The sequence below is a fragment of the Streptomyces sp. NBC_00683 genome, assembly GCF_036226745.1.
Taxonomy (GTDB): domain Bacteria; phylum Actinomycetota; class Actinomycetes; order Streptomycetales; family Streptomycetaceae; genus Streptomyces.
The window spans coordinates 6073286-6300790 of record NZ_CP109013.1 but is presented as its reverse complement, the minus strand read 5'-3'; the positions used below and the strand labels follow the sequence as shown (position 1 = coordinate 6300790).

Sequence of the window (227505 nt, the reverse complement as noted above, 5' to 3'; positions counted from 1 at the left end):
GCCGACCTCCACGCCTGCGGCCGACACCAGCTCGGCGAGCTGCTCGGCGGTGAACCTGCGGGGCACGGGGTCGCCCTCCCCCCAGCGCCCGGCAGGGTCCGTCAGCGCCTGCCTGGCCTCGGTGAAGTGCCCGGCGAGCGCACGGGCCAGGACGGCGCCGCCGAGCCCGGCACCCAGCAGGCTGAGCGCGCCGGACGGACGGAGCGCGTCGACCGCGTTCCGTACGCCTTCGGCGGGGTCGTCCACGTACTCCAGGACGCCGTGGCACAGAACCGCGTCGTAGCCGGTGCGCTCCACGACGTCGAACAGGCCGAGGATGTCGCCCTGGACTCCGCGGACCCGGTCGGCCACCCCGGCCTCGGCGGCGCGGCGCTCCAGCGCGAACAGCGCGTTGGGGCTGGGGTCGACGACGGTGACCCGGTGGCCGAGACGGGCGACGGGCACCGCGAAGTTGCCGGTGCCGCCGCCCGTGTCCAGTACGTCCAGGGCGTCCCTGCCGGTCGCCTTGACGCGGCGCTCGAGAGCGTCCTTCAGGACCTCCCAGACCACGGCGGTACGGAGGGAGGCACGGGGGCGCAGCTGGTCCGACACGGCAGTTGACTCCTCGGCACGATGCCGCCACGGACGGCGGAGCGTGAACGGTGCAGGTGGTACGGGCTCTCCACCCTATTGCCTCGCACCGCCGTCCCGGTCACCCCGCGTCGGACCGCCTCCCGGCTGTTACCGGGGCCGGTCCTTCCGTGGCTGCGGCAGGACCGGCTGGAGCACCAGGAGCCGCTCGACCAGGCGCAGGAACATGGCGGCGTCCCTCAGCAGATCGTCGGCGTCGCGGCTGGTGGCCGCGCCCGGTATGCCTGCCTCGGCCCGGGCCCTGCGTGGGGCCCCGGAGGCGAACAGGGCGCTCCATTCGGTGAGTTCGGGGGCTATCTCCGGGAGGACCTCCCAGGCGCTGCGGATCCTCTCCCGGCGGCGCCTGCTCGTTTCGGGACGGCCACGGGCGGCGAGCACGGCGGCTGCGGTACGCAGCGCGGCGAGGTGGGCGGTGGCATACCGCTCGTTCGGCACGTCGAGTACGGCGGCCTCGTCCAGGCCGGAACGGGCCTGGGCGAGCAGATCGAGAGCGGCGGGCGGCGCAGTGGTGCGACGCGTAACGGGGTGGACGTCGGTTGCCGGACCGGTCAGTGAGGGGGCAGGGCTGCCTGCGCGGCGCCGTGGAGCGGCGGCTGCGGACGAGCTGGCCATGACGAACCTCCTGTCGTCGTGTGACGGCTTCGTGGCCGTATGTATCCATCGTGACGGCCACCACTGACAATCCCGTCCGACCCGTCGCTGACCTGGCACTTTGCTTCGAGCGCGAGTTCGGGCTAGTTTTTTGCACTGACTGGTCAGTTCAAAAATGGGGGTGGGGTTGTGGACAGCCCGCACGGGGCGGAAGTGAGCGCCGAGGACTTCGGGCTCGAGGGGCCGCGCGGCTGGGCCTTCCGGGGGGTGGACTTCACCGCGGATCCCGGAACGCTCGTCGCGATCGAGGGCCCGTCCGGCTCGGGCCGCACCTGCCTGCTGCTCGCGCTCACCGGCCGGATGCGCTCCACGCAGGGGCACGCGGAGGTCGGCGGTCTGCGCATGCCCGGCCGGCTCGCCGCAGTCCGAAGGATCAGCGCGCTGGGCCCGGTGCCCGGGGTGAGTGAACTCGACCCCGCCTTCACCGTCGCCGAGCATCTGCGTGAACGGGCCCTGCTGCAGCGCCGCTTCGACGGGTCGCTGCGCACCCTGCTGCGGCCCAGGGCCCAGCGGACCGCAAGTGCCCGGGCGACCGTCGACGCCGCGCTGGAGGCCGTCCGTCTGGACACGTCGGCCCTGCCCAAGGCCGAACGGACCTCCGTCCGGGACCTGGAGCGCCTTGAGGCGCTGCGGCTGTCCATCGCCCTTGCGCTGATGGCCCGGCCCCGGCTCCTCGCGGTGGACGACACCGACCTCAAGCTCTCCGACGCGGACCGTGCCGAGGCCTGGGAGCTGCTGAGAGCCCTCGCGGACGCGGGGACGACGGTGCTCGCCGTGTGCAGCGAGGCACCCGAGGACGCGTTCACCGTACGCACCGGAACACCCGCCACCGGCGAGCAGCCGGACGGGGCGGCCGAAGGCTCCACGGCCGAGGACGACCGGACCGAGGACAACGCGGCCGAGCACGACGCCGTCGAGGACGACGCGGCCGAGGACAACGCGGCCGAGGACAACGCGAGCAAGAACGCAACGACCGAGGACGACACGACCGGAGAGGGGACGGCCGATGCGATCGCCGAAACTGGCCGCGCTTGAGCTGAGGCGGTTCGGCAGGGGCCGGATGCCGCGGGCCGCACTCGTGGCCCTCCTGCTGCTCCCCCTGCTGTACGGAGCCCTGTACCTGTGGTCCTTCTGGGACCCGTACGGGCGGCTCGACAAGATCCCCGTCGCGCTCGTCAACGACGACAAGGGCGCGAGCGCGGAGGGCAAGCGCGTCGCGGCAGGTGACGAGATAGCCGGCAGACTCCTCGACTCCAAGGTCTTCGACTGGCACGAGGTCGACTCCGCCGAGGCCCGCAGGGGCGTCGAGGACGGAACGTACTACCTCTCGCTGACCATGCCGTCCGACTTCAGCAAGCGGATCGCATCGAGTTCCGGTGACTCCCCCGAGACCGGCGCCCTGCAGGTCCGTACGAACGACGCGAACAACTACATCGTCGGGCAGATCTCCCGGACCGTGTTCGCCGAGGTCCGCAGCGCCGCTTCGACGAAGGCCTCGCGCGGGTTCCTCGACCGGATCTTCATCAACTTCTCCGGCCTCCATGACGCGACGGCGAAGGCGGCCGCGGGCGCCGACGACCTCAAGGGCGGCGTCGCCAAGGCGAAGAAGGGTTCGAAGGACCTCGCGGACGGGCTCAAGGACGCCAAGGCGGGCAGCGGGACGCTGTCCGCCGGAATCGTCAGGCTCAACAAGGGCGCCGGCGACCTCGAGACCGGGTCCCGGCAGGTCGCCTCCGGTACCCAGCTCCTCGCCGACAAGGTCAACAAGGTCGCCGGCGATGTCCGTCCGTTCCTGAAGGACAACGGCAGGACGATCGGGGACACGGCGCGACTGGTCGCCGACTCCTCGAAGACCGTGCGGGACAACCTCGACCTGCTGGTCGAGGCCGCGCCCACCGCGTCGGCCGCCGCACACGCGGCCTCCGACGATCTGGCCGACGTCTACCGCATCCGCTGCACGGAGCAGCCGCTGCCCGACCCCGGTGTGTGCCCGCAGCTGAAGCGCGCCAAGACCGCCGCGGCCGATGTCGCGAAGGTCTCCGACGACGTCAACGCTCTGGTCACCAACCAGAACGGGGACCTGAAGAAGCTGCGCGCCCAGCTGACCACCCTGCAGAAGCAGGCCGACGCCCTCGCCAAGCGTTCGCCGAACCTGGACACGGACCTGGAGTCCGCCGTCTCGAAGATCAACTCGCTCAACACCGGTGCCCACAAGGTCGCCAAGGGCGCCGACGCACTCCACACAGGGCTCGGCACCGCGAAGACCGGATCCGCGGATCTGGACACCGGGCTCGGAAAGCTCAAGAAGGGGGCCAAGAGTCTGGACAGCGGGCTGTTCCGGCTCGGTGACGGGTCCGCGACCCTGGCCCAGGGGCTGAACGACGGTGTCGGCAGGATCCCCGACTACGACAAGGAGGACCGCGACGCCCGTACGGGTGTCATGGCCGACCCCGTGCAGCTGGCCTCCTCGTCGCTGCACGCGGCTCCCAACTACGGCACCGGCTTCGCCCCGTACTTCATCCCGCTCTCCCTCTGGGTGGGGGCGATGGTGGCGTACATGCTGATCCAGCCGCTCAACCGGCGTGCGCTCTCGGCCGGGGCACCGGCCTGGCGCATCGCCTTCGCCGGCTGGCTGCCCGTCGCCGCGATCGGTCTGCTCCAGGTCGTCGCCCTGATGTCCGTGCTGCACTGGCGGCTCGGCCTCCAGATGGCGCACGCCGCCGGGACGATCGGCTTCCTGGCCCTGGTCACCTGCTGTTTCGCCGCGATCGTCCAGTGGCTGAACGCCCGCTTCGGCGCGGCGGGACGGATCCTCGTGCTGGCGGTGCTGATGCTCCAGCTGACCTCCGCGGGTGGCACGTACCCCGTCCAGACCAGCCCCGGCTTCTTCGGCGCGATCCACCCCTACCTGCCGATGACGTACGTCGTGGAGGGGCTGCGCAGGCTGATCACGGGGGGCGGTCTCGGACCGGTCTGGCAGGCCTGCGCCGTGCTGCTGGCCTTCACCGCGGGCGCTCTGGCCCTGACCGCGCTCTCCGCCCGCCGCAAGCAGGTGTGGACCCTGGACCGGCTGCACCCGGAGCTCAGTCTGTGAGCACGCCGGGACCTGTGAGAATCGACCGTATGGACAGCAGTAGCACCACACGCCGCCAGGCCACACGGCAGAAGCTCTACGAGGCGGCTGTGACCCTCATCGCGGAGAAGGGTTTCTCGGCGACCACGGTGGACGAGATCGCCGAGCGTGCCGGGGTGGCCAAGGGCACGGTCTACTACAACTTCAAGAGCAAGACCGAACTCTTCGAGGAGCTGCTGCGGCACGGCGTCGGACTGCTCACGCAGTCGCTGCGCTCCGCGGCCGAGGAGACCGACGAGCGCGACGGCACCCGTGTGGAGGCCCTGGACGCGATGATCCGGGCCGGTCTGGTCTTCATCGACCGCTACCCGGCCTTCACCCAGCTGTACGTCGCCGAGCTCTGGCGCACCAACCGCGCCTGGCAGTCGACCCTCCTGGTGCTGCGCCAGGAGGCCGTCGCGGTCGTCGAGGGGGTGCTCCGGGAAGGTGTCGCGAACGGTGAGCTCAGCGAGGAGATCGACATCCAGCTGACGGCCGCCGCACTCGTCGGGATGGTCCTGGTGGCCGCCCTCGACTGGCAGGCGTTCCAGCCGGAGCGGTCGATCGACGATGTGCACTCGGCCCTGTCCCTGCTGCTGCACGGGCGCGTCAGCGGGCGCTGAGGAGACCCGGGAGCGCACGGCACACGAAGACGCCGGCCCGGTGGCATTCGATCCCCCTCGAATTCCACCGGACCGGCGTTCTCGGTGCTTCCGCGGCGCCCTTCCCCGTGACCCCGATTCCCCCGTGGTCCCCGGGCTCCGCGTCGTACACCCCCGTTGCGTCCGGGGTGCCGCGCCGTTCCGCCGCCCCGTGCCGGCGGTCCTGGCGCTGCGCCCCTTCCGTGGTCTCCACTCTGCCGTCCGCGCAGGTGGGGGCCCATCCGCGTCCCTACTCATCTCCCCCACTAGGTACGGATACTCAGAGCTGTGTGCGGGGGCCCACCCGGGGCCGGCGGCGACTGGTTACGATCGCGTCCGTGTCCGTACTCCCCCTGGTGTTCACGAGTGGCTGGGCGAGCGGGATCAACGCCTACGCGGTGGTCCTCCTGCTCGGCCTCTTCGGCGCGACCGGACTCACCGACGAGGTGCCCGAGTCGCTGCAGCGCACCGATGTGCTCGTGGCGGCAGGGGTGCTCTTCCTGTGCGAGGCGGTGGCCGACAAGATCCCCTACGTGGACTCGGCCTGGGACGCGGTCCACACGGTCGTGCGTCCGGTCGCCGGGGCGGTCGTCGCGGCGCTGCTGGCGGGCGAGAGCGGGTCGCTTCCGGAGCTCGCGGCCGCGGCGGTCGGCGGTTCCACCGCGCTGATGAGCCATCTGGTGAAGGCGGGCACCAGGATGGCGGTCAACACCTCACCCGAACCGTTCAGCAACGTCGTGGTGAGCGTCGCGGAGGACCTCGGCGTCGCCGGGATCATCACGTTCGCCATGTTCAACCCCGTGGCCGCGGCCGTGATCGCCGCGACACTCCTGGTGCTCGGCCTGGTGATACTGGTCTTCCTCGCCTCGCGGATCCGCCGCTTCCTGCGGCGCAGGGCCCAGCGCCGCGAAGAGAAACGCATGGCCGGAGCGGGCGGGCACTGGCCTCACGAATGAGCTGTCGGTGCCACCCCTTAGGGTCACTGACATGGCACGAATTGCGGTGATCGGCGCCGGGACGGGCGCGATGGCAGCGGCCGCGCGGCTCGCCGTGGCAGGCCACCGGGTGACGGTGTACGAGCGGTCGCGGACCTATGGCGGCTCGCTCGGCCGGTATGCCCGTGAGGGGTTCGTCTTCGACACCGGCCCCTCGCTGCTGCACCTTCCCGCGGTCTATCGCGACCTGTTCGTGAAGACCGGCAAGGAACCCCTGGAGCAGTGCGTCACGCTCACCCAGGTCGACCCCGCGAGCCGCCACCATTTCGCGGACGGCACCGCGGTCTCCCTGCCGAACGCCTCGCGGGCCGGGGTGGTCGGCGCGCTGGACGGGGCACTCGGCAAGGGATCGGGAGCCCGCTGGGGGGAGTTCCTGGACCGGGCGGGGACCGCGTGGGACCGCTCGCGCAGGCCGCTGCTGGAGGAGCCCCTGCGGGACGACCGGCAGGTACTGGGCCGCGATCCCTACCCCGCGCTCCGCAGGCGCAGGCTGCTGACCGTCCGGGAGGCGGGCACGGTCGCCGAGATCGGTGCGTGGGAGCTGGCGGACCCCCGGCTGGCCGCCCTGCTCGACGGGTACGCCCTGTCGTACGGCCTGGATCCCCGCCGCGCGCCGGCGGCCGCCGCCCTGCTGCCCTACATGGAGGAGACCTTCGGCAGCTGGTACGTCACCGGGGGCATGCGTGCGCTCGCCGAGGCGGTGTACGAGCGGTGCCTGGCGCGCCGTGTGACGTTCGTTTTCGGTGCCGAGGTGGTCCGGGTGGTCGAGAAGGACGGCCGGGCCGCAGGCGTCGAACTGGCGGACGGCGAGAGCGCCGAAGCCGATCACGTGGTCCTGGGCGCGCAGCCCTGGCCCGGGCTGCTGTCCGGTGAAGGGTGGCGGCCCGGCGCGGAGGCAGGAGAAACACAGGGGGCCGGGCAGGGTCCGGTGCCGGGCCGCTTCCTCGTACTGCTGTCGCTGCGTGGTGCCCGGGATGCCGGTGCGGTGCACCGGAGCGTGGTGCACTGCGAGGACGGGGCCGCTGAACAGGACGCGGTGTTCGGCGGACGGACCGCGGAGCGGCCCACCGTGACGGTGCTGCGTCCCGACGACCCCGCCACCCGCCCCGACGAGGCGCACGAGGCGGTGACCCTGATGGCGACGGTGGCCCCGCACGGCCCGGTCGACTGGACGGACGCGGCGCTGCGCGAGCGGTACGCGGACGTGTTGATCGATCGCGCCTGCGTGGCCGTTCCCGGCCTGCGTGAGCGCATTCTCCACGCCGAGGTGCGCACCCCGGCGGAGACCGCCGCCGACACCGGCGCCGAGGGTGGTTCGGTGCCCGCGCCCGCGCTGGCGGGAGCGCGGGGCGCGTATCTGCACTCCGGGAACCGCACCGGGCTGCCCGGCCTGTATCTGGCCGGCGGCTGGTCGCATCCCGGCGGTGGACTGGCGCATGCCGGGATGTCGGGTGCCCTGGTCGCGGGCCTCGTGGTGGAGGGTGACGGCTTCCGCGGCTCCCAGTGAGCGGCGGAGTGCTCGTCGTCGTGACCGCGGGCGGTCAGTAGCGGTACTGCTCGTTCTGGCCGGTGTCGTACCCGTTGCCGTACGGGGCGGGCTGCTCGGGCGGCATCGGGGGGTACTGCTCGCCCTCGCGCTGCTGCGGGACCCAGACGCCTCCCGGCGGCGTCTCCGAGGCGTACTGCTCGGCGTAGGGGCCGGTGTACTGCTGCTGGCCCCCGTAGCTGTCGTAGCCGTTGCCGTAGCTGTCGTACGAGGTGTACTGGCCGGGGGCCGCTGCCGCTCCGGTCCCGATGTACGGGTCGGAGTAGGGGGCGTAGTCCGGCGTCGGCGTGCCGTAGTCGTACTGGCCGGCGTAGGTGTCCTGGCCCTGGTAGGTCTCCTGGCCCGGATAGGCGCCCTGGCCCTGGTAGGTGCCCTGGCCGCTGTAGGTGTCCTGGGCCGGCTGCGCGTAGTCGGTGTACGGGTCGTAGGCGGTGTACTGCTGCTGCTCGCCCTGCTGTTCCTGGTTGCCGGCGGCGGCGTAGGCGGCGTCGGTGTATATGCCGTACTGCCCGGTGTCGTCCGGCAGCGGCTGCGGTTCGTAGACCGCGGATGCCGCGCGCTCGTCCCCGGCCTCCTGGGCGGGTTCCTGGTACTCCAGGCCGGAGACCTCGAGCGTGGGTTTCCGGCCGGGTGCGTCACCGCCCGCACGGCGGCGGCGGCTCTCGCCGGGGCTGCCGCCTATGGCCCAGCCCGTCGAGAAGCCCCGCCGGAAGGAGAGGGTCACATACGTCTGACCCGTCGCGAAGGCGATCGCGCCGAGCGCGATCACCAGCACGGAGGGAATCAGTACACCGAGAACCACACCGAGGAAGCCGGCGAAGGCGAGCAGCCGCCAGCGCAGCCGCGCCTTGTACTGCAGCAGCACCTCGCCCAGCAGCCACAGCGCCACGACGCCGAATGCGATGTAGAGGACCGTCCAGCCCACGCCCGCCCCCTCCTACGGCCACCGCCCCGGTTGGTGGCGGGTACGGCCGGTCACGACTGCTTGTGCAGTCCGAGATTCTCGTAGATCTCGAGTGTTGCCGTCGAGTTGTTGAGCGTAATGAAGTGCAGCCCCGGGACACCCTCGGAGAGCAGCTTCGCGCAGAACTCCGTGGCGAACTCGATGCCAATGGAGCGTACAGCGGCGGGATCGTCCTTCGCGGCGAGGATGCGGTCTTTCAGCGAGGAAGGCAGGGACGCGTTGCTGAGCTGGGCGAATCTCTCCAGCTGCCGGACGCTCGTGAGCGGCATCACCTCGGGAATGACCGGGGTGTCGCAACCGGCAGCGACCACGCGGTCACGCATCTGCAGATAGCTCTCCGGCTGGAAGAACATCTGGGTGATCGCATAGTCGGCACCCGCGCGGCACTTGTCCACGAAATGCCTGATGTCGGAGTCCCAGTCGGCAGACCGCGGATGCATTTCGGGAAAGGCCGCGACGCCGACGCAGAAATCGCCGGACTCCTTGATGAGCCGGACGAGATCCGCCGCGTACCGCACGCCCTGCGGGTGCTTGACCCACTCGGCCATGGGGTCGCCCGGCGGGTCTCCGCGGACCGCGAGGATGTTGCGGATACCGGCGTCGGCGTACTGCCCGACCATGTTGCGCAGCTGGGCGACGGAGTGGTCGACGGCGGTGAGATGCGCGACGGGGGTGAGCGTGGAGTCGGCGGCGATCTGCTGGGTCGCCCGCACCGTCCCCGCACGGGTGGAACCGCCGGCTCCGTACGTCACGGAGACGAAGCTCGGGCCCACCGCCTCGACGCGCCGCAGGGCGTTCCAGAGGTTCCGTTCGCCCTTCTCGGTCTTGGGCGCCCAGAACTCGAACGAGTACGACGTTCTGCCGGTCGCGAGCAGCTCACGCACGGTGCGAGCGTGATCAGTCCTGGTGGAGGGTGTGCCAAGAGCCATACTGGGAGGTTAACCAGGGCTCGGCGGTACCCCAACCAGACCGGGGCTTTTCGTCCGGATTGATGGGATTGCTGTCCACCCCTCGGACAGTCGGCTCCCGTGGAGCGCCGGGCCCGCCCCGCTCAGGCTGCGCGCGCCCTGATCCGCGCGGCGAGTGCCGCGGTCGCCGCGGCGGGATCCGCCGCTTCGGTGATCGCCCGTACGACAACGACCCGCCGTGCGCCCGCGTCGAGCACCTCGTCCAGATTGCCCGCGTCGATTCCGCCGATGGCGAACCAGGGGCGCGGCTGGTCGAGTGAGGCGGCGTAGCGGACGAGCCCCAGACCCGGGGCGTACCGGCCGGGCTTGGTCGGGGTGGGCCAGCAGGGGCCTGTGCAGAAGTAGTCCACGCCCGCCTCGGCGACCGCCGCGTCCACCTCGGACTCGGCGTGGGTGGAGCGGCCGATCACCACGTCGGCGCCGATGACGGCGCGGGCGGCGGGCACCGGGAGATCGCCCTGCCCGAGGTGCAGCACGTCGGAGCCGATGGCGTGGGCGACGTCGGCCCGGTCGTTGACCGCGAGGAGCTTGCCGTGACGCTTGCAGGCGTCCGCGAACACGGCCAGGTGTTCCAGCTCCTCGGCGGCTTCCATGCCCTTGTCGCGCAGCTGCACGATGTCGACGCCGGAGGAGAGCACGACATCGAGGAACGCGGGAAGGTCGCCATGCTGTTTGCGGGCGTCCGTGCAGAGGTAGAGCCGGGCGTCGGCCAGCAGCGAGCGAGGCGTGGACATGGTGGATTTCCCCCGTTGATAGGTCGTCGGCCCGCGGGCCGCCGACCCGGTGGTCGTCGGCCCGGCAGGTGCCGGTCACGGCAGAGTGCGGGCCGTGAAGCACGGCCCGCACCCCGCATACGGTCGTCCGGTCAGACGGCGAGCGCCTGGGCCCGGCGCTTCACCTCCGTACCGCGATTCTCACTCAGTGCCTGCGCGGGCGTGCCGGGCAGGCTCGGGTCGGAGGTGAAGAGCCACTCCAGCATCTCTTCATCGCTGTAGCCGTCGTCCCTCAGGAGCGTCAGGGTCCCTGCGAGGCCCTTGACCACCTTGTTGCCGTCGATGAAGGCGGCAGGCACCTGGAGCGTCCGCCTCTCACCACGTCGTACGGCGATGAGCTGGCCCTCCTTGACCAACTGCCGTACGCGCGTCACCTCGACATCGAGCATTTCCGCGATGTCGGGAAGGTGGAGCCAGTCGGGGACGAGAACATCGATCTTTGCGTCAATCTCGGTCACAGGGACAAGCCTGCCATCCCGGACCGACAGTCGGTAGCCGGGCCGCCCGTAAGGAGGTACCCGGGTCCTACAGTGCCGCCGCCTTCAGCGGTACGGAGGGGTCCGCGGCACGCACCGGATCGATGCGCGCACCGGCTTCGATGAGCTTGCGCGCCTGGGCGAGGTCGCGCGGCCGGCTGACGGCGAGCACCGCCACCAGGACGCCCTCGCGCAGCCAGCAGACCGTCCACGACGGGTCCGCCGGGTCGCCGCGCCACAGCATGGCGTCGGCTGCGGCGTGGTGACCGGCGTACTGCACGAACCTGCCGAACTGCTCGGACCAGAAGTAGGGCACCGGGTCGTACGTCCGGGGCTGCCCGTCCGCGAGGGTGGCCGCGACCGTCCGGGGCCCCTGGAGGGCGTTGTCCCAGTGGTGGACGAGCAGCCGCTCGCCGTAGCGGGCGGAGGGGAAGGAGGCGCAGTCACCCACCGCGTACACGTCGGGCAGGGAGGTGCGCAGGGAGCCGTCGGCGGTGATCGAGCCGTCCGGGCCGAGCGCGATGCCGGAGTCCGCCAGCCAGCCGGTGGCGGGCCGTGCGCCGATGCCCACGATCACCGCTCCGGCGGGGATCACCCGGCCGTCCGCGAGGTGGACGGCACCGGGGTCGACGCGTGCCACCCGGGCGCCGGTGAGGAGTTCGGCTCCGCTCTCGGCGTACCAACTGGCCATCGGAGCGGCGACGTCGGCGGGCAGGGTGCCCGCCAGGGGGCGTTCCGCGGCTTCGACGACGGTGACCGCGCAGCCCGCGGCACGGGCCGCGGTGGTGAATTCGGCCCCGATCCAGCCGGCTCCCACGACCACGACGTCGTGCTGCCGCTCCAGGACGGGCCGCAGCCGTGCGGCGTCGTCGACGGTGCGCAGCAGATGGACACCGGGAACGCCCTCGGAGCCGGGCAGGACGACGGGCTCGGCCCCGGTTGCGAGAACCAGCGCGTCGTACGGGACGGGGCCCTCGGGGGTGTCCAGCTCGTGTGCGGCGGCGCGCAGTCCGCTCACGTCGAGGCCCAGGCGGAGCGTGATGTCCAGCGCCTCGAAGTCGACGTCGAAGGCGGAGTCCTCGGCCTTGCCGAGCAGGACCGCCTTCGACAGGGGCGGCCTGTCGTACGGCTGGTGCGGTTCCGCGCCGATCAGGGTGACCTGGCCGGCGAAGCCCTGTTCGCGCAGGGCCACAGCGGTCTGCACGCCGGCCATGCCCGCGCCGACGACCACGACCCGGCGCGGCTGCTGTCCCGTTTCCCGCTGTTCCGTCTGCTCGCTCACCCGGCCACCCTAATCACCTGACGTCCTGTCAGCCGGCGAGCTCCTCCACCACGCTCGTCCCGCTGCCCTCCTGGGACTCCCACTCCCACCGCTCGTCCAGGCGCACGCGGCCGTCGGGAAGTTCCGTGACGGTCGAGACGCAGTGCCCGCCGGAGGTCGTTCCGTCCTGCTTCAGCTGCACGTACCGGAAGTCCAGGATGTCGCCCTCCCTGGTGCCGACGAGATGTCCGCGGACGACGTCACCGCCCGCGTACTCGGCCCAGATCCGGCCCTCCCGCTCCCGGTAGGCGAAGCGTGTGCGGGTACCGACCTGGCCGGGTGCCTGGTCTGCGACGGGCGACAGGACGAGTCCGTCGAGTGAACGGGCCACGGCGGCTGCTCCCTTACTGGCTGCGGGTGACGGGGTTTAGGGTGGCCAACGTAAGGCACTCGCGGGAGCCCGGACGCACCGGGCTGAGAGGGAGGCTGGCCGGCCTCCGACCGTACGAACCTGATCCGGGTCATGCCGGCGAAGGGAGGGGCTGGACGCCCATGCGCATCTCCGAGAACGGATCCGACGTCCTGGTCGTCGGGGGCGGCATCATCGGCCTGGTGACCGCCTGGCGGGCGGCCGGGCGCGGCATGTCCGTCGCGGTCGCCGATCCCGAACCGGGCGGCGGGGCCGCCCAGGTCGCGGCCGGCATGCTCGCCGCGGTCACCGAACTCCACTACGGCGAGCAGATGCTGCTCGGCCTCAATGTCGCCTCCGCCGCCCGCTATCCGGCGTTCGTGGCCGAGCTGGAGGAGGCGAGCGGGCAGGAGACCGGTTTCCGTACCTGCGGCACGCTGGCCGTCGCGCTGGACTCCGACGACCGGGCCCATCTGCGGGAGCTGCACGCCCTGCAGCAGCGTTCGGGACTGGAGTCGGAGTGGCTGAGCGGCCGCGAGTGCCGCCGGCTGGAGCCGATGCTCGCCCCCGGCGTGCGCGGCGGGCTGCGGGCCGACGGCGACCACCAGGTGGATCCCCGCCGGCTGGCCTCGGCCCTGGTCACCGCATGCGAGCGGGCCGGTGTGGTCTTCCACCGGGCCCGGGTGGAGCGGCTCCGTGTGACGGGCGGCCGGGCGGCCGGAGCGGTCCTCGAGGACGGTACGGAGCTGAGCGCCGACCAGGTCGTGCTGGCCGCCGGGAGCCTCAGCGGCAGGCTCGCCGGGGTACCCGAGGAGGTCGTGCCACCGGTCCGCCCGGTCAAGGGTCAGGTGCTGCGGCTGGCCGTGCCGCCCGCGTACGCCCCCTTCCTCAGCCGGACCGTCCGGGCCGTGGTCCGCGGCAGTCACGTCTACCTCGTCCCGCGCGCCAACGGCGAGCTGGTCGTGGGCGCGACCAGTGAGGAGATGGGCTGGGACACCACGGTCACCGCGGGCGGGGTCTACGAACTGCTGCGCGACGCCCACGAACTGGTGCCGGGCATCACCGAACTGCCGCTGACCGAGACCCGCGCGGGCCTGCGTCCCGCCTCTCCGGACAACGCACCGCTGCTGGGTCCGACGGCACTGCCCGGCCTGCACCTCGCCACCGGCCACCACCGCAACGGGGTGCTGCTGACGCCCGTCACCGGTGACGTGATGGCCCACGTGCTGACCACCGGCGAACTGCCCGCCGAGGCCCGCCCCTTCGCGCCGAGCCGCTTCGCGTCCTCCGGCCGGGGCCCCGCCTCGCCGGACCTCTCCCCCGGAGCCCCTTCTCCAGCACCTCAGGAGCAGCCCGCATGACTGAGCCCCTGCCCACCACCGTGTCCGCACCTGCGTCCGCCCCCGCATCCCGGTCCGCCCCCGCCTCCGTGCCCGTGCCCGTGCCCGTGCCCGTGCCCGTGCCCGTGCCCGTGCCCGTGCCCGTGCCCGTGCCCGTGCCCGTGCCCGTGCCCGTGCCCGTGTCCGTGTCCGTGTCCGTGTCCGTCAACGGGGAGCACCGCACCGTCCCGGCCGGTACCGCGCTGGACGCCCTGGTCGCGACCCTGACCACGGCGCACTCCGGTGTCGCCGCCGCGGTCAACGAGGCCGTCGTGCCGCGCAGCCAGTGGTCCGCCACCGCCCTCGGCGAGGGCGACCGCGTCGAGGTCCTCACCGCGGTCCAGGGAGGCTGACCATGTCGGACGATCTCTTCACACTCGGCTCCACCACCTTCTCGTCCCGGCTGATCATGGGAACGGGCGGTGCGCCCAGCCTCGAAGTGCTGGAGCGCTCCCTGATCGCCTCGGGAACCGAGCTGACCACCGTCGCGATGCGCCGGCTCGACCCGACCGTGCAGGGCTCGGTGCTCTCCGTCCTGGAGCGGCTCTCCATCCGCGTCCTTCCCAACACCGCCGGCTGTTTCACCGCGGGCGAGGCCGTACTGACCGCCCGGCTGGCCAGGGAGGCACTCGGCACCGACTGGATCAAGCTGGAGGTCGTGGCCGACGAGCGAACCCTGCTGCCCGATCCGATCGAGCTGCTGGACGCGGCCGAGACCCTGGCGGACGAGGGCTTCACCGTCCTTCCGTACACCAATGACGACCCGGTCCTCGCCCGGAAGCTCCAGGACGTGGGGTGCGCGGCGATCATGCCGCTCGGCTCCCCCATCGGCTCCGGGCTCGGCATCCGCAACCCGCACAACTTCCAGCTGATCATCGAGCAGGCCGCGGTTCCGGTGATCCTCGACGCCGGGGCCGGGACCGCGTCGGACGCCGCGCTGGCGATGGAGCTGGGGTGCGCCGCTGTGATGCTCGCCTCAGCGGTGACCCGGGCGCAGGAGCCGGAGCTGATGGCCGCGGCGATGCGGCACGCGGTGGACGGCGGGCGCCTGGCGTACCGGGCCGGCCGGATCCCGAGGCGGCATTTCGCCGAGGCCTCCTCGCCCGCCGGGGGCCGGGCGGTACTGGATCCGGAGCGCCCGGCCTTCTGACGGGGCTGCCCGGCCGGCCGGCACGGCTGCTCCACCGGCCGCTCTCCGGTCACAACACATACATGTCCCTGTCACGGCTCGGCTTCAGAACGGTCCCCGGGCCGCCCCGGCCCGTCCGTCGTGTCCGTGGCGGCTCGTAGACTCGACCCGTGGATACGACCCTCCAGGACCCCCTCGTCGGGCAGCTGCTCGACGGCCGCTACCGCATCGATGCGCGCATCGCCGTCGGCGGCATGGCCACGGTCTACCGGGCCGTGGACACCCGTCTCGACCGGGTGCTCGCCCTCAAGGTGATGCATCCGGCTCTGGCGACCGACGCCGCGTTCGTGGAGCGCTTCATCCGCGAGGCCAAGTCCGTGGCCCGGCTGGCGCACCCCAATGTGGTGGCCGTCTTCGACCAGGGCGCCCAGGGCGCGTACGTGTACCTGGCGATGGAGTACGTCGCGGGGTGCACCCTGCGCGACGTCCTGCGTGAGCGCGGCGCCCTGCAGCCGCGGGCCGCACTGGACATCCTGGAGCCGGTCCTCGCCGCGCTCGGTGCCGCGCACCGGGCGGGCTTCGTCCACCGTGACATGAAGCCGGAGAACGTCCTGATAGGGGACGACGGCCGGGTGAAGGTCGCCGACTTCGGTCTCGTACGGGCGGTGGGCACCGTCACGGACACCACCGGCTCGCTCCTGGGCACCGTCTCCTACCTCGCACCGGAGCAGATCGAGCACGGCACGGCCGACACCCGCGCCGATGTGTACGCCTGCGGAGTCGTGCTGTACGAGATGCTGACCGGCGGCAAGCCGCACACCGGTGAGACCGCCGCACAGGTCATCTACCAGCACCTCAACGAGGACGTCCCGGCCCCGTCCCGCGCGGTTCCGGGCCTGGCCGACGGGCTGGACGAGCTGGTGGCGGGCGCCACCGCCCGCAACCCCGAGGCCCGGCCCCATGACGCGGTGGCCCTGCTGGCCCGGTCCCGCGAGGTGCGTGCCGGCCTGACCGAGGAGCAGCTGGACGCGATGCCTCCGCAGGCCATCGCCGAGACGCATGACGCCGCCGACGACCGTACGAGCGTGATCCCGCGGGTGATCCCGGCCGGCCAGGGCACAGCGCACCACACCAGCCGCCTGGAGATGCCCCCGCTGCCGCCGCGGGCGGGTGGCCGCCGGCCGTCCGTCGCCGGATCCCGGCGCGGGATATTCGCGGCGCTCGTCGCCCTCCTGCTGGTCCTGGGAGTCGGTGCGGGTGTCTGGTACATCAATTCTGGGCAGTTCACCCGGGTCCCCTCGCTGCTGGGCCAGACCCAGACTGCGGCGGAGAAGCGGCTCGCGGACGCCGGTCTCGACGTGGGGGGCGTCAAGCGCTCCTACAGCGACACGGTGGACCGCGGCAGGGTGATCAGCAGCGATCCCGGATCGGGTGAGCGGATCCGGGGCAATGACGCGGTGAAGCTGGTGATCTCGCGCGGGCCGGAGATCGTGCAGGTGCCCGACGTCGAGGGCATCGCGCTCGCCGATGCCCGGCGCGAGCTGAAGAAGGTCGGCCTGGTGCCGGGGATGGTGACCCGGGAGTTCAGCGAGGAGATCGCGCGGGGCGAGGTGATCCGTACGGATCCCGCCGTCGGCACCGACCGCCACCCCGACTCGGCCGTCGCCCTGGTCATCAGCAAGGGCAGCCCGGTCGACGTCCCCGACGTCACGGGGCTCGACATCGAGGCCGCGAGGGCCGCGCTGGAGGAGGCGGGTCTCAGGACCGAGGTGCTGCCCGACCGGGTCAACTCCGTCGAGGCCGAGGGCACGGTTGCCCGCCAGACGCCCGGCGACGACACGGAGGCCGCGGAGGGCGACACCGTCGAGCTCACGGTCTCCAAGGGCCCGCGCATGCTCGACGTCCCGGATGTCACCGGGAAGAACGTGGACGAGGCCAGGAGCAAACTGGAGGAGGCGGGGTTCGAGGTCAAGGTCGACCGCGCGTTCCTCTCCTTCAGCGACACGATCGCGAGTCAGTCGGTCGACGGCGGCGAACAGGCCCCGGAAGGCTCCACGATCACCATCAAGACCAAGGGTCTCTAGAACACATGCGCAACCCAGTAGGCGGTCACGTCCCGGTGGCGGGCGGCCTCGCGAAAATCGGCCTCGGCTATGCGCGGGAGCTGGCGGCGGAGACCGTACAGGTCTTCGTCGCCAATCCGCGCGGCTGGGCGACGCCGCCGGGAAACCCGGCGCAGGACGAGCTGTTCCGCTCGGAGTGCGCGGCCGAGTCCATCCCCGCGTACGTCCACGCCCCGTATCTGATCAACTTCGGCTCGCACACCGAGGCCACGGTCGAGAGGTCCGTCGAGTCGCTGCGCCACTCGCTGCGCCGGGCCAGGGAGATCGGCGCCCTGGGCGTGGTGGTGCACACCGGGTCGGCGACCGGCGGGCGACCGCGGGCCGAGGCCCTCGCACAGGTGCGTACGCACATGAGGCCGCTGCTCGACGAGCTGACCCATGACGACGATCCGTTCCTGCTGCTGGAGTCGACGGCCGGGCAGGGCTTCTCGCTCTGTTCACGGACCTGGGACTTCGGCCCGTACTTCGAGGCCCTGGACTCCCACCCCAAGCTGGGGATCTGCCTGGACACCTGCCACATCTACGCGGCGGGCCACGATCTGGCGGGCCCCGGCGGCATGAGCCAGACCCTGGATCTGCTGGTGGACACGGTCGGCGAGGGCCGGCTGAAGCTGATCCACGCCAATGACTCCAAGGACGTCGTGGGCGCGCACAAGGACCGCCACGAGAACATCGGGGCGGGCAATATCGGCGCCGAACCCTTCCGGGAGCTGTTCTCGCATCCCGCGACCGAAGGGGTGCCGCTGATCATCGAGACGCCCGGCGGCAAGGAAGGGCACGCGGCGGACGTGGCACGTCTGAAGGAACTCCGGGGCCCCGTCGGCCCGTGAGGTGAACGCGACGGGGTACTCCGTGCGGGTGTACCGGCTGCCGCGGGGTCAGAGCTCGGGGCCGTCCCCGGGCTCCTCCTGGTAGGAGTAGCGCTGCTCGCTCCACGGATCGCCGATGTTGTGGTAGCCGCGCTCTTCCCAGAACCCACGGCGGTCGGCGCTCATGTACTCGATGCCGCGCACCCACTTGGGGCCCTTCCAGGCATACAGGTGCGGTACGACCAGCCGCAGCGGGAATCCGTGTTCGGCGGTGAGGAGTTCGCCGTCCTTGTGGGTGGCGAAGAGCGTGCGGTCGGACATGAAGTCGGACAGCCGCAGATTCGAGCTGAATCCGTATTCGGCCCAGACCATCACATGGGTGACATGGGGTGCGGGCGGCGCCAGTTCCACGACCGAGCGCGCGAGGACTCCGCCCCATTCGGCTCCGAGCATGCTGAACTTCGTCACGCAGTGGAGATCGGCGACGACCGATGAGTACGGCAGCGCCGAGAATTCCTGGTGGTTCCAGCAGCGCTTCTCACCGTCCGCCGTGGCCCCGAAGACCCTGAACTCCCAGCGGTCGGGCTTGAACTTGGGCACCGGCCCGTAATGGGTGACCGGCCAGCCACGCTGCAGTCGCTGCCCCGGCGGTAGCCCGGACTGCTCTGCTGTGCCGCGTTCCCGGCTTTCCGGCTGACCCATGCCTCCATGGTGACAGACAGGCAGGGGTGGTTATGACCAGGGGAGACCCGATTCGGGCAACTCGTACTAAGCGTGCACTTACTGGACGGCCGCGGGGTGCGATGCAAGGATGCGGCGCAAACATGCCCAGTTCACCGGTTGGAAGGAGCCTCTGCGATGCAGGGCGACCCCGAGGTCCTCGAGTTTCTGAACGAACAGCTGACCGCCGAATTGACTGCCATCAACCAGTACTTCCTGCACGCCAAGATGCAGGACAACTTCGGCTGGACGAAGCTCGCCAAGTACACCCGGGCCGAGTCGTTCGACGAGATGAAGCACGCCGAGATCCTCACCGACCGGATCCTCTTCCTGGAGGGCCTGCCCAACTATCAGCGGCTCTTCCACGTACGGGTCGGCCAGACGGTCACCGAGATGTTCCAGGCCGACCGTCAGGTCGAGGTGGAGGCGATCGACCGCCTGAAGCGGGGCATCGACGTGATGCGCGCCAAGGGCGACGTCACCTCGGCGAACATTTTCGAGTCCATCCTGGCGGACGAGGAGCACCACATCGACTACCTCGACACCCAGCTGGAGCTGGTGGAGAAGCTCGGGGAGCCGCTCTACATCGCCCAGCTGATCGAGCAGCCGGAGAGCTGACCGCCGCGCCCGCTCAGGCGGCGTCGGAGAGCCGGACGTCCGGCGGACCGGCGAAGGTGACGGGCGCACCGGCAGGAGCGCCCGTCGGCTCCGTCCGCCCCTCGAGGAGCTCACGGCGCGGGCAGTCGCCGCGTCCGAGCAGTGCCTGGATCCTGCGGACGCAGCCGCCGCAGTCCGTTCCGGCCTTGCAGGCGGAGGCTATCTGGCGAGGCGTGCACGCCCCGTCGTCCGCATGCTTCTTGACCTGCTGTTCCGTGATGCCGAAGCAGGAGCAGACGTACACGCGGTTCACCTCCCGACGGGGTCGATCGCTGCGCCGTCCCGATGTTTCGGTGAGGCTAACCTAACCTTACCCGTCGCGCCAGGCCCGTAAAAGCCCCGGCTACGACTGTGGGGCACGGATCACATGGATCCGTGCCCCACAGGTGCTTCCAGCAGTGGTTCCTACTGGTCGCGGTACATCTCGGCGACCAGGAAGGCCAGGTCGAGGGACTGGCTGCGGTTGAGGCGCGGGTCGCAGGCCGTCTCGTAGCGCTGGTGCAGATCGTCCACGAAGATCTCGTGGCCGCCGCCCACGCACTCGGTGACATCGTCACCGGTGAGCTCGACGTGGATGCCGCCCGGGTGGGTGCCCAGGGCCTTGTGGACCTCGAAGAAGCCCTTGACCTCGTCCAGGACGTCGTCGAAGCGGCGCGTCTTGTGTCCGGACGCGGCCTCGAAGGTGTTGCCGTGCATCGGGTCGGTCACCCACACCACCGTGGCGCCGGAGGCCGTGACCTTCTCGACCAGCTCGGGGAGCTTGTCGCGGACCTTGTCGGCGCCCATGCGCACGATGAAGGTCAGCCGGCCCGGCTCGCGGTCGGGGTCGAGACGGTCGACGTAGCCGAGAGCCTCGTCGACGGTGGTCGTCGGGCCGAGCTTGATACCGATGGGGTTGCGGACCTTCGAGGCGAACTCGATGTGTGCGCCGTCCATCTGGCGGGTGCGCTCACCGACCCAGACCATGTGACCCGAGGTGTCGTACAGCTGGCCCGTGCGCGAGTCGGTGCGGGTGAGCGAGGACTCGTAGTCCAGCAGGAGCGCCTCGTGCGAGGCGTAGAACTCGACCGCCTTGAACTCGGCCGGGTCCGTACCGCACGCCTTCATGAAGTTCAGCGCGTTGTCGATCTCGCGGGCCAGTGCCTCGTAACGCTGGCCGGAGGGCGAGGACTTCACGAAGTCCTGGTTCCAGGCGTGCACCTGGCGCAGGTCGGCGTAACCACCGGTGGTGAAGGCGCGGACCAGGTTCAGCGTGGAGGCGGACGCGTGGTACATCCGCTTCAGCCGCTCGGGGTCCGGGATCCGGGCTTCCTCGGTGAAGGCGAAGCCGTTGACGGAGTCGCCGCGGTAGGTCGGCAGGGTCACGCCGTCGCGGGTCTCGGTCGACTTGGAGCGCGGCTTGGAGTACTGGCCCGCGATCCGGCCGATCTTGACCACGGGCACGGAGGCCGCGTAGGTGAGGACGGCGCTCATCTGGAGCAGCGTCTTCAGTTTGGCCCGGATGTTCTCGGCCGACACCGCGTCGAAGGCCTCGGCGCAGTCACCGCCCTGCAGCAGGAACGCCTCGCCCTTGGCGACGGCCGCCAGGCGGGCACGCAGCTGGTCGCACTCGCCCGCGAAGACGAGCGGCGGATACGATTCGAGTTCCGCGAGCACATCGCGCAGAGCCTCGGCATCGGGGTACTCGGGCTGCTGCGCCGCGGGAAGGTCACGCCAGGTATTGGCACCGGCGACGGAGGTATTGGCGTTCACGGTCACACCCCCAACATTACGGGGTCGAGGAGCGCGTCCAGCCACGCGCTCAACAATTGAGACGCACGCTCGTTTGTTTCCGGTGGATCCGCTAGGGTTCGGCACATGTTCGCGCAGACGACCCAGAACTGGTGGTGGACCGCTCATCCGGCGGCCCGCTGACTCATCGCGCGTACAGACTTCGCGAAGGCCGCCCGAGGGGCGGCCTTCTCCGCGTTCTGGAGCCGGGAGCCGTTCCTCCATCCGGAAGGAACTCCCATGCCCGACCGTGCCACCGACCTGGTTCGCAGACTGCTCCGGGACGACTGCCCTCCCTTCGCCCTGCTGCGCAGGCGCACACCCGGCCGGGACCACGACACCGTCGAGGTCCTGATCGGCCCCGTCCACGAGGTGGACAGGCTCGCCGGCCTCCCGGTGGGCGAGCAGCCGTCCCTCGCCCTGGTGCCGTTCCGGCAGATCGCCGAGCGCGGCTTCGACGTGCGCGACGACGGCACCCCGCTGGCCGTGCTGGTCGCCGAGGAGTCCTGGGAGCTGCCGCTGGACGAGGTGCTGGCCCGGCTGCCCGCCCATGACGTACGGGTCGAGGACGGCGCCTTCGACGTCCCCGACGGGGAGTACGCGGACATCGTCCGGCGGGTCATCGAGGACGAGATCGGGCAGGGCGAGGGCGCGAACTTCGTGATCCGGCGGACCTTCGAGGGGGAGATCCCGGGCTTCGGCCGGGCCGACGCGCTGGCGCTGTTCCGGCGGCTGCTGGCCGGTGAGCGGGGCGCGTACTGGACCTTCGTCGTGCACACCGGGGGCCGGACGCTGGTCGGCGCCAGTCCCGAGGTGCATGTGCGGATGTCCGGCGGGACCGTCGTGATGAACCCGATCAGCGGGACCTACCGCTACCCCGCCGAGGGGCCGAGCGCCGAGAGCCTGCTGGCCTTCCTCGGCGACCGCAAGGAGACCGAGGAGCTCTCCATGGTGGTCGACGAGGAACTCAAGATGATGTGCACCGTCGGTGACATGGGCGGCGTGGTGGTCGGCCCCCGGCTCAAGGAGATGGCCCACCTCGCGCACACCGAGTACGAGCTGCGCGGGCGCTCCTCGCTGGATGTGCGCGAGGTCCTCAGGGAGACGATGTTCGCGGCGACGGTCACCGGGTCCCCGGTGCAGAACGCCTGCCGGGTGATCGAGCGGTACGAGCCCGGCGGCCGCGGCTACTACGCGGGCGCCCTGGCCCTGCTGCGCCGGGAGCCCGGCGGGACGCAGACGCTGGACTCCCCCATCCTGATCCGCACCGCGGACATCTCGGCCGACGGCCGGCTGCGGGTACCGGTCGGGGCGACGCTGGTGCGGCACTCCGACCCGGCGAGCGAGGTCGCCGAGACCCATGCGAAGGCGGCCGGTGTGCTCGCCGCGCTGGGTGTGCGGCCCGGCCGGCCCGAGGCCGAGGCGGGCCGTCCGCAGCTGGCCTCCGATCCGCGGGTGCAGGCCGCCCTGGACGACCGGCGCGGCGGCCTGGCCCCCTTCTGGCTGCGCATGCAGGAGCGCACCCGGGACCTGTCCGGACACGCGCTGGTGGTGGACGGCGAGGACACGTTCACCGCGATGCTGGCGCATCTGCTGCGCTCCTCGGGCCTCACGGTGTCGGTGCACCGGTACGACGAGCCCGGCCTGCGCGCGACCGTACGGGCGCACGAGGGTCCCGTTGTCCTGGGCCCGGGGCCCGGCAACCCCGGGGACGCCGCCGACCCGAAGATGCGGCTGCTGCGCGGCCTGACCGCCGAGCTGGTCGCCGACCACCGCCACGGGCTGCTGGGCGTGTGCCTGGGCCATGAGCTGATCGCGGCGGAGCTGGGCCTGGAGATCGTGCGGAAGACCGTGCCGTACCAGGGTGCGCAGACCCGGATCGAGCTGTTCGGCCGGCCCGAGACCGTCGGCTTCTACAACAGCTTCACGGCGCGCTGCGACGAGGCCGCCGCCACCGAGCTGGGGGCGCACGGAATCGAGGTGAGCCGGGACGCGGGCTCCGGGGAGCTGCACGCGCTGCGGGGCAGGGGCTTCGCCTCGGTCCAGTTCCACCCGGAGTCGGTGCTGACGCTGCGCGGGGCCGCGATCGTCACCGGCCTGCTGGCGGAGCTGCCGGTGGCCGGCTGAGGCATCCCGTGGGGCCCCGGGCGGCCGGGGCCCTACGGAGCGGCCGGGACGAGGAAGTTGGCGCTGCGGCGGCCCGCCAGGTAGTCGGTGACGTTCTGCACGGTGGCTTCGATGATCTGTCCCACGGCGTCGCGCGTGTAGTACGCCTGGTGCGAGGTCACGACGACGTTCGGGAAGGTGACGAGCCGGGCCAGTGTGTCGTCGTCGATGCCCTCCAGGGACTTGTCGAGGTAGAACAGCCCCGCCTCCGCCTCGTACACGTCGAGTCCGACTCCGGCGAAGCGCCCGGCCCGCAGTTCGGTGACGAGCGCCTCGGTGTCGATGAGGCCGCCGCGGCTGGAGTTGACCAGGATCGCGTCGTCCTTCATCAGGGACAGGCTGTCCCTGCCGATGAGGTGGTGGGTGGCGGGCAGCAGCGGTACGTGGAGGCTGATCAGGTCGGCCTCGGCGAGGAGCTGCTCCTTGTCGACGTAGGTCATGCCGAGCGCGGTGCAGGCGGGGTTCTCCGCGACGTCCCAGCCCAGCAGATTCATCCCGAAGCCGTGGGCGATCCGGGTGAACGCCTCGCCGATCTTGCCCGTGCCGACCACACCGGCGGTGCGGCCGTGCATGTCGCGCCCGAGGAGCCCGTCGAGCCGGAAGTCGAAGTCCCGGGTGCGGCTCACCGCGCGGACGATGTTGCGGTTGACCGCCATGGCGAGGGTCCAGGCGAACTCGGCGACCGAGTGGGGCGAGTAGTACGAGACCCTGGCGACCCGCAGTGCGAGGCGCTCGGCGACGTCGAGGTCGATGTTGTTGAAGCCCGTGGAGCGCTGGGCGATCATCTGCGTGCCGCCCGCCGCCAGGGTCTGCAGGACGGGGCTCCCGAGGTCCGCGTTGACGCTGGTGGAGATGATCTCGTAGCCGGCCGCGATGGGGGCGGTGTCCTTGGTCAGGAAGACGTCCAGGCAGCGGACGTCGTGCAGTCCGGCGAAGGCCTTCTCGATCAGTGGCTTCTCGTCGGACTGCACACCGAAAGCCAGGATTTCCACGGCGTCTCCCGGGTTGGGGGTGGGGCCTGTCGTCGCGAATATACGGCCCGCACCCCCGGTGCGCCGGTCAGCCGAAGAAGACCCCGGCCTCCGCGTACAGGGCGGGGTCGACGGTCTTGAGGCGGGCTGTCGCCTCCCTGATCGGTACGCGCCCGATGTTCGTGCCCTGCAGCGCCACCATGATGCCGAAGTCGCCGTCGTGCACGGCTTCGATGGCGTGCAGCCCGAAACGGGTGGCGAGCCAGCGGTCGAAGGCGCTGGGTGTGCCGCCGCGCTGGACATGCCCCAGGACCGTGGTCCTGGCCTCCTTGCCCGTACGGCTCTCGATCTCCTTGGCCAGCCACTCGCCGACGCCGGAGAGCCGGACATGCCCGAAGGAGTCGTGCGACCCGTCCTTGAGGACCATCTCGCCGTGCGCGGGCGCCGCGCCCTCGGCGACCACCACGATCGGCGCGTAGCTCGCGCCGAAACGGGAGGTCACCCAGTCGCAGACCTGGTCGATGTCGAAGCGCTGTTCCGGGATGAGGATGACGTTGGCGCCGCCGGCCAGACCGGAGTGGAGGGCGATCCAGCCCGCGTGCCGGCCCATCACCTCGACGACGAGGACGCGCATGTGGGATTCGGCCGTGGTGTGGAGCCGGTCGATCGCCTCGGTCGCGATGCCGACGGCGGTGTCGAAGCCGAAGGTGTAGTCGGTGGCGGAGAGGTCGTTGTCGATGGTCTTGGGAACGCCGACGCACTTGATGCCGTACTCGTCGGACAGGGTCGCCGCGACGCCGAGCGTGTCCTCGCCGCCGATCGTGATGAGGGAGTCGACCTCGTACTTGGCGAGGTTCTCCCTGATCCGGCGGACTCCCTGCCCGGCGTACTCGGCGTCGAACGGATTGGTACGGGAGGAGCCGAGGATCGTGCCGCCGCGCGGCAGGATGCCGCGCACCGCCGGGATGGAGAGCGGTACCGTCTCGCCCTCCAGCGGTCCGCGCCAGCCGTCCCGGAAGCCGGTGAAGTCGTAGCCGTACTCCTGCACGCCCTTGCGGACGATGGCGCGGATGACCGCATTGAGTCCGGGGCAGTCGCCGCCCCCGGTCAGTACTCCGACCCGCATGGAAGCATCCCTTCGCCGAAGTGAGCTCTCTACGGGTCACGCTAATGGTGACCCAGGTCACTCCGGGATGGGTCGGACGGTCAATTCCCGTGCGGCGGGAGGTGTTTGTTCCTGTCAGGCGTCGTCGAGGCCCGTCTCGATGGCGTACCGCACGAGCTCCACGCGGTTGTGCAGCTGGAGTTTGCCCAGGGTGTTCTGCACGTGGTTCTGCACGGTGCGGTGCGAGATGACCAGGCGTTCGGCGATCTGCTTGTACGAGAGTCCCTTGGCGACGAGCCGCAGCACCTCGGTCTCGCGTTCGGTGAGCTGCGGGGCCTTCGGCTCGTCGGAGGCGGCCGGGGCGGGGTCGGAGGCGAGCCTGCGGTACTCGCCGAGGACCAGTCCGGCGAGGCCGGGGGTGAAGACCGGGTCTCCGGCCGCCGTCGCGCGCACGGCGTCGGTCAGCTCCTGGGTGCTGGCCGACTTGAGCAGATAGCCGGTGGCACCCGACTTCACGGCCTCCAGCACATCGGCGTGCTCACCGCTGGCGGAGAGCACCAGGACGCGCAGACCGGGGTGGGAGCCGACGAGCTCCTTGCAGACCTGGACGCCCGGCATGCCGGGCAGGTTGAGGTCCAGGACGAGGACGTCGGGGCCGGCCGCCCTCGCGCGGCGCACGGCCTGCGGGCCGTCACCCGCGGTCGCCACCACGTCGAAGCCGGACTCGGCCAGGTCGCGGGCCACGGCGTCGCGCCACATCGGATGGTCGTCGACGACCATCACCTTGATGGGCCGCTCCCCGGATGCCTGTGTGTTCGGTGTACTCATCGGGCCGATCCTGCCTTCCCCCGTGAAACCTTCGGAACCTTCAACTCGACCTCGGTGCCCTGTCCGGGTACCGAGATCAGCTCTGCCGTGCCGCCCAGTTCGCGCAGCCGGCCGCGGATCGACAGGGCGACGCCGAGCCGCCCCTCGCCCTCCGCCTGGTCGAGCCTGCCCTCCGGGATGCCGGGCCCGTCGTCCCGGACCGTGACGATCACCTCGTCCGGCTCGTCCTCGACCAGGATCCAGGCCTGCGCGCCCTCTCCGGCGTGGACCCGCACGTTGTCCAGCGCGGCGCTCACCGCGGCGGCGAGTTCACGCGCGGCGCCGGGCGCGAGCAGCACCGGTGCGCCGGGTTCCGCGAAGCTGACCCGGGAGCCGGCGTGCCGGGCGAGGAGGGTGCGCAGGTCGCATTCGGACGGCCCGGACCCCTCGTCGATGTCCACGTCCACGGTGCGGACCACCGCGCCCTCGGCGGTGTCCTCGGAGACCCGGGTGGTGGGCACGAGGCCGCTGGAGACCAGGGTGCGCAGGGCGACCTCCTGCTCGCCCGCCATCCGGCCGAGCTCCGCGGCCTCGCCGCCGAGCGCCGAGCCCCGGCGCTGCACCATCGCGAGGACCTGCAGCACGCTGTCGTGGATGTCGCGGGCGAGGCGCTCGCGCTCACGGGTGGCGGCCTCGATCTCCAGGGCGCGGGCCAGGGTGCGCTCACTGGCCCGGGCGACCTCGACGACGTAGCCGATCGCTATCGACGCGACCCAGACCAGCAGGACGTTGTGGAAGGTGTCCCGGCTGGGCTCGCCGCGCTCGACGATGTTCGCGGCGGCGACGAGCGTGGAGGCGAAGGCCGCCCAGCGCCAGCCGCCCTTGAGCGCGAAGGCGAGGACCGAGCCCGCGGTCCAGATCGAGGGAAGGGTCGGGCCGTCGACGTGCTGGGCGCTGAAGTCGGCGAGCGGGGTCAGCAGGATCCCCGTCAGGGCGATGGCGAGGTCGATTCCGAGGAAGCGTTTGGTGCAGCTCGCGGCGCCCGCCACCCTGGGGAGGGTGGCCAGCGTCCAGATGCTCATCACCGCGAGGAAGGCGATGGCCACCCAGGGCCGGTCGTACGTCTTGTCGCGGAAGCCCGCGAGCAGCACCGCGTAGATCAGCGTCAGTACGCGGTACGCGGTGAGCGCACGCCACAGCGGCTGCTCGACCGACATCCGTACGACCCGCTCAAGCCTGGCCATGTCCCCTCCCCCGTTTCCTGCTTTTCCTGCTCCGGACGGTGAACGACGCGGTTACGCGCCGGACCGTTCCGTCCCCTTCTTCTTCGCCTCTTCGGCGATCAGCCGCTTGGCCGCGGTCGCGTAGATGTCCACGTACTCCTGGCCGGAGAGCTTCATGATCTCGTACATGACCTCGTCGGTCACCGAGCGCAGGATGAAGCGGTCGCCGTCCATGCCCTGGTAGCGGCTGAAGTCGAGCGGCTTGCCGATCCTGATGCCCGGCCGCATCAGCTTGGGCACCACCTGGCCCGGCGGCTGGATCTTCTCCGTGTCGATCATCGCGACGGGGATGACGGGTGCGCCGGTGGCGAGGGCGACCCGGGCGAGACCGCCGGGCTTGCCCCGGTAGAGCCGTCCGTCGGGTGACCGGGTGCCCTCCGGGTAGATGCCGAAGAGCCCGCCGCTCTCGATGACCTGGATGCCGGCCCTGATGGCCGCCTCACCGGCGCCGCGGCCACCGGAGCGGTCCACCGGGAGCTGGCCCACGCCCTTGAAGAAGGCGGCGGTGAGCCTGCCCTTGACCCCGGGGGCGGTGAAGTACTCGGCCTTGGCGATGAACGTCACCTTGCGGTCGAGGACGGCCGGCAGGAAGAACGAGTCGGAGAACGACAGATGGTTGCTCGCGAGGATCGCCGGCCCCTGTACGGGGATGTTCTCCAGGCCCTCCACCCACGGCCTGAAGGCGAGCTTCAGGGACCCGCCGATGGAGAACTTCATTGCGCCGTAGATCAACTCGGATGCCTCCTGTGTGCTGTCCGTCCGACCTTAGCCTGTGAGGCCTCGGCGTCTTCCGCCCGGCATGTGCCCGGTGCTCCCCGCCGCGGAGGGGAGCACCGGCCGGCCGACGGCCGGAAAACCATGACCGGAGACGACGGCTCGGGCAGTGACGGCCCTGGTCGGTGTCGGTCCGGTCGCGTACGGTGAAGTAATCCTTTTGCACTCCCCTCGCACGCCCCCGTCCCGCTCATGAACAGGAGACCCCGGTGCCGGTCCTTCCTGGAGCCGAGCCGTTCCGCCACGAGGGCGGAGAGGTCGGCGTCCTTCTCTGTCACGGATTCACCGGATCGCCGCAGTCGCTGCGCCCCTGGGCCGACTACCTGGCCGAGCGCGGCCTGACCGTGTCCCTCCCGCTGCTGCCCGGACACGGCACGCGCTGGGAGGACATGGCGGTCACGGGCTGGCAGGACTGGTACGCGGAAGTGGACCGGGAGCTGCGCGTCCTGCTGGCCCGGTGCGAGCAGGTCTTCGTCTTCGGGCTCTCCATGGGTGGCGCACTGTCGCTGCGCCTCGCGGCGAAGCACGGCGACGCGATCCGTGGCCTGGTCCTGGTGAACCCGGCGAACAAGGTGCACGGTCTGTCCGCGTACGCCCTGCCGGTCGCCCGGCACCTGGTGCGGACGACGAAGGGGCTGGCCAGCGATATCGCGCTGGAGGGTTCCGAAGAGGTCGGCTACGACCGGGTGCCGCTGCACGCCGCGCATTCGGTCCGGAAGTTCTTCCGGCTGGTCGACGCCGAACTGCCCCAGGTCACACAGCCGATCGTGCTGCTGCACAGCCCGCAGGACCATGTCGTACCGCCGGCCGACTCGGCCCGGATCCTCAGCCGGGTGTCGTCGAGGGACGTCGAGGAGATCCTGCTGGAACAGAGCTACCACGTGGCGACGTTGGACCACGATGCGGAGCGGATCTTCGATGAGAGCTACCGGTTCATCGGCCGCCTCGCACCCAGCGTCGGTAGGAAGGGGAGCACGTCCGGTGGCTGAGCACGACGCAGAGCGAGCAGGCAGTGACGAGGAGCGCGAACCGCGCCCCACGGAGGGGACGGCCGTCCCCGAGGGTACGGAGGAGGTCCGGCCGCTGGACGAGGCCGCGGCCTGGGAGGCGATCGTCGCCGGATACGGCGAGGAGCCGCCGGACCCGCCGGGTGCCAAGCCGTTCAAGTCGATCGAGGATCTCGCCCTGCTGGAGGACGACCAGCTCAACACCCTGCCCGGTACGGACACGGGCGCGGGTGACGACGCGGACAAGGGTGCGGGCAAGAAGGCGCCCGGCAAGCCTCCGGAGAAGAAGCCTCTCGGCAGTTCGGTCGTCTTCGCTCCCGGGGTGTCAGGTCCGCGCGACTACGACGTGGTGGAACCCCAGGACGGCGACGTCGACGATCCGGACGACAGCGAGGAGGGGCATTTCGTCCCTCCGGAGCCGCCGCCGCTGCCCGAGGCCGATGTGACGGCGAAGTTCGCCTGGCTCGCGGTCGTCGGCGGACCGGTGCTGATGCTCATCGCGGTGCTGCTGCAGTGGGACATGACGTGGTGGCTCACCACACTCTGCATCGGCGGCTTCCTGGGCGGCTTCGCCACCCTGGTGGCCCGGATGCCCCACGACGACGACGAGGACGACAACCCGGGGCGCGGCGCGGTCGTCTGACCCCGACGCGCCTTCAGCCCCCCGCGGGCACTCTGAGGGCGGCCAGTACGGGCAGATGGTCCGTGGCCGCCCGCAGGTCCGCCTCGGTGACTCCGGGCAGGTCCGCCGGGACGCCGCATCCGAGCACCTCGATGCCGTCCGTCGCGAAGACCGCGTCGATGCGCTTGGCCGGTGCGTGGGGCGGGAAGGTGTACTCGCCACCCCAGGGACGTACGGACCGGCAGTCCTGAAGCCGTCCGGCCAGCCGCCGGAACGCCCGCCCTTCCGGTACGTCGTTGAGGTCGCCCGCCACGACGGTGTGCGGGACGTCCATCGTGTCGAGCTGTGCGAGCAGGAGTTCCGCCTGGGCGTGGCGCTCCTCGCGCTGCAGACTGAGATGGCAGCTCACGACCCCGAGCCTGGCTCCCGCGATCCGTACCACCGCCGTGGCCAGGCCCCGCCGGTGAAGTCCGGGGGTGAGCGGCAGCAGGACGTCCTCGGTGCGTTCCACCGTGGCGCGCAGGGAGCACAGCATGAGCGGTCCTGCCGCCGGTGCGCCGCCGCCGAGGATCACCAGGTCGGTCATGGCGGCGAGCCGGGCCGCCGCCTTGCGCCAGCGGAAGAAGCGCGGGGCCTCCTGGACGCACACCAGATCGGGTGCGCAGGCGCGGATGACGCGCGCCAGCGCCTCGGTGTCGTCGCGCAGCGAGCGGACGTTGTAGCTGAGCACTCTGATGACGGCCGAACCGTCCGGCTCGGTACGGGAGTCGGGCAGCGGCATCGGCGTCGTGACCATGCGAAGCACGATACGACGGACGCCCGCCGCTCCCCGCAGGGCGCGACGGGCGTCCGTCGTCGTAGTGCCGGTGGGCTCAGCCCTGGCGAGCCAGGTCGGCCGCGCCCACCAGGCCTGCCTTGCCGCCCAGTTGGGCCGCGAGGACCTGGGCGTGCGGACGCCACTCGCCACCGATCAGCCAGCGCCGGAACGACTTGCGGATCGGGTCGAGGACCAGTTCGCCCTCGTCCGAGACGCCACCGCCGACGATGAACGCCGACGGGTCGAAGAGCGACGCGAGGTCGGCGAGTCCGGCTCCGGCCCAGCGGGCCAGCTCACGGAACGAGTCGACGGCCACCAGGTCGCCCTGCCGGGCGGCCTCACTGATGTGCTTGCCCTCGATGCCGTCCACCGTGCCGTCGCCGAGCGACAGCAGTATCGCGGCGTTCTCCGGGGTGGCGTTGGCGCGCTGCTTCGCGTACCGGACGAGTGCCCGCCCGGATGCGTACTGCTCCCAGCAGCCCTGGCTTCCGCAGCCGCAGAGCAGGCCGTCCGGGACAACCCGGATATGACCGAATTCCGCCGCTACACCGAAGCGTCCGCGGCGCAGCTTGTTGCCGATGATGATGCCGCCGCCGAGGCCGGTGCCGAGCGTGATGCAGATGACGTCGTCGTGCCCCTGGCCGGCACCGAAGCGGTATTCGCCCCAGGCCGCCGCATTGGCGTCGTTCTCGACGACGACCGGCAGGCCGACGCGCTGCTCGACCTTGTCCTTGAGCGGCTCGTGGCGCCAGTTGATGTTCGGAGCGAACAGCACGGTGGCGCGCTTGTCGTCGACATACCCGGCTGCGCCGATGCCGACCGCCTCGACTTCGTGTCCCTCGCTCGCCCCGGCCACGGCCGAGCAGATCGCGTCGACGATGCCTTCGGCCGTCGGCGGGGTCGATACCTTGAACGTCGAGAGGATCCGGCCCTCTTCGTCGACCACTCCAGCCGCGATCTTCGTGCCGCCGATATCGACGCCGATGGTGAGTCCCATGAATCCCTCAGTTTCGGTCGAGCCCCGCTACGGCCAACCGTACCCGAGCCGGGGACGGGTATTTCCTGCCCACGATCAGTCCAGGTCGATGTTTTCGCTGCCGCCGGGGCCCTCGTCACGCGGATCCGAGGGGTCGTCGGCGGCCTTTTTCGCCGGTCCCGGGGTACTTGTCGTACTGCCCGTCGAGCCTCCGGCGCCCTCGGTGCCGCGGGTCCAGCGGCCTTCCTGGCCCTCGACCGCGGATCGGTAGGCGGCGAGGAGTTCGTTGCCGGCGGCGGCGAGATGGTCGAAGAGGTCCGGATTGCGCTCGATGACGGGCTCGACCGCGGACTTGGCCTGCCGGATCACCTGCTGGACGGTGCCCTGGGCGGCCATGCCGAGCAGCGGCGACTGGAGCGAGGAGACCTTGTCGGCCACCGCGTCGATCAGCTTGCGCAGCTCTTCCGCGGCGGAACCGGGCTGCGGCCCGTGCTGGGCCCGCCGGCGGGCCTTCTCCGCCTCGAGGTCCTCGGCGCAGGCCTCGGCCCACGCGTCGTCGTCGACGGGACGATCGGTGGCTTCACTCATGGCGGACTCCTGCGACGCGGTTGCCTGTGGTGGCCCCACGGACCACGTACTACCGACGTTACCCGAACGGTGGTACGCCGTTCATCGTGTCCTCGGCCAGAGCGCGGGGTCCGGTGCGAACCGGACACGCAGGACCCCGTCGGTCAGCGCGGCCCCTGAGACGGTGCAGCGGCGCAGTGCGGACTCCAGGCGCAGGATCCGGTGGAAGGCGCCCACGGTGAGGAGCAGTTCGTCACCGCGCCGGACGAGCCGCAGCTCCTCCTTGACGGCTCCCGGGAGGGGCAGGCACCAGACGAGGACGCCGTCGCCCCCCTCGCTCCGGGTGTCCTCCGTCCACGAGGGGTCCCCGGCACGGCCGGGTGTCCGGTCGTCGGGTGCGCAGGCCTCGCCCAGGAGGGCGAGGTCGTCGAGTCCCTGCGGGTCACGCCCGAGGTGGGGCACCTCGGTCAGCGGGGTCCCGGGGGCCCATACCTGGTGCCAGCGGTCCAGGCTCTTCTCCTGCTGGGCGGCGAGGGCGGCGAACCAGGGGTCGCAGGAGTGCCGGGGCAGGATGCGGTTGGCCACGAGGGTGTCGACGCGCAGTCCGTGCAGCGCCAGTCCGGTACGGGCGGCGCCCAGGGTGTCCTCGGCAGCCGGCCCCGGTTCGGCGACCAGCCGCACGGTCGAGGAGCTGTCCTCGATCAGTGCCTCGACCGCGGCGAGCTCGGCGTCCTTGCGGGCGGCGGCCTCGTACAGCCACTGCGCCGGCATCGGGACACCGGCGAGCTGGGCGAGCATCGGGCGCAGTGCGCGGGCCGCCTGGCGTTCCTGGGGCAGGAGGCGGCGCAGGTAGCGGCGCAGCTGCCCGGGCAGGGCGAGCAGGGCGAGTGCGTCGGCCAGCGGGGGGAGGTCGACGACGAGGACGTCGTAACCGTCCTTCGACCAGTCGCCCTCGGCCGCGCGGCGCAGGGTGTGCAGGAGGGCGAGCTGGGCGCTGCCCGGAAGCTCGGTGAGTTCCTCACCGTCCAGCCGGCCCGCGCCGAGCAGGTCGAGCGCTCCGGACGCCCGGTCCTGGAGGGCGACGAGTTCGCTGCGGAAGTGCTCGCCGGAGTCGATACGGGCGTGGTGGAGCCCGTCGGTGACCTCGGTGGGTGCGGTGCCTGCGGGGAAGCCGGGTACGGCGTCCGAGGAGATCAGGAGGGTGCGCCGGCCGCTGCGGGCCGCGGCCAGTGCGGTCGCCGCCGCGACGGTGGTACGGCCTGCGCCGCCGGGGCCGGTGACGAGGACCGTACGCACGTGATCAGGCCTTCGGGACGGACTCGACGCGCTTCTTCAGTCCGGCCAGGGCACGGTCGATGATGACCTTCTCGGCCTTGCGCTTGATCATGCCCAGCAGCGGGATCTTGACGTCGACGGCGAGCCGGTAGGTGACCTCGGTGCGGTCGCCGCCGACGGGGGCCAGCGCGTAGCTGCCGTCGAGGGCGCGCAGCATCTGGGACTTCACGAGGGTCCAGCTGACCTCGTTCGCGCCGTTCCAGGTGTAGGCGAGGACGTGGTCGTCCTTGATCGCTCCGGCGTCCAGCACCAGCCGGACCTGCTCGGCGCGGCCCAGGTCGTCGGTGGCCAGGATCTCGGCCTCCTTCACCTCGCCGGTCCATTCCGGATAGCGGGCGAAGTCGGAGATCACTCCCATGACGTCGGCCGGTGCCGCCTCGATCGTGATGCTCGAGCTGGTGTGTTCAGCCATCGCCGTGGCCCTCCAGTGCGGTGTACCGGTCGCGTTCGGCAGAGGCCTGCCGTGTGCAGGCTATCGCGTACCCGGCGCCGCCCCGTCCACGCCCCGTCCGCCGGCCCGCACCCGCGGCCCTCACCACTCCAGGGCCCAGGGCCGCCCGGTCGACGCGAAGTGGCCGACGTTGACGCACTCGGTGACGCCGATCCGCATCCGGCGTACCAACGGCTGGTGAACGTGGCCGAAAATCGCGTACTTCGGGCGGGTGCGGTGAATGGCGTCCAGGAGCGCGCGGCTGCCGCGCTCGAAGCGGCGGGCCACGGTGTCGTAGGTCAGCTCGGGCACCTCGGGCGGGATGTGCGAGCACAGGACGTCCACCGGTCCGAGCGCCTCGACCTTGGCGGCGTACTCCTCGTCGCTGATCTCGTACGGGGTGTTCATCGGGGTCCTGAGGCCGCCTCCGACGAACCCGAAGACCCGGCCGCCGATCTCGACGCGCTCGCCGTCCAGGACCGTGGTGCCGGGGCCGGCGAACTCGGGCCAGAGCTGGGGGACGTCGACGTTGCCGTAGGTGGCGTACGTCGGGGTGGGAAGCACGGCGAACATCTCGGCGTACTGCTTGCGCACGGCTCCCAGGATCGCGGCGTTGCGGTCCCTGCCCGCCCACAGGGCGCGGCCGAAGTCGCGCGCCTCCTCGAAGCGGCGTGCCGTGCGCAGTTCGACGATGCGGTCCGCGTTGTCCTTCCCGAACAGGTCCGGGAAGATGCCGCGCGAGTGGTCCGCGTAGTCGAGGAAGAGGACCAGGTCGCCTAGGCAGATCAGGGCGTCCGCGCCGTCCCCGGCGCGTGCCAGCGCCTCCGTGTTGCCGTGCACGTCACTCACCACGTGCACGCGTGTTCCGCGGGTGGCGGTTGCGTCTCGACCGTCCGGTCCGCTGGCTCGCATGGAGATCACCCTAGGTTCTCCGCACCCGCGCTGGGTAGAGCCCACCGGACCTGCGGATACTTCCGGGTCGTGACAGGGGTGGACTACTGTGCACCCAAGGACCACTTATATGTGTGATGCATAAGACATCTGGCCGGAACCCCCTATCCGGAACCGAGTACTGATGGGTAACGTCCCGCCAGTCCAGTCGTGCTCACCCCACTGAGCATCTGCCAGTCTTGGACCGATCCGGTGCGTCACACAGAGCCGTGGAACCGGAGCCCGATGAGGAGCAGCAGTCTTGCGCGAGTTCAGCCTTCCGGCCCTGTACGAGGTCCCGACGGACGGCAACCTGACGGATCTCATCCGCCGCAATGCCGCTCAGCATCCAGATGTCGCGGTGATGAGCCGCAAGGTGGCCGGCGTCTGGACGGACGTCACGGCCACCCAGTTCCTGGCTGAGGTCAGGGACACCGCCAAGGGCCTGATCGCGGCGGGCATCCAGCCCGGCGACCGCGTCGCCCTCATGTCCCGCACCCGCTTCGAGTGGGTCCTGCTGGACTTCGCCATCTGGAGCGCGGGCGCGGTCACCGTGCCGGTCTACGAGACCAGCTCCGCGGAGCAGGTCCAGTGGATACTCGGCGACTCCGGTGCGGTCGCGGTCGTCGTGGAGAGCGACGCCCATGCCGAGTCCGTCGCCTCGGTGCGCGACGCGCTCCCCGGGCTGCGGCACGTGTGGCAGATCGACCGGGGCGCGGTCGGCGAGCTGACCGCCTCGGGCTCCGGCGTCTCCGACGAGACCCTCGATCTGCGCATGGTGAGCGCCAAGGCCGACGACCCGGCCACCATCGTCTACACCTCGGGCACCACCGGCCGCCCCAAGGGCTGTGTGCTGACCCACCGCAGCTTCTTCGCGGAGTGCGGCAACGTGGTGGAGCGGCTGAAGCCCCTCTTCCGTACGGGCGAGTGCTCCGTCCTCCTCTTCCTGCCCGCCGCGCACGTCTTCGGCCGGCTCGTCGAGGTCGCCTCGGTGATGGCACCGATCAAGCTCGGCTGTGTGCCGGACATCAAGAACCTCACCGACGAACTGGCCTCGTTCCGCCCGACACTGATCCTCGGTGTGCCGCGGGTCTTCGAGAAGGTCTACAACTCGGCGCGCGCCAAGGCGCAGGCCGACGGCAAGGGCAAGATCTTCGACCGGGCGGCCGACACGGCGATCGCGTACAGCCGCGCGCTGGGCACGCCGCAGGGCCCGTCGGTGGGCCTGAAGGTCAAGCACAAGGTCTTCGACAAGCTGGTGTTCAGCAAGCTGCGGGCCGTGCTCGGCGGTCGCGGTGAGTACGCGATCTCGGGCGGCGCGCCGCTCGGGGAGCGGCTCGGCCACTTCTTCCGCGGCATCGGCTTCACGGTGCTGGAGGGCTACGGCCTCACCGAGACCTGCGCCGCCACGGCGTTCAACCCGTGGGACCGGCAGAAGATCGGTACGGTCGGCCAGCCGCTGCCGGGCTCGGTCGTGCGCATCGCCGACGACGGCGAGGTGCTCCTGCACGGCGAACACCTGTTCACGGGGTACTGGAAGAACGACGCGGCGACGGCCGAGGCGCTGGCCGACGGCTGGTTCCACACGGGCGACATCGGCACGCTCGACGAGGACGGCTATCTCGCGATCACCGGCCGCAAGAAGGAGATCATCGTCACGGCGGGCGGCAAGAACGTCGCCCCGGCCGTGATCGAGGACCGGATCCGCGCACACGCCCTGGTGGCCGAGTGCATGGTGGTCGGCGACGGACGGCCGTTCATCGGCGCCCTGGTCACCCTCGACGAGGAGTTCCTCTCCCGTTGGGCCGAGGAGAACGGCAAGCCGGCCGGTTCGACGGCGGTGTCGCTGCGCGAGGACGCCGATCTCCTGGCCGAGGTGCAGCGAGCGATCGACGACGGCAACGCGGCGGTGTCCAAGGCGGAGTCGGTGCGCAAGTTCCGCATCCTGGCCCAGCAGTTCACGGAGGAGGCGGGCCACATCACGCCGTCGCTGAAGCTGAAGCGCAACGTCGTGGCGAAGGACTTCGCGGACGAGGTGGAGTCGATCTACCGCGCCTGAGCGCACGACGAGGCCGTACGCACGATGAGGCCGTACGCATGACGAGGGGCCCGCACCACGCCGGTGCGGGCCCCTCGTCGCGTCGTACGCGCTCAGAGCAGCGTCTTCAGCTTCTCCGCGAGCAGGTCCCAGCGCCACTTCTCCTCGACCCAGGCCCTGCCCCGCTCCCCCATCCGCCGGCGCAGCTCGGGATCACCGAGCAGGGTGACGATCCGGTCGGCGGACTCCTCGGCCGAGCCGCCCCGCACGACCCACCCGGTCTCGCCGTCGAGCACCGCGTCGGGAGCGCCGCCCGAGTCGCCCGCCACCACCGGCAGTCCGGTCGCGGACGCCTCCAGGTACACGATGCCGAGGCCTTCGACGTCGAGCCCGCCGCGCCGGGTGCGGCAGGGCATGGCGAAGACGTCCCCCGCGCCGTAGTGGGCGGGCAGTTCCTCCCACGGCACCGGTCCGGTGAAGCGCACGGAGTCCTGGACGCCCGTCTCGGCCGCCAGCTTCTTCAGCTGCCCCGCGTACGGACCGCCGCCGACGATCAGCAGGACGGCGTCCGGCACCCGAGCCAGGATCGCGGGCATGGCGAGGATGAGGGTGTCCTGGCCCTTGCGCGGGACGAGCCGCGACACGCAGACGACGACGGGCCGGTCCGCGAGCCCCAGCCGGGCCCTGACGCGGTCCCCGCCCGAGGACGGGTGGAAGGTCGACTCGTCGACACCGGGCGGCAGCTGGACCATGCGGCCCGCGGCCTCGGGGGTGAGGGCCTCGGCGATCCTGGAGCGGGTGTACTCGCCGAGGTACGTGATCGTGTCCGTGCCCTCGCCGATGCGGCGCAGCAGTTGCCGGGACCCGGGCAGCTGGGCCCAGCCCGCCTCGTGCCCGTGGGTGGTCGCCACGATGCGGCGCGCTCCGGCCCTGCGGAGCGCGGGTGCCATCAGGCCGAGGGGTGCCGCCGCGCCGAACCAGACGGAGGAGCAGTCGTGTTCGCGCAGGAGGCGGACCGCCTGCCGGGTGACCCTCGGGGTGGGCAGCAGCATCGTCGTACGGTCGCGTACGACGGTGAAGGGCTGCTCCGCGTCGAAGGCGGCGGTGGCCTCCTGGCCCTCCGCGCCGCGCTTCCAGGTGGAGGCGTAGACGACGAGCCGGCCGGGGTCCACGCGCAGTGCCATGTTGTGCAGGAAGGCCTGGATGCCGCCGGGGCGGGGCGGGAAGTCGTTGGTCACGATCAAGGTCTTGTCCATCGCCGCCGACAGTACCGGGCTGCCGACCGGCCCTGCTTGACGGCTCCCGCACATCAGGCAACGGCATCATGACGGTTATGCGTCTGCTCCTCGCCACCTGGATCCTCACCCGGGCGGCGCTGCTGCTCTGCGTCTTCAAGGTGTTCACGGTGCCCGGCCCGGACGTCACGAGTGATGTCTCGGTGATCTACCACGGCTGGTACGAGGTGCTCCGCGCCGGTTCGTATCCGCTGGACGACGTCACCTGGCAGTACCCGCCCGCCGCCGCGCTGGCCGTGCTCTCCCCGGCGCTGCTGCCCTTCCTGGAGTACGCGTCCGCCTTCTTCGTCCTCGCACTGGCCTGCGACGCCCTGGTGTTCCTGCTTCTGCTGTACGCGTCCGGCCGGCCGGGCACCCGGGCCGCGGGCGCCTGGGCGTGGGTGGCGGGTGTGCCGCTGCTCGGGCCGACGGTGTACGCGCGGTACGACCTGATGGTGACGGCGGTCGCGGTGGCGGCGCTGCTGGCCGGGGTGCGCCACCCGCGGGTCCTGGGGGCGCTGGCGGCGTTCGGTGCGCTGATGAAGGTGTGGCCGGTCCTGCTGCTGGCGGGTACGGCACGGGGGCGGGCCACACGGCTCTCCCGGTCGGCCGCGGCGGTGACGGCCGGGGGGCTCCTCCTGGCGTCCGCCGCGGCTCTGCCCGGCGCGTTCGCGTTCCTGACGTTCCAGCGGGACCGGGGGCTGGAGGTCGAGTCGCTGGGGGCGCTCGTCTTCCATCTGGCGCGGCAGTTCGGCTGGGAGGGCCGGGTGGAACTGCGGTACGGCTCGATGGAGTTCGCCGGTGCCCACGTCGGGCCGGTGAGCACGCTGGCACTGGGGCTGAGCGTCCTCGCCCTCGGCTGGCTGCTGGTGTGGCGGCTGAGGGCCCGCACGTTCGCGGTGCACACCCCGGCGGACGCGGCGTTCACGGCGGTGCTGCTGTTCACCACGACCAGCCGTGTCATCAGCCCGCAGTACATGGTGTGGCTGGTCGGGCTGGCCTCGGTGTGCCTGGTGTTCCGCGGCAGCCGGATGGCACCGCCGGCGTGCCTGGTCCTGGTGGCCACCGGCGTCACCCTGCTGGAGTTCCCGCTGGGGTTCGCGCATGTGGTGGCCAGTGACGCGGAGGGCGTGGCGCTCCTCGTCGTACGCAACGGCCTGCTGGTCGCGGCGACGCTGAGCGCCGGGCGGCGGCTGTGGCGGGAGACGGTGGCGGGAGTGGGGACCGGACGCGAGGGGCGGTTCAGCCGAGCCGCTCGCGCAGATACTCCCGCCAGCGCGCCGTGAAGTCCTCCGGAGTCGTCCCGAGCTCCGTCCGCATGGCCTGTTCCACCGCCCCGTCCCGCCCGGAACGGGCCCCGACGGCCTTGTAGAAGGCGATCAGCTTCTCCTCGCCCCAGTCCTGCGCGATCAGCTCGCAGGCCAGCCAGCCGCCCTCGTACGCCTTCGCGAGGGTGGCCGCGTCCCCGCCGAAGCCGAAGTCCTCGTCCACCGGCAGCCGGGCGGGCAGCTCGGCGCGGCGGACAGCGCCGGCCAGCTCGGGTGCGATCTCCTCGGCGGTGCGGCTCTCCTGGCGGTAGGCGGCCCGGTCGGCGAAGCCCTCGGAGAGCCATACCGGTGTGGCCGCGGAGGTGTGCGACCTGGTCGCCACGTGGGCGGTCTCGTGGGTGAGGACGACCCGCCGGCCGAACTCGCCGAGCATTCCGTACGCCTGCGGATTGACGATCACCCGGTCCGCGGGCGCCCGGCCCTTGCCTCCGACCTCACCGGTGGTGACGGCCGCTATGCCCCGGTAGCTCGCCACGGGTGAGCCGAGGAGGCCCGCCATGTCCTCCACGGAGTCCGGTACGAGCACGACCACGCGCTCCGCCCAGGGCTCCGGCCAGATGGCGGAGACGGCCGGCACGGCCCGGTCCGCGGTGTCCGCGATCCGGCGCAGCTCCCCCTCACGGCGGCCGACACCGAGGACGAGGCTGTGCGTGCCGCGTACGACCTGGACGTCGCCCTGCTGCCACAGCAGCCCCGGAGCGTCCTTGCCGGCCCGGTCGGCGGCGATGTACCAGGGCCCGTCCTCGCCGCGGCGTACCAGCTCCACCGTGCGGGCCGAGGACATCGGGGCGTTGTCGTAGCCCTTGAACCGGTAGCGCAGCTCGACGTCGGCGGTGACCCGGCCGGAACCCTTCCCGATCACGTCCTTCACCTTGTACGCCCAGGACTCCAGGGGTACGTCGGCCAGGTTCTCCAGCTCGGTGCGCTGGGCCGCCCGGAACGACGTGGCCCGCGGGTCGAGCGAGGCCAGGTACGCGTCGGTGTCGTGCCCCATCACCGCGGCGGCCCTGCGGTCCAGGGTGGTGCCGATCTCCTGGGCGGTGAGGCCGGCCGCGGAGTCCTGCGGCGCGGAGCAGGCGGCCGCGAGGAGCAGCCCGGCGAGCACGGCGCCCGCCGTGCTCCGTGTGCGGGTGCACCCCCGCCGCGCGTTCCGCGTCCGAACAGCCATCCTGCCGATCGTACGGTCAGACGCGGGTCACCGAGGAGACGGGCATCATGCCGACGGGGTCGTAGCGCACCGGGGCGCCGGGGTACGGGGCGTGGATGACCTGGCCGTTCCCCGCGTACATCCCGATGTGGCTCGCGTCGGCACGGTAGGCGACGAGGTCCCCGGGCCTGGCCTCCCCGAGCGGCACCATGCGGCCCGCGTACCGCTGGGCCTGCGAGGTCCGCGGCAGGCTGACCCCGGCCTGGGCGTACGCCCACTTCATCAGCCCGGAGCAGTCGAACGCGGACGGGCCGTCGGCGCCCCACACATACGGGCTGCCGAGCGCCTGCCGGGCCGCCATGAGGGCCGCCAGGGCGCGCGGGGAGGCGGCACCGGGAGCGGGAAGCGCCTCCTGCCCGGCGGAGCGCGAGGCGTGGCCGAAGCTCTCGCGGTCCTCGGCGGGCAGCGAGTGAAGCAGCTGCCGGGCCCGGGCCAGCTTGCCCTCGACGGTGCGCTTGTGCCGGGTGACGTCCGCCCGGTTGCGTTCCAGCCCGGCGAGGGCGCCGGTGGCCTCGGCCCGGGTCTGGGCGATCCTGCGCTGGGCCTGCTGGAGCTTGTGCAGCAGGACGGCCCTGCGGTCGCCCAGCCGGTCCAGGGCGGCGGCCCGGTCCAGGAAGGTGTCCGGGTCCGAGGAGAGCAGCAGCGCGAGCGAGGGGTCGATGCCGCCCGAGCGGTACTCCGCGCCCGCCATGGAGCCGAGGGCGGTCCGCATCCGGTTGATGCCCTCCTGGGCGCGGGCGGCCGCGTCCTGGGCCCTGTCCACCTCGCCGCGCAGCAGGCCGACGTTCTCCCGGGCCTTGTTGAAGTGCTCGGTGGCGCGCTCGGCCTCCCCGTACAGCTGGTCGACCCTGGCCTTCGTGCTCTCCCGCGTGTCCTGCGGTTCGGCGCCCGCCGGGGCTGCGCCGAGGGTGGCCGCCGCGGTGGCTGCGGCGGCCGACAGGACGGTGGCCCCGATGCCCCTGGCGGGGCCGGGCCGGGTGGGACGGCGATGCGACACCACAGGAAGCCGCACTCCCTTCCGCTGTACGCAGATGTGCGCAGCCCCTGCCGCCCTGGAGGGCGGACCGACGACCGGGAGCTGCACGGCAGCGCAGACAGTAACCGGCCGACTACGGAGCGGCCAAAGGCCACGCCGGGCCCGGGAAGGGGGCAAACAGCGCCGCCCCGCCGGTGACCTGTCGGTCTCCGGCGGGGCGGGGCTCAGCGAGGGGTGTGGCGATTCGCCCGTTCGGGCGTCAGATCCGCACGCCGAACTGGAAGGTGCCCATGTAGTCCATCGACTCGTAGCGGACCACGGTGCCCGGCTTCGGGGCGTGCAGGATCTGGTTGTTGCCCGCGTACAGGCCCACGTGCGAGGTGTTGTTGAAGAAGACCAGGTCGCCCGGCTTCAGAGCGCTGCGGCCGATCCGGACACCGTCGTTGATCTGGGTGTACGTGGTGCGGGTGATCTGGACGCCGGCCTGGGCGTAGGCCCACTGGGTCAGACCCGAGCAGTCGAACGAGTTGGGGCCGGTGCCGCCGGAGACGTACGGCTTGCCCTGCTGCGTGGCGGCGGCCCGGAGGGCGGCACCGCCGAGCGCCGATGCGGGGACCTCGTTGCCGAGGTTGACGCGCTCACCGGCGGCGCGGCTGGCGCGCTGGTCGTCCGCGGCCATCTTGGCCCGCTCGGCGGCGGTGAGGGTGTTCAGGAGCTTCTGGGCGTCGGCGAGCTTGCCCTGGAACTTCTTCTTGTTCTCACCGAGGGTCTTGCGGACGTCGGCGAGGTCGCCGAGCTTCGCCTGCGCTTCCTTGCGCTGCTGCGCAAGGGTGCGCTGCTTGGACTGGATCTTCTGCAGCGACTCGGTCTGCTTGGCCGTCAGCTGGTCGAGCGCCGAGGCCTGGTCGAGGAAGGTGTCCGGGTCCGAGGCGAGGAAGAGCTGGACGGACGGGTCGATCCCACCGGAGCGGTACTGCGCGGTGGCGAGCGAACCGAGCTCACCGCGCATGGCGTTGACCTCGTCCTGGCCGCGGGCGACCTTGTCCTGGATCGCGTCGACCTGCTTCTTGAGCTTGTCCTGCTGTTCCTTGGCCCCGTTGTACTTCTCGGTGGCGGCCTCGGCCTCGTGGTAGAGCTTGTCGACCTTCGCCTTGACCTCGTTCTTGGTCGGCTTGGGATCGGCGTGCGCAGCCTGGGAAGTGAGGGCCACGGCCGCAGCGGCGGTCGCGGTGAGCACGGTCACGCGGGTGCGGCTCGGCTGCTTGGGACGACGGTGGGACGCCACGAAGGCGAGCTCCTTCTTCCTCGAGCCGCCTACCGGGCTGTGGGGGACTGAATCCCCGGCTCCGTGCACGTCACGGACTCGGCGGTTCCTTCGCCGTCACCCCTGGTGGGTGATCAACCGTGCGAAGGTTCGAGGCCTGACCCTAGTGACCATCCTGTGATCAGTTCAAATCCTCACAAGAAAAATCTCGTCACACCAGGCACTTCTTTACTTTCATCACACCGCGTGTAGTGGCGACTTGACGGTACGTTCCCGAAATTCCGGCAAGTCACACATGCGGCACATGACGAACTAGACGCGCGAAAGGCGCTTCAGGAGCAATGCGGACGCGACAGGCCGGGCGCCCGCCTTCGCCACCCCGTCGGCCACTTCACGGTCGGTGGAGACCACCACGACGGGTCTGCCCGGCGGTTCCGCGCGGGCCAGCTGCCTGATCAGCTCGTCGGCCGTCACCCCGGCCTTGCTGAACAGCACACGCACTCCGCGCGGCGGTGCGAGCAGGACGGGCGCGGCCAGTTCGGCCCCGTCGAAGACACAGGTCATCTCGGCGCCCGTCTGCGCGGCGAGGACCGAGAGGCCGCCCAGGAGCCGCAACCGCTGCTTCTCCAGCGGCATCTGCGGATAGCCGGTCTTCGTGACGTTGTAGCCGTCCACGATCAGATGCGCCTGCGGCAGCGCGAGCAGCTGGTCGAGCAACGCCGGATCCGTCTCCGAAAGGGCCCTGGCCGCAATGTCCTTCGGTGACATCCGGCCCGGCTCCACCGCCTCGACACTGTCTGCCGGGCGGATCGACGAGGGCGGCAGTGCCAGTTCACGGCGGAGTCCCTGCGCCGCGTCGAGCACGGTGTCCAGCAGCAGCCGCAGCCGCATGTCCTCGACGGAACGCCCTTCCCTGGCCGCCCTGCGGCTCGCCTCGACAGAGGTCTCCGCCTCGGCCAGGCGCGCCTTCAACCGCCGGGACTCGCTCTCGGCCGCGGACACCTGGGCCGCGGCCTCGGCGCGCACGGTGTCCGTCTCCGCGCTGCCCTTGCGCAGGGCCGCCTCGCCGCGCTTCACCTCGCTGAGGGCGCTGCGCAGTTTGCGCTGCAGGGATTCCGCTTCCTTGCGGGCCGCGTCCAGCTCCGAACGCAGCCGCTCGGTCTCGCTCCTGGTGTGGCTGCGGGCGTGGGCGAGCTCCTCGCGCAGCCTCTCCAGCTCGCGCCGGATCTCCTCGTCCACCCGCTCGGCGTCGGCCCGCTGGACCTCCTCGCCCGCCGCGGCCACCAGCTTGACCCAGCCGGCCGGCCGCAGCACGTACGCCGCGGCGGCCACGTCGACCGGATCGGCGGCCGCGGGCGGCGCGCCGGACTCCAGCGCGGCGGCCAGCTCCGGCTGGCCCTGGCCGATCCGCTCACCGATGCGCCGGCGGAAGACCGGGTCGCTCTCAAGGGCGGCCGCCATCGCGTTGCCCGCGAACTTCGCACGCCTGCTCGGGGTGAAGCGGGCGTACTGCCTGAGCTGAGGGGGAAGTTCGCCGACGGTCAGACCGCCGAACGCGTCGGAGACGAGCGCCACGACCTTGCGGCGCACGCCCTCGGGCAGCGGACGGTCGAGCGACTCCGCGGCGCCGTCGGCCGCGTCGGCCGGTCCGGCGCCGCCTGTCGGCTGCTCCACCATCCATCACCCCAATATGTCTGTCCGCACGGCCCCGTCAGGAGTCGGCACCCGGCCTGTCGACCAGCTCGATCTGGTCCACCGCGTTGCACCAACGACAGCGCACCGACTCGATGGTCTCACTGACCACCTCCCGCTCCTCGACACTCGACTCCCCGGCCAGGTCGAGGTGGACGTACTCCACGACCTTGGAGGAGCGCGTCACATCGAAGCGGGTGAGATTGCCGCAGAGCGTGCAGCGCCAGCGGGTCCCGTCGGTCGGCGTGGGAACCGTCGTCATCGTTGCGTCCTCTTTCGTCGAGCTCGTACTGCCCAGGTCTTCGATCTCGCGGTGCGCCGTCGAACTGCGAATGTCCTGCGGTAACCCTACGGCCTCGCGTTTACCCAGTGGCACGGCGAGGCGATCTGTCATGTTCTCCGCCGGTGCGTCATGCTCTGTACGTGATCGATTGGCGGGATGCCGGGTGGCGGGAGCGGGCCAGAGAGTTCGCGTCCGCGGCCTCGGCGGGCGGCGCACCGGTCACCTACGGCCTCATCGCCGTCTGTTCCGCCGTGTTCCTGATCAGCCCGCTCTCCGGGTTCAACCCGGCCTACGGCACCGCGGACGCCCTGCTCGCCGCGCAGGCCGGGTACTTCGAGCGGTGGGGTGTGATCCCCAGTGAACTCCTGGACGGCTCCGCACACGCGGCCCTCACCCCGCTGACCGCTCTCTTCGTGCACGGGAGCTGGCTGCACCTGCTGGGCAACATGCTGTTCCTGTACGTGTTCGGGGCTATGGCCGAGGAACGCATGGGCCGGGCCGAGTTCGTCTTCTTCTACGTCTGCTGCGGCTATCTGGCCCTGGTCGTCTACGCGGTCGCGCACTCCGGATCCGATCAGACCCTGGTGGGCGCGTCGGGGGCCATCTCGGCGGTGCTCGGCGCGTTCCTCTACCTCTTTCCCCGGGCCCGGGTCACCAGCCTCTTCCCGTTCCTCTTCTTCCTGCCCCTGCGCTTCCCGGCCTGGATCGTGCTCGTCTTCTGGTTCGCGCTGCAGTGGCTGGCGGCACAGGGCGCGGGCAGCGGCCCCGGCGTGGCCTACCTCGCCCATGTCGCGGGGTTCGCGGCCGGGTTCCTCTACGCCTGGGGGCGTTACCGGGGTGGGGCTAGAGTGAAGTCTCCAGCCACGGCCACCGAGGGAGAAAGCCAGCCGTGATCACCGCGATCGTGCTCATCAAAACCAGCGTGGACCGGATTCCCGAGATCGCCGAGGCCGTCGCCGCGCTGGACAGCGTCAGCGAGGTCTTCTCGGTCACCGGTACGTACGACCTGATCGCCATGGTCCGGGTGGCCAGGCACGACGATCTGGCGGATGTCATCCCCGGCCGGATCAGCAAGATCCCCGGTGTCGAGGGCACCGACACACACGTGGCGTTCCGCACGTACTCGCAGCACGACCTCGAGGCGGCCTTCGCCATCGGTCTCGACGCGTAGGACGGACGGCGCGTACGGCTTCGGCCGGGGACGGGAGGCGACTGCCCCGTCCCCGGCCGAAGCCGTACGCGGCCCGGTCAGACCTGCGCCGCACCCCTGTCCGGGACGCAGCGGCCGTCCTCGGTGCGGTAGGTCCACCGGGCACCCGCGCCCACCAGCTCGCGGACCGCGCCCAGGAACCTCTCGATGTGCTCGTCCGGCGTACCGGCCCCGAAGCTGACCCGGATGGCGTTGAGGGACCGCTCGCCCGGCTCGGCCTCCGGGGCACCGCACTCGCCCGGGTCCTGCGGCTCACTGCCCAGCAGGGTCCGTACGAGCGGGTGGGCGCAGAACAGGCCGTCGCGGACCCCGATGCCGTACTCCGCGGAGAGCGCCGCGGCGAAGTGCGAGCTGTTCCAGCCCTCGACCACGAAGGAGATGACGCCGACCCTCGGGGCGTCGTCGCCGAACAGGGAGAGCACCTTGACCGCGGGGACCTCGGCCAGGCCTTCACGGACCCGGGTGACGAGCTGCTGCTCACGCGCGACGAGCTGGTCGAACCCGGCCTCGGTCAGGGCCTTGCAGGCAGCGGCGATGGAGTAGACGCCGATCACGTTGGGCGATCCGGCCTCGTGCCGGGCCGCCGTGGTGTGCCACTCCACGTCCACTCCGCCGTCGGCGCGCCGGGCGACCTTGCGGGAGGCGCCGCCGCCCGCGAGATACGGCTCCGCGTCCCGCAGCCAGTCGGCCCGGCCCGCGAGGACGCCCGAGCCGAACGGCGCGTACAGCTTGTGCCCGGAGAAGGCGACCCAGTCGACGTCCAGTTCCGCGATGTCCACCGGGTGATGGGGGGCCAGCTGCGCGGCGTCGAGGACGATCCGGGCACCGTGCGCGTGGGCGGCGGCGGCCAGTTCCTTCACCGGCCACAGTTCACCGGTGACGTTCGACGCGCCGGTGACACAGACCAGTGCGGGCCCGTAGGGGTCGCGGTCGGCCAGCGCACGCTCCAGCGTCACGACTGCCTCGGCGGGGGTCCTGGGGGCGTCGAGGTACGTCACCCGGGCGTCGCGCCAGGGCAGCAGCGAGGCGTGGTGCTCGGTCTCGAACACGAACACCTGGCAGTTGGCGGGAAGCACGGCGGCCAGCAGGTTGAGGGAGTCCGTCGTCGAGCGGGTGAAGACCACCTGGTCCTCGGCGCGGCAGCCGAGGAACTCCGCGACGGTGACGCGGCTGCTCTCGAAGAGGTCCGTGGAGAGCTGCGAGAGGTAGCCGGCGCCGCGGTGCACGCTGCCGTAGTACGGGGCGTAGGCGGCCACGTCGTCCCATACCCGCTGCAGGGCCGGGGCGCTCGCCGCGTAGTCGAGGGCGGCATAGGTGACTTCGCCTCCCGTAACCAGCGGAACGGTGACATCCGCACCCAGAACCGGCAGCGGGGCACAAATGGACTGGTCGGCGGCAGCGGTGGAGACAGACATGGCGAACTCCCGTAACAGGCAGGCGAAATCCCGGCGCCGGCAGATACGCGGCAGCGCAGGGAAAAGAGAAAAGGGTGCGCGGAGAAGGGCGTTGAGCCCTATCGCATTCGCTTGCTCACAAGAGGCTCCCTGGGGACCAGGACCCCGGGGGATGGCATTCACAGATGCCTAGGGGCCCGCGCTTGCCACAGACCTCGCTGCCTGCGGCCTGGTCTTCACCCGGGGCACCCCGCCACGGACGGAGGGTTGCCGGACAGCGAGCCGGGGCTTATTCGCTGTCACTCATGACCTGCGCAGCATCTTGCCATACGTGGCCACATGCGCAAGAGCGCAGTCCGCGATCCGGACTGCGCCCCGCCTCACACTGCCCGCCCTCAGGCGTTGCTGGCAGCCACCCAGCGCTCCAGCGCCCGCTTGGCGGCACCTGAGTCGATCGATTCCGCGGCCTTCGCGATGCCGGCCGCGATCTGCTCGTTCAGCGTGCCCTCGCCCGGGTCGAGCGCGACCAGCGCGGCGGCGGAGTTGAGGAGCACCGCCTCGCGTACGGGACCTGTCTCCCCGTCCAGCATCCGCCGGGCGACGTCCGCGTTGTACGAGGCGTCGGCACCGCGCAGCGCCGAGACCGGTACCAGGTCCAGGCCGACGTCCCGCGGGTCGAACGCCTCTTCGCGCACGGCACCGTCCCGGACGACCCAGACCCGGGAGGTCGCCGTGGTGGTCAGCTCGTCGAGGCCGTCGTCGCCCCGGAAGACCAGCGCCGAATTGCCCCGGTCGGCGAGCACTCCGGCGACGATGGGCGCCATCTTGAGGTCGGCGACACCGACGGCCTGGGAGCGCACCTGGGCGGGGTTGGTGAGCGGGCCGAGGATGTTGAAGGTGGTCGGCGTGCCGAGCTCCTTGCGGGCCCTCGCCGCGTGCCGCAGCGCGGGGTGGAACTTCACCGCGAAGCAGAAGGTGATGCCCGCTTCCTCGGCGACCCGGACGACGCCCTGCGGGGTCAGCTCCAGGTTGACGCCGAGCTTCTCGAGCACGTCGGAGGCCCCGCTCGCCGAGGAGGAGGCGCGGTTGCCGTGCTTGACGACCTTGGCGCCGGTCCCGGCGACGACGATCGCCGACATGGTGGAGATGTTGACCGTCTTGGCCAGGTCCCCGCCGGTGCCCACGATGTCGACCGTGCGGCCGGGTACCTGGATGGTGTGGGCGTGCTCGTACATGGTGCGTACGAGTCCGGTGACCTCGTCGACGGTCTCACCCTTGGCACGCAGTGCGATCACGAAGCCGGCGATCTGCACGTCGGTGGCTTCGCCGCTCATGATGCGGTCCATGGCCCACGCGGTGTCCTCGGCCGTCAGGCTCTCGCCGCGCAGGAGGGGCATCAGCACGCCGGGCCAGGAACGGTCCGCCACGCTGTCGCCGCCGTCCGGGGTCACAACGTTCATGGTCCGCTCCTGGGGTCCACAGCCGATAAAAGGATCCCCCCACCCTATCCAGCCCCGGGGACAGCGAAGAGCCCCGTCCATCGAATGGACGGGGCTCCCGCTGTGGCGATCAGCTCAGGTGATCAGTGGTGGCCGTGGCCGCTGGTGATCTCCTTGTACTCCTCGGCGGAGGGCTTGGCGATCTGGCTCTGCTCGCCGTAGTAGCTCTTGCTGAGCTTGGCCCGCAGCTTCTGCAGCGCCGAAGGCTTGCGCTCGACACCGTTCTCGTCGACCGTCGGGCCGATCTCGACCGGCTTGTACTGCTCGTGCGCGGTGAGCGTGTGCAGCTGGCCCTGGCTGAGCGGCTCGTGGATCTCGACGAACTCACCGTGCGGCAGGCGCTTGATGGTGCCGGACTCGCGTCCGTGCAGCACCTTGTCCCTGTCGCGGCGCTGGAGGCCGAGGCAGATCCGCTTCGTCACGATGAACGCGATGACCGGGCCGACGAAGATGAAGATCCGGACGAACCACGAGATGGCGTTCAGCGACAGGTGGAAGTGCGTGGCCCACAGGTCGTTTCCACCGCCGATGAAGACGATGACGTACTCGGTGATCCATGCGACACCGAAGGCCGTACGGGTCGGGGCGTTGCGCGGGCGGTCCAGGATGTGGTGCTCGCGCTTGTCCCCGGTGACCCAGGACTCGATGAAGGGGTAGACCGCGATCGCCGCGAGCACGAGGCCGAAGGCCGTCAGCGGGATGAACACACCCAGGACGAGCGTGTGACCCCACAGGTTGATCTCCCAGCCCGGCATCACTCGGATCAGACCCTCGGCGAAGCCCATGTACCAGTCGGGCTGGGCGCCGGTGGACACCTGGTCCGGGCGGTACGGGCCGAGGGCCCAGATCGGGTTGATCGAGGCGATGCCCGCGATGACGGTGATGACACCGAAGACGAGGAAGAAGAACCCTCCGGCCTTCGCCATGTACACCGGCAGCAGCGGCATGCCGACGACGTTCTTGTTCGTCTTGCCGGGACCCGCGAACTGCGTGTGCTTGTGGTAGAAGACCAGGATCAGGTGGGCCACGACCAGGCCGAGCATGATGCCCGGCAGCAGCAGGATGTGGATCGAGTAGAACCGGGCCACGAAGTCGCCGCCGGGGAACTCCCCGCCGAACAGGAACATCGAGAGGTACGTACCGACGATCGGCGTCGCCAGGATCGCGCCCTGGGTGAAGCGGACACCCGTACCGGAGAGCAGGTCGTCCGGGAGCGAGTAGCCGGTGAACCCGGTGAACATGCCCAGGACGAACAGCAGGAAGCCGAACATCCAGTTGATCTCACGGGGCTTGCGGAACGCACCCGTGAAGAAGACGCGCATCATGTGCACGAACATGCCGGCCAGGAAGATCAGCGCGGCCCAGTGGTGGATCTGCCGTACGAGCAGACCACCGCGGACGTCGAAGCTGATGTCCAGCGTCGAGGCGTAGGCCTCGGACATCCGGATGCCCTGCATCGGCTCGTACGAGCCGTGGTACACGACCTCGTTCATGCTCGGGTGGAAGAACAGCGTCAGATACACACCCGTGAGGATGATGATGATGAAGCTGTAGAGGCAGATCTCACCGAGCATGAAGGACCAGTGGTCCGGGAAGATCTTGCGCATGTTGGCCTTGGCCAGGCCGTAGATGCCCAGCCGGCCGTCAGCCCAGTCGGCTACCCGCTCACCGGCGGGCGCCTTGCGCTTTGAATCCGTCGCAGTAGTCATCCGCGCTCCCAGAAGGCAGGACCGACGGGCTCTTCGAAGTCGCCGAGCGCCTCGAGGTTGCCCTCGCTGTTCACACCGATCCGCAGCTGCGGGAGGGCGTGACCGGCCGGACCGAAGATGACGCGGGCGCCGTCGGAGAGGTCGAAGGTGGACTGGTGGCACGGGCAGAGCACGTGGTGCGTCTGCTGCTCGTACAGGCTGATCGGGCAGCCGACGTGGGTACAGATCTTGGAGAAGGCCACGATTCCCTCGTGGGCCCACTCACGCTCGCGCTTGTCCTTGATGTTGTCCGGCTCGATGCGGATGATCATCAGGGCGGCCTTGGCGATCTGCGTCTGGAAGTCGTGCGCGTCCTCCTCCAGGCCCTCGGGCATGGCGAAGGTCAGCGAACCGACGACGACGTCCTCGGGACGAAGCGGCTCCATCGTGTTCATGTTGATGAGCTGCTTGCCCTTGGCCCACAGGGTCACGCGGAGCTTCTTCTCCGGCAGCGGGCCGAGGTCGCGCAGCAGCATGACACCGGAGAGCGGCACCAGGGCCAGCGCGCCGAACATGGTGTTGCGGATCAGCTTGCGCCGCCCGATCGCGGACTCCTCGGCACCGTCCGCGAAGTCGGCGAGAACCTTCGCCTTGACCTCGGGCTCGGCCTCGATGGCGTGCCGGTCGTCGGCGACCTCCACGTCGGACATCAGGGTGCGCGCCCAGTGGACGGCCCCCGCTCCGATGCAGAAGAGCGCCACGCCCAGGGTCAGGCCCAGGGAGAAGTTGAGCGAGCTCACGTGCCCGAACGGCCAGATGTAGACGATCTGGTCGACCGGGAAGATGACGTAGGAGGCGATGAACGCCACCGTCGCCAGCATGGACAGCGTGAACATGAAGGCGACTGCTCGCTCGGAGCGGCGCGCGGCACGTTCGTCGATGTCCTGGATGCGCGGCCGGTGGGCCGGCAGCCCGGGGTCGGCGAACGGATCGCCGGCACCCTCTACCGCGCCGTGCGCGGTGTCCTGCTCTGCGGGCAGGACCTCTTCTGGAATCTCTTGGCTACTCATGACTTCTTGGCCTTAGCGGTGTGGGCCGCGACCCAAACGGCAATTGCGACAAGGGCGCCGAGCCCGAAGACCCACGCGAACAGACCTTCACTGACCGGTCCGAGACCGCCGAGGCTGAGGCCACCGGGGGTTTCGGCATCATCGCCGTTGACGGTCTTGATGTACGCGATGATGTCCTTCTTCTGCTGCTCCGGCATGGTGCTGTCGGGGAAGGACGGCATGCTCTGCGGGCCGGTCTGCATGGCCTGGTAGATGTGCTTCGGGCTCACGCCTTCGAGGTTCGGGGCGTACTTGCCGTACGTCAGCGCGCCGCCCTCACCTGTGAAGTTGTGGCACTGCGCGCAGTTCGTGCGGAACAGGTCGCCGCCCCTGGCCACGTCGGCGCCCGCGGGGTCGACCTGGCTGTCGGTCGGGGTGATCGGACCGGCGCCCAGCGACGCGACGTACGCCGCGAGCTGGTCGATCTCGGCCTGGGAGTAGATGACCGGCTTCTTCGGTACCTGGGCACCCGGCTGCTGGGCCGGCATACGTCCGGTACCGACCTGGAAGTCGACGGCGGCGGAGCCGACGCCCACGAGGGACGGCCCGTCGGAGGTGCCCTGACCGCCGGTTCCGTGGCAGCTGGCGCAGCCTACGGAGTAGAGCTTCTTGCCCTCGTCGATGGCGAGGGACTGGGCGGTTTCGTCGGCCTGCGCCTTACCCGCAGGCGCAAACGCGGCGTACAGCCCCCCGGTAGCCGCCAGCGCGAGGAGTAGTACGACGACCGCCGCCAGCGGATGGCGTCGTCGTGCGGAGAGCTTTTTCACGGATTACCCCGGTGTCAGGATCTTCTGCGTCGATGGTGGGTGGGTGCGAGCCCGGTTACTTGATCATGTAGATCGTGGCGAACAGGCCGATCCAGACGACATCGACGAAGTGCCAGTAGTAGGACACGACGATGGCGGCGGTGGCCTGCTCGTGGGTGAATCTCGAGGCCGCGTATGTCCTGCCGAGTACGAGCAGGAAGGCGATGAGACCGCCTGTCACATGCAGACCGTGGAAGCCGGTCGTCAGGTAGAACACCGAGCCGTACGGGTCGGAGGACAGGGAGAGACCCGCCTCCTTGACCAGCTCGGTGTACTCCAGGACCTGGCCTCCGATGAAGATCGCACCCATCACGAACGTGATGATGAACCAGGTGCGGAGCTTCTTCACATCGCCCCGCTCCGCGGCGAATACGCCGAGCTGGCAGGTGAGAGAGGAAAGCACCAGGATCGTGGTGTTCGTCGCCGAGAACGGGAAGTTCAGATGGTGAGCCATCTCCTTCCAGTGAGCGGGTCCCATCACCGATCGCAGGGTGAAGTACATCGCGAAGAGGGCCGCGAAGAACATCAGCTCGGAACTCAACCAGATGATGGTTCCGACGCTGGTGAGGTTCGGCCGATTGACCGACGGGTGCGCGTGCCCGGTTTCTACTGTCGTTGCTGTCGCCACGACCGACATTATGTCGGTCGCTTATCCCGCCCTCACTCCGGGGGGTGCCGTTCGGTGTGTCAGTGGGGTGTGTCCTCACCGAACGGCCCAGCGAAACGCTGTCATTAACGGTGCTGACAGGCTGTCCGCCGGAGTACGATCCGCCCAACGGTTCATGCCCCGAGAGCTCAGAGCGCCCCGAAGACACAGATGTCACGGAGGAACAATGCAGCCGACCGCCACGGTCCTGGTCTACAGCGACGACGCCAACACCCGTGAGCAGGTGAGGCTGGCCGCGGGCCGCAGGCCTGCGGCCGACGTGCCTCAGGTGGAGTTCCTGGAGTGCGCGACCCTCCCGGCCGTCCTGAGCGCGCTGGACGGTGGCGGTGTCGATGTCTGCGTACTGGACGGCGAGACGGCTCCGGCGGGCGGTATGGGTGTCTGCCGGCAGATCAAGGACGAGATCTTCGACTGCCCGCCGGTGCTCCTGCTGATCGGGCGCCCCCAGGACGCCTGGCTGGCCACGTGGAGCCGTGCGGACGCCTCTGTGACGCATCCGGTGGACCCGGTCGACTTCGCGGACGCCCTGGCCTCCCTGCTGCGCCACAGGCTGTCCGTGGAGGCCTGAGGCGGAGGGGCCCCGAACCCCTCCACGGTGTCCTTCGAGGGCGCGGCGCACTCCCGGCCGGGTCAGACCTGGGGGCGCAGTCGCGCCGCCTCGACGTCGGTGCCCGAGTCCGGTGTGCCGCCCCCGTGCAGGGCGCTGCCCTTCCGCCAGGCGTCCCAGTCCAGGTTCCAGTCGCCGAAGCCGTTGTCGAACGGCGTCATCGTCTCGCCGTCGCTCCCGACGACCTTGACGATGTCGCCCTCGCGTACGGTCTCGAAGAACCATTGGGCGTTGGCGGTGCTCATCCCCGTGCAGCCGTGGCTGACGTTGGCGCTGCCCTGTGAACCGGTCGACCAGGGCGCCGCGTGGACGTACTCACCGCTCCATGTGACGCGTGTCGCCCAGTAGACGGGCAGGTCGTACGACTCCGAGGAGCCGGCGGCGATGCCGATGCTCTCCCCGCGCATGCGTACGAACTGCTCCTTGGCCAGCACCACCTTGACGCCGTTGCGCGTGTCGAAGCCGGGCTTGCCCGTGGTGACCGGCAGGGTGTTGATCACCTCACCGTTGCGCAGCACGGTCATGGAGTGGTCGGAGGCGTCGGTGATCGCTTCTATGCGGTCGCCGGTCGTGAGCTTCAGCGGCTTCGTGGCGGCCCCGTAGAGGGCGTTGCTGACCTTGATGCCCTTGAGGTTGCTGCGGACGTCGATGGTGGCGGCGGAGGGCCAGTACTCCTTGGGCCGGTAGTGCAGGGTCTTGTCGTCGACCCAGTACCAGGAGCCCGTGACCGCGGGCGTGGACCGGACCTGCAGCCCGCGCTCCACGGTGGCCCTGGCCGCCTTGTCCTTGACCGGAGCGCTGAGTTCCGCCGTGAGGGGCTGTCCGACGCCGTAGGTGCCCGCCTGCGGGCCGAAGGCGACCTTGAGGAACTTCTTGGCCGAGGTCGTCCCGAAGGCGTAGGTGCGGCTGCCGGGAGCCCCGTCCCCGTTCTCGGTGGAGACCTTGACGGTGTACCGGGTGCCGGCGGCGAGCGAGGTGGTGGAGTGCCACCGCCGTCCGTCGGCGGCGAGTTCGCCCGCCAGATGGCGGCCCTGCGTGTCGACGGCCGTCACATCGGTGATGCGTACGTCTTCATCCTTGACGGTGACTTCGAGGGGCTTGTCGGGGTCGGCCTTCTCGCCCTTGGAGGGGCCGTTGAAGGAGACCAGGTCGGCCGCGTCGTACGGCTTCAGCGACAACGGATGGCCATCGGGTTCGCCACAGGCGGTCGCACCTGCAACCAGGGTCACGACCAGCAGAGTGCAGCTCACTACGGTGCGGATGCGCGGCGTGTGGTTCATGAACCCACGCTAAGAAGATTCATCCGATCCAGCGCGTTCAGTGACTGCAAACGGGGGCCCGCCCCGCTCATTACTGAGCGGGGCGGGCCCCCGTAAGGGTGTAACGGGTCCTACGGACGGCGCGGTCTCACTGGGTGCGGTTCTCACCGCGGTAGTACTCGAAGACCCAGCCGAAGAGGCCGATCAGCAGCAGCGGGGCCGAGAAGTAGGCCAGCCACCAGCCGAAGACGACGCCCAGGAAGAGGAGGGCGCCACCGATGGCCAGCGAGAGCGGCTGCCAGCTGTGCGGGGAGAAGAAGCCCACTTCACCGGCTTCGTCCGCGACATCGGCTTCCTTGTTGTCCTGGGCCATCTTGTCGACCCTGTTGGCCGTGAAGGCCAGATAGAAGCCGATCATGACGGTCAGGCCGAAGGACAGGACGAGCGCGGTGGTACCCACCGGCTCCTTGGACCAGACGCCGTACGTGATGGCCATGGCCAGCATGAAGACGCTCAGCCAGATGAACAGCTTGCCCTGGATCTTCACTTGCCGGCCTCCTTGCCGCCGACGAGGACCTTGTCACCATCGGAGTGGTGCTCCAGCAGCTCGAGTGCTGCGATCTCCGGGTGGTGCAGGTCGAACGCCGGGGATTCGGAACGGATCCGCGGCAGCGTGAGGAAGTTGTGCCGCGGGGGCGGGCAGGACGTCGCCCATTCGAGCGAACGGCCGTAGCCCCACGGGTCGTCGACCTCGATCTTCTTGCCGTACTTGGCGGTCTTCCACACGTTGTAGAAGAACGGCAGCATCGACAGGCCGAGCACGAAGGAGGAGATCGTCGAGATCGTGTTCAGCGCGGTGAAGCCGTCCGCCGCGAGGTAGTCCGCGTAACGACGGGGCATACCTTCCGCGCCGAGCCAGTGCTGCACCAGGAACGTGCCGTGGAAGCCCACGAACAGCGTCCAGAAGGTCATCTTCCCGAGCCGCTCGTCCAGCATCTTGCCGGTGAACTTCGGCCACCAGAAGTGGAATCCGGCGAACATCGCGAAGACCACGGTGCCGAAGACGACGTAGTGGAAGTGCGCCACGACGAAGTACGAGTCGGAGACGTGGAAGTCCAGGGGCGGCGAAGCCAGGATCACGCCGGTCAGACCACCGAAGGCGAAGGTGATGAGGAAGCCGACGGACCAGAGCATCGGTGTCTCGAAAGACAAAGACCCCTTCCACATCGTGCCGATCCAGTTGAAGAACTTCACACCGGTCGGTACCGCGATGAGGAATGTCATGAACGAGAAGAACGGCAACAGCACACCGCCCGTGACGTACATGTGGTGCGCCCACACCGTCACCGAGAGGCCGGCGATGGAGATGGTCGCCGCGATGAGACCGATGTAGCCGAACATCGGCTTCCGGCTGAAGACCGGAATGATCTCGGAGACGATTCCGAAGAACGGCAGAGCAATGATGTACACCTCTGGATGGCCGAAGAACCAGAAGAGGTGCTGCCAGAGCAATGCGCCGCCATTGGCCGCGTCGAAGACATGCGCACCGAATTTACGGTCCACCTCCAGCGCGAAGAGCGCGGCGGCCAGGACCGGGAACGCCAGCAGGACCAGAACACCGGTCAGCAGGACGTTCCAGGTGAAGATCGGCATGCGGAACATCGTCATGCCGGGTGCGCGCATGCAGATGATCGTGGTGATGAAGTTGACCGAGCCGAGGATCGTGCCGAAGCCGGAGAAGGCCAGACCCATGATCCACATGTCGGCACCGATACCGGGCGAACGGACCGCGTCCGAAAGCGGGGCATAGGCGAACCAGCCGAAGTCGGCCGCACCCTGCGGGGTGAGGAAGCCGGCCACCGCGATGATCGAGCCGAAGAGGTACAGCCAGTACGCGAACATGTTCAGCCGCGGGAACGCCACGTCGGGCGCGCCGATCTGCAGCGGCATGATCCAGTTCGCGAACCCTGCGAACAGCGGCGTCGCGAACATCAGCAGCATGATCGTGCCGTGCATCGTGAACGCCTGGTTGAACTGCTCGTTCGACATGATCTGCGTGCCCGGCCTGGCCAGCTCGGCGCGCATGAAGAGCGCCAGCAGGCCACCGATGCAGAAGAAGGCGAACGACGTGATCAGGTACATCGTGCCGATGGTCTTGTGGTCAGTGGTGGTCATCCACTTGACGACGACACTCCCCGGCTGCTTGCGCCGTACCGGCAGCTCGTCCTCGAACGAGTCGTCTGCTGCCGCGGCACCCTGGGATTCATTGAGGATGCTCACAGTTTGTTCGTCTCCGCATTCCTGGCCGGGTCCGTCTGCTCGATGCCTGCCGGCACGTAGCCCGTCTGACCCTTCTCCGCCAGCTCCTTGAGGTGCTGCTGGTAACGCTCCGGAGAGACGATCTTGACGTTGAAGAGCATCCGGGAGTGGTCGACGCCGCAGAGCTCGGCGCACTTGCCCATGTAGGTGCCCTCCTTGTTCGGAGTCACCTCGAAGGAGTTCGTGTGGCCCGGGATGACGTCCTGCTTCATGAGGAACGGCACCACCCAGAAGGAGTGGATGACGTCACGCGAAGTCAGTACGAAGCGGACCTTCTCGCCCTTCGGCAGCCACAGGGTCGGACCCGGGTTGCCGGTCTGCGGGTTCCTCGTACCGGGGATGCCCACGTCGTAGACGCCGCCGGCGTCCGCGGGGAAGTCCTTGCGGTACTTGTCGGGGATGGCGTCGAGTTCCTTCGGGATCTCGCCGCCCGTGGAGGGCGAGCCCTCCACGTTCTCGATGTAGTTGAAGCCCCAGCTCCACTGGTAGCCGACCACGTTGATGGTGTGGGCGGGCTTCGGTGTGAGCTCGAGGAGCTTCGATTCATCGCGTGCGGTGAAGTAGAAGAACACCGAGACGATGATGAGGGGTACCACTGTGTACAACGCCTCGATGGGCATGTTGTACCTGGTCTGCTGAGGTACCTCCACCTTGGTCCGGCTACGCCGGTGGAAGATGACGCTCCAGATGATCAGCCCCCAGACGAGGACACCCGTGGCGAGCGCTGCCGCCCACGAGCCCTGCCAGAGGGACAGGATGATCGGGGCCTCTTCCGTTACCGGGGTGGGCATACCGAGGCGTGGGAAATCCTCCCAGTTGTATGAACAACCGGAGGCCGTCGCCAGGACCAGGCCCGCAGTCAGCACCTGCGGCAGCTTCCGCCGCATCGGGCGCCGCGACAAGCGGTCGGAGCCGTTGGGACTCACGTAGCGCCTTCCCGAGAGTCTCGCCCGCACGGTCGGCGCGCCCGTCTCACTTGGTCGGTCGCCGGCCCTGACGCGGGCAGGGGTTTGGATGTTTATGCGGACCAAACCCTACTGGACGCTATTTGGGGTCGCGCGGGGAGGGTGCCCAACGCGCCGCCCGACTCCCCGAAGGGGTGGAATCCGGCCCTCCGGCGGTCATCTGACGCCCCCTCTCCCGGCTCGGACGGCCACCCGCCCCCAGGTGGGCGCCGGTGCGGGCTAGCGTGGCGGTGTGTCCTACTTCGATACCGCCTCCTCCGCCCCCCTGCATCCCGTCGCCCGCCAGGCGCTGCTTGCCTCGCTGGACGAGGGCTGGGCCGATCCCGCCCGCCTGTACCGCGAGGGGCGGCGGGCCGGACTGCTGCTCGACGCGGCCCGGGAGGCCGCGGCCGAGGCGGTCGGATGCCGGCCGGACGAGCTCGTCTTCACCTCCTCGGGCACCCGGGCGGTGCACTCCGGGGTGGCCGGGGCGCTCCACGGCCGTCGGCGTGTCGGCCGCCATCTGGTGGTCTCCGCCGTCGAGCACTCGTCGGTCCTGCACGCGGCCGCGGCGCTGGAGGCGGCGGGCGGGTCGTTCACCGAGGTGCCGGTGGACCGGGCCGGCGCGGTGGACCCGTCGGCGTACGGCCGGGCGCTGCGGGCGGACACGGCGCTGGCCTGCCTGCAGTCGGCCAACCATGAGGTGGGAACCGTGCAGCCGGTGGCCGCGACCGCCGAGATCTGCGCCGCCGCGGGCGTGCCCCTCCTGGTGGACGCCGCACAGTCGCTGGCGTGGGGGCCGGTGCCCGGCGGCTGGTCGCTGCTGACCGCCAGCGCCCACAAGTGGGGCGGACCCGCGGGAGTCGGCCTGCTCGCCGTCCGCAAGGGTGTCCGGTTCGCCGCTCAAGGCCCCGCCGACGAAAGGGAGTCGGGCCGCGCCGCGGGCTTCGAGAACATCCCGGCGATCGTGGCCGCGGCGGCCTCGCTGCGTGCGGTGCGCGCCGAGGCGGCGGCGGAGTCCGTACGGCTGCGGGTCCTGGTGGACCGTATCCGCACCACCGTGGCCGGTGTGGTGCCCGATGTGGAGGTGGTCGGCGATCCGGTGCGGCGGCTGCCGCATCTGGTCACCTTCTCCTGTCTCTATGTCGATGGAGAGACCCTGCTGCATGAGTTGGACCGGGCGGAATTCTCTGTTTCATCCGGTTCGTCCTGCACGAGCAGCACGCTGACTCCCAGCCATGTCCTCAAGGCCATGGGGGTGCTCACGGAGGGGAACATCCGCGTGTCGCTCCCCGCCGGGACCACCGACGCCGAGGTCGACCGGTTCCTCGAGGTGCTTCCGGGCCTGGTGGCGGGTGTGCGGGAGAAGCTCGGGGCTCCCGTTGCGGCGGCCCCCTCCCCCGCCCCGCACGCCTCGCTCGTCGTCGACGCGCTCGGCAGGCGCTGCCCGATTCCGGTGATCGAGCTCGCAAAAGTGATCGGAGAAGTACCCGTGGGCGGCACGGTGACGGTCCTCGCCGACGACGAGGCCGCCCGGCTCGACATTCCCGCCTGGTGCGAGATGCGCGAGCAGGAGTACGTGGGTGAGGAGCCGGCGGACCGGGGTTCGGCCTTCGTGGTCCGCCGGCTCCTGTGAGCCCGTCCTAGGAGAGGTGCGCCCGGACCTCGATGGCGGCCTCGTCGCCGTACGCCTTGGTGAAGCGGTCCATGAAGTGGGTGCGGCGCAGGGTGTACTCCTGGGTGCCGACCGTCTCGATGACCAGGGTCGCGAGCATGCAGCCGACCTGGGCGGCACGCTCCAGGCCCACGCCCCACGCGAGGCCGGAGAGGAATCCGGCCCGGAAGGCGTCGCCGACGCCGGTGGGGTCGGCCTTCCGCTCCTCCTCGGCGCAGCCGACCTCGATCGGGTCCTGACCGGCCTGCTCGATGCGGACGCCGCGGGCGCCGAGGGTGGTGACGCGGTGGCCGACCCTGGAGAGGATCTCCTCGTCGCTCCAGCCGGTCTTGGACTCGATGAGCCCCTTCTCGTACTCGTTGGAGAAGAGGTACGTGGCGCCGTCGAGGAGGATCCGGATGTCGTCGCCGTCCATCCGGGCGATCTGCTGCGAGAAGTCCGCGGCGAACGGAATGCTCCGCGAGCGGCACTCCTCCGTGTGGCGGAGCATCGCCTCGGGGTCGTCGGCGCCGATGGAGACGAGGTCGAGGCCGCCGACGCGGTCGGCGACGCTCTTCAGCTCGATCAGCCGCGCCTCGCTCATCGCGCCGGTGTAGAAGGAGCCGATCTGGTTGTGGTCGGCGTCCGTCGTACAGACGAAGCGGGCCGTGTGCAGGACCTCGGAGATCCGGACCGAGTCGGTGTCGACGCCGTGCCGGTCGAGCCAGGCGCGGTACTCGTCGAAGTCGGCCCCGGCGGCGCCGACCAGGATCGGCCGGGCGCCGAGCATGCCCATGCCGAAGGCGATGTTGGCGCCGACACCTCCGCGGCGCACGTCGAGGTTGTCGACCAGGAAGGAGAGGGAGACCGTGTGCAGCTGGTCCGCGACGAGCTGGTCGGCGAATCGGCCGGGGAAGGTCATCAGGTGGTCGGTGGCGATGGAGCCGGTGACTGCAATGCGCACGGGGAGGCTGCTCCTGCGGAAGTCGGAGGGGACGGGTGAGCGCGCCCTCCGGGACGGCATGACAGTTCACGCTACCCGGTGGCGCCACCGGACCCGAAGGGGAAAACTACCCGATAGTAGGTCTTTCTACCTGAGGTCCACCGTGCGTACGGTGCGGATATGTCGAACAACATCGTTCCGCGTGAGTCCGAGATGAGCCTGGCCGAGTTGCGGGGTGACTGCGCACGGATGGCGCCCCACTGGGTCGTACCCGTGAAGACTGCCACTGAGCCGGTGACACCGTCCTTGATTCACGGGGTCACGGTGCCGCCGTCCTCGGCCCGCCTGATCGACGCCATGTCCGAGTACGGGGACTGACCGGGGCACTCGTCCGGTAGGGGCGGCTCCCCCGCGCACCGCGGTGGAACCGCACGCTCCCCTGCTCCGTCCCACCGTTGTCCCCACTCGGGGGACAGGCGTTGAGCCAGTGGCGGCTATGCAGTCGAAGGAGCGATCCGGTGAGCACCGAGCAACCCGAGAATGACGTGACCGGCCCCCGGCGGCGGCGTTCACCGCTCGCGGTGGCGTCGGTGGCGGCAGCTGTGCTGATCGCCGGCGGCGGCGGTGCGTACTGGGCCTCGACCGCTGCGGGCGACGGCGGGGACGCGAGCAGCCCTGCCGCCGGCGACGGCTCTCCACCCCTGCTCTCCCTGGACGTTTCGGCGGACAGCCCGTCGACGCCTCCGCAGGGCATCGCGCCGGGCGAGCCGGACCCCCATGGCAGCGGGACCGTCTACCGCGCCTCGGGAGACCTGCCCGACGGCCCCGGCAAGGCCGCCGTCCACCGCGCGACGGGGACGGTGACCTCGGCCGAGGTGGCGCGCCTGGCGAAGGCCCTCGGGGTGCAGGGAACGCCGCGCGCCGAAGGCACCTCCTGGAAGGTGGGAGTCGACGGGGACGGGTCGGGCCCGATCCTGCGGGTGACCAAACAGGCACCGGGCACCTGGACCTTCGCCCGGTACGGCTCCGGCGGCCCGGACGCGTGCGAGTCGACCACCGTCTGCTCGAAGGACACGGCACCGGGACCCGGCACCGGCTCACCGGTGAGCGAGAAGGCCGCCAAGGCCGCGGCCGTTCCGGTGCTCAAGGCCGTGGGGCAGGACGATGCCGCACTCGACGCGGGCCAGGTGATGGGCTCCGTACGGGTGGTGAATGCCGACCCGGTGGTCGGCGGGCTGCCGACCTACGGCTGGTCCACCGGGATCCAGGTGGGCACCGGGGGCGAGGTCGTCGGCGGCAGCGGGCAGGTGAAGGGCCTGACGAAGGGCGATACCTACCCGGTGATCAGTGCGGACGAGGCGCTGAAGCAGCTGAACGCGCAGAGCCGGCAGAACACGAAACCGTCGGTCGGCGGCTGCGCGACGCCCGTACCGCTGGAGGGCGACCCGTCCTCGCCGAAGACCGGCTGCGGCTCGTCGCGGAGCGGGGCGCCGGTGGCCACCACCGTGACGGTCGACAAGGCTGTCCTGGGGCTCGCGGCGCAGTATGTGGACGGGGAGCAGACGCTCGTCCCGTCGTGGCTCTTCTCCGTACGGCCCGACGGGGGCGGCCCGGGGAGCACCGTCACGCAGGTCGCCGTGGACCCGGACTACCTGGCGGAGAAGGACGGCACCGAGCCGGCGCCCGAGCCCACGAAGGACCCGGGTGACGCGACCGGCAGCGGGCGGCAGATCATCTCGTACAGCGCCGACGGGCGGACGCTGGACGTGACGTTCTGGGGCGGCGTCTGCAGCACGTACGCGGCACACGCCAAGGAGAGCGGGTCCACGGTCCGGGTGACCGTCACGGAGTCGAAGCCGGAGCCCGGGAAGGCCTGCATCATGATCGCCAAGGAACTGACCCGGACGGTGACACTGGACGCGCCGCTCGACGGCCGGAAGGTGCTCGACGCCTCGGGCGCGACGGTGCCGCGCGCCTGAGCCCGCACCGCACACGGACGACAGCGGCGGCGCTCCCGGAGTCCGGGGGCGCCGCCGCTGTCGTATCAGGCTTAGCTGAAGGAGTCACCGCAGGCGCAGGAGCCCGTGGCGTTCGGGTTGTCGATCGTGAAGCCCTGCTTCTCGATCGTGTCCACGAAGTCGACCGAGGCGCCGCCCAGGTACGGGGCGCTCATCCGGTCGGTGACAACCTTGACGCCGCCGAAGTCCTTCACGACGTCGCCGTCGAGCGAGCGCTCGTCGAAGAAGAGCTGGTAGCGCAGGCCGGAGCAACCTCCGGGCTGAACGGCGACGCGCAGAGCGAGGTCGTCACGGCCCTCCTGCTCCAGAAGGGTCCTGACCTTGTCTGCGGCGGCGTCGGACAGGAGGATGCCGTCGCTCACGGTGGTGGTCTCGTCCGATACGGACATCTGCTTCTCTCCCGGGTTGTACGGAGTGCTTGCCGACGGTCCAACCATCGGGGCCTCGGATTCATTCCGGGCCGGGCGCTTGTCTGTTCCCTTCATGCTCGCACACCGCACCCTCGGCGGGATGCGTCACATCGACGCTATCGGCATCGTCAATCCGACGCGAGCCGGTTATGATAGATAGCGTCAATTAGACGAAAAGGCTTGTTCGCAGAGTTCGCAGAAAAGAAAGGGTGCGTGTCGTGACCACCGCCCAGCCCCTGGATGTCCAGCCGACACCCCTCGCCCTGCTGCTTCTCGGCCGCGAGGCCGACCCGAGGAGCGAGCGCGGCGTCGAATGCCCCGGCGACCTGCCCTCCCCGTCCGACCCGGACCTGGTGGAGCGCGCTCGCGCAGCCAAGGAGAAGCTCGGGGACAAGGTCTTCGTCCTCGGACACCACTACCAGCGCGACGAGGTCATCCAGTTCGCGGACGTCACCGGCGACTCCTTCAAGCTCGCCCGGGACGCGGCGGCGCGGCCCGAGGCGGAGTACATCGTCTTCTGCGGCGTGCACTTCATGGCCGAGTCCGCGGACATCCTGACCGGTGACGACCAGAAGGTCGTCCTGCCGGACCTCGCCGCGGGCTGCTCGATGGCCGACATGGCCACCGCGGAGCAGGTCGCCGAGTGCTGGGACGTGCTGACGGATGCCGGCGTCGCCGACCGGGTCGTGCCGGTCTCGTACATGAACTCCTCCGCCGACATCAAGGCCTTCACCGGCCGGCACGGCGGGACGATCTGCACCTCGTCCAACGCGAAGCGGGCACTGGAGTGGGCCTTCGAGCAGGGCGAGAAGGTGCTCTTCCTGCCGGACCAGCACCTGGGGCGCAACACGGCCGTGCGGGACATGGGGATGACCCTGGAGGACTGCGTCCTCTACAACCCGCACAAGCCGAACGGCGGCCTCACCGCCGAGGAGCTGCGGAACGCGAAGATGATCCTGTGGCGCGGGCACTGCTCGGTGCACGGGCGCTTCTCGGTCGAGTCCGTCAACGACGTGCGGGAGCGGATCCCGGGTGTCAACGTGCTCGTCCACCCGGAGTGCAAGAACGAGGTCGTGGCAGCCGCGGACTACGTGGGCTCGACGGAGTACATCATCAAGGCCCTGGAGGCGGCCCCGGCCGGTTCGAAGTGGGCCATCGGTACGGAGCTGAACCTGGTGCGCCGCCTGGCGAACCGTTTCGCCGCGGAGGACAAGGAGATCGTCTTCCTCGACAAGACGGTGTGCTTCTGCTCGACGATGAACCGGATCGACCTGCCGCACCTGGTGTGGACGCTGGAGTCGCTGGCCGAGGGGAACCTCGTCAACCGGATCCAGGTCGACCCGGAGACGGAGAAGTACGCGAAGCTGGCGCTGGAGCGGATGCTGGCGCTGCCGTAGGGAGTCGCCCGCAAGGGGGAAGGCCCCCGATGCCGCTGTGCGGCGTCGGGGGCCTTCCTGTGTCGCTACGAGGGCCCGTCAGGCCTTCGCGGGCTCCGGCTCGTCGGAGGTGGCTTCCTCCGGCGTCCCGGGGGCCGTGACGCCCGCCTTCGCCTCGCGCTTGGCCGCCTTCTTCTTGGCGCGGCGCTCCTTGCGGAGCTCGACCATCGCGTACAGCGTCGGCACCAGGAGCAGCGTCAGCAGCGTGGAGGTGATCAGACCGCCGATCACCACGACCGCCAGCGGCTGGGAGATGAACCCGCCCTCGCCGGTGACGCCGAGCGCCATCGGGAGCAGGGCGAAGATCGTCGCCAGTGCCGTCATCAGGATCGGGCGCAGACGGTGGCGGCCGCCCTCGACGACTGCCTCGACGACGCCCATTCCCTGCGATCGGTACTGGTTGATCAGGTCGATCAGCACGATCGCGTTCGTCACCACGATGCCGATCAGCATCAGCATGCCGATCATCGCCGGGACGCCCATCGGGGTGCCGGTGACGACGAGGAGGCCGATGGCTCCGGTCGCCGCGAACGGGATGGAGACCAGCAGGATCAGCGGCTGGATGAGCGACCGGAAGGTGGCCACCAGCAGCATGAAGACGATCGCGATGGCCGCCAGCATGGCGAGGCCCAGCTTCATGAAGGCGTCGTCCTGGTCCTGGGAGACGCCGCCGATGGATGCGGTGGCGCCGTCCGGGAGGTCCAGGGCGTTGATCTTCGTCTGGAGCGCGGCGCTGACCGCGCCCGTGTTGTCGCCGGTCGGCTTGGCGGTGATCGTCGCCGCGCGCTGTCCGTCGATCCGGGTCATCGTGACCGGGCCGGGGACGAGCTTCACGTCGGCGATCTGGCCGAGCTCGACCGGGCCGAGCTTCAGGGCCTTCAGTTCGGCCATGGTGGTGGCCGGGTTGGACGACTTCACGATGACGTCACGCTCGGTGTCGTCCATGATCGCCTTGCCGGACGGGGTGCCGCGCACCGCACCGGCGACCGCCGCGCCGAGCGTGGTCTCGTTGAATCCGGCGTCCGCGGCCTTGTCGTTGGCCTTGACCGAGATGCGCGGAACGCTCTGCGCCAGGTCGCTCTGGACGTCGGTGACGTCGTCGAGCTTCGCGACCTCGGTCCGCACCGCTTCGGAGGCCTTCTTCAGGATGTCCGCGTCGGCGGCCTTCACCACGACGCTCAGGTCCTGGCTGCCGAAGCCGTCGCCCGCTGCGATCGTCGTGTCGCCGATGCCGTCGAGCTTGCCGAGGGCCTCGTCGATCCGGTCCTGGGTGGCGTCGAAGTCCGCCGAGTCCTTGAGGGTGACCTGGTAGGAGGCCTGGTTGGCTCCCGTACCGCCGCCGAAGGCCGCCATGAAGCCGGAGGAGCCGACGGTGACCTGGTAGTCCTTGACGCCCTCGTCGGCCGCGAGGACCTTCTCGACCTTCTGCGCGGCGGCGTCGGCCGCCTCCAGGCTGGTGCCCGGGGTCAGCTCCTGCTTGATGGAGAGGACTTCCTGCTCACCCTGGTCGAAGAAGTTGGTCTTCAGCAGGGGCGCCATTCCGAAGGTGCCGAACAGCACCACGAAGGCGATGACGATGCTGGTGATACGGCGCCGGGTCGCGAAGCGCAGCACGGGGACGTAGATCCGCTGGAGCCGGCTCGCGGCTTCCTTCTCCTCGGCCTTGCGGCGCGCCTCGTCCGGGTTCTCGGCGGTGCCCTTGGGGGCGCGCAGGAACCAGTACGAGAGGACCGGGACCACGGTCAGCGAGACCAGCAGGGAGGCCAGCAGGGCCGCGGTGACGGTCAGGGAGAACGAACCGAAGAGCTGGCCCACCATGCCGCCCACCAGACCGATGGGCAGGAAGACCGCGACGGTGGTGAGCGTGGAGGAAGTGACCGCGCCGGCCACTTCCTTGACCGCGGTGATGATCGCCGAATGGCGCTCCTCGCCGTAGCCGAGGTGCCGCTTGATGTTCTCCAGGACCACGATCGAGTCGTCGACGACCCGGCCGATCGCGATCGTCAGGGCGCCGAGCGTGAGCATGTTCAGCGAGAGGTCGCGGGTCCAGAGCACGATCAGCGCGAGGACCACGGACAGCGGGATGGAGACCGCGGTGACCAGGGTCGAGCGGATCGACGCGAGGAAGACCAGGATCACGATGACCGCGAAGAGCAGGCCGAGCGCGCCCTCGGTGGTCAGGCCGGAGATCGCCTTGGAGACGGCCGGTCCCTGGTCCGAGACGACGGTCAGTTCCGCACCGGAACCGAGGTCCTTGCGCAGGTCGGGCAGCTTGTCCTGGACGGCGTCCGAGATGGCGACGGCGCTGCCGTCCTTGTCCATCGTGGCCATCACGGCGAGGCTCGGCTTGCCGTTCGTACGGGTGATGGAGACCGCGGTGGAGGGCTCCTGCTCCACCGTGGCGATGTCGCCGACGCGGACCGGCTTCCCGGGCTTGCCGGTGGCGGGGTTCTGCGCGGAGACCTTCAGGTCCTCGATCTGCTTCAGCGAGGTGAAGGAGCCGCCCACCTGGATGGTGCGGCTCTTGCCCGCCTCGGAGAAGGAACCGGCCGGGACCGTGGCACCGCCGGCCTGGAGGGCCTGGGCCAGCGAGCCGGCGTTCAGACCGGCGGCGGCGAGCTTCCTGTCGTCGGGGACGACGGAGACCTGGAGTTCCTGGACGCCGTCGACCGCGACCTGGCCGACGCCGTCGATGTCCTCGATGGCCGGGACGACCGTGCGGTCCAGCTGGTCGGCGAGCGCCTGCTGGTCCTTGTCGGACGTGACGGCGAGGACGACGGTCGGGATGTCGTCCGTCGAACCGGCGATGACCTGCGGGTCGACGTCCTCGGGCAGCTGGATGCGGGCACGGTTCACGGCCTGCTGGATGTCCGCGACGAGCTGCTTGGTGCCTTCGTCACCGAAGTCGAAGCTCGCCATGATGACGGCGTTGCCCTCGCTGGCGGTCGACGTGATGCCCTCGACGCCGTCGACGGCCTTGATGGCGTTCTCGAGGGGTTCGACGACCTGCTTCTCGACCACATCGGGGGACGCACCCTGGTAGGGGGCCAGCACCGACACCATCGGGAGTTCGATGGTGGGCAGCAGCTGCTGCTTGAGCTGCGGGATCGCGATCGCTCCGAAAACGAGCGCGACGATCGAGATCAGCCCGATAAGGGCCCTTTGCGCGAGGCTGAATCTGGACAGCCAGGACATGGGTGGGTCTCTCTTCTGTGGCTTACGCGGCAGATGGGCGGCTGCTCAAGGAGCAGAAAAGGGGGACACAGCCCGCCCGTCTATACGATCGCCGATCCGGGGGACGGATTCGTCGCCCCCCGGGTTGCATTCTTATGCCGCGCATACCGCAGGTGGAGTACGCCGGATCTCCACCCGTCACTCCGCCCTGGGACGCACCAGGCCCGATTCGTACGCAATCACAACCAATTGGGCGCGGTCCCGGGCGCCCAGCTTCGCCATGGCCCTGTTCACATGGGTCTTCACGGTGAGCGGGCTGACGGCGAGCCGCTCGGCGATCTCGTCGTTGGAGTGCCCGCCCGCGACCAGGACGAGCACCTCGCGCTCCCGCACGGTGAGCGCGCCGAGCCGCTCGGCGTACGCCGCGGCGTCCGGGCCCTCGCCCGCGCTGCCGCCCTGGGCGAGGAACGTGGCGATGAGCCCCTTCGTCGCCACCGGGGAGAGCAGCGCCTCCCCTGCCGCGGCGATGCGGATGGCGTTGAGCAGCTCGTCCGGTTCGGCGCCCTTGCCGAGAAAGCCGGACGCACCGGCACGCAGGGACTGCACCACGTACTCGTCCACCTCGAAGGTGGTGAGCATGACGACCCGTACACCCGCCAGATCCGGATCGGCGCTGATCATCCGGGTGGCGGCGAGCCCGTCGGTGCCGGGCATCCTGATGTCCATCAGCACCACATCGGCGCGGGTCGAGCGGGCCAGTTCCACCGCCTGTGCGCCGTCCGCGGCCTCACCGACGACCTGCATGTCGGGCTCCGAGTCGACCAGCACCCGGAACGCGCTGCGCAGCAGCGCCTGGTCGTCGGCGAGCAGCACCTTGATCGGTGTCATGCGTGTCCCCCCGTGCTGTCCGCCGTGCCCGGCCTCTCCGGCTCACCCGTGCGGGTCATGACGGGCAGGATCGCATGGACGCGGAATCCGCCGCCGTAACGGGGGCCCGCGGTGAGGGTGCCGCCGAGCGCGGTGACGCGTTCGCGCATGCCGATGAGGCCGTGGCCGCCGCTGTCGCGCTCCTCGTACGGGCCCGTTCCGTCGTCCCCGGTCCTCGGCGCGCCCCTGCCGTTGTCCAGCACCGTGATCTCCGCGGTGCTCCCGACCCGTACGACACTCACCTCGGCCTTCGCGTCCGCGCCCGCGTGCTTGCGCACATTGGTGAGCGCCTCCTGGATGACCCGGTACGCCGCCAGGTCGACGGCCGCGGGCAACGGGCTGTCCCGGTCGGTGCAGGCCACCTCGACGGGGAGTCCCGCGTTGCGGAAGGTGTCGACGAGCTCGCCGAGGACCGCGAGGCCGGGGGCCGGTTCGGTGGGCGCCGCGGGGTCGCCGGACTGGCGCAGCAGCCCGACCGTGTTCCTGAGCTCGCCCAGTGCGGAGCGGCTGGCCTCCCGGACATGGGCGAGCGCCTCCTTGGCCTGGTCCGGGCGCTTGTCCATGACGTGGGCGGCGACCCCGGCCTGGACGTTGACCAGGGCGATGTGGTGGGCGACGACGTCGTGCAGGTCCCGGGCGATCCGCAGCCGCTCCTCGGCGACCCGCCGGCGGGCCTCCTCCTCGCGGGTGCGCTCGGCCCGCTCGGCGCGTTCCCTGATCGCGTCGATGAACGCGCGCCTGCTGCGGACGGCGTCGCCGGCGGCCGCGGCCATACCGGTCCAGGCGAAGACGCCGAGGTTCTCCTGGCTGTACCAGGGCGTCGAGCCGACCACCATCGCCGCCACGGTCAGCACCGCCATCGTCAGCAGTCCGACCCGCCAGGTGGTGGGGCGGTCGGTGCGGGACGCGACGGTGAAGAGCGCGATGACCGCGCTCATCACCACGGGGGCGGGCGGGTCCATGAGGATGAACTCGGCGGTGGACAGCAGCCCGGTCACGGCGAGTACCGCCATGGGATCGCGCCGCCGCAGCACGAGTGCCCCGGCGCCGAGCACCATCAGGAGCACGCTCGACGGTTCGGGGGTGCGGATGCCGAAGATCGGCCCGTGCCCCGGGTTCGGCTCCGCGAAGGACGCACAGATCATGCAGGCGAGCACGGCCAGGGCAAGCGCCGCGTCGAAGGCCAGAGGATGGCCGCGCAGCCAGCGTCGGGCGCGCACGAACCCGGTTCCGAGGGTGGTCACGTCAAGCAACGGTACGGCGTGTCGCGCCCTTTCCCGTCCCGGTGGTGTGCGGATCCGACCACGGAGCAGCCACGTACCACTGTGCCCCGCGCCGGTGGTACCGGGCGGGGCACAGTGCGGGAGTGTGGAGTGAAGCGCTCGGGCCCTTCGTCCGGATCGTGCCGGACCTCGCGAGCCCGGCGCGCTCCGAACGCAAGGACCCGGGTCAGCCGGGGATCAGCCCGTCGTCTCTGAGCATGGCGCGCACTTCTTCGAGGGTCGCGTCAGGAGACGGCAGGATCAGCTCGGACGGCTCCAGGGAGTCGTCCGGCAGCGGCGAGCCGAGCTCGCGCACCTTGTCGAGGAGCGCGTGGAGAGTGGTGCGAAAGCCGGGGCCGTCGCCGCTCTCCATCTCCGCGAGCAGTACGTCGTCGAGCTTGTTCAGCTCGGCGACATGACTGTCGGCCAGTGCTACCTGGCCCTCCCCCATGATCCGTACGATCATGACGCCGCCCTTACTGCTTGTCGAACTTGTGCGGGGACTGCTGCGACTGCGGTGACGAGTCCTGCGCACCGCCTTCGATGGCCTGCTGGGAAGAGGAGGAGCCGCCGGCCAGTTCGGCCTTCATGCGCTGCAGCTCCAGCTCTACATCCGTACCACCGGAGATCCGGTCCAGCTCGGCGGCGATGTCGTCCTTCGCCGTCCCGGTCGGGTCGTCCAGGGCACCGGAGGCAAGCAGCTCGTCGATGGCTCCGGCGCGCGCCTGCAGCTGCTGGGTCTTGTCCTCGGCCCGCTGGATCGCGAGGCCGACGTCACCCATCTCCTCGGAGATACCGGAGAACGCCTCGCCGATCCGGGTCTGCGCCTGGGCGGCGGTGTAGGTGGCCTTGATCGTCTCCTTCTTCGTACGGAAGGCGTCGACCTTGGCCTGCAGCCGCTGGGCCGCGAGAGTGAGCTTCTCCTCCTCACCCTGCAGCGTCTGGTGCTGCGTCTCCAGGTCCGTGACCTGCTGCTGGAGGGCGGCGCGCCGGGACAGCGCCTCGCGGGCCAGGTCCTCGCGGCCGAGCGCGAGCGCCTTGCGGCCCTGGTCCTCCAGCTTGGACGACTGTCCCTGCAGCTGATTCAGCTGCAGCTCCAGCCGCTTGCGCGAGGTCGCCACATCGGCGACGCCGCGGCGTACCTTCTGAAGCAGCTCCAGCTGCTTCTGGTACGAGTAATCGAGGGTCTCGCGCGGATCCTCGGCCCGGTCAAGGGCCTTGTTTGCCTTCGCGCGGAAGATCATTCCCATACGCTTCATGACACCGCTCATGGGCTTCGCGCGCCCCCTTCTGACGGACTGAGCTCCAGCACTCCAACAGAACCCACAGTACGGGCCCTGCCTCTATTACCGCACTGTTCGGGTACGGATGTGCTCCTACCCAAGGACGACTGCCACCTGCGACCACTCCCGCCCAGGGAGTAGAGGAACATCAGGGAAACCGGTGGCGACGTCCGTTCTGCCCCTGTCGGGACACCTTTCAGGACGCAGGCCGTTGCCGGATCGTTCCCGCCCGGTCCTGACTTGCCCGGACCGACCCCGTACCCTTGGGTTTTGTGTTCCGTAGCCGTTCCAAGGAAGAGAAGGCCCCCACCGACAAGGTGACGGCGGACCTCTCCAAGCAGCCCCGCGACCCTCAGGCTCCCAAGGGTCGCCCCACCCCCAAGCGCAACGAGGCCCAGACGCAGCGCCGACGTGCTTCGAGCGGCACGCCGACCGATCGCAAGGAGGCCACGAAGCGACAGCGCGAAGCGCGCCGCGCGGACCTGGCCAAGCAGCGTGAGGCGCTCGCGTCGGGTGACGAGCGTTATCTCCCCGCACGTGACAAGGGGCCCGTGCGGCGCTTCGTCCGTGACTTCGTGGACTCACGCTTCTGCATCGCGGAGTACTTCCTTCCGCTCGCAGTGGTCATCCTGATCCTCAGCGTGATCCAGATCAAGAACATCCAGAACATCTCGCTGCTGCTCTGGCTCGGCGTGATCGTGCTGATCGTGGTCGACTCCATCGGCCTCGCGTTCCGGCTCAAGAAGCAGCTCGCCGAGCGCTTCCCGGACACCCCCAAGCGCGGTGCCGTGGCCTACGGCCTGATGCGTACGCTCCAGATGCGCCGACTGCGGCTTCCGAAGCCGCAGGTCAAGCGGGGAGAGCGGCCCTGAGCACGGAGATCTCCGGCTTCACGGGGGTCTCTTCCCAATGGCTGGACGGGCTCGGCGGACTGCGCAACACGGTCCGCCAGGAGCTCGTCGCCCGGCAGCTGGACGAGCAGATAGCCGCGCGCTTCCCCGTGGGGCGGCGGCTGCGGGTGCTCGACGTCGGCATGGGCCAGGGCACGCAGGCGCTGCGGCTGGCCCGGGCCGGGCACTCGGTGACCGGTCTGGAGTCCGACGGCGAGATGCTGCGGACCGCCCGGGAGTCCCTCGCGGGCGAGCCCGAGGGCATCCGGGAACGGGTGCGCCTCATCGAGGGCGACGGCCGCGACACCGGGGTGCACTTCCTGCCCGGCAGCTTCGACGTCGTGCTCTGCCACGGCGTCCTGATGTACGTCTCCGAGCCTGATCCGATACTGGCCGGCCTGGCCCGGATGCTGGCGCCCGGCGGGCTCCTCTCGCTGCTCGTGCGGAACGCGGACGCGCTGGCGATGCGTCCCGGGACGGCGGGAGACTTCGGCGGGGCCCTCGCGGCGTTCGACACGGATACGTACACCAACCGGCTCGGCCTCCTCGTGCGGGCCGACCGGCTCGGCGCGCTGACGTCCACGCTCGCAGGGATCGCCGCGCCGCTGCACGCCTGGTACGGCGTGCGGGTCTTCACCGACAACGTGAGCAACGACGACGAACTGCCCGGCGCCCAGGAGCTGGAGCGGGTGCTGGCCGCGGAGGACCGGGCGGGGCGGACCGATCCGTACCGCAGGGTGGCGGCGCTTCTGCATCTGTGCGGGGTGCGCGGCTGAGGGCTGTCGGGACAGCCCTCAGGAGCCCGCCGGGCGGTACGTCTGATCGGCCCATCAGCGCAGGCCCCTGTCCTGGGCCCCCGCCCATACTCCGGGCATGGACGCATCCCCCTCCCGCGGCCGGGCCCGCCGCCTGCTGCTGCCTCTGACCGCCGCTGCCTGGGCGATCGCCCTGGTGGGCGGCTGTTCCGGCGCGGGTTCCTCCCCCGCCGACGCCCGGGTGCAGCAGGGTGCGGTGGCCCGGGCGACGGATGATCTCGAGAGCCGGTACCAGGACGTCATCAGGGATGTACTGCCCTCGGTCGTACAGATCGGCGCCGACGACAGTCTCGGCTCCGGCATCGTCTACGACGACAAGGGCCATATCGTCACGAACGCCCACGTCGTGGGGAGCGCGAAGACCTTCGACGTCACCGTCGCCACCGGTGAGAAGGGGCTCAAGGCCTCCCTGGTCTCCTCCTATCCGGAGCAGGACCTGGCGGTCGTCAAGCTGAACGACATCCCCGGCGGGCTGCGGGCCGCGAAGTTCGGCGACGCGGAAAAGGTCCAGGTGGGGCAGATCGTGCTGGCGATGGGTTCGCCGCTCGGCCTGTCCAGCAGCGTCACCCAGGGCATCGTCTCCGCTCTGGGGCGGACCGTCAGTGAGAGCAGCTCGGGCGGGGGCACCGGCGCGACGCTCGCCGACATGGTGCAGACGTCGGCGGCGATCAACCCCGGCAACAGCGGCGGGGCGCTGGTGAACCTCGACAGCGAGGTGATCGGCATCCCGACCCTCGCGGCGGCGGATCCGCAGCTGGGCGGCAGCGCGGCACCCGGGATCGGATTCGCGATCCCGGTCTCCATGGTGCGGACGGTCGCCGACCAGATCATCAAGTCCGGCAAGGTCACGGACTCGGGCCGGGCGGCACTGAACATCACGGGCCGCACCGTCGTCGACGGCGACTACCAGCCGGCCGGTGTCGCCATCGTCAGCGTGCAGAAGGACGGGGCCGCGGAGAAGGCGGGCCTGCGCACCGGAGACGTGATCACCGCGATCGACGACACCCCGATCACGACGATCACCTCGCTGTCGGAGGCCCTGGCGGGCGAGAAACCGGGCGAGCAGGTCACGGTGACGTACTCGCGCGGCGATTCGAAGAAGACGGTCCGGGCCACCCTGGGCGAGATCTGAGCAGACGCCTCGGCACCCGGCCCGGCACCCTGGCGGGCGGCGGGCCGGATCTCGGTCGCGGAGCAGGGCAGCCGGAAGGCCCTAGTCGGCCTGGAGGCTCATCGGGCCGTAGATCTTCGTCGCGTCCTCGAACAGCGACACCTGGTCGGCACCGCCCTCCAGGAGCTCCTTCCAGAACTCACCGATCCAGGACTCCGCATCGCCCTGGGTCGTGAACTCCTCCGGCTGCAGAGCCGGCTCCGTCTCCGTACCGTCGGACTTCTCGAACCGCCACGTCCACGCCATGTCCGCCTCCTGGGTCACGTTGCTGCCCGAAGCCTAGTACCTGGCCCGGGCGCGCAGGTGAAGCATGGACGCGGGAGGATCAGGAGCGTGGAACTGACTCTGCTCGGCACCGGAGCCCCCGACGGGCTGCCGCGGCCCGACTGTCCCTGCGCCGCCTGCGCGTCCGCCCGTGGTGCGCGGGCGCGGGCCGCGACCTCCCTGCTGGTCGACGACGCGCTGCTGCTCGACCTCACCCCGGGCGCCGTGTTCGCCGCGGCCCGTGCCGGCCGTTCGCTCACCGGCGTACGCCAGGTACTGCTGACCCACCCCCATGACGGGCCCGCGGTGGAACTGCCCGCCTCGCTCCCGTCCGCGGGGCGCGTACCGGACGGCCAGGAGCTGACGCTGATCAGCGGGCACCGGGTGCGGGCGGTGTCGATGGACGCTCCGGGCACCGGGTACGAGGTGACGTCGCCGGAAGGCGAGCGGATGCTCTACCTGCCGCCGGGGGCCGCGCCCGCCGGTCTGGCCGACCGGATGGCGGAGCCGTACGACATGGTCGTCGCCGATGTGATCGCGCGGCCCGACGCCGTGGCCCGGCTGCGGGCCGTGGAGGCGATCGGGCCCACCACCGAGGTCGTCGCCGTCCACCTGGACCACGACGCACCGCCCGGCGACGAGCTGCACCGCAGGCTCGCGGCCGCCGGGGCGCGGGCCGTGCCGGACGGGACGACGCTGAGGGTGGGCGAGTACCACGCGGTGCCCGAGATGCCGCGGCGCACGCTGGTGACGGGTGGCGCACGGTCGGGGAAGTCGCTGGAGGCCGAGCAGCGCCTGGAGACGTTCCCCGAGGTGGTGTACGTGGCAACGGGCGGCCGGCGGAACGGCGACGCGGAATGGGCGGCCCGGATCGGGCTGCACCGCGAGCGCAGGCCCGCCGCGTGGCGCACCGAGGAGACCTGCGAGCTGGTGGCCATGCTGGAGGCGGACGGTCCGCCGCTTCTGATCGACTGTCTGTCGTTGTGGCTGACGGACGCGATGGACCGGGTGGAGGCCTGGGACGACGCCCGGTGGGCGGACGGTGGCGAGGAGGCACTGCGGGAACGGGTCGCGGAACTGGTCCGCGCGGTCCGCGGGACGCGCCGTACGGTCGTCGCCGTGACCAATGAGACCGGATCGGGTGTGGTCCCCGCGACGGCCTCCGGGCGGCGCTTCCGGGACGAACTGGGCCGTCTGAACGCCGCGTTCGCCGACGAGTGCGAGCAGGTGCTGCTGGTGGTGGCGGGGCGGGCGCTGGTGCTGCGGGGCTGAGCCGTGCGGACGGGGTCGGGCTGGGCCGCGAGTCGGGGCGGGCCCGCCTTCGGGCGGGTGCGCGGCCCGGGGGCGCGGAAAGCTGCCGGGTACTGTTCCGCACAGGAGCCCTCCGCCGGGTTCCTGCCCACCATGTGACGACCCGCGAGGCAGACCCCCGTGAATCTGGACGACTTCTCCGACCTCATCGAACGCCCCGACGGCGGCGTACGGCGCGACGCCGAGGAACGCCGGGAACGGCTGACCGTCCCGCCCGGCGCTCTCGGCCGGCTCGACGAGCTGGGTGAGTGGCTGTCGGCCGCCCAGCAGTCCGTACCGGTCAAGCCCGTGGACCAGCCGCGTGTGGTGCTGTTCGCCGGTGATCACGGGGTGGCGGAGCTGGGGGTGTCCGGCCGGGAGGCCGGCACCGCTCACGAGCTGGTGCGGGCCGCGCTGGACGGTGCGAGCCCCGTCGCGGTGCTGGCCCGCCGCTTCTCCGTCCCCGTACGGATCGTGGACGCCGGTCTGGACTGCGACCCCGGGCTGCTGCCGGAGGCGGTCGTACGGCACCGGGTGCGGCGCGGCAGCGGCCGTATCGACGTCGAGGACGCGCTGACGGCCGAGGAGGCCGAGCAGGCCGTACGGCTCGGCATGCGGATCGCCGACGAGGAGGCCGACTCCGGCACCGATCTGGTGGTGCTCGGCGATCTGAGCGTCGGCGGTACGACGGCGGCCTCGACCCTGATCGCGGCCCTGTGCGGCACGGACGCCTCCGTGGTGACCGGGCGCGGCGGTGCGGGCATCGACGATCTGGCGTGGATGCGCAAGTGTGCCGCGATCCGGGACGCGTTGCGCCGGGCCCGGCCCGTTCTCGGCGATCAGCTGGAGCTGCTGGCCGCGGTGGGCGGCGCGGACCTGGCGGCGATGACCGGTTTCCTGCTGCAGAGCGCGGTGCGCCGGATGCCCGTGGTGCTGGACGGGGTGGTCTCGGCGGCCTGCGCACTCGTGGCCCAGCGGGCGGCCTTCAGGGCGCCGGACTGGTGGCTGGCGGGTCAGGTGAGCGGTGAACCGGCGCAGATGAAGGCACTGGACCGGATGGCGCTGACGCCGCTGCTCGATCACGGGGTGACCGTGGGCGAGGGCAGTGGGGCGCTGCTCGCGCTGCCGCTCGTCCAGGCCGCGGCGGCGCTGGCCTCCGAGTTGCCCGAACGGGCGGAGGAGCCTGTGGAGAAGCCCGCGGACGAGACCGCCGAGGACGCCGAGGAGGAGGCCTCCGGGGAGGGCGAGCCCGCGGGGACCACCACCGCCTGATCTCAGCCTCCCGGGCCGGGCCCCGGCAGCGGTGTCCGGTCGGGGGCCCCGCCGATCAGGTCCTGGAACCTGCGGCGCGGCCCCGCCCAGCGCACATCGTGGTGGTACGCCCTCAGCACCGCCCTGGCGCGCGCCCGGTGCCGCTTGCGGTAGAAGCGTCTGGCCCACGGCGAGGCCGGCCTGGCCAGCCGGAGCGCGGCGAACAGCGCGATGAACGGGATGAGGGTCCCGATCACCGCCATGCGGGCCTTTCCCTTGAACAGGGCGATCAGCACGAAGCCGAAGTTGACGGTGTACGTGAGGACGACGCCCAGTCTGTTCTGCTGCTGGTCGCCGCTCAGTTCGTCGACTCCGAGCGGCGAGAACCCGGCGAGGACGAGCACGACGAGCGATGCGGTGAGGACGACGACCTCCACGCTCTGACGGCCCTCCTCGGTCCAGTACACGTCGTCGAGGTGCATGATCAACGCGAACTCGTCGAGTACCAGACCTGCCCCCACTCCGAAGACGACCGCCCAGATCCCGGCGGCGGCTCCGTGCTGTCCGGAGGCGACCGCGCCGAAGCCGCCGACCACCGAGAGAACGACGCCCGGCACCACATGGTGGATGTGCACCCCGCCGGGCGTGATGTTGCGGAACGGCCCCTTCCCGGCCCTGATCATCCGGGTGATGAAGCGGGTGATGGCGAAGGTGAGCACGAAGGAGCCCAGCGCGAGCAGCAGCGGGAGCTTGCCCGGCTCGACGATGTTCTGGTGAAGCCAGTGACCCATGCCACCTACTCCCGATGATCCGTTATGCGGCTTCCGGTGTGTTTTGCCCAATCTAGCGCCGAGCGGCACCGGCTAGCCTGCGCGCGGTGACCTCCCTGAACAGCCACGGCCTGCGTTTCGCCTTCGGCACCCTGACCGTGCTCCCCGTCCGTGTCTCCCGCTGGGACCGCGAGGCAGCCCGCGCCGGCATGCTCTGCGCCCCGCTCGCCGGACTCGTCGTGGGACTGCTCGCGGCCGTGCCCGGGGTGCTGTTCCTGCTCGCCGGATCGGGTCCCCTGCCGGCGGCGGTCGTCTCCGCCGCCGTGCCCGCCGCCCTGACCCGCGGCCTGCATCTGGACGGGCTCGCGGACACGGCCGACGGGCTCGGCAGCGCCAAGCCGGCCGAGGACGCACTGCGGATCATGAAGCAGTCGGACATTGGTCCGTTCGGTGTCATCACCCTGCTGTTCGTCCTGCTGGCACAGGTCGCGGTCCTCTTCGAGCTCTACGGGCAGGGCTGGGCACACGGCGCCCTGGGGGCGGTCGTCGCCGCGGTCACCGCCCGGCTCGCGCTCACTCTGGCCACGCGCCGGGGTGTCCCGCCCGCCCGTCCCGAGGGCCTCGGCGCGGCGGTGGCAGGCACGGTCGCGCCCCGTGCGGCACTGGCCGTGGCCGTCGTGGCGGTGGCGGGCTGCGCGGGGGCGGGGGCGCTCCTCGGGGGGTACGGGGCGGTGCACCACGCCCTCGCCGCGCTGGCCGGTCTCGGGGCCGCGCACCTGATGCTGCGCCACTGCGTGCGGCGCTTCGGCGGGGTGACGGGCGATGTGTTCGGCGCCCTGGAGGAAACCGCGGTCACCGTCGCCCTTGTGGCGCTCGTCCTCGGCTGAGGGCTGTCAGCAGGTCCGGCGCCAGACCCCGAGTTCGTACTTCTTGAGCAGCGAGCTCAGCCGGAGCTTCCGTGACCCGGGGCAGAAGTCCGCGACGGGCACTTCGTACTCCGCGTGGAAGACGGCCTTGCCCGCCTCGATGAACGGTGTCAGCGTCTCGCATTCGTCGTACTGCGCGCACTGTTCGTTGACCGCGAAGTCGAAGTCGTCCACCAGCTGCGGGATCTGGGGCAGGTCGTTCTTCAGGCCGACGGCCAGGTGGTGGCGGTGGGCGAGGCGGGCGATCAGCCGGTTGTAGCGCAGCTGGTCGTCCGCGGTGAGCGGGAAGCCCGTGGTGTTGAGGTAGCCGTCCATGTTGTCCGGCTCCACGGCGTCGAAGCCCTTCTTCGCGCACATGGCGATCCGGGCCTCCATCAGCGGCTCCAGGATGTCGGTGCGGCGGATGTCGAGCCACCACTCCCCCTCCCAGCCGTTGCTCTTCCCGCGTACGGAGGCGGGGAACTTCCCGGCGTCCGGGCGGAAGTCCTCCCAGGCCCCGGTGGAGAGGTAGCAGATGACCTTGCGGCCCTTGCGGTGCAGCGCGGCCACCGTCTTCGCGTCCTGGTCGAACCCGTCGATGTCGTAGACGGGCGCGTCCACTCCCGTGTCCACCCGGCCGGAGAGCTGCCACTGCCAGTCCACGCCCGGTTCCGGCTGCCAGCGCTGTCCGGCCGTCGGCCGGGCCGGGTCCGCCGGCTCCGCGGCCGGGGCGCAGCCGGCCAGTACGGCCAGCAGCACCAGCACGGCGCAGGGCACCGGCCGTCGTGTCCTTGCGCCCCGCATGTCGTCTCCCCCCGCTCACCTGCCCAGGTCAACGACCCTATCCCCGTGGTCCGTTCCGCCGTACGGGGCCTGCCGGCCCCGGCGGCGTACGGCCGGACGGCCCCGCCCCTGTGAGCCGGAAGCAATGGCGCGCGTAGGCTCATTCCCGGCGCATTGCGGCGGCATCTACGATGCGCCGGGCACGGTCGGCCCACCCCTCGACCGGTACACAACTCAACGGAAGCGAGAATTCACCACCGTGACTGCTCTCACTCTCAGCACCGCAGGTGCGGCGACGCTGCGCGCCGACGCACTCGTCGTCGGCATCGCCAAGGGCACTGGGTCCAAGGCCGGGGCCCTGGTCGTCGCACCGGGCGCCGAGGCCGTGGACAAGGCGTTCGACGGAAAGCTCGCCACCGTCCTGGAGACCCTGGGCGCCTCCGGTGCCGAGGGCGAAGTGACCAAGCTTCCCGCACCGTCCGGTCTCAAGGTCCCCGTCGTCGTCGCGGTCGGGCTCGGCCCGGTCCCGGAGAAGGACGACGCGTACGACGCGGAGGCACTGCGTCGCGCCGCCGGCAGCGCCGCCCGTGCGCTGACCGGGACGAAGAAGGCCGGTTTCGCACTGCCGACGGAGTCCTCCGAGGACGCCGAGGCCATCGCCGAGGGCGCCCTGCTGGGCGCGTACGCCTTCACCGCCTACCAGGGCGGCGAGAACAAGCTCGCCCCCAAGGGCAAGAAGGACAACGGCGCGAAGCTGCCGCTCGCCGAGGTCGCCCTGCTCGGCACCAAGCCGCGCGACAAGGCGTTCAAGGCCGCCGCGGAGCGCGCCACCGCGGTCGTCGAGGAGATCAACCGCGCCCGCGACCTGATCAACACCCCGCCGAACGACCTGTACCCCGAGTCCTTCGCCGCGGTCGCCACCGCCGCCGGCAAGGAGCACGGCATCAAGGTCCAGGTCCTCGACGAGAAGGCTCTCGTCAAGGGCGGCTTCGGCGGCCTGCTGGGCGTCGGCCAGGGCTCGACGCACGGCCCCCGCCTCGTCCGGCTCGGCTACACCCACCCGAAGGCGGAGAAGACCCTCGCCCTGGTCGGCAAGGGCATCACCTACGACTCGGGCGGCATCTCGCTCAAGCCGGCCGGCCACAACGAGACGATGAAGTGCGACATGAGCGGCGCCGCCGCCGTGTTCGCCGCCGTCGTCGCGGCCTCCCGTCTCGGCCTCCAGGTCAATGTCACCGGCTGGCTGGCCCTCGCCGAGAACATGCCGTCGGGCAACGCCACCCGGCCGGGTGACGTGCTGCACATGTACAGCGGCAAGACCGTCGAGGTCCTCAACACCGACGCCGAGGGCCGGCTCGTCCTCGCCGACGCGCTGACCCGCGCCTCGGAGGAGAACCCCGACGCGATCGTCGACGTGGCGACCCTGACGGGCGCGATGGTCCTCGCCCTCGGCAACCGCACCTTCGGCGTGATGGCCAACGACGACGCCTTCCGTACGGCCATCCACGAGATCGCCGAGGAGGTCGGCGAGGCGTCCTGGCCGATGCCGCTCCCCGCCGACCTGCGCAAGGGCATGGACTCCCCGACCGCCGACATCGCCAACATGGGCGAGCGGATGGGCGGCGGCCTGGTGGCCGGCCTGTTCCTGCAGGAGTTCGTGGGCGAGGGCATCGCCTGGGCCCACCTGGACATCGCGGGACCCGCCTTCCACGAGGGCGCGCCCTACGGCTACACGCCCAAGGGCGGCACCGGATCCGCGGTCCGCACCCTGGTCAAGCTGGCGGAGCGCACGGCCGCCGGCGACCTCGGCTGAGTTCCACACGGCATTCGCTGCGCCGTTCGCGCGCAGCGATACGGCCCCGGGCATACGTCCGGGGCCGTACGTGTTCTCCGCAGGGGCTCTGACCGGCCTCTTTCCGAAACTTTGTACGTATCGCCAACGGTCCGGGCCGGACCTCCGTCCGGCTCAGACCAGGGGCCCGCGTCCCGCTCGCCCTCAACAAGTGCGAAGATGGGTTCTCGGCAGGACAGGGCCCCCACCACAGGGCCGAACAACACAAGCGGCCGAACACCAGCCGACCGGCCGGTCACACCCCAGCGAGGGGCCCGGCGTACGGCGCACATGCATGGAGGACGTGACGTGGCGAACGACGCCAGCACCGTTTTCGACCTAGTGATCCTCGGCGGTGGTAGCGGCGGGTACGCCGCGGCCCTGCGCGGAGCGCAGCTGGGCCTGGACGTCGCACTGATCGAGAAGGGCAAGGTCGGCGGCACCTGCCTGCACAACGGCTGCATTCCCACCAAGGCGCTGCTGCACGCCGGAGAGATCGCCGACCAGGCCCGCGAGGCCGGTCAGTTCGGTGTCAAGGCCACCTTCGAGGGCATCGACATCGCGGCCGTCCACGCGTACAAGGACGAGGTGATCTCGGGTCTGTACAAGGGCCTGCAGGGTCTCATCGCCTCGCGCAAGGTGCACTACATCGAGGGTGAGGGCCGGCTCTCGTCGCCCACCTCGGTGGATGTCAACGGCCAGCGCATCCAGGGCCGCCACGTCGTGCTCGCGACCGGCTCCGTGCCGAAGTCGCTGCCCGGCCTGGAGATCGACGGCAATCGCATCATCTCCTCGGACCACGCGCTGAAGCTGGACCGTGTCCCGAAGTCCGCGATCGTCCTGGGCGGCGGCGTCATCGGCGTCGAGTTCGCCTCGGCGTGGAAGTCCTTCGGCACCGAGGTCACCATCGTCGAGGGCCTGAAGCACCTGGTCCCCGTCGAGGACGAGAACAGCTCGAAGCTCCTTGAGCGCGCGTTCCGCAAGCGCGGCATCAAGTTCAACCTCGGCACCTTCTTCGACAAGGCCGAGTACACGCAGGACGGGGTGCGTGTCACCCTCGCCGACGGCAAGACCTTCGAGGCGGAGGTGCTGCTGGTCGCGATCGGCCGCGGCCCGGTGTCGCAGGGTCTGGGCTACGAGGAGGCCGGCGTCGCGATGGACCGCGGCTACGTCCTCGTCGACGAGTACATGCAGACCAACGTCCCGACGATCTCGGCCGTGGGCGACCTCGCCCCGACCCTCCAGCTCGCCCACGTCGGCTTCGCCGAGGGCATCCTGGTGGCGGAGCGGCTGGCCGGTCTCAAGACCGTGCCGATCGACTACGACGGCGTGCCGAAGGTGACGTACTGCCACCCCGAGGTCGCCTCCGTCGGTATCTCCGAGGCCAAGGCCAAGGAGATCTACGGTGCGGACAAGGTCGTCGCCCTCAAGTACAACCTCGCGGGCAACGGCAAGAGCAAGATCCTGAAGACCGCGGGCGAGATCAAGCTCGTCCAGGTCAAGGACGGTGCCGTGGTCGGCGTCCACATGGTCGGTGACCGTATGGGCGAGCAGGTCGGCGAAGCCCAGCTGATCTACAACTGGGAGGCGCTGCCGGCCGAGGTCGCGCAGCTCATCCACGCCCACCCGACGCAGAACGAGGCGATGGGCGAGGCTCACCTGGCTCTGGCCGGCAAGCCTCTCCACTCCCACGACTGATCCAGTCCCGGGCGCGACGACCGACCACTTCCGCACTTTCGTAAGGAGCAACTGAAACCATGTCGGTTTCCGTAACCCTTCCGGCGCTCGGCGAGAGCGTCACCGAGGGCACCGTCACCCGTTGGCTGAAGGCCGAGGGCGAGCACGTCGAGGCCGACGAGCCGTTGCTCGAGGTCTCGACCGACAAGGTCGACACCGAGATCCCGGCCCCCGTATCCGGCGTCCTGGCGTCCATCAAGGTCGCCGAGGACGAGACCGTCGAGGTCGGCGCCGAGCTGGCCGTCATCGACGACGGCTCGGGCGCGCCCGCGGCGGCAGCTCCGGCTGCCGAGCCCGCGGCCGCCCCGGCTCCCGCCGCCGAGGCTCCGGCGCCCGTCGCCGAGGCCCCTGCCGCTCCGGCCCCCGCGGCCGCTCCGGCTGCGGCCGGTGGCGCCGAAGGCACCGACGTCACCCTCCCCGCGCTCGGTGAGAGCGTCACCGAGGGCACGGTCACCCGCTGGCTGAAGGAGGTCGGCGAGGAGGTCACGGAGGACGAGCCCCTGCTCGAGGTCTCCACGGACAAGGTCGACACCGAGATCCCCGCCCCGGTCTCCGGCGTGCTGCTGGAGATCGTGGTCGCCGAGGACGAGACCGCCGAGGTCGGCGCGAAGCTCGCCGTCATCGGTGCTCCGGGTGCCGCCCCGGCCGCTGCTCCGGCAGAGGCAGCACCGGCTCCCGCCGCTGCTCCGGCAGAGGCAGCTCCGGCTCCGGCCGCCCCGGCTGCTCCGGCTCCGGCCGCTCCCGCGCCCGCCGCTCCGGCAGCTCCGGCTCCGGCTCCGGTGGCGCCCGCCGCCCCGGTCGCGGCTCCGGCCGCTCCGGCGCCCGTGGCTGCCGCTCCGGCACCGGTCGCTCCGGCCGCGCCTGCCGGTGACGACGGCGCGTACGTCACGCCGCTGGTCCGCAAGCTCGCCGCCGAGAACGGCGTCGACCTGGGCGCGGTCAAGGGCACCGGCGTCGGTGGCCGTATCCGCAAGCAGGACGTCGTCGCCGCCGCGGAGGCCGCCAGGGCCGCCGCTGCCGCTCCGGCTCCGGTCGCCGCTGCCCCGGCGGCGAAGGCCGCGCCGAAGCTCGAGGCGTCCCCGCTGCGCGGTCAGACGGTCAAGATGACCCGCATGCGCAAGGTCATCGGCGACAACATGATGAAGGCGCTGCACTCGCAGGCCCAGCTGACCTCGGTCCTCGAGGTCGACATCACCAAGCTGATGAAGCTGCGCAACCTGGCGAAGGAGTCCTTCGCCGCCCGTGAGGGCGTCAAGCTGTCCCCGATGCCGTTCTTCGTGAAGGCGGCGGCCCAGGCGCTGAAGGCCCACCCGGTCGTCAACGCCCGGATCAACGAGGACGAGGGCACCATCACGTACTTCGACTCGGAGAACATCGGCATCGCCGTGGACGCCGAGAAGGGTCTGATGACCCCGGTCATCAAGGGTGCGGGCGACCTGAACATCGCCGGTATCGCGAAGAAGACCGCCGAGCTGGCCGGCAAGGCCCGCGGTGGCGGCCTCACCCCGGACGACATGTCCGGTGCGACCTTCACCGTCAGCAACACCGGTTCGCGCGGTGCGCTGTTCGACACCGTCATCGTGCCGCCGAACCAGGCAGCCATCCTGGGCATCGGTGCCACCGTCAAGCGTCCGGCGGTCATCGAGACCGCCGAGGGCACCGTCATCGGTGTCCGCGACATGACGTACCTCTCGCTCTCCTACGACCACCGTCTGGTGGACGGCGCGGACGCCGCCCGTTACCTGACGACGGTCAAGGCGATCCTCGAAGCGGGCGAGTTCGAGGTCGAGCTCGGCCTCTGAGGCACGCAGTTGTAACCAGCCTCACCAGCGGCGCCCCCGTCCGGAACACTCCCGGGCGGGGGCGCCGCCGTATTGTCTAGACACCACCGGTCGCCCCTGGCGGCCGTGTTGGTGTAGGCAGCACCAGTTTGCCCCGAAGGAGCCCGTCATGACCCCGCCCGTCGTCCACTCGCTGCGCGAGCAGATCCGCGAGCACATCGTGGACGGGATCGTCAGCGGGCGCTGGAAGCCGGGCGAGCGGATCGTGGAGCGCCGCATCGCGACCGAGCTGGAGGTCAGCCAGACGCCCGTGCGTGAGGCGCTGCGCGAACTGGAGACCCTGCGGCTGATCGAGTCGGCCCCCAACAAGGGCGTACGCGTGCGGAATCTGACCGCGGCCGATCTGGAGGAGAGCTACCCCGTACGGGCCGGGCTCGAGCAGATCGCCGCGGAGCTGGCGGCCCCGGCGCTCGGCGAGGACTGCTCGGCGCTGACCCCGCACGTGGCGGCCCTGTACGAGGCGGACCGGCTGGCCGACGGTGAGGCGCAGGTGCGGCACACGGTGGCCTTCCACCGGGAGATGGTGCGGGCGGCGGGGAACGCCGTCCTGCTGCACACCTGGGAGGGGCTGGGCATCGAGGTGTTCACGGCCCTGTCGATCCGCTGGCTGGGCACGGTGCAGAAGTCGTACGCGGAGGAGCACGAGGCCCTCATCGACGCGTTCCTGCGGCGGGACCCGCGGATCGCGGTGCTCGTGAAGGAGCACGTCCTGGGGTGCGCTCCGCGAGCGTGAGCCCGACGTGCGCGCCCCCGGCGTGAACCGGCGCGGTGGTGCGTACCCATCTGCGGCACCGGGCGCTCGACTGTGCAGCTCAGAGCCCGTTTCACCCTAATAATCCCGTCACTGCGTGCCCCGTTTCGAGGCACCCCATGCCACTTTCTTCAGATCGAGAAGTTTTGCCTTTCATCCTTTGATCGATCATCGATCGGCGACTTACAGTTCAGTCGCGGGCCCACCGGCCCCATCGCCCTGTCCTGCCAGCCAGGGCCTTCTCCACCCCCCTCCACTCCGGAAGGCGGCGATCATGACCGACCCCGTAGCAAAACATCCGAGCGAGCTCGACCAGCTCCCGGACCGCGACCCCGAGGAGACCGCCGAATGGGCGGCCTCCCTGGACGCCGTCACCAAGGCCGCGGGCCCGCACCGCGCCGCATACCTGATGCGTCGTTCGCTCCAGCACGCGGAGGGCGCGGGTATCGCGCTGCCCAAGCTGCTGGAGACCGATTACGTCAACACCATCCCCACCTCCGCGGAGCCCGCCTTCGACGGCGACCTGGAGATGGAATCGAGGATCACCGCCTGGAACCGCTGGAACGCGGCTGCGATGGTCACCCGCGGCGCCCGGTTCGGCGTGGGCGGCCACATAGCCACGTTCGCCTCGGCAGCCTGGCTGTACGAGACCGGCTTCAACCACTTCTTCCGCGGCAAGGAGGGGGACGGCTCCGGCGACCAGCTCTACATCCAGGGCCACGCCTCGCCCGGTATCTACGCCCGTGCCTTCCTCGACGGCCGGATCAGCGAGCAACAGCTCGACAACTTCCGCCAGGAGTCGGGCGGCGAGGGCCTGCCCTCCTACCCTCACCCGCGGCGGCTGCCCTGGCTGTGGGAGTTCCCCACCGTGTCGATGGGCCTCGGCCCGCTCTCGGCGATCTACCAGGCGCGCTTCAACCGCTATCTGGCCAACCGCAACATCAAGGACACGTCGAACTCGCACGTCTGGGCCTTCCTGGGCGACGGCGAGATGGACGAGCCCGAGTCGACCGCCGCCCTCGCCCTCGCGGCCCGTGAGCAGCTCGACAACCTGACCTTCGTCATCAACTGCAACCTGCAGCGCCTCGACGGCCCGGTCCGCGCCAACTTCCGCGTGGTCCAGGAGCTGGAGGGCGCGTTCCGCGGAGCCGGCTGGAACGTCATCAAGACGCTCTGGGGCAACGCCTGGGACGAGCTGTTCCAGCTGGACACCACGGGCGCGCTGATCCGCCGCCTCCGCGAGGTGCCGGACGCGCAGTTCCAGACGTACGCGACCCGCGACGTGGCGTACATCCGCGAGCACTTCTTCGGCACCGAGCCCGCGCTCGCCGAGCTGGCGAAGCTGCTGAGCGACGCCAAGATCGCCGAGTGCTTCTACAGCTCCCGCGGCGGCCACGAGGCCCGCAAGGTGTACGCGGCCTACCGCGCCGCGGTGGAGCACAAGGGCGCGCCGACCGTGATCCTGGCCCAGACGGTCAAGGGCTACACGCTCGGCAAGGGCTTCGAGTCCAAGAACGCCAACCACCAGATGAAGAAGCTGTCGATCGACGAGTTCAAGAGCATGCGCGAGCTGCTCGGCCTCCCGATCCCGGACAGCGCCTTCGAGGACGGGCTGGTCCCCTACGGCCACCCGGGCGCCGACTCCCCCGAGGTCCGCTACCTCCAGGAGCGCCGTGCCGCCCTCGGCGGTCCGGCCCCGGCCCGCCGGGTGCACGCGGCGGCTCTGCCGCAGCCGGAGGAGCGTGCCTTCAAGGCCCTGTACAAGGGGTCCGGCAAGCAGGAGATGGCCACCACCATGGCGTTCGTCCGCCTGGTGAAGGACCTGATGCGGGACAAGGAGACCGGCAGGCGCTGGGTGCCGATCGTCCCGGACGAGGCACGCACCTTCGGCATGGAGTCGCTGTTCCCGTCGGCCGGTATCTACTCGCCGCTGGGCCAGACGTACGACCCGGTCGACCGCGACCAGCTGATGTACTACAAGGAAGCCAAGGACGGCCAGATCCTCAACGAGGGGATCACCGAGGCCGGCGCCATGGCCGACTTCATCGCCGCCGCCACGTCGTACGCGACGCACGGCGAGACGATGATCCCGTTCTACATCTTCTACTCGATGTTCGGCTGGCAGCGGACCGGCGACCAGATGTGGCAGCTCGCCGACCAGCTCGGCAAGGGCTTCATCGTCGGCGCCACGGCGGGCCGTACGACGCTGACGGGCGAGGGCCTGCAGCACGCGGACGGCCACTCGCACCTGATCGCGTCCACGAACCCGGCGTCGCTCAACTACGACCCGGCGTTCGCGTACGAGGTCGCGGTGATCGTCAAGGACGGTCTGCGGAGGATGTACGGCCCCGAGGCCGAGAACGTCTTCTACTACCTGACGGTCTACAACGAGCCGAAGCAGCAGCCCGCGATGCCGGAAGGCGTCGAGGAGGGCATCGTCAAGGGCCTGTACCGCTTCAAGGAGGGCACGCCCACCGCGGCGGACGCGCCCCGCGTGCAGCTCCTGGGCTCCGGTACGGCGATCCACTGGGTGCTCAAGGCCCAGGAACTCCTGGCCGCCGACTGGGGTGTCACGGCCGACGTCTGGTCCGCCACCTCATGGGGCGAGCTGCGCCGTGACGCGCTGGAGGCCGACGAGGCGCTGCTCCGCGGTGAGCAGCAGGTGCCGTACGTGACCCAGGTGCTCTCCGGTGCGCCGGGCCCGGTCCTCGCGGTGAGCGACTGGATGCGCGCGGTGCCGGACTCGATCAGCCAGTGGGTCGAGCAGGACTGGTCCTCGCTGGGCACGGACGGCTTCGGCCTCTCCGACACCCGCGACGCGGCCCGCCGCCACTTCGGTGTGGACGCGCAGTCGATCGTGGTCGCGGCCCTGGCCCAGCTGGCCCGCCGCGGCGAGGTCCCGGCCTCGACGATCAAGGAGGCCCGGGAGCGGTACGGGCTGTAGGCAGCAGGCAGCAGAGGGCGGGGCAGGTGCCGGGCAGGTCCGGCACCTGCCCCGCCGTCGTCGTGGGGCGCCCACAATGGCTCCATGCGTGCTGCCCGGCTCATCAAGATGGTTCTGCTCCTGCAGTCCCGGCCCACCATGACCGCCGCCGAGCTGGCGAAGGAACTGGAGGTCTCGGAGCGCACCGTGACCAGGGACGCCCAGGCCCTGTCCGAGGCGGGCGTGCCCGTGTACGCGGACCGGGGGCGGGCGGGCGGTTACCGGCTCGTCGGCGGTTACCGGACCCGGCTCACGGGCCTGGCCCGTCACGAGGCCGAGGCGCTCTTCCTGTCCGGGCTGCCCTCGGCCCTGCGTGAGATGGGGCTCGACGACGCCGCGTCCGCCGCCCGGCTGAAGGTCTCGGCCGCCCTGCTCCCCTCGCTCCGGGACGCCTCGCAGACCGCCGCCCAGCGCTTCCACCTCGATGCCCCCGGCTGGTACCACGAGCCGGCCACCCCCGAGCTGCTGCCCGCCGTCGCGGAGGCGGTCTGGGACGACCGCGTGGTCAGGGCGGGCTACCGCCGCGGCCCCACGGGCGAGGTGGAGCGGGAGATGTCCCCGTACGGGCTCGTCCTGAAGGCCGGGGTCTGGTACCTCTGCGCCCGGGTGGGGGACGACTTCCGGGTGTACCGGATCGACCGGTTCACCGCGGTCGCCGTGTCGGCGACCCGGTTCGAGCGGGACGAGGACTTCGATCTGCCCCGGTTCTGGGAGGAGCGCGCCGCACAGTTCGCCCGGTCGATCCTGCGTACCGAGGTGACGGTACGGCTGTCCGGGGCGGGGGTGCGCCGACTGCCGTACGCCGTGGACAGGGCCGCTGCGGACGAGGCGCTGGCCGCGGCCGGCCCGCCGGACGCCGACGGCTGGCGCACGCTTACCCTGCCGGTCGAGTCCGAGGATGTCGCATACGGCCAGCTGCTCTCCCTCGGGCCGGAGTTGGAGGTCCTGGCACCCGCCGCACTGCGCGAACGTGTTGCCGATGCCGCCGAACGCCTGCGCGACCTCTACGGCTGAAGGCTTCATTTCGGTGTCTCCGCGTGCGTCGCCCGCCGCCAAGGCCGATGCTGGACCAGTGATGGACGAGACGGAGTTCTGGGAGATCATCGACAACAGCCGCGAGGGCGCCGACGGCGACCCCGAGGACCATGCCGACCTGCTCGTCGAACGGCTGGTGCAGCTCGATCCCGACTCCGTGCTGGATTTCGCCAGGCACTTCGAGGCACGCTACAACCGCGCGTACCGCTGGGACCTGTGGGGCGCTGCCGCCGTGCTGCTCGGCGGGGCGAGCGACGACGCGTTCGACTTCTTCAGGTGCTGGCTGATCGGGCAGGGCCGGGAGGTCTTCGAGGGCGCGGTGCACGAACCCGACAGCCTCGCCGAGCTGCTCGACGACTTCGACGACGAGCTCGACGGCGACGGCGAGGACCTCGGCTATGCCGCCGACGAGGCGTACGAGCAGCTCACCGGTGTGGTCGCGCCGGACCTGGGCCTGCCGCCGCAGGCCACCGAGCCGGCCGGCACGCCCGTCGACTTCGAGGACGACGCGGCGCTGGCGGAACGGCTCCCCGCGCTGTGGAGCCGCTTCGGCCCGATCTGAACTCGCCCGGTCTGAACTCGCCCGGTCTGAACTCGCCCGGTCTGAACTCGCCCGGTCTGAACTCAGGACAGCAGCGAACGGCCCATCAGGACGTCGTCGGCGTACCGCCCGTTCAGGAAGAACTCTCCGGGCAGTACGCCTTCGACGGCGAAGCCCTCCGAAGCGTAGAGCTTGCGCGCAGGGGTGTTGTGCCCGAGCACGCGCAGGGTGAGCCGACCCGCTCCCTGGCGCCGCGCCTCCGCGTACGAGGCGCGCAGCAGCTCCCGCGCGACGCCGTGGCCCCGCGCCCAGTCGGCCACGGCGAGGCCCTGTATCTGCCGGACGTGCGCGTTGCAGGCCAGCGGCGTCGCCGGGGCGAGCCGGATGTATCCGGCGATGTGCTCCTCGCCCGCGTCGGAGAGAGCCGCGGCCACCAGGAACTCCCCCGGCCTGTGCCGCTCGTCGAAGAACGGCTCGTACGGGGGCCGGGGCCTGGGCTGCACGGCGTGCAGCGTCGACCAGGTGGCGCGGTCGAGCTCTCCGAGCGCGCTCTCGTCCGCCTGCACGGCGGGTCGGACGGGCAGGAGTGCGTGGAATCGGGGCTCGGACATGCGTGCCACTGTGCCACGCCGTGTTCCGCGTGAGCGATGTTCCATGGGGCAGGATGGAGGCCATGCAGCACTCCCGTATCGCCGTCACCGGATCGACCGGCCTCATCGGAGCGGCGCTCGTGCGCTCGCTGCGGGCCGACGGGCACGAGGTGGTGCGCCTGGTACGCCGCCCCGCCGGAACCGGCGACGAGGTGGAATGGGATCCGAAGCGTCAGTACGTGGACGTGGCGGGCCTTGTCGGATGCGACGCGGTCGTCCATCTCGCGGGGGCCGGGGTCGGCGACCACAGGTGGACCCCGGCGTACAAGCGGGAGATCCGGGACAGCCGGGTCCTGGGCACGGCCGCGATCGCCGAGGCCGTCGCCTCTCTCGACGCGGCGCCGAAGGTCCTGCTGTGCGGGTCCGCCATCGGCTACTACGGGGACACCGGGGACCGCGCGGTCGACGAGAGCGCGCCGCCCGGTGAGGGCTTCCTGCCGTCGGTGTGCGTGGACTGGGAGGAGGCCACGGCCCCTGCCGAGGAGGCGGGCGTACGGACGGTGCATGCCCGGACCGGTCTGGTCGTCGCCCGGGAGGGCGGGGCCTGGGGCCGTCTCTTCCCGCTGTTCAGGGCCGGGCTCGGCGGGCGGCTCGGGAACGGACGGCAGTACTGGAGCTTCATCGCCCTGCACGACCACATCGCGGCGATGCGGCACATCCTGGACACCGAGTCGCTGTCCGGCCCGGTGAATCTGACCGGGCCCTCCCCCGCCACCAACGGCCAGGTGACGGCCGCGATGGGGCGGGTGCTGCGCCGTCCGACGCTTTTCACCGCCCCGGCGCCCGCGCTGCGCGTCGCTCTCGGGGAGTTCGCCGAGGACGTGCTGGGCAGCCAGCGGGTGCTACCCGGCCAACTTCTCGACTCGGGTTTCTCGTTCGCCTTCCCCGGAATCGACGCCGCCATCCGCGCAGCACTGCGCTGAACACGCCCGCCCGGCCGCACGGCCGGGCCGGCCGTCCCACGCACATGCGCAGCTCAGCGGTCGCAGCCTGCCTCCTCGGCGCCTCCGGCCGGCCCGGCCGGCCACCGCTCCGGCACCGCCCGCCGGGGGTCCGTGCGACCCCGTGCACCGGTGCCCCCGGGTGCGCGCGACTGCGCCTGCATCAGCCATCCATCTAGCCTCGACCCGAACTCGGGCATTCCGGGGGCCTGTTGGGGGCAAGAGCCTCCCACCAGTCGCGCCGACTCGGGGAGGGGTACGTGTTCACGGCACACACGGCACACCACGCGGATGTGGTCATCATCGGGGCCGGGATCGCCGGCCTGTCAGCGGCCCATCAACTGACCAGCGCAGGAGTGAACGTCAGCGTCCTTGAGGCCGCGCCGCACATCGGCGGCCGGATGGTCACCCACGACGTGGACGGATTCCTGCTCGACCACATCGGTCCACTGCTCAGCTCCGCGTACCCGGAGCTGAGTACCACCCCGGGTCTCGACGGCCTGGTGCTGCGGGACTTCGCACCAGGGGTACTCGTCCGCAGCGGAGGCCGCCGGTACCGCGCCGGTGACGTACGGAGCGCAAGGGGCGCACTCAAAGCAGTGCGCACCCGATCGAGCGCCCCCCTCGCGCCCCTGGGCGGGACGATCGAACAGGCCCGGCTGGGTTCCTGGCTCGGTCGCCTCGCCGCCACACCGGCGGCCCGGATCCTGGCCAGGCCCGACCGGACCGCACTCTCGGCCCTGTCGGCGCGCGGCCTCTCCCCCCGGATGGTCAGCGGTTTCGTGCACCCCCTGCTCACCGCGCTGCTCAGCGACCCCACGCTCACCACATCGAGCCGCTGCGCCGAGCTCGCACTGCGCAGCTACGCGCGCGGCAGGCTCTGCGTGCCGGCGGGCGGTTCCGCGGAACTGCCCCGGCTGCTGGCGGCCGCCCTGCCGCCCGGCACCGTACGCACCGGGGTGCATGTCACGGCCGCCGACATCACGTCCGTACGCACCAAGGAGCACGGCGAACTGGGCTGTCGCTCCTTGCTGCTGGCCACCGGAGCGGGCGCCGCCGCGGAGTTGCTGCCCGGTCTGCGGATGCCGGCCTTCCACCCGGTGACCGTGCTTCACCACACCGCGCCCGCTCCCCCGCCGACGGGAGCACACCTGCTGCTGGACGCGGACCGCTCGGGTCCCGTCGCGCACACCGCCGTGATGAGCGAGGTCGACCCCTCGCGCGCGCCGCACGGCCGCACGCTGATCACCTCCACGGTGCTCGGTCCCCCGCCACCGGACCTCGACCGCACGGTCCGCGAGCACCTCGCCCAGCTGTACGGCACGCCCACGCACGACTGGGAGCTCCTGGCGGCCCATCACGACCCGGAGGCAGTGCCCGCGATGCCGCCCCCGCACGATCTGCGCCGGCCGGTCCGGGTCCTGGCCGGCCTGTACGTGTGCGGCGACCACCGCGACACGAGCACGGTCCAGGGCGCCCTGCACTCGGGGCACCGCGCGGCCTCGGCGATCCTCGCGGACCTGGGGGTGCGGCAGGAACCCGGCGACGGGGCCGCGCTGCCGACCGCGGCGTAGGCCGCCTCAGCCGAGCGCTGCGACACGGTCGCGGTAGCCCCGCACGGCTACCGCGTCCCGGTACGGCTCAAGTCGGCGCTCGAAGTCGCGCACGTACTCCGTGGCGCGCACCGACCGCATCTCCGAAGCCTGCTGGGCCGACTCGGCGCCCAGCAGGCAGGCCTGGTCCAGCTCGCCGAGCCCGAGCCGCGCGGAAGCGAGCACCACGCGGCAGAACAGCCTGCTGCGGGCGTACGCCGGAGCGCGCAGCTGGAGCGACCGCTCGGCGTGCTGCACGGCGACCCTGTACTGCTGCAGATCGCGATGGCAGTGGCCGAACTCGTCGGCGAGCTGTGCCTCGTCGAAGTAGCGGGCCCAGTGCGGCACGTCGTCCCCGGGGCGCTCGGACTGCAGGGCCCGTTCCGCGCGTACGAGTGCGGCGATGCACGCCCGGGTCTCGCCGAGCACCCCGTGTCCGCGCGCCTCGACCGCGTGCAGCAGCGCCATGACCACGGGCGGCGCCGAGGACCCGATCCCCTGCTGGGCGACCCGGGCGAGCTGCACCGCTTCCCTGCCGTGCCCGAGGTACACCGCCTGCCGGCTCATCGTGATCAGCACGAACGAGCCGTACCCCCGGTCGCCTGCCGCCTGCGCGAGCCGCAGCGCCTGGACGAAGTAGCGCTGGGCGAGGCCGTGCGCCGCGATGTCGAACGAGGTCCAGCCCGCCAGCCGGGTCAGATCGGCCGCCGCGGAGAACAGCCGCCTGCCGACGGCCTCGCCGTAGCTCCCGCGGAGCATGGGCTCCGCCTCGTGCTCCAGGTACCTGACGAGGGCCTGCCGGGCGTGACCGCCGCCGTAGGCGTTGTCCAGGGTGCGGAAGAGCTCACCGACCGACCGCAGGGCCGCGACGTCGCCGTTGCCGACCCGCTGGCCGGGGCCGCGGTCGGTCTGCCGCTGACGGGGCACGCCGAGGGGCGGCTGCGCCGGGGCGGGCGGCCGGGCGGAGCCGGGACCGCGGCTGCCGGCCCGGCCGCCGTGGGCCGACGCCCCGGGTGCGCCCCCGGGGCCGTGATGCGTGTGGGCACCGCCGGACGCGTGGAAGCCGTTCGACGTGCGGACGGCGTTCGTGTCGCCGGCCGCGCGCGGGGCGGGCAGGCCCCCCGTGCCGTGTGCCGGGGCCCCGTTCGTACCGTTCACGGCGCTCGCAGCGCTCGTGCCGCGGGAAGCCGCCCCCGTCGTCGGCGGTTCTCCGCGTCCGACCCATTCGTCGGCCCGCCCGATCAGCCAGTCCCGGCTCGGCACGACGAGTCCGGCCGGGGTGAACGCGATCTTGCGCAGCTCCGCATGGCTGCCGGAGTCCTTGCGCCACAGCCCGCTGACGATGTCGACGGCCTCGGCGGGCGTGGCCGCGAACTCCAGCCCGGCATAGACGGGGGCGCAAGCGTCCAGCCCCAGATCCTGCGCGGAGAGCCGGCGCCCCAGCCGCCGGGTGAATACCTCCGCGATCAGCGCGGGGGTGGTTCCCCTCGGCTGCTGGCCGCGCAGCCAGCGGGTCACCGAGGTCTTGTCGTACCGCAGGTCGAGGCCGTGTTCGAGGCCCAGCTGATCCACCCTGCGGGCCAGACCCGCATGGGAGAATCCGGCTTCCGCGATGAGCGCAGCGAGCCGCCTGTTGGGGGTGCGCTGCGGAGGTCGTTCCGACATCAGCTGTACGGTCTCCTGCCTTCGGGGCCGGGCGGGGAGCCCTTATGGAACGGCGCGAATTTAGCGGTCCCGGCGGCCGCCCCAGCGACCTTCGCTCCACATTCATCCGATCGTGTGAGGATTGTGGGCATCGCTGACGGGACGGCCGGGTGCGACCTGCCGGACGGCTGTCCCCCGAGCGGTCGTACAGTGGCTGAGGGCGCATATCAGTGCATGGTGCCGTGGTCCCGGGGACACCCCCCGGCCTCCCGACACCCGAATAGGGAGGCACCCGAAGTGAGTGAGCTGCGGTTCGTCCGTCTGGGATTCGGCGAGGAAGCGGTCGACTACCAGGAGGCCTGGCAGAAGCAGCGGGAGGTGCACGCGGCCCGGTTCGAGGACTCCGTACCCGACACCTGCCTGCTCCTCGAGCACCCGCCCGTCTACACAGCGGGACGGCGCACGACCGACAGCGAGCGCCCTCTGGACGGCACTCCTGTCATCGATGTGGACCGCGGTGGAAAGATCACCTGGCACGGTCCGGGCCAGCTCGTCGGCTATCCCATCCAGAAGCTGCCGCGGCCGGTCGACGTCGTCGCCCATGTGCGACGGCTGGAGGACGCCCTGATCCGTACGGCCGCCGACTTCGGTGTGGAGACCTCCCGGGTCGAGGGCCGCAGCGGTGTCTGGGTCCTCGGTGACCCGGTCGAGGAGCGCCCCGCGCTCGGCGGACTGTCCCTGGACTTCGACCCCCGCCTGCACGACGAGGAGTTCGACGCCCGGCTGAACGGCCCCGAGTACGCGCCGTCCAACGCCGGCCAGCGCCGCGAGGACCGCAAGCTGGCCGCGATCGGCATCCGGGTCGCCAAGGGTGTGACCATGCACGGCTTCGCCCTGAACGTGAACCCGGACAACACGTGGTTCGACAAGATCGTGCCGTGCGGCATCCGGGACGCGGGCGTGACGTCGCTCTCGTACGAGCTGGGCCGGGAGGTCACGATCGCGGAGGTGCTGCCGGTCGCCGAGAGGCACCTCAGGGACATCCTGGAGAACGCGGAGCTCGCGCCCCGCACCGTCGGGACGGCCGCCTCGGCGACCGCGGTCGCCCCCGCCTGAGCGCAGGGCCGGGAATAGGCCCTGTCGGCCACAGGTTGGGCAGACGTAAGGCCGTTCTAACCACGGGCGTACCCTGGTGTTCGCCGAAGAATCCAATGCAGCGAAAGCAAAGGGGTGCCGGAGTGTCCGGTGTCGCACCCGACGGGCGCAAGATGCTGCGCCTGGAGGTCCGAAACAGCCAGACCCCCATCGAGCGCAAGCCGGAGTGGATCAAAACCCGGGCGAAGATGGGCCCCGAGTACACGAAGATGCAGAAGCTCGTGAAGAGCGAGGGTCTGCACACCGTGTGCCAGGAAGCCGGCTGTCCGAACATCTACGAATGCTGGGAAGACCGCGAGGCGACCTTCCTCATCGGCGGCGACCAGTGCACCCGGCGCTGCGACTTCTGCCAGATCGACACGGGCAGGCCCGAGGCCCTCGACCGTGACGAGCCCCGCCGTGTGGGCGAGTCCGTGGTCACCATGGACCTGAACTACGCCACGATCACCGGCGTCGCACGCGACGACCTGGAGGACGGCGGCGCCTGGCTGTACGCGGAGACCGTGCGCCAGATCCACGCCCAGACCGCGGAGCGGGCGACCGGCGCCACCAAGGTGGAGCTGCTGATCCCCGACTTCAACGCGGTTCCCGAGCAGCTCGCCGAGGTCTTCTCCTCGCGCCCCGAGGTGCTCGCGCACAACGTCGAGACGGTGCCGCGCATCTTCAAGCGGATCCGCCCCGGTTTCCGTTACGAGCGCTCCCTGGAGGTCATCACCCGGGCCCGTGAGGCCGGTCTGGTGACCAAGTCCAACCTGATCCTCGGCATGGGCGAGACCCGCGAGGAAGTCAGCGAGGCGCTCCAGGACCTGCACGACGCGGGTTGCGAGCTCATCACGATTACGCAGTACCTGCGGCCCACCCCGCGGCACCACCCGGTCGAGCGCTGGGTGAAGCCGCAGGAGTTCGTGGAGCTGAAGGACGAGGCCGACGCGATCGGCTACTCCGGCGTGATGTCGGGGCCGCTGGTGCGCTCCTCGTACCGCGCCGGCCGTCTCTTCAAGCAGGCGATGGAGGCCCGGGGCGCGACCGTCGCGTGAGCGACCGTGACCGCCCGGCCCGTGTGAATCCGCGCACAAGAAGCTACTGAGCAGTAATGGCCGATTCGACGCGGCCCGTACGCTCCCCGCAGGTCGGGAGCCCGTATGGGCCGCGTCGGCGTGCGCGGCGCCGAAATCAGGGTTTCATTGGTGTTTGACCGACCGGTCATGCACTGGTAACACCAAGCAGTGACCCTAGGTACACATACAGCGGCAGCCCCCGAGGCCGTCGCAGTCACTGCTTCCCGCTACCCAGTGCGCGCCGGGTGCGCGCATCCGCTCCGAGGGGGAACGACCACGATGCACGCCGCGCCGGTACGAGCCAACGCGATCCCGTCCGTCACCACCGCACTCCGCGCCGTCGAATCGCTGCTGATGAGCAGCGGCCAGCGCACCGCCCGCCGGAACGCCTGGACGGCGGTCCTCGAGGACCGCCGCAGGGCCAAGGACCGGGTCGAGGCACAGCATGTACTGGAGGCTGTGGCCGACCGCCGTTCCTAGGTCAGTCCGGGGCCACGTAAACTTCAGTACATGGCGAGGAAGGCAAACACCACTGAAGGCGCGGACAGCGCCGAGAACGCGGGGCGGCTCAAGCAGATCGCCCTGACCTACAAGATGACCAGGCGGACAGACCCCAAGATCGGTCTTGTCGTCGCGGGTGTGGGAATCGTCACCTTCGGTGTCCTCCTCGCGATCGGTTTCTTGATCGATCACCCGGTCTACGCGGGCATCCTGGGCTTCGTACTGGCCCTCCTCGCAATGGCGATCATCTTCGGACGACGTGCCGAGCGCGCGGCCTTCGGGCAGATGGAGGGACAGCCGGGCGCCGCGGCGGCCGTACTGGACCGTGTCGGCCGCGGCTGGAGCACGACTCCGGCGGTCGCGATGAACCGCAGTCAGGACGTCGTCCACCGGGCCGTCGGCAAGGCGGGCATCGTGCTGGTCGCTGAGGGCAACCCGAACCGGGTGAAGAGCCTGCTGGCGGCGGAGAAGAAGAAGATGGCCCGCATCGTGGTGGACGTGCCGGTGCACGACATCATCGTCGGCGACGGCGAGGGCCAGGTGCCGCTCAAGAAGGTGCGCACCAAGATGCTGAAGCTCCCGCGGGTGCTGACGGGCGCGCAGGTCACCGCTGCCAACGACCGGCTGCGGGCCATGGGCGACCTGATGAGCAACATGCCGCTGCCGAAGGGCCCGATGCCGAAGGGCATGCGGATGCCGCGCGGCGGAAAGATGCGCTGATGCGCTGACGTACTCAGTACGGAACGAGGGCGGCCCCGGACGTGATCGTCCGGGGCCGCCCTCGTCGGTCCACGTCTTCTAGATGCGTACCTGGACGGCACGGGCCAGCCGGTCGTGGAGGCCGCGGCTGTCGCGGTCCCAGACCAGGGCGGGGATGACCAGGAGCAGCAGCACGGTCCGGACGATCACCCGCCCGGTGCCGAGCCGCCCGCCGCCCTCGGCGACGACCCGCAGGCCCAGGATGCGCTTGCCCGGCGTGGAACCGATGGTTCCCACCGTCAGCAGGCTCAGTACGAGGAAGACGCCCAGCGCCCAGTTCCCGGCCACCTGTTGGTCACCTTGAGCGAGCAGCCCGTATGCGATCACCATGCACACGGTCCAGTCGATGAAGAGTGCCCCGAAGCGCCGGCCGAGCGGGGCCACGGACCCCGGGCCTTCCTGGGGCAGACCGAGGCGCTCGCCCCGGTAACCGAAGTCGGCGCCCATCTCCTCGGCCGCCGCGCGTGGCCCCGAGAGCCACGATCCGATTGCTTGCCTGTTGTCCACCCGTCCACGGTACTGCGCCCGTGTTTGCTCCTGGCCGGGCGGGGCACTCATAAACGTCGCTGAGGTGCCGCTGACGACCGGCCTGGTTAACTTGGGCGAAACAAATGGGTCATGCTTGAGAAATCCTGCCTGCCTATGGTCGGGTCCAGCGTGTGCCACCGCACTGGCCGCACGAAAGAGCTGCAACCCCGCCCTTCTCCGGGTCGGGAGTAGGAGGAGTTGGATGTTCCAGAACGCCGACGACGTGAAGAAGTACATCGCCGACGAAGACGTCAAGTTCATCGATGTCCGATTCTGCGACCTGCCCGGTGTGATGCAGCACTTCACCATCCCGGCGGCAGTCTTCGACCCGAACGAGGAGCTCGCGTTCGACGGCTCGTCGATCCGCGGTTTCCAGGCCATCCACGAGTCCGACATGGCGCTCCGCGCGGACATCTCGACGGCTCGCGTCGACCCGTTCCGCCGCGACAAGACTGTCAACATCAACTTCTTCATCCACGACCCGATCACGGGCGAGCAGTACAGCCGTGACCCGCGGAACGTGGCCAAGAAGGCCGAGGCCTACCTCGCCTCGACCGGTGTCGCCGACACCGCGTACTTCGGCCCCGAGGCCGAGTTCTACGTCTTCGACAACGTCCGCTTCCAGACGTCGGCGAACGAGAGCTTCTACCACATCGACTCCGAGGCCGGCGCCTGGAACACCGGGTCGGAGGAGAACAACCGCGGCTACAAGGTCCGCTACAAGGGCGGCTACTTCCCGACCCCGCCGGTCGACCACTTCGCCGACCTGCGTGCCGAGATCTCCCTGGAGCTGGACAAGAACGGCCTCCAGGTCGAGCGCCAGCACCACGAGGTCGGCACCGCCGGCCAGGCGGAGATCAACTACAAGTTCAACACGCTGCTCGCCGCGGCCGACGACCTGATGCTCTTCAAGTACATCGTGAAGAACGTCGCCTGGCGCAACGGCAAGACCGCGACCTTCATGCCGAAGCCGATCTTCGGTGACAACGGCTCGGGCATGCACGTCCACCAGTCGCTGTGGCAGGGCGGCACGCCGCTCTTCTACGACGAGCAGGGTTACGCCGGCCTGTCGGACATGGCCCGCTACTACATCGGCGGCATCCTGAAGCACGCCCCGTCGCTGCTTGCCTTCACCAACCCGACGGTGAACTCCTACCACCGCCTGGTCCCGGGCTTCGAGGCACCGGTCAACATGGTGTACTCGCAGCGCAACCGCTCCGCCGCGATGCGTATCCCGATCACGGGCTCCAACCCGAAGGCGAAGCGCGTCGAGTTCCGCGCCCCGGACCCGTCCTCGAACCCGTACCTGGCGTTCTCGGCCCTGCTGATGGCCGGCCTGGACGGCGTGAAGAACAAGATCGAGCCCCCGGAGCCGATCGACAAGGACCTCTACGAGCTGGCCCCCGAGGAGCACGCGGGCGTCCAGCAGGTCCCGACCTCGCTCCCGGCGGTCCTCGACGCCCTCGAGGCGGACCACGACTACCTCCAGGCCGGCGGCGTCTTCACGCCCGACCTGATCGAGACGTGGATCGACTACAAGCGCACGAACGAGATCGCCCCGATCCAGCTGCGCCCGCACCCGCACGAGTTCGAGCTGTACTTCGACATCTAGGAAGGCCACGGGCAGGAGCGGCTTTCCGCTCGCCTGGGCCGTCCGTGGGCCGTCGGCCGTGTTCCTCCCCGCCCGGGAGGACACGGCCGACGGCCTTTTCCGTGCCCGCACGCAGAACCCTCCTCGCAGGTCGGGCCGTTCCGCCGCCGGCGAAACCGGCAACAGGGCGCCCCCGACGGGGCAGTACTGAGGCGACGGACTCCCCGGCGAACGGACCACCCCATGACGCGGACAGCGGCGTACGACCGGATCGCGGACTGGTACGAACGGGATTTCCTCGGCGGCCCGGCGGCCGGAGCGACTGCCGGCAACCCCCGCGGCCTCGGTCATCTCCTGGGTGAGCTCCTCGGCGCGGGAGCAGGGGCCGCCTGTCTGGAGATCGGGTGCGGCACCGGCGTCCACGCCGCACGGCTTCGCGAGCTCGGCTGGGCCCCTGTCAGCGTCGACCTGTCCGCCGGAATGCTGCGCCATGCGCGCGGCCGCCTGCCGGTCGCGCAGGGAGACGCCGCGCGGCTGCCGATCCGCGACGGATCGGTGGCTGCCGTCGTCGCGGTGATGGTGCACACCGACATGCCCGACTACCCGGCCGTGCTCCACGAAGCGGCCCGGGTGCTACGGCCCGGTGGGGTGTTCGTGCACATCGGTGTCCATCCCTGTTTCTGCGGCGGGTTCGCCGACCGTACGGATGCCGATGCCGTCGTGGTCCGTCCCGGATATCTCGACGCGGACTGGACCACGGCCTCGTGGACGGACCGGGGCCTGCGCGACAAGGTCGGAGCGGGGCACCTGCCGCTGTCCGGCCTCCTCCATGGCTTCCTCGATGCCGGTCTCGCGCTCGAGCGGTTCGCCGAGCACGGTGACCCCACGCCGATCGTCATGGCGGTGAAGGCCCGCCGGAGTGGGCAGGCGGCGGGCTGAGCCGTTTCGGACGCTCGCCGCCTGCCCGTTGCGTGGGCTGTCAGCCCGCCAGGAGCTCGCGCAGTTCCGCGACCGCCTCGCGGAGGCGGTCCGCGAAGGCGTGCATCTGGGCGGCCACCGGCAGCGGGGTGCTCAGGTAGAGGTTGAAGCGGTCGGGCAGCAGGACGTAGGCGATGCCGATGCACTTGCTGCTCGTGGAGCCGAAGCCGAAGTACTGGATGTTCTCCGACGGGGCCGAACTGGTGCTGAGGTAGTCGTCCCGCATGGTGAGCCAGCCCGGTGAGCGGTACAGGGCGGGCTGTTCGGTGATCCCGAGCTCGGCACCGCGGCGGCGCTGGATGAGTTCCAGCTCCCACAGGTGCTGTTCGGGGGCGTCCCCGGCCTGGCATTCCTTCGCACGGGTCACATGGGCGGTCGCGGCTGCGCGGAAGGCGGCGCGGCGGGTGTCGCGGTCGGCGGCGGGGTCGTCCATCGCCGCCACGAAGGCCGGCATCTCGGGGGTGACGACGCGCATCGCCTCGGTGCGGCCGTGCCGGAACTGGCGGGTCGCGATCGACTCGTACGTGGCTCCGAGGTGGCCCTTGGCGCGCTGGTGGGCCAGTTGGTAGGCGGTCTGGACGAACGCGTCCGGTGATACGCCGAGCGCCTTGGCCGCGGTGCTGCCGAAGTCGTCGAAGGAGACCGTGCTGGTGGCGGTGGCTGCGCCGTACGCGGCGAACGACTCGGCGGCGGACCGCACCTGGGCCCGCTGGGTGTCGTCCAGCTCGAACACGAGGGGCTGCGGGACCGGTTGTCCCTGCGCGCGGGCGCCGGACTGGCCGGCGTGCTCCTCGGGCGGGGTGCTGAGCAGCGCGTCGGTGAAGCTGAGGATGGTCGTCCCGTCGAGCTCGCAGTGCTCCACGTTGATGCCGGCCCGGCCGTCGGTGTAGACGACGAAGGAGACGGCCTTGTCGAACCAGCGGTTGCCCCGGTCCCCGTACAGCAGTTCGTCGCAGGTGGCCTTGGTGTCCCCGGGTGCGAAGTCCTCCAGGCAGACGCAGAACAGCGCGGTCTCGATGTCGTCCAGTGTCTCGGCGTTGCGGGGGTGGGCGAGGAGGGTGTCCCGGGCCGCCGCCCATTCGGCGCGCGCCATGCTGGTGAGGTGGCCGGCTCGGTCCGCCTCGTCCGTGTGCACGTCGGCCTTGGTCACGGCGCGCAGTCCGGCTTCGATCTCGTCGAGGCTGTGCGGGGCACCGTCCTCACCGAGGACGTCCAGCCGGAACATGCTGCCCCGGAAGAATACGACGATGTGCCGGGCCGTGGAGGGGCCGGGCGCGCTGTCGCTGTACGGGGCGCGGACGGTGTCCAGTGGGACGCCGGGGATGCGGGTCGTGGAGAACAGGTACTTGTTCTGCACCATGGACTGCGGCACTCCGCGCTGCTCCACCGGCGCGATGAGGCCCTCGTCCAGCTGCCGCTTGTAGTTGAGCGCCCCGGCGACGAGGCCGGCCGCCCGGTCGAGCTGGCCCTGGCCGGTGTCCTGGAACAGGAAGAAGAAGTTGGCGTTGAGCGCGATCCGGTCCCGGCGGCCGAGGTAGCGGTACGGCCAGAAGGTGTCGAGCCAGCTGTGCACGCCCTCCGTGCCGTCGTACTCCTCCAGCGCCGCGTGCAGGACCCGGCCGGGTCCGTCGGGCCGCAGGAAGGCGGCGACCTCGGCCTCGGTCGCCGCCCGTTCCTCGGCGGTCAGGAGCGGTGCGCTCCAGGCGAGGAACCTTTCGCAGCTCGCCTCGAGCGTGGGCAGCGGCACACGCGGCAGGTCGCCCTCCCGGGCGAAGGTGGCGCTGTCCGCAACTTCCTGGCTGACGTTCAATTCGGCTCTGCTTTCGGTTGGTGGGAAGGGTGGCGGGTGTCAGTTGGGGCGGGAGAGGTAGAGCTGTGCGTACATCCAGCCTTCCTCCTCCAGGCCCCGCGCATCCACTCCTGCCGCCGCCATGCTGTCCAGCACGCGTGTCTGTTCCTGCGGGTCGGCGAACTTCCGCTGCTTGAAGACGTCGTCGACCCGCACGGTGCGGTAACCGAGCCCGGCCAGGGCGTCCTCGACCGGGTCGAAGGGGAACATCCGCAGGACGAAGTGCGCCATCCAGGGGCGCCGTTCGCCCTGCGCCCGCACGACGCGGGTGAGGGTCCGCTCGGTGACGTAGCCGATGCAGCCCGTCGAGATCACGATGTCCGTCCCGGTGAGCCGGGCGTGCTGCTCCGGTGTGGGGTCGTTCCGCTCCAGGTCGGCGTGGACCGCTTCGTCGAGGAATCCGGCCGCGCGGGCGTAGGCGAGTGCGCTGGTGGAGGCGTCCAGGCCGGTGAAGCGGAGGCCGTGCGCGGGGCTGCGGGAGCGGGAGAGGTCACGGTCGCGAGCCAGGAGCTCCTCGTGGGACATCTCTGCGGCGTCGCCGTAGCGCGTGTACAGCTCGTCCATCGTCGCGTCGTACTTCAGCAGGGCGGCGTTGATCCCGTAGGAGCAGCCGATGTCCAGGATGGTCGGGACGGACACCTCCTCGGACTCCCGGTACTCCTTGATGAGCTTCTCGAAGTAGGGCTTGGCCTGTTGGGGGACGCAGTAGCCGAGGGGGCGGAGCACCTGGAAGTACGTGCGCGGGTCGGGCGCGGTGTAGATGTGGTCGAGCGAGACTTTTCCGTTCGCGTCGAAACGCAAGGGGTTTACTCCTCCGTGGTTCGCGGGGCGGGGCAGGAACGGTCTGCGCGGGCCGCCCGCTAGTCCAGCAGCTTGTCGCCCCGTACGGCCCGGCCTTCGGCGGCCAGGTGCGCGGGCAGGACGCGGCCGAAGAGCTGCCGGGTGCGTGCCACGCTCCCGATGACGCCGGGGCGCTCGCTGTAGGCGAAGATCGCGGAGTGGCGTGCCACGTCGCCCCGCACGGGGCTGACGCGGTGCAGTGAGTAGCGGCCCTTGAAGAGCTGCAGGTCGCCGGGGCGCAGGGGCAGCCGGTCGCCCTCGGTGCGGCCGTCCAGTACGTCGCGGACGGCGTCGAAGTGCTCGTCCTCGGCGGTCCTGATGTTCGGGCAGTACTCGAAGTCACCGCCGGACCGGGCCTGCTGGGTCAGCATGCTCACCGTGTACTCGTTGGTGTCGAAGTGCCACGGGTGCTCCATACCCGGCCGCACGACGTTGAGGACGAGGCCGGAGAGCGGGTCGGCGAGCTCGTGCAGCCGCGGCAGTCCGAAGCAGTCGGCGACGAAGCGCTGGAACACCTCATGCGTGTAGAGCCGGCTGATGAGGGCGCCCTCGGGGATGCGGTCGCGCGCGACGAACGCGTTGCCCCGCTGGAAGGTACGCCGGCCCGGGTGGTCCTCGGGGAGGTCCGCGTCCACGGCGATGTTGTAGACGTTGACGGTCTCGACGTCGAAGTACGCCTGGGGTGCGATGGCTGCGCACTCCTGGCGAAGGACGTCGTGGAGCGACGGGCGGATGAAGTCCGGCAGTACGGTGCAGCCGACCGTGGCCAGTTCGCGCCGGGCCCTGTCGATCACCGCCTGCCCCTCGACGCTTCCGGGGTCCGACAGGGGGTAGCGGTCCGTGTCGACCACCTGGTCGAGCGTGATGGCTTGCAGAGTGCTCAATTCGACCCTCTCCACGCGCGCGTCGATAACTCAACTGGGGAGTAACAGAGTTGAAGTTCCCACAGCGCCGCCACGTTGTCTGTGACACGCCACACCTTGTCGCTCGTCAGCCGAGATCGATCACCGGGCGGACGTTGAAGTCCTCGAACACGTCCTCGCCCTCGGGGCCGTTGAGGAAGTCCGCCATCGACGGGTTGTGGTTGGCGGTGGCCAGCGGCAGCCACTCCAGGAAGGTGCCGTAGCCCCCGCAGACCGCTTCCCCGCCGTCCCCGCCGTATACGGAACCGGGGTCCGAGGTCATCTCGGCCGTGTCGTAGACATCGAAGGCGATACGCAGACCGAAGGCGTTGGGCCCGTGCTGCGGTCCTGGTCCGCTGCCGTACGGCTGCGTGCCCGCCGGGCAGTCGTTCCCCCAGCGGAACAGCGTCCGCGTCCCCGCCCCACAGGCGTGCTCCCACTCGTCGGGGGCCGGCAGCCGCAGACCGCCCTCGGCGAGCAGCGCCGGTACCAGGCCGGGGAGTTCGGGGAGCTTTCCGGGCTCCACCGCCATCAGCACGGTGGGGAGCGTGACCGTGCGCCGCGGCGTCATCACGCGGGCCAGGTGGGCCCGCGGGTCCTCGTCGAAGCCGAAGCCTCCGCCCAGGCTCTCCTCCCGGTACGAGACGAGCTGCTCGGGCATCGGCTGCCAGGCGTCCGGATCGAAGCCGACGGTCACCCGGCCCCCGGGTATCAACGCGTATTCCTCACCCGCCCGTTCGACGACGGCGCGGTGCAGGACACCTCCGAGGTGCGGGGTGCTGTCCAGCCGGACGAGCCGGCCGTCCACCCGGCGTGCGGCTTCCCCGGCGTGGCGCGCGGCCGTGTCCCGGTCCAGGGCGCGCCAGTGGTCGAAGGTCAGGTCGGCGAGTGACATGGCGGCAGTCTGACACCGCCTTCCCCCCACCCGTCTCCCCCTCCTGCCTCCTCCCACGGAACGGGACATGCCTGTGCCCCCGGTCTCCGGGGGCACAGGCGCCGTTGTCAGCGGCCGTAGCGGATCAGGGCGCGGACCATGCGGCAGGTGGTGTCGGACGGCGGGTGGATGGCGAGGCGTTCGGCTGTCGCGCGGATCCTGTCGTTGTCGGCGCTCGACGGGTGGTAGACGCCCGTGTCGAGCAGGGCTATCGCCAGGCGCATGGCCTTGAGGCGACGGTTGTGGGAGACGTACCACTCGCGGGGCCTGCCCGCGGGGAGCGGCTTCTTCCGCAGCGGCTTGTTCAGCGGCTCGGTCGTGACTGTGGCAACGGCCATCGGCAACCTCCTGGCACGGTGGTGGAACCCTCACGAACTCCCTCCATTTTACTGCCCGCCACTGACAATCGCCCCTGGCCAGAGGCCTTTTCGAGGATCCCTCCCGTACCCTTGGCCCCATGGAGATCTGGATCAACCCCGCCTGTTCCAAGTGCCGCAGCGCAGTCGATCTGCTCGACGCCGAGGGCGCCGACTACACCGTCCGCCGCTACCTGGAGGACGTGCCCTCCCCGGACGAGATCCGGGCGGTCCTCGACCGGCTCGGGCTGGAGCCGTGGGACATCACCCGGACCCAGGAGGCCGTCGCGAAGGAGCTCGGGCTCAAGGAGTGGCCGATGGAAGCCGGTTCGCGCGAGCGGTGGATCTCGGCGCTGGCGGAGCACCCGAAGCTGATCCAGCGGCCGATCATCACCGCCGACGACGGGACCGCTGTGGTGGCGCGGTCGGAGGACGCCGTACGGGACGCGCTCGGGCGGTGAGCGGGAGTGTCCCGGACGCTCCCGGCATGAGTGTCTGTACCGGCTTCGTCGTCAGCGGCACCGTGGACGGCGCGGACGCCACCTCCACCCCGGACGAGGTCACCGCGCTCCTCGGGGACGGGTACGCGGAGAGCCGCCGCAAGGGCCTGTTGCTGCGCTCCTACAGCCTCGCCGAGTTCGCCTGGCAACGGGATTCGCCGAAGGCGCCGTGGCAGGGGCTCCATGTCATGGTGCAGGCGCACCGGCTCGAAGTGCCCCTGCTCGTCGATGACCTGGCGGCGGCTCTGGACCGGCTGGGGTTCCCGCTCGTCGAGGTGGCCCCGGACGGGCTGGGGTGCCGGCGCTTCGTACGTGAGGACAGCGGGGTCGGGTTGCTGGTCGACGAGGAGGACGGGGCGGTACTCAAGCTCTCGGCGCCGGCATGGTTCGGGCCGGGGCCCCGGAGCGAGCGGGCCCCCTGGTCGCCGGAGACGCTCCGGGACCGGGTGGCGCATCTGGCGGGGCTCGACCCGGACGCGCGGGAGCGGTGGGCCGTGCGGCGTTGTCCGGAACAGCCGGAGGAGCGCGCGGCCTGGTGGTGGTTCCTGTGGGTGGCCTCCGGCCGGAGGGACGCCGGGGGCACGGACGAGGAGCGGGCCCGCCGGGCCGGGCTCGGGCTCTGGCTGCTCCGGAAGTGCGAGGCGGCCGGGGCCGTCGGCCGTGCGGAGTCCCTGCTCCAACTGGCCCGGTCCGGGCTGCTGCCGCCGGACGAGACGGTACGCGCCTGCCTCGACGGCATCCCGGTGTCCCGGGCCGACGTGGCGACCCGGGACACAACGGCGTACTCGCGCGAGAACATCACGGTGATCAACCTCTCCCGGGAGGCCAAGCGCCTCTCGCTCGCCACCCGTGAGCACCTGCCCCACGTCCGCGACCCGGAACTGCGGGCCGAGGCTGAGGCCTGGCTGGAGCTCAGGGCCCGGCTGATGTAGCCGGATCAGCGTTCGTCCGTGCCCGCGCGCTTGGCCGTGGCGAGGGCGATGCGGTTCCAGGTGTTGATCGTGAGGATCAGGGCCAGGAGCTGGGCCAGTTCCTGCTCCTCGAAGTGCGTGGCGGCGCGCTCGTACACCGCGTCGGGCACTCCGGCGTCCGCGACGCGGGTGACCGCGTCCGTGAGGGCGAGGGCCGCCTGCTCCTTCGCCGTGAAGAAGTGCTCCGCCTCCTGCCACACGGCGACCATGTGCAGCCGCTCCTCGCTCTCGCCCGCCTTGCGGGCGTCGCAGGTGTGCATGTGGAGGCAGTACGCGCAGTGGTTGAGGTGCGAGGAGCGGATCTGGACCAGCTCCACCAGGGTCGGGTCCAGGCCCTCGCGGGCCGCCGCGTCGAGGCCGATCACGGCGCGGAAGACCTTGGGGGCCACCTTGGCGAAGTTGAGCCGGACGGTGGAGGCGGTCGGGGATGCGGTGGTGGCGGGCTTGATCTCTGTCGTCGTCATGGGTACGAATCTACGAGGTTCAGTGACTGGTTACGGGGTGCATTTCAGTGGCGGATTCATGGGTCAATTCTGCGGAGATCCTGGGCAGTGATCTGCCGCTCGAACTGTCGGGCACCGGCAACCGGCGGGCCGTTCTGATGCGGGCGCTGCGCGAGGCGATCACGAGCGGCCGGCTCGCCCCGGGAACCCGGCTGCCGCCGTACCGTTCGCTCGCCGTGGATCTCGGGCTGGCCCGCAACACCGTGGCCGACGCCTACGCCGAACTCGTCGCCGAGGGCTGGCTGGCCGCCCGTCAGGGCTCGGGGACCAGGGTCGCCGAGAGGGCCGTGCCCCTCAGCCGGACCTACCGGCAGCGCACCCGCGAGCGGACCGCCCGGCCGGTCCACGACCTCGTCCAGGGGAAGCCGGACCCCTCGGTCTTCCCGCGGACCGCCTGGCTGGCCTCGGCCCGTCGGGCACTGGACCGTGCCCCGCACGACGCCTTCGGGCCCGGTGATCCGCACGGGCGGGCCGAGCTGCGCGAGGCCCTGACCGCCTATCTGGCCCGGGTACGAGGCGTGCGGACCTCACCCGAGCGGATCGTGCTCTGTTCGGGCGCCGCCCACGGGCTGCGGCTGCTGGCGGACGTGGTGGGCGGGCCGTGGGCGGTCGAGGCCTACGGGCTGCCGTTCCATCGTGAGCTGCTGGCCGGTCACGGGGTGCGGACCCGGCCGGTCGCCGTCGACGAACACGGTGCGCGGATCGGGGAGCTGGGGCGGGGGGAGCGGGCGGTGCTGCTCACCCCGGCGCACCAGTTCCCGACCGGCGGCCCGCTGCATCCGGAGCGCCGTGCCGCCGCGGTCGACTGGGCGCGGGCGACCGGCGGTCTGGTCGTGGAGGACGACTACGACGGGGAGTTCCGCTACGACCGGCAGCCGGTGGGCGCGGTGCAGGGACTCGATCCCGAGCATGTGGTGCTGCTCGGGTCCGTGAGCAAGAGCCTCTCCCCCACGCTGCGGATCGGCTGGATGGTGCTGCCCGAACGGCTGGTGGACGGCGTCCTCGCGGCGAAGGGTGAGCGGGAGCAGTGGTCGAGCGCCACGGAGCAGCTGACCCTCGCGGATTTCGTCGGGTCGGGATCGTACGACCGTCAGGTGCGCCGGATGCGCCAGCGCCACCGGCGGCGCCGTGATCAGCTGGTGGCGGCTCTGGAGCGGCGCGCCCCGCATGTCCGGGTGTCCGGGATCGCCGCGGGACTGCACGCGGTCCTGGATCTGCCGCGCGGCACGGAGCGTTCGGTGGTGCGGGCCGCGGCCTGGCAGGGGCTGGCGGTGGACGGGCTCTCCTCCTATCTGCACCCGGCCGCCGTCGGCGCCGGAGCACGGCGGGACGGGCTGGTCGTGGGCTATGCGACCCCGCCCGAGCACGGGTACGAGGAGGCGCTCGCCGCGCTGTGCCGGGCACTGCCTCCGGAGTGACACCGGGCCGGCCGTTGAAACGAACAGGCCGGTTACCCGTACGTAGGGACACACACGCACCGCACCGGCCGGAGTGCAGCCCGCGCTCCGGGCCGGGGACAGGAGCCCTACGTGTCACGCAAGAAGACCATCGGCCGGAAGAAGAAGCTCGCCCTGCTCGCCGGGGCCGTCGCGCTCGCCGGAGGGACCGCGGCCGTGCTGGCCGGGACCAGCCAGGCGTCGCAGTCGCCGTCGGCGGACGCCTCGTCGGTCGTCTGTACGGGGCTGGCCACGGCCCTGAGCAACAACGAGCAGTTCATCGCCGGTCAGCGGGCGAATCCGGACGCCCAGTCCCAGGCGCGGATCGAGAACCGGGAGGCGGTCCTCGCCCAGATCCGGCTCCAGCAGGCCGCATCGGGATGCGCGGGCGAGGCCGCTCCGCCCGCCGCTCCCCCGGCGGAGCCCCCTGCCGCCTCGCAGCCCGGGGAGCCGCCGGCCGGGGAAGCGCCGGAGGCTCCGGCCGAGGAACCGACGGACGCCGCGCCGCCCGGTGGAGGGGACCAGGCGGCCGGGGAGGTCGTGTGCGCGGGGTCCACCGTGACGCTCTCCGGCGAGGGCGGCGCCCCTGCCGCGTCCAGCAGCCAGTTCCCCGTCGGCACCGAGCTCAAGGTGACCAACCTCGACAACGACAAGGCGACGACCGTGCAGGTCACCTCCGTGTCGGGCAGCTGCGCCCTGCTGAACAACGCCGCGTTCGAGCAGGTCCGCGAGCCCGGCAAGTTCCTGATCCGCAACGCCCGCATCGAGCGCGTGGGCTGAGCCGGCGGGAGCCGGGGTTCAGGAGCGCGCGGGCACCGGCCCCAGTCCCGCTTCGGCCTGTGCGAGCAGCTCCGTGAGCCGCAGCCCGAACCGTACGTCGCAGGGGTGCGCCACTCCCGTACGCGCCGCCTCCACCAGCGCGGCCACGGCCGCCCGGAACCCACCGAGCGCGTCGTCGAACCCCGGAGGCAGGGCGGCCGTTCCGTGCTCGCCCCTGAACTCGACGTCCGTCCCCACCGCGCCCACCGGTGCGTCCAGCGCGAGCGTCACCGTGCTGGACGCACCGGAGGTGTGCCGGAGCAGCAGGTGCGTGGTGTCGGCCGGTCCGCGTGCCGCCACGACCTCCGTCACGTCTCCCAGCACCGGGATCAGGACGGAGAGTGCGTGCGGGCCGACGTCCCACAGGGCGCCCTTCTCCCGGCGCCAGGCGGAGGCGGCGAACTCGTTGTTCGTCCCCGGGGCGTAGAGCGCACCGATCCACTGGGCCCGGGCCGTGAACCAGCCGCCCGCCGCGGCCTGTTCGGCGATCCACCGGGCCGTCCCGGCGGCGAACCGGAGTGTGCAGAAGACCACCGAGGCGACCTGGGCCCGCTCCGCGGCCTCGGCGACCTCGCGCGCGCCCGCCACCGTCGTGGCGACCGGCTTGTCCATCAGCAGGTGGCAGCCGGCGGCCGCGGCGCGTGCGGCCAGGGGTGCCTGGATGTCCGGCGGCACGGCGAAGGCGACCGCGTCGCTCACGGCCAGGAGCGCGTCGATGCCCTCGTCGCCGGTGTACGCCTCGGTGCCGTGGGCGGCGGCGAGCGCGTCCGCCGCTTCGGGACGGCGGCCCCAGACGCCGCTCAGCTCGACTCCGGGGTGTCCGGCGAGGGCGGGGGCATGGGTCATGCGGGCCCATGGGCCCGCGCCGACGAGGCCTATCCGCATCGGGGTGCCCGGGGCGGGGCGGGGCGGTGTGGACGCAGATGGTGTGGTCATGCAGCCAGTGTGCCCGGCCTGTCCTGCGGCTCGGACCGTATCCAGTGCGCCGTACGGTGAGACGGCCCAGGGCCCTGGGTACCTGCTGCAGGGCATTCACAGGAAACCTCGGTAACACGTGGTTCACATTCGGGCAACGGACGGGAAATCGCACCTTGCCAAGCTGCGCACCATAGACCGCAGCACCCGCAAAGGATGGCGTCCGTGACGTTCAAGGCTGAGTACATCTGGATCGACGGCACCGAGCCGACCGCCAAGCTTCGTTCCAAGACGAAGATCATGACCGATGGCGCGGAGCTGCCCATCTGGGGCTTCGACGGTTCGAGCACCAACCAGGCCGAGGGGCACGCCTCCGACCGGGTGCTGAAGCCGGTCTTCTCGTGTCCGGACCCGATCCGCGGCGGTGACGACGTACTCGTCCTGTGCGAGGTCTTCAACATCGACATGACGCCGCACGAGTCGAACACCCGCGCCGAGCTGCGCCCGGTCGCCGAGCAGTTCGCGGGCCAGGAGCCGATCTTCGGCATCGAGCAGGAGTACACGTTCTTCGACGGTCACCGTCCGCTCGGCTTCCCCGAGGGCGGTTTCCCGGCGGCCCAGGGCGGCTACTACTGCGGTGTCGGCTCGGACGAGATCTTCGGCCGCGACATCGTCGAGAAGCACCTCGACAACTGCCTGAAGGCGGGCCTCGCGATCTCCGGCATCAACGCCGAGGTCATGCCGGGCCAGTGGGAGTTCCAGGTCGGTCCGGTCTCCCCGCTGGAGGTCTCCGACCACCTGTGGATCGCCCGCTGGCTGCTGTACCGCACCGCCGAGGACTTCAACGTCTCCGCCACCCTCGACCCGAAGCCGGTCAAGGGCGACTGGAACGGCGCGGGCGCGCACACCAACTTCTCCACGAAGGCGATGCGCGAGGGCTACGAGGCGATCATCACCGCCGCCGAGTCGCTCGGTGAGGGCTCCAAGCCGATGGACCACGTCAAGAACTACGGCGCGGGCATCGACGACCGTCTGACGGGTCTGCACGAGACCGCCCCGTGGAACGAGTACAGCTACGGCGTCTCCAACCGCGGCGCCTCGGTGCGCATCCCGTGGCAGGTCGAGCAGGACCAGAAGGGCTACATCGAGGACCGTCGTCCGAACGCCAACGTCGACCCGTACGTCGTCACGCGGCTGATCGTCGACACCTGCTGCACCGCGCTGGAGAAGGCCGACCAGGTCTGATCCGCACGGCATCGTTCCACCGGCGAGGGCGCCCACCGACTGCGGTGGGCGCCCTCGCTGTCGGTGCGGTGTGCCAGAGTTCCGCCCATGCTCGACATCGCGGTGGAGACCGAGAACCAGCAGAGGCACCTGCGCGTCACCGAACAGGCCCTGAGCGCCCTGGTGCACCGGATCGGCGGGGAGCGTGACCGTTTCCTGGTGGTGCAGCGTGTTCCCGACCTTCCGGGCTTCTTCGTGCAGATGTGGCACGAGGAGGGCGGGAGCTACCGGCTGGAGTGCCGCGCCGGGAACGCCGCGAGTCATGTCGTGGTGGATCTCGGATCGCCGGACCAGGTTGCCGGGGTGATGGCCCGGTGGGCGCGCCGGGAACCGGACTGGGATGCCGGGATCGGCTGGGAGAGCGCCGGTATGCCTCCGGAGGAAGAGGTGCCCGAGCCCGCCCCGGAGATACGCGCGCAACTGGAGGAGCGGATCCGGCTGTCGCTGCGCGGCGGATACGGCACCGTCAAGTCGCTGACCGAGACGGCCGAGGACTACCTGGTCAAGGACGGTGTCCGGCCGGTCAGCCCGGCGCAGGCGCGCAAGCTCGTGGAGCGGCTGTGGCTGGAGCGGGTGGAGGAACAGGCGGGGTGGACGGATGTGACCGGCGCGGACCGCGTCGAGCGCGCCTTCGCCGCGCTGGACGGTCGCGGGATCACCGCACGGGAGAACTTCACCTGTTGCCGCTCCTGCGGGACGGGTGAGATCCACTCGGAAGGGAGTGAGGACGCCCGCGGTTTCGTCTTCTTCCATCACCAGTGCACGGATGCCGTCGCCGAGGGCCATGGACTCTCGCTGTACTACGGGGGGTTCGACGGCTCGGCGCGGACCACCGCGGCGGTGGGCCGTGAGGTCGCCGATTCCCTGCGCGAGGCAGGGCTCCCGGTGGAGTGGGACGGTTCACCGGACTCGTCGATCCTGGTGCCCGTCGAGGACTGGCGTAAGCGCCTCGTGGGCTGAGGAACCACCGGGACAGAAGTCGCAGGTGAGGAAGGTAACTCGGCGGGATCGTATCGACGGGTGAGAGGGCTCTGCTACACAGCCGAAATCTCTGCTTCAATGGGGGCATGGCCAGCTTCCAGTACACCTCGTCGGGTCGCAGCGACCTCGAGCCGTTCTGGCCCTCTCGTCAGCATCATGACTTCGACCGGGTGTGTTGCCGCGCGTGGAACGCGCAGGCCCTCTAAAGCCGCTCACCCCGGTCTTCGGCCCGCGCGCACGACGTACGTCCCCAGACGACTCCTCGCGCGAAAGAGCTGACCCTCATGGCGAACGCCCGTACCCTCTCCACCGCATCGGCTGCCACCGCGGCCTCCGCGGTGTCCGCTGCGGCCACCACCACCGCCCGCAACACTCTCTCCCCCAACCGCCACCGGCTGCGTGCCGTCGACCGTGACGAGGTCGTGGAGCTCGCCGACGTCGCCGGTTTCCTGCCGCCGGGCGCCACCTGGCTGCCCGCTCCGCAGCACACGCTTCCGGCACTGCCCGGCCGGCCGCCGATGATCGGCTACCTGGTGCTCGTCCCCGCGGACCAGCAGCCGGCGCTCGCCGGGGCCGTCGCCTCCTCCCAGCAGCGGCAGTTCGTGCCGGAGCCGGTCTCCGAGGCTCCGGCGGGCGGGCCCGTCCGGATCGACTCCACCCGGCGCACCGCGGCCGTGGACGGGGTCACCCTCGACCTCACGTACCTCGAGTTCGAGCTGCTGGCGCATCTGGTGGCGCATCCGCACCGGGTGCACACCCGCGATCAGCTCGTGACGACGGTCTGGGGTTACGGACACGTGGGCGACGGGCGGACCGTCGATGTCCATGTCGCCCGGCTGCGCCGCAAGCTGGGTGCCGAGCACCGCCGTTCGATCCAGACCGTCCGGCGCGTGGGCTACAAGTACGCCCCCTGACGGGCAGGAAGGAGGCCCCGGTTTCCGGGGCCTCCTTCCCTTCCTCCTGGAGCGGGGTCAGCCGTGTGCTCCCGCCGTCACCTGGCCGGCGGCGGGTTCGGCAGGCTCACTGTGCTCCAGGCCCGGCAGCCGGGAGAGTCCTCGCGGGACCCGCCAGTTCCGCTCGCCCAGCAGCAGCATGACCGAGGGCAGCAGGACCATCCGTACGACCGTGGCGTCCAGCAGCACCGCGACGGCGAGGCCGACGCCCATCTGCTGCATGTCCTGCATGGACAGGGTCCCGAAGACGGCGAAGACGGCCACCATGATCGCCGCGGCGCCCGTCACCGCTCCTGCGGTGCGCCGGATGCCCATGTCGATCGCGGAGCGGGTGTCCAGTCCGCTGTCACGGGCTTCGCGGATCCGCGAGACGACGAACACGTGGTAGTCCATCGAGAGGCCGAACAGGACCACCAGGACGAACAGCGGCATCCAGGACTCGATCGCGCCGACACCCTCCGAGCCGATCAGCTCGGCGCCCCAGCCGTGTTGGAAGACGGCGGTCATGACCCCGTAGGCGGCGGCGACGGAGAGCAGGTTGAGCAGGATGGACGTCACCGCGATGACGTAGCTGCGGAAGCAGAAGAGCATCAGGAGGAAGGTGACGGCTGTGATGAAGGCGAAGACCGGGACGATGCCGCGCTTCAGCTGGTCGTTGAAGTCGGCGGACGAGGCCACCTCACCGGTGACGTAGGCCTCGGCGCCCGTCCCGTCGAAGGCGTCCGGCACCCGCCGGTCACGCAGTTCGGCCAGGTCGTCCTTGCCGCCGGGCAGCGGGACCTCGATCTCGGCGACGTTCTGCGCCGCGTGAACGGTCACCCGGTCGAAGGACGCGAGTGCCGTACGGACCTCGGGTGCACCGATGTCGTCGGCCCTGACGACGACGAGGGCGGGGGCGGGGCCGCCCGGGAAGCTGTCGGAGATGCGCTCGTAGTCGATCGCCAGCTGTGAGTCGGAGCCGAACTGCTTCTCCAGGCCGAGCTGTTCGGTCTTCATTCCGAGTGCGGGCGCGGCCAGGGCGAGCAGGACGAGGACCGCCGCCACGGCGAAGACCTTCGGCGCGGCCAGGACCGGCCTCAGCACCCTGCCCGCGATGCCGCCGCTCGCCTTCGCGCCCCGCTTGCCGCGCCCGTTCAGGAGCGGTACGCGCCCTGCGTCGATCCGGTCGCCCAGCCAGGACAGCAGCGCGGGCAGCACGGTCACGGAGCCCAGCATCGCGATGAACACGACGATGATCGTGGCGAGCGCGAAGCCCTTGAACAGCAGCAGACCGGACAGGAACATGCCGGCCATCGCGACCATCACGGTGAGCCCGGAGACGAGGACGGCCCGGCCGCTGGTGGCGGCAGCGATACGCAGCGCGGTCTCGGCGTCGCGCCCTGCGGCCCGCTCGTCGCGTTCGCGCCGCAGGTAGAAGAGGCAGTAGTCGACGCCGACGGCGAAGCCCATCAGGAACATCACGGAGTACGTGGTCTGGAAGAGGTGCAGCTGGTGGCTGGCGAGCGACAGCAGTCCGAACGCGGCCATGCAGGCGGTCAGCGCGAGGCCGACCGGGAGCAGGGCTGCCACCACGGCCCCGAAGGCGACCAGCAGGATGCCCAACGCCAGTGGTACGGCGGTGAATTCGGCCCTGCGGAAGTCCTCGGAGAGCAGGTCGCCGAGCCACTTCCCCGCACTGGCCTCGCCGAACTGGTGGATCTCGACATCGTTGTGGCGCTCACGGACACCGGACACCGCGTCCAGTACCGGCTGCACCCGGTCGGCGGAGGTCGCCGCGTCGCCCCTCATCTCGAAGGTGATCAGCGCGTCCTTCCCGTCCTTCGAGGGGACCGGAGCCGCGAGGTTCCGGACCTCTCCGGTGCCGCCCAGGGCCGCGGTGATCTCACCGGCCGCTGTGCGCCAGTCGCCGGCACGGGCCGCGGACACCATGACCAGCTCCCCGGCGGGGTGGCCGAGGCCCGCGTCGTCGAGGATCCGCTCGGCCCGGGCGGAGTCGCCGGCACCGTTCTCCGACTCTGACATCTCGACCATGCCGGACGCGCCGCCGATGCCGGTGGCGAGCACGACGAAGAGCAACCAGCCGAGAACGGCCGTCTTACGGTGGTGTGCGCTCCACACACCGATGCTTGCCGCGAGGTTGCGCCTCATGCGGTTTCGCCCCCAGAAGTAACGTCGGACAGGATGCATCCGAATCTAGGAACCGAAGGGCCGGCGCCCCAGCCGCCGGAGCCCCCTCTCCGGGAGTCGTAGCACCAGGCCGTGAGGGTGGTGCTGGGTACACCCTGCCCGGGTGGTGGAACGGCTGACGGTCCTCGGGGGATGCGGGCGAGACTGTTGTGCGAACGGGATCCGACCGGGCCCCGGCGAGGGGAGAGCAGGATGTATGCGTCACGGAGCCGGATCAGGGGCTCGATGCTGGCGGCCGGGCGGTCGTTCGTCCTGGGGTTCGCAGCGACGGCGGGGTCGATCACGCTCTTCGTGCTGTCGGTGCTCTCCATCGCCTTCGTCCTGCTGGGCATCGGGCTGATCACCACCCCGTATGTGCTGCACCTGGTGCGCAGGCACGCCAACCAGCGCCGGCTCCTCGCGGTGAGCTGGTGCGATGTCCGCATCCCGGTTCCCTACCGGCGGTTCCCGCCGGACCTGCGCACCGGTATCACCGGGCAGGTGGAGCGCACCGTGCTGATGCTGAAGGACCCGGCGACCTGGCGGGACCTGCGGTGGCTGCTGGTCGACATGACAGCCGGCTATGTGCTGCTGGCCGTGTCCTTCGCGCTGATGGTCTACCCGGTGGAGGGCATCGTCCTGGCGGCGGGCCTGTGGCGGGTGTTCGAGGACAGCACGTACTGGTACGGATTCGTGCCGGTCAGCAGCCAGGCGACGGGGCTGGCGGCCGCGGCGCTCGGCATCGCGGTCTTCCATGTAGGGCTGTGGGCGAGCCGGCCCCTGCTGCGCCTGCACTTCGCACTCGCCCGGTCGGTGCTGGCGCCCACCCACGAGCAGGAGATGGCGCAGCGGATCGACCGGCTCACCGAGACCCGGCACGAGGCCGTGGACACGGCTGCGTCCGAACTGCGGCGCATCGAGCGGGACCTGCACGACGGGGCACAGGCCCGGCTGGTCGCCATGGGCATGAACCTGGGCACCATCGAGGCGCTCGTCGAGAAGGACCCGGCGCAGGCGAAGAAGCTGCTGGCGATGGCCCGCGCGTCCTCCGCGGAGGCCCTCACGGAGCTGCGCGACCTCGTACGGGGCATCCACCCGCCGGTCCTCGCCGAGCGCGGGCTCGGGGACGCGGTGAAGGCCCTGGCCCTGCGGCTGCCCGTCGAGTCCGAGGTGAACGTGGAGCTCGCGGGGCGGGCCGAGGCACCCGTCGAGTCGGCCGCGTACTTCGCGGTCAGCGAGGCCCTCACCAACGCGGTGAAGCACTCGGGCGCCGAACGCATCTGGGTGGACGTGCACCACGCCGAGGGAATGCTGCGGATCTCCGTCACGGACAGCGGCAGGGGCGGCGCGGCGATCGGAACCGGCTCGGGACTGAGCGGAATCGAACGCCGACTGGGTACATTCGACGGCGTACTGGCCGTCAGCAGCCCTGCGGGCGGTCCCACCATGGTGACCATGGAGATCCCTTGCGCGTTGTCCTAGCCGAAGATCTCTTCCTGCTCCGCGACGGCCTGGTGCGCATGCTCGAGGCCTACGACTTCGAGGTCGCGGCAGCCGTGGAGACCGGGCCCGAACTGACCAGGGCCCTGGCCGAGTTGGAGCCGGACGTCGCCGTCGTCGACGTCCGGCTCCCGCCGTCGCACACGGACGAGGGCCTGCAGTGCGCGCTGGCCGCCCGCCGCAGCCGGCCGGGCCTGCCGGTCCTGGTGCTGTCGCAGCACGTGGAGCAGCTGTACGCACGGGAGTTGCTGGCCGACGGCAACGGCGGCATCGGCTACCTGCTGAAGGACCGGGTCTTCGACGCGGACCAGTTCATCGACGCGGTCCGCCGGGTGGCTGCGGGCGGCACGGCGATGGATCCGCAGGTGATCTCGCAGCTGCTGTCGCGACGGTCCCAGGACAAGCCGATCGGCGGGCTCACCCCCCGGGAGCGCGAGGTCATGGAACTGATGGCGCAGGGCCGCTCGAACGCGGCGATCGCGGGACAGATGGTGATCACGGAGCGGGCGGTGGCCAAGCACACCTCGAACATCTTCGGAAAACTCGGCCTGCCCCCGTCGGACGACGACAACCGCCGGGTGCTTGCGGTGCTCGCCTATCTGGACCGGGGCTGACCCGCCCCGCGTCCGCGCGCGCCGATCGCGCGGACTGACCGGCCTTCGGCTGCTCAGCCCGCGAACCACCTCTCCGCGTCCAGCCGGAACGCGTTCGCGGGGGCCATCATGCGCAGGTCGGCCTCCAGCGCCCGCACGCGCTCGACCCCCAGCGCCCTGACCCACTCGGCGCGGATCCGGTCGAAGCCCTCGGCGGACCTGGCCAGCATGTCGACGCCGCGGGCGGTGAGCCTGACCAGCTTGCGCCTGCCGTCCTCGGGATCGTCGACCCGCTCCACGTAACCGAAGCCCTCCAGCTTCTCGACGGTCTTGCCCGCGGCCTGTTTGGAGACCCCCAGCCGACGGCCGATCTCGCTGGCGCTCGCCCCGTCGGAACCGACGGCCTGGAGTGCGAAGCCGTAGGCGGGACGTACGTCCGGGTGGCCGTGCGCGGCCAGCTCGTGGTGCAACTCGTCGATGATCGAACGGAATCCGGCGAACAGCAGTATCGGCAGCTCGAATCCGGCTCCGGCCCTCCCCTCCTCCGGCTCAGCCATTGCACACTTCGACAACTTGGTTTACCTTTTCGTCAATCACGTTGTCGAGTTTACCGCGAGAGGACCGCCATGCCCGTACCCGCGTTCCCCGACCACACCCTCCACTCCGCACCCCCCGCCGCCCGGCGCACCATGGAGGCCGTGACGAAGAAGCAGGGCGGCCACCTCCCGTCCGCCGTCGCCCGGCTCGCCACCTCACCGGAGCTGCTCAACGGCTTCCTCCAGGCCAGTGCGACCTTCGAGGCGAGCACCCTGGACCCACTGGCGCGCGAGGTCGTCGTCATGACGATGGCCACCCGCAACGCGTGTCACATCTGCGTGGCCATGCACACGGCGAGGCTGACATCGCTCGGCGCCACCCCGGAACTCATCGCGGCCCTGCGCGCCACCGATCCGCAGACCCTGCCGGACGAACGACTGGAGGGCGTACGCCGGTTCACTCTCGCCGTCCTGGCGACAGCGGGCGCGGTGAGTGAGGAAGCGCTGCAGGACTTCCTGTCGCTGGGACACACACCCCGCAACGCCCTGGAAGTGGTTCTCGGCATCGGCACCTACACGATGTCGACGCTGGCCAACCGGATGACGGGAGCACCGGTGGATGACCGATTGGCCGCCTTCGCCTGAGACTTGAGCATTGACCGTTCCGGGCGATCGGGCCGTTTTGGGCATGGAGAATCCCACGAATTCCACAGCGTTCTGAACGGGCCGGGCGCCCGGCCCGTATGGGACGTCACGCTTCTCCCTCGAAGCAGAGGAGTTCCATGGGACGCACATCGCGCAAGAAACGTTCGACACTCGCCAACCGGGCGATTGTCGCTTCGGTCGCTCTGATTCTGGGCGGAGGTGGGTTGGTCGCCGTCAATGTCTACGCAAGCGCGGGAGAAGGGTCGTGGGGCTCTCCCCCCGACCGCACCCGGAACGCCGGCCGGCAGATGTCCACCATCGACTGCCCCGACGCGGGAATCGCCCTCCCCGACGTGCCCGAACAGGCACGCCCCGAGGTCGACCGCGAACTGGCGGCAATGGATACACAGATCACCGACGCCTACCGGCAATTCGCCGACCGGAAGGAGCAGATCGCACAGGACCCGAACCTTGCCGAAAATGCGGTGCTCAGCCCGCTGAAGAACAAGCGCGCAGCCAGTCTCGACCGGATCGGCATCGCCATCGAACGCAACGCGGCGCAGCGGCCACAGGGCCTGAACGGCCTCGCACCCTGCAGTCTGCGCGCCGATGACGACGACAACCAGGGCGGCGGCCAGGGTGACGGTCAGGGGGGCGGGGACGGTGCGGACCAGGGTCAGGACGGCGGCCAGGACGGCGGTCAGGACCAGGGCGGCGACGACCAGGGAGCCGATCAAGGGGCCGACCAGGGCCAGGACGGCGGCCAGGACGGCGGTGACGACCAGGGCGGGGACGGCGGCCAGCAAGGAAATGGCCCCGAGGCCTCCGACTTTGTCGACATCCAGTCCATCCAGCCGAATGTCGACAGGCCCCGACTCCGCCGGGGCGCCTCCCGCGGTACGTTCACCACGGACTGCGGCCGAAACGAGAACGGCAAATTCAACCCTGACAACGTCATTGCCGCACCCGGAGTGAGCAACGGTGCTCACCACATGCACGATTACGTCGGAAATCAGGCCACGGATGCCTTCTCCAGCGATGACGATCTGGCCGGCGGTGAATCGACCTGCCGCAATCAGGGCGACAAATCCACGTACTACTGGCCGGTCCTGCGCCTGCAGAACGGACAGGACGAGAACGACGTGGGCGCCGACGGCGGCGGCAAGGACCAGAACATCGGAGAGATTCAGACTCCGTCGCAGGTCACGCTGAAATTCGTCGGTTCCCCGGCCGGGAAGGTCACGGCAATGCCGCGCTTCCTGCGGATCATCACCGGTGACGCCAAGGCATTCGTCAACGGCGACGCCAACGCCAACGCGTCCTGGAGCTGCACCGGATTCGAGGACAGGCAGCTCAAGGACAAGTATCCGATCTGCCCGGAAGGCAGTCAGGTGGTGCGTTCCTTCGCCTTCCAGAGCTGCTGGGACGGCCAGAACACCGACAGTGCGAATCACCGCACCCATGTGGCGTTCGCCCAGGACAACGGGCGCTGCCCGAACGGCTTCCGGGCCATTCCGCAGCTGGTGCAGCGCATCGTGTACGACGTGCCGCCGGGCCCCGGCTTCGCAGTCGACTCCTTCCCGGAGCAGCTGCACAAGCCCGTCACCGATCACGGTGACTTCATCAACGTGTTCGACGACCAGCTGATGAAGAAGGTGGTGAGCTGCGTCAACGGCGGGCGCAAGTGCCGCTGACGCGGCCCTGACGCCCCCGTTCCCCCCACACAGCGGCACCTTCCCCCGTTCCTGCGCGGTCAGCTCCCGTGGTGACCGGAGTGCCCGCCCTCGCTCCCCCCATTGCCACTGCTCCCCGAGTGGTGAGGCGAGGCGGTCTCCACAGTCCCCCCGAGCCGGCCGCGCAGTGCTGCGACCACCTCCGCGTCACCGACCGCGACCCACCTGCGGCCGACCAGGTACGAACCGCCGTAATCGTTGGCCTCGTTGATCCACTCCCGCTGGCCGCGGTCGGTGGCGAAGGTGGCCAGCACATAACGCCCGTCGCCGGTGGTGCAGTTGGCCTGCCGGATCTCCTGGGCGTCGGTCTGCAGATTCGGCTCGCAGCTCGCCTTCGTCGCCAGCTGCTCCAGCGTCCCGGTCGCGGTCGGCGGCACGGCGGGCTTGTCGTCGCCGTCCGCTCCCCCGCCGCAGGCGGCAAGCAGGGCAAGCCCCGCAAGTACGGCCGCTGCGGCCCGGGGGCCTCGTCCTCGTCCTCGTCGCCACTCAAGCTGCTTCACCATCCGGCCATCGTGCCCCGGTGTCCCCTCCCGGTGCGGCGGAACTACGGATTGCGGTCCGGGGCTCAACAGGCTGCGACGGCCGGGGCGTGCGCCCCCGGGCGTACCGGAGTGACCATCGCACCATTCGCTCGTTCTGCTGAACGTGCCCCCACTACGAGCAGTACCGTCGTCCGCCGGCCGCCCCTGCGCGGAACAGGCCGATACGGACCGGGCCGAGGCCGCACTCGTCGAGCACTACGCCCGGCTGGTCCGGATCGGATATCTCGTGCTGCCGCCCTCTTTCGGGCGCAACCGCCGGGTACTGACGGCACACTGGCTCGCCCAGCGCTCCCTGCCCCGGTCGCGCAGCGCGCCGCCGGAGGCGGCCCTCCCTAGGCCGCGCCATGCCGCCGGAGCCGCCTCGGCCGAGCGCGGTTACGCCTATCTGCGGCTGCGGGTGGTGCGCTCCGCGCTGGAGGCGGGACAGCCGCTGCGGCGGTTCGCCAGGCCCCGGCGCGTGCAGCTGCCGCCCCTGCTGCCGCAGGTGTGGGGGCTGCGGCTCTTCCCGCACTCCTGCGGTGCGGAGGAACTGGCCCTGGAACAGTCCCTGGCCGAGGTCTCGGGGCCCTGCCGGGCCGCCCATGTGCTGCGCGGCCTCGAAGGGCTCGCGGACGCGGAGGTGTGCCGGGTCCTCGATGCGGCGGGGGTGGCCGACCCCCCGGCCGCCCTGCTGGAGGCGGACGCGCTCACGGTGTCCCACGCCCTGCTCGCCTCGCCCGAGTTCGACCCGTGTTCCCTGCAGGCACGGCCGACGGATCTGCTGCGCCGCCGACGCCGCGGGCGGGCCGTCGCGGCCGGGCTCGGCGCGCTGCTGGTGTGCGGGACGCTGCTGCTGATGCCGGGCGACGGCCTGGGCCCCGGCTCCGCCTCCGCGCCGCCCTACTCCCGTAACGCCGCCGCCGAACAGGCTCTGGACCCGGCCGCGTTGCGGCGGGTTCCCGCCGGGTTCTGGCGGAGCTCGGCCCGCAGGGACTTCACGGCCTGGCCCACCCGGGGCGACCGGACCGATGACACCCGGCTGCTGGGCCGCGCCCTCGCCACCTGGGCGCGGCCGGGCCGTGCGGTGGCCTCGTCGGCGACGCCCGGGACTCCCGTCGGCCCGCCCATGGGCCCACCGCAACTCCTGTACGCGGGCGAGGTCGACGCGGCGGCGGTCGTGCTGTTCCACGACGGGCTGCGGATCGTGCGCTACGCCGAGCCGCGCAACGCCGATCCGGCCGGGGGCGCCGCGCTCGACTTCGCCCGGGTGGACGGCGCCGACCCGGTGACCGCGGGCGCCCTCCTCGTACAGCGCCGCAAGGGCAGGATCCGCTATCTGACGGCGCCCTGGGTGCGTGGGGCCGCCGTACGGGACCTGCTCGCGCCGCACGGCGCGGCGCGGCCGCTGCGCCGTGACCGGCACGGGGTGACGGCCGCGCTGACCGGCCCCGCGGCCTCGGTCGGCTGCCACTCCTGGGACACCCTGGAGGTGCGGGAGGGCACAGCGGTCCGGCTGTTGACGGATCTCGGCGAGCTGACACCGGTCCGCCTCACCTCGGGTGCGCCGTCCGCCCCGCACGATGTGTCGGGCCGTTCCGAACGGGAGAGCTGGGCGCGCACCGCCTGCCTGCTGCCGGCCGTGCGTTCGCGCGGGGTCCGGTCGGTGAACTCCTGGCCGTACGCGAGACAGCCGCTGCCCGAGGGCGAGGGGGCCGCCCTGTGGCTCTGCACCCGGGCGGAGACCTGGCGGGGCACGGGCAGCAGGGTGCTGGCCCAGTTCCAGGCGCCGCCCGGGCTTTCGGGCGGCGCCGGTGCGCCGGGCGCGGTCGCGGCGCTCTCCGAGGACTCCCCCGACTGCGGGGTGCGCAGACCGCAGGTTCTCGCGGGCGTGCTGTGGAAGTCGGACGGCGGGCGCTGGTACGTACTCGCGGCCGGTTCCCGGCAGTTCGCGTCCCTGTCCGCGACGGGCGGGGTCAGGGCCCGGGCGGACGGGCGTCTGCTGGCCGTGCGGGCCCGGGCGGGCGACCGGGCGCGGCTCGACGGGCTGTTGGCGGACGGCAGCCGGGTGAGGGCCCTGCACTGAACAGGCGTGGTCCGGCCCCGTTAGGCTGGGGGTATGACGACCGGTGTGCGGCGCAGGATGGGCGTCGACGAGCGCAGGCAGCAGTTGATCGGCGTCGCGCTGGAGTTGTTCAGCCACCGCTCCCCCGACGACGTGTCGATCGACGAGATCGCGGCCGCGGCCGGTATCTCGCGTCCGCTCGTCTACCACTACTTCCCGGGGAAGCAGAGCCTGTACGAGGCGGCGCTGGGGCGTGCCGCCGACGAGTTGGCCGGCCGTTTCCTGGAGGCGCGCGAAGGGCCTCTGGGGGCAAGGCTGCTGCGGGTGATGGGCCGGTTCTTCGACTTCGTCGAGGAGCACGGGCCTGGCTTCGCCGCTCTGATGCGGGGCGGTCCGGCAGGCGGGTCGTCGACCGCCGACGTCCTGATCGACGGGGTGCGGCAGGCGGCGTACGAGCAGATCATCGCCCACCTCGACGTCTCGGCCCCGCCCGCCCGGCTGGAGCTCGTGGTGCGCTCCTGGGTGTCGCTGGCCGAGTCGACGGCCCTGCTCTGGCTGGACGGTCGGCGCATTCCGCGTGCCGAACTCGAGTTGCAGCTGGTGCACGACTTCGCGGCGCTGGCCGCGGTGAGCGCCGCGTACGACCAGGAGATGGCGGGCATCGTGCTGCGGGTCTTCGCGCAGGAGCCGGCGGACGGCCCCTTCGGAGATCTGCTGACGCGTCTCTCCGTCCTGGCGCCCGCCGCACCCGCCGTCCCGCCGCAGCGGCTGCCCTAGGCCCTAACCCTTGCGGTAGGACGCGTCCAGGTCCCGGACCTCGGCCGAGGCGTGGACGGTGAGGCCGTCGACGGGCTTCAGGTGTCCGGCCAGCAGCTCCAGAACGGCTTCCGTCAGCTGCGCCTTGATCTCGGGGGTGCGGCCGGGCAGCATCGCGATCGAGACGTTCACGATGGTGTCCCCCGTCGCGGCGTCGCCGACGACGGAGTCCTCGGCCCGGCGGAACCGGGTCTTGCAGGCGGGGACCTTGGTGGACACGGTCTCGGCGACGAGCGGGTGCAGGGCCAGCGCGAAGCCGCGGCGGTCGAAGCTGTCGTCGAGCTCGGCGGAGTAGTCGACGGTGATCTGCGGCATCAAGCGCTCCTGGTTGCGGGTGCGGTGCGAGTACGTATACGTGTACAGCGTGCATGCACGTGTACGCCTTCAGCTTCGCGTGATCGCGCCGCCCGCACAAGGGAGTCCCCCGGAAACGGGCCCGGCCGGCCCCGGCTCCGCGCCGATGGAGGGCGCGGAGCCGGAGACCGGCCGGGGGAACGGGGGCGTCAGCGCAGGGAGAACACGGCGACCGTGCGTCCCGGGACGGTGAAGCTGCCCGACTTCCCTTCGTACGAGGACTTCTTGACCGCATCGTCCGCGCCCGCCGCCTGGACGGGGTGCAGGGCGTACGCCTTGCCGGCCAGCTCGGGGACGGCCTGGCTCTGCGTACCCGGCGTGGCGTTCATGACGACGACCAGCTTGCCCAGGCGCATCGTGATCACCCCGGGTGTCTCGTCCGTACCGGAGAGCGGGAAGGACAGGGTGTCCTGCACCTGTGCGGTGGTGGCGAGGTCGAACTCCTTCTCGGTGGTGCGGATGGTGAGCAGGTCCTGGTACGCGGCGGAGGCGCCGGTGATCTGCGCGCACCCGGGGGTGAGCGCGGGGGCGGTCAGCAGCGGCTTCCCGTAGGACCACTTGTCCTTGTTGTCGGCGGCGGGCGGCAGTCCGCGGCCGAAGCCGTTGCCCTTGCGGCAGTCCCAGTGCAGCGCGTTGAACCAGTCGCCGCTGTCGTAGGAGTTGCGGTCGAGCGACTTGGAGCGCAGCAGGTCGGAGCCGGCCTGGGACAGCGAGGGGCCCTGCGAGAGTGCCGCGGTCGCCATCGCCAGGACCTGCATGCGGGCCCGGTCGGCGGCCGGGGTGTCCGCGGGGAGCTTGAAGGCGAGGGCGTCGTACAGCGACTCGTTGTCGTGGGCGTCGGCGTAGGCGAGCGCGTCGCCGGGCACCGCCGCGTATCCGGCGGGGGCGCCGTTGTAGTCGACGGCCGAGCCCTTGACCGTGCGGCCCTGGGTGTCGGTGAAGGTGTAGTCGGCGAGGTTGCCGGTCAGGCCGACCTTGATCAGGTCCTGGTAGTGGAGCAGCCGGGCCTTCTGTTCGGCCTCGGTGCCGTTGGCGGGTGAGGTGTTGGGGTCGGTGTAGAGGCCGGAGGCGAAGCCCTGGACGCGGGGGTCCGCGTCGAAGGGGCCGCCGCCGCGAACGGCGTCGCGGGCCCGGTCGGAGAAGGTGGCGATGCCGGTGCCGGCCATGTTCTTCTGCGTGGCCTGGACGAAGCGGGCGTCATCGGCGATCTCGCCGAAGTTCCAGCCCTCCCCGTACAGGATGATCTTCTTCCCGTCGACGCCGTCCTCGGCGACGGTCAGCTCGTCGAGTGCCTTGCGGACCGCGAGGATGTTGGCCTTCGGGTGGTGTCCCATCAGGTCGAAGCGGAAGCCGTCGACCTTGTACTCCTTGGCCCACGTGACGATCGAGTCGACGACGAGCTTGCCCATCATCGTGTTCTCGGGCGCGGTGTTGGCGCAGCACGTCGAGGTGGCGACGGTGCCGTCCTCCAGGAGCCGCTGGTAGTAGCCGGGCACGATCCGGTCGAGTACGGACTTGTCGTCCTGGCCGGAGGCGACGGTGTGGTTGTAGACGACGTCCATGACGGTCCGCAGTCCGGCGCCGTTGAGACCCTGCACCATCTGCCGGAACTCGACGGTGCGCTTCGTACCGTCGGGGTCGGAGGCGTAACTGCCCTCGGGGACCGTGTAGTGCAGCGGGTCGTAGCCCCAGTTGAAGCCGTCCTTGGCGGCTGCCTTCGCGACGCAGGCCTGCTGCTCCTCGGAGTCGGGGGCGTACACGGACAGGTCGCAGGCGGGCTTGTCCTGGTCGGACTTCTTCTCCGGGATGGTCCCGATGTCGAAGGCGGGCAGCAGGTGGACGTAGCCGGTGCCGGAGTCCGCGAGTTCCTTGAGGTGCTTCATCCCGTCGGAGCGGGTGTCGGTGAAGGCCAGGTACTCGCCGGGGTGCTTCGACGTCCCGTCCGCGATCGAGAAGTCGCGGATGTGCAGCTCCTGGATCTGGGCGTCGCGCAGCGGGGCGGCCGCGGGCTTCCTCAGGCCGGACCAGCCGCTCGGGGCCAGCTTCGGGTCGTCGAGGTCGACGACGAGGCTGCGGGCGGAGTCGGCGGTCAGGGCGGTGGAGTAGGGGTCGGTGACCTTGTTGGTGACCATTTTCTGGACGGTGGGCGCCCAGACGTCCACGGTGTAGCGGTAGGGCTTGCCGTTCCAGCTCCTGTTCCCGGTGACCGACCAGACGCCGGTGCGGTCGTCGCGCCGCATCGGGACGCTCTTGCCGTCGAGTTCGAGCGAGACCTTGACTGCGGTGGGCGCCCAGACGGAGAGCGTGGGACTGCCCTTGCGGAACACCGGGCCGAGGTCGGCGCCGCTCGCGGCGTTCCCGTACAGGCCGTCCAGGATTCCGGCGGTCTGCACCCCGGTGGCGGCGAGCAGGGCACCGTTGGCGGCGCGCTGGGTGGCGACGAGCTGGCCGCGCAGCGACTCCCGGACCCTGTCCCGGTCACGGACGTCGACGGTGAAGGCCGGGTAGTCCTTGAGGTGCGGGTACTTCGCCTTCTGCGCGTCGGTGAGCTCGGTGGCGTTGAGCCGCAGCCACTGGCCCTCGTCGCTCAGGGCGCCGTCGACGACGGAGATCCCGCCGTTCTTCGCGTACACGAGCTGCTGGCTGGTGGCGTCGGTTGCCTTCACCTTCCAGACGACGGTGCCGGCGTCGATCCACTGGGCCTCGGCCTTGGTGAGGTCGGGAGTGGGCGCGCCACCGGTCTGGGGCAGCAGGTAGCCGGGCTTCCCGCCGAGCATCCAGACCTCGTGTCCGTACGAGGCGATGTCCAGGGACTGGTCGCTCGGGAGGTCCTTCTCGTCGCCCTTGTGGAGGATGTAGCTGAGCGAGGTGGCACCGTCGGTGAGCGGCACCTCGTAGGTGGCGCCGTAGGCGTCGGTCTTCACGGGCAGCAGGGGCTTGGCCCAGTCCGTGGGCGCGGCGGCCCCGGTCCAGGTGTGCAGGCCCCAGCCGTCGTAGTTGCCGTCGGCGCGGTGGTAGTGCAGGACGGCCTTGGAGGTGTCCTGCGGCGGGTTGGCTCCGTCGGGTGCCTCGGTGGCCTGTCCGTCCTTGCCCTGCTCGACCCAGACCTGGCCGGTCTTCGCGAGGTCGACGGTGCGCTCGGGTCCGTCGGCGGTGCCGGCCTTCTCGACCGTGTACGGGACCGACGTGCTGCCTTCGGCGAGGTCGATCCAGGCGAAGGCGCCGTAGGCGTCGCGCCCGATGAAGTCGGCACTCACGTCGCCGGACTTCAGCTGCCATCCCTCGTAGTCGCCGTCCGCGCGCTTGTAGTGGACGACGGCGTGGTCGCGCTCGACGGCGACCGGCTTGGGAGCGGGCGGGGCCTGTCCGGCGGTCGTCGAGGCGAGGGCGCTCGCGGTGCGGCCGGCGCGGTCGATGACCACGGCCTTGTAGCGCAGCGGGGTCCCGGCCTTGACCGAGTCGTCCAGGTGCTGGGTGACCTTGTACGGGGCGTGGTCGGCGGAGCCGAGGGTGCGCCACTTCCCGTTGCCGGTCTGTGCGGCGAACACGACCCGGTCGAGCTGACCGCCGTCCACGTCGGCGGTGATCTCCACGGTGCCGGTGGCTCCGGCGGCGGGGGCCTTCAGGGTGAGTGAGGGCTTGGTGGCCGGGGCGCCCAGCGGCTTGTCGGCGCGGAGCACGATGCTGGAGAGCGCGGGCACCGTGACGCTGATCGTCTTGTCGGCGCCGCTGCGGACCGTTCCGGAACCGCCGTACAGCGTACGGAAGTTCATGCCGGCCGACCCGGTGGCGAGCTCGACGGTCTTCGCCCCGGTGCCGTTGTTGGTGGCGACGACGTACTCGTACGGCCGCTTGGCGTCGGTACGCGAGAAGGCGTACACGGAGCCTTCGGCGTACCGCTCGGTCTGGGTCCCGTCACGCAGCGCCGGGTGTTCCCGGGTGAGCTCGGAGAGTGCCGCTATGGACCGGTAGAGCGGGTGCCGGGTGTCGTACGCGTCGGAGGCGTGGGTGCGGTCGGTGCCCAGCTGGTCGTCGTCGAGGTAGTCGGCGGTCTTCGAGGCGAAGAGCGTCTGGCGGGCGTCCTTGTCGCCGCCCGCTCCGGTGAAGCCCTGCTCGTCGCCGTAGTAGATCACCGGGTTGCCGCGGCCGAGGAACATCAGCTCGTTGGCCAGGCGCGCACGGTCGAGGAGTTCGGCGTCGGAGGCCTTCGGGTTGTCCTGCTTCAGGAAGGTGCCGATCCGGCCCATGTCGTGGTTGCCGAGGAACGTCACCTGCTCGTAGGCGTTGGCCTTGTCCGTGGTGTAGCGGTAGTCGTCGCCGTAGACCGCGGCGAGCTTCGAGGCGGGAGCACCCTGGGAGGCGTACTGGCGGGCGGCTTCCTGGAAGGGGAAGTCGAGCGTCGAGTCGAGCCGGCCGCGGGTGACGTAGGGCGAGGTGATGGCGGTGTCGGCGGAGTAGACCTCGCCGAACATGAAGAAGTCGTCGCGGCCGTGCTCGGCCGCGTAGTCGTCGAGGGCGGTGGCCCACTGGGTCCAGAAGTCGAGGTCGACGTGCTTGACGGTGTCGATGCGGAAGCCGTCGATGTCGAAGTCGCGGACCCACTTCTCGTAGATCTTCTCCATGCCGGACACGACCTCGGGACGCTCGGTCCACAGGTCGTCGAGGCCGGAGAAGTCGCCGTGCTCGGTGGACTCGCCCGCGTAGGTCGAATCGCCCCGGTTGTGGTACATCGTGGTGTCGTTGAGCCAGGACGGGACCTTCTTGCCGGTGTTCGCCGGCGTGTACGGGAAGGAGTCCTCGTCGGTCTTCGCGACGCCTTGGGTGTCGTCGAAGGGGCGGCCGTCCTTGTCGAGGTACGGGAAGGCGCCCTTGGGCTTGTAGCCGTACTTCTTCTCGGCGTAGTCGACGGTGTCGGCGGTGTGGTTGGTGATGACGTCGAAGAAGACCTTGATGCCCTTGCCGTGGGCCTTGTCGATCAGCTTCGTCAGGTCGGCATTGGTGCCGAAGTGCGGGTCGACCTGGGTGAAGTCGGTGATCCAGTAGCCGTGGTAGCCGGCCGAGGCGTTGTCGCCGGTGCCCTGGACGGGGCGGTTCTTGAAGATCGGGGCGAGCCAGATGGCGGTGGTGCCGAGGCCCTTGATGTAGTCGAGCCTGTCGGCGAGGCCCTTGAGGTCGCCGCCCTGGTAGAAGCCCTTGTCCGTGGGGTCGTAGCCGGTCTCCAGCCGCGAGCCGGTCAGCCCGCCGCGGTCGTTGGAGGTGTCGCCGTTGGCGAACCGGTCGGGCATCACGAAGTAGAACTGCTCACGGGTCAGGTCGTGCCTGGCCGGCTCCTTGGCGAGCGCGGCGTCCGAGGGCGGGGCCGGAGGTCTGGGTGAGGCGGCTGCGGTGGCCGCCGGTACGACGGGCAGCAGCGCCGCGCACAGTGCGGCAACGGCCCCCCGCCGGAGGGTGGTTCGGGACACGGGCGGGTTCTCCTCGACTTTCAGGGGTGGGTCGTGGTGGAGCTGTTGCGGGCCGGGGACGCACCGCCGCGCGTCCCCGGCCCGCCGAGCGGTGCGGTCAGCCGCGCCAGACGTCGGCGGTCAGCGTGACCTTGCCGGAGGCCGGCACGGTGGCGGTGCGGTTCGCGCCGCTCTCCCAGGTGACGTTGCCGCTCGCGTCCTTGCGGAGGTACTTGTACTCGAACGCCGTGCCGGCGGGCAGGCTGACGTCGAGCTTCCAGACGGGGTACGTCGCCGGGTCGAGCTTGAGGGCGCTTCCCGGGGCCCAGCTGCCGAGGGCGGCCTGGCTGCCGGTGACGTAGATGTTCTGGCCGAGCTGGGTGGTGGCGTTGACGCCGAAGGAGGCGCCGGACTGGCCGGTACCGGGGTCCGGGTCGGTCGTGCCGCCACCGGCACACGTACGGGCGTTGACGTGCAGCGCGATCGCCGTGTTGGAGCCGAGGGTGGCGGTGAACTGCCCCGAGCCGTTGACGGTGACGCCCTTGCCGGACTGGACGTCGCAGTAGTCACCGGCGGGCAGCGAGGTCTGGAACGTACGGCTCAGCGCGGAGCCCTCGTGGTTGATCGCGACGTACGCCTTGGCGCCGCGCCCGAAGGCGATCTGGTCGCCGCCGTTGTCCCACCAGTTGGAGACGGCCTGGCCGCGGGCGGCGTTGCGGAAGCCGACCATGGAGGAGATCTCGCGCCAGGCGTGCTGGCACTTCCAGCCGTCGCTGTAGCAGGCGTTCACCTGGCCGCCGTTGGGCGGACCGGCGTCCTTGTCGGACCACTCGTAGCCGGAGTGGACGTCCGGGGAGCCGTAGGGGTAGGCCAGCATGAAGACGCTCGCCAGGGTGTAGTTGGCGCCGTCCTTGTAGTTCAGGGTGTCGCCGCCGCGCTCCGTGTCGTGGTTGTCGACGAAGACGGCGGACTTGCCGGACTCCATGAAGCCCCAGCCCTCGCCGAAGTTCTTCAGGTTGGCGAGGTTCTCGTTGTTGAAGACCTGCTTGAGGCTGCGGCCGTAGCGGAACTCCTGGACGTCACCGCTGCCGAGGTACTCGGAGGGCGACACGGCCTCGCCCGCTCCGTAGATCGCCTCGTGCTTCCAGTACACGCCCGTGTTGCTCAGCCGGGACTTGATGTTGGAGAGGTCGCCGGCGGGTATGTGCTTGGCGGCGTCGATGCGGAAGCCGTCGACGCCGAGGGAGAGCAGGTCGTTGAGGTACGTCGCGATCCGGCCGCGCACGTAGTCCTCGCCGGTGTCCAGGTCGGCCAGACCGACCAGTTCGCAGTTCTGGACGTTGCCCCGGTCGCCGTAGTTGCTGATCTGCGACAGGCAGTCGTTCATGTCGCCGGCCGAGTAGGTGCCCGGGTAGTCGTACTTGCTGTAGGAGGAACCGCCCGTGCCGGTGCCCGAACCGGCCGACATGTGGTTGATGACGGAGTCGGCGATGACCTTGACGCCCGCGCCGTGACAGGTGCTGACCATGTTGGCGAAGGCCGTACGGTCGCCGAGCCGGCCGGCGATCTTGTAGCTGACGGGCTGGTACGAGGTCCACCACTGGGCGCCCTGGATGTGCTCCTGGGGCGGCGAGACCTGGACGAAGCCGTAGCCGGCCGGACCGAGGCTGTCCGTGCAGGCCTTGGCCACGGAGTCGAACTTCCACTCGAACATCACTGCGGTGACGTCCTTGTCGCCGGGCGGCGCGGCCTGGGCCGTACCTGCGGTGCCGAGCCCGGTGGGGATGACGAGAACGGCAGCACCCGTGACCAGGGCGAGCGTGGCAGACAGTGGTCTGCGTGCCATGTCTTTCCTCCTGCGGTGGGGGAAATGCGGGGATGGCGGAGCAGCCTCACATGGCAACGCGCCGTGCCCTAAAGGCTCATGAAGGTTCTTGCAGCAAGAATGCAAAACCTGCGTGCGAGCAGACGGTACGAGCCTGACCTGGCCCGGTCAACCCCCTGGACACGGAGCGATTACATCCCGCTCACATCCGCGAAATCTCGGAGATTTCTTCCTGCAAGGACTTTCGCAAGATATTGCGAGGCTGTTAAATTCATCCCGACTCCGGCCCGGTCGGCCGGGGGGCCCGGTGCGCCGGGACCCCACGCGCCCGGCCGGCCGGGCCGGTCACACCGTGGAGAGGCCCCGGCATCGCTTCCCCGCCGGCCCATCCCGGGCCGATGCCGGGGCCTCTCCCGTACGGAACCGCCCGTTCACCGGCCGCGGATCAGTAGGTGTACCCCGGCCAGTGCGGGTCCTCCCAGCGGGCGGGCCCGTGAAGCCCGAGCAACCGCACCCAGTGGTGCATCTCCTCAGGAGCGCCCTGCGAGCTGAGACGTGCGGGGGCACGGTCGGCCAGCCAGTCGCTCAGCTCAACGATCCTCTTCTCGTCGTGATCCCAGGCGTACCAGGGGAGTTTGCCTCCCAGCAGGTCGAACTCCCACTGATCCACGGCTTCCACCAGCCGCCGGTCCGCCGTGGGACGGTTCTCCCTGTCCCATACGGCCAGCCAGGGAGTCACCGTGCCCGAGGCCTCGGCGCACAGGGCGAAGACGTCGTGCGCCGGAACGACGGTGTCGGGCGCCGTGAGGCTGTCGGCCCACCATGCGTGCAGGAACTCCCGGACGGCAGCGGCCTGATCCGCAGGCCATCGCTGCCACCTGCCGCGCCCGAAGGACTGCCCGACGTCCCCCATGTCGAAGATCGGCTCCACCTGGCCACCGACGAGAGCTGCCGCGAACTGAGGCAGGATGCGGCGCAGGACAGCGCCGTGATCGCGCCAGTCGATCGCCTGCCACGTGCGCCGCAGCAGGTCCGGGTCGAGTACCACGTCCGGTGTCTTGAGCAGGGCAAGGTCTTCGGCGCTGCCCCAGTGGCACTCGCAGTTGTCCTCGTCCGGGGCGGCCGTCATCCCCCGGAAGGTTCCGGCGAGGCCGTGCAGCGCGGCATCGAGGCGGAGTCGGGCCGGTGTCCGGTCGGTGTGGGTCATGGGCTGTCGCCTTCGTGACTCCGGAAGGTCGCACCGACCGAAGATCCCTACGTTACAGGCCGTCGGCGCGACTCATCGGTGCCCTGGTGATGCCTCACCTGCTCACGGAGCGCCTCGATGAACGTGGCGACGTGTGGGTGGTCGCTGCGGCGGCCGATCGTGGCGACGCCGATGCGCCGGGCCGGAGCCGGCGGCTCGATCGGGACGGCGTGCAGACCCGGAACCGTCGGGACGAGCGCGATGGAGGGGATGAGGGAGATCCCCATTCCCGCGGCGACGAGCGACCGGGCGAAGAAGTAGTCCGTGGTGGTGCCGCGCACCTCCGGTTCGAAGCCTGCACGCTCGGCGTAACGGCGCAGGTACGCCTCGGTCTTGAGGCAGCCGAGCACCCAGGGCTCCGCTGCCAGCTCGGCGATGGCGAGCGACCGGCGGCCCGCGAGACGATGCCCCTCCGGCATGACGACGTGCAGGGGATCCTCCAGGATCGGGGTCCAGTGCAGGCTGGAACCCGTACCCGGCCCCACGGGCAGCGGGCCGTCGAAGTGGTAGGCGAGCGCGAGGTCGACGGCGCCCTGGCGGACCAGGGGCAAGGTGTTCTCGGGCTCGCCCTCCCTGACGTGGAGCCGGGTGCTCGGACTGGTTGCCATGAGCCGGTGGAGAGCGCCGGGCAGCAGATGTCTGCCGCCGCTGGTGAAGGTGGCGACGGTGAGCTGTACGCAGCCGGTACTGAGCCGCTCGACCTTCTGTTTCGCCTGTTCGAGCTCGGCTGCGACGGACTCGGCCGCCCCGACCATGATCTGGCCGGCCCGAGTGAGGGTCACCCCGCGCGTGCTGCGCGTCACGACCTGGGCACCGAGGCTGCGCTCCAACGCCGCCACGTGCTGGGAGACGGCGGAAGGGGTGAGGCGGAGCGCCGCGGCTGCCCTGCTGAAGCTGCCGTGGTCCGCCACCGCACGCAGGACGCGGAGCCGCTGCACATCGATCAACAGTTTTCCTTAACGCGTCGCCAGCAAGTCAGCACTTCTGCTGATGACGATAGGTCTCCAGGATGGGGGCATGCAAAGGATCTGCGTCATCGGTGGAAGCCGGTACTTCGGAAAGCTCCTGGTCGAGGGCGCGCACGCGGCCGGCCATCAGGTCACTGTGATCAATCGCGGCTCCACCCGGCCGCCCGTCGGCGTCGAGCACCTCGTCGTCGACCGCGACGACGAGGCCGCTCTCGGCGCCGCGCTCGGCTCGCGCACCTTCGACGCGGTCGTCGATCAGGTCTGCTACACCCCGGTGCAGGCCGCGATCGCCGCCCGGGTCTTCGCCGGCCGCACCCGTCGCTACGTGATGACGTCCACGATCGAGGTCTACGACCCGGCGACCGCCGCGCTGCCGGCCGTGCCGGCGGGAACCCCGGTGCCGGAGGAGAACGTGGACCCGAGCGCCTGGCTGGTGGACATGGACCTGCCCTGGCAGGACGAGGCGTACCTGGAGGCGCACTACGCCGAGGGCAAGCGCCAGGCGGAGGCCGTCCTCTCCCGGGACGGCGGCTTCGCGTTCGCCTCTGTGCGCAGCGCCCATGTACTCGGGGGCGGTGTGCGGGAGTTCACCGGGCGGCTGGCGCACTACACCGAGCGGGTCCGCCGGGGCGAAGAGATCGCTGTGCACGCGAACGCGCAGCCGACGGTGTTCATCCACTACCGGGAGCTGGCGGACCTGCTGCTGTGGGCGACCACCGCCGCCGACTTCACGGGTCCGGTCAACGCCTGCTCCGACGGCCTGCTCGGCGTGCGTGAACTGGCTGCGGTCGTCGCCGCGCAGACCGGCCGGGAGCCCGTCCACCGGACCGCCCCGGCGGGCGGGACGGCTTCGCCGTTCTCCACCGACCGCCACTACGCGATGAGCAACACCCGTGCGAAACGACTGGGCTTCACCTTCTCAGCCGTCTCCGACTGGCTGCCCGGCGCCGTCGCGGAGACCGTCAGCGCGTCCGCCACCGCCGCCGCGTAGGGAGCCGACCACCATGCAGTACCGCAGCATCGCCGGCACCGCCGTCAGCGCGATCGGGCTGGGCGCCATGCCGCTGTCCATCGAGAACCGCCCGGACGAGTCGCGCGCGATCGCCACCGTCCACGCCGCGCTGGACTCCGGAGTCACGCTCATCGACACCGCCGACAGCTACCACTGGCACGCCGGCGAGGCGGGCCACAACGAGCTCCTGATCGCCCGGGCGCTGGCCCGCTACGGCGGCGACACGTCCGGCGTCCTGATCGCCACCAAGGGCGGCCGCGGCCGGCCCGGCGACGGCAGCTGGACCGTCACCGCCACACCCGCCCACCTCAAGCGCGCCGCCGAAGCCTCCGTCAAGCGCCTGGGGGTCGAGGCCATCGGCCTGTACCAACTGCACAAGCCGGACCCTGCCGTGCCCTGGGAGGAGTCCGTCGGCGCCCTGCGCGAGCTGCTCGACGCCGGCACCATCCGTGCCGCCGGCATCTCGAACGTGACCACCCGCCAGATCCGCCGGGCGCATCAGATCCTCGGCGACGGACTCGTCTCGGTGCAGAACCGGTACTCGCCCGCCGTCCGCGACAGCGAGCCCGAGCTGCGGCTGAGCGCCCGGCTGGGCCTGGCGTTCCTGCCCTGGAGCCCCCTCGGTGGCATCTCCCGCAGTTCCCTCGACGGCCCCTCGGGCCCGACCTCCGCCGGCACCGCCTTCCAGCGCATCGCGGCCGAGCGCGGCGTGAGCCCGCAGCAGATCGCCCTGGCATGGCTGCTGAGCCGCTCCCCGGCGGTCATCCCGGTGCCGGGAGCCAGCCGCCCGGCCTCCGTCCGGGACTCGGCTCGGGCCGCGGATCTCGAGCTGGGCCCGGAGGAGCTGACACAGCTCGAGGACGCGCTGCCGGGCTGAACCAGCGTGACCGGGCACGCGAAAGGCCGGGTCCCCCCTCCGGACCCGGCCCCGCTTCCCGCTCGTTCAGACGACCGGCGCCGCCGCGGTGGACCCGCGCACCACGAGCTCCGGCTGGAACACGTACTCCGTGCGCTGCACGGGACTTCCGGCGATCTCCTCCAGCAGGGCCCCCACGGCTGCCGCCGCCATCGCCTGTACCGGCTGGCGCACCGTGGTCAGCGGCGGGTCGGTGAACGCGATCAGCTGCGAGTCGTCGAAGCCGACGACGGAGACGTCGCGCGGGACGTCCAGTCCCCTCCCCCGGGCCGCCCGGACCACGCCCAGCGCCATCAGGTCGCTGCCGCAGACGATGCCGGTGCAGCCCCGGTCGAGCAGGGCGCCCGCCGCGACCTGGCCGCCCTCGACGCTGAACAGCGTCGAGCACACCATGAGTTCGGCCTCGCTCCGGTCCATGCCCAGCACGGAGACGGCCGCGTCGACGAAACCGTCGCGCTTGCGCCGGGAGGGCACGTAGCGCTGCGGTCCGATCGCCAGACCGACCTTCCGGTGCCCGAGTTCGGCGAGGTGCCCGACGGCCATCCCTACGGCGGCCGTGTCGTCGGGCGAGACGAACGGGGCGCTGATGCGCTCGTTGTAGCCGTTGATCAGGACGAACGGCACGCCGCGGTCGGTGAGCGCGGCGTACCGTGCCGGGTCCGCCGACGTGTCGGCGTGCAGCCCGGAAAGGAAGACGATCCCGCCGACGCCACGCTCGACGAGCTGTTCGACCAGCTCGTCCTCGGTGGCGCCGCCGGGCAGTTGGGTGCAGAGCACGGGTGTGTAGCCGTGCCCGGCGAGGACCTGCTCCACGGACTGCGCGAACGCCGGGAAGATCGGGTTGGTGAGCTCGGGCGTCACCAGCCCGATCAGTCCGGCGCTGCGCTGCCGCAGCCGTACGGGGCGTTCGTAGCCGAGGATGTCGAGGGCCGCGAGCACCCGCTGACGCGTGGTGTCCGCGACGCCCGGCTTCCCGTTGAGCACCCTGCTGACGGTCGCCTCGCTGACCGCGGCCTGACCGGCGATGTCGGAGAGCCGCAGCGCCGGTCCGGTCCTGGGTGCGGGGACGGTCACACCGTCCACCACACCGTGGTGTCCGCGGGCAGCTCCACCGTGTCGCCGTCGACGGTGACCGGGGCACTGGCGAGCAGCAGCGTGCCGGGCGCCGTCAGCCGTACCGGGGCGCCCGTGGTGTTGACCGTGCAGACGAAGCCGGGGCGGCCCAGCGCGAGCACGCCCTCGGGCGCGTCCAGCCAGTCCACGTCCGTGCCCGCGCCGAGCCCGGGGTGCTCGCGGCGGGCGCCGATCGCGGCGCGGTACAGCTCCAGCGTGGAGCCCTCCACACCGGTCTGCGCCTCGACGGAGAGCTCGCCCCAGCCGGCGGGCTGCGGCAGCCAGCTGCTGCCGCCGCCGAAGCCGTACGAGCTGCCCTCGCGGGTCCACGGGATCGGCACCCGGCACCCGTCGCGGAAGCCGTCCTGGCCCTCCGCGCGGAAGAACGACGGGTCCTGGCGCGCCTCGTCGGGCAGGTCGGTGACGTCCGGCAGGCCGAGCTCCTCGCCCTGGTAGACGTACGCGGAGCCGGGCAGCGCCAGCATCAGCAGCGTCGCGGCGCGGGCCCTGCGCAGCCCCGTCACGGGGTCACCGGGCGTACGGATCTGGGTGCCCAGGCCCGGCGGGTTGGCGAAGCGGGTGGTGTGCCGGGTGACGTCGTGGTTGGAGAGCACCCAGGTGGTGGGGGCGCCCACCGGACGCATCGCGTCGAGCGAGGAGTCGATGACCTTGCGCAGTTCCGCGGCGTCCCAGGCGGTCGACAGGTACTGGAAGTTGAAGGCCTGGTGCATCTCGTCGGGGCGCACGTAGTTGGCGGTGCGCTCGACGGTGGGCGTCCATGCCTCGGCGACGGCGATCCGCTCGCCGGGGTACTCGTCGAGGATGGTGCGCCAGCTGCGGTAGATCTCGTGCACACCGTCCTGGTCGAAGAACGGCATGACATCGTTGCCCAGCAGTTTCAGCTGATCGTGCGTGCCGAGGTCGGGCAGTCCCTCGGCCTTGACGAGGCCGTGGGCGACGTCGACGCGGAAGCCGTCGACGCCCATGTCGAGCCAGAAGCGCAGGATCGAGCGGAACTCGTCGGCGACGGCCGGGTGTTCCCAGTTGAAGTCGGGCTGCTCGGGCGCGAAGAGGTGCAGGTACCACTCGCCGGGGGTGCCGTCCGGGTCGGTGGTCCGGGTCCAGGCGGGGCCGCCGAAGATGGACTCCCAGTCGTTGGGCGGGAGCTCGCCGTCGGCGCCCTTGCCGGCACGGAAGTGGTAGCGCTCGCGCAGGGCGGAGCCGGGGCCCTCGGCGAGTGCGCGCTTGAACCACTCGTGCTGGTCGGACGAGTGGTTGGGCACCAGGTCGACGATGATGCGCAGGTCCAGGCCGTGGGCCTCGCGGATCAGCGCGTCGGCGTCCAGGAGCGAGCCGAACATCGGGTCGATGGCCCGGTAGTCGGCGACGTCGTAGCCCGCGTCGGCCTGCGGCGACGCGTAGAAGGGGCTGAGCCAGACGGCGTCGACACCGAGGTCCCTGAGGTACGGGAGCCGTGCGGTGATGCCCGCGAGATCGCCCATGCCGTCGCCGTTGCCGTCGGCGAAGCTCCGTGGGTAGACCTGGTAGATCACCGCGTCCTGCCACCAGCCGGTGCGGTTGCCCGGGGCGTCGTCGGACGTGCCGGTGGAGGGGGCAGCGAGGTGCTGGGTCATGTCGTCCCTGGGGTGTCTGGGTGGGGAGCGGCGCCGGGACCGGGTCGGGGATCCGGCGCCGCCGTGACGGGGTGCGTTCGGTCGTACGTGCCCTGGGCGTCAGCCCTTGACGGCTCCGGCGGACATTCCGGTGACCAGGTGCTTCTGCGCGAAGAGGAAGACCAGTGCCGCGGGGATCGCGATGAGGACGGACGCGGCGGTCATCGGACCCCACTGGGCTCCGTACTGGTTGACGAACTTCTGCAGTCCGCCCGCGAGTGTGAGGTTCTCGTCGCCGACCATGAAGGCGGAGGCGTACGCCACTTCGCCCCAGGCGGTGATGAAGGAGTAGAAGGCGGTGACGGCGAGGCCGGGCTTGGCGAGCGGCAGGATCAGCCGCCAGAACGTGCCGAACGGGGTGAGGCCGTCGACCTGTCCCGACTCGTCGATCTCGTGCGGGATCGTGTCGAAGAAGCCCTTCATCATCCAGGCGCAGAACGGCACCGAGATGGTGAGGTAGGTGATGACGAGTCCGGCCGGCTGGTTGAGCAGACCGATGCCCGCCATGATGTTGTAGATCGGCACGATCAGGACGGCGACCGGGAACATCTGGGTGATCAGCAGCGTCCACATCAGCCCGCGCTTGCCGGGGAAGCGGAAGCGGCTGACGGCGTAGCCGGTGGTGGCCGAGACGAAGACACCGATGACGGTGGAGAGCCCCGCGACGACCACGGAGTTGCCGAACCAGCTCAGGAACTCGGTGTCCTTGATCAGGTTCGTGTAGTTCTCGAAGGTCGTCTCTTTGAAGAAGTCCGTCGTCGTGGCGAACTTGGCGGGCTTCAGCGAGGTCAGCAGGACCCACAGCACCGGGAAGACCGCGATCACGGACGCGACGATCAGGGTGACGTGCAGGGCCACGGACGCGGCCGGGGAGCGGTCACCGCGCCGCCTGGGCCTGCGGGCGGCGTGCCGGGCGGAGGTTTCCGTGAGAGTGGTCACCAGTTGTCTCCCTGCGTGCGGAGCACTCGCCGGTACACCATGGCGAAGAGCATCAGGAGTACGAGGATCAGCACGCCCCAGGTGGAGGACTGCGCGAAGTCGCGCGGGCTGATCTCGAAGGAGAATTTGTAGGCCTGGGTGACCAGGATCTGGGTTGCTTCACCGGGTCCGCCGCGGGTCAGCAGGAAGATCACCGGGAACATGTTGAAGGTCCAGATGGTGGAGAGCAGGATCACCGTGGTGGACACCGGGCGCAGTCCGGGGAGCGTGATGTGCCGGAAGCGCTGCCAGGCGGTGGCGCCGTCCATCTCGGCCGCTTCGTACTGCTCCGAGGGTATCGACTGCAGTCCGCCGAGCAGGGCGACCATCATGAAGGGCACGCCGAGCCAGACGTTGACGGCGATGACGGAGAACTTGGCCCAGGTGGGGTCGTTGAGCCACGGTATGCCGTCGATGCCGCCGCCGCCGAGGATCTTGTTGAGCAGCCCGCGGTCCTCGTTGTAGAGGAAGCGCCAGGCGAAGACGGAGACGAAGCCGGGGATGGCCCAGGGCAGGATCAGGGCCATGCGGTAGGCGGAGCGTCCCGCGATACGGCGGTTGAGGATGTTGGCGAGGCCCATGCCGAGGCAGAAGGTGATGCCTACGCAGGAGACCGTCCACACCAGCGTCCAGCCGAGCGTGCCGAGGAACTGGGTACCCGTCAGCGCGTCGACGTAGTTGTCCACGCCCACGAACTTGTAGGTGGCGGGCAGTTCGTTGACACCGATGGACCGTGCGACGTTGCGCTCGTTCGCGTCGGTCAGCGACAGCCAGATGCCGCGGCCCAGCGGATAGCCGATGATCACGCCGATGACGATCACGACGGGGGCGACCATGGTCCAGGCGTACCAGTGGACCGACATGGCCCGCCGGAGCCTGCTCGGTGGCGGGGGGTTACCAGTACCGCGGCTCCGGCCGCGGGCGACAGTGTCGCCCGCGGCCTTCGCCACCGACTGGCTGGTGTGGACAGCCATCAGTCGGCCTGCCTTCCTGAGTTACTTCCAGCCCTTGAGGAGCTTGCGGTAGGAGTCGCCGGTCGTGGACGCGGCCTTCTCCGGCGTGGTCTGGCCGGTGAGGACCTTGGTGTACTCGGTGACGAGCGGAGCGAAGAGGCTGCCGGTCTCCGGGATCCACGGGCGCTCGACGGCGGTCTCGACGACCGGCTTGAAGAAGCCGACGATCTCGCTGTCCACGGCCTCCTGCTTGGCGTACGCGGAGGTGCGGGTCGGGAGCAGGTTCAGCTCACCGGCGGTCTGCGCCTGGGTCTCCACCGAGGTCATGTACTCGACGAAGGCGTAGGAGGCGTCGAGGTTCTTGGAGCCCGCGTAGACGGCGAGGTTGTGGCCGCCCTGCGGGGCGCCCTGCGAGGCCGAACCGGCCGGCACCGGGGCGATGCCCAGGTTGGCCTTGTCGGCGAACTCCTTGCCGGTCAGCGTGTCGGCGACAGCCCACGGACCGTTGATCATCATCGCGACCTTGCCGTCCTTGAACGACGACTGCATGTTCTCCCAGCCGTCGGTGGCGTCGGTCTTCGCGGCACCGGAGTCGACGAGGTCCTTGACGGTCTTGAACGCCTTGACACCCTCGGGCTTGTCCACCGTGACGGACTTGGTGGAGGCGTCGACCAGGTCGCCGCCCTCGCCGTACAGGAAGGAGAGGAACCAGTACGCGTCGTCGCCGCGCAGGTAGAGGCCGGTCTTGCCGGTCTTCTCCTTGATCGTCTTGGAGACGGTCTTGAGGTCCGCGATGCTCGACGGGACCTCGACACCGGCCTCCTTGAAGATCTTCTTGTTGTAGAAGATGCCCATGGAGTCGATGACCTGCGGGACCGCGTACGTCTTGTCCTTGTACTTGGTCGACGCGGCGGCCTGCTCGAGGAAGTCCTTCTCGTTCTTCAGCGCGCTGGTGCCGTCCAGCGGGGCGAGGTAACCGAGGTCGGCGAACTCGGGGGTCCAGGCGACCTCGGAGCGGATGACGTCGGGAGCACCGGCGCCGGCCTGCGCCGCGTTCTTGAACTTGTTCTGCGCCTCACCGAAGGGAACGTTGACGTACTTGACGTCAACCTTCGGGTGCTTCTTCTCGAAACCCTCGGCGAGCTTCTTGAAGACCTTGTCCTCACTGCCGACCGTCGAGGTGTCCCACCAGGTCACCGTGCCGGAGAGCTCGCCCGAGCTCTTGCTGCCGCCGGTCTCGTCGTCACTGCCGCAGGCGGTTGCCGCAAGCGCCAGGGCCGCGACCAGGGCGGTGGCCGTTATGCCACGTCGCATCTGAACTCCTTCAACTGCCGTACCGCTCCGTCGCGGCGCCGGGTCGACGTGAACGTAACAAGGATGAAAGACGACCGAAAGACTTTGCGGAAGATTTCTGCAAGCTCCGGCGATCGTTACATTGGCGTGTCCGCAAGGTTGCCGTCAAGACTCTTGACGGGAGCCTCGCATCCCTGCCCACACCAGGCCAGGCCCCGTATCCGGGCGGTACGACGATCCGATCGCGGGCAGCCGGCGGCGACCGCAAGGCCTTGCAAGATGTTGCTGCCGAGGGGCCGGCCGACCCGCGCTGCCGGGCCCGACCGCACGAATCCTGCGCATGGTGGGCAATACGACACGCGCCCGGTACAGTCCCCTCATGACCGCACGGCTTGCCGATATCGCAACTCAGGCGGGGGTCAGCGAAGCTACGGTCAGCCGCGTACTGAACGGCAAGCCCGGTGTTGCAGCGACCACCCGCGAATCCGTCCTCGCGGCGCTCGACGTCCTCGGGTACGAACGCCCCGTCCGTCTGCGCAGGCGCAGCGCGGGCCTCGTCGGCCTGATCACGCCCGAGCTGGAGAACCCGATCTTCCCGGCACTGGCCCAGGTGATCGGCCAGGCGCTGACCCGGCAGGGCTACACACCGGTGCTGGCGACCCAGACGCCCGGCGGCTCCACCGAGGACGAACTCACCGAGATGCTCGTCGACCGCGGCGTCTCGGGCATCATCTTCGTCTCCGGCCTGCACGCCGACACCTCGGCCGATATGCAGCGCTACGAACAACTGCGGGCCCAGGGTGTTCCCTTCGTCCTGGTCAACGGCTTCTCGCCCAAGGTGCAGGCGCCGTTCATCTCCCCCGACGACCGTGCCGCGATGCGGCTCGCGGTCACGCACCTGGTGTCACTGGGGCATCAGCGCATCGGTCTCGCGGTCGGCCCGAAGCGCTTCGTTCCCGTTCTGCGCAAGATCGAGGGATTTCACGCCACGATGCAGGAACAGCTCGGCCTCACGGCGGACGCGGTGGAGGAGCTGATCCAGCACTCTCTGTACACGCTGGAGGGCGGCCAGGCCGCAGCCTCGGCGCTGATGGAGCGGGGCTGCACCGCGGTGGTGTGCGCGAGCGACATGATGGCGCTGGGCGCGATCAGGGCAGCCCGCCGGAATTCGCTGGAAGTCCCGCGCGACCTCTCGGTGGTCGGCTACGACGACTCGCCCCTCATAGCGTTCACCGATCCGCCGCTGACCACGATCCGTCAGCCCGTGACAGCGATGGGTCAGGCCGCCGTGCGTACGCTGCTGGAGGAGATCGGCGGTACTCCCGCCCCGCACAGCGAGTTCGTCTTCATGCCTGAGCTGGTCGTACGCGGCTCGACGGCCTCGGGGCCCGGCCCCGACTCAGGATCCCACCCTCGTCGTTAAGGTGCAGAATGTGCGACCGGAACCCGACCGGAGGATCATCGGGCGGAGGGAGACGTATCTGGCAGACTCTGCGCCTATGGGTGATTCGCACGTGACCACACAGGAAGACCGCATGGCGGCCAACCCGTCACCCATCGTGGCGGAGGCGGCGGCCACCGGATCGACACTCGTCGGCCGGACGCGATCGTGGTCCCTGCGCTCGCTGCGGTCCCCGCGCCGCCCTCGCCTCTGGTTCGAGATCCTGCTGATCGCGGTCAGTTACTGGCTCTACTCACAGGTGCGCAACGCGGTACCCGAGCAGCAGGCCGCGGCCCTGCGCAACGCCGACTGGATCTGGTCGCTCGAGCACACGGTGGGGCTCGCCTTCGAGGAGACGGTCAACCGGGCCGCCAATTCGGTGACATGGCTGATCGTGTCGATGAACTACTACTACGCGACGCTGCACTTCGTCGTGACCATCGGTGTGCTGATCTGGCTGTTCCGGCGTCATCCCGGCCGCTACGCGGCCTCCCGGCTGATCCTCTTCTCGACGACGGCCGTCGCCCTGCTCGGCTACTACCTCTTCCCGCTGGCACCCCCGCGTCTGATGAGCGGCGGGGGCTTCATCGACACGGTGATGCTGCACCAGACCTGGGGTTCGATGGCTTCGGGCAACTTCAAGCACATGTCGAACCAGTACGCGGCGATGCCTTCGATGCACATCGGGTGGTCGCTGTGGTGCGGTCTGACCATCTGCGCCCTGGCGACCGCCCCGTGGGCGCGGATCCTGGGCCTGCTCTACCCGGTGGCGACGCTGGTCGTGATCGTGGCGACCGCGAACCACTTCTGGCTGGACGCGGTGGGCGGTATGGCCTGCCTGACGTTCGGCTACGCGATCTCGTACGCCTGGTACGGGCGGCTGCCGCACCGGCTGCCGCGGCGGCCGGCGACCGCGGGGGGCCGTGGGCGCGTGCGCTCGCTGCTGCCGGTCCTGGCACGCCGCACCCGTGCCCGCACCGACGTGCCGCACCCGTCCGCCCAGCCGAGCCCGGCCGCTGCCCACTCGGCCCCGCGGAACTCCGGCTGACCCCTTCCCGGGGCTCCGCCCCGGACCCCGCTCCCCGGCCGCCGCACGGGGCGCCCCCGAGCCCGCCCGGCGATTGAGGACCGGGCACGGGGCAGGGCCCCGGTTCGGAAAAGGGCGGGCAGGGGACGAAGCCCCGCGCAGCGGCACCTCACCCCGCCCCGTAGAACCGCTCCTCCACCACCGCCCGCGCCCGCCGTGTGATCCGCCGGTAGTCCTCCAGCATGTCCCCGACGTGCCCCGGCTCGTACCCCAGGTACCGCCCCACCGCCGTCAGCTCCCGCGGGTTCGAGGGGAACGTGTCGCCCGGCCGCCCCCGTACCAGCATCACCGCGTTGCGCACCCGTGTGGCCAGGACCCACGCCTCGTCCAGCGTCTGCGCCTCCTCCACCGGGATCAGCTCCGCCGCACACGCCGCGGCCAGCGCCTCGCGCGTGCGCGTCGTCCGCAGTCCCGGCTCCGCCCAGCCGTGCTGCATCTGCAGCAGCTGCACCGTCCACTCGACGTCACTCAGCCCACCACGGCCCAGCTTCATGTGGAGCGTCGGGTCTGCGCCCCGCGGTATCCGTTCGGACTCCATGCGCGCCTTGAGCTTCCGGATCCCCCGGACGGCGTCCTCGCCCAGCCCTTCCGCGGGGTAGCGCAACGGATCGACCAGCTCGATGAACGCGCGCCCCAGGTCCTCGTCCCCCGCCATGGGCTCGGCGCGCAGCAGTGCCTGGCTCTCCCAGACCAGCGCCCAGCGGCGGTAGTAGACCTCGTACGACTTCAGCGTGCGGACCAGCGGTCCGCTCTTGCCCTCGGGGCGCAGGTCGGCGTCGATGATCAGCGGCGGGTCGGCGGTCGGCAGCTGCAGCAGCCTGCGCATCTCCGTGATGACGGTGTTCGCGGCCCGGGCGGCCTCCTCGTCGCTCACGCCCTCCCGCGGGGCGTGCACGAACAGGACGTCCGCGTCGGAGCCGTAGCTCAGCTCGTGCCCGCCGAAGCGGCCCATGCCGATGACGGCGAACCGGGTCGGCAGCGTGTCGCCCCACTGCTCGCGTACGGCGGCACGCAGGGCCCCCGAGATCGTGGCGGCGTTCAGATCGGTGACCGCGGGTCCGACCCGGTCGACGAGCGCGCCCGGATCCTGTTCCGCGGGGTTCTCCTCGGTGCCGTACGAGCCGATGAGGTCGGCGGCCGTCGTGCGGAAGAGCTCCCGCCGCCGCACCCCGCGCGCCACCGCGACCGCCGCCTCGGCGCCCTCAGCTCGGCCCACCGCGGCGAGCACCTCCTGTTCCAGGTGGTCCCGGGTACGCGGCTTCAGCCCCTCCGGGTCGCCGAGGATGGCGACGGCCTCCGGGGCCCGCATCAGCAGGTCGGGGGCGAGGCGGCCGGCCGACAGGACCCGGGCGAGGTTCTCCGCCGCGGCGCCTTCGTCCCGCAGGAGCCGCAGGTACCAGGGGGTCTTGCCGAGCGCGTCGGACACCTGCCGGAAGCCGAGGAGCCCCGCGTCCGGATCTGCGGAGTCCGCGAACCAGCCGAGCAGGACCGGCAGCAGCGTGCGCTGGATGGCGGCCTTGCGGGACACCCCGGACGACAGGGTCTCCAGATGCCGCAGCGCAGCCGCCGGATCGGCGTACCCGAGGGCTTCCAGCCGGACGATGGCGGCCTTCGCGCTGAGCCTGGTCTCGCCGGGCGCCAGCTGGGCGACGGCGTCCAGCAGCGGCCGGTAGAAGATCTTCTCGTGCAGGCGCCGCACCACCGAGGCGTGCCGCCGCCACGCCTTGTTGAGCTCGGCGACGGGGTCCGTACGCAGCCCGAGGGAGCGCCCGAGCCGCCGCAGGTCCGATTCGTCCTCGGGGACCAGATGCGTGCGGCGCAGCCGGTAGAGCTGGATGCGGTGTTCCATGGCGCGCAGGAAGCGGTACGCCTCGTCCAGCTGCGCCGCGTCCGCCCGCCCCACGTATCCGCCGTCGGCGAGCGCCCGCAGGGCGGCCAGGGTGGAGCCGGCGTGCAGGGTGGCGTCGCTGCGCCCGTGGACCAGCTGGAGCAGCTGTACGGCGAACTCGACGTCCCGCAGCCCGCCGGGCCCGAGCTTGAGCTCGCGGTCGACGCGGTCGACGGGGATGTTGTCGACGACGCGGCGGCGCATCTTCTGTACGTCGCCGACGAAGTTCTCCCGGTCGGCGGCCTGCCACACCAGCGGCGACACGGCCTCGACGTACTCCGCGCCGAGCGCGGGGTCACCGGCGACCGGCCGGGCCTTCAGCAGGGCCTGGAACTCCCAGGTCTTGGCCCAGCGCTGGTAGTAGGCGAGGTGCGAGCTCAGGGTCCGCACCAGCGGCCCGTTGCGGCCCTCGGGGCGGAGATTGGCGTCGACCGGCCAGATGGTGCCTTCGACGGTGGTGTCGGCGCAGATCCGCATCATGTGGGCGGCGAGGCGGGTGGCGGCCTGCATGGACCCGTTCTCCTCCTCCCCGTCCACCGGCTCCCCCACGAAGATCACATCGACGTCGGAGACGTAGTTCAGTTCGTGCCCGCCGCACTTGCCCATCGCGATGACGGCGAGCCGGCACCGGGCGGCGTCGGCGGGGGCGGCGGTACGGGCGATGGCGAGCGCGGCGCGCAAGGTGGCCGTCGCCAGGTCGGCCAGCTCGGCGGCGACCTGGGCGAGGTCGGTGGTGCCGCACACGTCGCGGGCCGCAATCGACAGCAGGGAACGGCGGTAGGCGACCCGCAGGGAGTCCGGGTCGACGGCATCGGCGAGCATGCGTTCGAATTCGGCGACGCCGGGGTGCAGATCGGTGGCCTCGTACGTGACGAGCACCTGCCAGTCGCGGGGGTACCGCGCCAGGTGGTCCCCGAGGGCCTCGGAGGCGCCGAGAACGCCGAGGAGCCGGTCCCGCAGCGGCTTGGCGGTGACGAGGGTGTCCAGCAGGACCTGCCGTTCGTCTGCCTCCTCCGCCTCGACGAGCCGGACGAGGCTGTGCAGGGCAAGATCCGGGTCGGCCGTGGCACCGAGCGCGTCGAAGAGGACGGGATCGGACCGTACGGAGGAGAGCTCGGGCAGTTCGAGGAGCCGTTCGGCTGCGGACGGATCGGTAAAACCGTGCCGCAGCAGTCGGGTGAAGTTGCTGCTCCTGCGCCCAGGCACCGTCGTCATCCCGTGTTCTCCTGCCCGCGGACCCACACGTGTCCGCTCTCCGAGCCTAGCTGTGCACCGATGAATTCGGAGTGGGAGCGGAGTCCGTACTTCGCAGGCACGATGAACGGAACGATCACGCCGAAGGCTCTCAGGAGGCCCGTCATGCCGGACGAGAACGCCACCCCGGACACCGCCCTGGACTCCCGGTACAGCGGCGAGAACGCCACCGCCCGCCCATGGCCCGAAGCGGTCGCCCTCCTGACGGACGCCGAGCTGTACTGGCTCTCGACGGTCCGCCCGGACGGCCGCCCTCACGTCACCCCGCTGATCGGGGTCTGGTCGGACGGCGCCCTGCACTTCTGCACGGGCGCAACGGAGCGCAAGGCACAGAATCTGGCCGCCAACCCGGAGGTGGTCCTGACCACCGGCGCCAACACGCTCGACGAGGGCTTCGACGTGGTGGTCGAGGGCCGGGCCGCCCGGGTGACGGACGAGAAGCGCCTGATCGCGCTGGCCGAGGCCTGGGAGACGAAGTACGGCAGCGACTGGCACTTCGGTGTCACCGACGGCATGTTCTCCAACGGCGCCGGCGGCCGTGCGGAGGTCTTCGCGGTGGCCCCCCGCACGGCCTTCGGCTTCGCCAAGGGCGACCCGTACGGCCAGACCCGCTGGCGCTTCGCCTGACTCCCGCCCGGCGCCCCGCCCCGACGTACCGGGAGTGCGCGGGGCGGGCGCCGGTCACGGCCCCCGGCGACGGCTACACGGGGCGGGTCCCGATCACCACCGTGGCGTACAGCTCCTCCGAGACGACCACCCGCGCGCTCAGCCCGCTGGCGCCCACCGTCTCCGCGGCACGCGCCGCCTGGCGCTCACTCGTCTCGACGAGGAGGGCCCCGCCGGGTGCCAGCCAGTCCGGCGCCGCGGCGGCAACCCGCCGCATGACGTCGAGGCCGTCCCCGCCACCGTCGAGCGCCACGCGCGGCTCGTGGATACGCGCCTCGGGCGGCAGCAGTTCGACGTCGTCGGTCGGCACGTACGGCACGTTGGCGAGCAGAACGTCGACGCGCCCGCGCAGCGAGCCGGGCAGCGGCTCGAAGAGGTCGCCCTCATAGACCTGTCCGAGCTCACCGACATTGCGGCGCGCGCACCGCACGGCGGCGGGTTCGACATCCGTGGCGTGCAGTTCGACGTCGGTCAGCGCCGCCGCCAGCGCCGTACCCAGCGCCCCGGAACCGCAGCAGAGGTCGACGACGACGGCCGGCTTCCGCCCGGCGAGAGCCACGGCCTGGCGGACAAGGAATTCGGTACGGCGACGGGGCACGAAGACCCCGGGGTCCACGGCCACCCGCAGCCCGCAGAACTCGGCCCAGCCGAGCACGTGTTCAAGCGGCAGACCGGCAACGCGGCGTTCGACCATGGCCGCGAGTTCCGCCGGACCGGCGGCCGTGGAGAGGAGGAGTTCGGTCTCGTCCTCGGCGAAGACACAGCCGGCGGCACGGAGCGTGGTGACGATCGACGAGACGGAGTGCGGTGAAGCGAATTCCTGCATGCGGAGGAGCCTTTCGGGAAAAACCGATGGGCGCTCCGCGATCGCTCATGTCGTGTCGGGCACGCGACTGCGAGTGGTGAGCACCCAGCCTGCTGAAGCGGTAATGGGTCTCACCTCCTGGGTCGGTCCCGGTCTCGGGACGGATCACCTTACCCGAGCCGGGCGGTTCACCACACGCTCTGCTCCCGGAACCGGCGGGTTCCGGGCGTGTGCCCGTAGGCCCGGTGGAAGACGTCGACGGAGGCGCCGGCGGTGGGTGTCATCGCGTCACCACGTAGCACGTGACCACCGGATCGGCACCCACGCCCCACCTGGCCTCACCGGGCCAGGTGTACCAGAAGTGGTCCTTCTCGGTTCCCTCCCGGGTCCAGGCCGTGGGCGCCGACCTGTACGCCTTCCGGCAGGCGTCGCCGGCCATCCGCTTCGCCTTCTTGTCGCCCGGGTACGCGGCGTCGAACCGTGCGTGGGCGAAGACGCGGGCGTCGTGGGGCTGCGCGCAGGGGACGGACACCACCATGTCGAGGGTGCGGGTGCCCGTGGTGAGATCGGCGCAACCGCCCTTCTTCACGTCACCGACCGTTGTGACGGCCCCCTTGGCGTCGAGCGTCCGCTCCGAGGCTGCCGGCATGACCGGCACGGACTTCCCGAAACCGCTCACCTGCAGAACGGCGCGCAGGCCGGTCACCTCGTCCAGGGCGCTGTCCTTCTTGCCGAGCAGGGCCGAGAAGTCCGCCTCCGCCCGTGTGACGCGCCCCTTGGCGTCCGTGGACATGCTGAGCGACACGGGCGTCTCCGTACCGTTCGGATCGATGTCAGCGGTGAGTTCGGAACCCAGGTCCTTGGGGAACAGGCGCAGGGCGTTGAACGCGGTGAGCTTGGCCAGGTAGGTGCGGCCGCCCTTCTTGGCCGCCGGCGAATCCTTGACCTCCTGGGCTCCGCTCAGGATCTCCAGGAGCGTGCCGCCGAACGCGGACTCGGCTCCCCGCAGGGCATCGATCGCGGCGCCGGTGCCGAACGCCTCCGAGGGCCCTTCGTAGCGCAGCCAGTAGCCGGCCTCGCCCGCACTCAGCCGGATGGTGTCCGGCTCGACCGCCACCCGGGTACGCGCGGGAGATCGGCCCTCCCCCAGCCGGACGCCCAGCAGCGCGTCCTTGGCCTCGTCCGGCAGGTCCTCCGCGAGAGCCCAGTCGATCGAGCCGACGGCCCGGCCGCCCGCGAAGTCGAGCCGCCCCGAGGCCTTCTGCACCGTGTCACCCGACGGAGAGCTGAAGGTGAGGGTCTGGGTGAAGCTCGCGGTACGCGCTGCCTGGGTCGCCAACAGCGCCTGGCGGGGCTGCTGCTCGACCGGCGCGCCGAATACCGGGTGGGCGGGCTTGTCGTCCGCGGAGCCACCGGCACAGGCGGTCAACAGCAGAGTTGCCGAGAGGGCGGCGGCGCACAGCGGAAGGAGAGGTCTTCTGATCACATCGGTTCGACCGTGAAACCGCCCGAGCGGTTGCCCTCCGCGGGGTAACGGAACGATCACCCGGCTTGGCGAACCCTCTCCGAATGTTTCGCTCGTGATTACGAAAGTGGCCGAAAGCTCCTGTTGCCACGAGCCCCTGACAGCGGCTCACATGACCGCCTTTCACCCTTACATTCCGCTTTGGCGAACGCGGTACGCGCCCAGGGGCGTTCGAGAACGGCCAACCTCAGGTGCCCCATGTCCACCCGTTGTCACGCCCTGCCCCCCTCCCTAAGCTCGGGAGCGCTCCCACACCCACTGCCTGTATCCGGCCGGCCCGCCCGGCACCGGGAGTCCTCACGCCGTATTCCCGGTCACCGCACTCACGGCGGTCCCCCGCCAGGCCGGATCCACACCCCGCACCCGCCATCTGGAGGTCCCCCATGCGCTTTTCCCTTCGGTACCGGTACAGATCGAGGGCGCTGGCAGCCACAGCCGCGCTGGTGACGGTCGCGAGCCTGGCGACCGCTTCCCTCACCCCGCAGGCGAGCGCCACGGACAGGCAGGCCGCCGCGGTCCAGGCCGGTCCCGCTGTCGAGGACGACGGGGCCGACTGCGCCGTACCCGACCCCGGTGCTTCGCCGGCCGACCCGAAGCTCCCCGACCCCTTCAGGAAGCTGGACGGGACGCGCATCTCCACCACGTCCGAATGGCGTTGCCGCCGCGCGGAGATCAGGGAGCAGGCGGAGAGGTCGGTCTACGGCCAGAAGCCGGCCAAGCCGGCCGGTGTCACGGGAACGGTCTCGTCGACCGGCATCACGGTGAACGTGACCGACCAGGGCAAGAGCGCGGGCTTCACGGCGAAGGTCGAACTGCCGAGCGGTTCCGGCCCCTTCCCGGCCGTCGTCGTCCTGGGCGGGCTGGGTGCGGACACGGCCACCATCAAGGCCTCGGGTGCGGCGGTCGTCAATTTCGACCCGTACACGGTGGGGCGTGAAGGAACGCCGCGGAACAACAAACAGGGCGCGTTCTACAGCGTCTACGGATCGTCGAGCGGCACAGGGCTGCTGATGGCCTGGTCCTGGGGCGTGAGCCGCATCATCGACGTCATCGAGCAGTCGGGCGGCAGCCTGCTCAAGGCCGACGCGACCGGCGTCACGGGCTGCTCGCGGTTCGGCAAGGGCGCCTTCGTCGCCGGCGCGTTCGACCAGCGCATCGATCTGACCATGCCGATCGAGTCGGGTTCCGGTGGCGCCCCGGTCTTCCGCGGGATTCCCGGGGAGAGCGGCGGACAGCCTCTGAGCAGCGCCTACTCGGAGCAGCCGTGGCTGGGCGACGCGTTCGGCTCCTTCACCGGCAACCCGGCCACCCTGCCGGTGGACACCCACGAGATCGTGGGCATGGTCGCACCGCGAGGCCTGTTCCTCATGGAGAACCCGCACGTCGACTGGCTGAGCGCCAGGTCGGGCAGCGTGGCGGCCCTGGGCGGGGCGGAGGTCTACAAGGCCCTCGGCGCAGGGTCCAACATCAGCTACTGGTCGGACGTGCAGGACGGCACCCACTGCGCGGCCAGGTCCGAGTGGAAGGGACCGCTCCAGCAGAGCATCAGCAAGTTCCTGCTGAACACGGGTACCGCACCGGGCGTGTTCAGGGTCTCGCCGCGCAAGTCCGGTGATCTGTCGGCCTGGAAGGACTGGCAGACCCCGGTCCTGACCGGGGTCGGAGACCCGGACGACGGCGGCGGCCCGGACGACGGCTCGGACGCCACGTGCACCGCCGGCTACCGGACCGTCCAGAGCTGGTCCGGCGGCTTCCAGGGCGAGGTGTCGATCCGGAACAACAGCAGCAACACCGCGCTGACCGGATGGACGGTCGGGATGACGTTGGCCGCCGGCCAGTCGATCAGCAACCTCTGGAACGGCGTGAACACCGGAACCAGCGGGCCCATCACGGTACGGAACGCCCCGTGGGCGGGCGCCACGGCCCCCGACGGCACGACCACGTTCGGCTTCACCGCCACCGGCAGCCCCACCACCCCACCCGGCAACCTCACCTGCGCCTGAGACGGCTCCGGGCCGACGGTACGGAACCGTCGGCCCGGAACCGCTGCCCGGGCCTAGGGTCGTTGGTGGTGCGCGAGCAGCCGGGTGAGCAGGTGGGCCAGAGTCTGCCTGTCCTCGGCCGAAAGCGGCTCCAGCAGGTCGTCCTGCACCCTGTCGAGGGCTCGGTCCATGCGTCGCAGCTGCTGACGACCCGCCGCGGTGAGGGTCACCCTGTTCCGCCTCCGGTCGTCCGGATCCGGGGTCCGCTCGACGCAGCCCTGCTCGGCCAGTTCGTTGATCGCCGCCACGACGTCACTGCGGTCCATGCTGCACCGACGGCCGAGTTCGGCCTGGCTGGCCACCCCGAACTCCTCCAGCGCCGCCAGGATCCGGTAGTGGTACCCGCGCGCGCCCACCTCGCCGAAACCCTCGGACGCCAACCGGTGGGCATGCACTGCCACCTGGGTGAGCAGCCAGCTCGGCTTCGCGGTCAGGTGCGCGGGGGCCGCGGGGGTCTCTTCCACGACAGTCACCCTACATCGTTGGCGCAGCCAACGAATCTCTCTGTATAGTTGGCGACGCCAATGTTGGATACGCCAACGAAATGGGGAACCATGTCCACGCACACTCCGGTCGCCGACCGCATCGAGATCGCCGACCTGTTCACCCGCTTCGCGTGCCTGCTCGACGAGAAGCGGTGGGAGGACGCGGGCACCGTCTTCACCGACGATGTCGTGGGGCACTCGCCGCGCTCGGGCGAGATCCACGGCCTCGACGAACTCGTCGGCTTCATGCGCCGGGCGGAGGTCGACGGGGAGCACACCCAGCACCTGACGACCGACCTGCTGGTGGACGTGAACGGCGACCGGGCGGCCGCCTCGGCGAACTCGCTCGTGTACTTCTACCGCGACGGCCAGGCACCCCACCTGACGAGCGGCCTGCGGCTTGCCTGCACCGCGGTGCGGACGCAGGCGGGCTGGCGGATCCGCGAGACACGGACCACGGTCGCCTGGATGCAGGAGAAGTGACCTTTCGGCGAAAGATCCCCGTCGGCCGGGCAGGCGGGCTCGTCCTGGCCGCAAAACCCGCTCGGCGTTGTCAGTGATCTCTGTTTAGCTTCGTGCGGCTCGTGTCGTCCACGAGCCTCGAGCACTCACAGGGGAGGGACTCTTGACCAGGTTCGGAAGGACGCGAAGACGCAGACGGATGGTCGTGGGGAGCTGCGTGGCGGCGTTGCTGGCCACGTCCGGCGGTACGGCGTACGCAGTGGACAACCTGCCGCCGAAGCAGCCGCTCGTCCAGGACCTCCAGTCGGAGGGCAAGGCCTGCGCGACCGGCGACGACATGCCGTACGTCCCGGGGCCTCCCAGGCTCAGCGCCATGCTGTACGACCCGGAAGAGGACAACCAGCCCTCCGAAGCCAGCCCGATCAAGGGCGAGTTCGAAGCCTGGTGGACGGACTCTGCGGGACTGGAGGAGCGTCGTACCTACACCACCATCACCTTGACGTCGGGGTCGCGCCAGTATTGGAGGATGCCGGACGACATCCCGGCGAACACGGTCGTGTCGTGGCACGTCCGCGCGAACGACGGCGAGGCGACCTCCGCGTGGAGCGATGAGGGCGACGGCTCGGTCTGCACGTTCGTGTACGACGACGCGAACCCGGAGAAGGCGACGATCAGCTCCCCCGAATACCCCCAGCCCGAGGACGTGTTCCGGGTGGACGGGGTGGGCGTGTACGGCCACTTCACCGTGGACTCGCCCTCCGAGGATGTGGTGTCGTACGCGTACGGCTTCCAAGGTGGCCCGTACGGGACCGTCTCCGCCGAGCGGCCGGGCGCAGCTGTGACCCTTTTGTACCTGCCGCTCACCGCAAGCTACAAGTCGCTGACGATCCGTGCGATCGACCGGTCGGGCCGAAGCAGCGGACAGTCGCAGTACGACTTCAACGTGCAGTCCGGGCGTGCCCCTGTCGCCCGCTGGAAGCTGGACGACCCGGCAGGCTCCCGCTCGGCCTCTGCCGTGACGGGGACCGTCGCCCGCGCCGGTACCGGCGTGACCTTCGGCGGCCCGGCGCCCGCGGGCACCGGAGCCTCCTCCACGGTCAGCCTCGACGGCAGCGGCCACGGCTTCCTCACCACGGACGCCCCGGCCGTCGACATCCGCAGGACCTTCGCCGTCAACGCCTGGGTGCGGCCCGCCGAAACCGGTCGGAACATGGCCGTCGCCAGCCAGGACGCGGACGGGAAGCCCGGCTTCAGCCTTGGGCTGCGCAGCCAGGACCCCGGCCCTGTCTGGTCCTTCGCGATCGCGGGCACGCGGGTGTCAGGTGGCGCGCCCGAGGCCGGAGAGTGGGCCCATCTGCTGGGGCTGTACGACGCGGAGACGGGTCGCGCGAAGTTGTACGTCAACGGCCATGAGGTGGGCACCGCGGCAGAGGCGACTCCCCCCGAGACGGCCGGAGCGTTCCAGATCGGACGCTCCCGTGGGGCTACCGGCTATCGCGACAGGTGGCACGGAGACATCGGTGACGTGCAGGTCCACGACCGGGTCGTGGTACCGGACGAGGTGGCCGAACTGGCACGGCGCAAGCCGACGCTGCTCGGCCACTGGTCGGTGGACAGCGTGGTGGACGGCGCGAGCCCCGAGCAGTCGGGTGGCGTGCCGCTGCGGCTCGGCACGGGAGCTTCCATCTACCGGAGCTCCGACAATTCCTGCATCCCGGACCTCGACCCCGACTGCACGTACGTGCCGCCGCCGCTCGTCGGCGACGGGCATCTGAGCCTGGACGGCGAGACCGGGTATGCCGCGTCCGACGGGCCGATCGTGGACACCGGGGACACCTTCACCCTCGGCGTCGTCGTACGCCTCGCGGACTCCGAGCCGGTCCGGCCGATGACCGTGCTCTCGCAGGCCGGCGAGCACACCGACGCGTTCAAGGTGCGCTATGTGCCGTCCACGTTCACCTGGCAACTGGTGATGCCGGAGAGGGACGAGGTCGGATCCCCGGAGAAGGTGGTGTCCCAGATCGAGGGCGCGGACGGCGGCGAGGGCCAGGGCCATCGTCTCGCCGTGGTCTACGACGACGGGACCGACACGATCAAGCTCTACCTCGACGGCTACACCAATGCCGGGGCGACCGCGAGCCTCCCTGACGGCTGGCACAGCACCGGTGCCCTCCAGATCGGCCGGGCCAAAGCCGGTGACGGCTGGGGCGAGTACCTCCGCGGCGACGTGGACGAGGTACAGGCCTACTCCGGCGCGCTGCGGGACGGGGACGTGCTGGGCCTGGGCTGGGACACGAATCCCTGCCTGTGCTGATCCGTCGATGCTGAGTCGGTGAACGAATTCGGGCCGACGGTACTGAACCGTCGGCCCGAAGCGTACGTTCAGCGGCCGATGCCGGCCCGGGCCCGGTGGCCCTGCGGATCAGTCGCCCGAGTGACCCCAGAAGTAGCCCCTTCTCCGGGCAGCGGAAGGCAGCGCCTCCCTCCGACACTCGAGCCCTTGGCCGAAGACGTTCCGCGGAAAGGTAGTTGGGCCCCAATTTGGGCCCGAGGGCCCACCTGGAAATCGTTCTGGTGACCTACTCTCGCCGCTGGGGGGTGGACGAGTATGTCTTTTCATGCTGATGTCGCAGGGGCGGGCGGGGTCGCGCGACGCGCGATGCCGCAGCAACTGGTGGTCGCGCGCTGGCTCGTGTACGTGCTGTTCGGGGCGACGGTCGTGGGTGGCTTCGGCCTGCTGCTCTCCGCCGCCCAGGTGGACGCGCTGGGCGGGCTGTTGTTCGGCATGCTGCTGTACGCGGCGGCGCCCGGTGTCACCGGGTGGGTGCTCGCACGCCGGGCGTGGACGGGCGGCAACGGGGTCCGCTGGGGGCTGATCGCCGTACAGGCCTGGCTGATATCCGGCGGCCTGGCCAACCTGCGGGACGGCTCGCTCCAGGGCCTCACCCAACTCCTGCTGCCCGTCGTGATCCTGGTCTTCCTGTGCACCAAGGACTCGCGGGAGTGGTTCCGTTCGGCGTCGTCCGAACGGGAGGAGCGGCCGCCGTTCTCCCTCCCCCACATGATCACCTGGCGCCGGGACCGCGGTCAGTCCGCGGTGGAGTACACGGGCCTGGTCGTGATGGTGGTCGCCATCATCATCGCGCTGATACTGAGCGGCGTCGGCGGAGAGATGTCCGCCCGGCTGAAGGAGGCCATCTGCTCCGTGGTGGGCCAGTCCTGCCCGGCCGACAACGGTGGCGGCGACACGACCCAGGCGGGCGACGAAACGGGCGACGGCGCGGACGGTTCCACCGACGGAGGCGTGACCGGCGGTGACACGGGCGGCACCACCGGCAGCACGGGCGGCACCACCGGCGACACGGGTGGCAGTACCGGCGGCCCGGCCGGCAGTACCGGCGGCGACACGGGCGGCACCACCACTGATGACACAGGCGGCACCACCGGCGGCCCGCCCGGCACCGAGGACGACGAGGGCGGCGACCCGACCGACCCGTACGAGCCGATCGGGGACGACGGAGCGTCGCAGGACGACGACGGCGACGGCGGCGACAAGAAGAAGGAATGCTCCGGCTTCTGGGGCTGCACCCTGGACCAGCTCGGCCAGGTCGGCGAGGGCATCGTCGTGGACGGCCTGTGGGGCGATGTCACCGACACCTGGGACACGATCATTCATCCGATCGACAGCGTCACCGGCCTTTGGGACTACGGCAAGACGCTCGATGACCCCTGGCACGAGGGCACCCAGGAAGCCGGCGACAAGTGGGACAGGGGCGACTACTGGGATGCGCTGACCGACTGGGGCGGAAGCGGCGTCGACGTCGTCCTGAAGCCGCTGGACGACATGTTCGTCGGCGATGACGTACGCGACAGTTGGAACCGCGGCGAGGAGACCCAGGCGGTCAGCAACGTCATATGGAACGTCGGCTCGCTGTTCATTCCCGGCTACGGCGAGGTCAAGGCCGCCGCCAAACTCGGCAAGCTCGGCCGCCTCGGCAAGATCGCCGGAGCCGTCACCGAGGCCGTGGACAAGGCCAAGGACGCGGCGGGCCGCGCCCGCAAGGCCGTGGGCGCCGGTGACACCAAGGGCGCCCGGGACGCTGCGGACGAAGCCCAGGACGTCGCCGACGACGCGAAGAAGAAGGTCGAGGAAGCGGGCGAGTGCAAACTCGCCGCTCTGGGTGGCGCGCGCCTCGTCCCGTACGGCGGAGGCGTCCCACGCCCCCTCGGCGGGCCCGGCAGCGGCACCGTCGTCCTCGCGGCCGCCCCCGCAGCCGTTCCGGTGGGCTTCGTCGCGGAGGGCGGCTCCGAACCCTGCAAGGGTGCCGAGGCGGACGACGCCCGCGAGGCTCAGGAGCAGGCGGACGAGGCGGACAGGGTGGCCGACGGGGCCGAGCTCGGCGATGTGGCCGACAAGGTCAAGCAGACGATCCTCGATGCCCGCGACAAGAGCAAGACGCCCAAGTCGGAGCGCCTCAACCTCAACGAGAAGGGCATCGACAACCTGGTCGCGAAGGCCAAGGACGATCCCGACTACAGCAGGGGCGAGTACAGCAAGGAGGAGTTGGCAGCCGCGCTGAAGGACCTCGACGACATGCTCAAGGACCCGTCCATCGACACCCAGACCCGGGGCTCGTTGGCGTCCGAGGTACTCAAGGCCGGCGACCGGCACAAGCTGGCCGAGTCGATGGCCGAGGTCCGCGCCGCCCGGCGCGCGGCATCCGAGGCCGCCGAGGGCACCAAGGTCTACGGCGCGGTCGGCGGCAAGAAGGGCCGCCAGACCGTCGACATGGGCGACGGCACCACGGTCGATGTCAGTGCTGTGGACGACGTCGACGTCCTCTACAAGGGGAAGGACGGCAACATCCACGCCGTCGAGGTGAAGAACACCGCCAACGCCGCCACCAAGTACACCGTCCCGGCCCAGGCGAAGCGCCTCGCGGACTGGGCCAAGGAGGACGGCGCCACCCCGCCGAGGGCCGCCCGCTACGAGATCGAGCAGAAGAAGGACTGGCACAAGATCTTCGACGGCTACCAGACGGACAAGAAGAACAACGTCACGCCCGGAGGCACTCCGGCGCAGACCTTCGCCGAGAACGGGCTCGACGTCCGTATCGCCGGCCAGGACTTCACGCCGCAGCAGATCAAGGCCATGGACAACGCGTGGAACGCCAAGAGCGACGCCGACAAGCGGGCGGCGCTGGACTCCGGCAAGATGAACGACCCCAAGAGCGCGATGGATTACCTGGGAGTCTCGTGACCGCCACCGACGAAACCCCGCTGCTGCCGGGGGTGCTGCAGGCCTACCCGTACCCGTGGGGCAACGGCTTCATCTGGACCACGGAGAAGGAGGACGAGGAAACCCTCGCCTACGCACGGGCCGTGCTGGAGGCCTGCCTGCCCCCCGAGCCGCTCGACGGGCCGGAGCCGCCCCAGGAGACGGTCCTCCACGACTCCGGCGACGACGCGTACCCCGAGTGGACCGAGATCCGTGCCGTCCTGCGCGAGCGCATGCCCTACGCCCGGCACGTGACGGCCGAACGCATGGCCGGGGCCGAGGCCGAGTGCGCCCGTCGCGGGCTCGCCACGGCCGGCTTCCAGGAGATCTGGACCCGCCGCATCACCGCCTGGATCGCCGAGCAGACGCTGTACTGGTGCGGCCTCATGGTCGACGACGAGGCCGCCCTCACACCGTGGCTCATGGACCTCGCCGAGCTCTACGTCCAGCGCGGCCTGGCCGCCGAAAAGGCAGTGGGCGCGCTCAGCTGCACCAAGTCCGTGCCCGAGAGCCGCGCCGCCCTCGCCCGGCTCGCCGCGTACGACGGCCTGCCTGACGAGATCCGTGAGGCGGTCGAGTACGAGCTTCGCTGACGCCTCGTACCTGACTGCCGGTCCGTACGACCGGGCCGGCGTTCGCCGTCCGCCGGGAACGCCGGACGGCCCACAGACGGCCCAGCACGTCCGAAACGGCTTCGGGCCGACGGTACGAAACCGTCGGCCCGAAGCGTGCGTTCACCGGAACAGGGCTGAACTGCCCCTACAGCACCGGCAGGAGCGCCTTCAGCTCGAAGGCCGTGACCTCGCTGCGGTACTCCTCCCACTCCTGCTTCTTGTTGCGCAGGAAGAAGTCGAAGACGTGCTCGCCCAGCGTCTCCGCGACCAGCTCGCTCTTCTCCATCAGCGCGATCGCCTCGCCCAGGTTCTGCGGGAGCGGCTCGATGCCCATCGCGCGGCGCTCGGCGTCGGAGAGTGCCCAGACGTCGTCGTCGGCGCCGGCCGGGAGTTCGTAGCCCTCCTCGATCCCCTTGAGGCCCGCGGCGAGCAGCACCGCGTACGTCAGGTAGGGGTTGGCGCCGGAGTCGATGGAGCGGACCTCGACGCGGGCCGATCCGGTCTTGCCGGGCTTGTACATCGGGACGCGGATCAGCGCGGAGCGGTTGTTGTGGCCCCAGCAGATGTACGAGGGCGCCTCGCCGCCCGCTCCCGCGGCGCGGGTGGAGCCGCCCCAGATGCGCTTGTAGGAGTTGACCCACTGGTTCGTCACGGCGGAGATCTCCGCGGCGTGCTTGAGCAGGCCCGCGATGAAGGAGCGGCCGACCTTGGAGAGCTGGTACTCGGCACCCGACTCGTAGAACGCGTTGCGGTCGCCCTCGAAGAGGGAGAGGTGGGTGTGCATGCCCGAGCCCGGGTACTCAGAGAACGGCTTCGGCATGAAGGTCGCCTGCACGCCCTGCTCCAGCGCGACCTGCTTCATGACCAGGCGGAAGGTCATGATGTTGTCGGCGGTGGAGAGCGCGTCCGCGTACCGCAGGTCGATCTCCTGCTGGCCGGGGGCGCCCTCGTGGTGGCTGAACTCGACCGAGATGCCCATCGATTCGAGCATGGTGATCGCCTGGCGGCGGAAGTCCATGCCGACGTTCTGCGGGGTGTGGTCGAAGTAGCCGGAGCTGTCGGCGGGGGTCGGGCGGCTGCCGTCGACCGGCTTGTTCTTCAGCAGGAAGAACTCGATCTCCGGGTGGGTGTAGAAGGTGAAGCCCAGGTCGGAGGTCTTGGCGAGGATGCGCTTCAGCACGTAGCGCGGGTCCGCGAAGGAGGGCGAGCCGTCCGGCATCAGGATGTCGCAGAACATCCGCGCAGTCCCCGGTGCCTCCGCGCGCCACGGCAGGATCTGGAACGTCGCCGGGTCCGGCTTGGCGATCATGTCCGATTCGTATACACGGGCGAAGCCCTCGATGGCCGAGCCGTCGAAGCCGATACCCTCGTCGAAGGCCTGCTCCAGCTCGGCGGGGGCGACGGCGACGGACTTGAGGTAACCGAGTACATCGGTGAACCACAGCCGTACGAAGCGGATGTCTCGCTCCTCAAGCGTCCTGAGGACGAATTCCTGCTGCTTGTCCATAGCCACATCCTTGCAGTTCAGACGGTCCGTGCACCACCGCCCGGGGTAGGGGAGACACTCCAGTATCACGACCCGGGATTTCACCCAGATTACGCACACGGTGTGAGAGAGAGCACTCGGCCACCCACTACGATCGGCGGCCATGGTGTGCAAGGGGCGTGGAGGGCTCCCTACAGCCCCGTGCGCACCCGTTTTTCCGGCCCGTTCCGTCCCTCCCTCCCCTTGGCAGAAGGACCCGACGACATGAGCTTCGACCGCAGGACCCGCATAGAGCAGATGCGCAAGGCCGACCGTGCGCGCGATCGCCGCAACCGTGTCGTAGCCATAGGCCTGAGCGCCGTCGTGGTCGCCGGTCTGCTCGGTTTCGGCACGTACATGCTGCTGGAGAGGTCGGAGGCGAACGACCGGAACGCGGAGAGCCTGGCCCAGGACGCCAAGCAGACCGAGCAGGAGAAGGAGAAGCTGGCGGCCGAGCCGGTCGCGGGCGAGAAGTCCTGGGACGCGAAGAAGCTGACCCGCAACCACGTCACGACCGAGGTGGCGTACCCCATGGAGCCGCCCGTCGGCGGTGACCACAATCCGGCCTGGCTGAACTGCGACGGCGTCGTATACGAAAAAGCCGTCCCGAACGTCAACGCCGTGCACGCCCTGGAGCACGGCGCGGTGTGGGTGACGTACAACGACAAGGCGGCCGACGCCGATGTGAAGAAGCTTGCGTCCCGCGTCGGGAGCACCCCGTTCTCGCTGATGAGCCCGTACGAGGGCCAGGCCGGTCCGATCATGCTGAGCGCCTGGGGCAAGCAGGTCACGGTGGACGGCGCGGACGACCGGCGGGTCGCGCAGTTCTTCGCGAAGTACGTCCAGGGCAAGCAGACGCCCGAGCCGGGGGCGCCCTGCACGGGCGGGATCGACGGGTGAGCTCGGCAGGCACGCGCCGTACGCGGTGGGTGGCCGGTTCCGCTGTGACGGTTGCCCTGCTGTTCGCCGGGGCGGCGACGGTCGCCGCCGCCCGGGACGACGGGACGGCCCCGGCCCCCCGCACCCCCTCGGCGGAGTCGGCGGACGCGGGCTTCGCGCGCGACATGGCCGTGCACCATCAGCAGGCGGTGGAGATGTCGTTCATCGTGCGCGACGGTACGCGGGACGAGGAGGTACGACGCCTCGCGTACGACATCGCCAACACGCAGGCCAACCAGCGCGGCATGCTGCTCGGCTGGCTGGACCTGTGGGAGCTGCCGAAGACGGCTCCCGCCGGGCAGGAGCCGATGGCGTGGATGTCCGGCCACCGGCAGCACTCCATGCACCACGCGGAGGGCTCGGAGGCCGGATTCAAGGCCCACGACGGGGCCCTCATGCCGGGCATGGCCACCAGGACGGAGCTCGACGGGCTCCGGGCGGCCCGTGGCGAGCAGGCCGAGATCCTCTTCCTGCAGCTGATGACCGACCACCACAAGGGCGGCGTCGACATGGCGCGCGGCTGCGCGGAGCAGTGCACGGTGCCGGTGGAGAAGCGCCTCGCCCAGGGCATGGTCGAGGCCCAGCGGTCCGAGCTCGACCTGATGGCGGACATGCTCGCGGCACGGGGTGCGGCACCCCGTCCCTGAGTGGTCCGGGGCCCTTGGCGTGCACCCGAATGGGTGACAGCGCTCGCGTACTCCGAACGGGCCCATGACGATGGGTTCGCTCGGGCCGTACGGCCGTGCCCACCGGCACGCAGGAGGAATCCCCATGACCACTGCCAAGGACATCATGCACACCGGGGCCCACTGGATCCCGGCACACGAGACGCTCGACCGTGCCGCGCAGATGATGCGCGACCACAAGGTGGGCGCCCTGCCCGTGTCCGCCCATGGTGATCAGGACAGGATGGTCGGCATCATCACCGACCGCGACATCGTGATCAAGTGCGTGGCGTCGGGGCACGATCCGTCGAAGCTGACGGCGGGCGACCTCTGCGACGGCACACCGCGCTGGATCGAGGCGACCGCCGACGTCGACGCGGTGCTCGAGGAGATGCAGAGCCACCGGATCCGCCGACTGCCGGTGATCGAGAACAAGAAGCTCATCGGCATGATCAGCGAGGCGGACCTGGCGCGGCACCTCTCGGACGAGCAGGTCGCCGGCTGGGCGGAGCAGGTCTACTCCGGTTCCTGACCGGTCGCCCTGTCCCCCGTCGGACCCTGTCCCCCGCCCTCCGTCCGCCCGTCACCGGGTGGCCGCGGGGCGGAGCGTCCCGGCCCGGCGTCCCTCCCTCCGAGGGCCGTCGGGCCGTCAGGCACCGGGTTGTCGGGTTCCGGGGCGTCGCGGTTCTTGGCCGCCCTCAAGGACATCGCGTCAGAGAGACGATTACACTGGGCGGCGTGCCTCAACTACGTCTCGCACTGAATCAGATCGACGCGACCGTCGGTGATCTTGCCGGCAACAGCGAGTCGATCGTCCACTGGACCCGGCACGCCGCCGAGCAGGGCGCCCACCTCGTGGCGTTCCCCGAGATGGTGCTGACCGGATACCCCGTCGAGGACCTGGCCCTGCGGTCGTCCTTCGTCGAGGCCTCGCGGGAGGCGCTGCGCGCCCTCGCCGCCCGTCTCGACTCGGAGGGCTTCGGCGAGCTTCCGGTCGTCGTCGGATACCTCGACCGCTCCGAGCACGCCGCACCGCGCTACGGGCAGCCCGCAGGCTCCCCGCGCAACGCCGCGGCCGTGCTGCACCGCGGCCGGGTCGCGCTGAACTTCGCCAAGCACCACCTGCCCAACTACGGCGTGTTCGACGAGTTCCGGTACTTCGTGCCGGGCGACTCGATGCCCGTCGTGCGCGTCCACGGCATCGATGTGGCGCTCGCGATCTGCGAGGACCTCTGGCAGGACGGCGGCCGTGTGCCGGCCGCCCGCGCCGCCGGGGCGGGGCTGCTGCTGTCGGTCAACGCCTCGCCGTACGAGCGCGACAAGGACGACACCCGGCTCGAACTGGTCCGCAAGCGTGCCCAGGAGGCCGGCTGCACGACCGCGTACCTGGCGATGATCGGCGGCCAGGACGAGCTGGTCTTCGACGGCGACTCGATCGTCGTCGACAGGAACGGCGAAGTGATCGCCCGCGCCCCGCAGTTCGCCGAGGGCAGCGTGATCCTCGATCTGGAGCTGCCGGCCGCCGCGGCCGAGGCGCCGTCCGGGGTCGTGAACGACGGACTGCGCATCGACCACGTGGTGATCTCCGAGGAGCCCCTTCCCGCGTACGAGGCGGAACTGGCCGGCGGTTACGCCGAGCGGCTCGACGACGACGAGGAGCTGTACTCCGCCCTGGTCGTGGGACTGCGCGCGTACGCCGCGAAGAACGGATTCAGCAGTGTGCTGATCGGCCTCTCCGGCGGCATCGACTCGGCGCTGGTCGCGGCCATCGCCTGCGATGCGCTGGGGGCCCAGAACGTCTACGGCATCTCGATGCCGTCGAAGTACTCCTCGGACCACTCCAAGGGCGACGCGGCCGAGCTGGCCCGGCGTACCGGGCTCAACTTCCGCACCGTGCCGATCGAGCCGATGTTCGACGCGTACATGGGGTCGCTGGGGCTCACGGGTCTTGCCGAGGAGAACCTCCAGTCGCGGCTGCGCGGCACGATGCTGATGGCTGTCTCCAACCAGGAGGGCCAGATCGTGCTCGCGCCGGGCAACAAGTCCGAGCTCGCGGTCGGTTACTCCACGCTGTACGGGGACTCCGTCGGCGCGTACGGGCCGATCAAGGACGTGTACAAGACGTCGGTGTTCCGCCTCGCGAAGTGGCGCAACCGGGCCGCCGAGGAGCGCGGGCAGATCCCGCCGATCCCGGAGGCGTCCATCACGAAGCCGCCGAGCGCCGAGCTGCGCCCGGACCAGGTGGACACGGACTCGCTCCCGGACTACGACGTGCTGGACCGGATCCTGGAGATGTACGTCGACCGGGACCAGGGCATGGAAGCGATCGTGGCGGCCGGTTTCGACCCGGAGCTGGTGGCGAAGACGCTGCGGATGGTGGACACCGCGGAGTACAAGCGGCGGCAGTACCCGCCGGGCACGAAGATCTCGCCGAAGGGCTTCGGCAAGGACCGCCGTCTGCCGATCACGAACCGCTGGCGCGAGTCGAGCTGACCACGCGCGTGGGGGGCGCACACCGGGTCGGTCCGGTGTGCGCGCCCCCCACGGGCCGGGGTGCGCGGTCAGCGCACCTCGGCTTCCTGCTTGTTGTGGGCCGAGGTCCCGCCGGCCACCACACGGGAGACCCCCGGCGTACGGTCCAGCAGACCCGCCGTGGCCGCGACCGCGAGACCGGCGACCGCCAGAACCGCGCCGACCAGGGCCGGTGACGTCCAGCCCCAGCCCGCCGCGATGGCCACGCCGCCGAGCCACGCGCCGCCCGCGTTGGCCAGGTTGAAGGCGGAGTGGTTGGACGCGGACGCGAGCGTGGGGGCGTCCTTGGCCTTGTTCATCACCAGCATCTGCAGCGGCGTGGTCGTCATGAAGCCGATCCCGCCGAGCAGCACCACCATCACCAGCGCAGCCCACTGCACGTGCACGGTGAACGGGAAGACGACGAGCACGACGGCCAGGGCGGCCAGCGACCCGTAGAGCGTGGGACGCAGCGCCCGGTCGGTCAGTGGTCCGGCTGCCAGGGCTCCCAGGGTCATCCCGATGCCGAAGAGCGCCAGGACGAGCGTCACCGACGACTCGCCGAAGCCCATCGCCTCGGTCGTCATGGCCGAGAGGTACGAGTAGACGGCGAAGACACCCGCGAATCCGAGGACCGCGGTGAGCAGGCCGAGCAGCACCTGCCGGTTACCCATGGCCTTCATCTCGCGTCCCAGGCCCTGGTGGGAGTCGACGGGCATCTGCGGTACGAGCCGGGCGAGCGCGGCCATGGCGCCCAGCCCGATCACCGAGACGACGACGAACGTGGCGCGCCAGCCGAGGTGCTGGCCGAGCAGGGTGGCCGCCGGTACGCCGACGATGTTGGCGACGGTCAGCCCGAGGAACATGGTCGCGACGGCGCGGGCCTGCCGCCCGTCCGGGACGAGCCGCGCGGCGACGACGGCTCCGACTCCGAAGAACGCCCCGTGCGGCAGCCCGGCCAGCAGCCGTCCGGCGAGCAGCCAGCCGAAGTCGGGGGCGAACGCCGAGGCGAGGTTGCCGATGGTGAAGAGGGCCATCAGCAGCAGGAGCATCCGCTTGCGCGGAACCCGTGAGCCGATGGCGGTGAGCAGCGGGGCGCCCAGGACGACGCCGATCGCGTACGCCGAGACGAGGTAGCCGGCGGTGGGCACGGACGTTCCCAGATCGTCCGCGACGTTGGGCAGCAGGCCCATCATCACGAACTCGGTGGTGCCGATGCCGAAGGCGCTCACAGCGAGGGCGAGCAGGGCCAGGGGCATGGAGGGGGCCTTTCAGAACGGTGGTGGGAGCGTCGGCTTCGTTGCCGGTCCGGATTAAGTATTCATCCGGAACAAAGTGTCGCAGACCTTTTATGCCCGGAGGTGAACGAGCCGTTGCGGCGGGGTGCCGCGCGGACACCTCCGCCGCTGCCGGTGACGTCGGCATGGCTGGTCAGGATACGTGTGGCGACCTGCAGGCCCGGGCTCAGGAACTAGGCCCCCTCCTCGGCCCGGTGAAGAAGATCACGGCCGGAGTCGTGCCGCGACCGGGACAGGAAGCGCGACCGCTCGGGCGACAGCACCCCCGCCCCCGCAAGCGCCAGGCACATCAGCAGGGCGCTCACCCAGACCGGTGCGCGGAAGCCGAAGCCCGCTCCGAGGGCCAGGCCGCCCAGCCAAGGGCCCAGCGCGGCGCCCACGTTGAAGGCAGCCGTGGCGAAGGAGCCCGCCAGGGTCGGGGCGTCGGGGGCCTGGTGGAAGACCCGGGTGATCAGCGCCGTACCCGTACCGAAGGCGAGCGCGCCCTGGAGGAGGACCAGGGCGAGCGCTGCCACCGGGTTCCCTGCGGTCAGCGCGAGGGCCGCCCAGCCGACGGCGAGCGCGACCATGCCGACGGCCACGACGGCGCCGGGCCTGGCGTCGGCGATCCGGCCCGCCAGGGTGACGCCGGCGAACGAGCCCACGCCGAACAGGGCGAGGACGGCGGGGACCCAGCCCTCGCCGAGGCCGGTGACCCGGGTGACGAGCGGCTCCAGGTAGGAGAACGTACAGAAGGTCGCCCCCTGTACGAGCGCCATCACCAGCAGGGTGAGCAGCAGACGGGGGCGGCCCAGGGCCCGCAGCTCGCTGCGGGCGCTCACCTGCGCCACGCCGGGCGGCCGCCCGCCGGGAATCGTCCACAGCAGTGCGAGGACCGCCGGTACGGAGACGAGTGCCACGGCCCAGAACGCCGAGCGCCAGCCCCACAGTTCTCCGAGCAGCGCCCCGGCCGGCACACCCACCACACAGGCGACGGTCACCCCGCCGACGACCACGGCGGTGGCCCTCGCCCGCAGGTGCGGTTCGACCATGGCCAGCGCGGTGACCAGGGCCACCGCCCAGAAGCCGGCGTTGGCCAGCGCCCCGGCCACGCGTGTCGCCAGCAGCACCCCGTATCCGGGGGTCAGCGCACCCACCACATGGGAGGCGATGAACACACCGAGGAAGAACAGCAGCGCCCGGCGCCGGGGCCAGGTGCGGCCCGCCAGGGCGGTGAGCGGTGCGCCGATCACCATCCCGATCGCGAAGGCCGAGGTCAGCAGCCCGGCGGCGGCCAGTGACACATCGAGGTCGGTGGCGATGCCCGAGAGCAGACCGGACAGCATGAACTCCGAGGTGCCCTGGGCGAAGACCGCCAGCCCGAGCACGTAGACAGCGAATGGCATGAGAAGAAGACCCCTTGTACGGAACCGTCGGAGGAACGAGCGGTGTTCGTCAGGGGTGCGGGCCGCGCCCGTCCGTGCGCGCCGGGGCGCGGGGAACGGCAACGCGGTGGAATGCCCGGTGTTCTCACGGACATGGGAGTCGGCCCGCACCGCCACGGGATCCGGCGGTGGTCGACGACGCGACAGGGGAAGGCTCACCGACCGCTGGGGTCAGAGGCCTTCGGCGCTGCGGGTCGGCCACCGGCGGACCGGTGGCCGGAGTCTGTCGGACTCGGGGCTGGGCATGGGGAGATGGTACCCGCCGGGGCTCAGAGTTCGACGCGGGCCGCGATCGGGAGGTGGTCGCTGTCCGTGGCCGGGAGGGTCCAGGACGACAGGGGTTCGACGCCCCTCACCATGATCTGGTCGATGCGGGCCATCGGGAACGACGCCGGCCAGCTGAAGCCGAAGCCGTCGCCCGCCGCGCCCTGGGTGGAGCGCATCTGGGCGGTGACCGCGTTCAGGGAGCGGTCGTTCATGGTGCCGTTGAGGTCGCCGAGCAGGGCCACCCGCTCGATCCGCTCGTCGGCGATCGCCTCGCCCAGGGCGTCGGCGCTCTTGTCCCGCTGGTTGGCGGTGAAGCCCGCGTGCAGCTTGACCCGTACGGACGGGAGGTGGGCCACGTACACCGCGATCGGGCCGTCCGGCGTGGTCACCGTGGCGCGCATCGCGCGGGTCCAGCCCAGCTTGATGTCGACGGGGCGGGCGTTGGTCAACGGGTACTTGCTCCACAGGCCGACGGTGCCCTGTACCGAATGGTGCGGATAGCGGGCGGCGAGGGCCTCCTCGTACGCGGCCACCTTGCCGCCGGGCAGTTCCTGCAGGGCCACGACGTCCGCACCGGAGCCCGCGACCTGCTGGGCGGTGCCCGCGGGGTCGGGGTTGCCGGCGTTCACGTTGTGCGTGGCGACGGTGAGGTCTCCGCCGGTTCCCGACTTGTCGGCGAACAGGAGGCCGCCGAAGAGGTTGAGCCAGACCACGGCCGGCAGGAGCACCGCGATCAGCGCGGTCGCCGAACGCCGGACGAGGCCGAGGACCAGGAGCAGCGGCACGAGGAGGCCGAACCAGGGCAGGAACGTCTCGATGAGGCTGCCCGTGTTGCCGATGGTGTTGGGGATCTCCGCGTGGAAGATCATCATCAGGGTCAGCAGGACCGCGCAGAGCGCGAGGAGGATTCCGCGCCGCCAGATTCCCCGGTCCGTCGCCAGTCTGTGGCGCAGGGCCCGGAGGCGGGGCCCGGGTCCCTGCGGACCCGTGCCGGCGTTCTCGGTGTCCGCCCTGTACGCCTGCACCATTGCGCTGTCCTCACTGCCTTGCCGTACACATCGCCGCGCCTCACGACCCTAGGCGATGGGCGACGCAATTCCTGCCGTCGACGACGGCCGTACTGCCATCAGGACGACGGATGTGGCGGTGTGGGTTCCGGCCAGGAGGGTGATTGTGGTGGCTTGTGACAGAACGCTCACACAGGAGCGGTCGTCGACTTCCCGGCCGTGACCTGCGGTTTCGGTGCGAGGCCCTGGAGCAGGATCCCGATGATGCGGTCGGCGAGGTCCTCGGGCAGGGGGGCGTCGGGGCGGTGCACGGTGCGTACGAGCATGGGGCCGAGGAACAGGTCGTCCATCAGCTCCGCGTCGAGGTCGTCGCGGAGCTCGCCCGCGTCCACGGCCCGTTGCACGGCGGCCAGCATGGCGACACGGCGTGGCGCGATCACCGTGCACTGGTACTCGGTCCACAACTTGGGGTGGCTCTTCATCTGCGCGAACACGTTGTGCAGGAGTACGGAGGAACGCTGGGCCAGGCCGCGCGTACGCATGGATTCCAGCAGGAGGCGGAGGTCTGCGAGGCCTTCGGTGCCGGAGACGGTGGGGTCGGCGGGTTCGATGTCGCGCAGGACGTCGACGAAGAGCTCCTCCTTGCCGCTCCAGCGACGGTAGATGGTGGCCTTGCCGACGCCCGCGGTGCGGGCGATGCGCTCGATGGACAGGCCGGCGAGGGGTTCACCGGCCTCCAGGAGCTCCACGACGGCGTCGAGGATCGCCCGCTCGGCGGCGGCGCTGCGGGGGCGGCCGCGGCGGGGTTCGGGGTCCTGGCCGTGGTCCTCGGCCCGGTCCCGGCCCTGGGGGTCTTCAGCCCGGTCCTGTGCCTGGTCCTGTGCGTGGTCCTGTGCGTGGTCCTGTGCCGCCTGCACGTGGGTCACCTCTCGCCGCGCCGTACGCCGCTCGTTGTTCGCCGTTCATCCTGATTCTCGCCGACGGGCGGGGGGTGGGGCGACCGCCGGGTCGGAGTGGGGCGGGGGTCGGGTGCCGGGTTCGTCCGGCGTGACGCTGTGTCCTCAATCGCCGGACGGGCTTGAGTGTGCGGGACGGGCTCGGTGCGGCCGGGCGATCCGGACGAGGAACGTGCCTCGCACGGGCAGCACCGGGCACCGTCCTGTCCTCAATCGCCGGACGGGCTTGAGTGTGCGGGATGTGCCGGACGGGCTTGGGAGGCCCGCACCCGCCCGAGGAGGTCGGACGGGCGAGAGTGCGCCCTTGCCGCGTCCTGGCGTCAGGCGGCGGACGGGCTGGACGCGACCTTGTCGTCCTCCGTCACCGGGGTGGCCCGGTTCTCGTCCTGACCCGGAGCCTGCTGCCTGCCCGGCAGGAACAGGCCCACCACCACCGCGCCCACCAGGGCCACCGCCGCCGAGCCGAGGGCCGTGACGTGCATCGCCGAGATGAACGCGTCGTTCGCCGCCGCGACGAGCGGCTTGCCCGCCGGGCCCATCCGGGCCGCGACGCCGAGGGTCGCCTCGATCGACTCGCCCGCCACGTCCCGCGCCGCGGCCGGGACGCCGGCGAGGTGGCCCTCGATGTCACCGCGGTAGACCGTGGACAGCACCGAGCCGAGCACCGCGATGCCGAGCGCCCCGCCGACCTGGCGGAAGGTGTTGTTGATGGCCGAGCCGGAGCCGGCCCGTTCGCGGGGCAGGGCCTGCATCACGGCGACGGTGACCGGCGGCATGATGTGCGCCATACCGGTGCCCTGCACGAAGAAGACCACGCACATCACCCAGACAGGCGTGTCCGCGTCGAAGAGCGCGAAGGCCGCGAGGCCGCCCGCGACCAGCAGCATGCCGACGGTGCAGACCGCACGGGCGCCGAACCGGTCGACGACCAGCCGGGCGCGCGGCGCGAAGATCATCTGCGCGGCGGCGAGCGGCACGATGAGCAGTCCGGACTGCAGGGCGCTGTAGCCGCGGACGCTCTGGAGGTAGAAGGCGGAGAAGAAGGTGACGCCCATCAGCGCGAAGAAGACCAGCGCGATGGCGGCGACAGCGGCGGAGAAGGCCGGCTTCCTGAAGTACGAGATGTCGATGGAGGGGTGGCTGCTGCGCTTCTCGTGCCACACGAAGACCGCCAGCACCACCAGCCCGCCGAGCAGCGGCGCGAGCACCGTGAGGTCGGTGAAGTCGGCGAGCTCGCCGCCGCGGATGATGCCGTACACCAGCAGGACCAGGCCGACGATGGACAACAGGACGCCCAGCGGGTCGACCCGGCCGGGGTTCGGGTCCCGGGAGTCCGGTACGAGGACGACCATGGCGATCAGCGCGATGACCACCACGGGGACGTTGACCAGGAAGATCGAGCCCCACCAGAAGTGCTCCAGGAGCAGACCGCCGGTGATGGGGCCGATGGCGATGCCCAGGCCGACGCTGCCCGCCCAGATGCCGATGGCCTTGGGCTGCTCGTCGCGCTCGAAGACGTTCATCAGGACGGCGAGCGTGGCGGGCATCACGAACGCCGCACCGAAGCCCATCAGGGAACGCCAGGTGATGAGTTCGCCGGGCGTGGTGGAGAGCGCGGCCAGGCCGGAGCCGATACCGAAGACCAGGATGCCGGCCAGCAGCACCTTCTTGCGGCCGATGCGGTCGCCGAGCAGGCCCGCCGTGAAGAGCAGTCCGGCGAAGACGAGCGTGTAGGAGTTGATCGCCCACTCGAGCTCGCTCTGGGTGGCGCCGATGCCGGTCGGTGCGGGGCTGGCGATCGTCTTGACCGCGACGTTCAGGATCGAGTTGTCCAGCACCACGATGAGCAGGCTGAACATGAGAACGGTGAGGATCACCCAGCGGCGGCGGTGGACCGCTTCCGGGACACGGGACTCGGCGGCAGGGGCGCCGGACGGTATGGACATGGCGACGACCCTAACCCAATTTCGATACGAGACCGTCTCGTATTGGAAAGTCTTTACCCGGTCGCCGGGGCCCACTTCCCGGGAGCGGCTCCGGGATGCCACCATGGAAGGGATCCGGGGACGCCGTCAGGGCGCCACGAGATGACGAAGGAGCCGTTGGCCATGTCGCTTCAGGCTGCGCAGAATCAGAACACCACACCCCCAGCAGGTCCCTCCCCCGCCGCCGGCAAGGCGTTGTACGGGGGAAAGAGCACCCGCCGCATCACCGTCCACGACATCGCCGCAGCCAGTGAGCGCGGCGAGAAGTGGCCCATGCTCACCGCCTATGACGCGATGACCGCGTCCGTCTTCGACGAGGCCGGCATCCCGGTCATGCTCGTCGGCGACTCCATGGGCAACTGCCACCTCGGCTACGAGACGACCGTTCCCGTCACGATGGACGAGATGACCATGCTCTCCGCCGCCGTCGTACGGGGTACCAAGCGCGCCCTCATCGTCGCCGACCTGCCCTTCGGGGCGTACCAGGAGGGACCCGTCCAGGCCCTCCGCAACGCCACCCGGCTGATCAAGGACGCCGGCGTCGGCGCGGTCAAGCTGGAGGGCGGCGAGCGCTCCCACGAGCAGATCAGGCTGCTGGTCGAGGCCGGAATCCCGGTCATGGGCCACATCGGCCTGACCCCGCAGTCCGTCAACGCCATGGGCTACCGGGTGCAGGGCCGCGGCGAGGAGGCCGCGCAGCAGCTGCTGCGCGATGCGAAGGCGGTGCAGGACGCGGGCGCGTTCGCCGTGGTCCTGGAGCTCGTACCGGCCGAACTGGCCGCCGAGGTGACCCGCACCCTGCACATCCCGACCGTCGGCATCGGCGCCGGGCCGGACACGGACGCCCAGGTGCTGGTCTACACCGACATGGTCGGGCTGACCGGCGGCAAGGTGCCCCGCTTCACCAAGCAGTACGCGAACATGCGCCAGGTGCTCGGAGACGCCGCGAAGGAATTCGCCGACGAGGTCGTCGGCGGAACGTTCCCGCAGCCGGAGCACACCTTCCACTGACGCCCCGCTGACCACTGCCGCACCACCGACAGCCCGCCGACTCCCCCATCGGCGGGCTGTCGCCCTGCGGTAGGTCCGCTGTCAGCGGCTTGTCGGTGACTTGTCGGTGACGGCTGATGTCATGGTGGACATGACGCGAAACGACAAGAACCCCAGGAACGGCACGAACGCCGTCGAGGTGCGGGGGCTGGTCAAGCACTACGGCTCGACCAAGGCGCTGGACGGCGTGGACCTCGATGTGCGCGAAGGCACCGTTCTCGGTGTGCTCGGGCCCAACGGCGCCGGCAAGACCACCCTCGTACGCTGCCTCTCCACCCTGATCCTGCCCGACGCCGGGCACGCGGTCGTGGCGGGCTACGACGTGGTGAAGCAGCCCCGGCAGCTGCGCCGCACCATCGGCCTGACCGGCCAGTACGCCTCGGTGGACGAGAAGCTGTCCGGCTGGGAGAACCTCTACATGATCGGTCGGCTGCTCGACCTGCCGCGCAAGAAGGCCAGGTCCCGCGCCGACGAGCTGCTGGAGCGCTTCTCGCTCACCGACGCGGCGAAGAAGGCCGCGATGGACTACTCCGGCGGGATGCGCCGCCGGCTGGACCTGGCCGCGTCCATGATCGGCAGCCCGGCCGTGCTCTACCTGGACGAGCCGACGACGGGGCTCGACCCCCGTACCCGCAACGAGGTCTGGGACGAGGTGCAGCGGATGGTCGCGGAGGGGGCGACCGTGCTGCTCACCACCCAGTACATGGAAGAGGCCGAGCAGCTCGCCAACGAGCTCACGGTCATCGACAAGGGCAAGATCATCGCCCGGGGCGGTGTCGACGAGCTGAAGGCCAAGGTCGGCGGCCGCACCCTGCAGATCCGGCCCTCCGACCCGGCCGAACTGGCCTCGATGGCGCAGGCGCTGCGGGAGGCCGGTCTCGACGGCATCGCGGGCGCCCAGGCGGTCCCGGACGAGGGACTGCTCTACGTACCGATCCTCAGCGACGAGCAGCTGACCGCCGTGATCGGCCTGCTCGGCGCCCGGGGCTTCTCCCTCGCCCATGTCGCCACCGCGCTGCCCAGCCTGGACGAGGTCTTCCTCGCCATCACGGGCGACAAGGCCACCGTCACCGACACGATCCCCCAGGAGGTCGCGGCATGAGCACGACGACTCTGACGCCCACCCCCACCGGCACGCCGGCGCCCGCACCGGTCACGAAGCTCCACGACGAGGGCCGGATCGGGCTGCGGAACAACCTGCGCCACATCGGGGCGCTGGTGCGGCGCAACCTGCTCCAGATCAAGAAGGATCCGGAGTCGATGTTCGACGCGCTCCTGATGCCGGTCATCTTCACGCTGCTGTTCGTGTACGTCTTCGGCGGCTCGGTCGGCGGCAGCATGGGCGGCGGCCGGCAGGAGTACCTCAACTACCTGATCCCCGGCCTGATGGCGATGATGGGCATGAACATCGCCATGGCGGTCGGTTCCGGTGTCAACGACGACTTCCGCAAGGGGGTCATGGACCGGTTCCGCACGATGCCGATCGCCCGCTCCTCGGTGCTCATCGCGAAGATCGTGGTCGAGCTCGGCCGGATGATGGTCGCCACGCTGATCCTGCTGGGCATGGGCTTCGCGCTCGGCATGGAGCTCCAGGAGTCGGTGCTCGGGCTGATCGGCGCGATCGCCCTGTCGGCCGCGTTCGGCGCCGCCATCATGTGGATCTTCATCCTGCTCGGACTGACCATGAAGACGGCTCAGGCCGTCCAGGGGATGGGGATGCTCGTGCTGATGCCGCTCCAGTTCGGTTCGTCCATCTTCGCGCCGACCCAGACGATGCCCGGCTGGCTCCAGACGTTCACCGACTACAACCCGCTGTCCAACCTGGCCGACGCCGCCCGCGCCCTGATGATGGGCGGCCCGCTCGCCCACTCGGTCTGGGTGACGCTCGGCTGGACCGTGCTCATCACGGCGGTGATGGCTCCGCTCGCGGTCAGCAAGTTCCGCAAGAAGACCTGATCACGGGCCGGAGTCCTGCTCCTGCACGTATGCGTCCGCAAAGGCGGTGGCCTCCTCCAGTGCGAGGCCACCGCCTTCGGCGTACGCGGTCTCGAAGGCGGCGTCGTCCGCCAGTCCCGCTCTGACGACCTCTTCCGCCGCATCCCGGTTACTGCGCTCCGTCACGGTCGGTACGTGACCGGCCGGCAGCAGTACCGCGTGCAGTCCGAGCAGCCGCGCCGCGTCCCTGCACCGCCGCTCTCCGCCGAGACCGCCCAGGGCCCATGCGACGGCGACCAGGTGCAGGGACGACATCTGTGGTGCCACCATCTGCGACATCGAACCCTGCGATCTCTCCAGCGCGCGGCAGGCCCGGTTCAGGGCCCTGGCGTAATCGCCGTCGAGGTTGTCCAGCCAGGCCTGCATACCCAGCACGAAACCCTCGAAGATCGCCACCGTCTCCGATCCGAACTCCTTTCGCAGTGCGGCGAGTTGCTCGCGTGCCTCCGTGGTGCGTCCGGTCCGCCCCAGCCACAGGGCGAGGTAGAGCCGGGCGGCGGGCATCGCCTCGTGCCCGGCCTGCCGTCCCTTGGCGAGCACCTCACGCAGGATGGACTCCCCCTCCTCGCCCCGGCCGATCTCGAGGAGAGCGGAGGCGTACCGGGCCCGCAGCAGCGCGACCTGGGTCTGGGCACCGAGCTGCTCGGCGTAGGTGACCGCGGTACGGAAGTCCTCGGCCGCGGAGGCACTGTCGCCGGCGCGCTCATGGGCCTCGCCCCGGGAGGAGAGCGCTTCGGCGGAGCCCCAGGCATCACCGACGCGTACGAAGATGTCCAGGCTCTCGTTCGCGTCCTGCCGGGCTTCGCCCGCCCAGTCGGGGCGGTTGGCCAGCACGTTGGCCCGCATCTGCAGCGCGGCGGCCAGCTCCCATTCGTAGCCGAACTCCCGGCAGGCGCGCACCGTCTGGTCCATGAGCTCGCGCAGCCGGTCGGGCTTGCCGGTGAACAGGATCGCGAACATCCAGAGGGATCCCGGCGTACGGCAGGTCTGCGGCTGGCCCGGCCGGTAGGTCCGGGCGATCGCCTTCAGACGCTTCCTGCCCTCGTCCGTGGCCCATTCGTTGCCCGAGTGGTCCATATTGGCCAGCCGGATCAGCCGTACACCACGCCTGGCCTCCTCTGTCTGGTCGGGCTCCATCGGGGGCGGCCTGTCGGTGCACCGTTCCAGCAGGGAGGGGGCCGGTTCGACGGGCTCGGTGAACGGATCGGGGCCGAGGGCAGCCGCGGCATCGGCCCAGTGGCGGGCGTCGGCCCGCAGGTCGCGCATCTGCCAGTACCAGCCGAGGGAGAGGACGAGGCAGAGGAGCTCCTGTTCGTCCTGGGCGGCCTCGGCCCGGCGCAGGGCGGTGCGCAGATTCTCGTACTCGCGCTGGAACAGATCGAGGGCGGACTGCTGACCCGCACCCCGGAGCTCCGGGTCGGCGAGGCGGGCGAGCTCCCGGTAGTGGACGAGATGCCGCCACTCGACGGCGGCCCGCTCCCCCGCCTCGTCCAGCCGGTCCGATGCGTACTCGGCAACGGTCTCCAGGAGCCGGTACCGCATCCCGCCGTCGTTGCCGGGGGCGGCGACGACCAGGGACTTGTCGACCAGGGAGCCGAGGAGCGGCGCGACGTCGCGGGCGTCGACGCCCGCGACGGAGCAGACCTCCTCGGCCGCGGTGAGGGCGGAGTCTCCGGCGAACACCGAAAGCCGGCGCAGCACGGCGCGTTCGGCCGTGTCAAGGAGCTCCCACGACCAGTCGACGACGGCCCGGAGGGTCTGCTGGCGCGGCAGTACGGTCCGGCTGCCACTGGTCAGCAGGCGGAACCGGTCGTCGAGACGGTCGGCGATCTGGCGCGGACCGAGCATGCGCAGCCGTGCCGCCGCCAGTTCGATGGCGAGCGGCAGCCCGTCGAGGCGGTGGCAGATCTCGGCGCAGGCGGCCTCGGTCCCGGGATCCGCGTCTACCCGGAAGCCGGGCCTGGCGGCGCTCCCCCGGTCGGCGAGCAGGCGCAGCGCCATGCGGTCGGGTAGCGGGTCCACGGGCCGCAACAACTCGCCGGGCACGCCGAGAGGTTCGCGGCTCGTCGCCAGGACGGTGAGGCCGGGGCAGTGGGCGAGGAGGTGGTCGGCCAGCCCGGCCGCCGCCTCGATCACATGCTCGCAGTTGTCGAGCAGCAGGAGCATGCGGCGACCGGAACAGTGCTCGGTGAGACGTGTGAGCGGGTCCCCGGCCGCGCGGTCGGAGCCCCGCTCCACGGCGCGGAGCCCCTCGGCTCCCGCGCCCCGCAGCACGGTCTCGCGGGCGCCGAGGGCGGTGAGGACGGCCTCCGGAACCGCTTCGGGGTCGTCGACCGGCGCGAGCTCGGCCAGCCAGACGCCGTCCGGCCAGGCGGCCGGATCGACGGATTCGGCCGCCTCCTGGGACAGCCTGGTCTTGCCCGCGCCCCCAGGGCCCAGCAGGGTGACCAGGCGCGCCCGGGAGAGGTCCTCGCGCAGGGCGGCGATGTCGGTCTCGCGGCCGACGAAGCTGGTGAGTCTCGCCCGCAGGTTTCCGTGCGGGGCGGGAGAGGGCGCCGGTTCCGGCCGGGGCCGGTCCTGTTGCAGCAGCTCGTCGTACAGCCGGCGCAGTTCGGGTCCGGGCGAGGAGCCCAGGCGCTCGGCGAGCGCGGTCCTCGCGTCCCCGTACGCCGCGAGTGCCTGGGCGGTCCGCCCGGCGGCCTGCAGCGCCCTGATGCGCAGCGCCTGCAGGGGTTCGTCGATCGGGTGGTCGGCACAGAGCGCGGCGAGTTCGGGCAGGGCCTCGTCGGGGCGGCCGAGCGCGAGGACGGCGGCGATCCTGGTGCGGCGGGCCTCGAGGCGCCGGGCCTCCCAGCGGACGGCGGTCGCCGCGCGGTCGGGCAGGTCGGCGAGTGCGGGCCCGCGCCACAGGGCGAGGGCGTCGTCGAGGACCGTGGCGGCCTTCGCCGCGTCGCCGTCCTCCAGGGCCCGTGCGCCCTCGCCCACGAGCCGCTCGAAGCGGTGCAGGTCCACGGCGTCGGGGTCGGCGGCGAGCCGGTAGCCGTTGTCCACGGAGCCGATGGCGTCCCTGCCGAGCGCCCGCCTGAGACGGCCCACGAGTGCCTGGAGGGCGCCCACGGCATCGGCGGGCGGATCTCCGTCCCACACCTCGTCGACGAGAACCGTCGCCGGGACCGTGCGCCCGGGGCGCAGGGCGAGCACCGTGAGCAGGGCGCGCAGCCGCGCCCCGCCGAGGGCAACGGCCGTGCCGTCGTCGCGGAGAGCCTGGGTCGTACCGAGAATGCCGTAGTGCACGCGCCCATTGTCCGTGACGGCTCCGCACTTCGTGGAACTACCACCCGACCGCGAGACGTTCTCGCCCTGTCACCCGTACTGTCGGGGCTCGCCGCCCGCAGTCCAGCACCCAGGAGTTCCGCCGATGACCACTGCCTTCCGCCGCAGCGACCGGCGGGTCAGTCCGATCTTCCTCGGGATCGTCGCCGTCATGGCCGTCTCGGGCTGGGCGGTGTGGACGGACTTCGCCGGTGAGGCGGGCTTCGCGGTCTTCCTGTTCGTCACGGCGGCCTGGATCGTCTCGCTGTGTCTGCATGAGTACGCGCACGCCCGCACCGCGCTGCACAGCGGGGACATCTCGATCGGGGCCAAGGGGTACCTCACCCTGAATCCGCTCAAGTACACCCACGCCCTGCTGAGCATCGTGCTGCCGGTGCTCTTCGTGATCATGGGCGGCATCGGCCTGCCGGGTGGCGCGGTCTACATCGAGCGGGCCCGTATCAACGGCCGCTGGAAGCACAGTCTGATCTCGGCCGCGGGCCCCCTGACGAACGTCCTGTTCGCGATCGTCTGCACGGCGCCGTTCTGGCTGGACGCGCTGGACGGGGTCCCGGCCGCCTTCCGCCTGGCCCTGGCGTTCCTGGCGCTGCTCCAGGTGACGGCCGCCATCCTGAACTTCCTGCCGGTCCCGGGGCTGGACGGCTACGGCGTGATCGAGCCCTGGCTCTCGTACAAGGTCCGGCGGCAGGTGGAGCCGTTCGCGCCGTTCGGACTGATCGCGGTCTTCGCGCTGCTGTGGATCCCGGAGGTGAACGGGGTCTTCTTCGACGCGGTCGACGCGCTGCTGCGGGGGCTGGGCGTCAGCGAGGTCGAGACGTACTGCGGGCTCGACACGTACCGCTTCTGGCAGGAGTGGTTCGGCGACCAGGACCCGGGCTGCGCGGCGCTCGGGGCGTGAGCGGCCGGCTCGGGGCGTGAGCGGCGAGAGGCCCTAGGGTCTTTCGTTTGGATCAGGCCGGATCAGGGAGCGGGGTCCGGTGCGTGCAGCTGCAAGGCGGAGGAGGGAGCCCACGCGATGGGGTCTCCCCTGCTCGAGCGAAGCCGAGAGCTTGGGGAAGTCGGCGACCGACGACAACGCCGGAGGGGGTCCCCCCTGGCCCTTAAGGCCTTGGGGGAGTGCGTGCCGGACCCCGCGAGCCCGGCATGATCCAAACGAGAGGCCCTAGTTCCCGGCCGCCGCGCTTTCCAGCCTGTGCTTGCGGATGTAGTACCACGCCATGTTCGAGGAGAGGCCGGCCAGCAGCACCCAGATGATCCCGAGAAAACTGCCCTGGGCGAAGGAGACCACGGCTGCGGCGACGGCGAGAACGCAGACGACGAGGGCGTAGATGGCGAGGCGGGGCATGAGGGCTGGTGCTCCTGTCCGGGGATGGTGCGTGGTCCCGTCCAGTGTCCCTCATGCCCGTTCCTGCTCCGGGCACGGGCTCACACGTCGGTGGCGCGCAGCCCCGCGTGTGCCTTGTAGCGGCGGTTGACGGAGATCAGGTTGGCGACGAGCGACTCGACCTGGTGCGCGTTGCGCAGCCGGCCCGCGAAGACGCCGCGCATACCGGGGATACGGCTCGCGAGTGCCTGCACGGTGTCGGTGTCGGCGCGTGCCTCGCCCAGCACCAGGACGTCGGTGTCGATCTCCTCGATCGTCTCGTCCTGGAGCAGTACCGCCGACAGGTGGTGGAAGGCGGCGGTGACCCGGGAGTCGGGCAGCAGGGCGGCGGCCTGCTCGGCGGCGCTGCCCTCCTCGGGCTTCAGGGCGTAGGCGCCCTTCTTGTCGAAGCCGAGCGGGTTGACGCAGTCGACGACGAGCTTGCCCACGAGCTCCTCGCGCAGGGACTCGAGCGTCTTGGCGTGTCCGTCCCAGGGCACGGCGACGATCACGACGTCGCTGCGGCGCGCGCATTCCGCGTTGTCCGCGCCCTCGACACCGTGGCCCAGCTCGGCGGCGGCGGCTTCCGCACGGTCGGCGGCACGGGAGCCGATGACGACCTTGTGGCCGGCGCGGGCGAAGCGGTAGGCCAGGCCCCGGCCCTGGGGGCCCGTTCCGCCGAGTACGCCGATGGTCAGCCCGGACACGTCGGGAAGGTCCCAGGGGTCCTTGGCGGGGGGCTTGGGTGCGCTGCCGCTCTCATACGTAGTCATGGCGCCGACCCTACTGCGAGGTAGCTACGTGAACTCTGCGGCATGGTCCCTCTGCGACATCCGTCACGGCCGCCCGGTGCCCGCCCTGCCGGGCTCCCGGCGGCGCGGGCCGGACCCGTTCGGGTGCTTCGGCCCCAAGGCACCACCTGTGGGGACGACTTGGGGCATGATGCCGGGCCATGGATGCCGTACGTGTCGCGCTGCTGCGTGAAGTACTCGCCGGGACCGAGTGGCCCGCGGTGACCCGTCGGTTCGCCAGGACCCTGCGGTCCTCGGTCGTGCCGCAGGGCGGCGGGCTGCTGCTGGTGGGGACCGAGGTGTACGAGCCGTGGCACATGGCCGCGCATCTGGTCGACGAGTCCACGTGGTCGGGACTGCCGCAGCTGCGGCCCGTCCTCGTACGGCACCGGGTGGAGCCGGGCGATCCGGCGCATCTGGCCGTCGGACTGGGCCGGATCGAGGCGGCCGGGCGGGGCGAGACCTTGCTGGTGGTGGCCCCGGAGCGGCCCGGCGGCGGGCTGCTGGAGCGGGTGCACGATGCGCGCCGGGCGGGGGCGACGGTGCTGACGCTGGACAGCGGCGACGCGGAGGTGCGGGGGCTCGCCCATGAGGCGCTGACGGTGGGCGAGGAGGACGATGTGGACCTGGACACCGTGCAGCACCTCGTCAGCGCGGCGGCCGGGGAGAACGGTGCGCCTTCCCCGCGGGGGCGCCGCACGTTCCGGGACCGGCTGTCACGGCTGGCCGACCAGCTGACGGCCCCGCCGCCGGCCCGCTGGTAAGGGGTTCCGGCCCGCAGGAAATCGGTTGCCGTCGGCCGCCCGCCTGCGGACCATGACCTCTCGTGACGTCCCGCCTTCTGCCCGATCTCTCGCCCTGGCGCTCCTCCGCCGACTTCCGGCTGCTCTGGATCCAGGGCCTGATCACCTACTTCGGCAGCTTCATGGCGCTGATCGCGCTGCCGCTCCAGATCAAGCACCTCACCGGCTCGCCGCTCGCCGTCGGCGCCATGGGGGCGGTGGAGCTCGTACCGCTGGTCGTCTTCGGGCTGTACGGAGGGGCGCTCGCCGACTCCGCCGACCGGCGCAAGGTCATCCTGGGCACCGAGGCGGGGCTCGGGGTGCTCGCCCTCGTACTGCTGGCGAACGCGCTCGCGCCCGAGCCCGCGCTCTGGCCGCTCTACGTCGTGGCCGCCGGGGTCTCCGCGCTCGCCGGGCTGCAGCGGCCCGCGCTGGATTCGCTGATGGCCCGGATCGTGCCGCACGACCAGCTCACCGCGGCCGCCGCGCTGAACTCGCTGCGCTGGCAGGCCGGCGCGATCGCCGGTCCCGCGCTGGCGGGTCTGGTCGTGGCGTACGCCGGGCACGCCACCGCGTACGGCGTCACCGTCGTGACGTTCTCCGTGTCCGTCCTGCTGTGCCTGCGGCTGGCAGCGGCTCCGCCCGCGCACGACGCGCAGAAGCCGTCCCTGCGGGGGATCGCCGAGGGCGCCCGGTACGCCTGGAGCCGGCCCGTACTGCTGGGGACGTACGCGATCGATCTCGCGGCGATGTTCTTCGCCTTCCCGAACGCGGTCTTCCCCTTCCTCGCGGACGAGCTGGATGCCGAGTGGTCGCTGGGGCTGATGTATGCGGCCGGGGCGGTCGGCTCCCTCCTGCTGGGGCTGACCAGCGGCTGGACCTCACGGGTACGGCGGCACGGGCTGTTCGTCGTGGGTGGCGCGGCCGTCTGGGGGCTGGCGATCGCGGCGGCCGGATGGTTCGGCAACGTATGGCTGGTGCTGTGCTGCCTGGCGGTCGCCGGCGCGGGCGACATGCTGAGCGGGCTCGGCCGTTCCACGATCTGGAACCAGACCATCCCGGAGGGGCTGCGGGGCCGGCTCGCGGGCATCGAGGTGCTCTCGTACAGCGTCGGACCCCAGCTGGGCCAGGTCCGGGCCGGGGCGATGGCCGGCTGGACGGGTACCCGGTCCGCGATATGGACGGGCGGGGTGGCGTGTGTCGCTTCGGTCGCGCTGCTGGCTGCGGCGCTCCCGAAGCTGCTCACATACGACTCCGTGACGGACGAGGACGCGGCGCGCAGGCGGGCGGCGTCCACCGATCCCGCCGGGGTCTAGAGCCTCCGGACCAGGCCGGGCTCGCGGGGTCCGGCATGGTCCGGAGGTGAGGCCCTAGGGCTCCGGGGTCTCCTCCGTGCGGTCATGCCACTTCGGGTCGTTCTCCCACTCCAGGTTCCGCTCACGCGCCGTGTCCATGGCGTGCTGCGCCTCCTCGCGGGAGGTGTACGGGCCGAAGCGGTCCTTCGCCGGGCACTCGGGGCCCTCCTCGACCTTCTTGTGCTCCAGGCAGTAGTACCACTCGCCTGGTTTGCCCACCGTGCGCTTCTTGAACAGGGCCATCGTCGGATCCTTTCCTCGCAGCCATGCTGCCCCAGGCGCGCTGGTTAGACTCGCTGGCATGTCTGGCCAGTCGCTTCTCGTACCAGGGGAGATCACTCCCGTCCGTTCCGTTCCCGGAAACATCCGGCGCCCCGAGTACGTGGGCAAGCCCGCCCCCACGCCGTACACCGGGCCGGAGATCCAGGACTCCGACACCGTGGAGCGCATGCGGATCGCGGGCCGTATCGCCGCACAGGCGATGGAGGAGGCCGCGAAGCACATCGCCCCCGGCGTCACCACCGACGAACTCGACCGGGTCGCCCATGAGTTCATGGTCGACCACGGCGCCTATCCGTCGACGCTCGGCTACCGCGGCTTCCCGAAGTCCCTGTGCTCCTCGCTCAACGAGGTCATCTGTCACGGCATCCCGGACTCCACCGTGCTGCGGGACGGCGACATCGTGAACCTCGACGTCACCGCCTACATCAACGGTGTGCACGGGGACAACAACGCCACCTACCTCTGCGGCGATGTGGACGAGGAGTCGAAGCTCCTCGTGGAGCGCACCCGTGAGTCCCTGAACCGGGCCATCAAGGCGGTGCGGCCCGGCCGCCAGATCAATGTGATCGGCCGGGTGATCGAGTCGTACGCGAAGCGCTTCGGGTACGGCGTGGTGCGGGACTTCACCGGGCACGGGATCAATTCCTCGTTCCACTCCGGTCTCATCGTGCCGCACTACGACAGCCCGCACGCGACGACCGTGATGCAGCCCGGCATGACGTTCACCATCGAGCCGATGCTGACGCTCGGGACGCACGAGTACGACATGTGGGACGACGGCTGGACCGTGGTGACGAAGGACCGGAAGCGGACCGCCCAGTTCGAGCACACGCTGGTGGTGACGGAGACGGGGGCGGACATCCTGACTCTGCCGTAACGCTGCGCCCGGTCCGGGCCGGGCGTAATGTTTTACCGACAGGCAGTCGGGAACCAATTGACTTAGGTAAACCTAAGTAGGAGGATCAGCCTACTGGCAGTCGGCGGCGCGCGCAGCTGGTGCTGCCGACATTTCCGTCTCTGTCCGGACTTCCCGTCCCCTCGGCCCCCGGAGGCCCCTCTTGGACGCAACCGCCACCACCCCGTTCTCCACGCTCATCCGCACCGCTTCGCACGAGCAGCACACGGAGGCGGAGTCCTCCTCCTTCATGAGCGACATGCTCGGCGGGCGGCTCGGGGTCGATGCGTACACGCGCTACACCGAGCAGCTGTGGTTCGTGTACCGGGCGCTGGAGGACGGCGCGCAGGCGCTGCGCAACGACCCGGTCGCGGGTCCGTTCATCCAGCCGGAGCTGATGCGCAGCGCCGAGCTGGAGCGCGATCTTGCGCATCTGCGGGGTGCCGGCTGGCGCGAGGGCCTGGAACCGCTGGCGGCCACCGCCGCGTACGCGGAGCGGGTCGCCGAGTGCGCCCGTGACTGGCCGGCCGGTTACATCGCGCACCACTACACCCGCTACCTCGGGGACCTCTCCGGCGGCCAGATCATCCGGGGCACCGCGGAGAAGACCTGGGGCTTCGAGCGCAAGGGCGACGGGGTGCGCTTCTACGTGTTCGAGCAGATCTCCAACCCTGCCGCGTTCAAGCGGGAGTACCGGGAACTGCTGGACGCGGTGAACGCCGACGATCTGGAGAAGCAGCGCATCATCGACGAGTGCAAGAACGCCTTCGCGCTGAACACCGCCGTCTTCCACGAGCTCGGCGAGGTCTTCCCGCTCAGCGCTTAGCCGTTGCGTTCAGCCCTTGGCGGCCAGCAGGACGCGGCCCCCGATCTCCACCGTGCCGTCCGGCGCGGGTGCGGTGAGGATCTGGGAGCCGCGTCCTTGTGCGATGTTGAGGGCGCGGCCCAGCTCGGCGCTCAGCAGCATGGCCGCCGCCCCGGTGGCCTCGTCCTCGTCGATGCCGTCGTCCCTTCGCGGGAACGCCCGCGCCCGGACCCGCCCCGCCGCCTCGTCCTCCCAGGCCCAGACGTAGAGCCAGCCCCTTCCGGGCGGCGGCTCCGTCAGGGCCTCGACCTCGGCGACCGACGCGTACCGCTCCAGCGTCCTGGGCGGCGCCCACTCGGGGCGGGCCGTGATCCAGGTGAACTCGCCGTCCTGGCGGGCGAACACGTCCCCGACGGGCAGTTCGAGGACCTCCAGGTCGAGCAGCCACGCGGCGCCGACGAGCGGGTGCCCGGCGAACGGGAGCCGCAGTCCGGGCGTGCGAATGTCGACGTTCCCGCGCTCCGGGTCGTCGACGAACACGGTCTCGCTGAAGCCGAGTTTGCGGGCGAGCGCCTGCCGGGACTCGTTGTCGGGGTACCTGCGCCCGTCGCGGACGACCCCGAGCGCGTTGCCGTGGCGGCCGTCCGGGCCGCAGAACACGTGCAGTACGTCGATGCCGTCGGGTACGTCGTAGTCGTTCACGTGCGCATTCAAGCACCGTACGGGCCGGGGTGACGCAACAGGCCGCACCGGCGGGTGCCGGTGCGGCCTGTTGCGGGTATCCGACGGCGGGGATCAGGCGGTACGGCGACGGCGCGCCGCGATCACCACTCCGGCGCCTGCTGCCACGACCACGCCCGAGGCCGCGAAGAGGGCGCCGGCCGGAACGTCGGAGCCCGTCGAGGCGAGCGAGCCGGAGCCGCCGACCGTGCCGCCGGTGCCGCCGGTGGTCGAACCGCCGGTGGTCGAACCTCCGGTGGTCGAACCGCCGGTGGTCGAACCTCCGGTGGTCGAACCGCCGGTCGTGCCGGTACCGCCGGTGGTGCCCGATCCGCCGGTCGTGCCGGGGAGTTGGGCGTCCTTGTCGAGCGCGACCGCGAGGGTGAGGGCGTCGAGCTGCTCGCCCTTCGGGTACATGCCGCCGAACGCCCTGGTGCCGTCGGCGGTCAGCGTCGCCGGAACACCCGCGAGGGTCACCACACCGTCCTTCGCGGCGAGTTCACCGGCGGGCAGCTTCAGGTCGGCGACGGCCAGCCCGGTGTACGTGGTGACCTTCTTGGTCTCGCGGTCCTTGGTGGTGACGTCGGCGATCAGCGTGCCGGCCGCCCCCCGCACCTGGACCTCCAGACCGGTGAGGGACAGGTCGAGGGTGTAGGCGTCGCCCTCCTTGTGGCCGAGGAAGCGGACCGTGCCCTCGAACGCGGCCTCCAGGGTCTGCTCCTCCGCGTCGAAGCGGCCGGTCGCGTCGGGGAAGCGGTAGCCGTCGCCCGAGGCGGTGGCCCCGCCGGTCGTCTCGATCGAGCCCTTCGCGATGGGGCCGGTGACGTAGGTACGGAAGGACTTCTTGACGCCCCAGTCCAGGGTGCCGTCGACGAGCGCGCCCGGGTCGGCGGCCGGGGTGGTGGCAGAGGCGGACGGGGACGCCGGTGACGTGGGCTTGTCCGTGGCGGTCGCCGTGGCCGTCGGGGTGGCGGTCGGCTTCTCGGTGGGCTTCTCGGTGGGCTTCTGGGTCGGCGTCGGCTCCGTGGTCGGGGGCGCCGCGACCGCCTTGACGGAGAGGGTGGCCGGGTCGAGGGCGGTGCCCTCCGCGTACTGGCCGTTGAAGGCCTCGGCACCCGCCTTCGTCAGCGTCGCGGGGATGTCCTTGAAGACCATCGCGCCGCCCGCACCCTGGCCCGGCCTCACCGCCGACAGGTCGAGCGCCGCGACGGCCACGTCGTTCTGGGTGCCCTGCGGAGTGGCGACGTCGGCGGTGATCGCGCCGCCCGTGCCTACGGTGGCGACCTTCACGTCGGAGAGCGTGATGTCGAGGACGCCCCCGTGGGCATTGAAGTTGACGCCGCCCTCGAAGGCCGTGTCCGTGCCGTGGGTGCCCGTGTCGTAGGTGCCCTTGCCGTTGACGAAGGTGAACACGCCGTTGCCCGCGGCCTGCTCGGCGCCGTCCTTGACGGTGATCGTGCCTGCCCCGCCGACGTATCTGCGGAAGGACTCCTTGAAGCCCCATGCCAGCGTGCCGTCCGTCAGCTCCGTCGTCGGGGCCGCCGCGACGGGGCGGGCGCCCGTGCTGTCGGCCGCGAGCGCGGGAAGGGCGAACGTCGCGCCGAGTGCGGCCGCGGTGGCGACGGCGGCGGCAAGGGCTATGGGGCGGCGGGTGGCTGCCATGGCTGGTGACTCCTCGAAGGACGAAGGTAGGAAAAGGGAGAAGGGGGGATGGTGGAGCGGTCTGTGGCTCATGCGTCCGGTGAGCTGCGGCGCCGGGACACGTACAGCACGGCCGCGACGGCCGCGAGCAGCAGCAGGGCGCCGCCGCCGACAGCGGCGTAGGTTCCGGTGCGGGAGCCGGAGTCGGCGGCCACCGGCTGTGCGGCGGGAGTGGCGGCGGTCTTCTGCGCCGGTGTGGCGGACGGCTCCGCCGCGCTGCCCAGGTCGGGCAGCGGGGGCAGTTCCGCCTGTGCGTCGACGGCTACGGCGAGGGAGACCGGGTCCATCGCGGTACCCGCCCTGTACAGGGATCCGAAGGCTTCGGCGCCGCCGGCGGTGAGGGTCGCGGGGGCTTCGGTGAGGGTGGCGAGACCGTTCTTCGGGGTGAAGCCCTTGGCGGTGAAGGTGACGAGCGGAACGTCCTTGCGGGTACTGCCCCCACGGGTGACGTCCGCAAGGAGCGTCCCCTTGCCCGACGCCACCCGCACGGCGACCCCGGCGAGTTCCAGATCGAGACCGTCCGCCCCGGTGAAGCGGACGCTGCCCGCGAAGGCCGCGTTCAGGGTCTGCTCCGCTGCGTCGTAGGTGCCCTTGCCCTGCGGGAAGCGGAAGAGAGCTCCGCCGTCCTGGGCGCCGCCGGCCAGGGCCCACCTGCCCCGGCCGATGGAACCGGTGACGTACTCGCGGAAGGTGCGGCGTACGCCCCAGTCGACTGCGGCGGTCTCGAAGCGGCCTGCGGTCTCGTCCTTGGTCTTCGACGCCTTCTTCGACGGGGAGGCCGAGGGGGAGGCGGACTTGGGCGCGGCCGGGCCGGCGGTGTCGACGGAGAGGCTGACCGGGTCGAGGGGTGTCCCTGCCGTGTAGTAGCCGGCGAAGGCTTTCGCACCCTGCGAAGTCAGGCTGGCCGGGACGTTGTTGAGGGCGACGGGCGTGGATCCGCCCCTCATGTTGATTCCGGCGAGCCCGAGCGTGGCCAGCGGTACCTGGGCGGAGGAGGTGACCCGGCCGCTCCCCCGGTCCTTGCTGACCATGTCGGCGTACAGGGTCCCGCTGCCGCCGCTGATCCGGACGGTGGGGCGGCTGATGGTGAGGTCGAGTTCGTTGCCGCCGCCGGCCTTCCTGTGGCCGGTGAAGTGGACCCCGCCGGAGAAGCCGGCCCGGAAGGCGCCGCTCGCGGGGTCGTAGGAACCGGTGGCGGAGTGGAAGCGGAACCGGCTTCCGCCGACCGTCGCGGCGCCGCCGGTCAGGTTCCAGCTGCCCTGGGCGATGGGCCCGGTGACGTAGCTCTGGAACGAGGACTTGATGCCCCAGTCCAGCCTGCCGCCCTGCACCGTGCGGCTCGCCGCCTGCGCGGCGGTGGCCGGGAGCAGGGCCGCCGTGAGTACCGCGAGAAGCGCAACGGCGAGCGCACGGACAGTTCGTGACGGCGGCATAGGACCCTCCCAGGGCTAGAAAGTGAGGTAAGGCTAACCTAAGCTCAACATCGCTCGTGCCGGAACCCCCTCCGTCACTTCTCATCCGAAACACCCAGGACGGTGCCTCGTGCGTTTCCCCCAGAACTCCGTCACGGCGGGCCGGGAGGAAGGACGACCACGCATCGCCCGGCTCGGGGCCGTTGCCGCAGTCGTGGCGCTCTCCCTGGCCCTCACCGGCTGCGGTGCCTCGGCGGATCCCGCCGCGGAACCGGCCGGAACGGCGGCCGCGGCCGCGGCCGCCGACCGCGTCGAGCCGCTCGCCACCGCCCCCGAGCCGCAGCTGCCGGTCACCGTGAAGTCCGCGGACGGGGCCGAGGTCACCATCACCTCGGCCGACCGGATCGTGCCGCTGACCGGCTCGCTCAGCGAGATCGTGTTCACCCTCGGCCTCGGCGGGCAGGTTGTGGCCCGCGACATCACCGCCACCTTCGAACAGGCGGAGAAGCTCCCGGTGGTGACCCGCGCTCACGACGTCTCGGCGGAGAGCGTGCTGTCGCTGAAGCCGACACTCGTCCTCGCCGACACCACGACCGGTCCCGCCGAGGCCATCGGCCAGATCAGGGACGCCGGCATCGCCCTCGTCGTCGTCGAGCCGGCCAAGGAGCTGGCCGATGTGGGCCGCCGGATCACCGCCGTGGCCGAGGCGCTGGGCGTGAGGTCCGCGGGAGACGAGCTGAGGACGCGTACGGAGTCCCGTATCGGCGCCGTACAGAAGACGATCCCCGCACGCCGGGAGGGCGGGAAGCCGCGCGTCGCGTTCCTGTACCTGCGCGGCTCGGCCTCGGTCTATCTGCTGGGCGGCCGGGAATCCGGCGCGAGTTCCCTCCTCGAAGCGGCGGGTGCCGTCGACGCGGGCAAGGCCTCCGGGCTGACGAAGGACTTCACCGCCATCACCAGTGAGGCCCTCGCCAAGGCGGCTCCGGACGCGATCCTCGTCATGAGCAAGGGACTCGACTCCGTGGGCGGCGTCGACGGCCTCGTGAAGATCCCCGGGGTCGCGGAGACACCGGCCGGGATGGACCGCCGGATCGTCTCGATCGACGACGGGGTGCTGTTGAACTACGGGCCGCGCACCGACCGCGTGCTGGCCGGACTCGTGGACCAGCTCTACCCGAAGGGCGGTCGGGGCAAGTGACGACCACCCCGCACGAGGAGCGCACGGAGGCGGTCACCGGCGCCGGGGCCCGGCGCAGCAGGGCGTTCGTCCTCACCGCCGCGCTGTCGGCCGCGCTGATCGTCGGCTGCCTGCTGTCCGCCGGCCTGGGCGCGTACAGCATCCCGCTCGGCGATGTCCTGTCCTCGGTGCAGCACCGGATCGGGCTCGGCGGGCAGGCCCTGGACCGGGTCGGCGAGAGCGTCCTGTGGAACGTACGGCTGCCGAGGGTCGTCCTCGCGCTGCTCGTCGGCGCGTCCCTCGGCTGCGCGGGGGCCCTGATGCAGGGGGTCTTCGGCAACCCGCTGGCGGAGCCCGGCGTCATCGGGATCTCCTCGGGCGCGGCGGTCGGCGCGGTCGCCTCGATCGCTCTCGGGCTGAACTTCGTCGGCAACTGGACCATCACCGTCTGCGCGTTCGTCTCCGGCCTCGCCACCGTCCTCCTGGTGTACGCGCTGTCCCGCTCGGGGGGCCGTACCGAGGTGGTCACGCTGATCCTCACCGGTATCGCCGTCAACGCCTTCGCGGGCGCCCTGATCGGCCTGTTCATCTTCTTCGCCGACAACGCGCAGATCACCCAGATCACCTTCTGGCAGCTCGGCTCACTGGCCCAGGCGACCTGGCCCAAGGTGCTGGCCGTACTGCCGTGCGCGGTGATCGGGCTGCTGCTGGCACCGTTGTACGCCGGGAAGCTGGACCTGCTCGCGCTCGGCGAGCGGCCCGCCCGGCATCTCGGGGTGGATGTCGAGCGCCTGCGCATCGTGCTCGTCCTCGTGGTGGCGCTGCTGACCGCCGCCGCGGTCGCCGTCGCCGGGATCATCTCCTTCGTGGGACTGCTCGTTCCGCATCTGCTGCGCATGGCGAACGGCCCCGGCCACCGATTCCTCGTCCCCGGCAGTGCGCTCGGCGGTGCGCTGGTGCTGGTGGCGGGCGATCTCGCGGCCCGTACCGTGGCCGATCCCGCCGAGCTGCCGCTCGGGGTGCTGACCGCGCTCTTCGGCAGCCCGTTCTTCTTCTGGCTGCTGCGCAGGACCCGTCGCAAGCAAGGTGGTTGGGCATGAACCCGCTGAGGAAGCTGTTCGCGGTACGCGGCCGGGAGCTGCCGCTCCCCGTGGCCCCCGGCTCGCCCGTGGCCGAAGCCTGCGGGCTGGGCGTCCGTCTCGGCGGACGGCAGGTGCTCGATGGCGTGGACCTGACCGTCCGGGCGGGTGAGGTGCTGGCTCTCGTCGGGCCGAACGGGGCCGGGAAGTCGACCCTGCTGGCGGCACTGGCCGCCGATCTGGCCCCGGGCAGCGGCGAGGTGCGCATCGGCGGCCGCCCGGCCGCCGAGTGGTCGGCGCCCGAACTCGCCCTGCGCCGGGCCGTGCTGCCGCAGTCCGCCGTGCTCTCCTTCCCGTTCCCGGTCGAGGGCGTCGTACGGATGGGACGGGCACCCTGGGCGGGGACGGACCGGGAGGACGAGGACGATACGGCTGTCGCCGCGGCGATGGCCGCGACGGAGGTCACGGAGTTCGCCGCCCGTCCGTTCTCCGCGCTGTCGGGCGGCGAGCGGGCCCGGGTCGCGCTGGCCCGGGTACTGGCCCAGCGCGCTCCGCTGCTGCTGCTCGACGAGCCGACGGCGGCGCTGGATCTGCGCCATCAGGAACTGGTGCTGCGGATCTGCCGGGAGCGGGCGGCCGCCGGGGACGCCGTGGTCGTGGTGCTGCACGATCTGGGGCTCGCGGCGGCCTACGCGGACCGGGCCGTGGTCATGGACGGCGGCCGGATCGCGGCGGCCGGGCCGCCCGCCGAGGTGTTCACGGGCGCACTGCTCGGCACGGTCTACCGGCAGCCGGTGGAGGTGTTCCCGCACCCGCGGACCGGGGCGCCGCTCGTTGTACCGACAAGGTCGACTTGACCCGCGTTTGACCATCCTGTGGGTTCCCTGTGGGGCGGCCGTGACCTGCTCGTTCTCCTGGCCCTCCGGTGAGAGTTGAATCACTGCACGGAGGGGTATCGACCAGGTAAGGCGCCGCTAAGTTAGGTCCGCCTCACCTGCCCTTGGTCCGGCCGTTTCCCCGTTTTCTCGTCCCCTGTGGAGCCCGCATGCGAGCCGTTCGTCTCTCCGTTGTCACCGCTGCCGCGACCGTGGCCGCACTGACCGCCGTCACGGGCTGCGCCGAAAAGAGCGACGGCAAGGGCGACGGCGCCGTTCAGGTCATCGCGAAGGACGACTCGTGCGAGGTGTCCAGGACGAAGATCCCGGCCGGCCACGTCGAGATCGCCGTGGAGAACAAGGGATCCAAGGTCACCGAGGTCTACGTCCTGTTCCCGGACGACCGCATCGTCACCGAGCGCGAGAACATCGGCCCCGGCACCAAGGCGAAGATCACCGCCGAGGTCAAGTCCGGTACGTACGAGATCGCCTGCAAGCCCGGCATGAAGGGCAAGGGCATCCGCCAGACCGTCGAGGTCACGGGCGGAAAGGCGGCCGAGCGCAGCCCCGAGATGGACAAGGCCGTCGCCGGCTACCGCACCTACGTGCAGGCGCAGGCCGACGAGACGCTGCCCAAGGTGAAGGTCTTCACGGACGCCGTGGCCGCGGGCGACATCGAGGCGGCGAAGAAGGCGTACGCGGACTCCCGTATCGGCTGGGAGCGCACCGAGCCGGTCGCCGAGTCCTTCGGTGACATCGACCCGAAGGTCGACGTCCGGGAGGACGGCCTGGAGGACGGCCAGAAGTGGACCGGCTGGCACCGCCTGGAGAAGGCGCTGTGGCAGGACAAGAAGCTGGGCGCCGAGGAGAAGGCGCTCGCTCCCCTCCTCTACAAGGACCTGGCCGACTGGCAGAAGCGGGTCGGCAGGGCCGAGATCACCCCGACGTCGATGGCGAACGGCGCCAAGGAACTCCTCGACGAGGTGGCCACCGGCAAGGTCACCGGCGAGGAGGAGCGCTACAGCCACACCGACCTCGTCGACTTCAAGGCCAACGTCGAGGGTGCGGAGAAGTCGTACGAGCTGCTCAAGCCGATCGCGTCGAAGAACGACGCGGCGCTGACGGCCACCCTGGACAAGCAGTTCGCGGCGCTGGACACGCTGCTGGACAAGTACCGCGCGGACAAGGCGTCCTACGAGTTCACCTCGTACGACAAGGTCGGCAAGGCGGACCGCAAGGAGCTCTCGGACGCGGTCAACGCGCTCGCCGAGCCGCTGTCCAGGCTCGCCGCCGCGGTGACGAAGTAATGCGGTCCGGAGCCGGCGAGACCTCCGGCGAGAAGGACTCCGCCCCGTCCCGTCGCGCACTGCTCGGCTGGGGCGGTGCCGGGCTTGCGCTGGGCGCCGTCGCGGCGGGCGGCGCGGTCGCGGCGGTGCGCTCCGACGGGAGTTCGGAGCCTGCGGCGGACAGCGGCGCGGCCGTGCCGTTCCACGGTGTGCACCAGGCGGGCATCGCCACCGCCGTACAGGACAGGCTGCACTTCGCCGCGTTCGATGTGACGACGAAGGACAGGGCCGAGCTGATCGCCCTGCTCAAGGAGTGGACCCGGGCCGCCGAGCGCATGACGGCCGGGCAGGCGGTGGGCGACGGCGCCTACGGAGGCCCGGCCGAGGCGCCGCCGGACGACACCGGTGAGGCGCTGGGCCTCAAGCCGTCCCGGCTGACGCTCACCATCGGCTTCGGCCCGTCCCTGTTCGCGGCGGACCGGTTCGGCCTCCAGGACAGCCGTCCCGAAGCACTCGTGGATCTCCCGAAGTTCCCCGGGGACAACCTCGACGCCACCCGCAGCGGCGGCGATCTGTGCGTCCAGGCGTGCGCGGACGACCCGCAGGTAGCCGTGCACGCTGTCCGCAACCTCGCCAGGATCGGCATGGGCCGCGCCTCGGTCCGCTGGTCGCAGCTGGGCTTCGGCAAGACCTCCTCGACGACGCCCGACGCCCAGACCCCGCGCAACATGATGGGGTTCAAGGACGGCACCCGGAACATCGCGGGAACCGACGACGCCGCCCTGACGAAGCACGTGTGGGTGGGCCCGAAGGACGACGGCGGGTGGATGACCGGGGGTTCGTACCTGGTGGCCCGGCGCATCCGGATGCACATCGAGACCTGGGACCGCACTCCGCTCCAGGAGCAGGAGGACATCTTCGGCCGGGACAAGGGCGAGGGCGCCCCGGTCGGCAGGCCGAAGGAGCGCGACGAGCCGTTCCTGAAGGCGATGCTGCCCACCGCGCACGTGCGGCTGGCCCACCCGGACACCAACGGCGGGGCGTCGATCCTGCGGCGCGGCTACTCCTTCACCGACGGTACGGACGGTCTGGGCAGGCTCGACGCGGGGCTGTTCTTCCTCGCCTACCAGCGCGATGTCCGCAAGGGCTTCATCCCGGTGCAGCGCAGCCTCGCGGCGAACGACGCGCTCAACGAGTACATCCAGCACGTGGGTTCGGCGGTCTTCGCCGTTCCGCCGGGCGTCCGCGACAAGGACGACTGGTGGGGCCGGGCACTGTTCTCATGACCGACACCGTGGAAGGACCGGCATGTTCGGCAACTATCTGATCGGCCTGCGCGAGGGTCTCGAGGCCAGTCTGGTCGTCTGCATCCTCGTCGCGTACCTGGTCAAGACCGGCCGCCGTGACGCGCTGCGCCCGGTGTGGACGGGCATCGGCATCGCCTGCGCCATCTCGCTGGCCTTCGGCGCCGCGCTCGAATTCGGCTCCCAGGAGCTGACGTTCGAGGCGCAGGAGATGCTCGGCGGTTCGCTGTCGGTCATCGCCGTCGGGCTGGTGACCTGGATGGTGTTCTGGATGCGGCGGACGGCGCGGCACCTGAAGGCCGAACTCCACGGCAGGCTCGACGCGGCGCTCGCGATGGGCACCGGCGCGCTCGTCGCCACGGCCTTCCTCGCGGTGGGCCGCGAGGGTCTGGAGACCGCGCTCTTCGTGTGGGCCTCGGTGCGGGCCAGCGGTGAGGGTTCCTCGTCGCCGCTGGTCGGAGTGCTGCTGGGCATCGCGACCGCGATCGTGCTGGGCTGGCTCTTCTACCGGGGTGCGCTGAGGATCAACCTGTCGAGGTTCTTCACCTGGACCGGTGGCATGCTGGTGATCGTCGCGGCGGGCGTGCTCGCCTACGGCGTGCACGACCTCCAGGAGGCCCGCTTCCTCGGCGGCCTGCAGAACAAGGCGTTCGACATCACCACGACGGTTCCGCCGGACAGCTGGTACGGCACCCTGCTCAAGGGCGTCCTCAACTTCCAGCCCGATCCGACCGTTCTTCAGGTCACGGTGTGGGCGCTGTATCTCATCCCCACGCTCGCGCTGTTCCTCGCCCCGGTAGGGTTCGGACGGTCAGTGCGGACGACGGATCAGAAGGCGCAGAAAGCAACGGATGACAAGGCTGGGTCGACTGGCGACGGGGCTCGCGACAGCGGCGGTGCTGAGCGTGACGGCGAGCGGCTGCGTGACGGTGCACGGCGAACTGGAAGTTCTGCCGGGAGCGACGAGAACTGAGGCCGCACAGGCCCTGGATGACTTCCTCGTCGCCTACAACAAGGCGGACAAGGCATATGATCCGGCGCTGGACGCGGACCGGGTGACCGGTTCGCTCGGCGCGATCAACCAGGCCGGGCTGAAGGCGCGTCGGAAGAACAGCCCGCAGGGCAACGCGTCGCACAAGCCGCTGGAGCTGACCGACGCCACGTTCAGCATTCCCAAGAAGGCGGGCTGGCCCCGCTGGTTCATCGCGGACACGGACTCCAACCGCGACCAGGACAACGGGCGGGCCGACACCCGCTGGCTGCTGGCCTTTCTCCGCACCGGCCCCGACGCACCCTGGAAGGCCGCCTATCTGGCGGTCGTCCCCCAGTCCCAGGTGCCGAAGTTCCACAAGGACGCGGACGGCCTGGCACAGCCAGTGCCCTCGGCGGACACCGACGGCGCCCTGGCCGTGCAGCCGAAGGGCCTCAGCGGTACGTACACGGGCTATCTGTCGGAAGGGGCACCGGACGTCTTCGCTCCGGGGTCGACGACGTCGGGCTGGCGGGACGCGCGCAAGAACACGCGCAGGGCGGGTTTCTCGTTCCAGTACGTCGACCAGGCGCTGGACACGGGGACGTTCGCGCCGCTGGGTCTGAAGACGGAGGACGGCGGGGCCCTCGTCTTCTTCAGCAGCAAGCACTTCGAGCGGCAGACCGCGGCCCCGGGGCTGCGGCCCACGGTCAACTCGGACGTGGAGGCGCTGCTCACCGGTGAGGTGAAGAGCACCCTCACCAAGGAGCGGGTCTCCAGCCAGCTGGTGTACGTCCCCAGGCGGGGCGCCGGTGACTCGGGCGGCAAGGTGCGCGTACTGAACCGGCTGCCCGGTCTGATCGCCGCACAGGGCTCGTGACCCCTGCGGGCCACGTACCCCGTCCGGCGTCCGTCAGCGACTGAGCGGCCAGGCCACCGCATCGTGGTCGAGGTCGCTCTCGTCGGCCGTGTCCGCGTACTGCGCGCAGGCGTCGGTCAGCGTCTCGAGCAGGGTGAGGGGGTCGGGCAGCGGGTTCTCCGCGCCGCGGATCCAGTGCACGTCCAGCTCACCGGGGAGCCGGGCGGGCGGCACGAGGACGTAGCTGCCGCGGCAGTGCCAGCGGAGCCCCGGGTGCTCGTCCATGGTCTCGGGGTGGCAGTCCAGCTCGCACGGCCACCACTCGTCCTCGTCCTCGGGGGTACCGCGGGTGGCGGTGAAGAAGAGCATCCGGTCCTCGCCGGACTGGGCCACGGGGCCGACGTCGATGCCCGCTTCGAGGAGCCGTTCCAGAGCGGCACGGCCGGCCGTCAGGGGGACGTCGAGGACGTCGTGGATCATTCCTGTGGCGGTGATGAAGTTGGCCAGTGGCTGGCCTGCGGCCCAGCGCTCGATCTGGGCGCGGTCCGTCGTGGACTGCGTCTGCCAGGCGAACGAGACCGGATGCCGGGCGGGGGTGGGACAGCCGATGCGTTCGCACGAACATCGGTATCCGGACGGATGCGCGGCGGGAGAGATCGGCATCCCTGCCTCGGCGACGGCCAGGAGCAGCTCCAGCCGGGCGGCGTCGTCAGCTTCCGGCTGCGGTTTCGGCCGACGTCGCAGCCATTGGGAGATCCTGCTCTCTGTGCCGCGATAGCGGCCGGAATCGGCGCCCATCTATCCCCTCACCTCAGCGTTGCTCCTCCATGGTCCCACCATCCTGCTCCTCGGGTGGCCAGAGTTCCCAAGCGGGGTGCCCCGGGCTCCACGGAGAGTGGAGCCGACCTGCACTGAATGTAAGGAAATAGCCGTTTTACTCCTTGGGCCCGGCCGCGAGTCCCCGCAGGGTGAGGTCGACGACCGCGTCCGCGTACTCATGGGTGAGCGGCAGGGTCCGGAGCAGCCAGCGGTGGGTGAGCGGGGCGATCAGCAGCTCCAGCGCGATGCGCGGATCGATGTCGCCGCGCACCTCGCCGGCCTCCTGGGCGGAGCGCAGCCGTGTGACGTACAACTGCATCTGCGGATCGAGCAGCTTCTCGACGAACTGGGCGCCCAGCACCGGATCGATGATTCCCTCGGCGGCCAGTGCGCGGGTCGGCGCCTCGGTCACGGGGTCGTTCAGCTCGTCGACGGTTGCCCGCAGGACGAGCTTGAGGTCGGCCGCCAGGTCCCCGGTGTCGGGGATCGCGTAGCCGCCCTTCTCACCGGCCTCCTCGGCCGCCCGGGTGCCCACGTCGATGAAGGCCTCCATGAGGACGGCAGCCTTGGACGGCCACCAGCGGTAGATCGTCTGCTTGCCGACCCCCGCGCGGGCGGCGATACCCTCGATCGTCGTCCTCGCGTATCCGGCCTCGCCGACGAGGGCGAGGGCGGCGTCGTAGATCGCGCGGCGGGAGCGGTCGCTGCGGCGGCTGGAATCGGGCGCCTTGTGGGGTGACATCCACCCAACCTACAAGCTCACGGTCCGATACGTATCGTCTTGTTGGCTGCTCGACGACCATCGCATGAATCACCCGATCGGATCACTGCGCATCGGCCGGGAGCAGCGCACCATGAACTCACGCACAGACCGTGCGCATCCCACCGTTCCGCAGCTCCGGCTGCCGTTCGTGAGGAGCCTGCATTGACCCGTGACGCCACCCCTCGTCGCTACCTGATGTGCGCCCCGGCCCACTTCAAGGTCACGTACTCCATCAACCCATGGATGGACCCCTCGAAACCTGTCGACCTGCCGCTGGCGAACACCCAGTGGGAGGACCTGCGCGACCGCTACCGCTCGCTCGGCCACACCGTCGAGCTGCTCACCCCGGACCCGGACCTCCCCGACATGGTGTTCGCCGCCAACGGCGCCACCGTCATCGACGGACGGGTGCTGGGCGCCCTGTTCGCGTACCGGGAGCGGTACGCGGAGGCCGAGGCGCACCGGGACTGGTTCCGGGCCAACGGCTTCACCGACATCCATGTGCCGGATCACGTCAACGAGGGGGAGGGCGACTTCGCGGTCACCTCCTCGTACCTCCTGGCGGGGCGCGGCTTCCGGTCCAGTCCGCTCTCCCACGACGAGGCGCAGGAGTTCTTCGGGCGCCCCGTGATCGGGCTCGATCTGGTGGACCCGCGTTACTACCACCTGGACACGGCCCTGTGCGTCCTCGACGACGCGGCCGACGAGATCATGTACTACCCGGCCGCCTTCTCGCCGGGCAGCAGGTCCGTGCTGGCCAGGCTCTTCCCCGACGCTCTGATCGCCGAGGAGGCGGACGCCGCGGCGCTGGGCCTCAACGCGGTCAGCGACGGCCGCCACGTGCTCGTTCCGCAGGCCGCCGTCGGGCTCCTCGATCCGCTGCGGGACCGCGGCTTCGAGCCGGTTCCGATGGACCTCGGCGAGCTGCTCAAGGGCGGCGGCAGCGTGAAGTGCTGCACCCAGGAGCTGAGACCCTAGGGGTTCTCCGGGGGCGGCCAGGAGTCGCCCCACGCGGTGTCCCGGGCGGCACGGTACAGATCACCGTGCCGCTTGGTGACCGTCGCGCGCTGCAGGCCCTCCTCACGGGTGCACAGTTCGAGGAGCACCTGGCCCTTGCGGAGCTGCGGCTTGCGGGTGACCCGCGCCCCTGCCGGATCGGTCGGGAAGCGGGTCGCCACGACGTAGCTGAACTTCTCGTCCTCGTGGCTCAGCGAGCCGCCCTTCACCTGGCGGTGCAGCGACGAGCGGCTGACCCGCGCCGAGAAGTGGCACCAGTCGGTGCCCGGCTCGATGGGGCAGGCGTCGCTGTGCGGGCAGGGCGCCGCCACGGTCAGCCCGGCGGCGATCAGCAGGTCGCGGGCCTCGATGATGCGGGCGTAGCCGTCGGGGGTGCCCGGCTCGACGATCACCACCGCCTGCGCGGCGGCCGCGGCCGCCTCCACCACCTGGATCCGGTCCTTCGGGGTGAGCTCCTTGAGGACGTACGAGACGGTCACCAGATCCGTGGGCGCGAGTTCCAGCGCCGTGCCGATCCTGGCGCGCTGCCACTCCGCGTCCCGCAGCCCCGGAACGCCCGAGGCCGTGGCCAGCTCGCGGCCGAGCGCGAGGGCGGGTTCGGCCCAGTCCAGCACGGTCGTGCGCGGCCCTTCCCACGCCCCGGCCACGGCCCAGCTCGCCGCGCCCGTACCGCCCCCGATGTCGGTGTGCGTGGCGGGCACCCACTGCGGCGCCGCCTCACGGAGTGCCGCCAGGGCGGACCGTACGGCCTCGAAGGTCGCGGGCATCCGGTACGCGGCGTACGCGGCGACGTCCGAGCGGTCGCGCAGGACCGGGGCGTCGGTGGGGGTGGTCCCGCGGTAGCTGGCGATCAGCCGTTCGACGGCCTGTGCGGCCTGCTTGGGCGGCAGCCCGTCGAGCAGCGCGGCCAGGGCCGTGCGCAGGGCTTCCGCTGTGGGGAGGGTGGCGTTCACCGCCGAATTGTAGGCGCAGGAGGCCGGTCCGCGGCTGCCGGGCGGTCCGGTACGGAACCGGGACAGAACGGCGACGGGACCGAACTGCTCCTGCCCGCGGTCCTGTTGCTACGCTGACCGGCGCCGGATCGGGGACAGGTCATTCGGGATCGGTCGGGGGGATTTCTCATCGGGGGGACCATGAGGCAGAAGATCGTGCGCCTGGCTCTGGTCGGCGGGGTGCTCTTCCTTGCGCTGCTGCTCCTGCTGGCGACCTGCGGCGGGGGCGGCGCCGACGACAAGAAGGACGACAGGCCGAAGAAGCCGGTGAAGAAGAGCGCGGGGCCGACCACGCAGTTGACGGTGCCCTCGGCCTACACGACGGCGCGCGGCTGGGAGATCGTCGGCGTGGGGCCCGACTACGCCCTCTCGCACACGACGGGCCGGCTCGCCTATCTGGTGAAGGCCTCGGACAACCGCTACCGGCTGCGGACCGTCGACACGGAGACGGGCCGGGACGGCTGGAGCGGTGAGGCCTGGCGGCCGCCGGACCCGCTGCACTTCCCGAAGCTGCTCAGTGTCGCCAAGGAGGACCGGCAGTTCTTCGTGACCTGGTCGTACGGGAAGGTCGGCGACGGGCTGACCCCGGCCGACACCTTCGTCTCCCTCGATGTGTACGACGCAGCGGACGGCGAGCGCCGCCGGGTCGAGGTGCCGTGGAGCGGCGCACCGACGGTCACGGCGACCGGCCCGGACATCCTGATCAGCGACGGCCGGGCGAACAGCGCGGCGGTCGATCCGTTGACCGGCCAGGTCTCGGAGGTCGGCGCCGCCGCGGTGACGTACCCGAAGGGCTGCGCCGCCTGCAAGCAGCTCACCGAGGTGCGCGGGCAGACGGCGAAGGGGCTGCTGCTGAGCGGGGTGCGCGAATTCTGGGTGCGGGGCGGCTGGTTCAGCAGGACGGTGGCTCCCAAGGGCGCCAACGTGCTCTCCGGCGTGCCGACGTCCGTGGCCCCGGACCGGATCCTGGCGAAGTGGCAGCTCGCCAAGGGGTCGAAGCGTGCCGCGACGCACGAGCTGTGGACGGTGCACGACGCCACGAGCGGCAAGGCGATGGTCTCGGTGGAGTGCCACAAGCCGGCCATCGAGCCCGGGCGCTATCCGCAGGCCGTCGTCTCTCCTTCGGACCGCTATCTGGTGGCGGGGAACCTGGCCTTCGACCTGGAGGCGGCGAAGGGGGTCTGCTTCGAGGAGGAGGACGGGTCGGCGCAGCTGACGCTCGCCTCGGTGACGGACGCGGGTACGGCGTACGGCGCGACGAACGCGCGCGACGCCTCCGACGCCCTGGAGGGCGGCGGGGCCCCGGTCACGATGAGCTTCGCGACCTGGGGCACCGAGCCGCTGCCACTGAATGTGCGGCTGCCCGAGGTGGAGACGTCCGGGACCGGATTGTTCCGCTGGACGGACCGGAAGGACCAGCTGCACCTGCTGGGCTATCCGCGCGTCGGCTGATCCTGCGGTCCGCCCCTGTTCTGCCACGGCCGGCACAGGCCGAGGAAGCACGCCACCGCGGAGAGGGCGCACACGACCTGCACCACGGCCATGGGCACGGCCGTCTGCTCCCCCGCGATCCCGACCAGGGGCGAGGCGATGGCACCGACGAGGAACGACGTCGTACCGAGCAGCGCGGAGGCGGACCCCGCCGCGTGCTTCGTGCGCATCAGGGCCTGGGCGTTGGTGTTGGGCATGGCCAGTCCCATGGCGGACATCAGGACGAAGAGCCCGGACGCGACGGGCAGCAGGCCCACGTCGCCGAAGACTCCGGACGTCATGAGCAGCAGGGCCACGGCCGCGAGGGAGATGACGGCGAGTCCGAGGCCGAGCGCCTTGTCGAGGCTGATCCGGCCGACGAGCACCTTGCCGTTGATCTGGCCGACGGTGATCAGCCCGATCGAGTTGATGCCGAAGAGCAGGCTGAAGGTCTGCGGCGAGGCTCCGTAGATCTCCTGGACGACGAACGGGGAGGCGCTCACGTAGGCGAACAGGGCGGCGAAGGCGAGACTGCCCGCGATCATGTAGCCGGTGAAGACCCGGTCCGCCAGCAGTCCGCGCATGGTGCGCAGCGCCTCGCCGATGCCGCCGGTGTGACGTTCCTCCTCGGGCAGGGTCTCGTGCAGCCACTTCCACACGATCAGGGTGAGCAGCACACCGACGACGGTGAGCACGACGAAGATGCCGCGCCAGTCGGTGAACCGCAGCACCTGTCCGCCGATCACGGGCGCGATGACGGGAGCGACGCCGGAGATCAGCATCAGGGTGGAGAAGAACCGGGCCATCTCCATGCCGTCGTAGAGGTCGCGCACCACGGCCCTGGAGATCACGATGCCCGCGGCGCCGGCCAGTCCCTGCAGGAGGCGGAAGCCGATGAGGAGTTCCGCGGAGGGGGCGAAGGCGCAGATCGCGGTGGCGACCACGTAAATGATCATGCCGAGGAGCAGCGGCTTGCGCCGTCCCCACCGGTCGCTCATCGGTCCGACGACGAGCTGGCCGAGCGCCATGCCGGTGAGGCACGCGGTCAGCGTGAGCTGGACGGTCGCGGCCGGGGCATGCAGCGAGTCGGTGACCGCGGGCAGCGCCGGGAGGTACATGTCCATGGAGAGCGGCGGCAGCGCGGTCAGCCCGCCGAGGACCAGGGTGACCAGGATTCCGGCCCGCCGTGCGGCGTCGGTCGCCGAGGGGCCCGGGGCCGCGGGTATGGGTTCCTGCCGGTGTTCCTGCCGTACTGGCTGAATGCGGCGCTCTCGCTGCTCGTGGCGCTCGGACTGTTCCGGTCGTTCTTGCTGTTCCTGCTGGGCCCGGCTCACGCCGCTGTCCGGCATCCTCGTCTCCGCTTCGTTGAATCCACATCTATGCTCTCAGCTCAGTCGTAGTGGTCGGAACCTTTTTTCATGAGGGCGGGCGGGCATGAGCAGGACTGTGCGTTGGGGTGTACTGGCGACGGGCGGCATAGCCGCGACGTTCACCGCGGATCTGCTGGCGATGAAGGACTCCGGCGCCGAGGTCGTCGCGGTCGCCTCCCGCACGGACGCCTCCGCGAAGGCGTTCGCCGAGCGGTTCGGGATCGGGCGGGCGTACGGCAGCTGGGCGGAGCTCGTCGCCGACGACGACATCGACGTCGTGTACGTGGCCACGCCGCACTCCGCGCACCGGGAGGCCGCGGGGCTCGCCCTGGAGGCCGGGAAGCACGTGCTGTGCGAGAAGGCGTTCACGCTCAACGCGCGCGAGGCGCGGGAGCTCGTGGCCCTGGCCCGGGAGCGCGGGCTCTTCCTCATGGAGGCCATGTGGACGTACTGCAACCCGGTCATCCGCCGCATGACCGAGCTGGTGCGGGACGGAGCCATCGGCGAGATCCGCACGGTGCAGGCCGACTTCGGTTTCGCGGGCACCTTCGGCGCGGAGCACCGGCTGCGGGATCCCGCGCTGGGCGGCGGCGCGCTGCTGGACCTCGGGGTCTACCCGGTGTCGTTCGCGCACCTGCTGCTGGGCGAGCCGGACCGGGTGCAGGCGGACGCGCTGCTGTCCCCGGAGGGCGTCGACCTCAATACGGGGATGCTGCTGGGCTGGGACTCGGGCGCCACGGCGCTGCTGAGCTGTTCGATCGTGGGGAACCTGCCCACCACCGCGTCGGTCACCGGCACGGCCGGGCGGATCGACTTCCCGCACGGCTTCTTCCACCCGGAGCGCTTCGTCCTGCACCGTTCCGGCCGGGAGCCCGAGGAGATCACCACGGGCCCGGGACCGCAGGGCCTTTCGGGCATGCAGTACGAGGCGGCCGAGGTGACGCGTGCGCTGGTCGCGGGCGAGACGGAGTCCCCGCTGGTGCCGCTGGACGGCTCGCTCGCGGTGATGCGGACGCTCGACGCGGTACGTGACCGCATCGGCGTCCGCTATCCGGCGGACGACCGCGCCTGACCGTTCCGCCCGGCGCGGGGCCGGGTCACGCGGGGGTGAGTCCCGGGTTCCCGGCCTCGGTCACGAAGGACGCGGCCGTGCCCACGGGCGCGCCGGGCGTGGTGACGGCCGACACCGTACGGAAGTCGGCGCGTGCCTGGTCCGTGCCGAGGGTGACGAGGGCGTAGCCGCGGCGGCCGTTGTAGAACTTCATGTGCGGGTTGGCCTGGGTCTGGTTGGTCCAGTTGGCCGGCTTCTCGGCGCCGTCCTTGCCGCTGGCGATCGAGGTGGCCACGATCTCCGTGCCGACGGTCCGGGACGACGGGTCGTCGAAGTCCTTCTTCAGGTCGAAGCCGTAGCCGACGTGGACGTCCCCGGTCAGCACCATCAGGTTGTCGACCCCGGCGGCCTCCGCCCCGTCCATGAGCCGCTGCCTGGAGGCCGGGTAGCCGTCCCACGAGTCCATGGACAGCTTGAAGGCGTCCGTGGGCACGTCACGCCGCTGGGCGAAGGTGACCTGTTGCGGCACGACGTTCCAGCGGGCGCGGGAGTTCTTCCAGCCGTCGAGCAGCCAGCGCTCCTGGGCGGCTCCCGTCATGGTGCGCGTCGGGTCCTCGGACTCGGGTCCGGGGACCTTCCAGCCGTCGCCGTACGCCTGGTTGCTGCGGTACTGGCGGGTGTCGAGGATGTCGAACTGGGCGAGCCGGCCGAACTCCAGGCGGCGGTAGAGCCGCATGTCGGGGCCGGTGGGGCGCTGCGGGGTGCGCAGCGGCTGGTTCTCCCAGTAGGCACGGTAGGCGGCGGCCCTGCGCAGCAGGAACTCCTCCGGCGGGACGCTGTTCTCCGGGGTGTCGCCCGCGTAGTTGTTCTCGGTCTCGTGGTCGTCCCAGGTGACGACGAAGGGGTGGGCCGCGTGGGCGGCGCGCAGATCGGGGTCGGACTTGTAGAGGCCGTACCGCATCCGGTAGTCCTCCAGCGTGACCGTCTCCCGGTTGTAGTGGGCCGAGAGGGTGCGGTCGGTGTAGTTGCGGGCGCCGCCCGTGGCCGTGACCGCGTACTCGTAGAGGTAGTCGCCGAGGTGGAAGACCACGTCGACGTCCTCGGCCGCGAGGTGCTTGTAGGCGGTGAAGTAGCCGTCGTGGTAGGCCTGGCAGGAGACGGCGGCCAGGGTCAGCGAGCTGTTGCGGGCGCCGCGTGCGGGGGCCGTGCGGGTTCGGCCGGCGGGGCTGATCCAGCTGCCGGTACGGAAGCGGTAGTAGAAGGTCCGGTCCGGGTCGAGGCCGTCGACGTCCACGCGGACGCTGTGGCCGAACTCCGGGTGCGCGGTGACGGATCCGCGCCGGACGATCCGGGCGAAGCGCTCGTCGCGGGCGACCTCCCAGCGGACCTGTACACGCGTGGCCGGCAGTCCGCCGTCCGCTTCGAAGGGGCGGGGCGCGAGTCTTGTCCACAGGAGGACGGAGCCGGGCAGCGGGTCGCCCGAGGCGACGCCGAGGGTGAAGGGGTCCTCGGTGATCTTCCGGGCGTCGAGCTCGGCGGCGCTCGCGGCACCTGCGGCGGGCAGGTTGACGGCGAAGGCCAGTGCGGCGGCGGCGCCGGTGACGGTGAGGAACCTGCGGCGGTCCACGCCGGACCCGAGCCGCCGCGCGGCGCTGCGGAGCTCGGCGGAATGCCCCTGCTGACCGGGCGTGCTGATCTGTGCGGCTGTCATATGCCCCTCCCCTGCCGGATGCTGTCAGAAGCATTGGAGTGCGGGGCGACGACTTGCCGTTGGCGGGTACACAACATCCGTGTGGCGGTGCGATGAGCACCGGGTGCCCTGCGCCGCCAAACCTCCCGTACGCTGCCGGGCCATGAACGCTGAGCAGAGAATCGCTGTCGTCACGGGTGCGGGATCGGGCATCGGCCGGGCCGTCGCCCTCACTCTCGACGGGGCCGGCTGGACGGTGATCCTGGCGGGGCGGCGCCAGGAGCCCCTCGAGGAGACCGCCGCCGCGGCCGGTGGCCCGGGGGACACCGTGTGCGTGCCCACCGACGTGTCGGACCCGGACGAGGTGACGGCGCTCTTCTCGCTGGCCCGGGAGCGCTTCGGCCGCCTCGATCTGCTCTTCAACAACGCGGGGACGTTCGGACCGCGCTCGGTACCGGTCGAGGACATCGCGTACGAGGACTGGCGCACGGTGGTGGACGTCAATCTGACGGGGGCGTTCCTGTGCGCGCAGGCGGCGTACCGCCTGATGAAGGAGCAGGACCCGCAGGGCGGCCGGATCATCAACAACGGCTCCGTCTCCGCGCACGCCCCCCGCCCGCACTCGATCGCGTACACCGCGACGAAGCACGCCATGACGGGTCTGACGAAGTCGCTGTCACTGGACGGCCGTCCGTACCGGATCGCCTGCGGGCAGATCGACATCGGCAACGCGGCGACCGACATGACGGAGCGGATGCAGACGGGAATCCTCCAGGCCAACGGCGAGGTGGCCGTCGAACCGGTGATGGCGGCGGCCGACGTGGCCCGGACGGTCCTGCACATGGCGGAGCTGCCGCTGGAGGCGAATGTGCAGTTCGCGACGGTCATGGCGACCGCGATGCCGTACGTGGGCCGGGGCTGACACCTCGGCGGCCGGACCGCTCGGGTCCCCGTATCCGCATGCCCGAACCCGTCGCAAAATGACCGAGTTTGCTGATTTCCGCAGCCACCACCGCGTAAGCGCATGCTGCCCGTATGCTGCTGACCTTCACCAGATGAACACAGAAGGAACACATAGCATGCGCATACGCACCGCCGCGCCTCTCGCCCTGGCCGCCGCCACCGCTCTGGCCGGCTCGCTCCTCGCCACGGCTCCGGCCTCGGCGGCTTCCCACCAGGGCGGACTGCACCTCGGCAAGATCCAGTACAACAGTCCCGGCAGCGACACCGGGACGAACACGTCCCTGAACGCCGAGTTCGTGGACATCCACAACAACGGCACGGTGAAGCTCCAGCTCAAGGGCTACCGGCTGAAGGACAACACCGGGTACACGTACACCTTCGGCAGCTACACGGTCGCCGCGGGCAAGACGGTCCGGGTCCACACGGGCAAGGGCAGCAACGCCGGGGCCCACGTGTACTGGAACCGCGGTTGGTACGTCTGGAACAACACCGGCGACAAGGCCCGGCTGTACAAGCCCAGCGGCTCGCTCCAGGACTCCTGCTCCTGGACCAGCTCGATCACCGGAATCAAGGTCTGCCACTGACCGCAGTGAACGGCCGCCGCGGTCCGGGGGGTCCGCGGTCCGGCCAGGGGGTGGTACGGGGGGTCAGGGCCCCGTACCACCCCTCGGGAATTCCCCTGACCGCGCTTCAGTTGTCGTGTGGCATGAGCCGACTCCCCAGCACCGAGGTGCTGCGCTACACCGTCTTCTCCGCCGACCCGGACGGGGGCAATCCCGCCGGTGTCGTGCTGGACGCCTCCGGTCTCGACGACGCGGCGATGCTCTCCGTCGCGGCGGAACTGGGCTACAGCGAATCCGCGTTCCTCACCGCATCCGACGGCCGGGGCGGGCACACGATCCGCTACTTCAGCCCCAAGGCCGAGGTCCCCTTCTGCGGCCATGCGACGGTCGCGACGGCCATCGCCCTCGCCGAACGCGACGGCCCGGGCGACCTACTGTTCGCCACCCCCGCCGGTACGGTCCCGGTCACCGTCGCCCGGGACGGCGACGAGCTCCGCGCGACCCTCACCAGCGTCGAGCCGCAGGTCTTCGACATCGGACCGGATGACCTGGCGGAGGCCCTGGCCGCACTGGACTGGCCGGCCACCGACCTCGACCCGGCCCTGCCGCCCCGCATCGCCTACGCGGGCGCCCGCCACCTGGTGCTCGCCGCCGCGACCCGTGAGCGACTGGCGGACCTGGACTACGACTTCGCCCGCCTGGAAGCCCTGATGCACCGCCTGGACCTGACCACGCTCCAGCTGGTCAGCCGCGAGTCGGCGACCGTCTTCCACGTCCGCGACCCGTTCCCGGTCGGCGGCGTGGTGGAGGACCCGGCCACGGGCGCGGCGGCGGCGGCTTTCGGCGCGTACAGCCGGGAGCTCGGCCTCGTCCCGGACGACGCCGTCCTCACCCTCCACCAGGGAGCGGACATGGGCCGCCCCGGCACGCTCACCGTGGAACTGCGCCCGGACGACACCCGGATCAGGGTGAGCGGCACGGGAACCCGCATCGGCTGACCGGCACCGACCGCGGCGGCCCCCTCAGACCACGTACACACCTGCCCGCGCCGCCACCGCCGCCGCCTCCGCCGCGCGGTCGGCGGCGGCTTCGTCGAGGGGGTCGCCGCTGGCCAGCAGCCGGTAGTAGAGCGGCGCGGAGACGGCCCTGATCACCTCGGCCGCGTCGGTGCCTGCGGGCAGCTCGCCCCGCTCGACCGCCGCGTCGACACAGCCCGACCACTCCGCGATGCGCACGGCGTAGAAGCGGTGCAGCGCCTCGGCCGTACGGGCGTCACAGGTGGACGCCGCGATCACGGCGGCGAAGAGCGCGCCCTGGCGCGGGTCGGTCAGGGTCCGCACCACCAGCCTGGCGTTCGCCCTGAGGTCCTCGTCCAGCGAACCCGTGTCCGTACGCGGTACGGACTGCTCCGCCATGTCCGTGAGCAGATCGGCGACCAGACCGGCGGTACCGGACCAGCGACGGTAGACCGTCGTCTTGCCGACCTCGGCGCGTCGTGCGACATCCGCGAGGTCGAGCCGGTCGAATCCCTGCTCGACCAGCGCGTCACCGGCCGCCCGCAGGACCGATTCCCGCACCCGGGCCGTGCGCCCACCGGGCCGGACCATGCCCGGCTCCGCTCCTTCAGCATCCATAACGGGCCTCCAGTTCCATTAATAGCCCCAGTCCTGTTACGGTGACACCACCCTAACGGAACCACGGACCCGTTAGAGCCATCCGCTTCAGGAAAGGGCTCCCCATGTCCACGTCCGGCACAGCACCCCTCACCGCCCCGGCTCCTCCGGCTCCTCCCCTGCTCCGCATGACCGGACGGCAGAAGCTCGTCCTCGTCCTGCTCCTCGGCGCACAGTTCATGATCGCCGTGGACTTCTCGATCCTGAACGTCGCCCTGCCCGCCGTCGGCGAAGGGCTCGGCTTCTCCCTCTCCCACCTCCAGTGGATCGCCACCTCCTTCGCGCTGGCCGCCGCCGGATTCACCCTGCTGTTCGGCCGCATCGCCGATCTCGTCGGCCGTAAGCGCCTGTTCATCGGTGGCATGGTCGTCCTCGGCCTGTCCTCCGTACTCGGCGGGCTCGCCACCTCCCCCGAGGTGCTGCTCACCGCACGGGTCCTGCAGGGCCTGGCCACCGCTGCCGTCACCCCGGCCGGACTCGCGCTGCTCACCACGGCGTTCAAGGAGGGGCCCCTGCGCGAACGCGCCCTCGGCCTCAACGGCGCCCTGATGTCGGCCGGCTTCACCGCCGGGGCGATCCTCGGCGGACTGCTGACCGACCTGCTCTCCTGGCGCTGGGCCTTCTTCGTCAACGTCCCCGTCGCCGCACTCGTCGTGGCCCTCGCCCCGTCCGTGATCAGCGACTCCCGGCCGGCCGAACGCCCCCGGCTCGACGTGCCGGGCGCCGCGACCGTCACCGGCGGCCTGCTGCTCCTCGTGTTCGGGCTGACACAGGCCGGCGAGTCCGGCTGGCTGGCGCCGACGACCCTGGCCGCACTGCTCGCGGGCGCGGCCCTCCTCGTCGCCTTCCTGTTCGTCGAGAAGCGGGCGGCGGCGCCCCTGGTCCCGGTGCACATCCTGAAGCGGCGCAGCGTCGTCTGGGGCAACGCCACCGGGCTGATCGCCTTCGTCACCGAGACCTCCCTGGTCTTCCTGCTCACGCTCTACCTCCAGGAGGTCCTCGGCTACTCGCCGCTCGCCACCGGCCTCGCCTTCGGCGTCCTGGGCGCCGGAACCGTCATCGGCGGCATGCTCGGCGGCCGTGCGGTGGGCAGGTTCGGCAACCGGCGCACGATCGTCCTGGGCGGCGTCGTCCAGGCCGCCGCCACCCTCTCCCTCGTGGCGCTCGGCACCTCCGGCGGCTGGATCCAGCTCCTGCTGGCCGCGACCTTCGTCGGCGGCATCGGCAACATGCTGATGATCGTGGGCTTCATGGTCACCTCCACCTCCGGACTCCCCGACGAGGAGCAGGGCCTGGCCACCGGGCTGGCCACGATGACGCAGCAGGTCGGCATCACGATGGGCATCCCGGTCATGAGCGCGGTCGTCACCGCGCGGATGGGAACGGCCACGGGGCCCGACGCGGTGCTGTCCGGCGTCTCGGCCGCGGTCCTGGTCAACTCGGCACTGGTCCTGGCCGGTGCCCTGCTCGCCGGAGCCTTCCTCGGCAGGCCCGGCGCGCGGACATCCGCCGGGTGAGTCGGGCCCGGTCCGGGGACGTGTTCGCGAAAGGATGACGGCCATGGCACGCCCCCTTACCGTTCCCAGCCTCACCGCCGGAGCCGACTTCGTCCTGCGCCCCTGGGAGATGAGCGATCTGCCCCTCGTACGCGAGGTGGCGGCGGACGACTACATCCCGCTGATCACCACGATCCCCTCGCCGTACTCGGAGGCGGAGGCGGAGGCGTACGTCCGGCGCCAGTGGGAACGGGCGGCCACCGGCGCCGGCTACCCGTTCGCCATCGTCCGCACCCGGGACCGACGGCCGGTCGGCTCCATCGGGCTGTGGCTCGGGGACGAGGCCGAGGGCCGCGCGTCGGTCGGGTACTGGATGAGCGAACGCGCCCGCCGGCAGGGCGTGGCCGGCGCGGCGCTCCGTACGGTCACCACCTGGGCCCTGCACGACCTCCGCATCCCCCGCGTCCAACTCCTCGTCGAGCCGTGGAACACCGCGTCGGCACGCACCGCGGAGAGTGCCGGGTACCGGCCCGAGGGGCTGATGCGTAGCTGGCAGCAGGTCGGGGAACACCGCCGGGACATGGTCATGTACGCCCAGCTGAACGGTGATGCGCCCGCCCACGGCTCCTGATCTGCCGCACGGCGCGCCGGGTGTGCTCCCGTGCGGCGGTCAGGCGAGCCAGCGGCCGTCGCGCATGAGGTCGCGCCCCTGCAGCTCGTTCGCCTCGCGCCAGGCCTGGATGCGCCGCGGCCGGATCAGGAAGTACTGGTAGGGCTCGTCGAGGCCGCGCGGGTCGAAGCCGGTCCTGGCCGCGAACGCGTCGCCCGTCCCCGGGGCGAGGCCGTCGACGTCCACCGGCTCGGCGATGCCGTCGACGACCACGGCATCGCGGGTCGGCCCGAGGCTGAGGCGCACCCGCTGGTCCGCCAGCAGGTTGCGTCCGGTGATCGAGGCGCGCGGCGTCGAGACGAGGAACGCGGTCCCGTCCCAGAGGTACGAGAGCGGGATGAGGTGGACGCCGCCCGGGGAGCCCGACGTCGCGACCCAGAGGTCGACGTCGCTCTCCAGTTTCGCGCGGGTGTCCCGCAGCCTCTCCTCACGTCCACGCGGCGGCGCGCCCGTCATGATTCCTCCAGTCGTGGGTGGAGAGCCCGTCCTTCGGGGACGGGCTCCGTCAGCAGTGGCAGGTGTGGTGGTGGCACGTCAGGACGTGAGGGGCGACGATGCGGCCTCCCAGGCGAAGCCGTCCGGGTCGGTGAAGGGTTCGGCTCCGCCGCCGATCACGAGGCGGTGCGATCCGGTGCCGTCGGGAGAGACACCGGCATCCTTGGCGAGGGCACGGCGCCGGTACAGCGCCAGCTTGACGGGACCCGGTCCGGCGGCGAACTCGACGTACACACGGCCGAAGCTCTTCGCCACGGCCAGGCCCTGGGCGGCGTAGAACCGCTTGCTCGCGACCACGTCGGCGACTCCCAGCAGGAGCACGATCGCGTCGATCTGCCGGGTGGCGGGGCCGGTGTCCTTCTTGGCCGAGGTCGCGACCTTCCAGATCGCCCCGTCCGGGGCCTGTACGACACCGCCGTAGCCCCACAGCGACTTCGCGGCAGGCTTCAGCGGGGTGGCACCCGCGTCGACGGCCGCGTCGACGAGGCTGTTGACGTCGGCCGGCTGCGACACCGTGAGCGAGAGCGTGTACCCGCGGAAGCCGGTGGTGGGTTCCTCCGAGGCCCGCAGGCCGATCTGCTTGTCCAGACCGAAGGCGGTCGAGTAGAAGTGTTCGGCGGCCGAAGGGTCGGCCACGCCGAGGGTGACGGATTCGATGGAAGTCATGGTCATCACGCTAGTTGCGGCTCGACGGCCGGGGCTTCTTGATTCCTGACCGGTCTGGTCACCTGTTTGGCCACACACGCCGGCATCCCCGGGACAGCGCCCGCCGCGGCGCGCCGGTAGGCGCCGGGCGACATGCCGACCAGTTCGGTGAAACGGGTGCTGAACGTGCCCAGCGAGGAGCAGCCGACCGCGAAGCAGACCTCGGTGACGCTGAGGTCGCCACGCCGCAGCAGCGCCGTCGCGCGCTCGATGCGCCGCGTCATCAGGTACGAGTACGGCGATTCGCCGTACGCCAGCCGGAACTGACGGCTGAGGTGCCCGGCGGACATGTGCGCGCCGACGGCGAGCGCCTCGACGTTCAGCGGCTGGGCGTACTCCCGGTCGATCCGGTCGCGGACGCGGCGTATTCGGACGAGGTCGTCGCTCGGGCGCTGCGCCGCGATGCGTGCGCGCCCCCACGAGGGATGGCACATGGGAGGACTCCTTTTCGTCGGTGTCCGCGAGCATCCGAAGGCATGCCGAAGCACGCCGCGAGGTGCTCGACGGCGGTGGGCGGTCTGCCGGTTTCTCCTCAGGCGGTCGTCGGTCCGGCCGTCACGGCCGGACCGGCGACCGGACGGATCAGCGGAGTTCCTGGATGCGGACCAGGTTGCCCGCGGGATCGCGGAAGGCGCAGTCGCGGATGCCGTACGGCTGGTCGGTGGGCTCCTGGACGATCTCGGCGTCGCCGGCCTGCACCTTCTCGAAGGTTCCGTCGAGGTCCGGGGTGGCCAGCAGGATCCAGCCGTAGGTGCCCTTGGCCATCATCTCGGCGATGGTGCGGCGCTCGTCCTCGGTGATCCCGGGGTCGGCGGCCGGCGGCGCCAGGAGGATGGAGGTGCCGGGCCGGCCGACGGGGCCGACCGTGATCCAGCGCATCTTGCCCTGTCCGACGTCACTGCGGACCTCGAAGCCGAGGACGTCGCGGTAGAAGGCCAGGGAGGCGTCCGGGTCGTCGTGCGGGAGGAAGCTCGCGTGAATGCTGATGTCCATGACGATCAGGTTAGGCGCGGGTCCGTGACCCGCGCTTCTCGAATCCTGACCGATCCGGCGCCCTCAGAGGATCGGCGGGCGCCCCAGCCGCGTCATCGTCCACACGGTGCGCCACTTCATCGGCCTGCGCGGGGCGCAGGGCGTCCGTACGCCTTCGGCGAAGCCTCCCCACCATGCTCGAAGGCCGGTCAGGGACCGCATTCGCGCCATGGTGAGGACGATCCACACACCGAGATAGACCGGGATCAGGGGAACGGGAAGCCGGCGGCGGGCGAGCCACACCCGGTTGCGGGCGGTGAACCGGTAGTAGACCGCGTGCCGGGCAGGCGACGTCTTCGGGTGCTGGAGGACGAGCTCGGGTTCGTAAAGGATCTTCCACCCCGCGTCGAGCGCCCGCCAGGCCAGGTCGGACTCCTCGTGCCCGAAGAAGAACTCCGAGGGCCACAGGCCGGTCTCCCTGAGCATGGGCATCGAGAAGGCGTGTCCGCCACCGAGGAACGCGGTCACCGGGCCGCGGCGCATCGGATCGTCGGCACGCAGCCGGGGCACCCAGCGCCGCTCCGTGTGCCCGTGTTCGTCCGCGACCCGGAAGCCGATGATCCCCAGCCCGGGGTCGGCCGCGAACAGCCCCTGGACCGTGCGGAACACGTCGTCGGCGACGAGCAGGCCGTCGTCGTCCAGCTCGATGACGGCGTCGACCTCGCCCGAGTCGCGCAGCATCTCCAGACCGACGTTCCGGCCTCCCGGGCAGCCCAGGTTCTCGTCGAGCGGAACCTTGGTCACGTTCTCCGCAACGTCCACGCCGGTGAGGGGCGTCGCGTTGCCGATCAGCACCACTCTCGCCGCGGGAACGTCCTGCTTCTCCACCGAGGCGAGCAGCGCCTCCAGCTCACGCGGGCGGTTCCCCATCGTCACGATGACGACTCCGAGGCGTGGCAAGGACATGGCGGCGTACTCCCGTGCTCGGCGACGAAGCCGATGCTAAGGGCTATCCCGTCGTCCCCGGTGGATCAGCGCGCGGCGTCAGGCGCGGCCGCGCTCCACCGGTACAGGACGTCGGGCTCCTTCTCCTCGTTGCGGCTGCCGTCGTCGTAGGACACCGCGGTGAACCCGTGCCGCTCGTAGAAGGCGCGGGCGGCGGTGTTGCGCTGGAACGTGTACAGGCTCAACTCCCCTCCCGAGGCCTCCTTGACCAGGGTGAGGAGCTGCGAGCCGATGCCGCGGCGCAGGGAGCCGGGGCGCAGGTAGAGCTGGTCGAGTTCGGCCCCGTCCGTGTCCAGCGAGGCGAACCCGAGCACGTCCCCGTCCTGGTTCTCGGCGACCCACACCGTGCTTCCAGGGAGCACGACGTGGGTGATCCAGGCGAGCGTGTCCTCATCGCTGTGGACCCGGGGCAGATAGGGCAGGGCGTCGGCCCGCGAGTCCAGGAAGACCCGGGTGATCTCCTCGGCGTCCCGAACCGACGCGGCGCGCAGCTGTATCGCGGTCCCTGTCTGCTGTGCCGACTCGTCCGAAGTCATCCCGTTCGCTCCCTCGCTCGTGAACGCACAGCTATACCAGGGGCGTCGGGGAACGGCGCGGCCTTTTCCGGGCCGGGCCGTGCCGTTCCCCGACGCGCGCGGATCGGCTCGGATCGGCTCGGCTTGTGGGGGTGCGAGGGGGATGGTGCAGCTTGCCGGGAGTGGGCCGGGGTGTCCAACTCGCCTATGCCAAAAGCTTGTTGACAAGCTATTGGGCCGGTGCCAGGATTCAGACTTCGATACGGAGAGCGCTCTCTTGTCGGTTGTCTCCGCAGCTCAGCCCGCCGTCCGGTACAGCCCCTCGCGCCGACCGTCGGCGGTCCGCCCGCAGCTCTCCCCCCGGTTCCCGTCGCGCGTCGGGTCCGTCACGCCGGTCACGCCGTGGGCAGTTCGCGGCGTCGGCCGCACGAGCCCCGGTACACCGCACGCCTCGGAAAACCGCACGACTCGGACCACCGCACGCCCCTACGTCGCAGGAGGAGCACGTTGAATCGGTTGGACCATCTCCCGGCCTGGCCACGCCTGCTGTCGGACATCGGCATCGACCGGGCGGTCGAGGAGGCCGCCCGCGGGATCCTCGTCCAGATGACGGTCGAGGAGAAGATCGGGCAGATGATCCAGCCCGACCTGGTCGAGCTGACCGCGGAGGACGTCCGTGCCTACAGGATCGGCTCCGCACTGAACGGCGCCGGACGCTGGCCGGGCGGGAACCGCAGGTCAGGTGCGAAGGAGTGGGCCAGCACGATCAGCGAGTTCTGGGAGGCGGCCGAGGAGGCCTACCGGGACAGGCCGTTCCGGATTCCGTTCATGTGGGCGAGCGACGCCGTGCACGGGCACAACAACGTCCACGGGGCCACGATCTTCCCGCACAACATCGGCCTGGGCGCCGCACGCGACCCCGAGCTGGTCCGCCGGATCGGCGCGGCCACCGCCCGGGAGGTCGCGGCGACAGGGATGGACTGGACGTTCGCCCCCACGGTGACCACGCCGCGGGACCTGCGCTGGGGCAGGTGCTACGAGGGGTACTCGCAGGACCCGGAGATCGTGCACGCCTACGCGCACGCCATGGTCAAGGGTCTGCAGGGCGAGGCCGAGTCCCTGCGCGCCGGTTCCGGGGTCGTCTCCTGCGTCAAGCACTGGGTCGGGGACGGCGGCACCTTCGAGGGCGAGGACCGGGGCATCGCCCGGTGCAGCGAGGACGAACTGCGCAACGTCCACTCCAGGGGCTTCTTCGCCGGGATCGAGGCAGGCGCCCAGTCGGTCATGGTGACCTACAGCGGCTGGGAGGGGTCGGGCCGCGTCGAGACACGGATCCACGGCAGCCAGTACCTCGTCACGGACGTCCTGAAGGACGCGCTCGGCTTCGACGGCATCGTCATCGGGGACTGGGACGCCCACCCCTACGTCGAGGGCTGCACGCCCGGCGACGCCGGGAACGTCATCAGGGCAGGTGTCGACGTCCTCATGGTCTCGACCCGCGAGAAGTGGCAGGCGGTGTACCGCAGCGCGGTCGAACAGGTGCGGTCCGGTGCCATCCCGATGTCCCGCATCGACGATGCCGTACTGCGCATCCTGCGGGTCAAGCAGCGGGCCGGCCTGTGGGACAAGCAGCCGCCCGCGGAGCGCCGGCCGGAGGACCGGGCCACCGCCCTCGGCGCCCCCGAGCACCGGGAACTCGCCCGTACGGCCGTCCGCAAGTCCCTGGTGCTCCTCAAGCACGACAACGCCGCGCTGCCGCTGGCCCGCACCTCGAAGGTGCTGATCACGGGCAGTGCAGCGGACGCGGTCCGCAAGCAGACCGGCGGGTACACGGTGACCTGGCAGGGCGACGACGTCGGCATGGACGACTTCCCCGGGGGCCTCACCGTGGCGGACGCCGTCAGGTCCGTCGTCGGTGAGGACCGGTGCACGGTCGATCCGCACCTGGAGCACGCGGACCCCTCGGAGTACGACGTCGTCCTGGTGGCGATCGGCGAGGACCCCTACGCGGAGATGTTCGGCGACATCAAGCCGTGGCGCAGCATCGCCTACGCCGAGCTGAAGCCCGCCTACGCGCACGACCTCGCCGTACTCCGCAGACTGCGGGAGTCCGCGTCGAAGGTCGTCACCGTCGCGTTCGGCGGACGCCCGCTGTACATGACCGAGGAGATCAACCTCTCCGACGCGTTCGTCGCGGCCTGGCTGCCCGGACCCGACGCCAGGGGCATCACCGACCTCCTCTTCCTCGACGCCCAGGGGCAGCGGGCCCACGATTTCCAGGGCCGGCTGAGCTTCGCCTGGCCCCGCGGCCGCCACGCGGCGACCGTGGACTCCGGCCACGAACCGCTCTTCCCGTACGGGTACGGGCTCACCCTGCAGGCAACCGGCGACGCGGCCACCGGCTCCACCGGGCCGCTTCCTCTCGACGAGGAGGAGGAGACCGCGGGAGCCCCGTCGCTCACCGCCTCCCGCGTGGCGATCGGGCCGGGCACGGATCCCTATGTCTTCGAGTACAGCGCCACGGACAACGGGCCGCAGCCGATCGCGTCCGAGAGCAGGACGGAGACCGCCTTCATCTCCGTGGAGCCGATCGACCACCTGGGGCACCGCGACGCCATCTCGCTGACCTTCAGGGACATCAGGACCTTCGTGTACGCGCGGGAGAGCGGCGGAAAGCCGTACGACCTCCGTGACCTCGCGGCGGCGGGCGGCAGGCTCTCCTTCCATGTGCGGGTCTTCGAGGCACCGGCCGGGCCCTTCCACCTGACCTGCCACGACGACTACCCCCAGCAGCCGGCGCTCGACATCGCCGACCGGCTGCGGGAGCTGCCGGTCGGCGAGTGGGTGCCCTTCGAGGTGCCGCTGGCCGAACTGGCCGCAGTGGGAGTCGAGTTCGACCATGTCGACGTGCCGTTCATGGTCTACACGGAACAGCCGGCCCGCCTCGACATCGGCGGAATACAACTCGTGGCGACGCCACGCGCGTAGTGCAGCAGTGCGAACGGACAGGGAACGCGTCGCGGACGAGCACGGGGTCCGCTCGCGGCAGATGGGGATCTGCCGGAACGAGGGTGGGGGACTGTGGGCGAGCGAGTGATGTGGTTCGACGGAACCTGTGTGCCGTGGGAGGAGGCCAGGGTCCATGTCTGGGACGAGCTGGCGCTCCGCGGTGCCAACGTGTTCGAGGGGATGACCGCGTTCTGGGACGAGGAGGCACAGGAGCACCGGCTCCTGGCCGGGGAACAGCACGTGGACCGGCTCTTCGGGTCCGCGCGCATCGCCGACATCCCCACGCGCTACGACCGGGAAGAGGTCTTCGCCGCGCTGTCCGAGGTCGCGGCCCGGCATCCGGGCGTCGACGTGTATCTGCGTCCGACGTTCTACGCGGCACGCGGACGGTCGAGCCTGGCCCCCGAGAGCGTGGGAGCCATGTACATCGGCGGATTCGAGTTCCGGCCGGTGACCCCGCCCGCGGTGCGCGCCGCCGTGAGCGGCCACAGCCGCTACGGCGGGCCCATCGGTCCCCTGGCCAAGTCCGGCGGCTCCTACCTCGACTTCCGCGTGTTCGAGCGTGAGCGCCTCACCCATGGCGTCGAGCACATCATCATCCTCAACGAGCGGGGCCACGTCGCCGAGGCGGACGGGGCGGCCGTCCTGCTCGTCCGCGACAGGACCGTTCTCGTCCCCCCGGTCAGCGCCGGGGTGCTGGACTCCATCACCAAGCGGATCCTGCTCGACATCGCGCGGGGCCTCGGGTACGCGGTCACCGAGCGGGCCGTGCTGCGCGAGGAACTGTACGGAGCGCAAGTGGTGCTCGCCGGCACCCTGCTGGGCGTCCGGCTCGTCGACAGCGTCGACGGTACGACCCCTCACCAGGCACGCGACACCTCCTGCGCCCGGGAGCTGGCCGATGCGTACGAAGGACTCTGCCGCGGCGAACACCCCCTGTCCAAGGCGTTCCTGCAGCCACTGACCTGAGCGGGTGTCCGATGCGTGAAACCCAGAGCGACACGGTGCACCGCAACCCCTGGTTCTCCGTGCTGCGCAAGCGGTACGAGGACGCCGTGGGCGGCCGGCACGAGTACTTCATGGTCAGCAAGGCGGACTCCGTCCTGGTGGCCGCACGCCTGGGCGGGCGGTACGTCGTGGTCGACCTCCCGAGGCCCGCCTTCGACGGCTCGCGCAGCATCGAGTTCCCCCAGGGCGGTATCGGTGAGGGCGAGTCACCCGAGGACGCGGCGCGGCGCGAGGCCCTGGAGGAGACCGGCCACCGGGTGACGGCCCTGCGGCACCTGGGGACCTTCGCGGAGAGCAGCGGGTTCTCCGTGACCTCCTGCCATGCCTACCTCGCGGACGTGGTCGAATCCGGTCCGACCGACCGGGACCCCTTCGAGCAGGACATGGAAGTACGCACGCTGTCGTGGCACGACCTGTGCGCACTCGCACGCGGCAACGGGATCCAGGACTCCGCCACTCTCGCCGCGCTCGCACTGCTCAGGGCGGCGGACGATGTCGGCTGACACGGCGGAGGTCCTGGTCCCCCTCTTCATCGACGTACGGATCAGTCTGACCAGCGGTGATGTGACGTGTCGCCCGGGCACGGCACCGGACGCGCAGGAACGGCTGCTGCTGGCCGGCCTCGGCCCGCTGCGCTCCGCATCGGGGTGCGGAAACGCGGGCCTGGTGCTGGAGGCGGTCTCCGGGGCGCGGTGGCTCGTCGGGATCTCCGAGGAGTCGGGACTGGTGGCCTCCGTCGAACGCGTCCACCGGGTCCCGTCGGCGCCCGGTGCGGGGGAAGTGCGGTGACGCGCCGCTACGACGTCGTGGTAGCGGGCGCGGGCATGGCGGGAGTCCTGACGGCACTGGGGCTGGCCGGCCACGGCGTACGTGTCCTTCTGGTCGAGCCGCACGGGGTGGGCGCCGGCCAGTCCGGCCAGTCGCACGGCTATCTCCACCGGGGGTACGCGTACGGCCGCACCGAGCCGCTGCTGCCGCCGCTCCTCGGCCGCGCGCGGGTGCACTGGGACACCCTGCTGAGGGACACGCCACCGGTCACCTCGAACTCGGTCGTGTCGTTCTCCGACCCGGGGGCGGCGCGGGGCGCGACCGAGTTCTGGCGGTCCTGCGGCCTTCCGGTCTCCGCGGTGGAGGCACCCGACTGGCTGGGCGGCGGATTCGCGTCCTGCTTCAGGAGCGAGGAGGCCACCCACGACTTCGGTCCGGTGCTGCGTCACCTCGGTACGCGGATCGCCTCGTGCGGTGTGGACCTGAACGCGGGGACACTCACCGGGTTCTCCGAGGAACCGGGCAGTGTGTACTGCGAGTTCGAACGCCCGGACGGAACAGGTCTGACGGTCCGGAGCCGTGCGGTGGTCGTCGCCGCGGGAGCGGGCACGCCGGGGATACTCGCCCGCTCCGGGCTGCCGCCCGTCGTGCGCTGCCGCAAGTCGTTCGTGCTGGTACTCCGCGGGGACCTGCCCGTCATCAGCGCGGTGTTTCCGGCCAGCACCGAGCACGGGCTCTTCCTGGCGAGCAGAACCGGACACGAGAGCGGGACGACATGGCTCGTGTCCGACTTCCAGTCCTTCGACAGCGCCTGGGGCGCCTCCGGCCAGCTGCCCGGATGGTGGGCACACCGGATCCTGCTGACGCTCCGCAGGATCATCAGCCCCGAGCGGCTGGCGGGAGTCGCCACGGTCTCCGGCTACGCGGCCGTCAAGTCGGGCCTCGTACCGAGCAGCGGCACGGTCTCGCACGGACTGGGCCACGACTTCCTCGGCGGCCGCGCGATCGTCGCCAGCCCGTCGAAGCTCACCCTCGCTCCGCTGGCCGCCGAGAGAGCGATGCGGTCGGTGGCGCGCATCCTGAAGTTCCCGTTCGACGGCGCCGCCTGGGACCCCGTCCCGGCCGGGACGGCTCGGGGGGCCGAGGGGATCCGGCCCGGCGAGAAATGGGAGACCGGCCTGGACGCCGTCAAGGACCCGGACCTGGCGAGCGGTCCGCCGGACATCGCCGAGCTGAGCCGGCTGTTCTCGCGCTGACGCATCAACGGACGCATCGGACGCATCAACAGGGCGGTCACGTCCGACCGCCGACCGAAGGGAACTGGAATGCCGAGCGAATCTGCGGCCATCGTGACCCGCGGCCTCACCAAGACGTACAGAGTGAGGCGGCCGGCCACCGGCCGCTTCGGCACTGTGCGGTCGCTCATCAGCCCGGTGAAGGACGAGCGCACCGTCGTCTCCGATCTGACTCTGTCCGTGGACCGCGGTGAACTCGTGGGCCTGCTCGGGCCGAACGGCGCCGGCAAGTCGACGTCCATCAAGATGCTGACCGGGATCCTCACACCGACGTCCGGCGAGGTGTACGTCGACGGACGCGTCCCGCAGCAGGACCGGACGGCCAACGCCCTGTCCGTCGGTGCGGTCTTCGGCCAGAAGACCCAGCTGTGGTGGGACCTGCCGGCCCGCCACTCCTTCGGCCTGATCCGGGACATCTTCAGCATCTCCCTCCACGACTACGAGCACCGGCTGCGCGATGTCGACCAGGTGCTGGGCGTATCGGAGTTCTGGGACACCCCGGTGCGGCTGATGTCGCTCGGGCAGCGGGTCCGCTGCGACCTGGCGGCGGCGGTGCTGCACGACCCGGCGATCCTCTTCCTGGACGAGCCCACGATCGGGATGGACGTGGTCGCCAAGGAGCGCACGCGCGCGTTCCTGTTGCAGCAGGTGCACGACCGGGGCCGCGCGGTCGTCCTGACGACCCATGACATGACCGATGTGGCCCGGCTGTGCGAGCGGGTGCTGCTCATCAACCACGGCAGGCTGATGTTCGACGGAACGCTCGACGACATGAAGAAGCAGCACGGCGCCCGCAGGGTCGTCAGCGTCACCTTCGGTGAGCCGGTGGCGCAGGTGCTGGTGCCCGGTGCGCGGGTGCTCTCCCACGAAGGGACGCGCGCCACGCTCGCGCCGGAGGGCGACAGCACGCCCGAGGATGTCGTACGGGCCCTGATCGCCCGGTTCCCCGTGGTCGGCATGGCGGTCGAGGAGACCGACCTGGAGGAACTGATGCGCAACGCCTATGAGGCCGAGAACGAAACCCAGTTCGCATGAGTGCCGTTGCTGCCGCCCAGGCACCCGTCCGGAGCCGCGCCTGGCGGATCTGGCGCATCGCCCCCCTCTACCAGACCATCGCCTACCGGGGCCGCTTCTTCCTCGCGCCGTTCATGCTGGGAGTGCAGATATACCTGTACTACCTGCTGTGGACGGCGGTCTACCGCGGCAGGACGTCCGTCGCCGGGCTGGACGTCGACCAGGCCGTCGGCTACGTGATCCTCGCGATCCTGCTGGGCCGCATCCGGTGGAACAGCCGCATGGTCTCCAAGGACGCCCTGCCGCAGCGCACCCGCGAAGGCACGATCGTCTACTGGTTCCTCAGACCGATCTCACCGGGCCGCTACTACATGTACCGCTCCATCGGAGACATGGCGTACGGAGCGATGTGGGCGCTCGTCGGCTACCTGGTCGCCCTCGCGACGGGGGCGCTGCAACCACCTGCCTCGGCTGCCGTGGGCGCGGTGTTCGTGGTGAGCCTGGTGCTCGGGCAGATCATCCTGTACTACCTCGGCCAGCTGGTCGACCTCGCGACCTTCTGGCTCGTCTCGAACACCGGACTGACACGCATGTACAGCTTTGTGCAGGACCTGCTCTCGGGGGTGTTCGTCCCGCTCTGGTTCCTGCCCGGCTGGCTGCTGACCACGGCGTCGGTGCTGCCCTTCGCGACGACGATCAGCGTCCCCATCTCGATATACGTGGGCCGGATTCCGCTCGATCAGGCCCCCCGGCACCTGGTGGAAGAAGTGTGCTGGGTCGTCGTACTCGCCCTGCTCACCCGGTTCGTCTGGTCGCGCGCGGCCCGGCGCGTGACCGTTCAGGGAGGCTGAGCAGTGACAGTGACGGCCGATGGTGCCCCCGTCTCGCGGATCCGGGCCCGCGCCCGCCGGACCGCGCACGTGCTGAGGTTCGTGCTCAAGGCAACCGCCGTGAACATCCGGGGCCGCATGGAGTACCCGGGCGACTTCGCGTTCGAGGTCGTGTTCGGCATTCTCTGGCAGACCTCCACACTCGCGTTCGCCGCCGTCCTGCTCACACGCTTCGACGGGCTCGGCAACTTCCCGGCCGGCGGCGTGCTCCTCATCGTCGGCATGCGGCTCATGGCGCACGGACTCTTCACCATGGTGTTCGGGAACCTGTCCGACGCCCTGCTGGAACTCGTGGAGGAGGGCAGGATCGAGGGATTCTTCCTGCGCCCGCTGTCCGTACTGACGCAGATCCTCATCAGCCGCTTCAACATCAACGCCCTGGGAGACTTCACCGTCGGCGTCACCGTGTGCGCGATGGCCGTCAGCCAGGCTCCGGTGGACTGGACGGCCGCAGCCGTGCTCTATCTCGTCGCGGCGATCATCGGCGGGGTCTTCCTGGAGGCGGCCGTCCAACTGCCGCTGGCCGCACTGCTGCTGCGCTCGCCGTTCGCGCACGGGGTGGGCAAATGGCTCGACGACATCATGGCGACGATCGGCAACTACCCGCTGTCGATCCTTCCCCTCTTCCTGCGGGGCGTCTTCACCTTCGTACTGCCCCTCGCGTTCGTCGCGTACTTCCCCGTGCTGGTCCTGCTGGACAGGACCCCGGAGAACGGCCTGCTCTCATGGCTGGCGCCCTGGTCACCGGCGGTCTGCCTGCTGCTGTTCCTGATCTCGAAACGGCTGTGGAACTGGAATCTCCGCCACTACCGCAGCACGGGAGGATGACCGCGTGACCACGGGAACAGCCACCGAAGCGGCGGCCAAGGGGCCGCTCCCGCGCCGGTTCTCCCTCGTGGCCACCGACCTGGACGGGACGCTGCTGCGCTCCGACCACACCGTGGGGGCCCGGACCAGGGCGGCGCTGGCGCTCGTCGCGGCACGGGGCGCGACGCACGTCGTCGTCACCGGCCGGTCCGTGTCCTGGACCCGGCACGTCCTGGCGGACCTGGGCTGCACGGGGCTCGCCGTCTGCGGGCAGGGCGGGCAGGTGTACGACGCGGCGGCGCACACACAGCTGACCTCCGTCATCCTCGACAGGGAACGCGCACGCCTGGCCCTCGCCCGTATCGAGGCCGTCACCGGGCCACTGGTGACTGCCGGCGACCGGGACGGCGTGGACGGCGAGGTGGTGGCAGCCCCCGGCTACCGGCTCGACCTCGCGGGCCAGGTGCCGATCGTGCTGAACGCGCGCCCGGACGCGCTGTGGGCGGCACCGCTCCGCAAGATCTACGTGCAGCACCCCGTGCTCGACGAGGACGCTCTGGCACTGATCGCGACGCGGGCCGCGGGGCACCTGGTGGGGGTGGCCAAGGCGGGCCCGGGCGAGATCGAACTGCTGCCGCTGGGCCTGGACAAGGCGACAGGCCTTGCCTACGTCGCCCGTCGCCTGGGCCTGACGGGCGCGGACACCGTCGCGTTCGGGGACATGCCGAACGACCTCCCGATGCTCGACTGGGCCGCCCACGGCGTGGCCATGGCCGGTGCCCATCCCGAACTCAGGGCGGCGGCGGACGAGATGGCACCGGGCAACGACGAGGACGGTGTCGCCGTCGTACTCGAGCGGCTGTTCGCGTGAACCCGAGCTGCCCCCGGATCGGGAGGAGGGAATGCCCTTCCCGTCACCCGGAGCAGTAAGCCACCGAAAGACCGGAAAGGGCCCCCGACACAGGTCGGAGGCCCTTTCGAGGCAGAACCGCAAAGGCGGCAGACGAGTCGGGCTGTACGCCGGGTTCTGTCGCCCGGTCGCCTCGCGGCGGCCGGGGAGACGGCCATCCATCTAGGACCGGCATTGCTGCCGGTCTCGTGCGGTCTACCCGCGAACTCGGGCGAGCAGCCCTCGGACGTTCGCGCAGGACCGTCTTGCGACGGTCCCTCTTGACCTTGCTCCGGGTGGGGTTTACCTAGCCGCCTGAGTCACCTCAGGCGCTGGTGGTCTCTTACACCACCGTTTCACCCTTACCCGGGACCTAGGTCCCGGGCGGTCTGTTTTCTGTGGCACTGTCCCGCGAGTCACCCCGGGTGGCCGTTAGCCACCACCCTGCCCTGTGGAGCCCGGACGTTCCTCGGGAGGATCCGGAGATCCTCACGCGGCCGTCCGCCCGGCTCGTCTGCCGTGTCGACCATGCTACCCGGCGGGGCGGGGCGCTCGGTTCGCCGTCAGACCGTGAAGGCCGCGATACCGGCCTCCCAGGCCGCCGAGAGGTCGGCGCCCGGCGGGAAGCGCCCGTTGAGTTCCAGGACCACCATCCCGTGGGCGAAGGCCCAGGCCGCCCGGCCCCGGTCCTCGTCACCACCGGCGGCGCGGAACAGCGGGGCCGCCGCGGCGTCCTGCACCCCGGCGGCGGGGTTCACGGGGCGGCCCATGGTGAGGAGGTAGAGGTGCGGGTGGGCCAGCGCGTAGGTGCGGTACGCCGCGGCGAGCGCCGAGAAGGAACCGGGGGCCTCCCGCTCCGCCGCTTCCAGTACCTCGGCCGCCTCCCCGAGCATCTCGCCGGCCAGGGCGGCCACCACGGACGACTTGTCCGGGAAGTACTTGTAGAGGGAGGGCGCAGTGAAGCCCACCCGGTCGGCCAGCCGGCGCATGGTGAGCGCCTCCGGGCCCTCCTCCTCCAGGAGTGCCCGGGCGGCGGCGACGATCTGCCGGGGCCTGCTGATCTCCTGGCCGGTGGCGAGGTCGCTCACGCGTGGTCCCTTTCTTGGTGCGGAGTCCGGGATTCCGTGTCCGAGGGCGCGATCGTACGAGACGGGGGCGAGCCGCCCGCACCCGGCAGGCCAGCAAGCTTGACCTTGCCGCAGCGTCAGGGTTTCTACTGGCGTCATGCGCATCGGAGAGATCGCCGCGCTCGTCGGAGTCACCTCCCGGGCCGTTCGGCACTACCACCACATCGGCCTGCTGCCCGAGCCCGCGCGCCGGGCCAACGGCTACCGGGCCTACAGCGTCCGCGACGCGGTCCTGCTGGCCAGGATTCGGCGGCTCACCGAGCTCGGCCTCGGTCTCGACGAGGTGCGGGACGTGCTGGCCGACGACGCCGGGCGCGAGCTCGTCGAGGTGCTGGGAGAGCTGGACGCCGATCTGGCCCGCCAGGAGCACGAGATCCGAGAGCGGCGGCGCCGGCTGGCCGGGCTGCTGGAGGGGCCGGTGAGCGGCCACGAACCGGTCTCCCCCGCACTCCGGGCCCTGCTCGGCGCGGCACCGGACACGGACTCCCCCGCAGCCGTCAAGGACCGCGAGCATCTGGCGCTGCTCGACGGGGCCGACGGCGCCGACGCGGTGTACGCCGCCCTGCGGCCGCTGGCCGAGGACCCTGCCGTACTGCGTCTGTACGAGCGGCTCGACGAGCTGGTCGACGCCCCGGTGGACGACCCTCGGATCGCCCCGCTGGCCGCCGATCTGGCCGCTGTCGTGCCGGCCGAGGTGCTCGCTGTGATCCCGTCCGACGGACCGGTCATGACGGGCTTCGGCGAGGCCCTGCTCGACGAGTACGCACCCGCGCAGGCAGAGGTGGTGCGCCTGATGATGACCGCGCTGACCACCGAGGTGAACAAGGGGAGGAACCGATGAGCCTACGGACGGCTCGCGCCGTGGTCCGGGTGGTCCTGCCCGCCGAACTGGCCGTCATGGTCTGCCTGGTGGCGGGCGTACGCATACCCGCTGCCGCGCTGCTGGCGACCGAGGTGCTGGTGCTCGCCGCGGTGGCTCTGGAGGCCTGCGTCCT

At 70.9% G+C, this 227505-nt stretch carries 207 protein-coding genes, 1 other RNA gene and 2 riboswitches (2 of these 210 only partly in view); of the genes, 106 read left to right on the top strand and 102 right to left on the bottom strand.

From position 1 onward, the window contains the following. Together OG257_RS28130 and OG257_RS28125 are read right to left on the bottom strand one after the other, a co-directional pair. Window positions 1–591, bottom strand: the 5' portion of a protein-coding gene (locus tag OG257_RS28130) for a class I SAM-dependent methyltransferase (protein ID WP_329211985.1). The gene continues 168 nt to the left of window position 1, outside the view; only the first 591 of its 759 coding nucleotides appear in the window; it begins with the start codon at window positions 589–591; the stop codon falls past the left edge of the window. 129 nt (window positions 592–720) lie between these two features. Next, window positions 721–1242: an SAV_6107 family HEPN domain-containing protein gene (locus OG257_RS28125; RefSeq protein ID WP_329211983.1), complete on the bottom strand. Its 522-nt coding sequence runs from the start codon at window positions 1240–1242 to the stop codon at window positions 721–723. A 168-nt stretch (window positions 1243–1410) separates the two neighbouring features. Between OG257_RS28125 and OG257_RS28120 the strand changes: the two genes are divergently transcribed. The 5 genes from OG257_RS28120 (at window position 1411) to OG257_RS28100 (ending at window position 7536) form a co-directional block, all read left to right on the top strand. After that, window positions 1411–2316 carry an ATP-binding cassette domain-containing protein gene (locus OG257_RS28120; protein ID WP_329211981.1) on the top strand — a complete coding sequence of 302 codons (906 nt, stop codon included), beginning with the start codon at window positions 1411–1413 and terminating at the stop codon, window positions 2314–2316. Then, complete coding sequence (locus OG257_RS28115) at window positions 2288–4375, top strand: YhgE/Pip domain-containing protein (RefSeq protein ID WP_329211979.1); 2088 nt, start codon at window positions 2288–2290, stop codon at window positions 4373–4375. The genes OG257_RS28120 and OG257_RS28115 overlap by 29 nt, the downstream gene beginning before the upstream one ends. 29 nt (window positions 4376–4404) lie before the next feature. Next, a complete protein-coding gene (locus OG257_RS28110; RefSeq protein WP_329211977.1) occupies window positions 4405–5016 on the top strand; it encodes a TetR/AcrR family transcriptional regulator in 612 nt (203 codons plus the stop codon). Window positions 5017–5372: 356 nt separating this feature from the next. Then, on the top strand, window positions 5373–5990 hold the full coding sequence (locus tag OG257_RS28105; protein ID WP_329211975.1) for a DUF4126 domain-containing protein: 618 nt from the start codon (window positions 5373–5375) through the stop codon (window positions 5988–5990). Between the two features lie 31 nt (window positions 5991–6021). Further along, window positions 6022–7536 (top strand): phytoene desaturase family protein, encoded by a 1515-nt coding sequence (locus OG257_RS28100; protein ID WP_329211973.1) that lies wholly within the window; start codon window positions 6022–6024, stop codon window positions 7534–7536. A gap of 34 nt (window positions 7537–7570) precedes the next feature. Here the strand turns inward: OG257_RS28100 and OG257_RS28095 are convergent, their stop codons facing one another. The 6 genes from OG257_RS28095 to OG257_RS28070 form a co-directional block, all read right to left on the bottom strand. Continuing rightward, window positions 7571–8500 (bottom strand): hypothetical protein, encoded by a 930-nt coding sequence (locus OG257_RS28095; protein ID WP_329211972.1) that lies wholly within the window; start codon window positions 8498–8500, stop codon window positions 7571–7573. 50 nt (window positions 8501–8550) lie between these two features. Continuing rightward, window positions 8551–9468: a methylenetetrahydrofolate reductase [NAD(P)H] gene (metF, locus tag OG257_RS28090; RefSeq protein ID WP_329211971.1), complete on the bottom strand. Its 918-nt coding sequence runs from the start codon at window positions 9466–9468 to the stop codon at window positions 8551–8553. A 122-nt stretch (window positions 9469–9590) separates the two neighbouring features. Further along, complete coding sequence (gene thiE / locus OG257_RS28085) at window positions 9591–10241, bottom strand: thiamine phosphate synthase (protein WP_329211969.1); 651 nt, start codon at window positions 10239–10241, stop codon at window positions 9591–9593. Window positions 10242–10372: 131 nt separating this feature from the next. Beyond that, window positions 10373–10738 carry an Rv2175c family DNA-binding protein gene (locus tag OG257_RS28080; RefSeq protein ID WP_329211966.1) on the bottom strand — a complete coding sequence of 122 codons (366 nt, stop codon included), beginning with the start codon at window positions 10736–10738 and terminating at the stop codon, window positions 10373–10375. A 67-nt stretch (window positions 10739–10805) separates the two neighbouring features. After that, on the bottom strand, window positions 10806–11969 hold the full coding sequence (locus OG257_RS28075) for an NAD(P)/FAD-dependent oxidoreductase (RefSeq protein ID WP_443054580.1): 1164 nt from the start codon (window positions 11967–11969) through the stop codon (window positions 10806–10808). Window positions 11970–12066: 97 nt separating this feature from the next. Then, on the bottom strand, window positions 12067–12408 hold the full coding sequence (locus OG257_RS28070; RefSeq protein ID WP_329211962.1) for a hypothetical protein: 342 nt from the start codon (window positions 12406–12408) through the stop codon (window positions 12067–12069). Window positions 12409–12459: 51 nt separating this feature from the next. Beyond that, window positions 12460–12572: riboswitch (TPP riboswitch) on the top strand. On the opposite strand from OG257_RS28070, the gene thiO reads away from it, so the two are divergent. The 5 genes from thiO (at window position 12570) to OG257_RS28045 (ending at window position 17887) form a co-directional block, all read left to right on the top strand. After that, on the top strand, window positions 12570–13787 hold the full coding sequence (gene thiO / locus OG257_RS28065; RefSeq protein WP_329211960.1) for a glycine oxidase ThiO: 1218 nt from the start codon (window positions 12570–12572) through the stop codon (window positions 13785–13787). (Overlaps the previous riboswitch by 3 nt.) A 158-nt stretch (window positions 13788–13945) precedes the next feature. Next, entirely contained in the window at window positions 13946–14158 is a 213-nt protein-coding gene (gene thiS / locus OG257_RS28060; protein ID WP_383806784.1) for a sulfur carrier protein ThiS, read from the top strand. Window positions 14159–14160: 2 nt separating this feature from the next. After that, window positions 14161–14955 carry a thiazole synthase gene (locus OG257_RS28055; protein WP_329211958.1) on the top strand — a complete coding sequence of 265 codons (795 nt, stop codon included), beginning with the start codon at window positions 14161–14163 and terminating at the stop codon, window positions 14953–14955. 149 nt (window positions 14956–15104) lie between these two features. Further along, the gene (gene pknB / locus OG257_RS28050; RefSeq protein ID WP_329211956.1) at window positions 15105–17018 is read left to right on the top strand and encodes a Stk1 family PASTA domain-containing Ser/Thr kinase; all 1914 of its coding nucleotides are present in this window, start codon (window positions 15105–15107) and stop codon (window positions 17016–17018) included. Between the two features lie 5 nt (window positions 17019–17023). Further along, window positions 17024–17887, top strand: coding sequence for a deoxyribonuclease IV (locus tag OG257_RS28045; protein WP_329211954.1), 864 nt, complete (start codon window positions 17024–17026; stop codon window positions 17885–17887). A gap of 48 nt (window positions 17888–17935) precedes the next feature. Here OG257_RS28045 and OG257_RS28040 read toward each other — a convergent pair whose 3' ends face one another. Beyond that, window positions 17936–18568 (bottom strand): sulfite oxidase-like oxidoreductase, encoded by a 633-nt coding sequence (locus OG257_RS28040; RefSeq protein ID WP_329211948.1) that lies wholly within the window; start codon window positions 18566–18568, stop codon window positions 17936–17938. A 156-nt stretch (window positions 18569–18724) separates the two neighbouring features. Here OG257_RS28040 and bfr point away from each other — a divergent pair, with 156 nt between their 5' ends. After that, window positions 18725–19204, top strand: coding sequence for a bacterioferritin (gene bfr, locus OG257_RS28035; protein WP_329211947.1), 480 nt, complete (start codon window positions 18725–18727; stop codon window positions 19202–19204). A gap of 13 nt (window positions 19205–19217) precedes the next feature. On the opposite strand, the gene OG257_RS28030 is transcribed toward bfr, so the two are convergent. Next, on the bottom strand, window positions 19218–19487 hold the full coding sequence (locus OG257_RS28030) for a (2Fe-2S)-binding protein (RefSeq protein ID WP_329215387.1): 270 nt from the start codon (window positions 19485–19487) through the stop codon (window positions 19218–19220). Window positions 19488–19648: 161 nt separating this feature from the next. Then, window positions 19649–21001, bottom strand: coding sequence for a class II 3-deoxy-7-phosphoheptulonate synthase (locus tag OG257_RS28025; RefSeq protein ID WP_383806743.1), 1353 nt, complete (start codon window positions 20999–21001; stop codon window positions 19649–19651). 99 nt (window positions 21002–21100) lie between these two features. Between OG257_RS28025 and OG257_RS37260 the strand changes: the two genes are divergently transcribed. Continuing rightward, window positions 21101–21157: a trp operon leader peptide gene (locus tag OG257_RS37260; RefSeq protein WP_124277238.1), complete on the top strand. Its 57-nt coding sequence runs from the start codon at window positions 21101–21103 to the stop codon at window positions 21155–21157. A gap of 96 nt (window positions 21158–21253) precedes the next feature. Next, window positions 21254–23140 carry an anthranilate synthase family protein gene (locus OG257_RS28020; protein ID WP_329211943.1) on the top strand — a complete coding sequence of 629 codons (1887 nt, stop codon included), beginning with the start codon at window positions 21254–21256 and terminating at the stop codon, window positions 23138–23140. A gap of 32 nt (window positions 23141–23172) precedes the next feature. Here OG257_RS28020 and OG257_RS28015 read toward each other — a convergent pair whose 3' ends face one another. From OG257_RS28015 to OG257_RS27995, 5 genes are all read right to left on the bottom strand, one after another. After that, window positions 23173–24171: a 2-hydroxyacid dehydrogenase gene (locus tag OG257_RS28015; RefSeq protein WP_329211941.1), complete on the bottom strand. Its 999-nt coding sequence runs from the start codon at window positions 24169–24171 to the stop codon at window positions 23173–23175. A 67-nt stretch (window positions 24172–24238) separates the two neighbouring features. After that, window positions 24239–25276 (bottom strand): 6-phosphofructokinase, encoded by a 1038-nt coding sequence (locus tag OG257_RS28010; protein WP_329211939.1) that lies wholly within the window; start codon window positions 25274–25276, stop codon window positions 24239–24241. Window positions 25277–25390: 114 nt separating this feature from the next. Continuing rightward, complete coding sequence (locus tag OG257_RS28005) at window positions 25391–26083, bottom strand: response regulator transcription factor (protein ID WP_329211937.1); 693 nt, start codon at window positions 26081–26083, stop codon at window positions 25391–25393. Then, window positions 26080–27306, bottom strand: a complete 1227-nt coding sequence (gene macS / locus OG257_RS28000) for a MacS family sensor histidine kinase (RefSeq protein ID WP_329211936.1) — start codon at window positions 27304–27306, stop codon at window positions 26080–26082. Before macS ends, OG257_RS28005 begins: the two co-directional genes overlap by 4 nt. A gap of 51 nt (window positions 27307–27357) precedes the next feature. Continuing rightward, window positions 27358–28077: a lysophospholipid acyltransferase family protein gene (locus tag OG257_RS27995; RefSeq protein ID WP_329211934.1), complete on the bottom strand. Its 720-nt coding sequence runs from the start codon at window positions 28075–28077 to the stop codon at window positions 27358–27360. A 251-nt stretch (window positions 28078–28328) separates the two neighbouring features. Here OG257_RS27995 and OG257_RS27990 point away from each other — a divergent pair, with 251 nt between their 5' ends. Continuing rightward, window positions 28329–29108, top strand: coding sequence for an alpha/beta hydrolase (locus OG257_RS27990; RefSeq protein ID WP_329211932.1), 780 nt, complete (start codon window positions 28329–28331; stop codon window positions 29106–29108). Next, the gene (locus tag OG257_RS27985) at window positions 29101–29769 is read left to right on the top strand and encodes a hypothetical protein (RefSeq protein ID WP_329211930.1); all 669 of its coding nucleotides are present in this window, start codon (window positions 29101–29103) and stop codon (window positions 29767–29769) included. The genes OG257_RS27990 and OG257_RS27985 overlap by 8 nt, the downstream gene beginning before the upstream one ends. 13 nt (window positions 29770–29782) lie before the next feature. On the opposite strand, the gene OG257_RS27980 is transcribed toward OG257_RS27985, so the two are convergent. From OG257_RS27980 to OG257_RS27955, 6 genes are all read right to left on the bottom strand, one after another. Continuing rightward, window positions 29783–30544 (bottom strand): endonuclease/exonuclease/phosphatase family protein, encoded by a 762-nt coding sequence (locus OG257_RS27980; RefSeq protein WP_329211928.1) that lies wholly within the window; start codon window positions 30542–30544, stop codon window positions 29783–29785. Window positions 30545–30620: 76 nt separating this feature from the next. Next, window positions 30621–31562, bottom strand: a complete 942-nt coding sequence (locus tag OG257_RS27975) for an ROK family glucokinase (protein WP_329211926.1) — start codon at window positions 31560–31562, stop codon at window positions 30621–30623. 75 nt (window positions 31563–31637) lie between these two features. Then, the gene (locus tag OG257_RS27970; protein WP_329211925.1) at window positions 31638–32129 is read right to left on the bottom strand and encodes a DUF5304 domain-containing protein; all 492 of its coding nucleotides are present in this window, start codon (window positions 32127–32129) and stop codon (window positions 31638–31640) included. Between the two features lie 81 nt (window positions 32130–32210). Next, the gene (locus tag OG257_RS27965) at window positions 32211–33404 is read right to left on the bottom strand and encodes an ArsA family ATPase (RefSeq protein ID WP_329211923.1); all 1194 of its coding nucleotides are present in this window, start codon (window positions 33402–33404) and stop codon (window positions 32211–32213) included. 4 nt (window positions 33405–33408) lie between these two features. Continuing rightward, a complete protein-coding gene (locus OG257_RS27960; RefSeq protein ID WP_329211922.1) occupies window positions 33409–33855 on the bottom strand; it encodes an SRPBCC family protein in 447 nt (148 codons plus the stop codon). Between the two features lie 120 nt (window positions 33856–33975). After that, a complete protein-coding gene (locus OG257_RS27955; protein WP_329211920.1) occupies window positions 33976–34785 on the bottom strand; it encodes a metallophosphoesterase family protein in 810 nt (269 codons plus the stop codon). A gap of 280 nt (window positions 34786–35065) precedes the next feature. Here OG257_RS27955 and OG257_RS27950 point away from each other — a divergent pair, with 280 nt between their 5' ends. Beyond that, entirely contained in the window at window positions 35066–36862 is a 1797-nt protein-coding gene (locus tag OG257_RS27950; protein WP_329211919.1) for an AMP-dependent synthetase/ligase, read from the top strand. 92 nt (window positions 36863–36954) lie between these two features. Here the strand turns inward: OG257_RS27950 and OG257_RS27945 are convergent, their stop codons facing one another. Then, complete coding sequence (locus OG257_RS27945; protein ID WP_329211917.1) at window positions 36955–38097, bottom strand: glycosyltransferase family 4 protein; 1143 nt, start codon at window positions 38095–38097, stop codon at window positions 36955–36957. Window positions 38098–38174: 77 nt separating this feature from the next. On the opposite strand from OG257_RS27945, the gene OG257_RS27940 reads away from it, so the two are divergent. Next, the gene (locus OG257_RS27940; RefSeq protein WP_443054579.1) at window positions 38175–39401 is read left to right on the top strand and encodes a glycosyltransferase 87 family protein; all 1227 of its coding nucleotides are present in this window, start codon (window positions 38175–38177) and stop codon (window positions 39399–39401) included. On the opposite strand, the gene OG257_RS27935 is transcribed toward OG257_RS27940, so the two are convergent. From OG257_RS27935 to OG257_RS27915, 5 genes are all read right to left on the bottom strand, one after another. Beyond that, entirely contained in the window at window positions 39358–40611 is a 1254-nt protein-coding gene (locus OG257_RS27935; protein WP_329211913.1) for a hypothetical protein, read from the bottom strand. The two genes, OG257_RS27940 and OG257_RS27935, sit on opposite strands and share 44 nt — an antisense overlap. A gap of 16 nt (window positions 40612–40627) precedes the next feature. Continuing rightward, the gene (locus OG257_RS27930) at window positions 40628–41650 is read right to left on the bottom strand and encodes a C40 family peptidase (protein WP_329211911.1); all 1023 of its coding nucleotides are present in this window, start codon (window positions 41648–41650) and stop codon (window positions 40628–40630) included. A 235-nt stretch (window positions 41651–41885) separates the two neighbouring features. Next, on the bottom strand, window positions 41886–42911 hold the full coding sequence (locus tag OG257_RS27925) for a C40 family peptidase (protein WP_329211909.1): 1026 nt from the start codon (window positions 42909–42911) through the stop codon (window positions 41886–41888). 291 nt (window positions 42912–43202) lie between these two features. After that, on the bottom strand, window positions 43203–44564 hold the full coding sequence (locus tag OG257_RS27920; RefSeq protein WP_329211907.1) for an NYN domain-containing protein: 1362 nt from the start codon (window positions 44562–44564) through the stop codon (window positions 43203–43205). Between the two features lie 37 nt (window positions 44565–44601). Next, window positions 44602–44844 (bottom strand): hypothetical protein, encoded by a 243-nt coding sequence (locus OG257_RS27915; protein WP_329211905.1) that lies wholly within the window; start codon window positions 44842–44844, stop codon window positions 44602–44604. 161 nt (window positions 44845–45005) lie between these two features. On the opposite strand from OG257_RS27915, the gene OG257_RS27910 reads away from it, so the two are divergent. After that, window positions 45006–45758 (top strand): rhomboid family intramembrane serine protease, encoded by a 753-nt coding sequence (locus OG257_RS27910; RefSeq protein ID WP_329211903.1) that lies wholly within the window; start codon window positions 45006–45008, stop codon window positions 45756–45758. Then, on the top strand, window positions 45755–46036 hold the full coding sequence (locus OG257_RS27905) for an Lrp/AsnC family transcriptional regulator (protein WP_329211901.1): 282 nt from the start codon (window positions 45755–45757) through the stop codon (window positions 46034–46036). The genes OG257_RS27910 and OG257_RS27905 overlap by 4 nt, the downstream gene beginning before the upstream one ends. A gap of 77 nt (window positions 46037–46113) precedes the next feature. On the opposite strand, the gene OG257_RS27900 is transcribed toward OG257_RS27905, so the two are convergent. From OG257_RS27900 to ctaE, 6 genes are all read right to left on the bottom strand, one after another. Continuing rightward, window positions 46114–47490, bottom strand: a complete 1377-nt coding sequence (locus tag OG257_RS27900; protein WP_329211899.1) for an aminotransferase class V-fold PLP-dependent enzyme — start codon at window positions 47488–47490, stop codon at window positions 46114–46116. 173 nt (window positions 47491–47663) lie between these two features. Further along, a riboswitch (SAM riboswitch) is annotated at window positions 47664–47780 on the bottom strand. 84 nt (window positions 47781–47864) lie between these two features. Further along, window positions 47865–48929 carry an anthranilate phosphoribosyltransferase gene (gene trpD, locus OG257_RS27895; RefSeq protein WP_329211897.1) on the bottom strand — a complete coding sequence of 355 codons (1065 nt, stop codon included), beginning with the start codon at window positions 48927–48929 and terminating at the stop codon, window positions 47865–47867. A 122-nt stretch (window positions 48930–49051) separates the two neighbouring features. Then, a complete protein-coding gene (qcrB, locus tag OG257_RS27890) occupies window positions 49052–50677 on the bottom strand; it encodes a cytochrome bc1 complex cytochrome b subunit (protein ID WP_329211896.1) in 1626 nt (541 codons plus the stop codon). Beyond that, the gene (gene qcrA / locus OG257_RS27885; RefSeq protein ID WP_329211894.1) at window positions 50674–51726 is read right to left on the bottom strand and encodes a cytochrome bc1 complex Rieske iron-sulfur subunit; all 1053 of its coding nucleotides are present in this window, start codon (window positions 51724–51726) and stop codon (window positions 50674–50676) included. The genes qcrB and qcrA overlap by 4 nt, the downstream gene beginning before the upstream one ends. Next, window positions 51723–52532 (bottom strand): cytochrome bc1 complex diheme cytochrome c subunit, encoded by an 810-nt coding sequence (gene qcrC / locus OG257_RS27880; protein WP_329211892.1) that lies wholly within the window; start codon window positions 52530–52532, stop codon window positions 51723–51725. The genes qcrA and qcrC overlap by 4 nt, the downstream gene beginning before the upstream one ends. A gap of 55 nt (window positions 52533–52587) precedes the next feature. Further along, a complete protein-coding gene (gene ctaE, locus OG257_RS27875) occupies window positions 52588–53208 on the bottom strand; it encodes an aa3-type cytochrome oxidase subunit III (protein ID WP_329211890.1) in 621 nt (206 codons plus the stop codon). A 196-nt stretch (window positions 53209–53404) separates the two neighbouring features. On the opposite strand from ctaE, the gene OG257_RS27870 reads away from it, so the two are divergent. Next, window positions 53405–53806 carry a hypothetical protein gene (locus OG257_RS27870; RefSeq protein ID WP_329211888.1) on the top strand — a complete coding sequence of 134 codons (402 nt, stop codon included), beginning with the start codon at window positions 53405–53407 and terminating at the stop codon, window positions 53804–53806. A 62-nt stretch (window positions 53807–53868) separates the two neighbouring features. On the opposite strand, the gene OG257_RS27865 is transcribed toward OG257_RS27870, so the two are convergent. From OG257_RS27865 to ctaC, 4 genes are all read right to left on the bottom strand, one after another. Continuing rightward, window positions 53869–55125: a L,D-transpeptidase gene (locus OG257_RS27865; protein WP_329211886.1), complete on the bottom strand. Its 1257-nt coding sequence runs from the start codon at window positions 55123–55125 to the stop codon at window positions 53869–53871. A gap of 127 nt (window positions 55126–55252) precedes the next feature. Further along, entirely contained in the window at window positions 55253–55651 is a 399-nt protein-coding gene (locus tag OG257_RS27860; RefSeq protein ID WP_329211884.1) for a cytochrome c oxidase subunit 4, read from the bottom strand. Beyond that, window positions 55648–57384, bottom strand: coding sequence for an aa3-type cytochrome oxidase subunit I (ctaD, locus tag OG257_RS27855; protein ID WP_329211882.1), 1737 nt, complete (start codon window positions 57382–57384; stop codon window positions 55648–55650). Before ctaD ends, OG257_RS27860 begins: the two co-directional genes overlap by 4 nt. After that, complete coding sequence (gene ctaC / locus OG257_RS27850) at window positions 57381–58349, bottom strand: aa3-type cytochrome oxidase subunit II (protein ID WP_329211880.1); 969 nt, start codon at window positions 58347–58349, stop codon at window positions 57381–57383. Before ctaC ends, ctaD begins: the two co-directional genes overlap by 4 nt. A gap of 271 nt (window positions 58350–58620) precedes the next feature. Here ctaC and OG257_RS27845 point away from each other — a divergent pair, with 271 nt between their 5' ends. Continuing rightward, window positions 58621–60003: a cysteine desulfurase/sulfurtransferase TusA family protein gene (locus OG257_RS27845; RefSeq protein ID WP_329211878.1), complete on the top strand. Its 1383-nt coding sequence runs from the start codon at window positions 58621–58623 to the stop codon at window positions 60001–60003. 7 nt (window positions 60004–60010) lie between these two features. On the opposite strand, the gene OG257_RS27840 is transcribed toward OG257_RS27845, so the two are convergent. Further along, window positions 60011–60985, bottom strand: coding sequence for a carbohydrate kinase family protein (locus tag OG257_RS27840; RefSeq protein ID WP_329211876.1), 975 nt, complete (start codon window positions 60983–60985; stop codon window positions 60011–60013). Window positions 60986–61144: 159 nt separating this feature from the next. On the opposite strand from OG257_RS27840, the gene OG257_RS27835 reads away from it, so the two are divergent. Beyond that, on the top strand, window positions 61145–61342 hold the full coding sequence (locus OG257_RS27835) for a hypothetical protein (RefSeq protein ID WP_329211874.1): 198 nt from the start codon (window positions 61145–61147) through the stop codon (window positions 61340–61342). Between the two features lie 140 nt (window positions 61343–61482). After that, window positions 61483–62943, top strand: coding sequence for a hypothetical protein (locus OG257_RS27830; RefSeq protein WP_329211872.1), 1461 nt, complete (start codon window positions 61483–61485; stop codon window positions 62941–62943). A 71-nt stretch (window positions 62944–63014) separates the two neighbouring features. On the opposite strand, the gene OG257_RS27825 is transcribed toward OG257_RS27830, so the two are convergent. Next, complete coding sequence (locus OG257_RS27825; protein ID WP_056784314.1) at window positions 63015–63371, bottom strand: HesB/IscA family protein; 357 nt, start codon at window positions 63369–63371, stop codon at window positions 63015–63017. 230 nt (window positions 63372–63601) lie between these two features. On the opposite strand from OG257_RS27825, the gene nadA reads away from it, so the two are divergent. Further along, window positions 63602–64789 (top strand): quinolinate synthase NadA, encoded by a 1188-nt coding sequence (nadA, locus tag OG257_RS27820; RefSeq protein WP_329211870.1) that lies wholly within the window; start codon window positions 63602–63604, stop codon window positions 64787–64789. Between the two features lie 78 nt (window positions 64790–64867). Here nadA and OG257_RS27815 read toward each other — a convergent pair whose 3' ends face one another. The 5 genes from OG257_RS27815 to OG257_RS27795 all read right to left on the bottom strand — a co-directional run bounded on the left by OG257_RS27815 (window position 64868) and on the right by OG257_RS27795 (window position 71450). After that, the gene (locus OG257_RS27815) at window positions 64868–68023 is read right to left on the bottom strand and encodes an efflux RND transporter permease subunit (RefSeq protein WP_329211869.1); all 3156 of its coding nucleotides are present in this window, start codon (window positions 68021–68023) and stop codon (window positions 64868–64870) included. Window positions 68024–68200: 177 nt separating this feature from the next. Further along, on the bottom strand, window positions 68201–68890 hold the full coding sequence (locus tag OG257_RS27810) for a response regulator transcription factor (protein ID WP_329211868.1): 690 nt from the start codon (window positions 68888–68890) through the stop codon (window positions 68201–68203). Beyond that, entirely contained in the window at window positions 68887–70173 is a 1287-nt protein-coding gene (locus OG257_RS27805; RefSeq protein WP_329211867.1) for a histidine kinase, read from the bottom strand. Before OG257_RS27805 ends, OG257_RS27810 begins: the two co-directional genes overlap by 4 nt. A gap of 205 nt (window positions 70174–70378) precedes the next feature. Continuing rightward, a complete protein-coding gene (gene pspAA / locus OG257_RS27800) occupies window positions 70379–70657 on the bottom strand; it encodes a PspA-associated protein PspAA (protein ID WP_329211865.1) in 279 nt (92 codons plus the stop codon). A 10-nt stretch (window positions 70658–70667) separates the two neighbouring features. After that, the gene (locus OG257_RS27795; RefSeq protein ID WP_329211863.1) at window positions 70668–71450 is read right to left on the bottom strand and encodes a PspA/IM30 family protein; all 783 of its coding nucleotides are present in this window, start codon (window positions 71448–71450) and stop codon (window positions 70668–70670) included. Between the two features lie 296 nt (window positions 71451–71746). Between OG257_RS27795 and OG257_RS27790 the strand changes: the two genes are divergently transcribed. The 3 genes from OG257_RS27790 (at window position 71747) to OG257_RS27780 (ending at window position 74311) form a co-directional block, all read left to right on the top strand. Then, complete coding sequence (locus OG257_RS27790; protein WP_329211861.1) at window positions 71747–72346, top strand: DUF3043 domain-containing protein; 600 nt, start codon at window positions 71747–71749, stop codon at window positions 72344–72346. 59 nt (window positions 72347–72405) lie between these two features. Next, complete coding sequence (locus tag OG257_RS27785) at window positions 72406–73140, top strand: class I SAM-dependent methyltransferase (RefSeq protein ID WP_329215385.1); 735 nt, start codon at window positions 72406–72408, stop codon at window positions 73138–73140. 97 nt (window positions 73141–73237) lie between these two features. Further along, window positions 73238–74311 (top strand): S1C family serine protease, encoded by a 1074-nt coding sequence (locus OG257_RS27780; protein WP_329211859.1) that lies wholly within the window; start codon window positions 73238–73240, stop codon window positions 74309–74311. A gap of 81 nt (window positions 74312–74392) precedes the next feature. Here the strand turns inward: OG257_RS27780 and OG257_RS27775 are convergent, their stop codons facing one another. Further along, a complete protein-coding gene (locus OG257_RS27775; RefSeq protein ID WP_327119322.1) occupies window positions 74393–74596 on the bottom strand; it encodes a hypothetical protein in 204 nt (67 codons plus the stop codon). A gap of 87 nt (window positions 74597–74683) precedes the next feature. Between OG257_RS27775 and OG257_RS27770 the strand changes: the two genes are divergently transcribed. After that, a complete protein-coding gene (locus OG257_RS27770; protein WP_329211857.1) occupies window positions 74684–75886 on the top strand; it encodes a bifunctional adenosylcobinamide kinase/adenosylcobinamide-phosphate guanylyltransferase in 1203 nt (400 codons plus the stop codon). Window positions 75887–76045: 159 nt separating this feature from the next. Continuing rightward, window positions 76046–77176: a nicotinate-nucleotide--dimethylbenzimidazole phosphoribosyltransferase gene (gene cobT, locus OG257_RS27765; RefSeq protein ID WP_329211855.1), complete on the top strand. Its 1131-nt coding sequence runs from the start codon at window positions 76046–76048 to the stop codon at window positions 77174–77176. Between the two features lie 2 nt (window positions 77177–77178). Here cobT and OG257_RS27760 read toward each other — a convergent pair whose 3' ends face one another. After that, window positions 77179–77946 carry a hypothetical protein gene (locus tag OG257_RS27760; protein ID WP_329211854.1) on the bottom strand — a complete coding sequence of 256 codons (768 nt, stop codon included), beginning with the start codon at window positions 77944–77946 and terminating at the stop codon, window positions 77179–77181. Window positions 77947–78032: 86 nt separating this feature from the next. Here OG257_RS27760 and cobS point away from each other — a divergent pair, with 86 nt between their 5' ends. Then, a complete protein-coding gene (gene cobS, locus OG257_RS27755) occupies window positions 78033–78812 on the top strand; it encodes an adenosylcobinamide-GDP ribazoletransferase (RefSeq protein ID WP_329211852.1) in 780 nt (259 codons plus the stop codon). Window positions 78813–78818: 6 nt separating this feature from the next. Here the strand turns inward: cobS and OG257_RS27750 are convergent, their stop codons facing one another. Continuing rightward, window positions 78819–79634 (bottom strand): endo alpha-1,4 polygalactosaminidase, encoded by an 816-nt coding sequence (locus tag OG257_RS27750; protein WP_329211850.1) that lies wholly within the window; start codon window positions 79632–79634, stop codon window positions 78819–78821. Between the two features lie 238 nt (window positions 79635–79872). Between OG257_RS27750 and OG257_RS27745 the strand changes: the two genes are divergently transcribed. The 7 genes from OG257_RS27745 (at window position 79873) to OG257_RS27715 (ending at window position 90353) form a co-directional block, all read left to right on the top strand. Beyond that, a complete protein-coding gene (locus tag OG257_RS27745; RefSeq protein WP_329211848.1) occupies window positions 79873–81426 on the top strand; it encodes a leucyl aminopeptidase in 1554 nt (517 codons plus the stop codon). 327 nt (window positions 81427–81753) lie between these two features. Next, window positions 81754–83142, top strand: a complete 1389-nt coding sequence (gene lpdA / locus OG257_RS27740; RefSeq protein ID WP_329211847.1) for a dihydrolipoyl dehydrogenase — start codon at window positions 81754–81756, stop codon at window positions 83140–83142. A gap of 59 nt (window positions 83143–83201) precedes the next feature. Further along, complete coding sequence (gene sucB, locus OG257_RS27735; RefSeq protein WP_329211845.1) at window positions 83202–84983, top strand: 2-oxoglutarate dehydrogenase, E2 component, dihydrolipoamide succinyltransferase; 1782 nt, start codon at window positions 83202–83204, stop codon at window positions 84981–84983. A 148-nt stretch (window positions 84984–85131) separates the two neighbouring features. Continuing rightward, on the top strand, window positions 85132–85755 hold the full coding sequence (locus tag OG257_RS27730; protein ID WP_329211843.1) for a GntR family transcriptional regulator: 624 nt from the start codon (window positions 85132–85134) through the stop codon (window positions 85753–85755). A 292-nt stretch (window positions 85756–86047) separates the two neighbouring features. After that, a complete protein-coding gene (gene aceE / locus OG257_RS27725; protein ID WP_329211841.1) occupies window positions 86048–88717 on the top strand; it encodes a pyruvate dehydrogenase (acetyl-transferring), homodimeric type in 2670 nt (889 codons plus the stop codon). 84 nt (window positions 88718–88801) lie between these two features. After that, complete coding sequence (locus tag OG257_RS27720) at window positions 88802–89770, top strand: helix-turn-helix transcriptional regulator (protein ID WP_329211840.1); 969 nt, start codon at window positions 88802–88804, stop codon at window positions 89768–89770. A 61-nt stretch (window positions 89771–89831) separates the two neighbouring features. Beyond that, window positions 89832–90353, top strand: coding sequence for a DUF4240 domain-containing protein (locus OG257_RS27715; RefSeq protein ID WP_329215383.1), 522 nt, complete (start codon window positions 89832–89834; stop codon window positions 90351–90353). Window positions 90354–90415: 62 nt separating this feature from the next. Here OG257_RS27715 and OG257_RS27710 read toward each other — a convergent pair whose 3' ends face one another. Beyond that, entirely contained in the window at window positions 90416–90943 is a 528-nt protein-coding gene (locus OG257_RS27710) for a GNAT family N-acetyltransferase (RefSeq protein WP_329211838.1), read from the bottom strand. Window positions 90944–91005: 62 nt separating this feature from the next. On the opposite strand from OG257_RS27710, the gene OG257_RS27705 reads away from it, so the two are divergent. Then, a complete protein-coding gene (locus tag OG257_RS27705; RefSeq protein WP_329211836.1) occupies window positions 91006–91905 on the top strand; it encodes a TIGR01777 family oxidoreductase in 900 nt (299 codons plus the stop codon). A gap of 278 nt (window positions 91906–92183) precedes the next feature. Continuing rightward, window positions 92184–93497: an NAD(P)/FAD-dependent oxidoreductase gene (locus tag OG257_RS27700; protein ID WP_329211834.1), complete on the top strand. Its 1314-nt coding sequence runs from the start codon at window positions 92184–92186 to the stop codon at window positions 93495–93497. 6 nt (window positions 93498–93503) lie between these two features. Here OG257_RS27700 and OG257_RS27695 read toward each other — a convergent pair whose 3' ends face one another. After that, on the bottom strand, window positions 93504–95180 hold the full coding sequence (locus tag OG257_RS27695; RefSeq protein WP_329211832.1) for a regulator: 1677 nt from the start codon (window positions 95178–95180) through the stop codon (window positions 93504–93506). 276 nt (window positions 95181–95456) lie between these two features. Between OG257_RS27695 and lipB the strand changes: the two genes are divergently transcribed. From lipB to OG257_RS27675, 4 genes are all read left to right on the top strand, one after another. After that, window positions 95457–96275, top strand: coding sequence for a lipoyl(octanoyl) transferase LipB (gene lipB, locus OG257_RS27690; RefSeq protein ID WP_329211830.1), 819 nt, complete (start codon window positions 95457–95459; stop codon window positions 96273–96275). A 122-nt stretch (window positions 96276–96397) separates the two neighbouring features. Then, window positions 96398–97351 (top strand): lipoyl synthase, encoded by a 954-nt coding sequence (lipA, locus tag OG257_RS27685; protein ID WP_329211828.1) that lies wholly within the window; start codon window positions 96398–96400, stop codon window positions 97349–97351. A 300-nt stretch (window positions 97352–97651) separates the two neighbouring features. After that, complete coding sequence (locus OG257_RS27680; protein ID WP_329211826.1) at window positions 97652–97852, top strand: SCO2195 family GlnR-regulated protein; 201 nt, start codon at window positions 97652–97654, stop codon at window positions 97850–97852. Between the two features lie 30 nt (window positions 97853–97882). After that, window positions 97883–98593 carry a DUF4191 domain-containing protein gene (locus OG257_RS27675; RefSeq protein ID WP_329211824.1) on the top strand — a complete coding sequence of 237 codons (711 nt, stop codon included), beginning with the start codon at window positions 97883–97885 and terminating at the stop codon, window positions 98591–98593. Between the two features lie 78 nt (window positions 98594–98671). Here OG257_RS27675 and OG257_RS27670 read toward each other — a convergent pair whose 3' ends face one another. Next, window positions 98672–99139, bottom strand: coding sequence for an RDD family protein (locus OG257_RS27670; RefSeq protein ID WP_329211822.1), 468 nt, complete (start codon window positions 99137–99139; stop codon window positions 98672–98674). 223 nt (window positions 99140–99362) lie between these two features. Here OG257_RS27670 and glnA (OG257_RS27665) point away from each other — a divergent pair, with 223 nt between their 5' ends. After that, window positions 99363–100772, top strand: a complete 1410-nt coding sequence (gene glnA, locus OG257_RS27665; protein ID WP_329211820.1) for a type I glutamate--ammonia ligase — start codon at window positions 99363–99365, stop codon at window positions 100770–100772. Window positions 100773–100994: 222 nt separating this feature from the next. Next, complete coding sequence (locus tag OG257_RS27660; RefSeq protein WP_329211818.1) at window positions 100995–101690, top strand: class I SAM-dependent methyltransferase; 696 nt, start codon at window positions 100995–100997, stop codon at window positions 101688–101690. 40 nt (window positions 101691–101730) lie between these two features. Here OG257_RS27660 and OG257_RS27655 read toward each other — a convergent pair whose 3' ends face one another. The 5 genes from OG257_RS27655 to OG257_RS27635 form a co-directional block, all read right to left on the bottom strand. Further along, window positions 101731–103539 carry a choline/carnitine O-acyltransferase gene (locus OG257_RS27655; RefSeq protein ID WP_329211816.1) on the bottom strand — a complete coding sequence of 603 codons (1809 nt, stop codon included), beginning with the start codon at window positions 103537–103539 and terminating at the stop codon, window positions 101731–101733. A gap of 39 nt (window positions 103540–103578) precedes the next feature. Then, window positions 103579–104379 (bottom strand): class I SAM-dependent methyltransferase, encoded by an 801-nt coding sequence (locus tag OG257_RS27650; protein WP_329211814.1) that lies wholly within the window; start codon window positions 104377–104379, stop codon window positions 103579–103581. Between the two features lie 59 nt (window positions 104380–104438). Then, the gene (locus OG257_RS27645; RefSeq protein ID WP_329211813.1) at window positions 104439–105302 is read right to left on the bottom strand and encodes a HalD/BesD family halogenase; all 864 of its coding nucleotides are present in this window, start codon (window positions 105300–105302) and stop codon (window positions 104439–104441) included. 106 nt (window positions 105303–105408) lie between these two features. Continuing rightward, entirely contained in the window at window positions 105409–106215 is an 807-nt protein-coding gene (locus OG257_RS27640) for a hypothetical protein (RefSeq protein ID WP_329211811.1), read from the bottom strand. Between the two features lie 107 nt (window positions 106216–106322). Continuing rightward, on the bottom strand, window positions 106323–106592 hold the full coding sequence (locus OG257_RS27635) for a hypothetical protein (RefSeq protein ID WP_329211809.1): 270 nt from the start codon (window positions 106590–106592) through the stop codon (window positions 106323–106325). A gap of 119 nt (window positions 106593–106711) precedes the next feature. Here OG257_RS27635 and OG257_RS27630 point away from each other — a divergent pair, with 119 nt between their 5' ends. Together OG257_RS27630 and OG257_RS27625 are read left to right on the top strand one after the other, a co-directional pair. Beyond that, complete coding sequence (locus OG257_RS27630) at window positions 106712–107071, top strand: arsenate reductase family protein (protein ID WP_329211807.1); 360 nt, start codon at window positions 106712–106714, stop codon at window positions 107069–107071. Between the two features lie 26 nt (window positions 107072–107097). Then, window positions 107098–108042: a hypothetical protein gene (locus OG257_RS27625; RefSeq protein WP_329211805.1), complete on the top strand. Its 945-nt coding sequence runs from the start codon at window positions 107098–107100 to the stop codon at window positions 108040–108042. A gap of 5 nt (window positions 108043–108047) precedes the next feature. Here the strand turns inward: OG257_RS27625 and OG257_RS27620 are convergent, their stop codons facing one another. Continuing rightward, window positions 108048–108545 carry a carboxymuconolactone decarboxylase family protein gene (locus OG257_RS27620; protein ID WP_329211803.1) on the bottom strand — a complete coding sequence of 166 codons (498 nt, stop codon included), beginning with the start codon at window positions 108543–108545 and terminating at the stop codon, window positions 108048–108050. Between the two features lie 47 nt (window positions 108546–108592). On the opposite strand from OG257_RS27620, the gene pdxR reads away from it, so the two are divergent. Continuing rightward, the gene (pdxR, locus tag OG257_RS27615; RefSeq protein ID WP_329211801.1) at window positions 108593–110002 is read left to right on the top strand and encodes a MocR-like pyridoxine biosynthesis transcription factor PdxR; all 1410 of its coding nucleotides are present in this window, start codon (window positions 108593–108595) and stop codon (window positions 110000–110002) included. A 111-nt stretch (window positions 110003–110113) separates the two neighbouring features. Beyond that, window positions 110114–110800 (top strand): hypothetical protein, encoded by a 687-nt coding sequence (locus OG257_RS27610; protein ID WP_329211799.1) that lies wholly within the window; start codon window positions 110114–110116, stop codon window positions 110798–110800. 18 nt (window positions 110801–110818) lie between these two features. On the opposite strand, the gene OG257_RS27605 is transcribed toward OG257_RS27610, so the two are convergent. Then, entirely contained in the window at window positions 110819–111775 is a 957-nt protein-coding gene (locus tag OG257_RS27605) for a Gfo/Idh/MocA family protein (RefSeq protein ID WP_329211797.1), read from the bottom strand. A 204-nt stretch (window positions 111776–111979) separates the two neighbouring features. On the opposite strand from OG257_RS27605, the gene glnII reads away from it, so the two are divergent. The 3 genes from glnII to OG257_RS27585 all read left to right on the top strand — a co-directional run bounded on the left by glnII (window position 111980) and on the right by OG257_RS27585 (window position 114933). Further along, entirely contained in the window at window positions 111980–112999 is a 1020-nt protein-coding gene (glnII, locus tag OG257_RS27600; RefSeq protein WP_329211796.1) for a glutamine synthetase, read from the top strand. An 87-nt stretch (window positions 113000–113086) separates the two neighbouring features. After that, window positions 113087–113998 (top strand): DUF6891 domain-containing protein, encoded by a 912-nt coding sequence (locus OG257_RS27595; RefSeq protein WP_329211794.1) that lies wholly within the window; start codon window positions 113087–113089, stop codon window positions 113996–113998. Window positions 113999–114303: 305 nt separating this feature from the next. Then, a complete protein-coding gene (locus OG257_RS27585) occupies window positions 114304–114933 on the top strand; it encodes a winged helix-turn-helix domain-containing protein (RefSeq protein WP_329211792.1) in 630 nt (209 codons plus the stop codon). A gap of 57 nt (window positions 114934–114990) precedes the next feature. On the opposite strand, the gene OG257_RS27580 is transcribed toward OG257_RS27585, so the two are convergent. Then, window positions 114991–117120 (bottom strand): MMPL family transporter, encoded by a 2130-nt coding sequence (locus OG257_RS27580; protein ID WP_329211791.1) that lies wholly within the window; start codon window positions 117118–117120, stop codon window positions 114991–114993. 231 nt (window positions 117121–117351) lie between these two features. Between OG257_RS27580 and OG257_RS27575 the strand changes: the two genes are divergently transcribed. Together OG257_RS27575 and OG257_RS27570 are read left to right on the top strand one after the other, a co-directional pair. Continuing rightward, window positions 117352–118620: a sensor histidine kinase gene (locus OG257_RS27575; protein ID WP_329211789.1), complete on the top strand. Its 1269-nt coding sequence runs from the start codon at window positions 117352–117354 to the stop codon at window positions 118618–118620. Continuing rightward, window positions 118605–119252, top strand: a complete 648-nt coding sequence (locus tag OG257_RS27570; protein WP_329211787.1) for a response regulator transcription factor — start codon at window positions 118605–118607, stop codon at window positions 119250–119252. The genes OG257_RS27575 and OG257_RS27570 overlap by 16 nt, the downstream gene beginning before the upstream one ends. 53 nt (window positions 119253–119305) lie before the next feature. Here the strand turns inward: OG257_RS27570 and OG257_RS27565 are convergent, their stop codons facing one another. Continuing rightward, window positions 119306–119788 (bottom strand): MarR family winged helix-turn-helix transcriptional regulator, encoded by a 483-nt coding sequence (locus tag OG257_RS27565; RefSeq protein WP_329211785.1) that lies wholly within the window; start codon window positions 119786–119788, stop codon window positions 119306–119308. A gap of 69 nt (window positions 119789–119857) precedes the next feature. Between OG257_RS27565 and OG257_RS27560 the strand changes: the two genes are divergently transcribed. Further along, complete coding sequence (locus OG257_RS27560) at window positions 119858–120412, top strand: carboxymuconolactone decarboxylase family protein (RefSeq protein WP_329211783.1); 555 nt, start codon at window positions 119858–119860, stop codon at window positions 120410–120412. Between the two features lie 137 nt (window positions 120413–120549). Continuing rightward, the gene (locus OG257_RS27555) at window positions 120550–122106 is read left to right on the top strand and encodes a DUF1996 domain-containing protein (RefSeq protein WP_329211782.1); all 1557 of its coding nucleotides are present in this window, start codon (window positions 120550–120552) and stop codon (window positions 122104–122106) included. A gap of 59 nt (window positions 122107–122165) precedes the next feature. On the opposite strand, the gene OG257_RS27550 is transcribed toward OG257_RS27555, so the two are convergent. Beyond that, window positions 122166–122648 (bottom strand): hypothetical protein, encoded by a 483-nt coding sequence (locus tag OG257_RS27550; RefSeq protein ID WP_329211780.1) that lies wholly within the window; start codon window positions 122646–122648, stop codon window positions 122166–122168. A 142-nt stretch (window positions 122649–122790) separates the two neighbouring features. On the opposite strand from OG257_RS27550, the gene OG257_RS27545 reads away from it, so the two are divergent. Further along, a complete protein-coding gene (locus OG257_RS27545; protein ID WP_329211778.1) occupies window positions 122791–124749 on the top strand; it encodes a hypothetical protein in 1959 nt (652 codons plus the stop codon). A 33-nt stretch (window positions 124750–124782) separates the two neighbouring features. Next, complete coding sequence (locus OG257_RS27540) at window positions 124783–125505, top strand: TetR/AcrR family transcriptional regulator (RefSeq protein ID WP_329211777.1); 723 nt, start codon at window positions 124783–124785, stop codon at window positions 125503–125505. A 3-nt stretch (window positions 125506–125508) separates the two neighbouring features. Here OG257_RS27540 and OG257_RS27535 read toward each other — a convergent pair whose 3' ends face one another. From OG257_RS27535 to OG257_RS27515, 5 genes are all read right to left on the bottom strand, one after another. Then, on the bottom strand, window positions 125509–125859 hold the full coding sequence (locus OG257_RS27535) for a 5-carboxymethyl-2-hydroxymuconate Delta-isomerase (RefSeq protein WP_329211775.1): 351 nt from the start codon (window positions 125857–125859) through the stop codon (window positions 125509–125511). Between the two features lie 188 nt (window positions 125860–126047). Continuing rightward, a complete protein-coding gene (gene pulA, locus OG257_RS27530; protein ID WP_329211773.1) occupies window positions 126048–131360 on the bottom strand; it encodes a pullulanase-type alpha-1,6-glucosidase in 5313 nt (1770 codons plus the stop codon). Window positions 131361–131457: 97 nt separating this feature from the next. After that, window positions 131458–133185 (bottom strand): carbohydrate-binding module family 20 domain-containing protein, encoded by a 1728-nt coding sequence (locus OG257_RS27525; RefSeq protein WP_329211771.1) that lies wholly within the window; start codon window positions 133183–133185, stop codon window positions 131458–131460. Window positions 133186–133609: 424 nt separating this feature from the next. Further along, window positions 133610–134371 (bottom strand): hypothetical protein, encoded by a 762-nt coding sequence (locus OG257_RS27520; RefSeq protein ID WP_329211769.1) that lies wholly within the window; start codon window positions 134369–134371, stop codon window positions 133610–133612. A gap of 47 nt (window positions 134372–134418) precedes the next feature. Next, window positions 134419–135357 carry a LysR family transcriptional regulator gene (locus OG257_RS27515; RefSeq protein WP_329211767.1) on the bottom strand — a complete coding sequence of 313 codons (939 nt, stop codon included), beginning with the start codon at window positions 135355–135357 and terminating at the stop codon, window positions 134419–134421. Between the two features lie 70 nt (window positions 135358–135427). Here OG257_RS27515 and OG257_RS27510 point away from each other — a divergent pair, with 70 nt between their 5' ends. Continuing rightward, on the top strand, window positions 135428–136369 hold the full coding sequence (locus tag OG257_RS27510; RefSeq protein ID WP_329211765.1) for a reductase: 942 nt from the start codon (window positions 135428–135430) through the stop codon (window positions 136367–136369). 13 nt (window positions 136370–136382) lie between these two features. Further along, a complete protein-coding gene (locus OG257_RS27505) occupies window positions 136383–137267 on the top strand; it encodes an aldo/keto reductase (protein ID WP_329211764.1) in 885 nt (294 codons plus the stop codon). A 66-nt stretch (window positions 137268–137333) separates the two neighbouring features. On the opposite strand, the gene OG257_RS27500 is transcribed toward OG257_RS27505, so the two are convergent. From OG257_RS27500 to OG257_RS27480, 5 genes are all read right to left on the bottom strand, one after another. Then, the gene (locus tag OG257_RS27500; protein ID WP_329211762.1) at window positions 137334–138392 is read right to left on the bottom strand and encodes a LacI family DNA-binding transcriptional regulator; all 1059 of its coding nucleotides are present in this window, start codon (window positions 138390–138392) and stop codon (window positions 137334–137336) included. Next, window positions 138377–140053, bottom strand: coding sequence for a glycoside hydrolase family 13 protein (locus OG257_RS27495; protein WP_329211760.1), 1677 nt, complete (start codon window positions 140051–140053; stop codon window positions 138377–138379). Before OG257_RS27495 ends, OG257_RS27500 begins: the two co-directional genes overlap by 16 nt. Window positions 140054–140152: 99 nt before the next feature. Continuing rightward, the gene (locus OG257_RS27490) at window positions 140153–141031 is read right to left on the bottom strand and encodes a sugar ABC transporter permease (RefSeq protein ID WP_329211758.1); all 879 of its coding nucleotides are present in this window, start codon (window positions 141029–141031) and stop codon (window positions 140153–140155) included. Continuing rightward, window positions 141028–142044, bottom strand: coding sequence for a carbohydrate ABC transporter permease (locus OG257_RS27485; protein ID WP_329211756.1), 1017 nt, complete (start codon window positions 142042–142044; stop codon window positions 141028–141030). The genes OG257_RS27490 and OG257_RS27485 overlap by 4 nt, the downstream gene beginning before the upstream one ends. A 21-nt stretch (window positions 142045–142065) precedes the next feature. Next, a complete protein-coding gene (locus tag OG257_RS27480; protein ID WP_329211753.1) occupies window positions 142066–143337 on the bottom strand; it encodes an extracellular solute-binding protein in 1272 nt (423 codons plus the stop codon). A gap of 358 nt (window positions 143338–143695) precedes the next feature. Here OG257_RS27480 and OG257_RS27475 point away from each other — a divergent pair, with 358 nt between their 5' ends. Both OG257_RS27475 and OG257_RS27470 read left to right on the top strand, forming a co-directional pair. Next, the gene (locus OG257_RS27475; protein WP_329211751.1) at window positions 143696–144739 is read left to right on the top strand and encodes a LacI family DNA-binding transcriptional regulator; all 1044 of its coding nucleotides are present in this window, start codon (window positions 143696–143698) and stop codon (window positions 144737–144739) included. Window positions 144740–144815: 76 nt separating this feature from the next. Next, entirely contained in the window at window positions 144816–145805 is a 990-nt protein-coding gene (locus OG257_RS27470) for a phosphatase PAP2 family protein (RefSeq protein WP_329211749.1), read from the top strand. Between the two features lie 148 nt (window positions 145806–145953). Here the strand turns inward: OG257_RS27470 and OG257_RS27465 are convergent, their stop codons facing one another. Continuing rightward, a complete protein-coding gene (locus OG257_RS27465) occupies window positions 145954–148947 on the bottom strand; it encodes a bifunctional [glutamine synthetase] adenylyltransferase/[glutamine synthetase]-adenylyl-L-tyrosine phosphorylase (protein WP_329211746.1) in 2994 nt (997 codons plus the stop codon). Between the two features lie 144 nt (window positions 148948–149091). Between OG257_RS27465 and OG257_RS27460 the strand changes: the two genes are divergently transcribed. After that, complete coding sequence (locus OG257_RS27460; protein ID WP_329211744.1) at window positions 149092–149613, top strand: pyridoxamine 5'-phosphate oxidase family protein; 522 nt, start codon at window positions 149092–149094, stop codon at window positions 149611–149613. Between the two features lie 73 nt (window positions 149614–149686). Here the strand turns inward: OG257_RS27460 and OG257_RS27455 are convergent, their stop codons facing one another. Beyond that, a complete protein-coding gene (locus OG257_RS27455; RefSeq protein WP_329211742.1) occupies window positions 149687–150478 on the bottom strand; it encodes a putative protein N(5)-glutamine methyltransferase in 792 nt (263 codons plus the stop codon). A gap of 259 nt (window positions 150479–150737) precedes the next feature. Beyond that, complete coding sequence (locus OG257_RS27450) at window positions 150738–151943, bottom strand: hypothetical protein (RefSeq protein WP_329211741.1); 1206 nt, start codon at window positions 151941–151943, stop codon at window positions 150738–150740. Between the two features lie 422 nt (window positions 151944–152365). Here OG257_RS27450 and OG257_RS27445 point away from each other — a divergent pair, with 422 nt between their 5' ends. Beyond that, window positions 152366–153985 carry a glucuronyl esterase domain-containing protein gene (locus OG257_RS27445; protein WP_329211740.1) on the top strand — a complete coding sequence of 540 codons (1620 nt, stop codon included), beginning with the start codon at window positions 152366–152368 and terminating at the stop codon, window positions 153983–153985. 53 nt (window positions 153986–154038) lie between these two features. On the opposite strand, the gene OG257_RS27440 is transcribed toward OG257_RS27445, so the two are convergent. Next, window positions 154039–154488: a MarR family winged helix-turn-helix transcriptional regulator gene (locus OG257_RS27440; RefSeq protein ID WP_329211738.1), complete on the bottom strand. Its 450-nt coding sequence runs from the start codon at window positions 154486–154488 to the stop codon at window positions 154039–154041. Window positions 154489–154578: 90 nt separating this feature from the next. Between OG257_RS27440 and OG257_RS27435 the strand changes: the two genes are divergently transcribed. The 4 genes from OG257_RS27435 to OG257_RS27420 all read left to right on the top strand — a co-directional run bounded on the left by OG257_RS27435 (window position 154579) and on the right by OG257_RS27420 (window position 160842). After that, window positions 154579–154992 carry a nuclear transport factor 2 family protein gene (locus OG257_RS27435; RefSeq protein WP_329211736.1) on the top strand — a complete coding sequence of 138 codons (414 nt, stop codon included), beginning with the start codon at window positions 154579–154581 and terminating at the stop codon, window positions 154990–154992. A gap of 178 nt (window positions 154993–155170) precedes the next feature. After that, window positions 155171–157285, top strand: coding sequence for a LamG domain-containing protein (locus OG257_RS27430; RefSeq protein ID WP_329215379.1), 2115 nt, complete (start codon window positions 155171–155173; stop codon window positions 157283–157285). 294 nt (window positions 157286–157579) lie between these two features. Beyond that, the gene (locus OG257_RS27425; protein WP_329211734.1) at window positions 157580–160231 is read left to right on the top strand and encodes a hypothetical protein; all 2652 of its coding nucleotides are present in this window, start codon (window positions 157580–157582) and stop codon (window positions 160229–160231) included. After that, the gene (locus tag OG257_RS27420; RefSeq protein ID WP_329211732.1) at window positions 160228–160842 is read left to right on the top strand and encodes a hypothetical protein; all 615 of its coding nucleotides are present in this window, start codon (window positions 160228–160230) and stop codon (window positions 160840–160842) included. Before OG257_RS27425 ends, OG257_RS27420 begins: the two co-directional genes overlap by 4 nt. 166 nt (window positions 160843–161008) lie before the next feature. On the opposite strand, the gene glnA (OG257_RS27415) is transcribed toward OG257_RS27420, so the two are convergent. Further along, window positions 161009–162370, bottom strand: a complete 1362-nt coding sequence (gene glnA, locus OG257_RS27415; protein WP_329211731.1) for a type I glutamate--ammonia ligase — start codon at window positions 162368–162370, stop codon at window positions 161009–161011. A 243-nt stretch (window positions 162371–162613) separates the two neighbouring features. Here glnA (OG257_RS27415) and OG257_RS27410 point away from each other — a divergent pair, with 243 nt between their 5' ends. The 4 genes from OG257_RS27410 (at window position 162614) to OG257_RS27395 (ending at window position 166485) form a co-directional block, all read left to right on the top strand. Next, entirely contained in the window at window positions 162614–163288 is a 675-nt protein-coding gene (locus OG257_RS27410; RefSeq protein ID WP_329211729.1) for a DUF3105 domain-containing protein, read from the top strand. Continuing rightward, complete coding sequence (locus OG257_RS27405) at window positions 163285–163974, top strand: DUF305 domain-containing protein (RefSeq protein ID WP_329211727.1); 690 nt, start codon at window positions 163285–163287, stop codon at window positions 163972–163974. The genes OG257_RS27410 and OG257_RS27405 overlap by 4 nt, the downstream gene beginning before the upstream one ends. A gap of 124 nt (window positions 163975–164098) precedes the next feature. Then, window positions 164099–164524 (top strand): CBS domain-containing protein, encoded by a 426-nt coding sequence (locus OG257_RS27400; RefSeq protein ID WP_329211726.1) that lies wholly within the window; start codon window positions 164099–164101, stop codon window positions 164522–164524. 206 nt (window positions 164525–164730) lie between these two features. Beyond that, complete coding sequence (locus tag OG257_RS27395) at window positions 164731–166485, top strand: NAD+ synthase (RefSeq protein ID WP_329211724.1); 1755 nt, start codon at window positions 164731–164733, stop codon at window positions 166483–166485. A 68-nt stretch (window positions 166486–166553) separates the two neighbouring features. On the opposite strand, the gene OG257_RS27390 is transcribed toward OG257_RS27395, so the two are convergent. The 5 genes from OG257_RS27390 to OG257_RS27370 all read right to left on the bottom strand — a co-directional run bounded on the left by OG257_RS27390 (window position 166554) and on the right by OG257_RS27370 (window position 173401). After that, window positions 166554–167762 carry an MFS transporter gene (locus tag OG257_RS27390; RefSeq protein ID WP_329211722.1) on the bottom strand — a complete coding sequence of 403 codons (1209 nt, stop codon included), beginning with the start codon at window positions 167760–167762 and terminating at the stop codon, window positions 166554–166556. A 212-nt stretch (window positions 167763–167974) separates the two neighbouring features. Beyond that, the gene (locus OG257_RS27385) at window positions 167975–169186 is read right to left on the bottom strand and encodes a Cmx/CmrA family chloramphenicol efflux MFS transporter (protein WP_329211720.1); all 1212 of its coding nucleotides are present in this window, start codon (window positions 169184–169186) and stop codon (window positions 167975–167977) included. A gap of 308 nt (window positions 169187–169494) precedes the next feature. Continuing rightward, on the bottom strand, window positions 169495–170520 hold the full coding sequence (locus OG257_RS27380; RefSeq protein ID WP_329211719.1) for an endonuclease/exonuclease/phosphatase family protein: 1026 nt from the start codon (window positions 170518–170520) through the stop codon (window positions 169495–169497). A 167-nt stretch (window positions 170521–170687) separates the two neighbouring features. Beyond that, window positions 170688–171416 (bottom strand): TetR/AcrR family transcriptional regulator, encoded by a 729-nt coding sequence (locus tag OG257_RS27375; protein ID WP_443054494.1) that lies wholly within the window; start codon window positions 171414–171416, stop codon window positions 170688–170690. A gap of 359 nt (window positions 171417–171775) precedes the next feature. After that, a complete protein-coding gene (locus OG257_RS27370) occupies window positions 171776–173401 on the bottom strand; it encodes an MFS transporter (protein WP_329211715.1) in 1626 nt (541 codons plus the stop codon). 162 nt (window positions 173402–173563) lie between these two features. Between OG257_RS27370 and panB the strand changes: the two genes are divergently transcribed. From panB to OG257_RS27355, 3 genes are all read left to right on the top strand, one after another. Beyond that, window positions 173564–174451 (top strand): 3-methyl-2-oxobutanoate hydroxymethyltransferase, encoded by an 888-nt coding sequence (gene panB, locus OG257_RS27365; RefSeq protein WP_329211713.1) that lies wholly within the window; start codon window positions 173564–173566, stop codon window positions 174449–174451. Between the two features lie 121 nt (window positions 174452–174572). After that, window positions 174573–175592, top strand: coding sequence for an ATP-binding cassette domain-containing protein (locus tag OG257_RS27360; RefSeq protein ID WP_329215377.1), 1020 nt, complete (start codon window positions 174573–174575; stop codon window positions 175590–175592). Continuing rightward, entirely contained in the window at window positions 175589–176446 is an 858-nt protein-coding gene (locus OG257_RS27355) for an ABC transporter permease (RefSeq protein WP_329211711.1), read from the top strand. The genes OG257_RS27360 and OG257_RS27355 overlap by 4 nt, the downstream gene beginning before the upstream one ends. On the opposite strand, the gene OG257_RS27350 is transcribed toward OG257_RS27355, so the two are convergent. Then, window positions 176447–179779, bottom strand: a complete 3333-nt coding sequence (locus tag OG257_RS27350) for a BTAD domain-containing putative transcriptional regulator (protein ID WP_329211709.1) — start codon at window positions 179777–179779, stop codon at window positions 176447–176449. A 124-nt stretch (window positions 179780–179903) separates the two neighbouring features. Here OG257_RS27350 and OG257_RS27345 point away from each other — a divergent pair, with 124 nt between their 5' ends. Further along, window positions 179904–180716 carry a site-2 protease family protein gene (locus tag OG257_RS27345; RefSeq protein WP_329211707.1) on the top strand — a complete coding sequence of 271 codons (813 nt, stop codon included), beginning with the start codon at window positions 179904–179906 and terminating at the stop codon, window positions 180714–180716. A gap of 264 nt (window positions 180717–180980) precedes the next feature. Here the strand turns inward: OG257_RS27345 and OG257_RS27340 are convergent, their stop codons facing one another. Beyond that, entirely contained in the window at window positions 180981–181163 is a 183-nt protein-coding gene (locus tag OG257_RS27340) for a hypothetical protein (protein ID WP_329211705.1), read from the bottom strand. An 80-nt stretch (window positions 181164–181243) separates the two neighbouring features. Then, the gene (npdG, locus tag OG257_RS27335; RefSeq protein ID WP_329211703.1) at window positions 181244–181954 is read right to left on the bottom strand and encodes an NADPH-dependent F420 reductase; all 711 of its coding nucleotides are present in this window, start codon (window positions 181952–181954) and stop codon (window positions 181244–181246) included. 179 nt (window positions 181955–182133) lie between these two features. Here npdG and OG257_RS27330 point away from each other — a divergent pair, with 179 nt between their 5' ends. Together OG257_RS27330 and OG257_RS27325 are read left to right on the top strand one after the other, a co-directional pair. Then, a complete protein-coding gene (locus OG257_RS27330; protein ID WP_329211701.1) occupies window positions 182134–182736 on the top strand; it encodes a hypothetical protein in 603 nt (200 codons plus the stop codon). 62 nt (window positions 182737–182798) lie between these two features. Beyond that, a complete protein-coding gene (locus OG257_RS27325; protein ID WP_329211699.1) occupies window positions 182799–184070 on the top strand; it encodes an MFS transporter in 1272 nt (423 codons plus the stop codon). A 54-nt stretch (window positions 184071–184124) separates the two neighbouring features. Here OG257_RS27325 and OG257_RS27320 read toward each other — a convergent pair whose 3' ends face one another. After that, complete coding sequence (locus OG257_RS27320; protein ID WP_329211697.1) at window positions 184125–184352, bottom strand: hypothetical protein; 228 nt, start codon at window positions 184350–184352, stop codon at window positions 184125–184127. 58 nt (window positions 184353–184410) lie between these two features. On the opposite strand from OG257_RS27320, the gene map reads away from it, so the two are divergent. Continuing rightward, a complete protein-coding gene (gene map, locus OG257_RS27315; RefSeq protein WP_329211695.1) occupies window positions 184411–185268 on the top strand; it encodes a type I methionyl aminopeptidase in 858 nt (285 codons plus the stop codon). A 181-nt stretch (window positions 185269–185449) separates the two neighbouring features. Next, window positions 185450–186112: a biliverdin-producing heme oxygenase gene (locus tag OG257_RS27310; RefSeq protein ID WP_329211693.1), complete on the top strand. Its 663-nt coding sequence runs from the start codon at window positions 185450–185452 to the stop codon at window positions 186110–186112. Window positions 186113–186121: 9 nt separating this feature from the next. Here OG257_RS27310 and OG257_RS27305 read toward each other — a convergent pair whose 3' ends face one another. The 3 genes from OG257_RS27305 to OG257_RS27295 form a co-directional block, all read right to left on the bottom strand. After that, window positions 186122–186793 (bottom strand): PhzF family phenazine biosynthesis protein, encoded by a 672-nt coding sequence (locus OG257_RS27305; RefSeq protein WP_329211692.1) that lies wholly within the window; start codon window positions 186791–186793, stop codon window positions 186122–186124. A 93-nt stretch (window positions 186794–186886) separates the two neighbouring features. Continuing rightward, entirely contained in the window at window positions 186887–188473 is a 1587-nt protein-coding gene (locus OG257_RS27300; RefSeq protein ID WP_329211690.1) for an HtaA domain-containing protein, read from the bottom strand. 68 nt (window positions 188474–188541) lie between these two features. Beyond that, a complete protein-coding gene (locus OG257_RS27295; protein WP_329211688.1) occupies window positions 188542–189945 on the bottom strand; it encodes an HtaA domain-containing protein in 1404 nt (467 codons plus the stop codon). Window positions 189946–190054: 109 nt separating this feature from the next. Between OG257_RS27295 and OG257_RS27290 the strand changes: the two genes are divergently transcribed. From OG257_RS27290 to OG257_RS27260, 7 genes are all read left to right on the top strand, one after another. After that, on the top strand, window positions 190055–191122 hold the full coding sequence (locus tag OG257_RS27290) for a heme/hemin ABC transporter substrate-binding protein (RefSeq protein WP_329211687.1): 1068 nt from the start codon (window positions 190055–190057) through the stop codon (window positions 191120–191122). After that, window positions 191119–192201, top strand: coding sequence for a FecCD family ABC transporter permease (locus OG257_RS27285; protein ID WP_329211685.1), 1083 nt, complete (start codon window positions 191119–191121; stop codon window positions 192199–192201). The genes OG257_RS27290 and OG257_RS27285 overlap by 4 nt, the downstream gene beginning before the upstream one ends. Then, window positions 192198–193037, top strand: coding sequence for a heme ABC transporter ATP-binding protein (locus tag OG257_RS27280; RefSeq protein ID WP_329211683.1), 840 nt, complete (start codon window positions 192198–192200; stop codon window positions 193035–193037). The genes OG257_RS27285 and OG257_RS27280 overlap by 4 nt, the downstream gene beginning before the upstream one ends. Window positions 193038–193225: 188 nt before the next feature. Further along, window positions 193226–194362, top strand: a complete 1137-nt coding sequence (gene efeO / locus OG257_RS27275) for an iron uptake system protein EfeO (RefSeq protein WP_329211681.1) — start codon at window positions 193226–193228, stop codon at window positions 194360–194362. Continuing rightward, a complete protein-coding gene (gene efeB / locus OG257_RS27270) occupies window positions 194362–195627 on the top strand; it encodes an iron uptake transporter deferrochelatase/peroxidase subunit (RefSeq protein ID WP_329211679.1) in 1266 nt (421 codons plus the stop codon). The genes efeO and efeB overlap by 1 nt, the downstream gene beginning before the upstream one ends. Before the next feature lie 22 nt (window positions 195628–195649). Then, window positions 195650–196618 (top strand): iron uptake transporter permease EfeU, encoded by a 969-nt coding sequence (gene efeU, locus OG257_RS27265; protein ID WP_329211676.1) that lies wholly within the window; start codon window positions 195650–195652, stop codon window positions 196616–196618. Further along, window positions 196551–197495: a hypothetical protein gene (locus OG257_RS27260; RefSeq protein WP_329211674.1), complete on the top strand. Its 945-nt coding sequence runs from the start codon at window positions 196551–196553 to the stop codon at window positions 197493–197495. Before efeU ends, OG257_RS27260 begins: the two co-directional genes overlap by 68 nt. A 33-nt stretch (window positions 197496–197528) precedes the next feature. Here the strand turns inward: OG257_RS27260 and OG257_RS27255 are convergent, their stop codons facing one another. Both OG257_RS27255 and OG257_RS27250 read right to left on the bottom strand, forming a co-directional pair. Beyond that, on the bottom strand, window positions 197529–198272 hold the full coding sequence (locus OG257_RS27255) for a bifunctional DNA primase/polymerase (RefSeq protein ID WP_329211673.1): 744 nt from the start codon (window positions 198270–198272) through the stop codon (window positions 197529–197531). A 136-nt stretch (window positions 198273–198408) separates the two neighbouring features. Beyond that, entirely contained in the window at window positions 198409–199035 is a 627-nt protein-coding gene (locus tag OG257_RS27250; RefSeq protein ID WP_329211672.1) for a TetR/AcrR family transcriptional regulator, read from the bottom strand. 81 nt (window positions 199036–199116) lie between these two features. Between OG257_RS27250 and ddaH the strand changes: the two genes are divergently transcribed. Further along, window positions 199117–200034, top strand: a complete 918-nt coding sequence (gene ddaH, locus OG257_RS27245; protein WP_383805391.1) for a dimethylargininase — start codon at window positions 199117–199119, stop codon at window positions 200032–200034. Here the strand turns inward: ddaH and OG257_RS27240 are convergent. Continuing rightward, a complete protein-coding gene (locus tag OG257_RS27240; protein WP_329211667.1) occupies window positions 200031–201026 on the bottom strand; it encodes a small ribosomal subunit Rsm22 family protein in 996 nt (331 codons plus the stop codon). The two genes, ddaH and OG257_RS27240, sit on opposite strands and share 4 nt — an antisense overlap. A gap of 180 nt (window positions 201027–201206) precedes the next feature. On the opposite strand from OG257_RS27240, the gene OG257_RS27235 reads away from it, so the two are divergent. Continuing rightward, window positions 201207–202517 (top strand): hypothetical protein, encoded by a 1311-nt coding sequence (locus tag OG257_RS27235; RefSeq protein ID WP_329211665.1) that lies wholly within the window; start codon window positions 201207–201209, stop codon window positions 202515–202517. Here OG257_RS27235 and OG257_RS27230 read toward each other — a convergent pair. Then, entirely contained in the window at window positions 202499–203884 is a 1386-nt protein-coding gene (locus OG257_RS27230) for a Bcr/CflA family multidrug efflux MFS transporter (RefSeq protein WP_329211663.1), read from the bottom strand. The genes OG257_RS27235 and OG257_RS27230 overlap by 19 nt on opposite strands. Before the next feature lie 85 nt (window positions 203885–203969). On the opposite strand from OG257_RS27230, the gene OG257_RS27225 reads away from it, so the two are divergent. Then, the gene (locus OG257_RS27225; protein WP_329211661.1) at window positions 203970–204977 is read left to right on the top strand and encodes a Gfo/Idh/MocA family protein; all 1008 of its coding nucleotides are present in this window, start codon (window positions 203970–203972) and stop codon (window positions 204975–204977) included. 25 nt (window positions 204978–205002) lie between these two features. On the opposite strand, the gene OG257_RS27220 is transcribed toward OG257_RS27225, so the two are convergent. Next, window positions 205003–206667, bottom strand: a complete 1665-nt coding sequence (locus tag OG257_RS27220; protein ID WP_329211659.1) for an alkaline phosphatase D family protein — start codon at window positions 206665–206667, stop codon at window positions 205003–205005. Window positions 206668–206809: 142 nt separating this feature from the next. Between OG257_RS27220 and OG257_RS27215 the strand changes: the two genes are divergently transcribed. The 3 genes from OG257_RS27215 (at window position 206810) to OG257_RS27205 (ending at window position 209170) form a co-directional block, all read left to right on the top strand. Then, complete coding sequence (locus OG257_RS27215) at window positions 206810–207568, top strand: SDR family oxidoreductase (protein ID WP_329211657.1); 759 nt, start codon at window positions 206810–206812, stop codon at window positions 207566–207568. 157 nt (window positions 207569–207725) lie between these two features. Further along, entirely contained in the window at window positions 207726–208193 is a 468-nt protein-coding gene (locus OG257_RS27210) for a lamin tail domain-containing protein (protein WP_329211655.1), read from the top strand. Between the two features lie 122 nt (window positions 208194–208315). Next, window positions 208316–209170: a PhzF family phenazine biosynthesis protein gene (locus tag OG257_RS27205; RefSeq protein ID WP_329211653.1), complete on the top strand. Its 855-nt coding sequence runs from the start codon at window positions 208316–208318 to the stop codon at window positions 209168–209170. 24 nt (window positions 209171–209194) lie between these two features. On the opposite strand, the gene OG257_RS27200 is transcribed toward OG257_RS27205, so the two are convergent. Further along, window positions 209195–209806 carry a TetR/AcrR family transcriptional regulator gene (locus OG257_RS27200; RefSeq protein ID WP_329211651.1) on the bottom strand — a complete coding sequence of 204 codons (612 nt, stop codon included), beginning with the start codon at window positions 209804–209806 and terminating at the stop codon, window positions 209195–209197. 104 nt (window positions 209807–209910) lie between these two features. Between OG257_RS27200 and OG257_RS27195 the strand changes: the two genes are divergently transcribed. Together OG257_RS27195 and OG257_RS27190 are read left to right on the top strand one after the other, a co-directional pair. Continuing rightward, a complete protein-coding gene (locus tag OG257_RS27195; RefSeq protein ID WP_329211649.1) occupies window positions 209911–211362 on the top strand; it encodes an MFS transporter in 1452 nt (483 codons plus the stop codon). Window positions 211363–211405: 43 nt separating this feature from the next. Then, window positions 211406–211972: a GNAT family N-acetyltransferase gene (locus OG257_RS27190; protein ID WP_329211647.1), complete on the top strand. Its 567-nt coding sequence runs from the start codon at window positions 211406–211408 to the stop codon at window positions 211970–211972. 39 nt (window positions 211973–212011) lie between these two features. Here OG257_RS27190 and OG257_RS27185 read toward each other — a convergent pair whose 3' ends face one another. The 6 genes from OG257_RS27185 to OG257_RS27160 all read right to left on the bottom strand — a co-directional run bounded on the left by OG257_RS27185 (window position 212012) and on the right by OG257_RS27160 (window position 215724). Continuing rightward, on the bottom strand, window positions 212012–212467 hold the full coding sequence (locus tag OG257_RS27185; RefSeq protein WP_329211645.1) for a pyridoxamine 5'-phosphate oxidase family protein: 456 nt from the start codon (window positions 212465–212467) through the stop codon (window positions 212012–212014). Window positions 212468–212545: 78 nt separating this feature from the next. Further along, a complete protein-coding gene (locus tag OG257_RS27180; protein ID WP_329211643.1) occupies window positions 212546–213172 on the bottom strand; it encodes a glyoxalase in 627 nt (208 codons plus the stop codon). Between the two features lie 5 nt (window positions 213173–213177). Continuing rightward, a complete protein-coding gene (locus OG257_RS27175; RefSeq protein ID WP_329211642.1) occupies window positions 213178–213645 on the bottom strand; it encodes a helix-turn-helix transcriptional regulator in 468 nt (155 codons plus the stop codon). Window positions 213646–213793: 148 nt separating this feature from the next. After that, window positions 213794–214204 (bottom strand): VOC family protein, encoded by a 411-nt coding sequence (locus tag OG257_RS27170; RefSeq protein WP_329211640.1) that lies wholly within the window; start codon window positions 214202–214204, stop codon window positions 213794–213796. 63 nt (window positions 214205–214267) lie between these two features. Continuing rightward, a complete protein-coding gene (locus tag OG257_RS27165; RefSeq protein ID WP_329211639.1) occupies window positions 214268–215149 on the bottom strand; it encodes a glycosyltransferase family 2 protein in 882 nt (293 codons plus the stop codon). A gap of 65 nt (window positions 215150–215214) precedes the next feature. Next, the gene (locus OG257_RS27160) at window positions 215215–215724 is read right to left on the bottom strand and encodes a GNAT family N-acetyltransferase (protein WP_329211637.1); all 510 of its coding nucleotides are present in this window, start codon (window positions 215722–215724) and stop codon (window positions 215215–215217) included. Window positions 215725–216219: 495 nt separating this feature from the next. Between OG257_RS27160 and OG257_RS27155 the strand changes: the two genes are divergently transcribed. From OG257_RS27155 to OG257_RS27115, 9 genes are all read left to right on the top strand, one after another. Continuing rightward, window positions 216220–218691, top strand: a complete 2472-nt coding sequence (locus OG257_RS27155) for a glycoside hydrolase family 3 protein (RefSeq protein WP_329211635.1) — start codon at window positions 216220–216222, stop codon at window positions 218689–218691. 93 nt (window positions 218692–218784) lie between these two features. Further along, complete coding sequence (locus OG257_RS27150; RefSeq protein ID WP_329211633.1) at window positions 218785–219681, top strand: aminotransferase class IV; 897 nt, start codon at window positions 218785–218787, stop codon at window positions 219679–219681. A gap of 11 nt (window positions 219682–219692) precedes the next feature. Continuing rightward, window positions 219693–220223, top strand: a complete 531-nt coding sequence (locus OG257_RS27145; protein WP_329211631.1) for an NUDIX hydrolase — start codon at window positions 219693–219695, stop codon at window positions 220221–220223. After that, window positions 220213–220509 (top strand): hypothetical protein, encoded by a 297-nt coding sequence (locus OG257_RS27140; protein ID WP_329211628.1) that lies wholly within the window; start codon window positions 220213–220215, stop codon window positions 220507–220509. Before OG257_RS27145 ends, OG257_RS27140 begins: the two co-directional genes overlap by 11 nt. Next, complete coding sequence (locus OG257_RS27135) at window positions 220506–221744, top strand: NAD(P)/FAD-dependent oxidoreductase (protein ID WP_329211626.1); 1239 nt, start codon at window positions 220506–220508, stop codon at window positions 221742–221744. The genes OG257_RS27140 and OG257_RS27135 overlap by 4 nt, the downstream gene beginning before the upstream one ends. A gap of 69 nt (window positions 221745–221813) precedes the next feature. Beyond that, on the top strand, window positions 221814–222818 hold the full coding sequence (locus OG257_RS27130; RefSeq protein ID WP_329211624.1) for an ABC transporter ATP-binding protein: 1005 nt from the start codon (window positions 221814–221816) through the stop codon (window positions 222816–222818). Further along, window positions 222815–223648, top strand: coding sequence for an ABC transporter permease (locus OG257_RS27125; RefSeq protein WP_329211622.1), 834 nt, complete (start codon window positions 222815–222817; stop codon window positions 223646–223648). The genes OG257_RS27130 and OG257_RS27125 overlap by 4 nt, the downstream gene beginning before the upstream one ends. Window positions 223649–223651: 3 nt before the next feature. Next, window positions 223652–224515 (top strand): ABC transporter permease, encoded by an 864-nt coding sequence (locus tag OG257_RS27120; RefSeq protein ID WP_329211620.1) that lies wholly within the window; start codon window positions 223652–223654, stop codon window positions 224513–224515. A gap of 4 nt (window positions 224516–224519) precedes the next feature. After that, on the top strand, window positions 224520–225365 hold the full coding sequence (locus tag OG257_RS27115) for an HAD family hydrolase (protein WP_329211618.1): 846 nt from the start codon (window positions 224520–224522) through the stop codon (window positions 225363–225365). Between the two features lie 129 nt (window positions 225366–225494). Here the strand turns inward: OG257_RS27115 and rnpB are convergent. Both rnpB and OG257_RS27105 read right to left on the bottom strand, forming a co-directional pair. Next, window positions 225495–225896, bottom strand: an RNA gene (rnpB, locus tag OG257_RS27110) — RNase P RNA component class A. 50 nt (window positions 225897–225946) lie between these two features. Next, window positions 225947–226471 carry a TetR/AcrR family transcriptional regulator gene (locus OG257_RS27105; RefSeq protein WP_329211616.1) on the bottom strand — a complete coding sequence of 175 codons (525 nt, stop codon included), beginning with the start codon at window positions 226469–226471 and terminating at the stop codon, window positions 225947–225949. Window positions 226472–226607: 136 nt separating this feature from the next. Here OG257_RS27105 and OG257_RS27100 point away from each other — a divergent pair, with 136 nt between their 5' ends. Next, window positions 226608–227351 carry a MerR family transcriptional regulator gene (locus tag OG257_RS27100; RefSeq protein WP_329211614.1) on the top strand — a complete coding sequence of 248 codons (744 nt, stop codon included), beginning with the start codon at window positions 226608–226610 and terminating at the stop codon, window positions 227349–227351. After that, window positions 227348–227505 carry the 5' portion of a hypothetical protein gene (locus tag OG257_RS27095; protein ID WP_329211612.1) on the top strand. The gene runs 700 nt beyond the window's last position, so the window shows 158 of its 858 coding nt (coding positions 1–158); it begins with the start codon at window positions 227348–227350; its stop codon lies beyond the right edge, outside the window. Before OG257_RS27100 ends, OG257_RS27095 begins: the two co-directional genes overlap by 4 nt.

Excerpts from the sequence above, each read along its gene's own strand:
- OG257_RS27865 (WP_329211886.1), bottom strand. The coding sequence starts at position 55,125 with ATGAACCACACGCCGCGCATCCGCACCGTAGTGAGCTGCACTCTGCTG.
- OG257_RS27410 (WP_329211729.1), top strand. The coding sequence starts at position 162,614 with ATGAGCTTCGACCGCAGGACCCGCATAGAGCAGATGCGCAAGGCCGAC.
- OG257_RS27205 (WP_329211653.1), top strand. The coding sequence starts at position 208,316 with ATGAGCCGACTCCCCAGCACCGAGGTGCTGCGCTACACCGTCTTCTCC.
- trpD (WP_329211897.1), bottom strand. The coding sequence starts at position 48,929 with ATGAACGTTGTGACCCCGGACGGCGGCGACAGCGTGGCGGACCGTTCC.
- OG257_RS28005 (WP_329211937.1), bottom strand. The coding sequence starts at position 26,083 with ATGAGTACACCGAACACACAGGCATCCGGGGAGCGGCCCATCAAGGTG.
- OG257_RS28125 (WP_329211983.1), bottom strand. The coding sequence starts at position 1,242 with ATGGCCAGCTCGTCCGCAGCCGCCGCTCCACGGCGCCGCGCAGGCAGC.
- OG257_RS27175 (WP_329211642.1), bottom strand. The coding sequence starts at position 213,645 with ATGTGCCATCCCTCGTGGGGGCGCGCACGCATCGCGGCGCAGCGCCCG.
- OG257_RS27710 (WP_329211838.1), bottom strand. The coding sequence starts at position 90,943 with ATGTCCGAGCCCCGATTCCACGCACTCCTGCCCGTCCGACCCGCCGTG.
- OG257_RS27195 (WP_329211649.1), top strand. The coding sequence starts at position 209,911 with ATGTCCACGTCCGGCACAGCACCCCTCACCGCCCCGGCTCCTCCGGCT.
- OG257_RS27540 (WP_329211777.1), top strand. The coding sequence starts at position 124,783 with ATGACGACCGGTGTGCGGCGCAGGATGGGCGTCGACGAGCGCAGGCAG.
- OG257_RS27230 (WP_329211663.1), bottom strand. The coding sequence starts at position 203,884 with ATGCCGGACAGCGGCGTGAGCCGGGCCCAGCAGGAACAGCAAGAACGA.
- OG257_RS28045 (WP_329211954.1), top strand. The coding sequence starts at position 17,024 with ATGCGCAACCCAGTAGGCGGTCACGTCCCGGTGGCGGGCGGCCTCGCG.
- OG257_RS27345 (WP_329211707.1), top strand. The coding sequence starts at position 179,904 with ATGACCACTGCCTTCCGCCGCAGCGACCGGCGGGTCAGTCCGATCTTC.
- macS (WP_329211936.1), bottom strand. The coding sequence starts at position 27,306 with ATGGCCAGGCTTGAGCGGGTCGTACGGATGTCGGTCGAGCAGCCGCTG.
- bfr (WP_329211947.1), top strand. The coding sequence starts at position 18,725 with ATGCAGGGCGACCCCGAGGTCCTCGAGTTTCTGAACGAACAGCTGACC.
- OG257_RS27940 (WP_443054579.1), top strand. The coding sequence starts at position 38,175 with ATGCGTCTGCTCCTCGCCACCTGGATCCTCACCCGGGCGGCGCTGCTG.
- OG257_RS27565 (WP_329211785.1), bottom strand. The coding sequence starts at position 119,788 with ATGGCTGAGCCGGAGGAGGGGAGGGCCGGAGCCGGATTCGAGCTGCCG.
- OG257_RS27675 (WP_329211824.1), top strand. The coding sequence starts at position 97,883 with ATGGCGAGGAAGGCAAACACCACTGAAGGCGCGGACAGCGCCGAGAAC.
- OG257_RS27605 (WP_329211797.1), bottom strand. The coding sequence starts at position 111,775 with ATGACCACACCATCTGCGTCCACACCGCCCCGCCCCGCCCCGGGCACC.
- OG257_RS27470 (WP_329211749.1), top strand. The coding sequence starts at position 144,816 with ATGGGTGATTCGCACGTGACCACACAGGAAGACCGCATGGCGGCCAAC.
- OG257_RS27520 (WP_329211769.1), bottom strand. The coding sequence starts at position 134,371 with ATGACCCACACCGACCGGACACCGGCCCGACTCCGCCTCGATGCCGCG.
- aceE (WP_329211841.1), top strand. The coding sequence starts at position 86,048 with ATGACCGACCCCGTAGCAAAACATCCGAGCGAGCTCGACCAGCTCCCG.
- OG257_RS27355 (WP_329211711.1), top strand. The coding sequence starts at position 175,589 with ATGAGCACGACGACTCTGACGCCCACCCCCACCGGCACGCCGGCGCCC.
- OG257_RS27810 (WP_329211868.1), bottom strand. The coding sequence starts at position 68,890 with ATGACACCGATCAAGGTGCTGCTCGCCGACGACCAGGCGCTGCTGCGC.
- OG257_RS28075 (WP_443054580.1), bottom strand. The coding sequence starts at position 11,969 with ATGGCCGGCGTGCAGACCGCTGTGGCCCTGCGCGAACAGGGCTTCGCC.
- OG257_RS27620 (WP_329211803.1), bottom strand. The coding sequence starts at position 108,545 with ATGACGACGACAGAGATCAAGCCCGCCACCACCGCATCCCCGACCGCC.
- OG257_RS27225 (WP_329211661.1), top strand. The coding sequence starts at position 203,970 with ATGAGCAGGACTGTGCGTTGGGGTGTACTGGCGACGGGCGGCATAGCC.
- OG257_RS27370 (WP_329211715.1), bottom strand. The coding sequence starts at position 173,401 with ATGTCCATACCGTCCGGCGCCCCTGCCGCCGAGTCCCGTGTCCCGGAA.
- npdG (WP_329211703.1), bottom strand. The coding sequence starts at position 181,954 with ATGACTACGTATGAGAGCGGCAGCGCACCCAAGCCCCCCGCCAAGGAC.
- OG257_RS27475 (WP_329211751.1), top strand. The coding sequence starts at position 143,696 with ATGACCGCACGGCTTGCCGATATCGCAACTCAGGCGGGGGTCAGCGAA.
- OG257_RS27595 (WP_329211794.1), top strand. The coding sequence starts at position 113,087 with ATGCTCGACATCGCGGTGGAGACCGAGAACCAGCAGAGGCACCTGCGC.
- OG257_RS27760 (WP_329211854.1), bottom strand. The coding sequence starts at position 77,946 with ATGGGTCACTGGCTTCACCAGAACATCGTCGAGCCGGGCAAGCTCCCG.
- OG257_RS27945 (WP_329211917.1), bottom strand. The coding sequence starts at position 38,097 with ATGGACAAGACCTTGATCGTGACCAACGACTTCCCGCCCCGCCCCGGC.
- OG257_RS27485 (WP_329211756.1), bottom strand. The coding sequence starts at position 142,044 with ATGGCTGTCCACACCAGCCAGTCGGTGGCGAAGGCCGCGGGCGACACT.
- qcrA (WP_329211894.1), bottom strand. The coding sequence starts at position 51,726 with ATGAGTAGCCAAGAGATTCCAGAAGAGGTCCTGCCCGCAGAGCAGGAC.
- OG257_RS27130 (WP_329211624.1), top strand. The coding sequence starts at position 221,814 with ATGCCGAGCGAATCTGCGGCCATCGTGACCCGCGGCCTCACCAAGACG.
- OG257_RS27970 (WP_329211925.1), bottom strand. The coding sequence starts at position 32,129 with ATGAGTGAAGCCACCGATCGTCCCGTCGACGACGACGCGTGGGCCGAG.
- OG257_RS27660 (WP_329211818.1), top strand. The coding sequence starts at position 100,995 with ATGACGCGGACAGCGGCGTACGACCGGATCGCGGACTGGTACGAACGG.
- OG257_RS27390 (WP_329211722.1), bottom strand. The coding sequence starts at position 167,762 with ATGCCCCTGGCCCTGCTCGCCCTCGCTGTGAGCGCCTTCGGCATCGGC.
- OG257_RS27480 (WP_329211753.1), bottom strand. The coding sequence starts at position 143,337 with ATGCGACGTGGCATAACGGCCACCGCCCTGGTCGCGGCCCTGGCGCTT.
- OG257_RS28020 (WP_329211943.1), top strand. The coding sequence starts at position 21,254 with ATGCCCGACCGTGCCACCGACCTGGTTCGCAGACTGCTCCGGGACGAC.
- OG257_RS27460 (WP_329211744.1), top strand. The coding sequence starts at position 149,092 with ATGCCGGACGAGAACGCCACCCCGGACACCGCCCTGGACTCCCGGTAC.
- map (WP_329211695.1), top strand. The coding sequence starts at position 184,411 with ATGTCTGGCCAGTCGCTTCTCGTACCAGGGGAGATCACTCCCGTCCGT.
- OG257_RS27400 (WP_329211726.1), top strand. The coding sequence starts at position 164,099 with ATGACCACTGCCAAGGACATCATGCACACCGGGGCCCACTGGATCCCG.
- OG257_RS27825 (WP_056784314.1), bottom strand. The coding sequence starts at position 63,371 with ATGTCCGTATCGGACGAGACCACCACCGTGAGCGACGGCATCCTCCTG.
- OG257_RS27775 (WP_327119322.1), bottom strand. The coding sequence starts at position 74,596 with ATGGCGTGGACGTGGCGGTTCGAGAAGTCCGACGGTACGGAGACGGAG.
- OG257_RS27215 (WP_329211657.1), top strand. The coding sequence starts at position 206,810 with ATGAACGCTGAGCAGAGAATCGCTGTCGTCACGGGTGCGGGATCGGGC.
- OG257_RS27125 (WP_329211622.1), top strand. The coding sequence starts at position 222,815 with ATGAGTGCCGTTGCTGCCGCCCAGGCACCCGTCCGGAGCCGCGCCTGG.
- OG257_RS28110 (WP_329211977.1), top strand. The coding sequence starts at position 4,405 with ATGGACAGCAGTAGCACCACACGCCGCCAGGCCACACGGCAGAAGCTC.
- OG257_RS27385 (WP_329211720.1), bottom strand. The coding sequence starts at position 169,186 with ATGCCATTCGCTGTCTACGTGCTCGGGCTGGCGGTCTTCGCCCAGGGC.
- OG257_RS27870 (WP_329211888.1), top strand. The coding sequence starts at position 53,405 with ATGCAGCCGACCGCCACGGTCCTGGTCTACAGCGACGACGCCAACACC.
- OG257_RS27220 (WP_329211659.1), bottom strand. The coding sequence starts at position 206,667 with ATGACAGCCGCACAGATCAGCACGCCCGGTCAGCAGGGGCATTCCGCC.
- OG257_RS27160 (WP_329211637.1), bottom strand. The coding sequence starts at position 215,724 with ATGACTTCGGACGAGTCGGCACAGCAGACAGGGACCGCGATACAGCTG.
- OG257_RS27140 (WP_329211628.1), top strand. The coding sequence starts at position 220,213 with ATGTCGGCTGACACGGCGGAGGTCCTGGTCCCCCTCTTCATCGACGTA.
- OG257_RS27320 (WP_329211697.1), bottom strand. The coding sequence starts at position 184,352 with ATGGCCCTGTTCAAGAAGCGCACGGTGGGCAAACCAGGCGAGTGGTAC.
- OG257_RS27960 (WP_329211922.1), bottom strand. The coding sequence starts at position 33,855 with ATGGCTGAACACACCAGCTCGAGCATCACGATCGAGGCGGCACCGGCC.
- OG257_RS27300 (WP_329211690.1), bottom strand. The coding sequence starts at position 188,473 with ATGGCAGCCACCCGCCGCCCCATAGCCCTTGCCGCCGCCGTCGCCACC.
- OG257_RS27360 (WP_329215377.1), top strand. The coding sequence starts at position 174,573 with ATGGTGGACATGACGCGAAACGACAAGAACCCCAGGAACGGCACGAAC.
- OG257_RS27795 (WP_329211863.1), bottom strand. The coding sequence starts at position 71,450 with ATGAAGCGTATGGGAATGATCTTCCGCGCGAAGGCAAACAAGGCCCTT.
- OG257_RS27495 (WP_329211760.1), bottom strand. The coding sequence starts at position 140,053 with ATGACCCAGCACCTCGCTGCCCCCTCCACCGGCACGTCCGACGACGCC.
- OG257_RS27705 (WP_329211836.1), top strand. The coding sequence starts at position 91,006 with ATGCAGCACTCCCGTATCGCCGTCACCGGATCGACCGGCCTCATCGGA.
- OG257_RS27255 (WP_329211673.1), bottom strand. The coding sequence starts at position 198,272 with ATGGGCGCCGATTCCGGCCGCTATCGCGGCACAGAGAGCAGGATCTCC.
- OG257_RS27900 (WP_329211899.1), bottom strand. The coding sequence starts at position 47,490 with ATGTCTGTCTCCACCGCTGCCGCCGACCAGTCCATTTGTGCCCCGCTG.
- OG257_RS27330 (WP_329211701.1), top strand. The coding sequence starts at position 182,134 with ATGGATGCCGTACGTGTCGCGCTGCTGCGTGAAGTACTCGCCGGGACC.
- qcrB (WP_329211896.1), bottom strand. The coding sequence starts at position 50,677 with ATGACTACTGCGACGGATTCAAAGCGCAAGGCGCCCGCCGGTGAGCGG.
- OG257_RS27185 (WP_329211645.1), bottom strand. The coding sequence starts at position 212,467 with ATGACGGGCGCGCCGCCGCGTGGACGTGAGGAGAGGCTGCGGGACACC.
- sucB (WP_329211845.1), top strand. The coding sequence starts at position 83,202 with ATGTCGGTTTCCGTAACCCTTCCGGCGCTCGGCGAGAGCGTCACCGAG.
- OG257_RS27915 (WP_329211905.1), bottom strand. The coding sequence starts at position 44,844 with ATGACGACGGTTCCCACGCCGACCGACGGGACCCGCTGGCGCTGCACG.
- OG257_RS27635 (WP_329211809.1), bottom strand. The coding sequence starts at position 106,592 with ATGGCCGTTGCCACAGTCACGACCGAGCCGCTGAACAAGCCGCTGCGG.
- OG257_RS27250 (WP_329211672.1), bottom strand. The coding sequence starts at position 199,035 with ATGTCACCCCACAAGGCGCCCGATTCCAGCCGCCGCAGCGACCGCTCC.
- OG257_RS27815 (WP_329211869.1), bottom strand. The coding sequence starts at position 68,023 with ATGTCCTGGCTGTCCAGATTCAGCCTCGCGCAAAGGGCCCTTATCGGG.
- OG257_RS28055 (WP_329211958.1), top strand. The coding sequence starts at position 14,161 with ATGTCGGACGATCTCTTCACACTCGGCTCCACCACCTTCTCGTCCCGG.
- OG257_RS27425 (WP_329211734.1), top strand. The coding sequence starts at position 157,580 with ATGTCTTTTCATGCTGATGTCGCAGGGGCGGGCGGGGTCGCGCGACGC.
- OG257_RS27630 (WP_329211807.1), top strand. The coding sequence starts at position 106,712 with ATGGAGATCTGGATCAACCCCGCCTGTTCCAAGTGCCGCAGCGCAGTC.
- efeO (WP_329211681.1), top strand. The coding sequence starts at position 193,226 with ATGCGAGCCGTTCGTCTCTCCGTTGTCACCGCTGCCGCGACCGTGGCC.
- OG257_RS27430 (WP_329215379.1), top strand. The coding sequence starts at position 155,171 with ATGGTCGTGGGGAGCTGCGTGGCGGCGTTGCTGGCCACGTCCGGCGGT.
- OG257_RS27580 (WP_329211791.1), bottom strand. The coding sequence starts at position 117,120 with ATGAGGCGCAACCTCGCGGCAAGCATCGGTGTGTGGAGCGCACACCAC.
- OG257_RS27560 (WP_329211783.1), top strand. The coding sequence starts at position 119,858 with ATGCCCGTACCCGCGTTCCCCGACCACACCCTCCACTCCGCACCCCCC.
- thiE (WP_329211969.1), bottom strand. The coding sequence starts at position 10,241 with ATGTCCACGCCTCGCTCGCTGCTGGCCGACGCCCGGCTCTACCTCTGC.
- OG257_RS27640 (WP_329211811.1), bottom strand. The coding sequence starts at position 106,215 with ATGTCACTCGCCGACCTGACCTTCGACCACTGGCGCGCCCTGGACCGG.
- OG257_RS27210 (WP_329211655.1), top strand. The coding sequence starts at position 207,726 with ATGCGCATACGCACCGCCGCGCCTCTCGCCCTGGCCGCCGCCACCGCT.
- OG257_RS27170 (WP_329211640.1), bottom strand. The coding sequence starts at position 214,204 with ATGGACATCAGCATTCACGCGAGCTTCCTCCCGCACGACGACCCGGAC.
- OG257_RS27505 (WP_329211764.1), top strand. The coding sequence starts at position 136,383 with ATGCAGTACCGCAGCATCGCCGGCACCGCCGTCAGCGCGATCGGGCTG.
- glnA (WP_329211731.1), bottom strand. The coding sequence starts at position 162,370 with ATGGACAAGCAGCAGGAATTCGTCCTCAGGACGCTTGAGGAGCGAGAC.
- OG257_RS27510 (WP_329211765.1), top strand. The coding sequence starts at position 135,428 with ATGCAAAGGATCTGCGTCATCGGTGGAAGCCGGTACTTCGGAAAGCTC.
- OG257_RS27165 (WP_329211639.1), bottom strand. The coding sequence starts at position 215,149 with ATGTCCTTGCCACGCCTCGGAGTCGTCATCGTGACGATGGGGAACCGC.
- OG257_RS27465 (WP_329211746.1), bottom strand. The coding sequence starts at position 148,947 with ATGACGACGGTGCCTGGGCGCAGGAGCAGCAACTTCACCCGACTGCTG.
- OG257_RS27715 (WP_329215383.1), top strand. The coding sequence starts at position 89,832 with ATGGACGAGACGGAGTTCTGGGAGATCATCGACAACAGCCGCGAGGGC.
- OG257_RS27445 (WP_329211740.1), top strand. The coding sequence starts at position 152,366 with ATGCGCTTTTCCCTTCGGTACCGGTACAGATCGAGGGCGCTGGCAGCC.
- OG257_RS27980 (WP_329211928.1), bottom strand. The coding sequence starts at position 30,544 with ATGGTCACGACGCCGATGCCGCTGCCCGACTCCCGTACCGAGCCGGAC.
- OG257_RS27295 (WP_329211688.1), bottom strand. The coding sequence starts at position 189,945 with ATGCCGCCGTCACGAACTGTCCGTGCGCTCGCCGTTGCGCTTCTCGCG.
- OG257_RS27180 (WP_329211643.1), bottom strand. The coding sequence starts at position 213,172 with ATGACTTCCATCGAATCCGTCACCCTCGGCGTGGCCGACCCTTCGGCC.
- OG257_RS27935 (WP_329211913.1), bottom strand. The coding sequence starts at position 40,611 with ATGGCTGTTCGGACGCGGAACGCGCGGCGGGGGTGCACCCGCACACGG.
- thiO (WP_329211960.1), top strand. The coding sequence starts at position 12,570 with ATGCGCATCTCCGAGAACGGATCCGACGTCCTGGTCGTCGGGGGCGGC.
- OG257_RS27555 (WP_329211782.1), top strand. The coding sequence starts at position 120,550 with ATGGGACGCACATCGCGCAAGAAACGTTCGACACTCGCCAACCGGGCG.
- OG257_RS28115 (WP_329211979.1), top strand. The coding sequence starts at position 2,288 with ATGCGATCGCCGAAACTGGCCGCGCTTGAGCTGAGGCGGTTCGGCAGG.
- OG257_RS27145 (WP_329211631.1), top strand. The coding sequence starts at position 219,693 with ATGCGTGAAACCCAGAGCGACACGGTGCACCGCAACCCCTGGTTCTCC.
- OG257_RS27525 (WP_329211771.1), bottom strand. The coding sequence starts at position 133,185 with ATGGCACGCAGACCACTGTCTGCCACGCTCGCCCTGGTCACGGGTGCT.
- OG257_RS27535 (WP_329211775.1), bottom strand. The coding sequence starts at position 125,859 with ATGCCGCAGATCACCGTCGACTACTCCGCCGAGCTCGACGACAGCTTC.
- OG257_RS27695 (WP_329211832.1), bottom strand. The coding sequence starts at position 95,180 with ATGTCGGAACGACCTCCGCAGCGCACCCCCAACAGGCGGCTCGCTGCG.
- OG257_RS27100 (WP_329211614.1), top strand. The coding sequence starts at position 226,608 with ATGCGCATCGGAGAGATCGCCGCGCTCGTCGGAGTCACCTCCCGGGCC.
- OG257_RS27585 (WP_329211792.1), top strand. The coding sequence starts at position 114,304 with ATGGCGAACGCCCGTACCCTCTCCACCGCATCGGCTGCCACCGCGGCC.
- OG257_RS27380 (WP_329211719.1), bottom strand. The coding sequence starts at position 170,520 with ATGGTGCAGGCGTACAGGGCGGACACCGAGAACGCCGGCACGGGTCCG.
- metF (WP_329211971.1), bottom strand. The coding sequence starts at position 9,468 with ATGGCTCTTGGCACACCCTCCACCAGGACTGATCACGCTCGCACCGTG.
- OG257_RS27575 (WP_329211789.1), top strand. The coding sequence starts at position 117,352 with ATGTATGCGTCACGGAGCCGGATCAGGGGCTCGATGCTGGCGGCCGGG.
- ctaE (WP_329211890.1), bottom strand. The coding sequence starts at position 53,208 with ATGTCGGTCGTGGCGACAGCAACGACAGTAGAAACCGGGCACGCGCAC.
- OG257_RS28040 (WP_329211948.1), bottom strand. The coding sequence starts at position 18,568 with ATGGGTCAGCCGGAAAGCCGGGAACGCGGCACAGCAGAGCAGTCCGGG.
- OG257_RS27340 (WP_329211705.1), bottom strand. The coding sequence starts at position 181,163 with ATGCCCCGCCTCGCCATCTACGCCCTCGTCGTCTGCGTTCTCGCCGTC.
- OG257_RS27750 (WP_329211850.1), bottom strand. The coding sequence starts at position 79,634 with ATGCGGGGCGCAAGGACACGACGGCCGGTGCCCTGCGCCGTGCTGGTG.
- efeB (WP_329211679.1), top strand. The coding sequence starts at position 194,362 with ATGCGGTCCGGAGCCGGCGAGACCTCCGGCGAGAAGGACTCCGCCCCG.
- pspAA (WP_329211865.1), bottom strand. The coding sequence starts at position 70,657 with ATGATCGTACGGATCATGGGGGAGGGCCAGGTAGCACTGGCCGACAGT.
- glnA (WP_329211820.1), top strand. The coding sequence starts at position 99,363 with ATGTTCCAGAACGCCGACGACGTGAAGAAGTACATCGCCGACGAAGAC.
- OG257_RS27200 (WP_329211651.1), bottom strand. The coding sequence starts at position 209,806 with ATGGATGCTGAAGGAGCGGAGCCGGGCATGGTCCGGCCCGGTGGGCGC.
- OG257_RS28100 (WP_329211973.1), top strand. The coding sequence starts at position 6,022 with ATGGCACGAATTGCGGTGATCGGCGCCGGGACGGGCGCGATGGCAGCG.
- OG257_RS27680 (WP_329211826.1), top strand. The coding sequence starts at position 97,652 with ATGCACGCCGCGCCGGTACGAGCCAACGCGATCCCGTCCGTCACCACC.
- OG257_RS27835 (WP_329211874.1), top strand. The coding sequence starts at position 61,145 with ATGTCGAACAACATCGTTCCGCGTGAGTCCGAGATGAGCCTGGCCGAG.
- OG257_RS27975 (WP_329211926.1), bottom strand. The coding sequence starts at position 31,562 with ATGGGACTCACCATCGGCGTCGATATCGGCGGCACGAAGATCGCGGCT.
- OG257_RS27780 (WP_329211859.1), top strand. The coding sequence starts at position 73,238 with ATGGACGCATCCCCCTCCCGCGGCCGGGCCCGCCGCCTGCTGCTGCCT.
- OG257_RS27235 (WP_329211665.1), top strand. The coding sequence starts at position 201,207 with ATGAGGCAGAAGATCGTGCGCCTGGCTCTGGTCGGCGGGGTGCTCTTC.
- OG257_RS27720 (WP_329211840.1), top strand. The coding sequence starts at position 88,802 with ATGCGTGCTGCCCGGCTCATCAAGATGGTTCTGCTCCTGCAGTCCCGG.
- OG257_RS27955 (WP_329211920.1), bottom strand. The coding sequence starts at position 34,785 with ATGCGAGCCAGCGGACCGGACGGTCGAGACGCAACCGCCACCCGCGGA.
- OG257_RS27280 (WP_329211683.1), top strand. The coding sequence starts at position 192,198 with ATGAACCCGCTGAGGAAGCTGTTCGCGGTACGCGGCCGGGAGCTGCCG.
- OG257_RS27730 (WP_329211843.1), top strand. The coding sequence starts at position 85,132 with ATGACCCCGCCCGTCGTCCACTCGCTGCGCGAGCAGATCCGCGAGCAC.
- panB (WP_329211713.1), top strand. The coding sequence starts at position 173,564 with ATGTCGCTTCAGGCTGCGCAGAATCAGAACACCACACCCCCAGCAGGT.
- OG257_RS28010 (WP_329211939.1), bottom strand. The coding sequence starts at position 25,276 with ATGCGGGTCGGAGTACTGACCGGGGGCGGCGACTGCCCCGGACTCAAT.
- OG257_RS27455 (WP_329211742.1), bottom strand. The coding sequence starts at position 150,478 with ATGCAGGAATTCGCTTCACCGCACTCCGTCTCGTCGATCGTCACCACG.
- OG257_RS27550 (WP_329211780.1), bottom strand. The coding sequence starts at position 122,648 with ATGGTGAAGCAGCTTGAGTGGCGACGAGGACGAGGACGAGGCCCCCGG.
- OG257_RS27625 (WP_329211805.1), top strand. The coding sequence starts at position 107,098 with ATGAGTGTCTGTACCGGCTTCGTCGTCAGCGGCACCGTGGACGGCGCG.
- OG257_RS27435 (WP_329211736.1), top strand. The coding sequence starts at position 154,579 with ATGTCCACGCACACTCCGGTCGCCGACCGCATCGAGATCGCCGACCTG.
- OG257_RS27190 (WP_329211647.1), top strand. The coding sequence starts at position 211,406 with ATGGCACGCCCCCTTACCGTTCCCAGCCTCACCGCCGGAGCCGACTTC.
- efeU (WP_329211676.1), top strand. The coding sequence starts at position 195,650 with ATGTTCGGCAACTATCTGATCGGCCTGCGCGAGGGTCTCGAGGCCAGT.